Origin of the sequence: Kribbella sp. NPDC051137 (assembly GCF_040682535.1) — a bacterium.
In the GTDB taxonomy this organism is placed as follows: Bacteria; Actinomycetota; Actinomycetes; order Propionibacteriales; family Kribbellaceae; genus Kribbella; species Kribbella karoonensis.
In genome coordinates this window covers 224,089-452,781 of record NZ_JBFBBI010000005.1, presented here as the reverse complement: position 1 = coordinate 452,781, position 228,693 = coordinate 224,089, and the positions used below count along the sequence as shown (strand labels likewise).

At 69.1% G+C, this 228,693-nt stretch carries 212 protein-coding genes, 1 tRNA gene, 1 pseudogene and 1 riboswitch (2 of these 215 cut by a window edge); of the genes and pseudogenes, 101 read left to right on the top strand and 113 right to left on the bottom strand.

Annotated elements, in window-relative coordinates:
• Positions 1-94 carry the final stretch of a DNA alkylation repair protein gene (locus AB0M51_RS28130; RefSeq protein ID WP_344188592.1) on the top strand. It extends 629 nt beyond the left edge of the window, so only the last 94 of its 723 coding nucleotides appear in the window; its start codon lies beyond the left edge, outside the window; it ends in the stop codon at positions 92-94.
• A gap of 42 nt (positions 95-136) precedes the next feature.
• On the opposite strand, the gene AB0M51_RS28125 is transcribed toward AB0M51_RS28130, so the two are convergent.
• Positions 137-1,603 (bottom strand): DHA2 family efflux MFS transporter permease subunit, encoded by a 1,467-nt coding sequence (locus AB0M51_RS28125; protein WP_344188591.1) that lies wholly within the window; start codon positions 1,601-1,603, stop codon positions 137-139.
• A 43-nt stretch (positions 1,604-1,646) separates the two neighbouring features.
• Here AB0M51_RS28125 and AB0M51_RS28120 point away from each other — a divergent pair, with 43 nt between their 5' ends.
• Entirely contained in the window at positions 1,647-2,264 is a 618-nt protein-coding gene (locus AB0M51_RS28120; RefSeq protein ID WP_344188590.1) for an L-threonylcarbamoyladenylate synthase, read from the top strand.
• 10 nt (positions 2,265-2,274) lie between these two features.
• Here AB0M51_RS28120 and AB0M51_RS28115 read toward each other — a convergent pair whose 3' ends face one another.
• Positions 2,275-3,378, bottom strand: a complete 1,104-nt coding sequence (locus AB0M51_RS28115; protein ID WP_344188589.1) for an FAD-dependent oxidoreductase — start codon at positions 3,376-3,378, stop codon at positions 2,275-2,277.
• 89 nt (positions 3,379-3,467) lie between these two features.
• Here AB0M51_RS28115 and AB0M51_RS28110 point away from each other — a divergent pair, with 89 nt between their 5' ends.
• Together AB0M51_RS28110 and AB0M51_RS28105 are read left to right on the top strand one after the other, a co-directional pair.
• Complete coding sequence (locus tag AB0M51_RS28110; protein WP_344188588.1) at positions 3,468-3,923, top strand: MarR family winged helix-turn-helix transcriptional regulator; 456 nt, start codon at positions 3,468-3,470, stop codon at positions 3,921-3,923.
• Positions 3,924-3,968: 45 nt separating this feature from the next.
• Entirely contained in the window at positions 3,969-4,616 is a 648-nt protein-coding gene (locus tag AB0M51_RS28105) for a nitroreductase family protein (protein ID WP_344188587.1), read from the top strand.
• A 64-nt stretch (positions 4,617-4,680) separates the two neighbouring features.
• On the opposite strand, the gene AB0M51_RS28100 is transcribed toward AB0M51_RS28105, so the two are convergent.
• On the bottom strand, positions 4,681-5,181 hold the full coding sequence (locus AB0M51_RS28100; protein ID WP_344188586.1) for a DNA polymerase ligase N-terminal domain-containing protein: 501 nt from the start codon (positions 5,179-5,181) through the stop codon (positions 4,681-4,683).
• A gap of 127 nt (positions 5,182-5,308) precedes the next feature.
• On the opposite strand from AB0M51_RS28100, the gene AB0M51_RS28095 reads away from it, so the two are divergent.
• Entirely contained in the window at positions 5,309-5,485 is a 177-nt protein-coding gene (locus AB0M51_RS28095; RefSeq protein ID WP_344188585.1) for a hypothetical protein, read from the top strand.
• 22 nt (positions 5,486-5,507) lie between these two features.
• Here the strand turns inward: AB0M51_RS28095 and AB0M51_RS28090 are convergent, their stop codons facing one another.
• Positions 5,508-6,569, bottom strand: a complete 1,062-nt coding sequence (locus AB0M51_RS28090; protein WP_344188584.1) for a serine hydrolase domain-containing protein — start codon at positions 6,567-6,569, stop codon at positions 5,508-5,510.
• A 30-nt stretch (positions 6,570-6,599) separates the two neighbouring features.
• Complete coding sequence (locus AB0M51_RS28085; protein WP_344188583.1) at positions 6,600-7,499, bottom strand: TIGR03564 family F420-dependent LLM class oxidoreductase; 900 nt, start codon at positions 7,497-7,499, stop codon at positions 6,600-6,602.
• Positions 7,500-7,576: 77 nt separating this feature from the next.
• On the opposite strand from AB0M51_RS28085, the gene AB0M51_RS28080 reads away from it, so the two are divergent.
• From AB0M51_RS28080 to AB0M51_RS28045, 8 genes are all read left to right on the top strand, one after another.
• Positions 7,577-8,419: a LysR family transcriptional regulator gene (locus AB0M51_RS28080; protein WP_344188582.1), complete on the top strand. Its 843-nt coding sequence runs from the start codon at positions 7,577-7,579 to the stop codon at positions 8,417-8,419.
• Between the two features lie 176 nt (positions 8,420-8,595).
• Positions 8,596-11,082: an MFS transporter gene (locus AB0M51_RS28075; RefSeq protein ID WP_344188581.1), complete on the top strand. Its 2,487-nt coding sequence runs from the start codon at positions 8,596-8,598 to the stop codon at positions 11,080-11,082.
• 203 nt (positions 11,083-11,285) lie between these two features.
• Positions 11,286-12,596, top strand: coding sequence for an SWIM zinc finger family protein (locus AB0M51_RS28070; RefSeq protein ID WP_344188580.1), 1,311 nt, complete (start codon positions 11,286-11,288; stop codon positions 12,594-12,596).
• Positions 12,593-14,005, top strand: a complete 1,413-nt coding sequence (locus AB0M51_RS28065) for a DUF5691 domain-containing protein (protein ID WP_344188579.1) — start codon at positions 12,593-12,595, stop codon at positions 14,003-14,005. The genes AB0M51_RS28070 and AB0M51_RS28065 overlap by 4 nt, the downstream gene beginning before the upstream one ends.
• The gene (locus AB0M51_RS28060; protein WP_344188577.1) at positions 14,002-15,081 is read left to right on the top strand and encodes an AAA family ATPase; all 1,080 of its coding nucleotides are present in this window, start codon (positions 14,002-14,004) and stop codon (positions 15,079-15,081) included. The genes AB0M51_RS28065 and AB0M51_RS28060 overlap by 4 nt, the downstream gene beginning before the upstream one ends.
• Positions 15,078-17,258, top strand: coding sequence for a DUF5682 family protein (locus AB0M51_RS28055; protein WP_344188575.1), 2,181 nt, complete (start codon positions 15,078-15,080; stop codon positions 17,256-17,258). The genes AB0M51_RS28060 and AB0M51_RS28055 overlap by 4 nt, the downstream gene beginning before the upstream one ends.
• Positions 17,255-18,403 carry a VWA domain-containing protein gene (locus AB0M51_RS28050; protein ID WP_344188574.1) on the top strand — a complete coding sequence of 383 codons (1,149 nt, stop codon included), beginning with the start codon at positions 17,255-17,257 and terminating at the stop codon, positions 18,401-18,403. The genes AB0M51_RS28055 and AB0M51_RS28050 overlap by 4 nt, the downstream gene beginning before the upstream one ends.
• Positions 18,404-18,410: 7 nt before the next feature.
• Positions 18,411-18,839, top strand: a complete 429-nt coding sequence (locus tag AB0M51_RS28045) for a GNAT family N-acetyltransferase (RefSeq protein ID WP_344188573.1) — start codon at positions 18,411-18,413, stop codon at positions 18,837-18,839.
• Here AB0M51_RS28045 and AB0M51_RS28040 read toward each other — a convergent pair.
• From AB0M51_RS28040 to AB0M51_RS27990, 11 genes are all read right to left on the bottom strand, one after another.
• Complete coding sequence (locus AB0M51_RS28040) at positions 18,836-19,180, bottom strand: YciI family protein (protein ID WP_344188572.1); 345 nt, start codon at positions 19,178-19,180, stop codon at positions 18,836-18,838. The genes AB0M51_RS28045 and AB0M51_RS28040 overlap by 4 nt on opposite strands.
• Positions 19,177-20,127: an aldo/keto reductase gene (locus AB0M51_RS28035; protein ID WP_344188571.1), complete on the bottom strand. Its 951-nt coding sequence runs from the start codon at positions 20,125-20,127 to the stop codon at positions 19,177-19,179. The genes AB0M51_RS28040 and AB0M51_RS28035 overlap by 4 nt, the downstream gene beginning before the upstream one ends.
• 10 nt (positions 20,128-20,137) lie before the next feature.
• Complete coding sequence (locus tag AB0M51_RS28030; RefSeq protein WP_344188700.1) at positions 20,138-21,289, bottom strand: hypothetical protein; 1,152 nt, start codon at positions 21,287-21,289, stop codon at positions 20,138-20,140.
• Positions 21,273-22,325 (bottom strand): glycosyltransferase family 2 protein, encoded by a 1,053-nt coding sequence (locus AB0M51_RS28025; RefSeq protein ID WP_344188570.1) that lies wholly within the window; start codon positions 22,323-22,325, stop codon positions 21,273-21,275. The genes AB0M51_RS28030 and AB0M51_RS28025 overlap by 17 nt, the downstream gene beginning before the upstream one ends.
• A gap of 372 nt (positions 22,326-22,697) precedes the next feature.
• Entirely contained in the window at positions 22,698-23,234 is a 537-nt protein-coding gene (locus tag AB0M51_RS28020) for a GrpB family protein (protein ID WP_344188568.1), read from the bottom strand.
• Complete coding sequence (locus AB0M51_RS28015; RefSeq protein WP_363751183.1) at positions 23,231-23,806, bottom strand: Pr6Pr family membrane protein; 576 nt, start codon at positions 23,804-23,806, stop codon at positions 23,231-23,233. Before AB0M51_RS28015 ends, AB0M51_RS28020 begins: the two co-directional genes overlap by 4 nt.
• 5 nt (positions 23,807-23,811) lie before the next feature.
• The gene (locus AB0M51_RS28010) at positions 23,812-23,964 is read right to left on the bottom strand and encodes a hypothetical protein (RefSeq protein ID WP_363751181.1); all 153 of its coding nucleotides are present in this window, start codon (positions 23,962-23,964) and stop codon (positions 23,812-23,814) included.
• Positions 23,965-23,974: 10 nt separating this feature from the next.
• Complete coding sequence (locus AB0M51_RS28005) at positions 23,975-24,169, bottom strand: hypothetical protein (protein WP_344188565.1); 195 nt, start codon at positions 24,167-24,169, stop codon at positions 23,975-23,977.
• Positions 24,169-24,783, bottom strand: a complete 615-nt coding sequence (locus AB0M51_RS28000; protein ID WP_363751178.1) for a DUF2306 domain-containing protein — start codon at positions 24,781-24,783, stop codon at positions 24,169-24,171. Before AB0M51_RS28000 ends, AB0M51_RS28005 begins: the two co-directional genes overlap by 1 nt.
• A complete protein-coding gene (locus AB0M51_RS27995; RefSeq protein WP_363751176.1) occupies positions 24,780-25,436 on the bottom strand; it encodes a hypothetical protein in 657 nt (218 codons plus the stop codon). Before AB0M51_RS27995 ends, AB0M51_RS28000 begins: the two co-directional genes overlap by 4 nt.
• Positions 25,437-25,515: 79 nt before the next feature.
• Positions 25,516-28,044, bottom strand: a complete 2,529-nt coding sequence (locus tag AB0M51_RS27990; protein WP_363751174.1) for a LuxR C-terminal-related transcriptional regulator — start codon at positions 28,042-28,044, stop codon at positions 25,516-25,518.
• Positions 28,045-28,154: 110 nt separating this feature from the next.
• On the opposite strand from AB0M51_RS27990, the gene AB0M51_RS27985 reads away from it, so the two are divergent.
• From AB0M51_RS27985 to AB0M51_RS27975, 3 genes are read left to right on the top strand one after another with little or no spacing between them, the layout of a single operon-like run.
• Positions 28,155-31,013, top strand: a complete 2,859-nt coding sequence (locus AB0M51_RS27985) for a S8 family serine peptidase (protein WP_363751172.1) — start codon at positions 28,155-28,157, stop codon at positions 31,011-31,013.
• A gap of 46 nt (positions 31,014-31,059) precedes the next feature.
• Positions 31,060-31,617 (top strand): TetR/AcrR family transcriptional regulator, encoded by a 558-nt coding sequence (locus AB0M51_RS27980; RefSeq protein WP_344188560.1) that lies wholly within the window; start codon positions 31,060-31,062, stop codon positions 31,615-31,617.
• Entirely contained in the window at positions 31,614-32,474 is an 861-nt protein-coding gene (locus tag AB0M51_RS27975) for an LLM class F420-dependent oxidoreductase (protein ID WP_344188559.1), read from the top strand. The genes AB0M51_RS27980 and AB0M51_RS27975 overlap by 4 nt, the downstream gene beginning before the upstream one ends.
• Here the strand turns inward: AB0M51_RS27975 and AB0M51_RS27970 are convergent.
• The gene (locus tag AB0M51_RS27970) at positions 32,468-33,472 is read right to left on the bottom strand and encodes a LacI family DNA-binding transcriptional regulator (protein ID WP_344188558.1); all 1,005 of its coding nucleotides are present in this window, start codon (positions 33,470-33,472) and stop codon (positions 32,468-32,470) included. The genes AB0M51_RS27975 and AB0M51_RS27970 overlap by 7 nt on opposite strands.
• Positions 33,473-33,611: 139 nt before the next feature.
• Here AB0M51_RS27970 and AB0M51_RS27965 point away from each other — a divergent pair, with 139 nt between their 5' ends.
• From AB0M51_RS27965 to AB0M51_RS27910, 12 genes are all read left to right on the top strand, one after another.
• The gene (locus AB0M51_RS27965; RefSeq protein ID WP_344188557.1) at positions 33,612-34,913 is read left to right on the top strand and encodes an extracellular solute-binding protein; all 1,302 of its coding nucleotides are present in this window, start codon (positions 33,612-33,614) and stop codon (positions 34,911-34,913) included.
• A gap of 5 nt (positions 34,914-34,918) precedes the next feature.
• Positions 34,919-35,854 (top strand): sugar ABC transporter permease, encoded by a 936-nt coding sequence (locus AB0M51_RS27960; RefSeq protein WP_344188556.1) that lies wholly within the window; start codon positions 34,919-34,921, stop codon positions 35,852-35,854.
• Positions 35,851-36,666: a carbohydrate ABC transporter permease gene (locus AB0M51_RS27955; protein ID WP_344188555.1), complete on the top strand. Its 816-nt coding sequence runs from the start codon at positions 35,851-35,853 to the stop codon at positions 36,664-36,666. Before AB0M51_RS27960 ends, AB0M51_RS27955 begins: the two co-directional genes overlap by 4 nt.
• Positions 36,663-38,126, top strand: coding sequence for a hypothetical protein (locus AB0M51_RS27950; protein WP_344188554.1), 1,464 nt, complete (start codon positions 36,663-36,665; stop codon positions 38,124-38,126). The genes AB0M51_RS27955 and AB0M51_RS27950 overlap by 4 nt, the downstream gene beginning before the upstream one ends.
• Positions 38,123-40,156 carry an alpha-amylase family protein gene (locus AB0M51_RS27945; protein WP_344188553.1) on the top strand — a complete coding sequence of 678 codons (2,034 nt, stop codon included), beginning with the start codon at positions 38,123-38,125 and terminating at the stop codon, positions 40,154-40,156. Before AB0M51_RS27950 ends, AB0M51_RS27945 begins: the two co-directional genes overlap by 4 nt.
• Positions 40,157-40,177: 21 nt before the next feature.
• Positions 40,178-41,743 carry a malate synthase A gene (aceB, locus tag AB0M51_RS27940; protein WP_344188552.1) on the top strand — a complete coding sequence of 522 codons (1,566 nt, stop codon included), beginning with the start codon at positions 40,178-40,180 and terminating at the stop codon, positions 41,741-41,743.
• 105 nt (positions 41,744-41,848) lie between these two features.
• Positions 41,849-43,624 carry a peptide ABC transporter substrate-binding protein gene (locus AB0M51_RS27935; RefSeq protein ID WP_344188551.1) on the top strand — a complete coding sequence of 592 codons (1,776 nt, stop codon included), beginning with the start codon at positions 41,849-41,851 and terminating at the stop codon, positions 43,622-43,624.
• A gap of 2 nt (positions 43,625-43,626) precedes the next feature.
• On the top strand, positions 43,627-44,604 hold the full coding sequence (locus AB0M51_RS27930) for an ABC transporter permease (protein ID WP_344188550.1): 978 nt from the start codon (positions 43,627-43,629) through the stop codon (positions 44,602-44,604).
• Complete coding sequence (locus tag AB0M51_RS27925) at positions 44,591-45,490, top strand: ABC transporter permease (protein ID WP_344188549.1); 900 nt, start codon at positions 44,591-44,593, stop codon at positions 45,488-45,490. Before AB0M51_RS27930 ends, AB0M51_RS27925 begins: the two co-directional genes overlap by 14 nt.
• Complete coding sequence (locus tag AB0M51_RS27920) at positions 45,487-46,455, top strand: ABC transporter ATP-binding protein (RefSeq protein ID WP_344188548.1); 969 nt, start codon at positions 45,487-45,489, stop codon at positions 46,453-46,455. Before AB0M51_RS27925 ends, AB0M51_RS27920 begins: the two co-directional genes overlap by 4 nt.
• Positions 46,448-47,227: an ABC transporter ATP-binding protein gene (locus AB0M51_RS27915; RefSeq protein ID WP_344188547.1), complete on the top strand. Its 780-nt coding sequence runs from the start codon at positions 46,448-46,450 to the stop codon at positions 47,225-47,227. The genes AB0M51_RS27920 and AB0M51_RS27915 overlap by 8 nt, the downstream gene beginning before the upstream one ends.
• 13 nt (positions 47,228-47,240) lie before the next feature.
• A complete protein-coding gene (locus AB0M51_RS27910) occupies positions 47,241-48,230 on the top strand; it encodes an aminoglycoside phosphotransferase family protein (protein ID WP_363751164.1) in 990 nt (329 codons plus the stop codon).
• Positions 48,231-48,375: 145 nt separating this feature from the next.
• Here AB0M51_RS27910 and AB0M51_RS27905 read toward each other — a convergent pair whose 3' ends face one another.
• From AB0M51_RS27905 to AB0M51_RS27865, 9 genes are all read right to left on the bottom strand, one after another.
• The gene (locus AB0M51_RS27905; protein ID WP_344188544.1) at positions 48,376-49,527 is read right to left on the bottom strand and encodes a DegT/DnrJ/EryC1/StrS family aminotransferase; all 1,152 of its coding nucleotides are present in this window, start codon (positions 49,525-49,527) and stop codon (positions 48,376-48,378) included.
• Positions 49,509-51,254 (bottom strand): hypothetical protein, encoded by a 1,746-nt coding sequence (locus tag AB0M51_RS27900; protein ID WP_344188543.1) that lies wholly within the window; start codon positions 51,252-51,254, stop codon positions 49,509-49,511. Before AB0M51_RS27900 ends, AB0M51_RS27905 begins: the two co-directional genes overlap by 19 nt.
• Before the next feature lie 70 nt (positions 51,255-51,324).
• Complete coding sequence (locus AB0M51_RS27895; RefSeq protein ID WP_344188542.1) at positions 51,325-52,629, bottom strand: hypothetical protein; 1,305 nt, start codon at positions 52,627-52,629, stop codon at positions 51,325-51,327.
• Between the two features lies 1 nt (position 52,630).
• Complete coding sequence (locus AB0M51_RS27890) at positions 52,631-52,999, bottom strand: cupin domain-containing protein (protein WP_344188541.1); 369 nt, start codon at positions 52,997-52,999, stop codon at positions 52,631-52,633.
• A 12-nt stretch (positions 53,000-53,011) separates the two neighbouring features.
• On the bottom strand, positions 53,012-53,665 hold the full coding sequence (locus AB0M51_RS27885; protein WP_344188540.1) for a Rid family hydrolase: 654 nt from the start codon (positions 53,663-53,665) through the stop codon (positions 53,012-53,014).
• Positions 53,662-55,245 (bottom strand): FAD-dependent oxidoreductase, encoded by a 1,584-nt coding sequence (locus AB0M51_RS27880; RefSeq protein WP_344188539.1) that lies wholly within the window; start codon positions 55,243-55,245, stop codon positions 53,662-53,664. The genes AB0M51_RS27885 and AB0M51_RS27880 overlap by 4 nt, the downstream gene beginning before the upstream one ends.
• A gap of 110 nt (positions 55,246-55,355) precedes the next feature.
• Positions 55,356-56,117, bottom strand: a complete 762-nt coding sequence (locus tag AB0M51_RS27875; RefSeq protein ID WP_344188538.1) for a serine protease — start codon at positions 56,115-56,117, stop codon at positions 55,356-55,358.
• Between the two features lie 9 nt (positions 56,118-56,126).
• A complete protein-coding gene (locus AB0M51_RS27870) occupies positions 56,127-58,247 on the bottom strand; it encodes a bifunctional polysaccharide deacetylase/glycosyltransferase family 2 protein (protein WP_344188537.1) in 2,121 nt (706 codons plus the stop codon).
• Positions 58,244-58,729 carry a hypothetical protein gene (locus AB0M51_RS27865; protein WP_344188536.1) on the bottom strand — a complete coding sequence of 162 codons (486 nt, stop codon included), beginning with the start codon at positions 58,727-58,729 and terminating at the stop codon, positions 58,244-58,246. Before AB0M51_RS27865 ends, AB0M51_RS27870 begins: the two co-directional genes overlap by 4 nt.
• A 259-nt stretch (positions 58,730-58,988) precedes the next feature.
• Here AB0M51_RS27865 and glgX point away from each other — a divergent pair, with 259 nt between their 5' ends.
• From glgX to treZ, 3 genes are read left to right on the top strand one after another with little or no spacing between them, the layout of a single operon-like run.
• A complete protein-coding gene (gene glgX / locus AB0M51_RS27860; RefSeq protein WP_344188535.1) occupies positions 58,989-61,106 on the top strand; it encodes a glycogen debranching protein GlgX in 2,118 nt (705 codons plus the stop codon).
• Positions 61,103-63,529, top strand: a complete 2,427-nt coding sequence (treY, locus tag AB0M51_RS27855) for a malto-oligosyltrehalose synthase (RefSeq protein ID WP_344188534.1) — start codon at positions 61,103-61,105, stop codon at positions 63,527-63,529. The genes glgX and treY overlap by 4 nt, the downstream gene beginning before the upstream one ends.
• 1 nt (position 63,530) lies before the next feature.
• Positions 63,531-65,258 (top strand): malto-oligosyltrehalose trehalohydrolase, encoded by a 1,728-nt coding sequence (gene treZ, locus AB0M51_RS27850; protein WP_344188533.1) that lies wholly within the window; start codon positions 63,531-63,533, stop codon positions 65,256-65,258.
• A gap of 459 nt (positions 65,259-65,717) precedes the next feature.
• Here the strand turns inward: treZ and AB0M51_RS27845 are convergent, their stop codons facing one another.
• On the bottom strand, positions 65,718-66,356 hold the full coding sequence (locus tag AB0M51_RS27845) for a helix-turn-helix transcriptional regulator (protein WP_344188532.1): 639 nt from the start codon (positions 66,354-66,356) through the stop codon (positions 65,718-65,720).
• 187 nt (positions 66,357-66,543) lie between these two features.
• Between AB0M51_RS27845 and AB0M51_RS27840 the strand changes: the two genes are divergently transcribed.
• Positions 66,544-67,356, top strand: a complete 813-nt coding sequence (locus AB0M51_RS27840; protein ID WP_344188531.1) for an SAM-dependent methyltransferase — start codon at positions 66,544-66,546, stop codon at positions 67,354-67,356.
• 40 nt (positions 67,357-67,396) lie between these two features.
• On the opposite strand, the gene AB0M51_RS27835 is transcribed toward AB0M51_RS27840, so the two are convergent.
• The 3 genes from AB0M51_RS27835 to AB0M51_RS27825 all read right to left on the bottom strand — a co-directional run bounded on the left by AB0M51_RS27835 (position 67,397) and on the right by AB0M51_RS27825 (position 71,216).
• Positions 67,397-67,963, bottom strand: a complete 567-nt coding sequence (locus AB0M51_RS27835; protein WP_344188530.1) for a hypothetical protein — start codon at positions 67,961-67,963, stop codon at positions 67,397-67,399.
• Entirely contained in the window at positions 67,960-68,559 is a 600-nt protein-coding gene (locus tag AB0M51_RS27830; protein WP_344188529.1) for a hypothetical protein, read from the bottom strand. The genes AB0M51_RS27835 and AB0M51_RS27830 overlap by 4 nt, the downstream gene beginning before the upstream one ends.
• Positions 68,560-68,645: 86 nt before the next feature.
• Complete coding sequence (locus AB0M51_RS27825; RefSeq protein WP_344188528.1) at positions 68,646-71,216, bottom strand: GNAT family N-acetyltransferase; 2,571 nt, start codon at positions 71,214-71,216, stop codon at positions 68,646-68,648.
• A 57-nt stretch (positions 71,217-71,273) separates the two neighbouring features.
• Between AB0M51_RS27825 and AB0M51_RS27820 the strand changes: the two genes are divergently transcribed.
• Positions 71,274-71,735 carry a GNAT family N-acetyltransferase gene (locus tag AB0M51_RS27820; RefSeq protein ID WP_344188527.1) on the top strand — a complete coding sequence of 154 codons (462 nt, stop codon included), beginning with the start codon at positions 71,274-71,276 and terminating at the stop codon, positions 71,733-71,735.
• Here the strand turns inward: AB0M51_RS27820 and AB0M51_RS27815 are convergent.
• The 5 genes from AB0M51_RS27815 to AB0M51_RS27795 form a co-directional block, all read right to left on the bottom strand.
• Positions 71,710-72,336: a TMEM175 family protein gene (locus tag AB0M51_RS27815; protein WP_344188526.1), complete on the bottom strand. Its 627-nt coding sequence runs from the start codon at positions 72,334-72,336 to the stop codon at positions 71,710-71,712. The genes AB0M51_RS27820 and AB0M51_RS27815 overlap by 26 nt on opposite strands.
• Positions 72,337-72,362: 26 nt before the next feature.
• Positions 72,363-73,865, bottom strand: coding sequence for an alpha-N-arabinofuranosidase (locus tag AB0M51_RS27810; RefSeq protein WP_344188525.1), 1,503 nt, complete (start codon positions 73,863-73,865; stop codon positions 72,363-72,365).
• Positions 73,866-73,949: 84 nt separating this feature from the next.
• Complete coding sequence (locus tag AB0M51_RS27805) at positions 73,950-74,969, bottom strand: LacI family DNA-binding transcriptional regulator (RefSeq protein ID WP_344188524.1); 1,020 nt, start codon at positions 74,967-74,969, stop codon at positions 73,950-73,952.
• Positions 74,970-75,014: 45 nt separating this feature from the next.
• On the bottom strand, positions 75,015-75,200 hold the full coding sequence (locus AB0M51_RS27800) for a hypothetical protein (RefSeq protein ID WP_344188523.1): 186 nt from the start codon (positions 75,198-75,200) through the stop codon (positions 75,015-75,017).
• A gap of 85 nt (positions 75,201-75,285) precedes the next feature.
• Positions 75,286-76,323, bottom strand: a complete 1,038-nt coding sequence (locus AB0M51_RS27795) for an aldo/keto reductase (RefSeq protein ID WP_344188522.1) — start codon at positions 76,321-76,323, stop codon at positions 75,286-75,288.
• Positions 76,324-76,401: 78 nt separating this feature from the next.
• Here AB0M51_RS27795 and AB0M51_RS27790 point away from each other — a divergent pair, with 78 nt between their 5' ends.
• Both AB0M51_RS27790 and AB0M51_RS27785 read left to right on the top strand, forming a co-directional pair.
• Complete coding sequence (locus AB0M51_RS27790) at positions 76,402-77,427, top strand: aminotransferase class V-fold PLP-dependent enzyme (RefSeq protein WP_344188521.1); 1,026 nt, start codon at positions 76,402-76,404, stop codon at positions 77,425-77,427.
• Between the two features lie 20 nt (positions 77,428-77,447).
• A complete protein-coding gene (locus AB0M51_RS27785) occupies positions 77,448-77,876 on the top strand; it encodes a MerR family transcriptional regulator (protein WP_344188520.1) in 429 nt (142 codons plus the stop codon).
• A gap of 2 nt (positions 77,877-77,878) precedes the next feature.
• Here AB0M51_RS27785 and AB0M51_RS27780 read toward each other — a convergent pair whose 3' ends face one another.
• The 9 genes from AB0M51_RS27780 to alr form a co-directional block, all read right to left on the bottom strand.
• On the bottom strand, positions 77,879-78,355 hold the full coding sequence (locus AB0M51_RS27780) for an SRPBCC family protein (protein ID WP_344188518.1): 477 nt from the start codon (positions 78,353-78,355) through the stop codon (positions 77,879-77,881).
• Between the two features lie 43 nt (positions 78,356-78,398).
• Positions 78,399-79,607 (bottom strand): molybdopterin molybdotransferase MoeA, encoded by a 1,209-nt coding sequence (locus AB0M51_RS27775; RefSeq protein WP_344188517.1) that lies wholly within the window; start codon positions 79,605-79,607, stop codon positions 78,399-78,401.
• Positions 79,608-79,675: 68 nt separating this feature from the next.
• Positions 79,676-79,894, bottom strand: a complete 219-nt coding sequence (locus tag AB0M51_RS27770) for a formate dehydrogenase subunit delta (protein WP_344188516.1) — start codon at positions 79,892-79,894, stop codon at positions 79,676-79,678.
• Positions 79,891-82,731: a formate dehydrogenase subunit alpha gene (fdhF, locus tag AB0M51_RS27765; RefSeq protein ID WP_363751150.1), complete on the bottom strand. Its 2,841-nt coding sequence runs from the start codon at positions 82,729-82,731 to the stop codon at positions 79,891-79,893. The genes AB0M51_RS27770 and fdhF overlap by 4 nt, the downstream gene beginning before the upstream one ends.
• Positions 82,728-84,260, bottom strand: coding sequence for an NADH-ubiquinone oxidoreductase-F iron-sulfur binding region domain-containing protein (locus AB0M51_RS27760; RefSeq protein ID WP_363751148.1), 1,533 nt, complete (start codon positions 84,258-84,260; stop codon positions 82,728-82,730). Before AB0M51_RS27760 ends, fdhF begins: the two co-directional genes overlap by 4 nt.
• A complete protein-coding gene (locus AB0M51_RS27755; protein ID WP_363751146.1) occupies positions 84,257-84,739 on the bottom strand; it encodes an NAD(P)H-dependent oxidoreductase subunit E in 483 nt (160 codons plus the stop codon). The genes AB0M51_RS27760 and AB0M51_RS27755 overlap by 4 nt, the downstream gene beginning before the upstream one ends.
• A gap of 71 nt (positions 84,740-84,810) precedes the next feature.
• On the bottom strand, positions 84,811-85,431 hold the full coding sequence (locus tag AB0M51_RS27750; RefSeq protein WP_363751144.1) for a M15 family metallopeptidase: 621 nt from the start codon (positions 85,429-85,431) through the stop codon (positions 84,811-84,813).
• On the bottom strand, positions 85,428-86,384 hold the full coding sequence (locus tag AB0M51_RS27745) for a D-alanine--D-alanine ligase family protein (protein ID WP_363751142.1): 957 nt from the start codon (positions 86,382-86,384) through the stop codon (positions 85,428-85,430). Before AB0M51_RS27745 ends, AB0M51_RS27750 begins: the two co-directional genes overlap by 4 nt.
• Positions 86,381-87,541 (bottom strand): alanine racemase, encoded by a 1,161-nt coding sequence (gene alr / locus AB0M51_RS27740; RefSeq protein ID WP_363751140.1) that lies wholly within the window; start codon positions 87,539-87,541, stop codon positions 86,381-86,383. Before alr ends, AB0M51_RS27745 begins: the two co-directional genes overlap by 4 nt.
• Positions 87,542-87,688: 147 nt before the next feature.
• On the opposite strand from alr, the gene AB0M51_RS27735 reads away from it, so the two are divergent.
• Entirely contained in the window at positions 87,689-88,228 is a 540-nt protein-coding gene (locus AB0M51_RS27735; RefSeq protein ID WP_344188510.1) for a CGNR zinc finger domain-containing protein, read from the top strand.
• Here AB0M51_RS27735 and AB0M51_RS27730 read toward each other — a convergent pair.
• The 3 genes from AB0M51_RS27730 to AB0M51_RS27720 form a co-directional block, all read right to left on the bottom strand.
• Entirely contained in the window at positions 88,169-88,858 is a 690-nt protein-coding gene (locus tag AB0M51_RS27730) for a GNAT family N-acetyltransferase (protein ID WP_344188508.1), read from the bottom strand. The genes AB0M51_RS27735 and AB0M51_RS27730 overlap by 60 nt on opposite strands.
• A gap of 36 nt (positions 88,859-88,894) precedes the next feature.
• Entirely contained in the window at positions 88,895-90,040 is a 1,146-nt protein-coding gene (locus AB0M51_RS27725; RefSeq protein WP_344188507.1) for an ROK family transcriptional regulator, read from the bottom strand.
• Between the two features lie 147 nt (positions 90,041-90,187).
• Positions 90,188-90,880: a GAF and ANTAR domain-containing protein gene (locus AB0M51_RS27720; RefSeq protein WP_344188506.1), complete on the bottom strand. Its 693-nt coding sequence runs from the start codon at positions 90,878-90,880 to the stop codon at positions 90,188-90,190.
• Positions 90,881-90,990: 110 nt separating this feature from the next.
• Here AB0M51_RS27720 and nhaA point away from each other — a divergent pair, with 110 nt between their 5' ends.
• The 3 genes from nhaA (at position 90,991) to AB0M51_RS27705 (ending at position 94,325) form a co-directional block, all read left to right on the top strand.
• Positions 90,991-92,871: a Na+/H+ antiporter NhaA gene (gene nhaA / locus AB0M51_RS27715; RefSeq protein WP_344188504.1), complete on the top strand. Its 1,881-nt coding sequence runs from the start codon at positions 90,991-90,993 to the stop codon at positions 92,869-92,871.
• Positions 92,872-92,936: 65 nt separating this feature from the next.
• Positions 92,937-93,377 carry a rhodanese-like domain-containing protein gene (locus AB0M51_RS27710; RefSeq protein ID WP_344188503.1) on the top strand — a complete coding sequence of 147 codons (441 nt, stop codon included), beginning with the start codon at positions 92,937-92,939 and terminating at the stop codon, positions 93,375-93,377.
• Between the two features lie 105 nt (positions 93,378-93,482).
• Positions 93,483-94,325 carry an SAM-dependent methyltransferase gene (locus tag AB0M51_RS27705; RefSeq protein WP_344188502.1) on the top strand — a complete coding sequence of 281 codons (843 nt, stop codon included), beginning with the start codon at positions 93,483-93,485 and terminating at the stop codon, positions 94,323-94,325.
• A gap of 13 nt (positions 94,326-94,338) precedes the next feature.
• Here the strand turns inward: AB0M51_RS27705 and AB0M51_RS27700 are convergent, their stop codons facing one another.
• Together AB0M51_RS27700 and AB0M51_RS27695 are read right to left on the bottom strand one after the other, a co-directional pair.
• Positions 94,339-94,836, bottom strand: coding sequence for a tetratricopeptide repeat protein (locus AB0M51_RS27700; protein ID WP_344188501.1), 498 nt, complete (start codon positions 94,834-94,836; stop codon positions 94,339-94,341).
• On the bottom strand, positions 94,833-96,113 hold the full coding sequence (locus AB0M51_RS27695; RefSeq protein ID WP_344188499.1) for an FAD-binding oxidoreductase: 1,281 nt from the start codon (positions 96,111-96,113) through the stop codon (positions 94,833-94,835). Before AB0M51_RS27695 ends, AB0M51_RS27700 begins: the two co-directional genes overlap by 4 nt.
• An 86-nt stretch (positions 96,114-96,199) precedes the next feature.
• Here AB0M51_RS27695 and AB0M51_RS27690 point away from each other — a divergent pair, with 86 nt between their 5' ends.
• From AB0M51_RS27690 to AB0M51_RS27680, 3 genes are read left to right on the top strand one after another with little or no spacing between them, the layout of a single operon-like run.
• On the top strand, positions 96,200-97,597 hold the full coding sequence (locus AB0M51_RS27690) for a PLP-dependent aminotransferase family protein (protein WP_344188498.1): 1,398 nt from the start codon (positions 96,200-96,202) through the stop codon (positions 97,595-97,597).
• Between the two features lie 52 nt (positions 97,598-97,649).
• A complete protein-coding gene (locus AB0M51_RS27685; protein WP_344188497.1) occupies positions 97,650-98,390 on the top strand; it encodes an N-acetyltransferase in 741 nt (246 codons plus the stop codon).
• Positions 98,391-98,437: 47 nt separating this feature from the next.
• Positions 98,438-99,190: an alpha/beta fold hydrolase gene (locus AB0M51_RS27680; RefSeq protein WP_344188496.1), complete on the top strand. Its 753-nt coding sequence runs from the start codon at positions 98,438-98,440 to the stop codon at positions 99,188-99,190.
• Here AB0M51_RS27680 and AB0M51_RS27675 read toward each other — a convergent pair.
• The gene (locus tag AB0M51_RS27675) at positions 99,180-100,136 is read right to left on the bottom strand and encodes an MBL fold metallo-hydrolase (RefSeq protein WP_344188495.1); all 957 of its coding nucleotides are present in this window, start codon (positions 100,134-100,136) and stop codon (positions 99,180-99,182) included. The two genes, AB0M51_RS27680 and AB0M51_RS27675, sit on opposite strands and share 11 nt — an antisense overlap.
• A gap of 120 nt (positions 100,137-100,256) precedes the next feature.
• On the opposite strand from AB0M51_RS27675, the gene AB0M51_RS27670 reads away from it, so the two are divergent.
• Positions 100,257-101,174: a LysR family transcriptional regulator gene (locus tag AB0M51_RS27670; RefSeq protein WP_344188494.1), complete on the top strand. Its 918-nt coding sequence runs from the start codon at positions 100,257-100,259 to the stop codon at positions 101,172-101,174.
• Complete coding sequence (locus AB0M51_RS27665; protein WP_344188493.1) at positions 101,171-102,043, top strand: serine hydrolase; 873 nt, start codon at positions 101,171-101,173, stop codon at positions 102,041-102,043. The genes AB0M51_RS27670 and AB0M51_RS27665 overlap by 4 nt, the downstream gene beginning before the upstream one ends.
• Positions 102,044-102,147: 104 nt before the next feature.
• On the opposite strand, the gene AB0M51_RS27660 is transcribed toward AB0M51_RS27665, so the two are convergent.
• Positions 102,148-102,534, bottom strand: coding sequence for a RidA family protein (locus AB0M51_RS27660; protein WP_344188492.1), 387 nt, complete (start codon positions 102,532-102,534; stop codon positions 102,148-102,150).
• A gap of 81 nt (positions 102,535-102,615) precedes the next feature.
• Here AB0M51_RS27660 and AB0M51_RS27655 point away from each other — a divergent pair, with 81 nt between their 5' ends.
• Positions 102,616-104,472: a DUF6807 family protein gene (locus AB0M51_RS27655; protein WP_344188491.1), complete on the top strand. Its 1,857-nt coding sequence runs from the start codon at positions 102,616-102,618 to the stop codon at positions 104,470-104,472.
• Here AB0M51_RS27655 and AB0M51_RS27650 read toward each other — a convergent pair.
• The 4 genes from AB0M51_RS27650 to AB0M51_RS27635 form a co-directional block, all read right to left on the bottom strand.
• Positions 104,447-105,220, bottom strand: coding sequence for a thiazole synthase (locus AB0M51_RS27650; protein WP_344188490.1), 774 nt, complete (start codon positions 105,218-105,220; stop codon positions 104,447-104,449). The two genes, AB0M51_RS27655 and AB0M51_RS27650, sit on opposite strands and share 26 nt — an antisense overlap.
• Position 105,221: 1 nt before the next feature.
• The gene (gene thiS / locus AB0M51_RS27645; protein ID WP_344188488.1) at positions 105,222-105,425 is read right to left on the bottom strand and encodes a sulfur carrier protein ThiS; all 204 of its coding nucleotides are present in this window, start codon (positions 105,423-105,425) and stop codon (positions 105,222-105,224) included.
• Positions 105,417-105,528: riboswitch (TPP riboswitch) on the bottom strand. (Overlaps the previous gene by 9 nt.)
• A 16-nt stretch (positions 105,529-105,544) precedes the next feature.
• Positions 105,545-108,103, bottom strand: a complete 2,559-nt coding sequence (locus AB0M51_RS27640) for a glycosyl hydrolase (RefSeq protein ID WP_363751130.1) — start codon at positions 108,101-108,103, stop codon at positions 105,545-105,547.
• 87 nt (positions 108,104-108,190) lie between these two features.
• A complete protein-coding gene (locus AB0M51_RS27635; protein ID WP_344188486.1) occupies positions 108,191-109,144 on the bottom strand; it encodes a DUF5937 family protein in 954 nt (317 codons plus the stop codon).
• Between the two features lie 38 nt (positions 109,145-109,182).
• Between AB0M51_RS27635 and AB0M51_RS27630 the strand changes: the two genes are divergently transcribed.
• Positions 109,183-109,602 (top strand): pyridoxamine 5'-phosphate oxidase family protein, encoded by a 420-nt coding sequence (locus AB0M51_RS27630; RefSeq protein WP_344188485.1) that lies wholly within the window; start codon positions 109,183-109,185, stop codon positions 109,600-109,602.
• Between the two features lie 30 nt (positions 109,603-109,632).
• A complete protein-coding gene (locus AB0M51_RS27625; RefSeq protein WP_344188484.1) occupies positions 109,633-110,106 on the top strand; it encodes a YceI family protein in 474 nt (157 codons plus the stop codon).
• Here the strand turns inward: AB0M51_RS27625 and AB0M51_RS27620 are convergent, their stop codons facing one another.
• Entirely contained in the window at positions 110,107-110,508 is a 402-nt protein-coding gene (locus AB0M51_RS27620; RefSeq protein ID WP_344188698.1) for a G5 domain-containing protein, read from the bottom strand. It abuts the gene before it with no gap.
• 459 nt (positions 110,509-110,967) lie between these two features.
• On the opposite strand from AB0M51_RS27620, the gene AB0M51_RS27615 reads away from it, so the two are divergent.
• A tRNA-Lys gene (locus AB0M51_RS27615) sits at positions 110,968-111,040 on the top strand.
• A gap of 57 nt (positions 111,041-111,097) precedes the next feature.
• Here the strand turns inward: AB0M51_RS27615 and AB0M51_RS27610 are convergent.
• The 17 genes from AB0M51_RS27610 to AB0M51_RS27530 form a co-directional block, all read right to left on the bottom strand.
• Positions 111,098-112,288: a tyrosine-type recombinase/integrase gene (locus AB0M51_RS27610; RefSeq protein ID WP_363751127.1), complete on the bottom strand. Its 1,191-nt coding sequence runs from the start codon at positions 112,286-112,288 to the stop codon at positions 111,098-111,100.
• Between the two features lie 17 nt (positions 112,289-112,305).
• The gene (locus AB0M51_RS27605) at positions 112,306-112,503 is read right to left on the bottom strand and encodes a helix-turn-helix domain-containing protein (RefSeq protein WP_363751125.1); all 198 of its coding nucleotides are present in this window, start codon (positions 112,501-112,503) and stop codon (positions 112,306-112,308) included.
• A gap of 26 nt (positions 112,504-112,529) precedes the next feature.
• Positions 112,530-114,320: a replication initiator gene (locus tag AB0M51_RS27600; RefSeq protein WP_363751123.1), complete on the bottom strand. Its 1,791-nt coding sequence runs from the start codon at positions 114,318-114,320 to the stop codon at positions 112,530-112,532.
• Between the two features lie 131 nt (positions 114,321-114,451).
• Positions 114,452-114,742 carry a hypothetical protein gene (locus tag AB0M51_RS27595; RefSeq protein ID WP_363751121.1) on the bottom strand — a complete coding sequence of 97 codons (291 nt, stop codon included), beginning with the start codon at positions 114,740-114,742 and terminating at the stop codon, positions 114,452-114,454.
• 113 nt (positions 114,743-114,855) lie between these two features.
• Complete coding sequence (locus AB0M51_RS27590) at positions 114,856-115,923, bottom strand: hypothetical protein (protein ID WP_363751119.1); 1,068 nt, start codon at positions 115,921-115,923, stop codon at positions 114,856-114,858.
• On the bottom strand, positions 115,923-116,195 hold the full coding sequence (locus tag AB0M51_RS27585; protein ID WP_363751117.1) for a hypothetical protein: 273 nt from the start codon (positions 116,193-116,195) through the stop codon (positions 115,923-115,925). The genes AB0M51_RS27590 and AB0M51_RS27585 overlap by 1 nt, the downstream gene beginning before the upstream one ends.
• Before the next feature lie 295 nt (positions 116,196-116,490).
• Positions 116,491-116,745, bottom strand: coding sequence for a hypothetical protein (locus tag AB0M51_RS27580; protein ID WP_363751115.1), 255 nt, complete (start codon positions 116,743-116,745; stop codon positions 116,491-116,493).
• Positions 116,742-117,062 carry a hypothetical protein gene (locus AB0M51_RS27575; protein WP_363751113.1) on the bottom strand — a complete coding sequence of 107 codons (321 nt, stop codon included), beginning with the start codon at positions 117,060-117,062 and terminating at the stop codon, positions 116,742-116,744. The genes AB0M51_RS27580 and AB0M51_RS27575 overlap by 4 nt, the downstream gene beginning before the upstream one ends.
• Positions 117,059-117,277 carry a hypothetical protein gene (locus tag AB0M51_RS27570; RefSeq protein ID WP_363751111.1) on the bottom strand — a complete coding sequence of 73 codons (219 nt, stop codon included), beginning with the start codon at positions 117,275-117,277 and terminating at the stop codon, positions 117,059-117,061. Before AB0M51_RS27570 ends, AB0M51_RS27575 begins: the two co-directional genes overlap by 4 nt.
• Positions 117,278-117,281: 4 nt before the next feature.
• Positions 117,282-118,124, bottom strand: coding sequence for an FtsK/SpoIIIE domain-containing protein (locus AB0M51_RS27565; RefSeq protein WP_363751109.1), 843 nt, complete (start codon positions 118,122-118,124; stop codon positions 117,282-117,284).
• Positions 118,117-118,959 (bottom strand): hypothetical protein, encoded by an 843-nt coding sequence (locus AB0M51_RS27560; RefSeq protein WP_363751107.1) that lies wholly within the window; start codon positions 118,957-118,959, stop codon positions 118,117-118,119. Before AB0M51_RS27560 ends, AB0M51_RS27565 begins: the two co-directional genes overlap by 8 nt.
• A gap of 127 nt (positions 118,960-119,086) precedes the next feature.
• On the bottom strand, positions 119,087-119,437 hold the full coding sequence (locus tag AB0M51_RS27555) for a hypothetical protein (RefSeq protein ID WP_363751105.1): 351 nt from the start codon (positions 119,435-119,437) through the stop codon (positions 119,087-119,089).
• A gap of 50 nt (positions 119,438-119,487) precedes the next feature.
• On the bottom strand, positions 119,488-119,808 hold the full coding sequence (locus AB0M51_RS27550; RefSeq protein WP_363751103.1) for a hypothetical protein: 321 nt from the start codon (positions 119,806-119,808) through the stop codon (positions 119,488-119,490).
• Positions 119,809-119,957: 149 nt separating this feature from the next.
• Positions 119,958-120,701, bottom strand: a complete 744-nt coding sequence (locus AB0M51_RS27545; RefSeq protein ID WP_363751101.1) for a GntR family transcriptional regulator — start codon at positions 120,699-120,701, stop codon at positions 119,958-119,960.
• A 69-nt stretch (positions 120,702-120,770) separates the two neighbouring features.
• Positions 120,771-120,962 carry a hypothetical protein gene (locus AB0M51_RS27540; protein WP_363751099.1) on the bottom strand — a complete coding sequence of 64 codons (192 nt, stop codon included), beginning with the start codon at positions 120,960-120,962 and terminating at the stop codon, positions 120,771-120,773.
• A gap of 2 nt (positions 120,963-120,964) precedes the next feature.
• Positions 120,965-121,807 carry a phosphoribosylaminoimidazolesuccinocarboxamide synthase gene (locus AB0M51_RS27535; RefSeq protein WP_363751097.1) on the bottom strand — a complete coding sequence of 281 codons (843 nt, stop codon included), beginning with the start codon at positions 121,805-121,807 and terminating at the stop codon, positions 120,965-120,967.
• Between the two features lie 546 nt (positions 121,808-122,353).
• Entirely contained in the window at positions 122,354-122,638 is a 285-nt protein-coding gene (locus AB0M51_RS27530) for a hypothetical protein (RefSeq protein WP_363751095.1), read from the bottom strand.
• Between the two features lie 518 nt (positions 122,639-123,156).
• Between AB0M51_RS27530 and AB0M51_RS27525 the strand changes: the two genes are divergently transcribed.
• Complete coding sequence (locus AB0M51_RS27525) at positions 123,157-123,429, top strand: helix-turn-helix domain-containing protein (protein WP_363751509.1); 273 nt, start codon at positions 123,157-123,159, stop codon at positions 123,427-123,429.
• A 525-nt stretch (positions 123,430-123,954) separates the two neighbouring features.
• Here AB0M51_RS27525 and AB0M51_RS27520 read toward each other — a convergent pair.
• From AB0M51_RS27520 to AB0M51_RS27500, 5 genes and pseudogenes are all read right to left on the bottom strand, one after another.
• A pseudogene (locus AB0M51_RS27520) lies at positions 123,955-124,186 on the bottom strand (IS1380 family transposase); the annotation flags it as partial.
• Positions 124,187-124,965: 779 nt separating this feature from the next.
• On the bottom strand, positions 124,966-126,090 hold the full coding sequence (locus AB0M51_RS27515) for an OmpA family protein (RefSeq protein WP_344200684.1): 1,125 nt from the start codon (positions 126,088-126,090) through the stop codon (positions 124,966-124,968).
• Positions 126,091-126,100: 10 nt separating this feature from the next.
• A complete protein-coding gene (locus AB0M51_RS27510; protein WP_344200682.1) occupies positions 126,101-126,889 on the bottom strand; it encodes a hypothetical protein in 789 nt (262 codons plus the stop codon).
• Complete coding sequence (locus AB0M51_RS27505; protein WP_344200679.1) at positions 126,886-127,335, bottom strand: hypothetical protein; 450 nt, start codon at positions 127,333-127,335, stop codon at positions 126,886-126,888. The genes AB0M51_RS27510 and AB0M51_RS27505 overlap by 4 nt, the downstream gene beginning before the upstream one ends.
• On the bottom strand, positions 127,332-128,027 hold the full coding sequence (locus AB0M51_RS27500) for a hypothetical protein (protein WP_344200677.1): 696 nt from the start codon (positions 128,025-128,027) through the stop codon (positions 127,332-127,334). Before AB0M51_RS27500 ends, AB0M51_RS27505 begins: the two co-directional genes overlap by 4 nt.
• Positions 128,028-128,125: 98 nt before the next feature.
• Here AB0M51_RS27500 and AB0M51_RS27495 point away from each other — a divergent pair, with 98 nt between their 5' ends.
• From AB0M51_RS27495 to AB0M51_RS27445, 11 genes are all read left to right on the top strand, one after another.
• A complete protein-coding gene (locus tag AB0M51_RS27495) occupies positions 128,126-129,166 on the top strand; it encodes a hypothetical protein (RefSeq protein WP_344200676.1) in 1,041 nt (346 codons plus the stop codon).
• Complete coding sequence (locus tag AB0M51_RS27490) at positions 129,166-131,034, top strand: AAA family ATPase (RefSeq protein ID WP_344200673.1); 1,869 nt, start codon at positions 129,166-129,168, stop codon at positions 131,032-131,034. Before AB0M51_RS27495 ends, AB0M51_RS27490 begins: the two co-directional genes overlap by 1 nt.
• A 1-nt stretch (position 131,035) precedes the next feature.
• A complete protein-coding gene (locus tag AB0M51_RS27485) occupies positions 131,036-131,662 on the top strand; it encodes a 4Fe-4S single cluster domain-containing protein (RefSeq protein WP_344200671.1) in 627 nt (208 codons plus the stop codon).
• Positions 131,650-132,144, top strand: coding sequence for an FHA domain-containing protein (locus AB0M51_RS27480; RefSeq protein ID WP_344200669.1), 495 nt, complete (start codon positions 131,650-131,652; stop codon positions 132,142-132,144). Before AB0M51_RS27485 ends, AB0M51_RS27480 begins: the two co-directional genes overlap by 13 nt.
• Positions 132,141-134,000, top strand: a complete 1,860-nt coding sequence (locus AB0M51_RS27475; RefSeq protein WP_344200667.1) for a hypothetical protein — start codon at positions 132,141-132,143, stop codon at positions 133,998-134,000. Before AB0M51_RS27480 ends, AB0M51_RS27475 begins: the two co-directional genes overlap by 4 nt.
• Positions 133,997-134,569, top strand: a complete 573-nt coding sequence (locus AB0M51_RS27470) for a hypothetical protein (RefSeq protein ID WP_344200665.1) — start codon at positions 133,997-133,999, stop codon at positions 134,567-134,569. The genes AB0M51_RS27475 and AB0M51_RS27470 overlap by 4 nt, the downstream gene beginning before the upstream one ends.
• Positions 134,570-134,627: 58 nt before the next feature.
• Positions 134,628-135,920, top strand: coding sequence for a hypothetical protein (locus tag AB0M51_RS27465; RefSeq protein ID WP_344200663.1), 1,293 nt, complete (start codon positions 134,628-134,630; stop codon positions 135,918-135,920).
• A complete protein-coding gene (locus AB0M51_RS27460) occupies positions 135,913-137,346 on the top strand; it encodes a hypothetical protein (RefSeq protein ID WP_344200661.1) in 1,434 nt (477 codons plus the stop codon). Before AB0M51_RS27465 ends, AB0M51_RS27460 begins: the two co-directional genes overlap by 8 nt.
• The gene (locus AB0M51_RS27455) at positions 137,343-138,443 is read left to right on the top strand and encodes a CHAT domain-containing protein (protein WP_344200658.1); all 1,101 of its coding nucleotides are present in this window, start codon (positions 137,343-137,345) and stop codon (positions 138,441-138,443) included. The genes AB0M51_RS27460 and AB0M51_RS27455 overlap by 4 nt, the downstream gene beginning before the upstream one ends.
• The gene (locus AB0M51_RS27450; RefSeq protein WP_344200655.1) at positions 138,430-140,370 is read left to right on the top strand and encodes a hypothetical protein; all 1,941 of its coding nucleotides are present in this window, start codon (positions 138,430-138,432) and stop codon (positions 140,368-140,370) included. Before AB0M51_RS27455 ends, AB0M51_RS27450 begins: the two co-directional genes overlap by 14 nt.
• A 131-nt stretch (positions 140,371-140,501) precedes the next feature.
• On the top strand, positions 140,502-141,392 hold the full coding sequence (locus AB0M51_RS27445) for a hypothetical protein (protein WP_344200652.1): 891 nt from the start codon (positions 140,502-140,504) through the stop codon (positions 141,390-141,392).
• On the opposite strand, the gene AB0M51_RS27440 is transcribed toward AB0M51_RS27445, so the two are convergent.
• The gene (locus AB0M51_RS27440) at positions 141,371-142,318 is read right to left on the bottom strand and encodes a hypothetical protein (protein WP_344200649.1); all 948 of its coding nucleotides are present in this window, start codon (positions 142,316-142,318) and stop codon (positions 141,371-141,373) included. The genes AB0M51_RS27445 and AB0M51_RS27440 overlap by 22 nt on opposite strands.
• A gap of 516 nt (positions 142,319-142,834) precedes the next feature.
• Here AB0M51_RS27440 and AB0M51_RS27435 point away from each other — a divergent pair.
• Genes AB0M51_RS27435 through grpE form a run of 3 tightly spaced genes read left to right on the top strand, consistent with a single transcriptional unit; the run spans position 142,835 to position 146,012 of the window.
• Positions 142,835-144,373, top strand: a complete 1,539-nt coding sequence (locus AB0M51_RS27435) for an Hsp70 family protein (RefSeq protein WP_344200647.1) — start codon at positions 142,835-142,837, stop codon at positions 144,371-144,373.
• Between the two features lie 3 nt (positions 144,374-144,376).
• Complete coding sequence (locus AB0M51_RS27430; RefSeq protein ID WP_344200644.1) at positions 144,377-145,468, top strand: tetratricopeptide repeat protein; 1,092 nt, start codon at positions 144,377-144,379, stop codon at positions 145,466-145,468.
• Positions 145,458-146,012, top strand: coding sequence for a nucleotide exchange factor GrpE (gene grpE / locus AB0M51_RS27425; protein ID WP_363751087.1), 555 nt, complete (start codon positions 145,458-145,460; stop codon positions 146,010-146,012). The genes AB0M51_RS27430 and grpE overlap by 11 nt, the downstream gene beginning before the upstream one ends.
• A gap of 462 nt (positions 146,013-146,474) precedes the next feature.
• Here the strand turns inward: grpE and AB0M51_RS27420 are convergent, their stop codons facing one another.
• Positions 146,475-147,389 (bottom strand): hypothetical protein, encoded by a 915-nt coding sequence (locus AB0M51_RS27420; RefSeq protein WP_344200638.1) that lies wholly within the window; start codon positions 147,387-147,389, stop codon positions 146,475-146,477.
• Between the two features lie 103 nt (positions 147,390-147,492).
• Complete coding sequence (locus AB0M51_RS27415) at positions 147,493-147,837, bottom strand: hypothetical protein (protein WP_363751084.1); 345 nt, start codon at positions 147,835-147,837, stop codon at positions 147,493-147,495.
• A 223-nt stretch (positions 147,838-148,060) separates the two neighbouring features.
• Here AB0M51_RS27415 and AB0M51_RS27410 point away from each other — a divergent pair, with 223 nt between their 5' ends.
• From AB0M51_RS27410 to AB0M51_RS27385, 6 genes are all read left to right on the top strand, one after another.
• On the top strand, positions 148,061-148,318 hold the full coding sequence (locus AB0M51_RS27410) for a hypothetical protein (RefSeq protein ID WP_344200632.1): 258 nt from the start codon (positions 148,061-148,063) through the stop codon (positions 148,316-148,318).
• 225 nt (positions 148,319-148,543) lie between these two features.
• Positions 148,544-149,893 carry a BTAD domain-containing putative transcriptional regulator gene (locus AB0M51_RS27405; RefSeq protein WP_363751082.1) on the top strand — a complete coding sequence of 450 codons (1,350 nt, stop codon included), beginning with the start codon at positions 148,544-148,546 and terminating at the stop codon, positions 149,891-149,893.
• 78 nt (positions 149,894-149,971) lie between these two features.
• On the top strand, positions 149,972-152,272 hold the full coding sequence (locus AB0M51_RS27400) for a fibronectin type III domain-containing protein (RefSeq protein ID WP_344200626.1): 2,301 nt from the start codon (positions 149,972-149,974) through the stop codon (positions 152,270-152,272).
• A gap of 6 nt (positions 152,273-152,278) precedes the next feature.
• Positions 152,279-153,277 carry a MoxR family ATPase gene (locus AB0M51_RS27395; RefSeq protein WP_363751507.1) on the top strand — a complete coding sequence of 333 codons (999 nt, stop codon included), beginning with the start codon at positions 152,279-152,281 and terminating at the stop codon, positions 153,275-153,277.
• Positions 153,274-154,392 (top strand): DUF58 domain-containing protein, encoded by a 1,119-nt coding sequence (locus tag AB0M51_RS27390; RefSeq protein WP_344200620.1) that lies wholly within the window; start codon positions 153,274-153,276, stop codon positions 154,390-154,392. Before AB0M51_RS27395 ends, AB0M51_RS27390 begins: the two co-directional genes overlap by 4 nt.
• On the top strand, positions 154,389-156,416 hold the full coding sequence (locus AB0M51_RS27385; RefSeq protein ID WP_344200617.1) for a DUF3488 and transglutaminase-like domain-containing protein: 2,028 nt from the start codon (positions 154,389-154,391) through the stop codon (positions 156,414-156,416). The genes AB0M51_RS27390 and AB0M51_RS27385 overlap by 4 nt, the downstream gene beginning before the upstream one ends.
• Here AB0M51_RS27385 and AB0M51_RS27380 read toward each other — a convergent pair whose 3' ends face one another.
• Complete coding sequence (locus tag AB0M51_RS27380; protein ID WP_344200614.1) at positions 156,417-157,868, bottom strand: serine/threonine-protein kinase; 1,452 nt, start codon at positions 157,866-157,868, stop codon at positions 156,417-156,419.
• Between the two features lie 119 nt (positions 157,869-157,987).
• Here AB0M51_RS27380 and AB0M51_RS27375 point away from each other — a divergent pair, with 119 nt between their 5' ends.
• Together AB0M51_RS27375 and AB0M51_RS27370 are read left to right on the top strand one after the other, a co-directional pair.
• Complete coding sequence (locus AB0M51_RS27375) at positions 157,988-158,542, top strand: hypothetical protein (RefSeq protein ID WP_344200611.1); 555 nt, start codon at positions 157,988-157,990, stop codon at positions 158,540-158,542.
• Positions 158,539-159,018, top strand: coding sequence for a hypothetical protein (locus tag AB0M51_RS27370; protein WP_344200608.1), 480 nt, complete (start codon positions 158,539-158,541; stop codon positions 159,016-159,018). Before AB0M51_RS27375 ends, AB0M51_RS27370 begins: the two co-directional genes overlap by 4 nt.
• Here AB0M51_RS27370 and AB0M51_RS27365 read toward each other — a convergent pair.
• From AB0M51_RS27365 to eccD, 7 genes are all read right to left on the bottom strand, one after another.
• A complete protein-coding gene (locus tag AB0M51_RS27365) occupies positions 159,013-160,653 on the bottom strand; it encodes an AAA family ATPase (protein WP_344200605.1) in 1,641 nt (546 codons plus the stop codon). The two genes, AB0M51_RS27370 and AB0M51_RS27365, sit on opposite strands and share 6 nt — an antisense overlap.
• The gene (locus tag AB0M51_RS27360; protein ID WP_344200602.1) at positions 160,650-161,696 is read right to left on the bottom strand and encodes a LuxR C-terminal-related transcriptional regulator; all 1,047 of its coding nucleotides are present in this window, start codon (positions 161,694-161,696) and stop codon (positions 160,650-160,652) included. Before AB0M51_RS27360 ends, AB0M51_RS27365 begins: the two co-directional genes overlap by 4 nt.
• Before the next feature lie 202 nt (positions 161,697-161,898).
• A complete protein-coding gene (locus tag AB0M51_RS27355; protein ID WP_344200599.1) occupies positions 161,899-162,897 on the bottom strand; it encodes a type VII secretion protein EccE in 999 nt (332 codons plus the stop codon).
• Entirely contained in the window at positions 162,894-164,096 is a 1,203-nt protein-coding gene (locus AB0M51_RS27350; protein ID WP_344200596.1) for a hypothetical protein, read from the bottom strand. Before AB0M51_RS27350 ends, AB0M51_RS27355 begins: the two co-directional genes overlap by 4 nt.
• 12 nt (positions 164,097-164,108) lie before the next feature.
• Positions 164,109-164,423, bottom strand: coding sequence for a hypothetical protein (locus AB0M51_RS27345; RefSeq protein ID WP_344200594.1), 315 nt, complete (start codon positions 164,421-164,423; stop codon positions 164,109-164,111).
• A gap of 17 nt (positions 164,424-164,440) precedes the next feature.
• Positions 164,441-165,856 carry a type VII secretion protein EccB gene (gene eccB, locus AB0M51_RS27340; RefSeq protein WP_344200592.1) on the bottom strand — a complete coding sequence of 472 codons (1,416 nt, stop codon included), beginning with the start codon at positions 165,854-165,856 and terminating at the stop codon, positions 164,441-164,443.
• Positions 165,857-165,859: 3 nt separating this feature from the next.
• Entirely contained in the window at positions 165,860-167,164 is a 1,305-nt protein-coding gene (gene eccD / locus AB0M51_RS27335; protein WP_344200589.1) for a type VII secretion integral membrane protein EccD, read from the bottom strand.
• Positions 167,165-167,278: 114 nt separating this feature from the next.
• On the opposite strand from eccD, the gene eccCa reads away from it, so the two are divergent.
• From eccCa to AB0M51_RS27310, 5 genes are all read left to right on the top strand, one after another.
• A complete protein-coding gene (gene eccCa, locus AB0M51_RS27330) occupies positions 167,279-171,139 on the top strand; it encodes a type VII secretion protein EccCa (RefSeq protein WP_344200586.1) in 3,861 nt (1,286 codons plus the stop codon).
• Positions 171,139-171,507, top strand: coding sequence for a hypothetical protein (locus tag AB0M51_RS27325; protein ID WP_344200584.1), 369 nt, complete (start codon positions 171,139-171,141; stop codon positions 171,505-171,507). The genes eccCa and AB0M51_RS27325 overlap by 1 nt, the downstream gene beginning before the upstream one ends.
• A 31-nt stretch (positions 171,508-171,538) precedes the next feature.
• Positions 171,539-172,981 carry a hypothetical protein gene (locus tag AB0M51_RS27320; protein WP_344200581.1) on the top strand — a complete coding sequence of 481 codons (1,443 nt, stop codon included), beginning with the start codon at positions 171,539-171,541 and terminating at the stop codon, positions 172,979-172,981.
• A 72-nt stretch (positions 172,982-173,053) separates the two neighbouring features.
• Complete coding sequence (locus tag AB0M51_RS27315) at positions 173,054-173,419, top strand: hypothetical protein (protein WP_344200578.1); 366 nt, start codon at positions 173,054-173,056, stop codon at positions 173,417-173,419.
• A gap of 13 nt (positions 173,420-173,432) precedes the next feature.
• On the top strand, positions 173,433-173,723 hold the full coding sequence (locus AB0M51_RS27310) for a hypothetical protein (protein WP_344200575.1): 291 nt from the start codon (positions 173,433-173,435) through the stop codon (positions 173,721-173,723).
• A 37-nt stretch (positions 173,724-173,760) separates the two neighbouring features.
• On the opposite strand, the gene mycP is transcribed toward AB0M51_RS27310, so the two are convergent.
• Positions 173,761-174,960, bottom strand: a complete 1,200-nt coding sequence (gene mycP, locus AB0M51_RS27305; protein ID WP_344200573.1) for a type VII secretion-associated serine protease mycosin — start codon at positions 174,958-174,960, stop codon at positions 173,761-173,763.
• Between the two features lie 102 nt (positions 174,961-175,062).
• Here mycP and AB0M51_RS27300 point away from each other — a divergent pair, with 102 nt between their 5' ends.
• Genes AB0M51_RS27300 through AB0M51_RS27290 form a run of 3 tightly spaced genes read left to right on the top strand, consistent with a single transcriptional unit; the run spans position 175,063 to position 192,085 of the window.
• Positions 175,063-175,389: a YbaB/EbfC family nucleoid-associated protein gene (locus tag AB0M51_RS27300; protein ID WP_344200570.1), complete on the top strand. Its 327-nt coding sequence runs from the start codon at positions 175,063-175,065 to the stop codon at positions 175,387-175,389.
• Positions 175,386-175,766, top strand: coding sequence for a hypothetical protein (locus AB0M51_RS27295; protein ID WP_344200567.1), 381 nt, complete (start codon positions 175,386-175,388; stop codon positions 175,764-175,766). The genes AB0M51_RS27300 and AB0M51_RS27295 overlap by 4 nt, the downstream gene beginning before the upstream one ends.
• Positions 175,767-175,771: 5 nt before the next feature.
• Positions 175,772-192,085, top strand: coding sequence for a hypothetical protein (locus AB0M51_RS27290; protein WP_363751071.1), 16,314 nt, complete (start codon positions 175,772-175,774; stop codon positions 192,083-192,085).
• On the opposite strand, the gene AB0M51_RS27285 is transcribed toward AB0M51_RS27290, so the two are convergent.
• The gene (locus AB0M51_RS27285) at positions 192,052-192,645 is read right to left on the bottom strand and encodes a TIGR03086 family metal-binding protein (protein ID WP_363751069.1); all 594 of its coding nucleotides are present in this window, start codon (positions 192,643-192,645) and stop codon (positions 192,052-192,054) included. The genes AB0M51_RS27290 and AB0M51_RS27285 overlap by 34 nt on opposite strands.
• A gap of 52 nt (positions 192,646-192,697) precedes the next feature.
• On the opposite strand from AB0M51_RS27285, the gene AB0M51_RS27280 reads away from it, so the two are divergent.
• The 5 genes from AB0M51_RS27280 (at position 192,698) to AB0M51_RS27260 (ending at position 195,682) form a co-directional block, all read left to right on the top strand.
• Positions 192,698-193,117 (top strand): MarR family transcriptional regulator, encoded by a 420-nt coding sequence (locus AB0M51_RS27280; RefSeq protein ID WP_344200559.1) that lies wholly within the window; start codon positions 192,698-192,700, stop codon positions 193,115-193,117.
• Positions 193,118-193,180: 63 nt separating this feature from the next.
• Positions 193,181-194,008, top strand: a complete 828-nt coding sequence (locus AB0M51_RS27275; RefSeq protein ID WP_363751066.1) for a hypothetical protein — start codon at positions 193,181-193,183, stop codon at positions 194,006-194,008.
• Positions 194,009-194,079: 71 nt separating this feature from the next.
• On the top strand, positions 194,080-194,487 hold the full coding sequence (locus AB0M51_RS27270; protein ID WP_344200554.1) for a DoxX family protein: 408 nt from the start codon (positions 194,080-194,082) through the stop codon (positions 194,485-194,487).
• Between the two features lie 26 nt (positions 194,488-194,513).
• The gene (locus tag AB0M51_RS27265; RefSeq protein ID WP_363751063.1) at positions 194,514-195,023 is read left to right on the top strand and encodes a sigma-70 family RNA polymerase sigma factor; all 510 of its coding nucleotides are present in this window, start codon (positions 194,514-194,516) and stop codon (positions 195,021-195,023) included.
• Positions 195,020-195,682, top strand: a complete 663-nt coding sequence (locus AB0M51_RS27260; RefSeq protein WP_344200549.1) for a zf-HC2 domain-containing protein — start codon at positions 195,020-195,022, stop codon at positions 195,680-195,682. Before AB0M51_RS27265 ends, AB0M51_RS27260 begins: the two co-directional genes overlap by 4 nt.
• A gap of 326 nt (positions 195,683-196,008) precedes the next feature.
• On the opposite strand, the gene AB0M51_RS27255 is transcribed toward AB0M51_RS27260, so the two are convergent.
• The gene (locus AB0M51_RS27255) at positions 196,009-196,248 is read right to left on the bottom strand and encodes a hypothetical protein (protein ID WP_344200547.1); all 240 of its coding nucleotides are present in this window, start codon (positions 196,246-196,248) and stop codon (positions 196,009-196,011) included.
• A gap of 63 nt (positions 196,249-196,311) precedes the next feature.
• Positions 196,312-196,983: a helix-turn-helix domain-containing protein gene (locus AB0M51_RS27250; protein WP_363751060.1), complete on the bottom strand. Its 672-nt coding sequence runs from the start codon at positions 196,981-196,983 to the stop codon at positions 196,312-196,314.
• A gap of 67 nt (positions 196,984-197,050) precedes the next feature.
• On the opposite strand from AB0M51_RS27250, the gene AB0M51_RS27245 reads away from it, so the two are divergent.
• Positions 197,051-197,665 carry a flavin reductase gene (locus AB0M51_RS27245; protein WP_363751058.1) on the top strand — a complete coding sequence of 205 codons (615 nt, stop codon included), beginning with the start codon at positions 197,051-197,053 and terminating at the stop codon, positions 197,663-197,665.
• Between the two features lie 213 nt (positions 197,666-197,878).
• On the opposite strand, the gene AB0M51_RS27240 is transcribed toward AB0M51_RS27245, so the two are convergent.
• A complete protein-coding gene (locus AB0M51_RS27240; protein ID WP_363751056.1) occupies positions 197,879-198,217 on the bottom strand; it encodes a HEAT repeat domain-containing protein in 339 nt (112 codons plus the stop codon).
• A 296-nt stretch (positions 198,218-198,513) separates the two neighbouring features.
• On the opposite strand from AB0M51_RS27240, the gene AB0M51_RS27235 reads away from it, so the two are divergent.
• Positions 198,514-199,005 (top strand): NUDIX domain-containing protein, encoded by a 492-nt coding sequence (locus AB0M51_RS27235; RefSeq protein WP_363751054.1) that lies wholly within the window; start codon positions 198,514-198,516, stop codon positions 199,003-199,005.
• 214 nt (positions 199,006-199,219) lie between these two features.
• Here AB0M51_RS27235 and AB0M51_RS27230 read toward each other — a convergent pair whose 3' ends face one another.
• Positions 199,220-199,966, bottom strand: a complete 747-nt coding sequence (locus AB0M51_RS27230) for an SDR family oxidoreductase (protein WP_363751052.1) — start codon at positions 199,964-199,966, stop codon at positions 199,220-199,222.
• Between the two features lie 103 nt (positions 199,967-200,069).
• Between AB0M51_RS27230 and AB0M51_RS27225 the strand changes: the two genes are divergently transcribed.
• A complete protein-coding gene (locus AB0M51_RS27225) occupies positions 200,070-200,657 on the top strand; it encodes a TetR/AcrR family transcriptional regulator (RefSeq protein WP_363751050.1) in 588 nt (195 codons plus the stop codon).
• Positions 200,658-201,038: 381 nt separating this feature from the next.
• Here AB0M51_RS27225 and AB0M51_RS27220 read toward each other — a convergent pair whose 3' ends face one another.
• The 3 genes from AB0M51_RS27220 to AB0M51_RS27210 are packed head-to-tail and all read right to left on the bottom strand — an operon-like array spanning position 201,039 to position 203,008.
• Positions 201,039-201,830: an arylamine N-acetyltransferase gene (locus AB0M51_RS27220; protein WP_363751048.1), complete on the bottom strand. Its 792-nt coding sequence runs from the start codon at positions 201,828-201,830 to the stop codon at positions 201,039-201,041.
• Between the two features lie 18 nt (positions 201,831-201,848).
• Entirely contained in the window at positions 201,849-202,223 is a 375-nt protein-coding gene (locus AB0M51_RS27215; RefSeq protein WP_363751046.1) for a VOC family protein, read from the bottom strand.
• An 11-nt stretch (positions 202,224-202,234) separates the two neighbouring features.
• Entirely contained in the window at positions 202,235-203,008 is a 774-nt protein-coding gene (locus tag AB0M51_RS27210) for a GntR family transcriptional regulator (RefSeq protein ID WP_363751044.1), read from the bottom strand.
• Between the two features lie 86 nt (positions 203,009-203,094).
• Between AB0M51_RS27210 and AB0M51_RS27205 the strand changes: the two genes are divergently transcribed.
• Together AB0M51_RS27205 and AB0M51_RS27200 are read left to right on the top strand one after the other, a co-directional pair.
• Entirely contained in the window at positions 203,095-204,198 is a 1,104-nt protein-coding gene (locus AB0M51_RS27205; protein WP_363751042.1) for a putative sulfate exporter family transporter, read from the top strand.
• 33 nt (positions 204,199-204,231) lie between these two features.
• Positions 204,232-205,389, top strand: coding sequence for a transposase (locus tag AB0M51_RS27200; RefSeq protein WP_363751040.1), 1,158 nt, complete (start codon positions 204,232-204,234; stop codon positions 205,387-205,389).
• Between the two features lie 70 nt (positions 205,390-205,459).
• Here the strand turns inward: AB0M51_RS27200 and AB0M51_RS27195 are convergent, their stop codons facing one another.
• The 4 genes from AB0M51_RS27195 to AB0M51_RS27180 form a co-directional block, all read right to left on the bottom strand.
• Positions 205,460-207,271, bottom strand: coding sequence for a sugar-binding domain-containing protein (locus tag AB0M51_RS27195; protein ID WP_363751038.1), 1,812 nt, complete (start codon positions 207,269-207,271; stop codon positions 205,460-205,462).
• A gap of 78 nt (positions 207,272-207,349) precedes the next feature.
• Positions 207,350-207,754: a hypothetical protein gene (locus tag AB0M51_RS27190; RefSeq protein WP_344200507.1), complete on the bottom strand. Its 405-nt coding sequence runs from the start codon at positions 207,752-207,754 to the stop codon at positions 207,350-207,352.
• Positions 207,751-208,473: a class I SAM-dependent methyltransferase gene (locus tag AB0M51_RS27185; RefSeq protein ID WP_344200504.1), complete on the bottom strand. Its 723-nt coding sequence runs from the start codon at positions 208,471-208,473 to the stop codon at positions 207,751-207,753. Before AB0M51_RS27185 ends, AB0M51_RS27190 begins: the two co-directional genes overlap by 4 nt.
• A gap of 37 nt (positions 208,474-208,510) precedes the next feature.
• Complete coding sequence (locus AB0M51_RS27180) at positions 208,511-208,963, bottom strand: GNAT family N-acetyltransferase (RefSeq protein WP_344200501.1); 453 nt, start codon at positions 208,961-208,963, stop codon at positions 208,511-208,513.
• 176 nt (positions 208,964-209,139) lie between these two features.
• On the opposite strand from AB0M51_RS27180, the gene AB0M51_RS27175 reads away from it, so the two are divergent.
• On the top strand, positions 209,140-209,931 hold the full coding sequence (locus tag AB0M51_RS27175) for a methyltransferase domain-containing protein (protein ID WP_344200499.1): 792 nt from the start codon (positions 209,140-209,142) through the stop codon (positions 209,929-209,931).
• Here the strand turns inward: AB0M51_RS27175 and AB0M51_RS27170 are convergent.
• From AB0M51_RS27170 to AB0M51_RS27155, 4 genes are read right to left on the bottom strand one after another with little or no spacing between them, the layout of a single operon-like run.
• Complete coding sequence (locus AB0M51_RS27170; protein WP_344200497.1) at positions 209,843-210,712, bottom strand: amidohydrolase family protein; 870 nt, start codon at positions 210,710-210,712, stop codon at positions 209,843-209,845. The two genes, AB0M51_RS27175 and AB0M51_RS27170, sit on opposite strands and share 89 nt — an antisense overlap.
• Positions 210,705-211,934, bottom strand: coding sequence for a hypothetical protein (locus AB0M51_RS27165; RefSeq protein WP_344200495.1), 1,230 nt, complete (start codon positions 211,932-211,934; stop codon positions 210,705-210,707). Before AB0M51_RS27165 ends, AB0M51_RS27170 begins: the two co-directional genes overlap by 8 nt.
• Positions 211,935-211,989: 55 nt before the next feature.
• Positions 211,990-212,736, bottom strand: coding sequence for an alpha/beta hydrolase-fold protein (locus tag AB0M51_RS27160; protein ID WP_344200494.1), 747 nt, complete (start codon positions 212,734-212,736; stop codon positions 211,990-211,992).
• Positions 212,696-213,772 carry an alpha/beta hydrolase-fold protein gene (locus AB0M51_RS27155; protein ID WP_344200492.1) on the bottom strand — a complete coding sequence of 359 codons (1,077 nt, stop codon included), beginning with the start codon at positions 213,770-213,772 and terminating at the stop codon, positions 212,696-212,698. The genes AB0M51_RS27160 and AB0M51_RS27155 overlap by 41 nt, the downstream gene beginning before the upstream one ends.
• Positions 213,773-213,836: 64 nt before the next feature.
• Here AB0M51_RS27155 and AB0M51_RS27150 point away from each other — a divergent pair, with 64 nt between their 5' ends.
• A complete protein-coding gene (locus AB0M51_RS27150; RefSeq protein WP_344200490.1) occupies positions 213,837-214,178 on the top strand; it encodes an MmcQ/YjbR family DNA-binding protein in 342 nt (113 codons plus the stop codon).
• Here the strand turns inward: AB0M51_RS27150 and AB0M51_RS27145 are convergent.
• The 3 genes from AB0M51_RS27145 to AB0M51_RS27135 form a co-directional block, all read right to left on the bottom strand.
• Positions 214,163-215,257: a winged helix DNA-binding domain-containing protein gene (locus AB0M51_RS27145; protein ID WP_344200487.1), complete on the bottom strand. Its 1,095-nt coding sequence runs from the start codon at positions 215,255-215,257 to the stop codon at positions 214,163-214,165. The genes AB0M51_RS27150 and AB0M51_RS27145 overlap by 16 nt on opposite strands.
• A gap of 209 nt (positions 215,258-215,466) precedes the next feature.
• The gene (locus tag AB0M51_RS27140; protein ID WP_344200736.1) at positions 215,467-216,207 is read right to left on the bottom strand and encodes a response regulator transcription factor; all 741 of its coding nucleotides are present in this window, start codon (positions 216,205-216,207) and stop codon (positions 215,467-215,469) included.
• Positions 216,204-217,559: a histidine kinase gene (locus AB0M51_RS27135; protein ID WP_344200733.1), complete on the bottom strand. Its 1,356-nt coding sequence runs from the start codon at positions 217,557-217,559 to the stop codon at positions 216,204-216,206. The genes AB0M51_RS27140 and AB0M51_RS27135 overlap by 4 nt, the downstream gene beginning before the upstream one ends.
• Positions 217,560-217,739: 180 nt before the next feature.
• On the opposite strand from AB0M51_RS27135, the gene AB0M51_RS27130 reads away from it, so the two are divergent.
• The 3 genes from AB0M51_RS27130 to AB0M51_RS27120 all read left to right on the top strand — a co-directional run bounded on the left by AB0M51_RS27130 (position 217,740) and on the right by AB0M51_RS27120 (position 219,319).
• Complete coding sequence (locus tag AB0M51_RS27130; protein ID WP_344200484.1) at positions 217,740-218,459, top strand: M15 family metallopeptidase; 720 nt, start codon at positions 217,740-217,742, stop codon at positions 218,457-218,459.
• A 19-nt stretch (positions 218,460-218,478) separates the two neighbouring features.
• Positions 218,479-218,847 (top strand): hypothetical protein, encoded by a 369-nt coding sequence (locus AB0M51_RS27125; RefSeq protein WP_344200482.1) that lies wholly within the window; start codon positions 218,479-218,481, stop codon positions 218,845-218,847.
• 85 nt (positions 218,848-218,932) lie between these two features.
• Complete coding sequence (locus tag AB0M51_RS27120) at positions 218,933-219,319, top strand: pilus assembly protein CpaE (RefSeq protein WP_344200479.1); 387 nt, start codon at positions 218,933-218,935, stop codon at positions 219,317-219,319.
• On the opposite strand, the gene AB0M51_RS27115 is transcribed toward AB0M51_RS27120, so the two are convergent.
• A complete protein-coding gene (locus AB0M51_RS27115) occupies positions 219,316-220,029 on the bottom strand; it encodes a hypothetical protein (protein ID WP_344200476.1) in 714 nt (237 codons plus the stop codon). The genes AB0M51_RS27120 and AB0M51_RS27115 overlap by 4 nt on opposite strands.
• Positions 220,030-220,093: 64 nt before the next feature.
• Between AB0M51_RS27115 and AB0M51_RS27110 the strand changes: the two genes are divergently transcribed.
• The 5 genes from AB0M51_RS27110 (at position 220,094) to AB0M51_RS27090 (ending at position 224,037) form a co-directional block, all read left to right on the top strand.
• Complete coding sequence (locus AB0M51_RS27110) at positions 220,094-221,107, top strand: ornithine cyclodeaminase family protein (RefSeq protein ID WP_344200474.1); 1,014 nt, start codon at positions 220,094-220,096, stop codon at positions 221,105-221,107.
• Positions 221,107-222,441 (top strand): aromatic amino acid lyase, encoded by a 1,335-nt coding sequence (locus tag AB0M51_RS27105; RefSeq protein WP_363751029.1) that lies wholly within the window; start codon positions 221,107-221,109, stop codon positions 222,439-222,441. Before AB0M51_RS27110 ends, AB0M51_RS27105 begins: the two co-directional genes overlap by 1 nt.
• Before the next feature lie 83 nt (positions 222,442-222,524).
• Positions 222,525-222,827, top strand: a complete 303-nt coding sequence (locus tag AB0M51_RS27100; RefSeq protein WP_344200468.1) for a metalloregulator ArsR/SmtB family transcription factor — start codon at positions 222,525-222,527, stop codon at positions 222,825-222,827.
• A complete protein-coding gene (locus AB0M51_RS27095; protein WP_344200465.1) occupies positions 222,824-223,297 on the top strand; it encodes an SRPBCC family protein in 474 nt (157 codons plus the stop codon). Before AB0M51_RS27100 ends, AB0M51_RS27095 begins: the two co-directional genes overlap by 4 nt.
• Positions 223,294-224,037: an SDR family oxidoreductase gene (locus AB0M51_RS27090; protein WP_344200463.1), complete on the top strand. Its 744-nt coding sequence runs from the start codon at positions 223,294-223,296 to the stop codon at positions 224,035-224,037. The genes AB0M51_RS27095 and AB0M51_RS27090 overlap by 4 nt, the downstream gene beginning before the upstream one ends.
• Here the strand turns inward: AB0M51_RS27090 and AB0M51_RS27085 are convergent.
• Both AB0M51_RS27085 and AB0M51_RS27080 read right to left on the bottom strand, forming a co-directional pair.
• Positions 224,030-224,944 (bottom strand): ornithine cyclodeaminase family protein, encoded by a 915-nt coding sequence (locus tag AB0M51_RS27085; protein ID WP_344200461.1) that lies wholly within the window; start codon positions 224,942-224,944, stop codon positions 224,030-224,032. The genes AB0M51_RS27090 and AB0M51_RS27085 overlap by 8 nt on opposite strands.
• The gene (locus tag AB0M51_RS27080) at positions 224,941-225,522 is read right to left on the bottom strand and encodes a hypothetical protein (protein WP_344200457.1); all 582 of its coding nucleotides are present in this window, start codon (positions 225,520-225,522) and stop codon (positions 224,941-224,943) included. Before AB0M51_RS27080 ends, AB0M51_RS27085 begins: the two co-directional genes overlap by 4 nt.
• An 82-nt stretch (positions 225,523-225,604) precedes the next feature.
• On the opposite strand from AB0M51_RS27080, the gene AB0M51_RS27075 reads away from it, so the two are divergent.
• Entirely contained in the window at positions 225,605-226,081 is a 477-nt protein-coding gene (locus tag AB0M51_RS27075; protein WP_344200454.1) for a DUF1992 domain-containing protein, read from the top strand.
• Here AB0M51_RS27075 and AB0M51_RS27070 read toward each other — a convergent pair.
• Complete coding sequence (locus AB0M51_RS27070) at positions 226,074-228,164, bottom strand: thiamine pyrophosphate-dependent enzyme (RefSeq protein ID WP_344200452.1); 2,091 nt, start codon at positions 228,162-228,164, stop codon at positions 226,074-226,076. The two genes, AB0M51_RS27075 and AB0M51_RS27070, sit on opposite strands and share 8 nt — an antisense overlap.
• Positions 228,165-228,309: 145 nt before the next feature.
• On the opposite strand from AB0M51_RS27070, the gene AB0M51_RS27065 reads away from it, so the two are divergent.
• On the top strand, positions 228,310-228,693 hold the 5' portion of the coding sequence (locus AB0M51_RS27065; protein WP_344200451.1) for a hypothetical protein. 279 nt of this gene lie beyond the right edge of the window; 384 of the gene's 663 nt are visible here — the first part of the coding sequence; its start codon is at positions 228,310-228,312; its stop codon lies off the right edge, out of view.

Genomic DNA, 228,693 nt, shown 5'->3' with positions numbered 1-228,693 from the left:
CGCCCAGATGCCGCGGACCATGCTCCGCTACGCCATCGAGCGACTCGACCCGGCCGCCCGACGGCGATACCTCGACGTACCGAGAACCCGGTAGGTAATTGCTGCAGGCAACAAACATCCGGGGAATGTCGACAAATCAGTTCTTGCTGTCCGCGTACGGCGGGGCCTCCAGTGCGCAGTGCGGGTGGTGGTGGACGAGTCCGGGCCGTGAGCGCTCGCCGAGGGTGAACCAGGCGATCGCGCCGCCGGCCGCGGCCAGTACCGCGGAGATCAGCAGTGCGTTCCCGAAGCCCTTGTGAAAGGCAACCGGATCGCGGTACGCGTCGCCGGTGATACCGGCGGCCATCGGGATCGCGGCGACCGCCATCAGCTGAGCCGATCGGGCGACCGCGTTGTTCACGCCGGAGGCGATCCCCGCGTGGTGGTCCGCGACCGACGACAGCACGGTCGCGGTCAGCGGCGCCACGGTCGACACGAGCCCGAGGCCCAGCAGTACGACGGCCGGCAGTACGGCGGTCACGTAGCTCGACCCGGAGTCGATCCGCAGCATCAACAGGAACCCGCCCGCCATCAGCACCGGCCCGACGGTCATCGGGATGCGCGCGCCGATCCGGTCCGACAGCCCGCCGGCGTACCCGGACAGGCCGAACATCAGCGCGGTCATCGGCAGCAGCGACGCACCCGCCCAGAGCGCCGAGTAGTGCAGCGCCGTCTGCAGGTAGACGACGACCAGGAACGTCGCCGTACCGAGGGCGCCGTACACGACGACAGTGACGAGGTTCGCGCCGGTGAAACGGCGGTTGGCGAAGATGCTCAGCGGCAGCATCGGGTGCGAGCCGCGGCGCTCGACCTCGACGAACGCGCCGAACGCGAGGACGCCGACCGCCAGGCTGACCAGGACCATCGGGTCGCCGAAGCCGTGGTCGCCGGCGCTGATCAGGCCGTACGTGAGTCCGGCGAGACCGACGGTGGCGAGGATCGCGCCGGTGAAATCGAGCTTGCCGGCGGCCTCCTCGTCGCGGGTCTCCGGCACGTGCCGCAGCGTCACGAGGACGGTTGCCAGCGCGATCGGCACGTTGATCAGGAAGATCAGCTGCCAGTAGCCGCTGTCGACCAGCGTGCCGCCGACGAACGGGCCGACGGCCGCCGCGACCGAGGTCAGGCCGGACCAGGTGCCGACCGCCTTGCCGCGGTCGGAGTGCCGGAACGTGGTCTGCAGGATCGCCAGGCTGCCCGGCGTCAGCAGCGCGCCGCCGATGCCCTGCAGGACCCGGCCGGCGATCATCACGTCGAGGTTCGGCGCGGCCGCGCACAGCACCGAGGCCACCGCGAACCAGATCACCCCGACCACGAACGTCCGCCGCCGGCCGAGCCGGTCGCCGAGCGAACCGCTGAGCAGCACCAGTGAGGCGAGCATCAGCATGTACCCGTTCACGATCCACTGCAGGCCGGCCATGTTCGCGTTCAGGTCGGTGCCCATCGCGGGGAGCGCGACGTTCACGACCGTCCCGTCCAGGAACGCCATCCCCGACCCCAGCGCCGTCGCGGCCAGCACCCATCGGCCGCGGGCGGTACCCAGCGCGATCTCCCCTTCAGTACCCATGGACCTCAGCGTGGCAGATCGCGGCGCAGTAGGCTCGACGGCCATGGCGAGGTATTTCGACATCCACCCCGAGAACCCTCAGCGGCGGTCGATCGGGCAGGTGGTGGACCTGCTGCGTGAGGACGGGCTGATCGCGTACCCGACCGACTCCTGCTACGCGCTCGGCTGCCAGCTGGGCAACCGGGACGGCATCGACCGGATCCGCAGCATCCGGCACCTGGACGACCGGCACCACTTCACCCTGGTCTGCGAGAACTTCGCGCAGCTCGGGCAGTTCGTGCACATCAGCAACGCGGTGTTCCGCTCGATCAAGGCGGCCACGCCGGGCAGCTACACGTTCATCCTGCCGGCCACCAAGGAGGTCCCGCGCCGGCTGCTGCACCCGAAGAAGAAGACCGTCGGCGTGCGGATCCCCGACCACGTCATCACCCAGGCGCTCGTCGCCGAGCTGGGCGAGCCGCTGGTCTCCAGCACCCTCCTGCTCCCCGGCCACGAGGAGCCGATGACGCAGGGCTGGGAGATCAAGGAAGAGCTCGACAACCAGATCGACGCGGTCATCGAGGGCGAGGTCGGCATCGAACCGACCACCGTCGTCGACTTCTCCGACGACGTCCCCGAGGTGGTCCGGATCGGCGCCGGCGACCCGGCTCCGTTCGAGTAGCGGCAGCAGGTCAGGTGCCCCGGCCGAACCTTCGGGCGAAGCGGGAGGTGAACAGATCGGATCCCTTGCGCTCGACAACTTGCTCCAGCGGGGCCGCCATGGCGCCGCCTTCCGGGCCGGGGAGCTGGCCGACGCCGGCGCGGGTACCCAGGGGCAGGAGGATCCGGGGTACGTCGGCCGGCTGGTAGACGGATCCGGGCTGCTCGCCGCGGAGTTGGGCCCGCAGATTCTCGACGACGACCAGTGCCTGCGTTTGCGCGTGGGTCGCCATCTTGGCGTCCGGCAGCTCGGCGATGTCGCCGAGCGCGTAGACGTTCCGGTGGCCGATCACGTTCAGGTGCTCGTCGACCGAGACGGTCCTGCGCTCGGTGAGCTCGACCAGAGCGCCCTCGTCCAGATAGCCGGTGTTCACGCGGGCGCCGAAGCAGCGGAACCAGATATCGGCCGTGATCGATGCGCCGGTGTCGGTGTCCACGGAAAAGGTCGTCGCGGTCCCGGCCTCGACGGACGGTACGGCGGTCAGGGTCGTACCGACGCGCAGCTCGATCTTCAGGTCCTCGAGCTGGCGGTGGAGCTCGTCGCGTACCTCGGGGAGGAATCCCGGGAGCAGCTCCGGTGAACGGCCGAGGACGGTGATGTGCTTGTCCGGCCACGCCTCGCGGATCTCACCTGCCAGCTCGAGCCCGACCGGTCCGGCTCCGAGAATCAGCACGCGCTCGGCGGTGGCCAGCTGGTCGTTCGTGATCCGCAGGTCTGCCACGGCCTGCGTGGCGTCGGTGGCCGGGTGCCGCGGATGGGCCGGATACGCGTAGCTCGAACCGGTGGCCAGGACGAGATAGTCGGCGTCGATGCGACCGCCGCCGGCCAGTGTGACGCCCGCGCGGTCGGCCGACGTCACGGTGTCCCGGACCACGCGGCCGCGTTCGAGCAGGGTCCGGTAGTCGAAGAACGGGTTGTGGGCCCACTCGGGCCGGGCCAACGCCCGGAGCGAACCCGCGACGTTGACGAACGCGTCCCGAGGATCGACGAGCGTGATGCGGGCGTCGCTGTCCAGGGACCTCGCGACGAGGGTGCCGGCGTACCCGCCGCCGACGACCACGACAGCTGGGCTCATGTTAGGCATCTTCCGGTCAGCAAGAGTTGACGAGACAACTCTATGGATCATGAGTTGTCTCGTCAACTTGCCATCGCTAGAGTGCGGGCATGGCGGAGACCGGATCCCTGTCGCCGGACGAATGGGCGTTCTGGGACACCTGGATGCAGGCGCAGCGGCTGCTGGCCAAGGAAGTCGAGCGGGTCCTGCAGCGCGACCTCGGGATCTCCAAGGCCGAGTTCGGCGTGCTCGTGACACTGCGCGCGGCTCCCGACGGGCGGATGCGGGTCACCGATCTCGCCGACACGCTCGACTGGGAGAAGAGCCGTGTCGCGCACCAGCTCACCCGGATGGAACGGCGCGGGCTCCTCGAGCGCAGCGAATCGGGTGCGGCCGGCCGCCGGACCGGGATTGCCCTGACGACGTCGGGTGCGGAGGTTGCCGAGCGCGCGATCCGCGTCCACGCGGACAACCTCCGCCGGCTCGCCTTCGACCGGCTCTCGCCGGAGCAGGCCGCGGCGATCGCCGGTTGGAGCCAGGACCTGATCGATCACCTCGCGCCCTGAGCCGCGCCCGCTCTGCGGCGGCGTACTGCCTGTAGAAATGGTCGTGTGACCGAGACTTTGGACTTGAGCCCGGATGAGCTGCTGACCACGACGCGCACCGTTCGGAAGCGGCTGGATCTCGAGCGGCCGGTGCCGATGGAGGTGATCCGGGAGTGTCTGGAGATCGCGCTGCAGGGGCCGTCGGGGAGTAACCGGCAGACGTGGCACTGGGTGGTGATCACGGATGCCGAGAAGCGCGCCGCGGTCGGCGAGTACTACCGGCGCGCCGTCGAGCAGTACCTGGCCGGTCCGGGGGCGGCCGGCAAGCTGCACGCGGAGGACCCGGAGCGCGGGCCGGTGCAGCGTCGGGTGGGCGACAGTGTCGCCTACCTGGGCGAGCGGATGGGGCAGGTGCCGGTCCTGGTCCTCCCGTGCCTGCAGGCTCGGACGCTGCCGGCCGGAAACCAGTCCGGCCTCTGGGGCTCGATCCTGCCGTCGGCGTGGAGCTTCATGCTCGCCGCCCGTGCTCGCGGTCTCGGTACGGCGTGGACGACCCTGCATCTCACCTACGAGCAGGAGGTGCAGGAGCTGCTCGGTCTCCCGGAGGACATCCGGCAGACCGTGCTGATCCCGACCGCGTACTCGATCGGCACCGACTTCAAGCCCGCACCGCGGCAGCCGCTGGACGACGTCCTGCACATCGACGGCTGGTGAGTCCCCGGTCTCCGGAGTAGTTGCCCGCAGCATCGATCGTCGTGCCGGTGTGTCGTGAACCGACTCAGGTGGCGGCCATCTCCTCGATGGTCAGACCGCTCAGCACCGAACGCGGCTCGGCGACGGTCAGATCGACGCCCGGGTCGGCGTCCGCGTCCTTCACCTTGACCAGCAGCCAGTCGCCGTTCGTCCGGGTGAACGCCCAGGCGCCGTTGAGCTTCACGCCGTGCAGTTGCACTTTCAAGTGCCCGCGCTCGATCGCCTCCGCGGGATCGACGAGCTGCCGCCGGTCGTCCCGGGTGAGGTTGGTGTAGACGCCCGCGTCCCAGACGATCACCGCGCCGCTGCCGTACTGCGCGTCCCGGTGCACGCCCTCGTACGACGCGTACTCGAGGTCGTGGTCGGAGGTGAACACCGCGAGCCGTTTCACGACCGGATCGAGCGACGGCCCGCGGGGGACCGCCCAGGACTTCAGCACCCCGTCCACCTCCAGCCGTACGTCGTAATGCAGCCGCCTGGCATCGTGCAGTTGCACCACGAAGATGGGCCGGGGCGATCCAGACATGAGGCTCCGTACGATTTCGAGTTACCGCTAACGGTCTGTCATCCTGCGGTTGTAGGCTTGCGACTGGTTGGGAAACCAGCCCCCACAAACCTCCTCCATCATCCGCCCCTGTCCCGAAGCAGGTGCCATGCCCGTAGCCCCCTCACCGGCGCGGCCGACCGCCGTTCAGATCCTGATCGGCGGTCGCTGGATCGCCGGCCAGGAGCTGGGTCGCCGGACCGGGTCGGCCGGGACCGACGAGATTCTCGTCAGTCACCACGGCCATCTCGTCTGGGTCGACTCCAGCTCAGTCCGCGAGAGCTGAAAGCCCTTTCCTTAAAGGCTTTTCAGCAAAGAGCTTTCGCAACCAGGTTGCCAATCTCGATCGCCGACGGCGAGCCCGTCGGGTCGAAGAGCCGCCTGGTCAGTGCGAACGTGACGCCTGCGCGGGTGTCCGCCCAGGCGACGCTCCCGCCCATCCCGGGCCAGCCGAACGACGCGGGACTCTCCTCAGCCGTCGAGCCCAGCCGCCCGATCGCGTAGCCGAGCGCCAGTGTCGCCGGGTTGCCCATCAGCTCGTCCGGCATCGTCGACGCGGGTCCGGTGATCACCGGTACGGAGCCAGGCCGCACCAGTCGTACGCCGTCGACCTCGCCGATCAGGCCGGCGTACAGCTTGGCGATCCCGCGGGCGTTCAGGACGCCGCTGGACGGGTCCTCGATCGCGAGGTTCTCCGGCCGGTTGAGGAAGGCGGCGCGGGGCATCGCCTCCGGCGGCATGACCTTGGCGAACAGCTCACCCAGCATCGCGAACGTCTGGTCCGCGTCCTCCGGCTCGACCAACGTCACCAAGCGGTCCTGGTGTTCGGCCGGCAGTCCGAAGAACACGTCGTCGGCGATCCCGAGCGGCTCCGCGATCTCGCGCAGTACCTCGGTGATCGTCCGGCCGGTCGCGCGCCGGACGATCTCACCGACCAGCAGGCCGAAGGTCTCCGCGTGGTACGTCATCTTGGTCCCCGGCTCCCACCACGGCTCGGCGGACGCCAGGTACTCCGTCTTGCTCAGCAGCGTCTCGCGGGTGGTGTCCGGCGGCAGGGCGGGCAGGCCGACCGAGTGGGTCAGCACGTGCCGCAGCGTCGCCTTGTCCTTCCCCTGCGCGCCGAACTCCGGCCAGAGCTCGGCGATCGGCTGGTCGTAGGCGAGGACGCCACGGTCCACCAGGACGTTCGCGACCGTCGCGGACGCGCCCTTGCCGGTGGACGCCGCGTAGAACAGCGAGTCCGCAGTCACGCCGTCCCCGGCCACCGCGTCCACGACCAGCTCGCCGTGCCGGTACGCCGCGACCTGGATCCCGAGATCCGTCGCCACCAGTTCGTCGATCCGCTGCTGCACCGCATTCTGAAGGTTCATACAGGTACGTCGTAGCACGTGCCGCTCGTTTTACACGTAGTCGAGGGCGAACCTGACCGTGCGCTCGATCTCCGCGCCGGTGCCGACCGGGCAGAACAGGAACTCCGTCGTACCGGCGTCCTGGTACTGCTGCAGCTGCTTCGCGACAGCGGCCTCGTCGCCGACGACAGCGGTGTCCTCGGGGCCCGCGTTGCCGCCGCGGTCGAGCACAGCGCGGTACGCCGGCATCGAACCGGCGGCGCCGTAGTGGTCCCGGATCCAGGCGCGGGTCGCGTCCGGGTTGTCGGTGACCGCCACGCAGGCGCCCGCGACGACCTGCGGGGCGGGCCGCCCGGCTGCGGTCGCGGCCCGGTCGATCGTGGGGCGGACGAAGTCCTCGATCACGTTCGGGGTCGCCCAGCTGGTCGTCGTACCGGCGGTCAGTTCACCGGCGGTCCTCAGCATCCGCGGGCCGAGCGCGGCCAGGATCAGCTCCGGCGCCTCGGTGCCGGGCACGGTGACCTGGCCGCGGGCGGTCAGCCGCTCACCCGCGTAATCGGTAGGCGCTCCGGTGAGCAGCGGGCCGAGCGCCTCGACGTACTCGCGGACGTAGGCCGCGGGGCGGTCCATCGACAGGCCGAGCATTCCCTCGACCATGTGCGGGTGGCTCGAGCCGACGCCGAGCGTCAGCCGGTTGCCGATCAGCGCCTGCACGCTGAGCGCCTGCGCCGCGAGCGCGAGCGGATGCCGGGGATACACCGGCACCACACCGACGGCGTACTCGATGGTCCTCGTGTACGGCGCGACGCCCGCGATCAGCGTCAGCGCGTCCCAGCCGAGCCGCTGGCTGAACCAGATCCGGTCGATGCCGGCCTCCTCGGCCGCCTTCGCGGTGCTACCGATCTGCTCGATGGTCCGGCCCTCTTCGTCGATCCACAGTCCGATCCTCATGTGTCCAGTCAACGGGCGCCGGGGGCGCCGACCCAGACGCAGTTACGCTGTACAGCGATAAGGAGTCGTGATCGCTGATGGAGCTGCGACAGCTGCGGTACTTCGTCACGGTCGCGGAGGAACTGCACTTCGGCCGGGCCGCCGAGCGGCTGAACATCGTCCAGCCCGCGGTCAGCCAGCAGGTCGCCCGGCTCGAACGCGAACTCGGTCTGCGACTCCTCGACCGCTCCTCCCGCCACGTCCGTCTCACCGGCGACGGCGAACGCATGCTCCGGGAGGCCCGTGCCGTCCTCGCCGCCGCCGACCAGGCCGCCGAGGTCGCCGCGGCCCTGGCTACCGGCCGGGACGGGGTGCTCCGCATCGGCACCGCACCCGGCCTCCGCGACCGCCTCGAACGCGGTCTCACCACCCTCCGCCGGCGCACACCGAACCTGGACATCCAGATCAGTTCCGGGACCACCGCCGAGTACCTGGCGGCGCTGCGTTCGGGACGGCTCGACGTCGCCTTCGTCCGCGGCGAGGTCGCGGCGACCGACCTGACGGTCGTGGAGCTGTGGCGCGATCCGCTCTCGGTCCTGGTGCCGACGGCGTACCGAGCCGACGGCGGCGTGAAGCTGATCGACCTGGCCGGGCTCCCGCTACGGCTGCCCAACGACCCCTGGCTGCGCGACGAGTTGACGGCGGCCTGCCGGGCGGCCGGGTTCGAGCCGACGATCGGCCGCCCCGCCGACGACCTCGAGGCGGCGATCGTCGAGATGTCCACCGGAGCCCCGGCCTGGACCGTCGTGTACGGCACGGCCTGCTCGGCGGCCGAGGGCGCGTTGTGGATGGGACCGTTCGCGCCCGCGATGAGTGCCCCAGGGCAGTTGGTCGTGGCCGACGGCCATTGCCTCGACGAGTTGGCCGGCGCGTTCGGGTGAAGGTCTCCGGCGGGCCCTGACAGCTCCGCCGGAGACCGGAGTGTTGATTTCTCAACAAGCACCGGATCGTACGGCGGAATCTCAGTTTCGAGGAGGCCCCGTCTCATAATTCATCCGACGACTGTTTGATGCCTCCCGGTGAACAGTTGCTGACAGCGCGGGATTAAAGTTGGTAGTTGCAACCAAATATCGGGCTGGGTGAGGGCAACGCCGGCCGTTTCCGCCTCGGAGCAGTGCACCCCACTGCTCCGGTCGTCGCGTTCCCGCCGTACGAAACGGAAACCATGTCTGCCACCCAGACCCGCCAGCCAGACCAGCCGGCCGTCCCCGCCGGCCACCCCACCTATCGCTCGCGGTACGCCGAGCCTGAGCGCGCGCCGGCCGCCGCGCCGCCGCCCCCGTCGTCCGGTGATACGGAGCTCACGCACCGGGAGATCCTGGAGATCCTCGCCGGGCTGCTCGCGGCGCTGTTCACCGCGGTGCTCAGCTCGACGATCGTCAGCAACGCGCTGCCGACGATCATCGCGGACCTCGAAGGGACCCAGACGCAGTACACCTGGGTGGTCACCGCCAGCCTGCTCGCGATGACGGTGTCCACGCCGGTGTGGGGCAAGCTGTCCGACCTGATCAGCAAGAAGCTGCTGGTCCAGCTCGCGATCGTCGCGTTCGTGATCGGCTCGATGCTGGCCGGCGCGTCCCAGAACGTGCCGTTTCTGATCGGCGCCCGGGTTCTGCAGGGGCTCGCGATGGGCGGGTTGATGGCGCTCGCCCAGGCGATCATCGGCGCGGCGATCCCACCCCGCAACCGCGGCCGGTACTCCGGGTACATGGGCGCCGTGATGGCGCTCGCGACCGTCTCCGGCCCGCTGGTCGGCGGCGTCATCGTCGACACGTCGTGGCTGGGCTGGCGCTGGTGCTTCTACGTCTGCGTGCCGCTCGCCGTGGTGTCGCTGATCGTGCTGCAGAAGTTCCTGCACCTGCCGCTGGTGAAGCGCAAGGTCAAGATGGACTACCTGGGCGCGCTGCTGATCGCGGGCGCGGCCAGCCTGCCGCTGATCTGGGTGTCGTTCGCGGGTGAGCACTTCCCCTGGTGGTCCTGGCAGACCGGTGCGTACCTCGGCGGTACGGCGGTGCTCGCGATCCTGGCCGTGGTGGTCGAGACACATGCGACCGAGCCGCTGGTGCCGGTGCGGGTGGTCCGCGAGCGGACCACCGCGCTGGCGATCCTCGCGAGCCTCTCGGTGGGGATCGCGATGTTCGGCAGCGCGGTGTTCCTCGGGCAGTACTTCCAGGTTGCCCGCGGGTACAGCGCCACCGAGGCGGGTCTGCTGACCATCCCGATGATGTTCGGGTCGTTCCTCGGGTCGGTCGGGTCCGGCCAGCTGATCACCCGGTTCGGCAAGTGGAAGCGGTACCTGGTGATCGGCGGGTTCTGCCTGACCGCCGGGCTCGGCGTACTCGGAACGATCGACCACAAGTCGCCGTACTGGTACGTCGGCATCGGGATGCTCGCGATGGGCATCGGCATGGGGATGACGATGCAGAACCTGGTGCTCGCGGTGCAGAACACCGTCGACGTCAGCGAGGTCGGGGCGGCCTCCGCCACGGTGACGTTCTTCCGCAGCCTCGGCGGCGCGGTCGGGGTGTCCGTGCTCGGCGCGGTGCTGGCGACGCGGGTGACGAACCTGATCACCGAGCACCTCCGCGAGCTCGGTCCGGGCGCGGCCGCGGCGGCGCAGGGCGGCTCGGGGAGCGTGCTCGACGTGAACTCGCTGCCGGGACCGGTGCAGGAGATCGTGCGGCACGCGTACGGCGACGCGACCGGGCGGATCTTCGTGATCGCTGCCGGGGCGGCTGTGGTGAGCCTGCTGGCGGTGCTGTTCATCCGGGAGGTGCCGCTGCGGCGTACGGTCGCCATGGGTGCGGCGGCTTCGGAAGGGTCGGCGTCGTCGGAGGAGCCGCAGCGGGAGACCGTGCCGGACGATCCTGCCGAGCGGGCCGCGGTGGTCGCGCTGGACGTGATCACGTCGGCCGAACGTACGGCCCGGGAACGCGAACGCGAGGCGAGCGAGCGGGTGCAGGCGGCGGCGAACACGATCCGCCAGATGCGGACCGACGTCGCGGACCTGTTCACCCGGGTCGACCAGCAGATCGCGGCGCTCGAGAACACGCTGCCGGACACGGACATCCCGCAGCCCGCGGCCGCGATCCTCGACGCGCAACGTCCCGCCGGGGAACTGGTCGACGAGCTCCGCCGCTACGAGCTGAGCGTCCTCAGCGCCAGCCAGCGAACCGCCGACCACCTCCGCGAAACCGCCCGCACCGACGCCGAATCGTTCCGCACCACCGCCCAGGCCGACGCCGAGAACCTGCGGACGAAGGCCCGCGCCGAGGCCGACAACCTGCTGGCTGAGGCGCGCGCCGAGGAACAGGAGATCCGCGGCCGCGTCGCCGAGCTCGAGGCCGTCGAACGGCGCCTCCTCGGCACCATCCGCGACAACCTCTCCGACACTCCTGCCCCACCCGCGGCTCCCGCGCCGCAGACTCACCCGGACGAGCACCCCGCCCCGGCAGCACCCGGCACCCACCAGACACACGCCCCCAGCCACACCACCGGCAACGGGTACCCGGAGGACGCCACCCACCGCCAGCCCTTCGGCTGACCGCCAAGCGGTGGCGGGGTCGCCGTAGCCTCCGTCCACGCGAGGGGAGAACCCCCGGCGTGGACGGTTCTCCGGCCGTGACAAGAGCTGAGAAGGAGCAACGCGAACGGATGACCCGCGCGGTGCGCGGGGGCGGTGCGCGGTGCGGGTGGGGGCGGGGTGGGTTGTCGGGGGTGGGTGGGAGGATTTGGGGGACGGCTCGGGTGAGGAGTGGTGTGGGGTTGTGGGACGTGGAGCAGGTGCTGGGGTTGGCGTCTGATGCTGCGTCCGCGAAGGCTGGGCAGGGGTTGGCCCGGGGGGAGAAGTGGTCCGGGACCGGCGCGACGGAGCGGGCCGTCTGGGGGTTGTGCCAGGGGAGCGGGAAGCAGCCGTACCAGACGGCTGTCGAGTTGGTGGGGCCGGCGTACAAGTGCTCCTGCCCGTCGCGGAAGTTTCCGTGCAAGCACGCGCTCGGGTTGATGTTGCTGTTGGCCAAGGGGGAGCTGGCGGCCGGGGACGAGCCTGACTGGGTGAAGAGCTGGCTGGACCAGCGAGCCGAGCGCGCCGAGCGGGCGGAACGGAAGCCTGGCGAGGTCGCGGATCCGCTCGCGGCGCAGGAACGGGCCGCGCGACGGGCGGACCGGGTGTCGGCGGGCCTCGCGGAGCTGGCCGGATGGCTGGACGACCAGGTGCGGGAGGGCCTCGGCGGTTTCGACCAACGCGCGTACGGCGAACTGCACCGGCTGGCCGCCCGCATGGTCGACGCACAAGCTCCCGGAGTAGCCGGAGCGGTACGCCGGGCAGCCGGCGCCGTCGGACGCGGCCACGGCTGGCCGGGCGAACTCCTCGAGGAGCTCTCGCTGATCCACCTGGTCGTCGCCGCCCATGCACGCCTCGGCGAACTGCCGCCGTCGCTCGCGGACACCGTCCAGTCGCGGATCGGCCGGCCGACCGAGACGGCCCGGGTCCGGCTGGAAGGTGAGCAGATCCAGGACGACTGGCTGATGCTCGGCCGCGTGATCGAACCCGACGACCGGCTCACCGTCCGCCGCGTATGGTTGCGCGGAGCAACGACCGGCCGGATCGGCCTGATCCTCACGTTCGCCGCGGCGGGCCGCCCGCTCGACCCGCTGCCGGCCCGTCCGGGCGAGGCGGTCCCGGGCACGCTGGCGTTCTACCCCGGCGCGCTCCCGATGCGGGCAATCCTCACGCAGACGGACCAACGCCGGCAGGCGCCACGCCCCCACGGTCACACCGTCCGGCAGGCGTTGACGTCGTACGTCGAATCGCTCGCCGCCGACCCGTGGAACGAACGGTGGCCGCTGGTGCTGCACGACGTACGTCCCGCCCGCAACGGCGACGGGTGGGCGCTCGTGGACGAGGCCGGTGACGGGCTGGAGATCCTGCCGGGCTGGGATCCGCTGAAGCTGCTCGCGGTCTCGGCGGGCGATCCGATCACCGTCGCCGCCGAGTGGAACCGGGCCGGCCTGCGCCCGATGACGTGCTGGCGCGACGATCGTCCGGTGCCGCTGTGAAGGGCTGGGACGGGCTGGTCAGTTCGATGCTGCTGGGGACCGATCGGCGGCCGGCGGACTTCGACGAGTTGCCGGACCACGTGCGGGAGCGGCTGGGTGACGGCGGGCTGCTGGATGCGGCCGCGCTGGCGACCGTGTACAAGCGGGCCGGGCGCAAGCCGCTGCGGGAGCTGACGCCGCTGGAGCCGGCCGGTGGTGAGGATCGGCCGTTGCCACGGACAGGTGCGGTACGGCGGCTGGCGGCGATGCTGGGCGGGTTCCAGACGGCGGCGTTGGGTGAGTGGCTGCGTACGGCGGACGCGAACGGGTGGGGTGTGCCGCCTGAGCATCTGCCGGCGTTGGCGGACTACGCGCGCAATCGTGCCGAGTACCGCCCGCTGGTGATCACGGCGGCCGGTCGGCGGGCGCGGTGGCTTGCGGAACTCAATCCGGAGTGGCGGTTCCTGCACGCAGCTGATGCCGAGAGCAACGACCCGCAGCTGTGGACACACGGGAACGCGATCCAGCGCAGGGCCTGGTTGCTGGGGCTGCGGCGGCGGGATCCCGGCGCCGCGCGGGAGGAGCTGGCGGAGGTGTGGCCGAACGAGTCGGCCGCCACGCGGGCCGACTTCCTCGGGCTGTTCGCGGACGGGTTGTCGCTGGGGGACGAGGAGTTCCTGGAGGCGGCGCTGGACGATCGCTCGCGGGAGGTACGGCGGGTCGCGGCGCGGCTGTTGGCGCGGTTGCCGGGGGCGCGGTACGGCGTACGGATGACCGAGCGGCTGCATTCGCACCTGGTGGAGTCGCAGGGCGTACTCGCCGTCGACCTGCCGCGGAGTTTGACCCCATCGATGGAGCGCGACGGGCTGGATTCGGTCAACCCAGAGGGGGTTGGGAAGCGCGCCTGGTGGTTCCACCAGATCGTCGCCAACACACCCCTGTCGTCCATGAACCTCGCCTGGCTCAAAACCCCCGTCGAAGGATGTGCCCCCGAAGTACTCCAGTCGGCCTGGACCGAGTCAGTCATCCGCGAGAGCACGCCAGAGGCGAGCCGGTGGGCGCGGGAGTTGTTGCTGGGGAACGCCAACACCGGTAGCCGGAATCCTGCCGAGTTGTTGCGACTGCTGCCGTCGAGCGAGTGGGCGCAGGCTGTGAACATCTTGCGGAGCAGTGTGGATGTTGCCGAGTTGGTGGGTGCGTTGCCGGTGCCGTGGCCTCCGGAGTTGGGGAGGATGGTGCTCGACCAGCTCGCCAAGGTCGGGACCAACCGGGCCTGGGCGCGGCTTGCGAGCATTGCGGCGCGGGCGGTGCCGCCCGACGTGCTGGACCATCCGATCACCCGCGACCCGAGCGGCGACGAGGACACCTGGCGCCGCCGGCTCGTCGAGACCCTGACCTTCCGCCGTGAGATGTACGAGGAGCTGACATGACCGAGGTTCTCCGCCCGCACGCGGAAGTCGAGTACGCCGACGAGCTGCAGGCGCTCCGCGCCGCCGACGACAAGCCCCGCCCGCCGGCCTGGCGGCTCTCCCCGGGCGCGGTCGTCACCTACCTCCTCGGCGGCAAGGCCGGCAGCACCGAGATCTCCCCGAAGTACGTCGGTCCGCGGCGGCTGGTCGAGGTCGCGGTCGCCACCCTCGCGACGGACCGCGCGCTGCTGCTGCTCGGCGTACCGGGCACCGCGAAGACCTGGGTCAGCGAGCACCTGGCGGCCGCGATCTCGGGCGACTCCACGCTGCTCGTCCAAGGTACGGCGGGCACCGCCGAGGAAGCGATCCGGTACGGCTGGAACTACGCCCAGCTGATCGCCCAAGGCCCCAGCGAGGCCGCGCTGGTGCCGAGCCCGGTGCAGCGCGCGATGACCGAGGCGAAGATCGCCCGGATCGAGGAACTGACCCGGATGCCGTCCGACGTCCAGGACGCGCTGATCACGATCCTGTCCGAGAAGACGCTGCCGATCGCCGAGCTGGCCACCGAGGTGATGGCCCGCAAGGGTTTCAACGTCATTGCCACCGCCAACGACCGGGACAAGGGCGTCAACGAACTGTCCAGCGCACTTCGTCGCCGGTTCAACACCGTCGTCCTGCCGCTGCCGGACTCGGCCGAGGACGAGGTGGAGATCGTGTCCCGCCGGGTCGCGCAGCTCGGGTCCGCGCTCGAGCTGCCGCAGCCCGACGACGCGCTGGACGAGATCCGCCGGGTGGTGACGATCTTCCGCGAGCTTCGCTCCGGGCGCACCGAGGACGGCCGGACCGCGGTCAAGTCGCCGTCCGGCACGCTCTCCACCGCGGAGGCGATCAGCGTGGTCACGGGAGGTCTCGCGCTCGCCGCGCATTTCGGCGACGGCGTACTGCGGCCGACCGACGTCGCGGGCGGCATCCTCGGCGCGGTGGTCAAGGACCCGTCGGCGGACCGGGTGGTGTGGTCGGAGTACCTGGAGACCGTGGTCCGCGAACGTGACGACTGGGCACCCTTCTACCGGGCCTGCCGAGAGATCTCCGGATGACCGTTCATCTGTTGGGGATCCGGCACCACGGGCCGGGGTCGGCGCGGGCAGTGGCGGTCGCGCTGGCGGAGCTCCGGCCGGACGTCGTGCTGATCGAGGGACCGCCGGAGGCGGACAAGCTCGTCGAGCTGGCGGCGTCGGAGGAGATGGAGCCGCCGGTCGCGTTGCTCGCCTACCCCGTTGACGACAGGGACGACTCGACGCGGGCGGCGTTCTGGCCGTTCGCGGTGTTCAGCCCGGAGTGGCAGGCGATCAGGTACGGGCTGGCGGCCGGGGTCCCGGTGCGGTTCTGCGATCTGCCGGCCGCGCAGCAGTTCGCCTCGTCGGGCGGGCGGTCCGCGGCGGCGACGGACCCGTTGGCGACGCTGGCCGCGGCCGGTGGGTACGACGACCCGGAGCGCTGGTGGGACGACGTGATCGAGTCGCGACGGGACGGCGCCGAACCGTTCACGGTGATCGCGGACGCGATGCGCGAACTGCGGCACGGCGAAGAGGCGGCAGGCCGGGAGGCGCAGCGGGAGGCGTACATGCGCACCGTGCTGCGGAAGGCACAGAAGGAGGGGTTCGAGCGGATCGCGGTGATCTGCGGTGCCTGGCACGTCCCGGCGCTGGAGCTTCCGTTGCCGCCGGCAACACATGACCAGCGGATCCTGAAGGGCCTGCCGAAACGCAAGGTCGCCTGCACCTGGGTGCCGTGGACGCACGGCCGGCTGGCCGCGACCAGCGGGTACGGCGCCGGCATCACGTCGCCCGGCTGGTACCACCACCTGTTCACGGCGCCGGACCAGATCACCGCACGATGGCTCTCGAAGGTCGCCCAGGTACTGCGTGACGAGGACCTGCCGGTGTCCAGCGCGCACGTGATCGAGGCCGTCCGGCTCGCCGACACCCTTGCTGCCCTGCGCGAACGTCCACTCGCCGGCCTCAGCGAAGTCACCGAGGCCACGCGGGCCTTGCTGTGCGGCGGAAACGACGTACTGCTGGATCTCGTCACGCGGGAGGCGGTCGTCGGCGAGCTGCTGGGGTCGGTCCCTGGAGCGACACCGCAGGCGCCGGTCGCGGCGGACTTCGCGGCACAGGTACGGCGGTTGCGGATGAAGCGGGACGCCGCGGAGCGTGTGATCGAGCTGGACCTGCGGAAGCCGAACGACCTGGAGAAGTCCAGACTCCTGCACAGGTTGCGGATCCTCGGCGTCGATTGGGGAGTGCCGGCCACGGACGAGCGCCGCGCGCAGGGGACGTTCCGCGAGATGTGGCGGCTCGCGTGGGACCCGGGGCTGGAGGTGGAGCTCGTCGCCGCGGGGGCGCACGGCACGACGGTGCTCGGCGCCGCGACGACCGTGATGCTGAAGGCCGCCGACTCCACCACGCTGGCTGAGGTCACCGCCGCGCTGGAGAAGTCGCTGCTCGCCGACCTCGCGGACGCGCTGCCGCCGCTGCTGCAGGGCATCGACACCCGCGCCGCGGCCGACGCCGACGTGGGCCATCTGATGGCGGCGCTCCCTTCGCTGGCACGAGCTTCGCGGTACGGCGACGTGCGCGGGACCGATACGGCCGGGCTGGCTGCGGTCGCGGGGCGGATGGTGTCGCGAGTGTGTGCGGGCCTGGCGCGGACGGTCCACGGGCTCGATCCGGATGCCGCTTCCGCCGTACAGGAGCTGATCGACGGCGTGCAGGACGCTACGGCGCTGCTGGCCGAGGACGTGCGGGCGGAGTGGCTGAACACCCTGCAGGGATTGAGTGATCGGCTCTCGGTGCCGCCGTTGATCCGCGGGCGGTTGACGCGGCTGATGCTGGACACGTCGCGGCTGCCGGACGGCGAGGTCGCGCTGCGCCTCGGACGGTCGCTGTCACCTGGTACGCCGACGGCGGACGCGGCCGGGTACGTCGAGGGGTTCCTGGCCGGCGGCGGGTTGTTGCTGGTGCACGACGAGCGGTTGCTCGCGCTGGTGGACGCGTGGCTCGGCGGGATTCCGGACGACGCGTTCGTGGAGGTGTTGCCGTTGTTGCGGCGGACGTTCGGGACGTTCGCGGCGCCGGAGCGGCGGACGATCGGGTCCCGCGCCCGGGTGCTGAGCGATCCGTCTTCGATGGTCGTTGCCGATGACAACGAGCTGGACGCCGAGCTGGCCGCGACCGCGCTGCCCGTGGTGGCACAGCTCTTGGGGGTCTCGTGAGTTCGGAGGAACGCCTCCGCCGGTGGCGGCTCGTGCTCGGCGCGGAGGCCGAGGAAGAGACGGGTACGACGCTGTCGAAGGCCGATCAGTCCGTCGACGCCGCGTTGGCCGCGCTGTACGACACCGGTGAGAGTTCGGGGACCCAGCGGGCCTCCGGGCTGGGGTCGTCGGCGCCGCGGGTGGCGCGCTGGCTGGGGGACATCCGGCAGTACTTCCCGAGCACGGTCGTCCAGGTGATGCAACGGGACGCGGTCGAGCGGCTCGGGATCACCCGGATGCTGATGGAGCCGGAGCTGCTCGGCGCCGTCGAACCCGACGTACACCTGGTGTCCACGCTGCTCGCGCTCAACGAGGTGATGCCGGAGGAGACCAAACAGACCGCACGCGAGGTCGTCGGGCGGGTGGTCGCCGAGCTGGAGGCGCGGCTCGCGGAGCGGACCCGGGCCGCGGTGACGGGCGCGCTCGACCGGGCCGGGCGTACGTCGCGGCCGCGGCACTCGGACATCGACTGGGACCGCACGATCCGGGCGAACCTCAAGCATTTCTCGCCGGCGCTCGGGACGATCGTGCCGGACCGGCTGGTCGGGTACGCGCGCCGCAACCACAGCGTGCAGCGGGACATCGTGCTGGCGATCGACCAGTCCGGGTCGATGGCCGAGTCGGTCGTCTACGCGGCGCTGTTCGGCGCGGTGCTCGGGTCGATCCGCACGCTGCGGACCTCACTCGTGGTGTTCGACACCGCGGTCGTGGATCTGACCGATCAGCTGGAGGACCCGGTCGACGTACTGTTCGGGACGCAGTTGGGCGGCGGGACGGACATCAACCGGGCGCTCGCGTACTGCGAGGAGCTGGTCACCAAGCCCGCCGAGACGGTGCTGGTGCTGATCTCGGACCTCTACGAGGGCGGCGTCCGCGAGGAGCTGCTCCGGCGGGCGCGCTCGCTGGTCGAGTCCGGCGTACAGGTGATCGCACTGCTGGCACTCGCGGACTCCGGGACCCCGTCGTACGACGCGGAGAACGCGGCCGCGCTGGCCGACCTCGGCGTACCGGCGTTCGCCTGCACTCCGGACCAGTTCCCGGACCTGATGGCGGCGGCGATCCGGCACGAGGACATCACTACCTGGGCAGCGACCAACATTGTGTGAGGACATCATGGTGATCGACGAGATCCGGCCGGACGAGTACGACCGGGCGGCCGAGCTGTGGGAGGCGTCGGTGCGGGCGACGCACGACTTCGTCACCGAGGCGGACCTGGACGTGTTCCGGCCGTTGGTGCGGGCGTCGTTCGGCGAGATCGCGCAGCTGGCGGGGCTGCGGGAGGACGGGCGGCTGATCGGGTTCATCGGGGTCGAGGACGGGAACGTCGAGATGCTGTTCCTCGACCCGTCGTACCGCGGCCGCGGCGGCGGGAGCCTGCTGCTGGAGCACGCCTTCACGCACTTCGCCGCCACGTCGGTCGACGTCAACGAGCAGAACCCGCAGGCCGTCGGGTTCTACGAGCACCACGGTTTCCGCTTCGTGTCCCGCAGTACCCACGACTCCACCGGCAAGCCGTACCCGATCCTGCACCTGACGCGTTAGCCGGCGATCTCGAGGATGTCGATGGGGGTGTGCGGGTCGGCCTCGGCGAACCGGAGGGCCCACCGGACGGCCTCCTCCTTGGAGTCGACGCGGATGATCGAGACGCCGGCGACGAGCTCTTTGGTCTCCGCGAACGGGCCGTCGATCACGCGCGGCTGACCCGGCGCCGGGAAGGTCACGCGGGCGCCGCGGGAGCTCGGCATCAGCCCCTCGCCGAGCACCAGCACGCCGGCCTGGCGCATCTCCTCCAGCACCGCGTCGGCGCGCTCGAGGATCTCCGGATCCGGCGGGTTCCCGGCTTCCAGGCTGTCGTTGGTCTTGTGCAGCAGCATGTACCTCATAAAGCAGACCTTAGTGCGGTCCAGAACGCTTCCGGGACCGTGAGCGAGTGCCACGCCACCGCCTCCGCGATCTCCCGCGGGCTGCGCGCCCCGACCACCACGGCCGGTACGGCGGGATGCCGCAGCGGGAACTGCAGCGCCGCCGCCAGCAGCGGTACGTCGTACGCCCGGCAGACCTCCCGCAGTACCTCGATCCGCCGCAGCACGTCTCGCGGGACCCGCGCGTACCCGTGCGGGATGCCGTCCGCGGTGTCCGCGAGCACCCCGCCCTGGAACACCCCGGCCGCCAGCACCGCCACGCCGTACTTCCGGCACAACGGCAGCAGCTCGTCCGCCCCGGACCGGTCGAGCAGCGTGTACCGCCCGGCCAGCATCACCAGGTCCGGGCCGCCGTCGGTCTCGCGGACGAACCGCGCCGCGACGTCGGCATGGTTGACCCCGAGCGAGATCGCCCGGATCGTGCCGCGCCCACGCAGCTCGGTCAGCGCCCGGAACGCCTCGGTCGACGCCCGCGGGAAGTCCAGTTCGGGGTCGTGGACGTGCAGGACGTCGATCCGGTCGATCCCCATCCGCTCCAGACTCGCCTCGAACGAGCGGATCGTGCCGGCGTACGAGTAGTCCAGCCGCGGCCCGACCCCCGCGGGCGGCTCCGCCCAGATCGGCTGCAGCTCCGGGCCGCCGGGCTCGATCAGCCGGCCGACCTTCGTACACAGCACGAACTCGTCCCGCGGCCGCCCGCGGAGCGCCAGCCCGGCGCGCTGCTCGGACAGCCCGTACCCGTACACCGGCGCAGTGTCGAACAGCCGCACGCCCAACTCCCACGCCCGGTCGATCGTCGCCACCGCCTGCTGCTGCGGAACCGCCGCGAACATCCCCCCGACGGAGGCGAGCCCCAGGCCCAGCTCACTGACCCGCAACCCCGTCCGCCCCAACTCCACCGTCCGCATACGCCGGACGTTAGACGGCGCCACCGACAATGGAGCTCGGGGCGTAGTAGCTGCCCGGGTCGTCGCACAGCGGTGCCTCGGTGAGCTGTGCCGGATCCTGCAGCAGCAGCGCGTGACCCTTGGCGATCGCGGGCTCCAGGTACTCGTGGCCGGGCAGGTCCGCGACCGCGGTACGGCAGCCGAGTGCCATGCCCTCGAAGAGCGCCGTGGTCGAGACGCCGACCTGGTACGTCGCGGCCGCGAGCAGGTCAAGCGTGCTGCCACCCGTGGACAGCAGCACGCCGGACGGGATCGTGTAGTCGGCCGGGCGTTCGCTCGGGTGCAACCGGTACAGCACCTCCAGTTCGGGGTGCTGCGCGGCGATCGCCCCGGCGGTGCGGACGAGCTCGGCGCCGATCGTGCCCTGGGACAGGACGACCACGCGGTTGGTCTTCGGAGCGGGTGCCGGGAGGAACGGGGCGCCGGTGACCTTGGTGCGCATCCCCGCGGGCAGGTCCGCGACGTCGGTCCAGTACGACCCGAAGCACCAGAGCTCGTCCGGCTGATCGGCCACGTCCGGACGGCCCGGGTAGCTGTACCCGAGGTGGAACGGGCTGATCGCGCCGTGCTGGAGCTCGACCACCCGGATCCCTAGGTCGCGGGCCGCACCAACGATGTGCTGGTGGAAGTACGCGACCACGACATACACGGTCTCGATCCGGTGCTTCTTGAGGAGCGCACGATAGAGCGCCCGCAATCTTCGGTGTTTCGGTACTTCGCGGGCGAGCAGCGCCCCGATCGGGACCCGGACACCGGTGAGTTTCTCCAGCGCCTCGGCGGCGCCCCGGTCGTCGACCGCACCGCGGTGGACCGCGCCGGCCGCCGACGTGAAGAAGTCGAGGTTCTTGCTGCCGGGCAGCGGTACGCCGTTGATCCCGGAGTCCAGGACCAGCGCGCGGTCGCCGAGCAGCGCCCGGAGCTCGTCGGTGTAGATCTCGACACCGTTCGGTTTCCGCGGGTGCGGGACCACCAGCGCGTCGTACCGTCCGGGGAACGGGTTGCGGGTCACCACGCCGGCCACGTGCCGCGCGACCAGGGCAGCCTTGTCGTACGGCGTACGCCGTACCGGATGGGGAGCGCCGTGGATGCCGGAGCGACGGGTCAGCTCATGGAAGACGCGCATCCGGATGATCGGCCAGGGATGCATCCCCCTGATCTGCCACCTCAGCAGGTCCAGGTCCTGCTCGACCGTCGAGATCGCCCGGCACAGCTCCGCCACCGTCGGCCGAACCGTGCCGTTCCCGGTACTCGTCATGGTTGATCCCTACTATCCCGGCGAGACTACCGACGCCCGAGAAGAACCGGCGGACTGCCTTCAGCAGGTGCGTCTTCCGGCCGAGCAACAGCCCGGCGAGGGCGAGCCCGAACGCCGAGACCACCCGGGCCGAAGCATAGGCCAGCACCAGTACGTAGCTGATCGCGCCCGGGCGGATCAGCAGCCGGCTGATGGTGTCGCCGCTGCCGGAGCGGAACGCCCGCCGTACCAGCCAGCGCAGCGTCGTCCGGCCGACCGGGACGTCCTCGGAGATACACGCCTCCTCGCACCACACGATCCGGAACCCGGCGCGGTGCACGCGGAGGAAGAAATGCAGGTCGCTGGAGCCGGTGTACCGGAACGCGGGGTGGAACCCGGGCGTGACCGCGTGGTACACCCGGCGGCTCACCAGCGTGTTGTTCGTGTACGCCTTCTTGAGTTCCTCGCCGGTCGCGTGCCGGCCGGTCGAGTCGTGCACGTCGCTGTAGTGGTTCCAGGGCGGCGCTCCGGCCGGGAGGGTGCCCTTCACGGGTCCGGTGACGACGTCGGCGCCGGTGGTCTCCCAGGCCTTCAGCAGCGTCGCCAGCCAGCCGGGCGGGGCGACCTCGTCGTCGTCCACGAAGATCAGTGCGTCGTCGTTCCAGCACAGCTCGACGGACCGCTCCCGGGCGAAGGGGATCCCCGGCTCCGCTTCCACCACCGACTCGATCGGGTACGGCGTACCCTCCCCGAACTCCTCCAGCACCCGCGCCGCCGACCCATCCGCGTCGTTGTCCACCACCACGATCCGGATCGAGTAGTCCGTGTCCGCCGGCAACTCCTGCGCCTGCAAACTCGTCAACAACCCCCGCAACAGAGCAGGTCGCCTGAAGGTAATCACCGCAATGGCGACGCAGGTGCTCATGGCGCCCGAGACTATCGGTCCCCACCAGCATCCACCCAGTCACCAACCGTATCTACGAGCCGCATGTGCGTTTCCCCACCCCAAAGGACACCCCGGAAATGACACCGCTTCGCGGCGGCTGTTGTTTCGCGCCTTCGGCGGGGCCGGGGAGGTGGTCGTGGGCGGAGGTGGTGGTCGTGGGGTGCTGTGGTGGGTGGTGCGCCCGGAAATGACACCGCTTCGCGGCGGCTGTTGTTTCGCACCTTCGGCGGTGGCGGGGAGGTTGCAGCTGGGAGGGGGCTCGCGGGGCGTTGGAGCCGAGGGTGTGTGGCGTCGCGGTTGGTCGGGTGGCTGTGGGTTCTGCGCCTGCGAGGGGTTCGGGTTCCGCGCCGCTCAGGCGTCCGACGGGTCGGGTTCCCAGCCTGTTTGTTGGGACCAGGTGTCGGCTTGGCGGATTGTTTGCCAGAACCAGGGGAGCTTGCCCTCCGTGTAGGCCGTGCGGTCGTCGGGGTGGGCGGTGGCGAGGCGGCGTTTCAGGTGTTCGTACGGCGGGAGTTCGGCGGGATGGGTGCGGAGGTAGTCGCGGAGGAGCAGGGGGAATTGCTGGGAGAACGAGCCGAGTTTGCGGACGTGGATGTGCGTGCGCGGGGTGCCGGGCGGTTCGCGGAAGTAGCGTTTGGTGCGTTCGGGGTTGTCGGCGCGGTATACGTATCCAAGGCCTTCGAGCGGCACCCGGAACAGGTCCACCGGCTCCAGCGCGGCGACCGAGATCTGGATGTCGACGATCGGCTTCGCAGCGAGACCCGGCACCGCAGTGGAGCCGATGTGGTCGATCCGGAGCGCCACCCCGCCGAGGGCGGACCGCAACTCCCGCCCGACCTCGGCGAACCGCCGGACCCACGCCTCGTCGTACGGCTCGATCACGATCATGAGCGAGCGGGGAGCTTGGTGTCGAGCGCCTTCAGCCCGGCCGCCAGCAGCAGGCCCAGGACCAACACGAACGCCGCGTTGCGGAGTGCGGTCGCCAGTCCGACGTCGTTCACGTCGAGGAACTGATACGGATACCAGTGCGTGAACGCGCCCTGCGTGAAGATGTACACGAGCCACGCCGCAAGCGTCGTCCACGGCGAGATGTAGTGGAAACCGATCGTTGCCGCCAGCGCCCACCCGGTGAGGTGGACCTGCGGTGCGAGGACGATCGCGAACACCAGCCCGGTGATCACGATCCCGAGCAGCGAGTCCAGTCGTACCACCGGCCACAACGCGCCGTCCCGCAGCGGCCGCAGTACCAGCGCCACCGCTGCCGCGAGCACGATCAGGTTGCTCTGGATCGTGAAGAAGCTGAACAACCGCCACAGCCGCGTCCCGAGCCCGACCGCGGTGCCGCTGTCACCGGAGTTCGCGTCCTCGCCGCCGGTGAGGATCAGCACCAGCTGGATCACCAGCGACACGAGGATCACCGCGGCGATCCCGGCCTGCACCCACCGTGAGAGCCTCGACACCCTCGTCATTGTCCGAAGCGACGAGCTTCCACCCGGCGAGGCGCGCCGTACTCGCGCCATACCGCCTTCCCTGGGATTGCCGCGATGATGACGACGACGAACGCCGGCAACGACATCGCCGTCAGCAGGCACAGTGTCACTCCCTCGTACAGAATCATCGGAGGACTCCTAGTCGACAGGTACGACGGAAATGAGGGTGAGCCCGAGGTCGCGGATCCGGGCGAGTACGCCGTGCAGCGCGGACTGGTCGGTGACCGCGCCGCGGAGCGTGGTGGTGCCGTCGGGCTCGGCAATGACGGTGAAGTCGGCGAACCAGCCGGACCAGCGCGGGTCGATCCGGCCGGCGACGCGCAGCTCGTACATCAGGCCCGCCGCCGGACGACGTACTCGGCGATCGCGGCGTTGACCGCCCAACCCGCGCTGATCGAGAGCGCCGTACTGAGCTCGCCGGTCCCGAACAGACCCTGCCCCACACCCTGCGTCAGCACCTGCGTCCCGGCACCGAGACCGAGCGCGTACGCGCGGATCATCCAAGCTCGGTGTACTCGGATCGCGCCTTGGCGGATCGCGCGGATGCCGAGGACCAGGCAGCTGCCCATCGCGCTCGCGACGACGAGGCGGACCCCCCACAGCACCGGCCCGCCCGGAGCGCCGGAGTAGAACAGGGTCATCCACAGCCCCGAGCCGGCCACGAGCAGACCGGCGGCGACGAGCACGCGCCCCGCCCGCCGATGCCAGTCGCGATGGGTACGCCGTATCCGGGAGGAGAACTGGAACGCTCCGACGACCGCGTACGCCGCGGCGCCGACGACATGCACGACGACCGGCGCCGGTGAGGCGTCGATGCGCGGGTTGTCCGGCATCAGGGCCGGTCCGCCGGCGACCTCGATCAGCCGGAGCGTCCCGGAGGCCAGCGGGACGATCGTCAGCAGTACCAGCGTGAACGGGACCCAGAGATCCGAACGCGCGGTCCTCACGGCGCGACCGCGACAGGTTGCCGGGCGACGGTCGTCGTCTGCCAGAGCGAGATGCCGAGACCGATCATCGCAAGACCGTTGGGGTAGGCCAGCAGGCGGTAGAACGCATCGGGCATCACGGACAGCGCCGCCGACACCAGGCCGCCGACCGCGAGCAGTACGGCGGCCCACCGCGCCACGACCCGTGCGCGGAACAGGGCGATCCCGAGCAGCAAGCCGCCCACCAGGTAGGCGATTCCCTGCAGTTGCAGCACCACTCGCAGTGGCCCGATGTCGCCGACCGGGTGGCCGCCGGTGGAGGCGGCGAGGACGTCGCTCACGTACGCCGGGTTCGCGCCGGCGATCGACGGCAGCACGTACCCCGAGACGAAGGTCGTCGCGAGGATCGACAGGTAGCCGAGGCTGAGGACGAGGTACCCGACCAGGCCGAGGAGACCGTTGCGGCGGATCTGGCTCAGGTACAGACCGGCGATCCCGGCCAGTGCGAGCGACGCCATCACCAGCTTCATCGTGGTCCGCACGAACAGTTCGGTGGTGACGATCGAGTGCACGTCCACGTGCGGGTGGCCGATCTGGACGCCGATGAAGATCGCTCCGGCGGCGGCCGCGGCGGTGCCCGCCGCGCGGGTCAGGTCGGTGGTCGTGATGTTCATGTCCGAACTCCCTTGTTTGTCAGGTGTTCGGAACGTAGGTCGCGAGGTGGTGAGCCGGCGTCACCACATCTGGTGATATCTACAGCAGACCGCGTTCCCGGGCCCGGCGGACTGCGCCGGAGCGGGTGGTCGCGCCGAGTTTGGTGAAGATGCGCTTGGTGTGGGTGCGCAGGGTGTTGAGCGACACGTAGAGGTGGCGGGCGATCTCCGGCCCGGTGAGCTCGGTGTCGAGGAGGCGCAGTACGTCGAGCTCGCGATCGGTCAGCGGGTCGACCATCGCGACCGGCTGTGGGACGGCGAGTCCCTCGTCGAGCAGTAGCCGCTTGTACTGCTGAGGTTCCGGTGTTTCCGAAAACGTTTGACGCAGGATTTCCAGGGCTCCCGCCCGGTCCCCGCCGACCTGCAGCGCGAGCGCTCGCAGTACGCCGATCTCCAGCAGGCTGCCCGCGCGCCGTCCGGCCGCGTCCGCCTGCAATTCGTCGAGCAGCCCACGGACGTCCTCGCCGCGGCGGATCATCAGCCGCGCAACGGTAAGCCGGCCGTACTCGTTCAAGTAGGAAACCGTGTTCGGAATGTCGTGCGCCCACGCCTCGGCCGCGGTCAGGTCACCGGCCGCGATGTGGATGCGGGCCCGTAGCGCGGCGATCGGCCGTACGTCGGGGTACGAGCCGGGGCGGTACCGGCGTTCTGCCTCGTCGAGCAGCCGTACGGCGTCCGCGAAATCGCCCTGGGCCGCCCGGACTTGGGCCATCACGACGTACCAGCGATGCCGGTTCTCGGTGATCGATCCGTGTTCCGACAGCGTTTTCGCGAGCTCGAGGTGGGCCTCCGCGCTGTCCAGGTCGTCCAGTTCGCGGTCAAGCTCGGCCAGACCGACGTGCAGGTCGGCCGTCACGCGTGGATACGGCGGACCGTTCCGAACAGCGTTTTCCAGCGTTTCCGAATACGTTTTCCTGGCCCGCGACGGCCGTCCCGCTGCCATCCAGAGGTCGCCCAGCACGATCGCAGCGTCCTGCTCGTCGACCCGGTTGCCGGCCGCGTGCAACTCGCGCACGGCCGACGCGAACGTCGCTAACGCGTCCGCGACGTCACCGTTCGCCCACGCGGCCAGCGCGACGAACCCGCCACCGGCACCACGGACGAAGTGGTCCTCAGGACCCGCCAGCTCCAGCGCCCGCTCTGCGAACCGCACGGTGGCCTCGACCTCACCCCGCGCCTGCGCCAGCGCTGCCCGGTAGATCAGCACCATCGCCGGCGCCGTCCGGAGGTCCTCCGTGTCCGCCCACAGCTCGGGATCTCCGGCGGCCAACGCGGCGTCAGCGTCGTCGAGCCGCCGCTCCATCCCGTCGAGCTCCCCGGCCGTCATCGCCGCCCACGCGGCAACGACGCTCAACACCGGATTCCGCCGTACGACGGAATCCGGCAGCGCCCCGATCCACTCGAGCAGCAGCGCGTCCTGTCGCGTACGCCGTACCTCGGGCACCGCTTCCTCGACCAGGCGCCCGGCCCGTTCGTGATCGCCGGCGGCCAACGCATGCCGTACCGCCTCGGCTGTCGAACCGTTCCCGGTGTACCACTCGCTCGCCGCCCGGTGCAGGCGCGGCAGCTCCTCAGGACGCTCAGCCTGCAGGCGTGCCCGCAGTACGTCGCGGAACAGGTGGTGGTAGCGGTACCAACTCCGGCCGGCGTCCAGCGCGACCAGGAACACGTTGGCGCGATCCAGTTCCTCCAGCACCCGCCCGCCCGCCGTCTGGCCGGTCACAGCATCACAGAGGGAGCCTGTCAGCCGATCGAGCACGGACGTACGTAACAAGAACTCCCGCACCTCCGCGCGCTGCCGGGTCAGCACCTCGTCGGCCAGATAGTCGATGACAAATCGATGGCTGCCGGTGAACGCCTCGATGAAGCCCGCCGCGTCGGACACACCACGCAGCGTCAGCCCCGCCAGCTGAAGTCCTGCTGCCCACCCCTCGGTCCGGTTCTCCAACGCCTCAACGTCCTCAGGAGCCAGCCGCAACCCCATCACGTCGTTGAGAAACGCCCCCGCCTCGGCCGCGGCGAACCGCAGATCGTCCACGCGGAGCTCTGTCAACTGCCCCCGACTACGCAACCGAGGCAGCGGAAACGGCGGGTCCGCACGAGTCGAAACGACCAGATGCAGCTGGTCCGGCAGATTGTCGAGCAGGAACGCCACGGCCTCGTGGACGTCGAGCGACTCGATCACGTGGTAGTCGTCCAGCACGAGCACCGCGTTGCAGTCCGGCTGCTCCGCGTAGTCGTTGACCAGGGCCGTCAGCGCAGCCGTAACAGGTACGTCGCCCTGCGGCTGAGCGACTCGGATACCGGGCAAGGCGGCCCAAAGGTGCGTCAGGAACCGCGGCAGCGCGTTGTCGCCGGCGTCCAGCGACAGCCACCCCGCCCGTTCCTGCCGCCCGACCCAGTCGCCGACCAGGGTCGTCTTCCCGAAACCGGCCGGAGCCGAGACCAGCGTGAGCCGATGCCCGCGATCCAGCGTGCTGTCCAGTCGCTCCGCCAGCCACGGCCGCGCCACCAGCCCGGACCGCCGAGCCGGTGGGAACAGCTTCGTGGCGATCACCCCCGTCGACACGGTGCGATCATAAGGCCGGAAACCTGTAACGCCGAGGGGTCTCCCAACGATTTAGGACCAGACCGTATGTGGTCTTTTCCCGCCCTGTCGAGGCCCTTTGGGGGTTTGTGGTGTTCAGTAAGCGTTTGCTGCGGCTGGTGGTGCCTGCGGCGATGATCGCGGGTGGCGTGGTGGTCGTCGCCGGGTCGAGCGGGTCGGCGGCCGAGCCGCACCCGTACCGGCCGCCGTTCGCGGCGGGGAAGCACAAGGCGGAGTACGACGCGCACTCCGTGATGGTGAAGTTCAAGCCGAAGGCGAGCGCCGCGAACCGGCGGGCCACGGTGTCGCGGTACGGCGCGACGGCCGAGGACCCGGTGGCCTCGAACGCCGTGAAGCTGACCAGCGACCTGCCCGCGCCGGAGCTGCTGAAGAAGGTCAAGGCCGACCCGACGGTCGAGCTGGCCTCGCTGAACTACAAGCGCTACATCTCGGCCGTCCCGAACGACGAGTACTACGGGACCGACCAGAAGGCGTACCTCAACACCGTCCGCATGCCGCAGGCGTGGGACCTGTCGAAGTCGACCGGCAGCCAGATCGTCGCGGTCCTGGACACCGGCGTCGACGCCGGCCACCCGGACCTCGTCGGCCACCTGGTGCCCGGCTACAACGCGGTCTCCAGCACCCGGCCGAACCCGGTCGACGACCACGGCCACGGCACCATGACGCTCGGCATCATCGCCGCCGCCGCGAACAACGGCATCGGCGTCGCGGGTGTCGGCTGGAACGTGAAGGCGATGCCGGTCAAGGTCCTCGCCTCCGACGGCACCGGCTACGACGCCGACATCGCCGAGGGCATCGACTGGGCCGTCGCCCACGGCGCCAAGGTGATCAACATGTCCCTCGGCGGCCCGGACGACAACCCGATCCTGCACGACGCGGTCAAGCGTGCGTACGCCAAGGGGGTCGTCACCGTCGTGGCGGCCGGCAACGACGGCGACGACAGCCTGCAGTACCCGGCCTCGTACCCCGAGGCGATCGCGGTCGCCGCGACGGACGCCGCGGGTTCGTTGACCGACTTCAGCTCGTACGGTGACTGGGTGGACATCGCGGCGCCGGGCCGGGACATCCTCACCACCGGCTCCCGCCCGCTGACGCCGCCCGGGTACGAGCCGTACTGGTACTGCACCGGCACCTCCTGCTCGGCCCCGATCGTCGCCGGGATCGCCGCCCTGGTGAAGAACAAGTGGCCGACGTTCACCCCCGCCCAGGTCGCCCGACGCCTCGAGGTCCTCGCCCGCGACGCGGGTCCGCGCGGCATCGACCAGTACTACGGCCACGGCATCGTCGACGCCTACCAAGCCCTCGGCGGCCGTTTCACGACCGACTTCCCGATGGGCCCGGCCGACGGCAATGACGAGCCGGCCAGGGCCACCAAGATCGCGGTCGGTGGCACGTACAGCGGCGCGATCACGGTCGAGGGCGAGACCGACTGGTACGCCGTCGACAGCACCAGCAACTTCAACGTCAGCGTGACGGGTCCCGAGTTCAACGGCGATGTGTATTCGTCGAACTTCGGTCCGTCGATCGACGCGTACGACAAGAACCTGAAGGGCATGGCCCACGCCGACACTCCGTTCCCGACCGGGACGGACCCACGGACCGGTGGTCCGGCCTGGAAGCCCCTGACCGCGTCCCAGGACGTGCCGGTGACCGGAGGGACCACGTACGTCGCGGTCCGGAACACCAACGGTTCGCGGAGCACCCGCCCGTACACACTTACCCTCACCGCGGTCGGGCAGATCGGCGGGAACGGCACAGCCGATCACGCGATCCGGGACGTATCTCCCGCGGATCTCTCGACGACCGCGAGCACTCTCGTGAAGCCGGTGGTGACGTTCGCGCGTGACGTCTACGCGGACACCGTCGTCAGCGGTCTCAAGTTGCACAACGGCAGGACCGGTGCTGTGGTCCCGGCGGACGTAACCTACGACTCGGTCACCCACCAGGCCACGATCGCCCCGCGCGCTCCGTTGCCGGAGGCGACTCCGTACAGGATCTCGGCCGACGGTGTCATGGAGATGGCGCCCGACCTGCCGCTGCCCCCGTTCAGCACCGTATTCAGCACAGAGGACCTCACGCCGCAGCCGGTCCGGATCGGTGGTAGTGGCGCGTATCTGGCAGCCAACCTCGCGTGGACGATTCCGGCGACGCCGGACCTGGATCAGGTGATCGTGCGGCGGAACGTGGGGAGCAAGGCGCCGACGCCGACGACCGGGACGTTGGTGTACGCCGGTACGGGTACTGCGGTGAAGAACACCGGGCTTGCGCAGAACACGACGTACACGTACGGCGCCTGGGTGCTCGACCGGACCGGGCACTACAGCCCGATCGCGGTGAAGCAGTTGCTCGGGATGAGGTCCGGGATCGCGGTCACGTCGACGTTGATCAACTACGGCGGGGCGATCACGATCAAGGGCAGCACCTTGCGGATCGACAACAAGGCGTACGCCGGGCTGCCGGTGAACGTGTACGTCCGCCCGAAGACGTCCTCGAAGTTCACGTTGCTCGCGGCGCTGAAGACCACGTCGACAGGGACCCTGTCGGTGACGCACAAGCCGCTGGTCTCGTCGGTCTACATGCTGACGTTCCCCGGGAACGCCGACCTGATGGGCACCCGGACCGTCGACGTGCTCGTGCAGGTGCGGCCGACGATCTCCGCGGTGCTCTCGCCGGCGACGATCACGCTCGGGAAGACCACCGCGTTCAGCGGGTACGTCGCCCCGGCGCACGCGGGCAAGCCCGTGTACCTGCAGCAGTACGGCAACAAGGTGTGGAAGTCGATCGCGTCGGTGAAGCTCAGCACGTCCGGCAAGTACGCGTTCGGCATCCGGCCCGCGGTGCGCGGCAAGATCGCCTACCGGGTCTGGTTCCCGGCCGACGCGGACCACGCGACGGCGTACTCGGCGTACAAGATCGTCACTGTCAGCTGACGGGAGTCGACCACCCCTTCGCTGTACCTCTGGGTACAGTGAGGGGGTGGAGACGGTCGAGCGGTTGATCCGGAGTGCGCAGGATCTGTTGTGGGAGCGCGGGTACGTCGGGACCTCGCCGAAGGCGGTGCAGCGGCTGGCGGACGCCGGGCAGGGGAGCATGTACCACCACTTCGCCGGCAAGGCGGACCTGGCGAAGGTGGCGATCGAGAGGTCCGGGGCGGAGCTGCGGGAGGTCGCCGAAGGGCAGCTGGGGCGTGACGGTACGGCGGGTTCGCGGATCGAGGGGTATCTGACCCGCGAGCGGGAGGTCCTCAAGGGGTGCCGGATCGGGCGGCTCGCGGCGGATCCGGAGGTGGTCGCGGATCCGGTACTGCGGACACCGGTCGCGGAGACGTTCGCGTGGCTGCGGCAGCGGCTCGCCGAGGTGGTTGCCGAGGGCAAGCGTGACGGCGAGTACCCGGAGTCGCTCGACCCGGAGCGGACTGCCGCGACGATCGCCGCCGTACTGCAGGGCGGTTACGTGCTCGCCCGGGCGGCCGACTCGCGCGAACCGTTCGACCTTGCGGTCAAGGGACTGATCGACCTGCTGGAGGCGAAATGAAGATCGGCGCGGTGTTCCCGCAGCTCGAGATCGGCGCGGATCCGGCGGTGGTCCGCGAGTGGACGACGACGGTCGAGGCGGCCGGCTACAACCATGCGCTCGCGTACGACCACGTGCTCGGCGCGGATCCGGCGAATCGTCCCGGCTGGACCGGGTACACCGACAAGTCCTTGTTCCACGAGGTTTTCGTGCTGTTCGGCTACATGGCCGCGATCACCACGACGCTCGAGCTCGTCACCGGTGTCCTCGTGCTCCCGCAGCGGCAGACCGCGCTGGTCGCGAAACAGGCCGCCGAGGTCGACGTGCTGAGCGGCGGCCGGCTGCGGCTCGGCGTCGGCATCGGGTGGAACCAGGTCGAGTACGACGCCCTCGGCGTACCGTTCTCGAAGCGCGGCGCGCGCCTCACGGAGCAGGTCGAGCTGCTCCGCAAGCTGTGGGCGGACCCGGTGATCTCGTACAACGGCACGTTCGACCACGTCGAGCAGGCCGGGCTGAATCCGCTGCCCGGGCGGGAGATCCCGATCTGGTTCGGCGGCGGCGCGGAGGCCGTACTGCGGCGTACCGGGCGGATCGGCGACGGGTGGATGCCGCAGTCCGCGCCGGACGAGACCGCGCGCCGGCAGGTCGCGGTGATCCGGCAGGCGGCCGAGGAGGCCGGGCGTGACCCGGGGCAGGTCGGCATCGAGGCGCGGTTGAGCCTCGGTGCCGTCCCCGAGCAGGACTGGCTCGCGTACGTGGACGGCTGGCGTGAGCTGGGCGCGACCCACCTGTGCGTGAACACGATGAACATGGGCCTGACCAGCCCTCGCGAGCATGCCGAGGTGCTGCGGAACGTGCTGCCGAAGCTCGGTCAGTGACGGTTCGCGGTCGAGCCGCGGATCGCCAGCGGGCACGGCAGCGTGATCACCTCGGTCGGGCGGTCCGGGTCGGCGATCCGCTCGCGGAGCAGCTGGATGCCGGTCTCGACGATGCTGTGCACAGGCTGCTCGACCGAGGTCAGGTCGAACGCCTCCCAGGCGGCCATCTCGGTGTTGTCGAAGCCGACCACCCAGACGTCGTCGGGCACCCGGGCGCCGACCGCACGGGCACCGTCCAGGATGCCGAAGGCGAGCAGGTCCGTGACCGTGTAGATCGCCGTCGGCGGCTTCTTCCGGGACAGTAGCTTCACCGCGGCGGCGTGGCCGGCGGAGTGCGGGACGTCCACCGGGACCACGTTGCCCGGCTTGATCTTCACGCCGGCGTCGGCGAGCGCGGCCCGGAAGCCGAGGTCGCGGTCGCGGGACGTGTTCCCGGTGTGGGTCAGCGTCACCAGGCCGATGTCCGTGTGCCCGTGGTCGACCAGGTAGCGGCCGGCGTCATACGCGCCCTGGTAGTTGTCTCCGACGACCTGGTCGCAGTCCAGCCCGTCGATGCCGCGGTGCAGCAACACGGTCGGCGTCCCGGAGGCGAGCGCCATCGAGTGCAGCTTCGAGTCGTACGTCGCGGACGTCAGCAGGAACCCGTCGACGAGCCGCTGCTGCAGCACCTCGGCGACGGCCTCCTCCGGATCGTGCTCGATGTTCCAGAGGATCATGTGCTGGCCCATCGAGCTCAGCACCCGGCCGATCTCGTCCAGCAGCTCGGCGTGGAACGGGCTGGTCACCCGGGTCATGAACACGCCGATGGTGTCGGTGCGCCCGGTCTTCATCGCGCGGGCCAGGGCGTTCGGTTTGTAGTTCGCGTCCTTCAGCACCTGCAGCACCCGCGCCCGGGTCTCCGCGTTGACCTTCGGGTTGTTGGTCAGCACCCGCGACACGGTCGCCTGCGAGACGCCCGCCAGGCGTGCGAGATCGCGGCTCGTCGGTGGTCGTGACATCTCTGCCTCCCCTCGTTCCAGGATGTGAACCCTACTCAAGAGTCGCGGCCCGAGCCGTTGACCACGCCCAAACAGCTGTGTATACGTATTCAATGTCTGAGTGTATACGTATTCATCCCCTCGTGGATGGGAGATTCCGGTGCAGACACAAACCCCCGACCTGAACCGCCGCAGGTTTCTCGCCGGACTGACGGGACTCACAGCTGCCGGCCTGCTGGCCGCCTGTGGTGGCAACGGCAACGCAAGCAGCGGCGGCAAGAAAGGCCTGACGTTCCTGAACTGGGAGCAGGTCAAGGGCAACCCGTTGGAGCAGGCGATCCAGGCGTTCGAGAAGCAGTCCGGGACGCATGTGACGATCCAGCCCGCGGTCACCCAGGAGTACGACACCAAGATGCGCACGCTGATCGCCGGCGGCAGCCCGCCGGACGTGATGCGGATCAACGACGACTTCGTCCGCGGCTTCTCCGAGCAGGGAGCGCTGCTCGACCTGCAGCCGTACATCGACAAGGACAAGCTCGACACGTCGCAGTTCGCCAAGGAGACGTTCGACTTCCCGAAGCAGCCGGACGGTTCGCACACCGCCTGGGTGCTCGGGTACGAGCCGCGGCTGATCTTCTACAACGTCGACCTGTTCAAGGCGGCCGGTGTACCGCTGCCGCCGACCACCTGGTCGTCGGACGGCTGGACCTGGTCCGACTTCGAGGCGAAGGCGAAGAAGCTCACCGACCCGGCGAAGCAGCAGTACGGCGCACTCGTCTACCTGGACACCGGCTACGAGCAGACGTTCACGGTGAACCATGGCAGCCAGACGGGCATCTTCTCCAAGGACGGCACCCGGTTCACGCTGTCCGACCCGAAGGAGTCCGAGGCGCTGCAGTGGGCGACCGACCTGACCTGCAAGGACAAGGTGCAGCCGCCGTGGTCGGCGTTGCAGCAGGACAACGTGCAGAACCAGCTGTTCGCGCAGGGCAAGATCGCGATGATGTTCGCGACCTTCGGCACCGTGCCGTACATGCGGCAGACGATCAAGGACTTCACCTGGGACGTCGCTCCGCCGCCGGCTGACGTGGAGCAGAAGACCGAGTCGAGCGTGATCGTGTTCTGCATCCCGAAGAAGGCGAAGAACCCGGACGCCGCCTGGGACCTGCTGAAGTACCTGGCGAGCGAGGACGGCGGGAAGATCCTCCTCCAGGGCGGCGCCTTCACGCCGATCAACCTCAAGGCCGCGGCCGGGCTGGCGCCGAACGGGAAGGCTCCCGCGCACATCGGGCTGTTCGCCGAGGCGGCCAAGCACCTCACCGCGACCAACCAGACCAAGAACACGATCGGCGCGCGTGAGCTGTACCGGCCCGCCCTGGACACGGCGTACAACTGCGAGAAGCCGGTCGCCGACGTTCTGCAGCAGGTCAAGCCGCAGGTGGAGAACGCCTTGAAGGGTTGATGTCGATGGCAACCATCACGATGGCGCGCGACACCGCTCGCACGGTCCGGCAGGCCGACATCCGGCGGGCGCGCCGCAGACGGAACCTCACCGGCTGGCTGTTCATCAGCCCGATCGTGGTCGGCGTGGTGGCGTTCCAGTTGTTCCCGATCCTGGTCTCGATGGTCGCGTCGCTGACCGACTGGAACGGCATCGCGGCACCGAAGTTCATCGGGCTGAAGAACTTCACCGAGATGTTCACCGACGACCCGCTGTTCCTGCAGACGTTCAAGAACACGGTGTACTTCACGGTCGCCAGCATTCCGCTGACGATCGGGATCGGCCTGGTGCTGGCGCTGCTGTGTGCCCGGCCGATCAAGGGCGTGGCCTTCTTCCGGACGGCGTACTTCGCGCCGTACGTGACGAACGTGGTCGCGATCGGCTTCGTCTGGTTCTGGTTCTTCCAGCCGGGCAACGGCGTGATCAACGGACTGCTGCACCAGCTCGGGATCGACGGCCCGCAGTGGCTGTCGAGCTCGGCCTGGGCGATGCCGGCGGTCATCGTCGTCAGCGTCTGGCAGGGCATCGGCTACCCGATGATCATCCTGCTCGCCGGTCTGCAGGGGCTGCCGAACGATCTGTTCGAGTCCGGGAAGCTCGACGGCGCCGGCGCCTGGCAACGGCTGCGGTACATCACGCTGCCGCTGCTGACACCGCACTTCCTGTTCCTGCTGATCACCCAGTTCATCTCGACGTTCCAGGTCTTCGGCCTGATCTACGTGATGACCAAGGGCGGGCCGGGGCACGCCACCAGCGTCTACATCTACAACATCTATCAGAACGCGTTCAGCTACGGGAAGGTCGGCTACGCCTCGGCGATGTCGTGGGTCCTGTTCGTGGTGATCGCGGCCGTCACCTACCTGCAGTGGAAGCTGCAGAAGAGGTGGGTGTTCTACACATGAGACTCGTCTCCAAGACCTCGCAGTACGTCGTCATGTCGCTGTTCGCCGTCGTCTTCCTGGCGCCGCTGGTCTGGATGATCAGTGCGTCGCTCAGACCCGAGGCGAAGGTGCTGAGCGTGCCGCCGAAGTTCCTGCCGACCGACGCGCACTGGGACAACTACCGGCAGGTGTTCGAGCTGATCCCGGTGTTCCTCTGGAACAGCGTGAAGCTCGCCGGGCTGAACGTGATCGGCATCCTGATCGTCGCGTCGATGGCCGGTTTCGCGTTCGCACGGCTGAAGTTCGCCGGCCGGGACATCGCGTTCATGGTCCTGCTCGGTACGTCGATCATCCCGGGCATCGCGTACCTGATCCCGCAGTACATCGTCTTCCAGCACATCGGCTGGGTGGACACCCAGTACCCGCTGTGGGTTCCGAAAGTTCTGACACCGGTGTTCGCGACGTTCCTGATGCGGCAGTCGTTCATGACGATCCCGCAGGAACTCGAGGACGCGGGCAAGATCGACGGCGCGTCGACGTTCGGCATCTACTGGCGGATCATGCTGCCGCAGACCAAACCGGCCCTGGCCGCGATCGGGGTGTTCACGTTCCTCGAGTCGTGGAACGACCTGTTCGGGCCGCTGATCTACATCACTTCCGAGAACCTGCAGACCCTGCCGGTGGCGCTCGCCCAGTTCCAGGGCGAGTACTTCACCCAGATCAGTCTGCTGATGTGCGGCGCGACGGTCTCCGTCGTACCGGTGATCGTCGTCTTCCTCTTTGCACAGCGCTATTTCATCCAGGGCATCACGATGACAGGAATGAAGGGGTGAGCACCGTGCCGGACCGGCTCGTTGCCATGCAGATCGGAGCCATCTCGTTCGTCGACGAAGGCGTCGACCGGACACTCGACATCCTGGCCGAACGCGGCGCGGTCAACGCGCTGTTCCTGGCCACGCCGACCTGGACCCGGGGGACCGGCGGCCGGCAGATCCCGGGGCACCCGATCCCGGACCACGGCGGTCAGGAGTACGACCTCGGCTGGGTCGGCGGGAACTACGCGACACCGCACCCCGAGTACTACGGGAACACCGTGCTGGGCGCGGCCGGGGACGCGCCGGAGAACCCGGAGTTCGACCTGCTGGGCGACGTCATCCCGAAGGCCCGCGAGCGGGGCATGCAGTCGTTCGCGTGGATGGAGGAGAGCGGCGGCGCCCGCCAACTGCGGACGTACCCGAACTTCGCGAAGGTGCTCGAGGTGGATGCCTGGGGCCGGCCCGGGCGGCGGCCGTGCTTCAACAACCCCGACTACCGGAACTGGCATCTCGGGTTCGTCGAGGACTACGTGCAGAGCTACGAGCTGGACGGGCTCGCCTGGTGCTCGGAACGCCCGGGCCCGCTGAACATGCTGATGCAGGGCACCGTCGACGTGGCCGAGGTCGGTTGCTTCTGCTCGCACTGCCGGGCGGTCGCGCGGGAGCGCGGGATCGAAGTGAACCGGGCGATGCAGGGCTACCGCGAGCTCGTCGACTGGAACCAGCGGGTCGGCGCCGGTGAGCGGCCGGTGGACGGCGCGTTCGTGGCGTTCTGGCGGATCCTGCTGAACTTCCCCGAAGTACTGGCCTGGCAGACGTTGTGGACCGAGAGCCAGCGGCAGCTGTACCGGGACATCTACGGTGTGGCGAAGGCGATCTCCCCGGAGGTCCAGGTCGGCTGGCACGTCTACCACAACATCTCGTTCAGCCCGTTCTATCGCGCCGACCAGGACTACGCCGAGATGGCGAAGTTCTCCGACTTCATCAAGGTCGTGATCTACAACAACTGTGCCGGCCCGCGGTTCTTCACCTGGGTGAAGAGCATCTGCGGCGCGCTGTTCGCCGACGCCGAGCCGGAGGACGTGTACCCGTTGATGATGAAGCTGCTGCAGCTCGACGAGGGCGACTACGAGAAGCTGCCGCAGTCCGGTTTCACCTCGGAGTACGTCCGGCGGGAGACCGCGCGGGCCGTCGCCGGCGTCGGCGGGCAGAGCAAGATCTACCCGGGGATCGACATCGACATCCCCGTCGGGGTGGCCAAGCAGCGCGGGCTGGAGAAGCCACGGGACCTCGGCACCAAGATCAACTGGGACGACAACGAGGGCGAGCTGACCCGGTGCACGCGGGAGTCGGTGCGGGACGCCACGCTGGCCGCGTTCGCCGGCGGCGCGGAGGGCGTCGTACTGAGCAGGAAATACTCGGAAATGCTGCTGGAGAACCTTTCCGGCGCGGGAGACGCGGTCCGGGGCCTGTCGTGAAGCCCTGGTACCAAAGGACTTTTCGATGGGCGCAGACCAACCTCACCGAGAAGGACCCGGCGCGGTACGACGCCGACTGGTGGCGGGCGCACTGGCGACGGACGAAGGTCCAGGGCGTGATCATCAACGCCGGCGGCATCGTCGCGTACTACCCGAGCAAGTTCGAGCTGCAGCACAGGGCGGAGTACCTCGGTGACCGCGACCTGTACGGCGAGATCGTCGGCCTGGCACGTGCGGACGGGCTGACCGTGCTGGCGCGGATGGACTCGAACCGGGCCCATCAGCCGTTGTACGACGCGCATCCGGACTGGTTCGCCGTCGACGCCGACGGCAACCCTTACCGGGCGGGCGACCTCTACGTCGCGTGCGTGACCGGCCCGTACTACCGGGAGTTCCTGACCGGGATCCTCGAGGAGATCATCGAGCGGACCGCGCCGGACGGGGTGACCGACAACAGCTGGAGTGGGCTCGGGCGGGACTCGATCTGCTACTGCCCGAACTGCCGGGAAAGGTTCGGGCAGGAACTTCCGAAAACGGTTTCCTGGTCGGATCCGACGTACCGGCAGTGGATCCGCTGGAGCTACGAGCGGCGGCTGGCGGTGTGGGACCTGAACAACGCCGTGACGACGCGGGCGGGCGGCCCGGACTGCCTGTGGATCGGGATGAACGGCGGCGATGTCGTTGCCCAGAGCAAACGGTTGCGGGACGACGTGGCGATCTGCGAGCGGGCGAAGATCTTCCTGCTGGACTCCCAGTGGCGGCACGACGAGTCCGGGTTCCAGGCGAACGCGGACGCCGGCAAGCGGCTGCACGGGCTGCTCGGCTGGGAGACGCTGATCCCGGAGAGTACGGCGATGTACGACGCGGGGACGCCGACGTTCCGGCTCGGGAGCAAGCCCGAGCCGGAGGCGCGGATGTGGGCGATCGAAGGCTGGGCCGGGGGGATCCAGCCGTGGTGGCACCACATCGGGTCGGTCCACGAGGACCGGCGGCAGTACGCGACGGCGGAGCCGTTGTTCGGCTGGCATGCCGAGCACGAGGAGTACTTGGTCGATCGGGAGCCGGTCGCCACGGTCGGTTTGTTGTGGAGCCAGTTGAGTGTGGACTTCCACGGGAAGGACGATCCGGTCGAGGTCAGCCAGCTGCCGTACCGCGGCTGGGTGGATGCGCTGGTGCGGGCCCGGATCCCGTACCTGCCGACGCAGGTGGTGGACGAGCGGTTCGAGGTGCTCGTCGTTCCCAATGTCGGCGTCCTGACCGATGAGCAGTGCGCTCAGCTGGAGGCGTACGTCGCGGGCGGCGGAAGACTCGTCGTGACCGGGGAGTCAGGCCTGTACGACGAGTGGGGCGATCGGCGGGATCGTTGGGCGCTAGGGGATCTGGTCGGCGTCCGGCACCAGGGAAAGCGTTTCGGTGACGGTTCGGTGGGCGACTGGGAGACGTACGACTCGCACAGCTACCTGCGCATCGAGGAGCGGGCAGTGTTCGACGCCGACACCGACGTACTGCCGTTCGGTGGGCAGTTGGAGGTGGTGGAAACCGATGCGCGGAAAGCGCTCACGTGGATCCCGCCGTTCCCGATCTACCCGCCGGAGAAGTCCTGGATGGAGGAGCCGCGGACCGACGTACCGGCGCTGGTGCTCGGCGAGCGGACGGCGTACCTGGCGGCCGACGTGGACCGGCTGTACGCGAAGCATCACCATCCGGACCACGGCCGGCTGCTGGCCGAGCTGGTGCGCCACGACGGGATCCCGCTGCGCGTCGACGGTGCCGGCGTACTGGACTGCCAGCTCTACCGGCAGGGCGACCGGCACATCCTGCACCTGGTCAACCTCGACCAGGGCGGCGCCTGGCGCGGACGCCTGGAGGAGCTCACGCCGGCCGGCCCGTTCGCCGTGTCGCTCAGAGTGAGCGCCTCCCGGGCCCGCCTCCTCGTCTCGCGCCAGGAGGCGGAGGTGCAGCGGCAAGAGGGCTGGATTACGGTGTTGGTATACCGGATAACGGATCACGAAATCCTACTTCTCGACTAGTTCTCGACCAAGGAGCCACCAGTGTCAGTCGACGTCACCGGCCCGCTGCACGAGCGGTACGACGAGATCCTCAGCGAGCGGGCGCTCGGCCTGATCGAGACGCTGCACCGGGCGTACGACGGCCGCCGGCGTGAGCTGCTCGGGAAGCGCGCGGAGCGGATCGCGGCGATCGCGGCCGGGACGGAGCTGGGGTTCCTGCCGGAGACGAAGGAGATCCGCGACGACCCGGAGTGGCGGGTCGCGCCGCCCGCTCCGGGGATCGTCGACCGCCGGGTCGAGATCACCGGGCCGACCGACCGGAAGATGACCATCAACGCGCTGAACTCCGGCGCCAAGGTCTGGCTGGCCGACCAGGAGGACGCGAACACGCCGACCTGGGAGAACGTCGTCGGCGGCCAGCTGAACCTGCTGGACGCGATCACCCGGAAGATCGACTTCAGCACCGATTCGAAGAGCTACAGCCTGAAGCCGGACGACGAGCTCGCGACGATCGTCGTCCGGCCGCGCGGCTGGCACCTGCCGGAGAAGCACATCCTGGTGGACGGTGCGCCCACCTCGGGATCGTTGGTGGACTTCGCGTTGTACTTCGCGGCCTGCGCGCAGCTGCAGCTCGACCGCGGCCAGGGCCCGTACTTCTACCTGCCGAAGATGGAGTCGCACCTCGAGGCGCGGCTGTGGAACGACGTGTTCGTCACCGCGCAGGAGGCACTCGGGATCCCGCGCGGGACGATCCGGGCCACGGTCCTGATCGAGACCTACCCGGCGGCGTTCGAGATGGAGGAGATCCTCTACGAGCTCCGCGAGCACTCGGCCGGCCTGAACGCGGGCCGCTGGGACTACATGTTCAGCGTGATCAAGACCCACCGCTCCAGCGGTCCGGCGTTCCAGCTGCCGGACCGGAACAGCGTCACGATGACTGTGCCGTTCATGCGCGCGTACACCGAGCTGCTGGTGCGGACCTGCCACAAGCGCGGCGCGCACGCGATCGGCGGCATGGCGGCGTTCATCCCGAGCAAGGACCCGGCGGTGAACGAGCAGGCGTTCGCGAAGGTCGAGGCAGACAAGACCCGCGAGGCCGGCGACGGCTTCGACGGCTCCTGGGTCGCGCACCCGGGCATGGTCGAGACCTGCCGCAAGGTGTTCGACTCGGTCCTCGGCGACCGCCCGAACCAGATCGACAAGCTCCGCGAGGACGTCGAGGTGACTGCCGAGCAGCTGCTCGACGTGGCCGCCACTCCCGGTGAGGTCACCGAGGCCGGCCTGCGCAACAACGTCAGCGTCGCGCTGCAGTACCTCGCGGTCTGGCTCGACGGCACCGGCGCGGTCGGCATCTTCAACCTGATGGAGGACGCGGCCACCGCCGAGATCTCCCGGTCCCAGATCTGGCAGTGGCGCCGCAACCAGGTCACGCTCGACACCGGCGAGACGGTCAGCACCGAGCTGGTGGAGCGGATCGCCGACGAGGAGATCGCGAAGCTCGGCGACCCGGCCCGGTACGCGGCCGCCCGATCGCTGTTCCTCGAGGTGGCGCTGGCCGACGAGTACGTCGACTTCCTGACGCTGCCGGCGTACGACCGCTTCAGCTGAATAATTACGGTAATGGCCGTAAAGCGTTGACTCTGACGCTTTACGGCCCTACGGTCGCGCCATAAGTCGAGTTCAGGACGCCAGAAAGGCGGCACTTCCTTGGCTATGAGCGCCCGTCCCCCTGTTGGTCAGACCCGGCGTGACTTCCTCCGCCTGTCCGGTCTGACGCTTGCCGCGATCGGCGGCAGCTGGTCCTTGACCGGCTGCGGGCTGTTCGGTGACGACAGCAAGGCGTCCGACGGTCAGTCGACGCTGAAGATCGACTACGTTCCGGTCGAAGTGCTGGATCCGCAGGTGATCACCAACGGCATGTGGATCCTCAGTCGCGGGATCTCCGAGGGCCTGGTCACCCAGAACGAGAAGGGCGACGGCGTCGTGCCCGGCGTCGCGACCGAGTGGAAGGTCTCCGACGACCACCTGACCTACACCTTCACGCTGCGCGACAACGCGCAGTGGTCCGACGGCAAGCCGGTCGTCGCGCAGGACTTCGAGCGGACGTACAAGCGGCTGTTCACCCCGGCGGGCGGTTCGGCCGGCGGTACGACGCTCGGCGCGAACAGCTACCAGACCGCCACCGGGATCAAGGGCGCGCAGGACTTCCTCTCCGGCGTACTGACCGACTGGACAAAGGTCGGCGTGCACGCGAACGGGGACCACGAGCTCGTCCTCACGCTCGGCAACCCGAACCCGGACTTCCTGCTCGCGCTCACCCATCCGGCGATGCTGCCGCTGCCGATGGACCTCGTCGAGAGCAAGCCGAAGGACTGGCAGAACCCGCCGAACTACGTGTCCAACGGTCCGTACACGGTGACCGAATGGGTCGCGAACTCGCGGCTGATCCTGGTCCCGAACGAGAAGTACTGGGACCGCGGCAACGTCAAGATCGGCCGGATCCAGGTGAACCTGGTCGAGCCGAGCGCGGCCGCGACCGCCACCGTGCCGTACGAGAACGGCGAGACCGACCTCGTCCAGCTCGCCGGACCCGACGTACTGCGGTTCCAGAAGAGCGCGACGTTGTCGAAGGAGCTCAAGCAGACCGAGAACTACAGCATCCTGTACCTCGCGAAGCTCCGCAGCCAGAACAAGGCGATGGACGACGTCCGCGTCCGCAAGGCCCTGTCGCTGGCGCTCGACCGCAAGACGCTGGCCGGCGTACAACCTGGCCAGCAGCCGGGCGTTTCGCTGGTGACCAGCCGGACGAACGGCTGGGACGACAGCATCGCGATCAAGGAGGACGTCGGCGAGGCGAAGCAGTTGCTCGCGCAGGCCGGCTACCCGAACGGTCAGGGACTGCCGCCGGTCCGGCTGCTGGTCGGCGTACCGGACACGACGCTCGCCGACGCGATCGTGGACAGCTGGAAGAAGCAGCTCGGGATCAAGGCGCTCGTCGACCACGTCGAGGCCGGTGTGTACACCGAGCGTCGCTGGGAGGTGCAGAAGGGCGACTACATCGGCTTCTACTACGGCACGTTCGCGGGGCTGCCGACATGGCCGACGATGGTCGGGTCGCTCTGGTCGCCGCAGAACGTCCAGGAGATCAGCCTGCCGAGCGACCAGTGGCAGAGGTACCAGGCGGTGCAGGACGACAAGAAGCTGACGCCCGCCGCCAAAACCGCCCAGCTGAAGGCGATCCGCACCGGGTTCGCGGCCAAGGCCGCGCTGGAGATCGGCACGCTGGTCGAGCAGGCCGCCGCCGAGTCCGACGACGCGAAGCGGACGGCCTTGTACAAGCAGGCCGCCAAGCTGCGCGAGGAGCAGTACCTGTACGTTCCGGTGCTCTGGCTGAGCCTGTTCCACGCGGTCAAGCCGAAGGTGCACGGCCTGCAGTTGCGGGCGTATCCGGACTACTTCTACCTCAAACCGCTGAGCGTGGTGAGCTGACCGTGGGGCTCGCCGTCTACATCGGCAAGCGCCTGGTGCGGCTGATCCTCTCGCTGATCGCGGTCTCGATCCTGACCTTCACCCTGCTGCAGCTCGCACCGGGCAACTTCGCGGACCTGCAGCGGGTGAACAGCGGCGCCACGAACCTCGGCGGCGTCGGGACCGAGTCGATGGTCGGCGAGCTCGAGTCCCGGTACGGCGCCGACGTGCCGGCCTGGAAGCAGTACCTGATCTTCATGAAGGGCGCGGCGCACTGGGACTTCGGACCGTCGTACAAGTACGCCAGCCAGAACGTGCAGGACATCATCGCCAAGGCGTTCCCGATCTCGGCCACGCTCGCGGTGCTGGCGGTCCTGCTCGCACTGCTGATCGCTGTACCGGTCGGGGTGTTCGCGGCGTTGCGGCAGAACTCGAAGTCCGACCACACGACGATGTTCGTGGTCACGCTCGGGCACGCGCTGCCGAGCTACCTGACCGCGGCGTTCATGATCCTGCTGTTCTCCGCCACGCTGAAGTTGCTGCCGTCGGGCGGGTGGAACGGGCCGAAGGACCTGGTCCTGCCGGTGCTCGCGTTGAGCCTCGGCCCGGCCGCGGTGCTGGCGCGGTACGTCCGGTCGAGCATGCTGGAGACGCTGCGCGAGGAGTACATCACGGCGGCGCTGGCCAAGGGCGGACCACGGCGTACCGTCATCGTCCGGCACGCCCTGCGGAACTCGCTGATCCCGCTGGTCACCGTGGCCGGCCCGCTGTTGGCGGCGTTGATGACCGGGACTGTGTTCGTCGAGGCGCTGCTGCGGATCCCCGGTTTGGGTCTGTACTTCGCGAACGCCGCCGCCAGCCGGGACATGCCCCTGCTGATGGGTACGGCGTTGTTCTTCGCGCTGATCCTGATGGTGACCAACCTGGTCGTGGACCTGGCGTACGGGCTCCTCGATCCGCGAATCCGTGCTGCCGGAGGTGGTTCCCTTGACCGCGACTGAGGGTCTACAGGCGGCGGCTGTCGAACACAGCACTCGCGCCCGCGGTCCGTGGGCGCGGGCCTGGTCCCGGTTCCGGAAGCACCGGCTGGCGTTCTGCAGCCTGATCTTCTGCGCGGTCCTGATCCTGGTCGCGATCGCCGCGCCGCTGATCGCGCCGTACGGCTATGAGGAGACCGATATCCAGCACAAGCTGGCGGGTCCGGGATCCGCGGGGCATCTGCTCGGGACCGACCTGCTCGGCCGGGACATTCTCAGCCGGCTGATCTACGGGCTGCAGACCGCGCTGACCGTGGCGTTCGGTGCCGAGCTGACGGCGTTGGTGATGGCGCTCGCGATCGGGCTGCTCGCGGGCTACCTCGGCGGGCGGGTCGAGCAGGTGCTGATGGCGTTCACCGACGTGATGTACGCGTTCCCGAGCTACCTGTTCGCGGTCGTGATGGTGACCGTGCTCGGGCGCAGCATCTTCGCGCTGGTGGTCGCGATCGGGATCGCCTCCTGGGTCACGCAGGCGCGGCTGGTCCGCGCGCAGGTGCTCACGCTGAAACAACGCGAGTACGTCGAGGCGGCCCGGTCGATGGGTGCGAAGGGCACCACGATCGCGATCCGGTACATCCTGCCGAACGCGATCGGCCCGATCCTGGTCACCACCAGCTTCGCGATCCCGGCCGCGATCGCCGCCGAGGCAGGGCTCGCGCTGCTCGGGCTCGGCGTACAGCCGCCGACGCCGTCGTGGGGCGCGATGATCAGCGACGGTAGCCGGTACCTGCTGGCCGCCCCGCATCTGCTGGTCGCGCCGGCGGTGCTGTTCGCGTTGACGCTGCTGGCGTTCACGTGGATCGGTGACGGCGTACGGGACGCGTTCGACGCGAGTGGGGAGCAGCGATGAGCCTGTTGTCGGTCCGCGATCTGCGTACGACGTTCCGCCGCGACGGCGGCGAGCCGCTGACCGCGGTCGACGGCGTCTCGTTCGACGTCGAGCGGGGGCAGGCACTGGCGGTCGTCGGGGAGAGCGGGAGCGGCAAGAGCGTCACCATGCGCAGCGTGCTCGGCATCCTGCCGCGGACCGCCCGGATCACCGGCGGCCAGGCCTTGTACGGCGACCGGGACCTGCTCGCTCTTGGGGACAAGGAGTTGCGCCGGATCCGTGGACGGGACATCGCGATGGTGTTCCAGAGCGCGATGGAGGCGATGAACCCGACGCTCACGCTGGAGCGGCAGCTCACCGAACACCTGATCTGGCACGGCCTGTGCACGAAGGCGGAAGCCCGCAAGCGCGCGATCCGGGCGCTCGGCGACGTCGGCATTCCGGACCCGGAGAAGCGGATCCGGACGTACCCGTTCCAGCTCTCCGGCGGGATGCGGCAACGCGCGATGATCGCGATGGCGATGGTGACCGAGCCCGCGCTGCTGATCGCGGACGAGCCGACGACCGCGGTCGACGTCACCGTGCAACGCCAGATCCTCGACCTGCTGGCCGGCCTGAAGGAGCGCGGCACCGGGATCGTGATGATCACCCACGACCTGGGCGTCGCCCGGTACTTCTGCGACGACGCCGTCGTGATGTACGCCGGCCGGGTCGTCGAACGCGCGCCGATGGGGAAGCTGCTCGACGACCCGCGGCATCCGTACAGCGTCGGACTGCTCGGGTCCGGCGTCGAGGTCGGGGGACGGGACCTGCCGTTGCGGCCGATCCCCGGCAGCCCGCCCGACCTGTCCCGGCGGCCCGAGGGCTGCCCGTTCCACCCGCGCTGCCCGCGGGCCGAACTTCCGCGCTGCGGTACCGAACAGGAACCGTTGACGATCGGCCCGTCCCGGGACGCCGCCTGCTGGAAGGTGACTTCCGATGTCTGAGCCGCTGATCCGCGCTACCTCGGTGACGAAGGTGTTCAAGACCCGGGCCGGTGAGGTGCGCGCCGTCGATGACGTGTCGTTGAGCGTGCATCGCGGTGAGACGGTCGGGCTGGTCGGCGAGAGCGGCAGCGGCAAGTCCACGATGGCGCGGTTGATGATGGGGCTGCAGACGCCGACCTCGGGACGGGTCGAGTTCGACGGGCACGACCTCGGGACGTTGCCGGCTCGGGAGTTGCGGGTGTTGCGGCCGCGGATGCAGATGGTGTTCCAGAACCCGTACGGGTCGTTGCTGCCGCATTTCAGTGCCCTTGGCAACGTGATGGAGCCGTTGCGGCTGCACGACCGGGGCTCCAAGGAGTCTCGGCGTACGGCCGCGTTGGAACTGCTGGACCTGGTCGGCATCAACACGCATCATGCGGAGCTGTATCCGCGGCAGTTCTCGGGTGGGCAGCAGCAGCGGATCGCGATCGCCCGGGCGCTGGCACTCGAGCCCGAGCTGCTCGTGTGTGACGAGCCGACGTCCTCGCTGGATGTGTCGATCCAGGCGCAGATCCTCGAGCTGTTCACCGACCTGCGGGATCGGCTGGGGTTGTCGTTCCTGTTCATCTCGCACAACCTCGCTGTCGTGGAGCGGCTCGCCGACCGGGTCGCGGTGATGAACAAGGGACGGCTGGTCGAGGAGAGCGCGACGGAGGAGCTGTTCCGGGACCCGAAAGATCCTTATACACAACAACTTCTTGCTGCTGTCCTCCCGATTCGCCAGGAGAGCTGAGAGACTGCTTGGTGTGTACACACCGACGGCACGGGAAGTCTCAGTCGCGTTCGACCTGGACCCGGGCGGTGAGCTGGTGCATGTGCGCCGCGGGGACACCGACGCCTGGCGGTTGGGCTCGTACTTCGTCAAAGGGTACTTCCGGGCGACGGGTGGGCAGTTCAACGGCGACGGGCTGATCGATCAGTTGACGGTCGCGATGGCGTTCGAACAGCTCGCCCTCGACGCCGGCGTGGACATGCCGTCGCCGGTGACACCGGTCGATCCGGTGTTGGGCTGGCTGACGCGGATCGAGGACCGGCTGTTCCGCGTCCATGAGTGGGTCGAGCATCAGCCAGGGGACCTCGCGTCGTCGGGCTCGGCGTCCGCGGATGTGTCGGCTTGGCTCGGCCGGACGATGCTCCAGGTCCACCAACTGCAGCCACTCGGCGAGGCTCCCTTGCCTCGGTGGTGGCGGGGCTCGGTCCGCTCGCCGGCAACGTGGGAGGGGTGGTTGGCGAAGGCAGGGGACATGCCTTGGGTGGGGCTGTACGAGGAGACCCTTCCGCAGTTGCTGTTGGCCGCCGAACGTGTCGCCGCCGCGTGCGACTCCGTCCCCGACCTGGTGACCACCCACGGCGACTTCAAGCCCCACAACATCGTCAACTCGCCGACCGGACCGGTCCTCGTCGACTGGGACAGCGTCCGCACCGACAGCGCCGCCCTGGAAGCAGCCCGCGTCGCCTACATCTTCGCCTCCGGCGACCCCGACGGAATCGCCGCCATCCTCGCCACCTACACCGGCGACCTCACCTGGCCCGGCGAAGACCTCTTCCTCAGCGTCACCAGAAACCACCTACAAATCCTCGGCGAACACCTCCAGGTAGCCCTCGGCGAAAACCCCCCAGCCCGCTGGATGGGCGACCTCGCCGCCATCGAAGGTGCCATCAGCAACAGCTTGCGCGCCCTCCCCAACCAGCTCACCAAGCTGCACCAACTCGCCGCCAACCTCGCCCTGAACTGATCTACCTACCCGATGGCGCACCAGCGACACTCACGCCTCCACCTGACCATCACCGGGACCTATCCAGGTGCTGTTCCCGCTCCCGTTCGTGTCAGGAGCGAATGACGTTGCGGCCTGGGGCGATCGGGCGTGACCGGATGGGTCTTCAGCGGGGGATGGCGTTGGTGATGGTGGTTGCGAGGGTTTGGGTTTGGTCTTCGGTGCCGAGGAGGTAGGGCTGGGGGAGCCAGATGGTGTCTTGGGAGACCTTGTCGGCGTTCGGGCAGGTGGGTTGGGGGTAGGGCTGGTTGAGGCGGGTGGTGATGGTGGTTGCCTCTCGGAGTACTGCGGTGTTGCGGTGCAGGGGGACGTAGCCGGGGGAGGCCTTGTCGATGCCTGCGGCGGTCAGGGACTTGAGTACGGCGTCTCGGTGGCCGGGGACGCGGAGCATGAAGAGGTGGCGGCCGTGGGCGGTGATCGCGGGATCTTCGGGGGCCAGGCGGATGCCTTCGACGGGCGCGAGGAGGTCCGTGAGTAGGCGGGCGTTGCGTTCGCGGAGGGCTTGGAGTTCCGGGTGGCGGCGGAGCTGGACGCGCAGGATCGCCGCCTGGAACTCGGTCAGCCGCAGGTTGTAGCCGACCGTCTCGTGCTGGTACCAGCCGCCGCCGGGCACCCGCCCCACGTTGACCAGCGAATACACCGCACCCGCCAGCTCCGCGGACTCCGTGAGTACGACGCCGCCCTCGCCGGCCGTGATGTTCTTGCTGCTCTGGAAGCTGAACGTGCCGAGGTCGCCGATCGCCCCGACCGGCCGGCCCTTGTACGCCGCCCCGTGCGCCTGCGCCGCGTCCTCGACGATCGTCAGCCCGCGCCGTTCGCCGAGCGCGGTGAAGGCGTCCAGGTCGGCCGGCCGGCCCGCGAGGTGGACCACGACGATCGCCTTCGTCCGCTCGGTGATCGCCGCCTCGGCGGCCGCCGGGTCGAGCAGGTGCGTGTCCGGATCCACGTCCGCGAACACCGGCACCGCCCCGACGAACAGCGCTGCCGACGCCGTCGCGATGAATGTGTACGGCGGGACGATCACCTCGTCGCCGATCCCGACTCCGGCGGCCCGCAGCGCCACCGCGATCGCGAGCGTCCCGTTGGCCAGGCAGACCGCGTGCCCGGCCTGCTGGTACGCCGCGAACTCGCGCTCGAACGTGGCGACGGTGTCCCCGCTGGTGCTGCCCCACTTCCCCGAGTTCAGCACCTCGAGCAGGGCTTTGGCTTCCTCGTCGTCGTACTGCGGCCACTCCGGCATCATGGTGTGATCACCCATCTGTTGTCTCCGGCAACGATATCCGCGGTCAGCTCGACGAAGGCCCGACCGAACCGGTCCACGGTCCGCGCCGATCCCTCGCCCTCCTTGACGACCGGGTCGGGCCCGACGTCCGGCACGGCGAGCAGCACGGCGGCTTCCGGCACCGCCTCGGCGGCCTGCGCACGTACTGCGAACCCGTCCGGATGCGCCTCGACCGACAGCGTGACGCCGCGCCGGCTCCGCTCCCAGCTGTTGAGCCGCCCGGCCGTCCACCACGGCATCCCGCGCCGTCGCGCCTCCGCGGCCAGCTCGATGCAGGCCCTCCGGGTCGGCGGCCGGAAGTGCAGATGCGGCCCGTGGAAGAGGAAGTGCGCGACACCGTGCACTGCCTGTGCACCGTCCAGGATCACGTCGCGGACCGCGGCATGTCCGGCCCAGGCGAGGTCCTGGGTGTGCAGCGGCAGGTTGAGTACGTCGTACAGGCGGTTGCCCTCGGCAACCGGAGCCATCGGGAAGGTCAGATGCGCGGCACCGAAGGTGAACCCCACATCCCCTTGTTTGCTGGGTCCGCGGGATTCGTCGATCTGGATGCCGAGCCGCTCACACCACGGGTAGAACTCGGTCCAGCCTTCCCAGCGTGTGTAGTGGTTCTTGTTCGAGACGAGCCGCTCGGTCCCGGTGACGGCCTGCGCCCACGCGTACTGCGCGCGCAGCTGCGGCCAGCCCCAGACGGCCAGGTCCGCATCCCCCATCGCGTTGTAGTGCAGGGCGTTCTCATGCCCGGCCGCGGTGATCTGCTCGTGTAGATCCGGGGAGTATCCGCCAGGGAAGACGTGGCACCACGTCACCTTGACGTCAGCCTCGGCGAACGCGTCGAGCGCGGACTGCCCTTCCTCCTCGACGTTCCCGTCCGAGTCGTGCGACATGTGCGCGACCGCATCCACCCCGGACGGCCAGTACCAGAGCCATGGCACGGCTGCTCCGGTCTGCGAAGCGCACCACCACAGACTCTGTGCGAACAGCGCGCACCACCAGTCCGCCTGCGGCTGGTCGAAGATCGGCACCGCGCTCGGCGGTGGATACGTATGCACGAACCTGTTGGCCAGCTCCGGCTCGCCCGGCGGCATCGCCCGGTCGTGTTCGAAGCTGAGCGCCATCCCGTCCTCGCACTTCAGGATCCCGTCGTCGATCGGCGCCGTACCGTCCGGGGCGGGGAGGCCGTCCGCGGTGACGGCGTACCCCTGCTGGATGCGGACGATCGTCTGCCACAGGTCGACGCCGTACGTCAGCACGACCCCCGCGCCGACCCGGCGAAGCGTGGCCGCGGCGGCGTCGTCGTTCCACCGCGCGATCACCTCTGCGTCGGCGACGGAAAGCCGCCCACCGATGGCGTGCAGCGCCCGCGGCGACCGGTACGACCAGACGGACTCATCTACACGTGTCACGTGGCCATCAGGTACGGCGGCGTACGCCGAGACGCCCGCAAGCGTGGACAGCGGCCCGGGATCGCCCACGATGATCAATGCACCGCCGGCCCGAACCCAGTCCTCGAGTCCGGCGGTCGGACCGGGCGTGGCGACGACGAGCACCGACACGTCGTCCGGAATGTCGTCCGGAGCGACCGCCGCGTACGGCAGCCGGAGCTGGCCGAGGATCTCGTCCAGGTAGACCCACCAGGCGTCCTGACCCGCCTGGTGGGCCCGCTCGGTTGCCACCCGGTTGTCCACCACCGCGATTGCAGGCATGCCGACCACCCTGCCTCAGCGGCAAAGCTTCGGCAAGGCCTGAATAGCACTTATGGATGTCCGTAATAACTCAGCGCGGGAGTTTCTCCACGAGTAGCTGGAACGGCCGGGGCGGCCGGCCGAGCTTGTTCGAGCGGGGCGGGGGCATCGGCCACGCCAGGCCCTCGTCGACCAGCGTGGTCAACGTCCGGCGCGCGGTCCGCAGCGTGACCCCGAGGAGTTCGGCGACCTTCTCCGCGTCCACCACCCGCTCGGTGTCGTTCGCCTTCTCCAGTTGCTCGGCCAGCGTCGCCAGGATCTGCAGCGCCCGCGAATCGCCCGGCACCGGGCGTTCCGCGGCCCGGGTGCGTTCGCCCGGGATCTGCAGGACGAACCCGTGCGGCCCGACCACGAACGCCGTACCGCCGCCGGCAGCCTTGTCGACGGCGGACTGGGCGTTCACCTCCGCCTCGCGGGTCGACGTACCGAGGCCGATGCCGACCTCGAGCCGGATCCCCAGCTCCTCGGAGATCCGGTCCAGGAACGGCGCCATCGACAGGTTGTCGGTGGCCAGCCGCAACGAGCCCATCGTGGTGACGATCAGGAAGCTGTGCTCGTCGCGCGGCACCACCGCGGCGTCCATCGGCCGGGCGTCGCGGAGCAGTTCGCGGTGCAGCGACAGCCGGAGCTCCTGGTACCAGTACGCGCTCGCGCTCGCGTGCGCCGGTAGCGAGGCCGCGGGCACCCGGACGATCATCGTGACGATCCGGGACTCCTCGAGCTTGGCGCCGCCGCCCATCAGGATCGCGGTGGTCAGCGCCTGCCGGATCGTCATCGACGACGGCGTCATCCGCAGCGTCGGTACGCCGGCCTTCCGGAGCGCGACGTCGACGGTCGGCACGGTCGTGACCGCCCCGGTGGTCCGGCCGCGGTCGTGCAGCGTGCGGTGGAAGTCGAGGAACTCCTCGGCCGACTCCGGCCCGGCGTACTCCTTCAGCCGGACCCCGGCAACGCTCAGCCCGATCTCCTCGTAGACGTGCTTGAGGTCCCGCCGCGCCATCGTGTCCACGCTGATCCGGGCCGGGTCGAAGACCTTCTCCAGTACGCCGCGGAGCAGCGCCGAGAACAGTGCGGGCCCGCCGCTCGGGACGTACGTCGCCGGCACCGGCAGACCGCCCGCGACCGCCACGTCGTACGGCAGCGGACCTGCGAACAGGAAGACGTCGACCCGGGACGCGATCCGGGCGGCCTGCTCGTGGGCGGCATGCTCGTCGGCGTACACCGCGGTCACCAGCCGCAGCGCCGGGTTGTCCAGCTCCCGGGCCAGGTTGACGATCCGGGGCACGATCTGGTCGGCGCCGACCACGCCGACCGTGACCTGTTCGTGGGTCGGCATGTCAGTGCGGCGCGTCGACGTTCACGGTCGGGATCCCGCCACCGGCCCGGGCAATGACCGCCAGCGAGGGCTCGGCGCCCGGGTTGCTCTCCCGGTGCACGGTGAACGCCGGGACGTGCACGAAATCGCCCGCCACCGCGTCCAGGTACTCGTCGGAGCCTTCGAACTCCAGCCGGAGTACGCCGGACACGATGTACAGGCTGCTCTCGTTCTTGTCGTGGTGGTGCCAGCCGGAGGTGATGCCGGGCTGCGTGATCACCTGCCCGGCCCACAGGATCGGGAGCTCGAACGCCCGCATCCGGAGCATGCCGGACGTCGGGTCGGCGGCGACCAGGTCACCGGCCTTGATCACACGGACAGGCTCAGTCATGCCTCCAGTGTGTCAGCGTTTCGGGTAGGCGGCGTCGACCTCCACCTCCACCAGCCAGCCGTTCACCGGCAGGTTCTCGATCTCCAGCGCGAAGCGGGACGGACGGGCCTTGTTGACCACGAACGGCTTCGCGGGCGCCGCCGTCCCCAGCGGAACCGGGACGTAGGCGCCGGTGGTGAGGTCGGTGTTGGCGAAGTACTGGCGGTACGCACGGTTCCACCCGGCGAAGTCGGCGGTTGCCGCGCCGTCGGGGTTCTGGAGGAAGACGCGCATCGTGTACACGTCGGCGTACGACAGTCCCGCCGCCGCGAGGTTCTCGCCGATCCGCCGCAGCACGTTGATGCCCTGCGCCTCGGTGATCGTCACCCCGGCGGGCAGCGTGCCGCCGGGGAAGATCGCCGTGTCGATGTACGACGCCTCGGACCCCGCCGGCGCGCCGGTGTTGAGCGCCGTCGGGCCGATCCCGCTGGTCTTGTAGACCGGCGTGTTCGCGCCGATCCCGACACCGGTCGCGATCATCGGGTTGGACTGACCGGTCGGGAGCGCCGGAACCACGGTGCCGGGCGCCGGCGGCTTCGGCCGGTCCCACCACCCGGCCGCCGTACCCGCACCGGCTGTGAAAGACACGACCAACGCCACCGCGCCGGCCAGCAGCCGCCCCTTCATCCGCCGGTCACCACCCGGCTGTGCAGTGCGGTCACGGTTGCACGTGCCGAGGTGATCGCGCCGTGCTGCCAGGCGATCGTGTGCGAGAGGTGGTCGCCGGCGAAGTAGATGTTGCCGGTGGGTTCGAGCAGCCGGGCGTAGATCCCGTCGGTCTGCGAGGGCCAGCTCACCCAGGAGGCCTCGGAGTACTTCGTGCCCATCCAGTTGACCGAGAAGGCCGCCTTCACGTCCTTCGTGTACACGTCGCCGTGCATCTTGGCGCCCTGCGTCAGGGCCCGCTCCAGCCGGCCGGCCGGTGTCAGAGCGCCGTACAGGTTCGCGTTGGCGCCGGTGTTGTAGTAGCCGATGACCGTGCCGCGCTCGCCGTGGAAGTTGTACGACGGGTACCAGGTGTTGACGGTGTCGAGCGAGCTGTTCGTGATGCCGCCGTAGATCCGGTGGTCCTCCTCCCACCAGCGCCGGCCGTACTCGATGCCGATCTTGCCCGCGTTCGTCGGGCGCGCGTACTTCAGCGCCTCGAGGATCGGGCTCGGCAGGTTGGACGGGACCTTCGCGGCCAGGTGCGGCGGGAGGGCGCAGATCGCGTAGTCCCCGGTGACCGCGCGGGTGCGGGACCCGCTCGTGTAGGTGACCTCGACGCCCGACCCGGTGTTGCGGATGCCCGTCACCTCGGCGCCGTACCGGATCTTGTCGCGGCCGATCGCGTGCTCGAACGCGTACGGGATCCGGTCCATCCCGCCGACCGGCTGGAACATCATCATCGCCTGGTCCCAGCCGAACTCGAACGAGAAGTAGTTGCCGACGCCGCTGGCGAAGACGTCGCTCAACGGGTACGGCGCGGCCGTCGTACCGGCCTCGAGGCCCGCACCGGGCTCGACCGTGTAGCCGCGCCGGCCGTCGGTGCCGGTGTAGGCGAAGCCGGACGCCTTGTCCCCGATCGATCCGAAGCTGCTGAGGAACCCGATCAGCGCCTCCTTGTCGGTGGCGGTCAACTGTCCGTCGAGCGCGCCCTGGTCGGCGGCCGTGGCGAGCAGTTCGGCCACGTAGCCGTACACGTCCGCCTTGGCGGTACGGTGCCGGATCGGCTTGTTCGAGAGTGCCGTGGAGCCCTCGCGGTACAGGTACGCGTCGGCGTTCTGGTTGACGAACGGCTCGATCGCGACCCCGAGTTCACGGCAGTACTCGAGCGTCAGGTGATGCTGCGGGAGCCGGGCCGGCCCGGCGTTCATGTACTGACCGGCGGAGAACGTCGCGCGCTGGGTGTTGCCGGCGAGATCGGTCTCGACCGTGCCACCGCGGACCGTCCAGTTCCGGCCTCCTGGGCGGTTGCGGGCCTCCAGCACAGTGACCTTGTAGCCTGCCTTCAGGAGCTCGTACGCCGAGGTGAGCCCGGCGATCCCGGCGCCGAGGACGACGACGTGCTTGGCGCCCCGGCCGTTCAGGTCCGCGCGCGACGGGGCGGCGTACGCGGGAGTCTCGGCGGCGCCCGTGAGGCCGAGCGCCGACATCGTGGAATAGAGGACACCGGCCCCACCGGTGATGCCGACCTGCTGCAGGAACTGACGCCTGGTCTGTGCCATGCCTTCTCCTCACTGGGCGGGTAACTGCCCAGAAAGGTAAGGACATGGTGTTGTCGGAGCGTGTCAGGACCGTGACGACTTGAGGCTGGTACTGACAGGTATGTTTCGGCTTAACGAACCTGTTGCCGCACGGCGTTCACCACGCCGGCGATCTCGGTGTAGACGCCGGGGTCGCCGGGCTGGGCGCAGCCCTGGCCCCAGGACACGACGCCGAGTAGGCGGCCGTTGAGGACAAGGGGTCCGCCGGAGTCGCCCTGGCACGCGTCGGTGCCGCCCTGGAGGTAGCCGGCACAGATGTTGGTTGCCGCGGCGTACCCGTTGGCTACGTAGCTCTTGTTGGCCAGGCACGTCTTGTCGCCCAGGTCCGGCACCGCGGCCTTTTGCAGTGTCTCGTCCGGCCCGGTGTCCTGTGTGTCGCCCCAGCCGTACACGGTCGGTACGGCGCCTTCCGCGTCCGCACGGGCCCGTGTCTCGAGTGGCAGCACCGGTACGCCGGTGAACGGCTTGGCCAGCGTCAGTACGGCGACGTCGTACCGGTTGTTCTTCGTGTTGTATCCCGGGTGGATCCACACCTTGCTGATCGGCGACACCCGTCCTGTCGAGCTGTCACCGAGGTTGGCGCGGCCCTGGACGGCGTAATACGTCGAGGTCGCCTCGTCCATGCAGTGCGCGGCGGTGACGATCTTGTCGGGCGTGACCAGCGTTGCGCCGCAGTATCGCCCGCTGGACGACTCGGACTGCGTGGTGTTCAGCGCAATCACCCACGGGGCCTCGCTCACACTGGTTACCGTGCCGCCGACAATGCACGGCTTGGCACCGGCCGTCAGGGTCAGCAGCCCGGCAACGACGAGTACACCCCGTGAGAATCTCATCGCGTTAGGTTAGCGAACCACTGGAGCCTGCAGGCTGCCGTACCTCTCCATCCGTTGCCAGCGCAGTCTGGTACCGGCCAGCGCAGTGAACACGGACTGGATCACCACGAGGTACATGAGCTGCCGGTAGACGAACTGCTGCAGTGGCAATGTCCACAACGGACCGGGCCGCTCCCCGTCCAACCAGAACGCGTAGAACCCCATCAGCAGCTGCAGCAGCACGAAGCCGGCCCAAACGCCCAGCACCCGCACCGGGTTGAGGAAGATCAGGCCGTAGATCGCGAACACGTCCACCACCGGCGCCAGCAACGGCAGCAGCACCTGGAACAGCATGAGGTACGTCAGACCGCGCCGGCCGAACTTGCCGGCCCGCCCGCGCTGCACCATCGCCCCGCGGTGCTTCCACATCGCCTGGAGCGTCCCGTAGCACCAGCGGTACCGCTGCCGCCACAGAGCGCCCATGGACGCCGGTGCCTCGGTCCAGGCCACCGCACTCTCCTCGTAGACCACCCGCCACCCGTCACGGCACAACGCCATGGTCAGGTCGGTGTCCTCCGCCAGCGTCACGTCGCTGAGCCCGCCGATGCGTTCCAACGCCGTACGCCGGAACGCGCCGACCGCGCCTGGCACCGTCGGCATGCACTCGGCGAGGTCGAACAACCGGCGGTCGAGGTTGAAGCCGATCACGTACTCGATGTGCTGCCAGCGGCCGATCAGGCCGCCGCGGTTGCCGACCTTGGCGTTGCCGGACACCGCGCCGACGGCCGCGTGGCCGAAGGGCTGGATGAGCTTGCGGATCGCGTCCGGCTCGAACACGGTGTCGCCGTCGACCATCACGATCAGTTCGCACCGGGCCGCCTTCAGCCCGGTGTTCAGCGCGACCGGCTTGCCCGCGTTCGCCTGCCGGATCACCCGCACGCCGGGGATCTGCAGCGCCTCCACGATGTCCGCCGTACCGTCCGTCGAACCGTCGTCGACGACGATCACCTCCAGCGGGTGGTCGGACGCGACCAGCGACCGGATCGCCGCCTCGATCCCGGCGCTCTCGTTGTACGCCGGGACGATCACGCTGACCGGCTCCGTCACGGGCGGCCCGTAGCTCCAGCCGCGCATCCGGGCGTGCCGTCGGGCGGCCACGATCGTGGCGGCGGCGCGCAGCACGCTGAGCGCACCGGCGGCGTACAGGAGCCACCCGAGCACCGAGAGGACCGCGTCGCTGATCCGCATCACCCAGATGACTGCGAGGCCGCGTCCGCGGTCCAGCAGCCCCGCCTTGTGGGTCGGGTCGGGCAGGCCGACCGCGTCGCTCACGGTGGCGAAGTGGAAGCCGCGTGCCTTCAGCCGGGGCAGCAGCTTGCGCAGCGCCTCGATCGTCTGCGTGCGGTCGCCGCCGGCGTCGTGCATCAGCAGCACCTGCCCGGCGTTGCTCCGCGGCATCGAGTTGGCGATCACCTTCTCGGTCCCGGGGCGCCGCCAGTCCTCGCTGTCCTGGGTGCTCAGAACGGACAGGTACCCCGCCTTCCGGATGTCCTGCAGGGCCGTCCAGTCGCGGTTGGAGAGGGCGTTCGGTTCCGAGGAGTACGGGGGCCGCAGCAGCGTCGTACTGACACCGGCCGCGCCGGCCAGGATCAGCTGGCTCTGGCGCAGTTCGAGCGAGCGCCGCCACGCGGGCACGGTGGACAGGTTCGCGTGGGTGAAGGTGTGGACCGCGATCTGGTGGCCCTCGGCGACGATCTGACGGGCCAGTTCCGGGTGGTCGGCGACGGCGGTGCCGACCACGAAGAAGGTCGCGTGCACGTGCTGCTGCCGCAGTACCTCCAGAATTCTCGGCGTCCAGACCGGGTCCGGTCCGTCGTCGAAGGTGAGCGCGATGGTGCGGGCCTTCGGCGACACGGAGCGGGGTGCGCCGGCGCCGGCGTCGATGACCGCTCCGCCGTTCACGATCGAGCGCGGTACCGTCGCGTTCCCGCCGACCGGCTTGACCGCACCGTCGGCCTCCGCGCCGAACATGTGGTGCGTATACCCGTTCAGCAGCAGCATGGTCGACAGGCAGACCAGCAGCATGGTCAGCACGATCCAGTGCGTCCGGAGCGGAACCTGCTTCGCCCGGCGCGCTGCCGGCCGGCTCACTGGACGGCCGGCGTCCTGGTCTTACCGGGCGGCGCGGTCGGCTTCTTGCCGTGTGTCGTGGTGGTCGTCGCCGTCGGTGCGGGTGTCGTGCCGGTCGGCGTGGCCGTCGGGGCGGTGGTGCTCGGCGGCGCAGTGGTCGGCGCAGTCGTCGGCACGGTCGTCGGTACGGCGGTCGGCGGCCCGACGGTCGAACCCACGGTCGGGACGGTCGTCGCGCCCGGCGTGGGCGCCGCGGTCGGCGCGGTGGTCACTCCCGAGGTCGGGTTCGTGCTGCTGCTCGTCGACGGAGCGGGTGTCGAGGAGTCGCTGCCCGGGGTGCTCGACTGCTGGGACGGATCGCCGCCGGGGGTGGACGAGCCGGTGGTCGGCTGCGGCGTCTGCACTACTGCCTCGACCGCCGGCTGGTGCTTGGCCTTGGCGGGTTCGGGGAGGGGGATCAGTGGGGTGTCCATGCGTGGTCCGCCGAGCAGACTACTGGTCATGAGCACGAGGTAACCGACAGTAGGCACCGCCAGGAAGGCCCCGGTTCTTCGAAGGGTGCGACGACGACGCCCGGTCGAATCCAGGAAGACGGGCCGCCGAGGGGAAGGCGGTTTCACAAGCGTTGGAGCTTAGCGCAACTGCAAGAATTTTGGGATGTTCCTCCCCTTGCAACTTCGTGCAAAGGCTTCCCCGGTGAATTCTCGGAACTGAAACACCGGGGTGTGCGGTGAACCGGTCCGAGGTGGCTACTGTCGTCAGGTGCAGAAATGGCCTGGTCGTCCTTACCCTCTCGGCGCCACGTACGACGGCGCCGGGACGAACTTCGCGGTGTTCTCGGAGGTTGCCGAACGAGTTGATCTGTCGCTGCTCGGCGACGACGGGACCGAGCAACTGGTGCAGCTCACCGAGGTGGACGGGTTCGTGCACCACGCCTACCTGCCCGGCGTACAGCCCGGCCAGCGGTACGGGTTCCGCGTGCACGGGCCGTACAGCCCGCCCGAAGGCCACCGCTGCAACCCGTCCAAGCTGCTGCTGGACCCGTACGCGAAGGCGGTCGACGGCCAGATCGACGGCGACGAGTCGCTGTTCAGCTACCGGTTCGCGAAGCCGGACGAGCTGAACACCATGGACAACCGCGAGCACACCATGCTCTCGGTGGTCACCAATCCGTTCTTCGACTGGGGCAACGACCGCCCGCCGGGCCACGCGTACCACGAGACCGTGATCTACGAGGCGCACGTCAAGGGCATGACCAAGACCCACCCGGGGCTGCCGGAGAACATCCGCGGAACGTACGCCGGGATCGGGCACCCGGCGATCATCGAGCACCTCAAGGAGCTCGGGGTGTCCGCGATCGAGCTGATGCCGGTGCACCAGTTCGCGCAGGACGGGCACCTCCAGGAGATCGGCCTGTCGAACTACTGGGGCTACAACACCATCGGCTTCTTCGCGCCGCACAACGCCTACGCGTCCACCGGGACCCGCGGGCAGCAGGTGACCGAGTTCAAGGCGATGGTGAAGGCGCTGCACGAGGCGGACATCGAGGTGATCCTCGACGTCGTCTACAACCACACCGCCGAGGGGAACGAGTTCGGCCCGACGCTGTCGTTCAAGGGCATCGACAACGCGGCGTACTACCGGCTGGTCGACCAGGACAAGACGCACTACTACGACACCACCGGCACCGGGAACAGCCTGCTGATGCGGCATCCGCACGTACTGCAGCTGATCATGGACTCGCTGCGCTACTGGGTCACCGAGATGCACGTGGACGGCTTCCGCTTCGACCTCGCGGCCACGCTGGCCCGCCAGTTCCACGAGGTCGACCGGCTGTCGGCGTTCTTCGACCTGGTCCAGCAGGACCCGGTCGTCAGCCAGGTGAAGCTGATCGCGGAGCCGTGGGACATCGGCGACGGCGGCTACCAGGTGGGCAACTTCCCGCCGCTGTGGACCGAGTGGAACGGCAAGTACCGCGACACGGTCCGCGACTACTGGCGAGGTGAGAAGTCCACGCTGGCCGAGTTCGCGTCCCGGCTGACCGGCTCGTCGGACCTCTATCAGGACGACGGCCGGCGGCCGCTGGCGAGCATCAACTTCATCACCGCCCACGACGGCTTCACGATGCGCGACCTGGTCTCGTACAACGAGAAGCACAACGAGGCGAACGGCGAGGGCGGCAAGGACGGCGAGAGCTTCAACCGCTCCTGGAACTGCGGCGTCGAAGGCCCGACCGACGACCCCGAGGTGCTGCGGCTGCGCGCCAAGCAGCAGCGCAACTTCCTGACCACGTTGCTGATCTCGCAGGGCGTGCCGATGATCGCCCACGGCGACGAGCTCGGCCGGACGCAGCGCGGCAACAACAACGTCTACTGCCAGGACAACGAGATCTCCTGGATCGACTGGAACCTGCAGGAGCCGCAGAAGCACCTGCTCGAGTTCACCCGGTCGCTGGTCAAGCTGCGCAACAACCACCCGGTGTTGCGCCGCCGCCGGTTCTTCCACGGCGACACCGGGATCGACGGCCTCGGCGACCTGGTGTGGTTCAACCCGAACGGCACCGAGATGCAGAACGGCGACTGGCAGCGCGACGATGCCCGGGCGATGGCGGTGTTCCTGAACGGCGATGCGATCTCCGAGCCGGACCTGCGCGGCGAACCGGTCGTCGACGACTCGTTCCTGGTGCTGCTGAACGGCAACTTCGAGCCGGTCGACTTCCTGCTGCCGCCGGAGGAGTACGGCGAGACCTGGGCGGTAGCGGTGGACACGACCACTGCGACCGGTACCGGCGACACCGAAGCGCACGCGGCCGGGTCGACGGTCCAGCTGGAGGCCCGCAGCACCCTGGTACTCACACGGGTCCGGCTGGCGTCCGCATGACTGTCCGGAGTCCTTCGCCGCCCCAACGCCCCGCACGGATCCCGCTGGCCACGTACCGGTTCCAGCTCCGCGCCGAGTTCGGGTTCGACGCCGCCGCCGCGGTGGTCCCGTACCTGGCGAGCCTCGGGGCCTCGCACGCCTACCTGTCCCCGATCCTCCAGGCGGCGCCCGGTTCCACTCACGGGTACGACGTGGTCGACCACAGCCGGCTGTCCGAACCGATGGGCGGCCGGCCCGCGTTCGACCGGCTCGCGGCCCGGCTCGCCGAGCACCGCCTCGGCGCGATCGCGGACGTCGTACCGAACCACGTCGCGGTGCCGACGCCGGAGAGCCTGAACAAGGCGCTGTGGTCGGTGCTGCGGCTCGGGCCGGGGTCGCCGTACGCGGACTGGTTCGACGTGGACTGGGGTGCGGGGAACCAGCCGTTGCTGATGGCCGTGCTGGGCCAGCGGATCGGCAAGGTGCTGGCGGACGACGAGTTGGCGGTCGAGGGCGACGTACTGCGGTACTACGAGCACGAGTACCCGTTGCGTCCCGGGACCGAGGCCCTGCCGCTGGAGGAGCTGGTCACGGAGCAGTGGTACCGGCTGGCGCACTGGCGGGTCGCGGACGAGGAGCTGAACTACCGGCGGTTCTTCGACGTGGACACACTGGCCGCAGTGCGGCAGGAAGTGCAGGAGGTCTTCGACGCCACGCACCAGCTGCTGCTGGCGTTGCTGCAGGAGGGAAAGCTCAACGGCTTCCGCATCGACCACCCGGACGGCCTGGCCGACCCGCGCGGGTACCTGCGCCGGCTGGCCGAGCGGACCGGCGGCGCGTGGGTCGTGGTGGAGAAGATCCTCGAAGGCGACGAAGAGCTGCCCAGTGACTGGCCCTGCGCCGGCACCACCGGGTACGACGCTCTCCTGCGCGTCGGAGGTCTGTTCATCGACCCAGCGGGCGCCGCACCGCTCGCGGCCCTGCACTCGGAGCTCACCGGAGCACCTGCTGATTTCGGGCCCGTTGTGGAGGAAGCGAAGCGCGAGGTCGTCCGGAGCGGGCAGTACGCCGAGGTGCATCGCCTGGTCGAGTTGCTGGCCCGTATCTGCCAGGACGACGTACGGCTGCGTGACCACACCAGGCGGGCGTTCCACGAGGTCGTGGCCGAGCTGCTCGTCCACTTCGACGTCTATCGCGCGTACGTCGTCCCTGGCGAGAAGGCCCCGGCCGCTGCGGTGGCTGCCATGGAGCGGGCCGCCGAGAAGGCGCGGGCGAACCTCGACGAGGACCGGCAGGCCACGCTGGACGTCGTACTGCATCTGCTGCTCGGGCGGGAGTCCAGCACGATCGACGAGGAAGCGCGGGCGGAACTGATCGTACGGTTCCAGCAGACGTGCGGTCCGGTGATGGCCAAGGGCGTCGAGGACACCGCGTTCTACCGGTGGTTGCGGCTCACGTCGCTGAACGAGGTCGGCGGCGACCCGGAGCACTTCGGGGTCTCGCCGGAGGAGTTCCACGCGTACGCGTCCCGGTTGAACAAGCAGTGGCCGAAGACGATGACCACGCTGTCCACGCACGACACCAAGCGCTCAGAAGACGTACGGGCCCGGCTGGGCGTGCTGTCCGAGCAGCCGGCCGCCTGGTCGGAGGCGGTGCGTGAGTGGCGCCGGTTGTCCGAGGACCATCGGAACCCGTTGCTGGACGGCAGTACGGAGTACCTGTTCTGGCAGACCCTCTTCGGCACGTGGGACAACGGCCCGCTAGCTGGGGACCGCATGCAGGCCTACTTGCTCAAGGCGATCCGTGAGGCCAAACGGCACACGTCGTGGACTTCCCCGGACGAGGAGTACGAGCAGACCGTCGCGGCCTTCGCCAACGCAGTACTGCAGGACAAGGCAGTGCTGGACTCGGTACGGCGGTTCGCTGACCAGCAGGCGGAGTACGTACGGGCGGCAACGCTCGGGCAGAAGCTGGTGCAGCTGACGATGCCCGGCGTACCCGATGTGTACCAGGGGACCGAGCTGGTCGACCTGTCGCTGGTGGATCCTGACAACCGACGGCCTGTGGACTACCAGCAGCGCATCGACCGGCTGCAACGGCTGGATGCAGGAGCCAAGCCGAGCGACCTGTCCGACGAGAAGCTGCTGGTGACGTCCCGTGCGCTCCGGCTGCGTCGGCAGTACCCGGATGCGTTTGCCGGCAGCTACACGCCACTGCCGACGTCCAACGGTCACGCGGTCGCGTTCGCCCGCGGAGACGCGGTCATCACCGTGGCAACCCGGCTGCCGGCAGCACTGCAGCGGCTGGGCGGCTGGGGCGACAGCACAGTGGTACTGCCCGATGGCCGGTGGAAGAATGTTCTGACCGGTCGGGAAGTCGCCGGTGCCGCCCGCATCGACGACCTGTTGACGGACCTGCCGGTCGCCTTGCTGGTCAGGAGCTGACATGCACACGTTCCGCGTCTGGGTGCCGGAGGCAACCAGCGTCGACCTGGTACTGCGGGACGGCGTGCTGCCGATGCGGTTCGCCGACGAGGGCTGGTGGGAACGCCAGGTCGCCGAGGCTCACCACGGCACCGACTACGCGTACTCCGTCGACGGCAGCGACCCGCTCCCGGATCCGCGCAGCCCGTGGCAGCCGGACGGTGTCCACGGGTTCAGCAGGGTCTTCGACGCGGACCGGTACGAGTGGACCGACGACAGCTGGACCGGACGCGACGTACGGGGTGCTGTCTTCTACGAGTTGCACCTCGGCACGTTCACTCTGGAAGGAACACTCGACGCGGCTGCCGAGCACCTGGACTACCTGGCAGTGCTGGGCGTGGAAGTGGTCTCGCTGATGCCGGTCGCCGCGTTCCCCGGCGTCCACGGCTGGGGGTACGACGGCGTGGATCTGTACGCCGTACACGCGCCGTACGGCGGTCCGGAGGCGCTGCAGCGTTTCGTGGACCGCTGCCACGACGCAGGGCTCGCTGTGTGTCTGGACGTGGTCTACAACCACCTGGGGCCGAGCGGGAACTACCTCGGGAGCTTCGGGCCGTACTTCACCACGCGGCACGACACCCCGTGGGGCCCTGCGGTCAACCTGGACGACACCGGCAGCACGGAGGTGCGCCGGTGGATCTGCGACAACGCACTGCGCTGGTTCCGCGAGTTCCACCTCGACGCGCTGCGGCTGGACGCCGTACACGCGCTGGTCGACGACAGCCCGGTACACCTCCTCCAGCAGCTGTCCACCGAGACCGCTGCGCTCTCCCGGGAGCTAGGGCGACCTCTTGGGCTCGTAGCTGAGTCTGACCTCAACGACCCGCGTACGGTCGAGACGGTGTCCGCCGGTGGGATGGGGATGACGGCACAGTGGAGCGACGACTTCCACCATGCGCTGCATTCACTGCTGACCGGCGAGCGGTTCGGGTACTACGTGGACTTCGGGGATCCGGCGGTGTTCGCGAAGACGCTCACCAAGGTGTTCCTGCACGACGGGACGTACTCGACGTTCCGGCACAGGCTGTGGGGCCGGCCGGTCGATCCTCGGCGGCACCGCGGCGGGCAGTTCCTCGCGTACACGTCGAACCACGACCAGATCGGCAACCGGGCGCTCGGTGACCGCCCGGCGCTCACTCCGGGGCAGCTCGCGATCGGCGCCGCGCTGGTACTCACGTCGCCGTACACGCCGATGCTGTTCATGGGGGAGGAGTGGGGCGCTTCGACCCCTTGGCGGTTCTTCACGGACTTCCAGGAGCCGGCGTTGGCGGACGCTGTCCGGACCGGGCGGCGGCGGGAGTTCGCGGAGTTCGGGTGGGACGCGGACGAGATCCCGGACCCGCAGGACCCGAAAACCTGGCGGAGCTCGGTGCTCGACTGGTCGGAGCCGGACGAGGCGCCGCACCGGGACATCCTCGCGTGGTACCGGCACCTGCTGACGTTCCGGGCGCGGATGCCGGAGTTGCGGGACGACTCGCTGGAGTCGGTCGCGGTGGCCTTCGATCCGGGCGGGGCGTGGCTGGTGGTGAGCCGGGGCAGCCTGCGGGTGGTGGCGAACCTGGCCGCGGAGGCAGCGGTGGTGCAGGTCGATCAGGAGCCGGAGTACCTGGTGATGTCGTTCGGCGGCGCCGAGGTGATCGCGGACGGCGTCTGGTTGCCGGGTCACGGCGTCGCGATCGTCGCCGTGTAGGACTTACCGAACAAGTGCACGTTTGTGGGTCATTCCAACAGAACTCGGCGTTCGAGCCTGTTGATCCGTGGTGATTTCCGGAATCACTTGTCTGGCGACCTGATCGTGACCGACTGTGGATGAGCCAGCAGGGGACGGGGGATTTGACGGGAGGTCCGGATGACAGTCGGAGGCGTCGACACTTACTACGACTACGAAGAAAAACAGTGGAAGAGCCGGAAGCTGGGCGGTGGCCCGATCCGCCGCGGCCCGGTCTGCCCCGCGCCACGCACCCCAGACCACGCGGTGCAAGAGCCCACTACCCACGAGCGCCACGCGGCCGGGCGCTCACACGAGGTACCGAAGCACACGCTCAACTGATTCACCGGTGACAGGGCCCGCCAGACCAGGTCACCAACGACACCAGTGGTCGTCGCCTCGACCCCGCGACGACCACTGAAACCTGCCCCGGCACGACCCTCAGGAGGCGCGCTCGAGCAGCCAGCCGCGGTCAGCGGCCTTCATGCCGGCCTGGAAGCGGCTGCGCGCGCCGAGCCGGTTCATGATCTGCGCGACCATCCGGCGGACCGTCCGGACCGAGACGCCCAGGTGCGCCGCGGCCACCTCGTCGGTCGCGCCGAGCGCCAGCAGCCGCAGCATCTCCTGTTCGCGCACTGACAGGTCGGCCTCGTCGGGCAGGCCGCAGTCGGCCAGCGGTACGGCGTCCGGCCAGATCCGCTCGAACAGCTCGAGCGCCGTCACCACCACGCTCGTCAGCCGCAGTACGGCGACGCTGCCGTTCGTGCTGTCGGCGGGCAGTACGGCGACCGATCCGTCGATCACGATCGCGTTCATCGGCACCTGCGGGATCGTCCGGACCGCGACTCCGGCCTGGGACAGCGCACCGAGGTGCCGGCCGACGGTCGGTGTGGTCCGGGTGCGGTCCGGGAAGATCGCCCGGTACCGCACGCCGTGCCTGACCTCTCGCGGTCCGAACGTCGGCCCCGCGAGGGTGTCCATCGCGATCACCTCGTTCTCGGCGGACGCGAGCAGTTCGGCAATCCCACCGTGGGCAGGGATCTGCTGGAAGGACGGCCGGTCGAGCATCGTGACGGTCATGAGGGACCCCCGAGGGCAACGTGGGCGGGCTGTGCGCACGGCCTACGATCCGGGCAGGCGATGACATTTCGATGACACGGTTCCGGCCGGCGGCGGTATCGGGACGGGACAGGCCGGGGGCCGGGGCGGGGTAGTGCCCGGGTCGCATAGAGTAAGCGTCGTTCTCGAACAGGAAGGTTTCCGTGCGATGACCGATGCGAACGAGCAGCCGCCGTACCCTGGCTTCGACATCACCAAGCCGAGCATCGCCCGGACCTACGACTACCTCCTCGGGGGGAAGGACAACTTCGCCGTCGACCGCGCGTTCGGCGACCGGTTCATCAACGAGTTGCCCGGCTCCCGGGTGATCGCGTTCGACAATCGTGGCGCGCTGGTCCGTGCGGTCGACCAGATCGTCCGGACGACGCCGATCCGGCAGTTCATCGACCTCGGCAGCGGCCTGCCGACCGCGGACAACGTGCATCAGGTCGCCCAGCGGTTCGCCCCCGAGACCAAGGTCGTGTACGTCGACAACGATCCGATCGTGCTCGCCCACGGCCGCGCCCTGCTCGCCGAGAACGACAACACCAAGGTCATCCAGGCCGACCTCCGCGACCCGCGGAGCATCTTCGAGGATCCGGTCGTGCAGGCGACGATCGACTTCGGGACGCCCGTCGCCGTGATCTTCAGCGCCGTCCTGCACCACGTGAACGACGACGAGGACCCGGCCGGCATCGTCTCCTTCTGGAGCGACCGCATCGCCTCCGGCAGCCACGTCTTCGTCAGCCACTTCCGCAGCCTGAACGACGCCCGCAGCCAGGAGCTGGAGCAGGTCCTCCAGGGCTCGCTGGGCCGTGGCCGCTGGCGCACCGACGACCAGATCCTCGCCCTCTTCGGCGACAGCTTCACCATCCTGGAGCCAGGCATCGTCGCTGCCGCGGAATGGCGCAACGACGACGAGCCGGACGACCTCACCGACTACCAGCAGCTGATGGCCGCGGTCCTCGCCGTCAAGAACTGACCCCGACCCGGCGGGTTTCGGCTCGGCGTCGAGTCAGCTGTCAGCGCGCCACGTCCAGGTACGCGCAACCCCGCACGACCAGGAAGCGCAGGTCGCCGAGGATCCCGGTCAGGGCCGCGTCCGGGTCCGGTCGCGCCAAAGGCTCCGCGGACACCGTCGCCCGGACCTCGCAGCTGTGCCACAGCGTCGGTGCGACCGAGCCCCACTGCCACAACTCGTAGGAGTCCGGATCGAGGACGGCCGCCGTACCGAGGGCGGGGATCCCGATCGCGTGGCCATCCAGCCGATCCGGCGTGTTCCCGAGGCCGACGAACAGGACGTCCATCCGGTACCGGCGCGCGAACTCCCGACCGTCCGCGACGACCGCGATCAGCCCGGCGCCGGCGAGCTTTCCGACGTACGCCGAGGGCTCCTCGATGCCGGCTCGCTCGGCGTGCGCGAGCAGGTCGTCGACCGTCCACGAGCCCTTGCCGACCTCCGGCACTCCGCGCGCCAGCACCCACAGCGCGAACGCGTCCGCGTCGAGCCGGTGTTCGCTCCGTCCGACCCGGACCACCCGCTCGTCGTCGCGGATCCCCTGGTCGTGCCCGATCGGGAAGATGATCATCGGACCCGCCGCCGGTCGAAGTACGCCGCGCGCACGCAGAGCAGACCGTGGGCCTCCTCGAGTACGCGGGCCAGCAGCCGCCGCGGGTCCGCATCTCCGCCTGCCCGTACGGCGAGCTTCGCGGCGTCGTGGCATCCGCTCCACAGCTCCGGCGCGAGCTGCGACCACATCAGTACGTCGTACACGTCATTGGAGACCTGCGTGACCGGCTGATCGAGGAGGCCGACGGTCTGCATCGCCGGCTGCTCCGGATCGGGTCCGAGCCCCGTCAGCAACGGGAAGAGCTGATGCCGCTGGGCGAACTCGACCGCGTCGTCGCCGTCCGGATCGAGCGTTGTCAGCAGTCCGTCCCGAAGGAAACGATCGACGAGCGGACCGGCCTCCAGTCCGAGCCGGAGCGCCCGGGCCTCCAGCGATGCCCGTGTCGGACGATCCTGGTCGTCGATGTCGTGCGCCAGCAACCACACCGCGAACTCGTCGTCCGGGAGCTCCACCACTTCGGCTCCCACGCGGACCTGCTGCTGCCGCTCGACTGCCCCCGAATACACGACGCCCAGGTCGTGCCCCAGGGGGATCAGCAGCTCCCGGTCATTCACGGTTCCTCCACAGCGCCGGCACGCCCAGCACGCTAGGGTGCAACGCGGTACGCCGGCCCGCGACGGCAGCAACCTGCCGCCGCTGGTCAGCGGGTGCGGAACGCGAGCTGCGCGGTCTTCGTGCTGCCGTCCGCGTGGGTGACCTTCGCCTCCGGGCCGAGGACGAACCCGCTCCGCCGGAAGCGGTCGATCGCCGGAGCGTTCCGGACGTCCGGATCGACGACGATCCGCGGATGGCCGAGCTGCTCGAACACGAACGCCATCAGCACCTCGATCAACGTCCCGCTGAACCCCGGCCGAGCCTCGCCCGGGGCGATCAGCAGGTGTACGCCGAGATCGCCCGCCGCGACGTCGTACGCCGCTCCCACCGGATCCGCCCGCGGGTCGTACGTCTGCAGCAGCGCCACCGCTGCCCCGTCCAGCCGTACGACGTACACGTGATGCGTCGGCACCGAGTCCAGGAAGCGGTAGATGTCCGCGACCTCGTCGCGCGACAAGGACTGCATGCCCCAGTAGACAGCGCGCTCGGCCGTCACCCACGCGTGGATCAGGTCGAGGTCCCGCTCCGGGTCCGCCTCCTCGATGCGGACCGTGCCGAAGCCGTCGACGGTCTGCTCGTAGCTGCGATCGGCACGCATGACCCGATCGTCGACGGGCGCGAGGAAGCCCTTCAGCCACAGCGGGAGCTGGTCGTGATGGTGCGGATCGCCGAGTACGCCGGACGCGCCGAGCGGGACGACCCACCGGCTGGCGGAGCGATCCGCGAGGTCCCACGCGTACCGGGCGGCCGAGGCGCGGATCGACACGTCCGTCAGCCCGGGAAGGCTCGACGTGGACATCACGCAGTGGTGATCGCCGGAAAGCCCGAGGTCGAACGGCCTCTCGGACGGCGCGAACACCGGGCCGCGCAACGCGTGCAGCGGCGCGAGCTGGTGCGTCTCGCCCCAGGGCGGGCGGGGGCTGCCGGCAGCGACCTCCTCCAGCGCCTCGCGGGCCAGCCACCCGACGTTGATCTCCGGGACGAGGTCCGTGGCGAGCAGGTTCTCCAGCGCGTACGAGACATGCGCCAACGGGTCCATCCACGGCGTGAAGATGTCCGCGACCTCGGCGTTCTCGAGCATCGTGAAGTGGTCGGTGAGCCGCGAGACCAGCGCCTTGCGGATCGCGGCGTACGCCGAGGCCGTCGTACTCGTGGCGTCCATGTGGCGGTCCCAGGCGGACAGCTCGTTGCGGAGGGCAACCGCCTGCGGGGAGAGGTCGTCGAGGCCGGCGAGCAGGTCGAGGACGGAGCCGGCCGATCCGAGGTACGTGTCCCGGTGGATCGTCGGCATGTCGTCGGCCGCCCAGTCGTCGCGAGCGTTCAGCAGCGAGCGGATCCGGTCAGCGCGGTACGGCGCCGCGAACTCCACGCCCAGCTCCGCCGTCAACTCACGCGCGTTGGCCATCACCGCCGGGCCGTCGACGTCCGCGCGGGGCATCGCGTGCCAGCCGTCCCACTCGTGCCCGGGTTCCCAGGCCGGTACGACGCGCAGCATGTTGTCGCGGGCACGGCGCGGGACGACGCCGGCCGCCCGGTGCAGCAGACCGCCCGCGGTGTCGGCGGCGAGTACGACGTTCACCGGCTCCACCCAGTCGCCGAACGCGGCGTCGACGTCGGCGACAGTCGTTGCCTGGAGCAACCGCCTCATCACCTCGAAGCCGAGCTTTCCGGTCACTCGCGGCGGATACCGGAGGGAGAACGGCTGCGTGCCTCCGGGACCTGTGACGACCGGTCCGCGATCGGTCTCGATGACCTCCAGTTCGACAGGCTCACCGCCGGCCACCTCTACCACCTCGGTGTGTGCGGCGGCCGGCTTCCACCCGTCCGGACCGAGCGCTTCTACACGTGTAGCCGTCCGGCGGAGCTGTTCGGCATACAGGTCCTGGTAGTCCGACATCGCGTTCGTGATCGCCCACGCGACCTTGCCGGTGTGGCCGAAATGCGCGATGCCCGGGATGCCCGGGACGGCCAGGCCGAAGACGTCGTACTCCGGGCAGGTGAGGCGGAGCTGCTGGTACACGCCCGGGTTCTCGATGTACCGGTGCGGGTCGCCCGCGACGATCGGCTGCCCCGACGCGGTGTGTGTGCCCGGGATCAGCCACCCGTTGCTTCCGGACCCGTGCGGGCCTTCCGACGAGAACAGCTCGAGCGCGTCGTCGCCGAGGACCGAGGCGACATGCGTCCGCCAGAGCTTCGACGGGAATCCGGCGAACAGGATGTGCACGGTCAGCCAGATCCCGAGCGGTGCCCACGGCTCCCAGCGCTGCGGGGTCAGCCCGGTCTCCGCGAACTCCGGCGCCCGCCGCGCCCCGCCGGCCAGCGCGTGGTTCACGCCGTCGACGTAGGCCGCGACCCACTCCTGTGTCTCGCCGTCGAGCGACTCGAAGCACTTCCGCGCCGTGTCCGCGAGCCGCGCCTGCCGGGCGAACACGTCCCACCCGACCGCCTCCGCCCCGAGGAACGCGGCACTCGTCCCGAGACACCGCCGCCGCTCCAGCTCGATCTGCCAGGCCCGGTCGCGGGCGGCGTTCACGCCCTGCAGATAGACCAACGCGAGTGGATCCCCGGCCTGCAGGTGCGGTACGCCGTACGAGTCCCGGAACACCCTCGCGTTCACAACATCCCCCCAGATCTTTGGTTAGGCTCGGCTAACTTCGGCGGAAACAATAGTAGGGTGCCGGCTGTGATCACCGCGCTCGACGTTACCGACCGTCCGCTGGCCGAGCGGCTGCTGGCGGTTCAGCATGCGGCGTACGCCGTGGAGGCCGAGCTGATCGGGTTCGACGGGATCCCGCCCTTGCAGGAGGGTCTACACGAGTTGATGGCCTCCGTCGAGCACTGGCTCGGGGTGTACGACGGGACGCTGCTCGTCGGCGCGGTCGCGTACGAGTTCCCGGACGAGCGGACCGTGGAGATCTCCCGGCTGATCGTCGATCCGGCGTACGCGCGGCGCGGGTACGGGCGGGCGCTCCTCGACCGCCTGGACGAGCTCGAACCGCGTCCGGTCAGCGAGGTGTCCACCGGATCCGCGAACCTCCCGGCGGTCAACCTGTACAAGTCCCGCGGGTACGCCGAGACCGGCCGCATCGAAGTTGCCCCTGGCATCTACGTCACGCAGTTCCGCCGCGCGTCCTGACCTGCTCGAACCCGTAGTACAGCGCCAGCAGGAACACGATCACCAAGGTCAGCTGCGGGGACACGAACGAGAACCCGATCGTCGCCGCGTAGATCACCGTGCCGACCGAGTAGCGCAGCAGTGACTTGCGGATCTCGCCCTTGGACATGGTGTGCTCGACCAGGTGGTGGCGCAGTACGTACCACCAGATCAGGCTGAACGCGATCGCCGCCAGCGTCAGCGTCGCGCTGTAGACCGCGGCCGCGACGTGGCCGTTGCTCGTCCTGTCCTCGAGGTGTTCCGCGAACAGGCTGGTCGGGAACGGCAGCAGTGTCACCCACAGCAAGAGCAGCAGGTTCAGGAACATCAGCCCGCGATCGGCGCGCTGGATCTGGCGGAACATCGAGTGGTGGTTCACCCACATGATGCCGAGGATCGCGAAGCTGGCCAGGTACGCCGCGAACTGCGGCCACTCGTCCAGCAACACCGGCCACAACCGCTGGCCCTCCTCGAGCTTCGGGGCGTGCAGCTCGAGCACGAGGAGGGTGATCGCGATCGCGAAAACGCCGTCGCTGAAGGCTTCCAGCCGATTCGTCTCGGCAAGGTCAGACTGGGTACTCACGGGCACACAGTCTGGACCGGCGGCGGTCAGTCCGTCGACAGAGAAAACGCTGTCCAGCTGATCGCCGGCAGCGTGACGACCAGCTTTCCGTCGACGAGCTTCGCCGACTCGAACGGCTGCGCCGTGACGCGGTCGGGCTGCGACGCCGAGTTGACCGCATCCGGGTCGTCGTCGTGCACGATGACGGCCTCGGCGAGCGACGTGACCCCGGTCCGGCTGACGTCGATGGTGACGTCGACCGGGCCTTCGGTCGACCGGTTCACCGCGAAGACGGCGAGCCGGCCGTCGTCGTAGGTGGCGACGGCGTCGACGGCCGCGACCTCGCCGTACCGGGCGGTGCCGACCGTGGGGGAGTCGGTCTCGACCCGCAGCACCTGGCCGGTCGCGAGCCGGGAGGTGATCGCGAACGGATGGAACGTCGGCTGCCGCCAGGCCGCGCCGCCCGGCTCGGTCATGATCGGCGCGATCACGTTCGCGAGCTGCGCCAGGCAGGCCACGCCGACCCGGTCGCTGTGCCGCAGCAGCGAGATCAGCAGGTTGCCGACCACCACGGCATCGGTGACGTTGTACTCGTCCTCGATCCGCCGCGGCGCCACCTCCCACCGGTCGCCCGGACCGTCGGTGCGGCGCGAGCGGTCGCCGTACCAGACGTTCCACTCGTCGAACGAGATCGCGATCTTCTTGCTGCTCTTGAGTTCCGCGCCGACGTGGTCCGCGGTCGCGACGACCGCGTCGACGAAGTGGTCCATGTCCACCGCGGACGCCAGGAACGACGCCGTGTCGCCGTCGTCGTTGCCGTAGTACGCATGGCAGGAGATGTAGTCGACGAACTCGTACGTCTCGCGCAGGACGTCCCGCTCCCAGGTGCCGAACAGCGGCATCTTCGACGAGGACGAGCCGCACGCGACCAGTTGCAGGTCCGGCTCGATCATCCGCATCGCCCGCGCGGTCTCGGCCGCGAGCCGCCCGTACTCGGTCGGCGTCTTGTGCCCGACCTGCCACGGCCCGTCGAGTTCGTTGCCGAGACACCAGAGCGTGATTCCGTACGGCGTCGCGCCGTGTGACACGCGGAGATCCGACAGCGCCGTACCGCCGGGGTGGTTGGTGTACTCGAGTAGATCGAGCGCCTCCTGGACGCCGCGGGTGCCGAGGTTGATCGCCATCATCGGCTCGACGCCGGCCTTGGCGCACCACTTGCTGAACTCGTCCAGGCCGAACTCGTTGGTCTCGACGCTGTGCCAGGCGAGGTCCAGCCGCCGCGGGCGCTGCTCCCGCGGGCCGACGCCGTCCTCCCAGCGGTAGCCGGACACGAAGTTGCCGCCGGGGTAGCGGACCACGGAAACGCCCAGCTCACGGGTCAGTTCCAGGACGTCCTTCCGGAAGCCGTCCTCGTCGGCGGTCGCGTGGCCGGGCTCGTAGATGCCGGTGTAGACACACCGGCCCATGTGCTCGACGAAGGTGCCGAAGGTCCGCCGGTTGACCGGCGCGACCACGAAGGCGGGATCCAGGGTGAGGCTGGCAGAGGTCACGGGCGCATCCTTCTACATCGGTGTACTACATCGGTGTAGAAGATCATGGAGGCAGCACTCGCCCAAGGTCAAGAGCCCGGGGCGTCAGCCGGAGGTCGGCTGGGCTCCGGTTGACTCGCGGAGGTGCAGTTCGTACGGCGCGACGATCTCGGCGGGTACCGCGTCGTCGCCGCCCAGCCGGCGGACCAGCAGGTCGACCGCCGTCTGCGCGATCTGGATCCGCCCGGCGTCGACCGTGGTCAGCGCCGGACTGCTGAACGCCGACTCGTCGATGTTGTCGAACCCGGCCACCGCGACATCCTCCGGCACCCGCACCCCCCGTCCGATCAACGCCCGCATCGCACCGAGTGCGAGCAGGTCGTTCAACGCGAACACCGCGTCGAACTCGACCCCGCGCTCCAGGAGCTCCCGCACCGCGTCCGCACCACTCGACCGCCGCCACGCCCCACCCGGCACGGCAAGCTCCGCCACCACCGGTACGCCGTACTCGGCCAGCGTCGAGGTGTAAGCGTCGTACCGGATGGCGGCGGTGCCGACCTGTTCGCCCGGGCGGACACCGATCACCGCGATCCGCCGGCGGCCCTGGTCGAGCAGGTGCCGGATGACGGCCTTCGTCCCGTCGACGTTGTCGATCATCACGTGGTCGACCGGGCCGTGGAAGATTCGCTCGCCGAGCAGCACCATCGGCGTCGAGGTCTTCAGCTCGTCGACGTCCTCCGGGCCGAGACCGAGCGGGCTGTAGAGCAACCCGTCGACCAGGTGACCGCGCGGCCGGGCGAGTGCGGACAGTTCGCGTTCGCGGTCGGCGCCGGTGGTCTCGATCATCACGGTCAGGCCGTGCCGGCCGGCGGCCTCGATCGTCGCGTCGGCGAGCTCGGCGAAGTACGGGTTGCTGAGCTCGGGGACGGCGAGCGCGATCACGCCGGTGCGCCCGGACTTCAGGTTCCGGGCGGAGATGTTCATCCGGTAGTCGAGCGCGTCGATCGCCTCGAGCACCTTGGTCCGGGTCTCCTCGCGGATGTACGGATACCCGTTCATCACGTTCGACACGGTCTTCGGCGACACCCCGGCCGCGCGCGCGACATCACGCATCGTCACTGCCATGGCGTCACCATGGGCGCCACCGTAGTGCACGCACCGCCGGGTAGGTCAGTCCTCGGGTGTCGGGCGGCGCGGGGGATTCGGCTGCGGTCCGGCGGACGGGCCGCCCGGGTGGTCGGGGACGTCCGGCTCGTCGTCCGCGGTGAACTCGACGCCCTCCTCGCGGAGCGTGTCGTCGACCGCGGGGTCCAGCTCGTGACCGGGATGCGGCAGACCGGGCCTGTCGAAACTCATGACACCCTCCCTGGCGAGTTGTTGCCTGTCACCACGATACGTCGCTCGTGGTCTGTCTCGCGCCGGCCCGCGGCGAACGCCTTCGTCAGCGCTCCGACAGCGGGCGGCGGCGCTGGGTGACGTCCGTGACGGACTGCGGTTGCCACGCCGCGTCGGCCCGGTACAGGTCGGTGCCGGGCGGGACGATCTCGTCGATCCGGTCCAGGGTCTTGTCGTCGAGGGTGAGGTCGGCGGCCTTGATCAGGCCCTCGAGCTGCTCCAGCGTGCGCGGCCCGGAGATCACCGACGTGACCGCGGGATGCGAGGTCACGAACGACAGCGCGAGCTCGGGCAACGTCGTACCGATGCCGTCGGCAACTTCCACGAGCTGCTCGACGGCGTCGTACTTCGCCGCGTTCGCGGGCAGCGCCGGGTCGAAGCGGTCCGGTGCCAACGCGGCGCGGGCGGACAGGTCGAGCGGCTGGTTCTTGCGGACCTTGCCGGACAGGAAGCCGAAGGCGAGCGGGCTGTAGGTCAGCACGCCCATGCCCAGCCGGCGGCAGGTCGGGAGCACCGACCGTTCGATGCCGCGGGCCATCATCGAGTACGGCGGCTGGTTCGTCCGGAACCGCCCGTACCCCCGCCGGTCGGACACGTGGTACGCCTCGACGATGTCCTCGGCCGGGAACGCCGAGCAGCCGAACGCGCGGATCTTGCCGGCGCTGACCAGGTCGCTCAGCACCCAGAGGGTCTCCTCGATGTCCGTGGTGTGGTCCGGGCGGTGGATCTGGTACAAGTCGATCCAGTCGGTGCCGAGGCGGCGCAGGCTGTCCTCCACCGCGCGGGTGATCCAGCGCCGCGAGTTCCCGCTCCGGTTCCGGCCCTCGGTGAACGGGAAATGCACCTTGGTCGCCAGTACGACGTCGTCGCGGCGGTCCTTCAACGCCTTGCCGACGATCACCTCGGACTCGCCGGCCGAGTACATGTCGGCGGTGTCGACGAAGTTGATGCCCTGGTCCAGTGCGGTGTGGATGATCCGGACGCAGTCGTCGTGGTCGGGGTTGCCGACCGCGCCGAACATCATCGCACCGAGGCAGTGCGTGCTGACCTCGATCCCGGTCCCACCCAGCATGCGGTAACGCATCTCCGTAGCTCCTTCGTATCGGTGCCCCGACGCTAGGAGCTAGAGCGCTGTCTAGGTCAAGTCTTTAGGGTGGAGCGCATGGACATGTGGGATCCGCAGCCGGGGTGGTTGAACACTGCGTCGTACGGACTGCCGCCGCGGCCGGCGTGGGAGGCCTTGCAGGCGGCGTTGGCGGACTGGCGGATCGGGGCGACCAGTTGGGAGCCGTGGGACGAGTCGACGACCCGGGCGCGGGAGTCGTTCGCGCGGCTGGTCGGGGCGGACGCCGCGGACGTGTTCGTCGGGAGCACGGTGTCCGCCGCGGTGGCGCCGATCGCGAACGCGTTGCCGGACGGCGCGAAGGTACTGACGGACAGTGTCGAGTTCACGTCGAACGTGTTCCCCTGGCAGGTGCACGCGGACCGCGGCGTCCAGGTGGTCGCCGTACCGTCGGAGGAACTGGTCGCCGCCGTCACGCCCGGGATCGACGTCGTCGCGGTCAGTGCGGTGCAGTCGTCGACCGGCGACGTCCTCGACCTGCCCGCGGTAGTTGCCGCAAGCAAGCAGATCGGCGCGCTCGTGGTGCTCGACGCGACCCAGGCGGTGGGCTGGCATCCGCTCACCGTGGACGGGGTGGACGCACTGGTCGCGCACAGTTACAAGTGGTTGATGTCGCCGCGCGGCGCGACCTTCGGGTACCTCTCGCCGCGGCTGCAGGAGCGTTGCCGCCCGTCGGCCGCCGGGTGGTACGCCGCCCGCGACGTCCACGGCTCGTACTACGGTCCGGTGATGGAGCTCGATCCGGGCGCGCGCCGCTTCGACCAGTCGCCGGCGTGGTTCAGCTTCGTCGGCGCGGCACCGGCGCTCGAACTGGTCGAGCAGATCGGCGTCGACACGATCAACCGGCACAACCTGGAGCTTGCGAACGAGTTCCGCGCCGGCCTGGGCCTGGAGCCGTCGAACAGCGCGATCGTCAGTACGGAGCTGCCCGGCGCGCAGGAGGCGTTCGCGGCGGCCGGCATCCGCGCCGCCGTACGGGACGGGAAGTTGCGCGCTTCGTTCCACATCTACACGACGCGGGCCGACGTACAGCAGGCGTTGTCAGCTGTGAAGCCGCTGATCTAGATCGGGGTTAAGGTGCCGACATGGGTGGACTGAGTATCGGGCAGGTGGCGGAGCGGACCGGGCTGAGTGTGCACGCGCTGAGGTTCTACGAGCGCGAGGGCCTGCTCGCCGATCAGGTACGGCGGGAGTCGAACGGGCGGCGGGTCTACACCGAGGACGACGTCGAGTGGCTGGACATGTGCATCAAGTTCCGCTCGTCCGGGATGCCGTTGGACACCATCCGCAAGTACACGGACCTGGTCCGGCAGGGTCCCGGCAACGAGGGGGACCGGCTCGCGCTGCTGAAGAGCCACCAGGACTACGTGAGTGCGCAGATCGCCGAGCTCAACGAATGCCTGAACGTGATCACCTGGAAGGTCGGGTGCTACCAGGAGGCCTTGGACGCCGGCCAGGCGGACTGCCTGTGGACGGCGCCCTCGGCACACGGCGAGAAGAGCGAAGCTTCCTGAGGTCAGAGCGCCGACTCCATCGCGGCAAGGGTCTTGCGCATGTTCGTGGCCAGTTCGTCGAGGCGGCCCTGGATGATCTCCGCCGCGCGGTCCGGGTACTTCAGGACGCCCATCCGTAGGCCGCTGTCGCCCCGGCCGTGCGTGAACGTCTGCCGGACGAGGGTCGCGTCGCCTCGGTCCTCCAACTCGTAGGTCCAGTTCGCGAGCGGGAACTCCTCACCGCCGTACACGTCCCAGCCGAACCGCTCCGGCTCCTCGAAAGCGGTGACCGTGCAGGTCACGTACGTCTCGAACCCGTTCGCGAACCGGTTCCGCGCCTCGAAACGGGCGCCCGGCTCCAGCCACGCGCCGTAGTAGCACTCGGGGCTCCACTCGCCGTACCGCTCGATCGCGGTGATACCGGCCCAGACGGTGCGGGCCGGCCGCTGCATCAGTACCTCGACACCGGTGGTCGCACCGGTCACTCCGTAGTCGTTCATGCCCGGTACGTCGGACAGGCCCGGACGGGCTCGACATTTTGGGTCAGAGAATCCACGGGCGGGCTCCGGGATCGATCGGGAGCAGGCGCGCGGCGATCGCCTCGGACGGGCCCGGGGCGACGACGGCGAGGGCGTCCGCGACCGCCGGGCCGCGGAGCATGGCGGCGCCGTCGTGGCCGACCGGTACGGCACCTTGCGGGGTGAGGCGGATCGGGACGAGGCGGGTGTTGGTGGGGTGACAGGTGACGCCGCCCGGTACGGCGATGTTGGCGAGCGCGGGCAGGGTCAGACCGCGCATCCGGGTGATCGCGGCCACGCCGAGGGTCAGGAACGCGACGAGCGCGGCGTGCGGGTTGCCGGGGAGACCGAGGACGAGGCGGCCGTCGGGCAGCTGGGCGAGCGCCTGCGGGTGGCCCGGGCGGCAGGCGACGCCGTCGACGATCAGCTCGGCGTCCAGGTCGCTGAGGACGGCGCGGAGGTGGTCGGCCGGGCCGGCGGCCGAGGAACCGGAGACGAGGACGAGGTCGGCCTGGGTTTCCCGCAGAGCCTCGACCAGGGCATCACGGTCGTCCCGGAGGTGGGCGAGCGGGCCGTTCCGGGCGCCGGCGCGGGTGATCAGGCCGGGGAGCATCGGGCCGATCGCGTCGCGGATCCGGCCGGGGGAGGAGGGGCCGCGGTGGACGAGTTCGTCGCCGGTGACCAGAGCCGCGACGGTGGGCTTCGGGACGACGGTCAGGCGGTTGAGGCCGACGGTCGCGGCCAGCCCGAGTACCGCCGGGTCGACGAGGATCCCCGCGGGAAGGAGCTGGTCGCCGGGCTTGCACTCCTCGCCGGTACGCCGGATGTGCCGGCCTGCCTTGGCCGGTCCGTCCAGGTGGTCGCCGCTGACGACCGCGTCCTCGGACCGTACGACGGAGGTCGCCCCTCTCGGCACGGTCGCACCCGTGACGATCCCGGTCGCCTCGCCGTCCTCCAGTACGCCGGGATCCGCGGCTCCTGCCTCGACATGCCCGACGATCCGCCACGGCCCGTCGCCGTTGACGGCGTACCCGTCCATCGCCGAGCGGTCGACCGCCGGCACCGCGACGGGCGCCACCAGCGGCGTCCCCAGCACGCATCCGTCGGCGTCCGCCAGCTCCCGGGACACCACTCGCCCGGGCCGCGCGACCGCGAACGCCATCTGCCGAGCCACATCCCACTCGACGGCGTCCCGCCGTCGGCGCGCGCGTATCTCCCCGGGCCTGTCCTCCACACACCCACCCTCTCCGACCATCCCCCCGTTGTCGAACCGGCCGCGCCCGGCGCCGGAGACAACCTCGGTCACAGAGTCCGGAGTTTCTGCGCGGCGAGGACTGCGGCGGGGGACAGGTCGGTGGCGCCGGAGTCGGCGTGGGCGATCAGGGCCTGCTTCATGCGGGGGTCCCAGACCGCCTTCATGTGGTTGGCGATGGCGGTGGCGGCCTCCGCGGGGGAACGATGGGCGAACTGGGCGGCGATCTCGTTGGCCAGCCGGACGTACGGCGGCACACCGCCGCTCATCGGTTGCCCCCAGCAACTGCCGGCTGCCGAGCGCCGCTCGACTCGCGGGCGCTGTCGGCGGTGGCGGGTTCGGGAACCAGGTCGACCTGGACCGCGGTGACCTTGTACTCGGGGCAGTTGGTCGCCCAGTCGGAGTTGTCGGTGGTGACCACGTTCGCGCCGCTCACCGGGTGGTGGAACGTGGTGTAGCAGACCCCGACCGGCATCCGGTCGGAGATCCGCGCGCGGAGTTCGGTCCGCCCGACCCGGCTGGACAGCGCGACCAGATCGCCGTCCGTCACCCCGCGCACCTCGGCGTCGTGCGGATGGATCTCCAGCACGTCCTCCGCATGCCACGCCACGTTCGCCGTACGCCGGGTCTGCGCGCCGACGTTGTACTGCGAGAGGATCCGCCCGGTCGTCAGGATCAGCGGGAACTTCCGCGTCGACCGCTCCGACGTCGGCACGTACACGGTCTCCACGAACCGCCCCTTGCCGCGGGTGAACTCGTCCTCGTGCATGATCGGCGTACCGTCCGGATGCTCGACGTCGCACGGCCACTGGATCGACCCGAGCTCGTCGAGCTTGCCGAACGAGACACCGGCGAAGGTCGGCGTGGTGAGCGCGATCTCGTCCATGATCTGTGCCGCCGAGTCGTAGTGCATCGGGTATCCCATCGCCTGGGCGATCTCGCAGACGATCTCCCACTCCTGCTTCCCGGTCCGCGGCGCCATGATCGGCCGCACCCGGTTGATCCGCCGCTCGGCGTTGGTGAACGTGCCGTCCTTCTCCAGGAACGAGGTCCCCGGCAACAACACGTGCGCGAACTTCGCGGTCTCGTTCACGAACAGGTCCTGGACGACGAGCAGTTCCAGCGCGCCGAGTGCGGCGAACACGTGCTGCGTGTTCGGATCCGACTGCGCGATGTCCTCGCCCTGGACGAACAGCGCCTTGAACGAGCCGTCGATCGCCGCGTCGAACATGTTCGGGATCCGCAGCCCGGGCTCGTTGAGGATCGGCGTACCCCACAGCTGCTCGTAGACCGACCGTACGCCGTCGTCCGACACGTGCCGGTAGCCGGGGAGCTCGTGCGGGAACGAACCCATGTCGCACGATCCCTGCACGTTGTTCTGCCCGCGCATCGGGTTCACGCCGACGCCGGGCCGGCCGATGTTGCCGGTCGCCATCGCGAGGTTCGCCATGCCCATCACCATCGTGGAGCCCTGGCTGTGCTCGGTGACGCCGAGACCGTAGTAGATCGCGGCGTTCCCGCCGGTCGCGTACAGCCGGGCCGCTTCTCGGATCGTTTCCGCCGGTACGCCGGAAATTTCGGAAACCGCTTCCGGGCTGTGTTCCGGCTGCGCGATGAACCGTTCCCAGGCCTCGAAGTCCTCGCACCGGCTGTTCACGAACTCCCGGTCCACCAGGCCTTCGGTGACCACCACGTGCGCGAGCGCGTTGACGATCGCGACGTTGGTCCCGGGCGCGAGCTCCAGGTGGTAGGCGGCCTCGACGTGCGGCGAGCGCACCAGGTCGATCCGCCGCGGGTCGATCACGATCAGCTTCGCGCCCTGCCGGAGCCGCTGCTTCATCCGGGACCCGAACACCGGGTGCGCGTCGGTCGGGTTCGACCCGATCACCAGGATCACGTCGGCCGCGTCGACGGAACGGAAATCCTGGGTTCCGGCGGATTCCCCGAACGTCTGCTTCAGCCCGTACCCGGTGGGCGAGTGGCAGACCCGCGCGCAGGTGTCGACGTTGTTGTTCCCGAACACGGCGCGCACCATCTTCTGGACCGCGTACACCTCTTCGTTGGTGGTCCGCGACGAGGTGATCGCGCCGATCGACCCCTGCCCGTGCTGGGCCTGGATCTCCCGCAGCCGCCGGGCGGTGAACGTGATCGCCTCGGCCCAGGAAACTGTTCGCCACGGTTCCGAAAGGGTGTTCCGGACCATCGGCTCGAGCACCCGGTCCGGATGGCTCGCGTACCCGAACGCGAACCGCCCCTTCACACACGAGTGCCCTTCGTTCGCCCCGCCGTTCTTGTACGGCACCATCCGGACCAGCTCGTCCCCGCGCAGCTCGGCCTTGAACGAGCAGCCGACCCCGCAGTACGCGCACGTCGTGAGCACGGTCCGCGTCGGCATCCCGAGCTCGACCACGGACTTCTCCTGCAACGTCGCGGTCGGGCACGCCTGCACGCAGGCCCCGCACGACACACAGTCCGACTCGAAGAACGGCACCCCGGCACCGGCCGCGACCTTCGACTCGAACCCGCGGCCCTCGATCGTCAGTGCCAGCGTTCCCTGTACCTCGTCGCACGCGCGGACGCACCGCGAGCAGGCGATGCACTTCGACGCCTCGAAGTCGAAGTACGGGTTGGAGGAGTCGGTCGGCAGGTCCAGGTGGTTCGCGCCGGCCTCGACGCCGGAGCCGTACCGGACCTCGCGGAGGCCCGTCACGCCGGCCATGTCCTGCAGCTCGCAGTCGCCGTTCGCGGAGCAGGTCAGGCAGTCGAGCGGGTGGTCGGAGATGTACAGCTCCATCACGCCCCGACGGAGTCTGCCGAGCCGCTCGTTCTGTGTCCGGACCACCATGCCGTCGGCAACCGGCGTCGTACAGGAGGCGGGGGTGCCTTTCACGCCGTCGATCTCGACCACGCACAACCGGCACGACCCGAACGCCTCCAGGTTGTCGGTCGCACACAACTTCGGTACGTCGACGCCGGCCTGCTTCGCCGCACGCATCACCGACGTACCGGGCGGAACCTGAACCGGCACTCCGTCGACGGTCAGCGCGACGGTCGCCGGACCCGGACGTTCCGGCGTTCCGAAATCGGTTTCCTTGAGCAGGCTCATGCCTGGAAGTCCTCTCCGAAGTGGCGGACGGCGCTGCGGACCGGCATCGGGGTGAGGCCGCCCATCGCGCAGAGCGAGCCGTCGGTCATCAGCTCGCACAGGTCCTCGAGCAGGACCAGGTTCTGTTGCCGGTCGGTCCCCGACACGATCCGGTCGATGGTCTCGACCCCGCGGACCGCGCCGACCCGGCACGGCGTGCACTTGCCGCACGACTCGGCGGCGCAGAACTCGAACGCGAACCGCGCCATCGCGGCCATGTCCACGGTGTCGTCGAACACCACGATCCCGCCGTGCCCGACCATCGCCCCGGCGGCCGCGAACGCCTCGTAGTCCATCGGCAGGTCGAACTGCTCGACCGGCAGGTACGCGCCGAGCGGCCCGCCGACCTGGACGGCTCGCACCGGGCGCCCGGACGACGTACCGCCGCCGAAGTCGTTCACCAGCTCGCCGAGCGTGATGCCGAACGCGGTCTCGACGATGCCGCCGCGGGCGACGTTCCCGCCGAGCTGGAAGACGCTCGTACCGCGGGAGCGGCCCACCCCGTGAGCTGTGTACGCGGCCGCGCCGTCGGCGAGAATCGCCGGAACCGTGGCCAACGACAACACGTTGTTGACGACCGTCGGCCGGCCGAACAGCCCTTGTAGCGCGGGGATCGGGGGTTTCGCGCGGACCATCCCGCGTTTTCCTTCCAGGCTTTCCAGCATGGAGGTTTCCTCGCCGCAGATGTACGCACCGGCGCCTACGCGGACCTGTAGGTCGAAGCCGAACCCTGAGCCGAGCACGTCCGGCCCCAACCAGCCAACCTCCCGCGCCCGCTCGATCGCGGCTCGCAACGTCGCGACCGCGTCCGGGTACTCCGACCGTAGGTAGACGTACCCTTCCGCTGCGCCGACGGCGTACGCGGCGATCGTCATCCCCTCGATCAGCGTGAACGGGTCGCCCTCGATCAGCATCCGGTCCGCGTACGTACCGGAGTCGCCCTCGTCCGCGTTGCAGCACACGAACTTGAGGGCCGCCTCGGCGTTGCGGACGGTCCGCCACTTGATCCCGGTCGGAAAACCGGCCCCGCCGCGGCCGCGCAAGCCCGAATCGACCACGCTCTCCACCACGTCGGCCGGCGGCATCGCCAGCGCGGCCCGCAGCCCGGCCAGCCCGCCGTGCGCCTCGTAATCCACGGTGGACAAGGGATTCACGACACCGACCCGGGCAAACGTCAACCGCTCCTGCCGCCGCATCCACGGCAGCTCCTCTACGAGGCCGAGATACGGCCCGACCTCCGCACCGGCCAGCATCCCGCCGGCCACCAGCCCGTCCACGTCCTCGGCCGCCACCGGTCCGTACCCGACCCGTCCCGCCGCCGTCTCCACTTCCACCAGGGGCTCCAGCCACAACATCCCCCGAGATCCGTTCCGCACAACCTCCAGGTCGTGCGCAGCGCCCGTACCGGCCGCCGCCGCGACGAGCCGCTCCGCGACCTCGTCCGCCCCCACAGAACACGCAGCCGAGTCCCTCGGCACGTACACCTTCATCGCGCCTCCCCCAGGAGTGCGTCCAGGCGGGCCGGCGTCACCTTCCCGTACAGCCTTCCGGCCACTTGGACTGCTGGGCCCAGTGCGCAGTTGCCGAAGCAGTAGATCTCTTCGAGGGTGAGGCGCCCATCCGCGGTGGTCTCGCCGAACGAGCAGCCGACGGACCGCCGGGCATGCTCGGCGAGAGCTACCGCGCCGATCGAGCGGCAGGCCTCGGCCTGGCAGATGGAAACCGTTGTACGACCAGCAGGAAGACGTCGGAAATCCTTGTAGAACGTGACGACCCCGTGGACCTCGGCGACCGCGAGGTTCAGTACGTCGGCGATCACCGCGACGTCGGGTTGATCGACATACCCGAGTTCCTCCTGCACCGCATGCAGGATCGGTAACAGCGGGCCGCGGAGCCCGGCCAGTTCCGTGGCGATCTCCCGCACCCGCCGGGCACGGACAGGGGCGGTGACCACGACCTCGCTCGTCATGTATACAACATTCCGTCGCCAATGGCCCGCAGTCAAAGCCACGCTGCCTATCACCTGATAGGCAGCGTCTATCAGCGCACGCTGTACGTCGGCCCGTAAACCGCGCTCGGCCGGTCCTCGACGAACGCCCAGTACCGGTCGCCGTACGACCAGTGCCACCACTCCGTCGGATAGTTGACCATCCCGGCCGAGATCAGTACGTCGGCCAGCAGCGAGCGGTTCGTCCGCGCCTCGCGGCTGACGTTCGCGGCCGCGAAGAAGCATGCGCCGTCGCTCTGCTCGGGTGTCGCGTCGATCGGCGTGCCGAGGTCGAGCGGTCCGTGCGCGCCGATCAGCGTCAGGTCCACCGCCGCGCCCGCGACATGTGGCGCCACCTCTATCGGCGACACGAACCGGCTGGCCAGTACGCGTACGTCGGCCTCGGCGATCCCGGGATGCAGCTGCGCCAGCTCCGCGCAGTACCCGTCGTAGATCTCGCGCTGGCTCTCCACCGGCCGCAGTCCCTCGACCACGTGCAACCGGATCCCGGCAGGCAGGAACGTGTCGGCCAGCGCGAGCCGATCCGCCACACTCTCCCGTGTGAGCTGCCGTCCCGTTGTCGACAATCCTCTTGTGAACAAGTCGACGAGCGGCTCACCGTTCTCGATCGCCGGGATCGCGGTGATCCGGTCGTCGCTCAGCAGCACGGTCATCCGCGCGCCATCGCCGTACGGATCAATGTGTCGACGACCTCGGCGTACGACAGCCCCGCGGCGGCCCACATCCGCGGGAACTGCGACGCGGGCGTGAACCCGGGGAACGTGTTGATCTCGTTGACCACCGGCTCCCCGTCGACCGGTACGAAGAAGTCCACCCGCGCCAGCCCCGCGCAGCCGAGCACCTCGAAGACCTCGATCGCCGTACGGCGCAACCGTTCCGCGAGCGCGGCATCGAGCGGCGCCGGTACGACGAACCGCGTGCCGCCGCTGTCGTACTTCGCGGCGGCGTTGAAGAACGGCTGCTCCGGATCGGCGTGGATCTCCAGCGCCGGCGCGGTCTCGATCCGTCCGTCGGGGAACTCCAGCACCGCGAGGTCGATCTCCCGGCCGGCCATCTCCCGCTCCACCAGGACATCGGGGGCGGCGTCCGCGACCGCGGCGAGCAACGACGAAAGGTCCGTCGCGCGCGTGACGCCGAAGCTCGACCCGCCGTTCGCGGGCTTCACGAACAACGGGTAGTCCAGCCCGGAGGCCTTCAGCTTCTGCAGCATCGCCTCGGTGTCGGTCACCTCGGTCCCACGCAGCGCGACGCCTGGCGTGACCGGGATACCGTGCGCCGTCAGCACCGCCTTCGTCAGGTGCTTGTCCAGCCCCACCGCGCTCGCCGCGACGCCGCTGCCGACGTACGGGATCCGCAGCTGGTCGAAGAATCCCTGTATACGGCCGTCCTCGCCACCTTCGCCGTGCAGTGCGGGGATCGTGACGTCGCAGGCCTGCAGGATCTCGATCGCCTCGTGCTGCCCGTCCCGCCAGTTGCCCTCGGCATCGATCACCATCGGGATCGCGGTGTGGCCGAGCAGGTCGACCGCCTTCGCTATCCCCTTGCCGCTGGCCAGCGAGACCTGGTGCTCCGGACTCGCGCCACCCATCACGATCGCGACCTTCATCGCAGCCCTTCCTCGTAACGCCGGGGAACCCGGTTGCCGATGCCGCAGTAGATTTCGTGGGGGATGGTGCCCGCCCACCCGGCCCAGTCCGCGGCCGTCGGCTCGCCGGACGTGCCGGGGCCGAAGATCGTCACCGGTGCGCCCGGTTCGACCGCCAGCTCGCCCGCGTCGACGACGAACTGGTCCATCGCGACCCGCCCGATCACCGGCATCCGTACGCCGTGACACAGCACGCTCGCGCGCCGCCCGGCGACCCGCGGGATCCCGTCCGCGTACCCGATCGGGACCAGGCCGATCGTGGTGTCCCGCGCGGCGACGAAGTCGTGTCCGTACGAAACCCCTTCCCCGGCGCGGATCCGGCGTACCTGGGCCAGCTTGGACACCAGCCGCATCGCGGGCCGCAGCCCGATGCCGAGCTCGTCGATCCCGTACAGCCCGGCGCCGACCCGGACCAGGTCGGTGTCCGGTGCGTCGAGGGTGAGCGCCCCTGCCGAGTTGGCCAGGTGTACGACGCCCGGCCGCAACCCGGCCCGCCGTGCGAGACCCACCCCGGCCCGCAGGAACTGGAGTTGCCGCCTGCTCTGCACGGCGTCGGCGGAACTGCCGTGTGAGAGGTGCGACCAGATCCCGCGGACCGTGACGGCGCCGAGCGCCTCGTAGTGCGCCGCCGTTCGGGTGAGCTCGATCCACTGGTCAGGTGCACTGCCGGCCCGGTGCAGGCCGGTGTCCAGCTTGAGGTGCACGGAGTGGACGTTCGGTGTGGAAACGACGCGGTGCAGTTCGGAAACCGTTGACACGCTGACGTCCACGTCGACATCCCCGAGCAGCATGAGTTCGGTGTCGTCGTAGAGCCAGGTCAGGATCGGTACCTGCAGGCCGGCCGCGCGGAGTTGCAGCGCCTCGTCGGCGCGCGCCACGCCGAGCCAGGTCGCGCCGGCCTCGACCGCTGCGCGGGCCACCGGTACGGCGCCGTGGCCGAAGGCGTCGGCCTTGACCACCGCCATCAGCTGCTGCGGAACACGTTTTCGGAAACTTCGGACATTTTCCCGGACCGCGGACAGGTCGACGACCGCCTCCGCCAGTCCGGCGATCCCACGGCTTGCCGGGCGGTGCTGGGAGTAGGCGGTGTCTGGTGAGTCCACCTGGGCCAGGTACATGCGGATCATTGTTGTTTCTGGCAACGATCGGCATCATCGGAGTGCGGACGGATGTCTGCCGGCGCCGGCTACGACCCTGGTATGACGCGGCTCATCCCGGTGAATGAAATCGGCCGGTCCGGCGAACTTTTCGCGGATACTGGAGCGGTGGAAGCCACCGATCACCTGCAGGACTCACTGACGGCCGCGATCGCGCTGGCGAACACCTTCGGATCCACCATGCGGCAAGGCCGCCCGGCCCGCGCGGTCGACGCCGCGGCGGTGGACGCCGTACTGCGGCTGACCACGAAGCGTCCGCCGGCCGTCGATCCGACCGGGTATGAGAACGGCGCGAAAACGTTGTACGACGCGCTCAGCGCCCTTCCGGACGTCGACGCGGCCGCGGCGCTTGTGAACCGGCTGCTCCAGGAGACGAAGGCGGCGCCGCAGTTGACCCGCGATGTGGGCGAGCCGTGGCACCTGCACTTCGGCAGCCCGGACGCCGCGGCCGGCTGGCTCGCGGAGTTCGCGACCGCCGTCGCGATGCTGCTCGGAAGCGCCGAACTGGAACGGGTACGGCGCTGTGCGGCCGCGCGGTGCGACGACCTGTTCCTGGACTCGACCCGCAGCCGCACCCAGCGGTTCTGCTCAACCGCCTGTCAGAACCGGACCAAGGTCGCCGCGCACCGGGCCAAGACGAGCACCTGAGGCCGTCACCATCGTCGCTTCGGCCGCCCAGCCGAGTTTCCGGTACAGGTGGAAACCGTCGGTGGTCGCCATCAACAGACCGGTCCGCGCCCCGCGTTGGACAGCCCTCCCGGCCAGGGCGCCCATCACCACACTCCCGAGCCCGCGCCTCCGATGCGCCGGATCGGTCTGGATGTCGTGCATCACGGCGTCCGGCCCGACAGTCGCCACCATCCCACGCGCGGCGACCGCGCCACCCGGGGCCAGCAGTCGGACGTAATCGAGCGGCCCATCGGACGTGAACTCAAGCCAGTACCCGCCACCCGCCTGCGCTGCGTCTCGTGGTTGGTGTGGCTGGGGATGTTGGTGGAGATCTGTCGACATCAGGGTCTTGGGCTCGGGGAAGGGGTGGGTGCCGGCGGCGAGGAGTTGGGTGGTGGTGCGGTCGGCGGTTCGGGTGGTGACTGTCAGCCAGGTGTCCTCCGGCAACCCCGTCGCCAGGCGTTCCACGGTCGCCGCGTCGTCGGTGCGGGCGAACAGCTCGCGCTCCCGCCCGGGCAGCCGCAGTACGGCGGCGTACGCGTCGGGGTACTCGATCACCCGCTCCAGGCCGCGGCACAGCCGCCAGCCCTCCAGCCATCGCCTCATCATGCCGATCAGTGTAACTGACTATCACGAAATAGACAGTTACTCGATTCCGAGGACGAAGGTCTGGATCGCGACCACCGCCGCGCCCCGGGCCCATTCGCTGAAGTCGGCCGGCTGCTGCACCATCGGCAGCTCGGCCGCCGACGGGTGCCGGTCGGCGTGCAGCCCGGCCAGCAGTTCCTCGTGCGCGACCTCGGCGAGCCGGATGCCCTCGCCGCCGAGGACGACGAGTTCGGGCATGGTGAAGTTCGCGGCGGCGGCGATCAGCTTGCCCAGGGCCCGGCCCGCGCGCCCGACGACCTCACGCGCGGCCGGTTCGCCCTTCACCGCGAGATCGAGCGCTTCGTCGTACCCGACCGTCCGGCCCAGCGCCGTACCGAGTTGGCCGGTGATCGCACCGACCGTCAGCAGGCTGAGCGCGCAACCGCGGTGGCCGCGGTCGCAGAGCGGGCCGTCCGGGAGCAGTGGATAGTGCCCGATCAGGCCGAGCGTGACGTCCGGGCTGTCCACGACCCGGTTGTGGACGACCAGCCCGTACCCGACGCCGGCGCCGACGGTGAGCAGGACGAAGCGGTCCGAGTTTCGGCCGGCGCCGAACCAGTGCGTGGCCTCGGTCAGCGAGGTCAGGTCGTTCGCGAGCACGATCGGGACCGCGGTGTGCGCGGCGAGGATCTCGCCGAACGGTACGTCGACCCAGTTCAGGTACGGGCCCCAGCGGACCTCGGAACGGTTCGCGACCCGGCCGCCGATCGAGACGCCGAGCCCGGTGAGCGGCCGGCCGCCGGGGACCTGGAGCTGCAGCTCGTCGGTGATCTCGAGGACCAGGTCCGCCACGGCCGAGGGCGTCTGGTCGAGGATCGGGCGCTCGACGGTGGCCAGGACGTCGGCGCGCAGCGTGGTCAGTACGCCGATCGCGGAGTCTCCGGTGAGCTTGATCCCGGCGAAGTGGTGCGCGTTCGCGTCCAGGTCGAGCGGCTGCGACGGCCGGCCGACCCGCGCGTCGGTGGGACCGCCCTCGACCTCGACCAGCAGACCGGACTCCACCATCGGCTTGGTCAGCCGGGTCAGACTGCCCGGCGAGAGCCCGACCCGCCGGGACAACTCGGCACGCGACAACGGCCCGTCCAGCAGGATCTCCAGCGCCACCTGCCTCGATGGGCCTGCCAACGGCCGCCACTCACCCATGGCGCCACATTAGCGCCGTCCGCGTTTGTGGCGCCGGGACGTGACCCGGCCCGCAGTACTGGCCGCACAAGTCCCGGCGTCAAGCTCACCTCGCAGTATGCAACGGTTTGCCCGCTGCGGCGGCCGGACAACGGTGTCAGATCGTTGTCAGTGCGGGAGCTTGCGCGTATCGATGAGTTGCTGTGCGACGTCGCGCAGTTTGGTGTTGGTGTCCTGCGAGTACCGCTTGAGGATCGCGAACGCCCGGTCGCCGTCCACGTCGAAGCGCTCCATCAGGATCCCCATCGCCTGGCCGACCAGCTTCCGAGCGTCGACCGCCTGCGCCATCGTCTCCTCGTGCCGCGCCGACGCCAGTGCGACCGACGCGTGCTGCGCGAGCACGTGAGCGATCGCCTCGTCGTCGGTGGTGAACACGTCCGGTTCGGCGGCGTACAGCCCCAGCACGCCGACGGTATGTCGCGGTGTGTCACCGGTCGCCAGCGGTACGTCGAGAACGCTCCGGATCGCGGGCGTCCCGGTCACCAGCTCGGGCCAGCGGTCGTCGGTCGTGGTGTCGTGGATCAGGACCGCCGTACGCTCCCGCAACGCCGTGATCAGCGGGCCACTCTCGGTGGCGATCTGCTGTTCGTAGAAGGCGGTCACGACCGGATCGGTCACGGCGGCGATCTCGGCCCGCGAACCGCGGGTGGACAGGGCGACACCGGCATACGTGCAGCTCAAGGCCTGCTGGGCGAACTGCACCACCGCGTCGATCGTCTCCTCGACACCGGGTGCATCGTGCAGCTCGATCGCCAACCGGGCGAACGTGTCCGCCGAGTGGGCGAGATCGGGCTCAGTCACTGGGATCTCCAGGGCATGGGACTGCAGTCGGGCAACGCACATCATGCAGCCCGACGCCCGCAGAGTGTTAGCCGACCCGAGAAACGACGCCCTCCATTTACAGTGTGCGTATGGCGGACGTGGCTGGTCTGTTGGGTGGGCGGACCGACTGGCGTCGGGAGTTTGCCGCGCCCTTGCGGTCGTTCCTGCGGACCGAGGCGGGAAGCTCGGGAGTGCTGGCGGCGGCGATCGTCGGCGCGCTGGTGTGGGCGAACGTGGCGCCCGGGACGTACGACGACTTCTGGCGGACCGAGCTGTCGATCGGGTTGGGGCATCGCGAGCTGGGGCTCGACCTCCGGGAGTGGATCAACGGCGGGCTGATGACGCTGTTCTTCCTGGTCGTGGGACTGGAGGCGCGGCGGGAGTTCGACCTGGGGGATCTGCGGGAGCGCAGCCGGTTCGTGCTGCCGATGCTCGCCGGGATCGCGGGGATGGTCGCTCCGGTGCTGATCTATACGGCGTTCAACGGCGGCGGGCCGGGCGCGCACGGGTGGGGTGTGGCGATGTCGACCGACACCGCGCTCGCGCTCGGGCTGCTCGCGCTGGTCGGCCGCGGCGTACCGGATCGCGTGCGGGTGTTCCTGCTCACGGTGTTCGTGGTCGACGATCTGCTCGCGCTGGTGGTGATCGCGGTCGTCTACAGCGCGGACGTCAAGCTGATGCCGCTCGTCCTCGCCGTCGGCGCGTTCGCCGTCGTCCTGACGCTGGCCCTGCTGAGGGTGCGTAAGCCGTGGGTGTACGTCGTTCTCGGCGTACTCATGTGGGCCGCCCTGCTGAAGAGCGGCGTCGACCCGGTGGTCGCCGGGCTGGCGATCGGCCTGACCGCGCCGGCGTACTCGCCCGGCCGGGAAGAGCTGGAGGAGGCGACCGGCCTGTTCCGGCTGTTCCGCGAGCAGCCGACCCCGGAGCTGGCGCGATCCGCGACGGTCGGCCTGACCACGACGATTTCACCGAACGAGCGCCTGCAGTTCCTCTACCATCCGTGGACCAGCTACCTGATCGTCCCGCTGTTCGGCCTCGCGAACGCCGGCGTCACGATCGACGCCGGCTTCCTCGGGCGTGCGTTCAGCTCGCCGATCACGCTCGGCATCCTGCTCGGGTACGTCGTGGGCAAGCCGATCGCGGTGACCGGGACCTCCTGGCTGCTCGAACGGATCAGCGGCGGCCGGGTCCGCCCCGGCGTCGGCTGGGCGTCGGTCCTCGGCAGCGGCACGATCGCCGGCATCGGCTTCACGGTCTCGTTGCTGATCGCAACGATCGCGTTCGACGGCACGCAGCTGGCCGAGGCGAAGGTGGGCCTGCTGTCCGCGGTGATCGTCGCGTCCGGGCTCACCTGGGTGGTGTTCCGCGCCGCGAAGCTGCTCTCGCCGCCGAAGAAGGCGCTGGCGCTGCTCGGCGACGCGGAGCAGCTCCTCGACCTGACGGACCCGGTCGATCCGGAGCGGGACCACATCCGCGGCCCGGAGAACGCGTCGGTGACGCTGGTCGAGTACGGCGACTTCGAGTGCCCGTACTGCGGGCGCGCGGAACCGATCGTCCGCGACATCCTGCGGGACGACGACCTGCGCTTCGTCTGGCGGCACCTGCCGCTGTCCGACGTCCACCCGCGGGCGCAGATCGCGGCGGAGTTCGCGGAGGGAGCCGCGGCGCAGGGCAGGTTCTGGGAGATGCACGACCTGCTGCTCGCGAACCAGGAGAACCTGCAGCCGAAGGATCTGCTGGGTTACGCGGAACAGCTCGGTCTGGACACCGATCGGTTGCACGACGAGGTGAAGCGGCACGTGGCCGCCGCGCGGGTGGCGCAGGACGTCGAGTCCGCGGACACCAGCGGCGTCTCCGGGACGCCGACGTTCTTCATCAACGGGCAGCGGCACTACGGGGCGTACGACGTGGAGACGCTGAAGCAGGCGATCAAGGTGGCGCGAGCCCGGTCGAAGATCCGCCGTGGCTGAATCTTGAGGTACTAGGGCATTTCTGCCACTGTCGCCGTACGCCGGAATCACCGACGCTGGGCGTCATGACCAAGCAGATCGATGAGGCCGCCGTCGCGCACTTCGCCGGCCGGCTGGCGTACGAGACGGACCCGGCCGATGTCGCCGCGGACCTCGGTGCGGGCGTGACCGGCTGGGTGCTGATCGACAGCCGGAGCCAGGAGAGCTGGGACCAGGGCCACGTACCGGGCGCGATCCACCTGCCGCACCGCGAGATCACCGAGCGTACGGCGGCGGACGTCGTACCGGACGGGGCGACCGTGGTGACGTACTGCTGGGGGCCGGGATGCAACGCGGCGACTCGGGCCGCGCTGGCGTTCGCGCGGCTCGGGTACCCGGTCAAGGAGATGATCGGCGGGTACGAGTACTGGGTGCGCGAGGGCGGGCCGATCGAGACCGCGGCCGGGGTCGAACGGCGTACGTCCGACCCGCTCACCGCGCCGCGCGGTGTCGCGTGCGCGTGCTGAGAACCCCTGTGAATGTTGAGGTTCTGCAAGGGTTGAACACGCCGTGCAGAAACGTTGACTCTCCGTGCGTTAGGCTCGGACGAGACCCGACGTGAGGAGACCAGCGTGACCGATCGGCCGAAATACGGCGGTGGACCGGTCGCGTTCGGCATCGACACCGCGAACCCCAGTGTCGCCCGGGTGTACGACTACTTCCTCGGCGGCAAGGACAACTACGAGTGTGACCGGGAGTTGTACCGGCAGATCATGAAGATCGCGCCGGAGGCGACGGAGTGGGCGCGGGCGAACCGGCGCTGGCTCAAGGAGGTCGTCACCTGGCTGGCCGAGGAGCGCGGCGTCCGGCGCTTCATCGACGCCGGCTCCGGGTTGCCGACCGCCGAGAACACCCACCAGATCGCCCAGGGCGTGAACGTGGAGTCCCTGGTCGTGTACGTCGACAACGACCCGTCGGTGGTCGCCCACGGGCGGGCGTTGCTGCTCGACAACGACCGGACCCAGTTCGTCGCCGCGGATCTGACCAAGCCGGCCGAGGTGCTGGCCGAGCAGCCGATCGCGGACCTGCTGGCGCCCGGTGAGCCGGTCGCGCTGGTGATGGCGCTGATGCTGCACCACATCGCGGACTACGACGAGACGCTGGCGGTCGCCCGGCAGTACGTCGACGCGCTGCCGCCGGGGTCGTTCCTGGCGATCACGCACGCGTGCAAACCGGGCGACGGCGGCCCGGTCGACGAGCTGGTGACCGAGCTGCAGGAGAAGATCAAGCACGCGTTCCCGACGCTGGCGTTCCGGTCGGTGGAGCAGATCTCGTCGCTGTTCGGCGGCATGGAGATCCTCGAGCCGGGCGTCGTCCGGCTGGTCGACTGGCACGTGCCGGGCGGTCGCCTCGACGAAGAACCGGAGCCCGACGTCCGCGACGCCATCTACGGCGGCGTCGCAGAAAAGCGCTAGGGCCAGACACCACCTAGAGCCCGGCCAGGTACTCCGCGTTGCCGCGGATCGCGGCTTCGTAGCGTTTGATCTCGGCGGAGTCGACCTTGTCGGCGATCACCAGCAGGAGCGTGGCGAGCGCCTTGTCCTGGTGGCCCGCGGCGTGCAGCGTGAGCGCCTTGAAGACCCGGAGCGAATCCGATTCCGGAAATTCCGCACACGCTTTCTTGAACAGGTCCAACGACTCGTCGAAGCGGCCGAGGTTCCGCAGCGTGCTGCCGTACTGCAGCAGGCACTTGCGGCGGGTCTCGCCGGTCAGCCCGGGCAGCGCGCGCTCGTAGTACCCGACCGCGGTCTCCTCCTGCCCGGCGGTGTCGTACGACCCGCCGACCTCGTACAGCACGTACGGGTTGTCCGGGTGCTCGCCGAGCAGCTTCTCGAAGAACGCGATCGTCGGACCCATGTTCGCCCGGTCCCGCCGCGCGAACCCTTCCTGGATCGTCGCGGCGAGTTCCGGAGTCAGTTCAGTCACACCACCATCATGCCGCGTGCCGGACGGATGTTCTGGTTCAGGTGGAACACGTTGTCCGGGTCGTACGCCGTCTTCAGCGCGACCAGCCGCTCCAGCTTCGCGGCCGGGAACGCGCGCTGGATCGGGTCCTCGTTGAGCGTGTTCACGTACAACCCACCGGCGTACGGCTCCAGGGTCGCCGCGTACGAGCGCAGCATCCCGATCTTGGTCTCGTCCTCCGCCGGATCCTCCCAGCGGGTCGCGGTGACGAACTCGAACAGCGTGTCCCGGTGGCTGAACGCCGCGTCCCCGTCCGGCACCTCGGCGATCGCCCCGCCGTACGCCTGCAGGCTCGCCCCGACGCCCGGGTTGGCCACCAGCGCGCGGATCGCGTCGTCGGGCAGCGACTTGAAGTAGTGCCCCTTCCAGTAGCGGCGGAACCGGTGGCCCTGCACGCTGTCGTCCCGCGTCTGCAACTTCAGGTACGTCGTCTCCTCGACCACCTCGTCCGTGACCGGCCCGAGCGCCCGGAACGCCGGCAGCAGGTCCTCCCCGCCCTCGCCGACCCACACGTACCCGACCGTCACGGAGTCCGCCGCGATGCTCGCGGTGAACGTCGCCTCCCGCGGCGCCGCGGCGTTCAGTTCCCGCCATCCCCGCAGTACGTCGAATCCGGCCGCCGACGGGTACGTGAACTCGACGATCAGCGCCCGCGTCCCGATCTCGTGCAGCCGGAACTCGAACGACGTCACGATCCCGAAGTTCCCGCCCCCGCCGCGCAGTCCCCAGAACAGCTCGGCGTTCTCGTCCGCGCTCGCGGTCACCACGGAGCCGTCCGCGGTGACGACCTCGTACGAGACGACGTTGTCGCAGGCCAGCCCGAAGCGCCGCGCCAGCCAGCCCATCCCGCCGCCCAGCGTCAGCCCGCCGACCCCGGTGTGCGAGACGTTGCCCGCCGTGGTCGCCAGCCCGTACTCCTGCGCGGCCCGGTCCAGCTCGCCCAGCAGCGCCCCGCCCTGGACCCACGCGCGCTTGGCCGCCGGGTCCACCCGGACCGCGTTCATCGGCGTCAGGTCGATCATCAGCCCGCCGTCCGGGACCGCGAGCCCGGCGATGTTGTGCCCGCCGCAGCGGACCGCGATCTCCAGTTCGTTCGCTCGGCCGTACCGGACCGCTTCGGCCACCTCGGCGGTGCTCGAGCACCGGGCGACGACCGCCGGGCGCCGGTCGATCATCGCGTTCCAGACGGTCCGCGCCTCGTCGTACCCGGCGTCCCCGCTACGCAGCATCTCGGTCATCGCTCTCATCTCCCCTGGTGAATCGGTGGTGCTCATAACCCTGACAGCACAGCGGTACGCCGATAAGGTCCAGTTCTGTGAGCCGAATGAGGACCAGTTCCGGGGCCGGCGAACTTCTCGTCGAGCTGCACCGGGACAACGGCGTACCGCTGCACCAGCAGCTCGAGAGCGCGATCCGCACCCGGATCCGGGCCGGACTGCTGCGGCCGGAGACCGTGATGCCGTCCACGCGGGCGCTCGCGCAGGACCTCGGCCTGTCCCGCGGCGTGATCGTCGAGGCGTACCAGCAGCTCGTCGCCGAGGGATACCTGATCAGCCGGGGCGGCGGCTACACGCTGGTCGCGGACATTGCCGTGGTCTCGCCGACGGCCGCGGCCAAGCCCGGGGCAGGCCCGCCGCGGATCGACTTCCGGTACAGCCGGCCGGACGTGTCCCAGTTCCCGCGCGCCGCCTGGCTCCGGTCGGTCCGCCGGGTGCTGAACGAGACGCCGAACCGCAGCCTCGCGTACCTCGACGGCCGCGGCACGATCGAGCTCCGGACGGCGCTCTCCGACTATCTGAACCGGGTACGGGGTACGGCGGCACGCCCGGAGAACATGATGATCTGCAACGGGTTCGCGCAGGGGTCCCGGCTGATACTGCAGGTGCTCGCCGCGCAGGGGCACACACGGCTCGCGGTGGAGGATCCGTCCGACAACGACCTGCGGGAGGTCGCGGCCGCGGCGGGCCTGGAGACGGTCGGCATCCCGGTGCTGAACTCCGGGATCGACGTGGACGCGCTGGAGCGTTCCGGGGCGGACGTGGTGCTGGTGACGGCGGCGCACCAGTTCCCGACCGGCGCGGTGACGTCAGCGGACACCCGGGCAGCGCTGGTCGCCTGGGCGGGCCAGGGGAACCGGCTGGTGATCGAGGACGACTACGACGCGGAGTACCGGTACGACCGGGAGCCCGTCGGCGCGATGCAGGGGCTGGCGCCGGACCGGGTAGCGTACGCCGGGACCGCTTCGAAGACGCTGGCGCCGGGGTTGCGGCTGGGCTGGCTGATCCTGCCGTCCTGGCTGGTGGAGCCGATGTCGCAGGCGAAGCTGATGGACGATCGTGGGTCGCCGGTGCTCGATCAGCTGGCGTTCGCGGACTTCGTGGCGCACGGCGAGTTCGACCGGCACCTGCGCCGGATGCGGCCGCGGTACCGGGAGCTGCGGGACACGCTGGTCGAGCGGCTCGCGGCGCGGGTCCCGGAACTGGAGCCGGTCGGGGTGTCGGCCGGGCTGCACGTGCTCACGTGGCTGCCGGCTGACCTCTCCGAGGAGGCGCTGCGGGAGGCGGCACTGGCGCGCGGGCTCGGGGTGTACGGGCTGAAGCCGTACTGGGTGAGCGGGGACGGGCCGGCCGGGCTCGTGTTCGGCTACGGGTCGCTCAGCCGTCAAGAGGTTGTCGAGGGCATCGACCTGCTCGCGGAGGTCGTGGCCGCACTCCGTTCGTGAATAACTATCCATTCTATTGCAATTCGATTCGGCTGGTTCTACGCTTGTCCGGGTGATCGCCGCAGCTGAGATGGACTCGTTGATGAATCAGGGCTGGCCCGCCGCGGACAGTGTCGAGTTGGACGGATGGCTGGTCCGACGCAATGCCGGGGTCACCATCCGAGCGAACTCGGTGCTTCCTCTGGGTGCACCGTTCCACCTCGGGAAAGCGTTGGATTACGTGGAAAACCTCTACGCCGCGCACGACATCACGCCGTCGTTCCAGATCAGCCCGGCGGTCCAGCCGGGCGACCTGGACAAGTATCTCGAGACCCGTGGGTACGCCGTGCGCAACCCGACGCTGGTGCAGTGCGCCGAGGTCTCCGACGTACTGGCCAAGCTGCCCGAGACGTCGACCGTGGTGAATATATCCACGACGCCATCGGCCGGCTGGATGGACCTCTGGTGGCACGTCGACGGGCGTGGCGGTGCGGAGACGCGGGCGGCCGCGGAGCAGATCCTGGCCCGCGGCAAGGCCCTCTACGCGACGGTCGAGGACGGCTCGCAAGTCAAGGCGATCGGCCGGCTCGCGCTCGTCGACGACACCGCCGGGCTGTACTGCCTCGCCGTGGACGAACGTTTCCGCCGCCAGGGCCTGGCCTCCGCCGTCATCCGCAGTTTGTTGCAGGCGGCAACAACCAGATGGGTCTGGTTGAGCGTGCTCGAGGACAACACCGCCGCCCGCACGCTCTACGACCACCTCGGTTTCCGGACCGTCTCGCGCTACCACTACCGCGTCCGCACTCTCCCCTGAGCAGAAACGGTCCGCCGATCGGTATCAGGCGTGATGTACTGCGCCCCGTGGATCACCTGTCGCGGTACGGAACGAGTGGACCGCCGGTCGTGCTGCTGCATTCGCTCGGCCTCGACAAACGCATGTGGGACCCGATCGCCGGCCGGCTCGCTGTCGGGCGTCGGGTGTTCGCGTACGACCTTCGTGGTCACGGCACAGCGGCCGGGTCTCCACGCCCGTTCACATTGCGCGACTCTGCGGCGGACCTGATCGCTGTTCTCGACGAGCTCGCCCTGGACACCGCACACGTCGTCGGCCTGTCGTACGGCGGTGCGATCGCACAGGTCGCCGCGATCGAGTCGCCCGGCCGGATCGCGTCCCTGGCGCTGCTGGCGACCACCGACCGGGCGTTCCCCGAGGTGTTCGAGCGGCGGGCCGCCGGCGCCGAGGCGGACGGGATGGCGGCGCAGGTCGACGAGACCCTGAGCCGCTGGTTCACCCCGGCCGCCCTCGCTGCCCGGACGCCGGGGGTCCGGTACGCACGGGACTGCCTGCTCGCGATGCAGCCCGCGGACTGGGCCGCGGCCTGGCGTTCGATGAAGGAACTCGATGCCCAGGGCAAGCTCCGGGACTTCGCCGGACCGGTGCTCGTGGTGGCCGGCGGAGCCGACGCATCGGGACCGACCGCCGTACTGCGAGAGCTCGCGGACGGGATCGCCGGCGCGACGTTCCGCGAGCTGCCCGGTGTCCCGCACATGCAGACGTTGGAGCGTCCTGAACTGACCGCCGCCGCCCTGGACGAGTTCTTACCTAGAGAGTGACCTTGTGCAGGTGGTCGAGGACGACGAACTCGGCACCCGTTTTCTGAACCGAATTCCGCAGCGGAGCGAGGTCGGTCCACGGGACGCCGGGTTCGTCGAGCGGCTTGTCGAAGTCGTCCCAGTGTGTCGCGATCACCTTGCGGACCGGCTTGATCGTCTGCAGGAGCCGGTCGGTGATGCCCGGCTCGCCGCCCGGGGCCGCGAGGACGACGTCGACCTGGAGGTCTCGGAGGGCGTTCGGGTCGAAGTTCGCCGTACTCAGGCTGAGGATCCGGAGGCCGCCGATCGTGATCACGAACGCCAGCGTCCCGCCCTCGACCAGGTCCTCGATCACCCGCGGGCGCGGCGGGACGGCGTACCGGTAGCCCGGGTACGCGTACGTGTGGCGCTTGCCGCCGCAGGAGTGGAGTGACGGGAACACCTCGACCGAGAAGCCGTCGAACGGGAGGTACTCGCCGCCGCGGACGGGGGAGAGCAGGTCGTTCGGGGTCTTCAGCGAGCGGAGCAGGTTCGCGTGGGTCTCCGTGCAGAGGACGGTCGCCTGGGTGCGCTTCGCGACGTACGGAACGTCGGTGATGTGGTCGTAGTGCCCGTGGTGCACGAGGATCGCGTCCGCCGTGCTGAGGTGCTTGTCGATCACCTCGGGCTTGATCACCAGCTTGGTCTTCGGGTCAGCCCCCTCCGGCGTGAACGTCCCCGTGTGGAACCGCGTCAGCCACGGATCCGTCAGCACGACAGCCTTCCCGCACCGGATCTCCCACGCATGCGTCCCGAACCACCTCAACTCCACCGGCTCCCGGCCAACACCCGCCTCCTTCACGGCCGCCGTGCTCGCGTCCCCGGCCGGTGCCGCGGTGCTCTGGTTCTGGAGGCCGATCGCCCCGGCAACACCCGCGGCTCCGGCCGCCGCGGCGCCCGTGAGCATGCCTCTCCGGCTTACCTTCACGCTTGTCTCCTCTGCTCGTCCTGTGACCTCAGTCAAGGCGAGCGCCGACCGGCCTGTCGAATATGCTCTCAGGCATGCGCCGATTGTCTGGAGATATCACCGCAGGTCAGCAGGGTCCTCATGCTGACTGAACGTCATCTGCAGATCTTCGTCGCGCTCGCCGACGAGCAGCACTTCGGCGACGCGGCCCGCGTCGTAGGCATCACCCAGCCGCCGCTCTCCCAGGGTCTTCGCCGCCTCGAGTCCCTCGTCGGCGCCAAACTCTTCGAACGCGGCGCCGGCAGCGTCGAGCTCACCCCGGCAGGCGCCGCCCTGCTCCCGTACGCCCGGCGAGCCCTCGCCTCGATGGAGGAGCTCCACCAGGCCGCCGTGTCCCGGGACCCCGAGGGCCCGGAGATCCGCCTCGGCCTGACCCCCGAAGTCCCACCCGCCTCCGGAGCCGCTCTCGCCGCCGCGTGCGCCGCGGCCATCCCCGGCAGCCGAGTCACCGTGGTCACATCCCCGACGAGCACTCTGGTCAACCAGGTCACCACCGGCCGCCTCACTCTGGCCGCCGTTCAACACCCCACGGTGCTGGACGGCCTCGACGCGGGCCGCGTAGTACTCCTGCCAACGTGGGCCCTGGTGCCAGAAACACGCACCCTCTCCAGCCGCGCAACGAGCGGGAATGCGGTCTCTCCCACCGCTCCGCCGGGTGCGGTCGGGTTGCGGGAACTCAGGGGACTGCCGGTGGCGGTGCGGCCGCGGGCAGAGGCGCCGGCGGCGCGGGACCTGTTCATGGACACATTGGCCTTGCACCGACCGGACGGTGGGACGGTGGTGGTGACGGATGAGCGGGCCGGGCTGGCGATGGCGGCGGCCGGGCAGGCGATGGTGGTGACCGCCGACCCCACACTGACCGCGCCCGGCGTACGGCGGTATCGGCTGGCCGACGATCCGCTCCCGTTGCGCCTGCGGCTGGTGTGGTCCCGCACGCGTACGCCGTTCCTCCGCCCGGACGACGTGATGGCCCAGCTCACGGAAGCGCTCGCCTCGTGAACGCCCGGATCCGAGCAGTGTTCGACGACGCCGGCGTCCGCGGCTGGCTGCACGCCGTCGCTCTGGACGACCCGGACGCCACCGTCGAGGTCGACGCCGACGGGATCGTGCCGCTCGCCTCGGTCTACAAGCTCCCGCTGCTCGCGGGCTTCTGCCGACTCGTGGACCTCGGTGAACTGGACCCGCGGCAGCAACTCACCCTGGACCCGGCCACCAAGACCGCCGGCCCGACCGGGCTCTCCACCTTCGCGGATCCGGTGACCGCCTCGCTGCGGGATCTCGCGCTGTCGATGATGACGCTCTCCGACAACGCCTCCGCCGACGCCCTGCTGGACCTCGTCGGTCTGCGCCGCCTGGCCGCGATGCTCACGGACTTCGGCCTGCGGAGAACGTGGGTACGCCGGGGCACCGCGGGCAACCTCCGCGACCTCCAGCGCCGTACCGGAACGAGCGACCCGGACGCGGCGCTCGCCGTACTCGCGGACAACGACCAGACCGACCCGGCCGGCGTCTACGAGGCCGCGAACGCCTCCGCCAGTACGGCGCGGGACATGACGTTTCTGCTCCGTCGTCTCTGGGCGGGCGAGTTGCTGTCGCCCGGACAGACCGAGTTCGTCACGGCGACCATGCACCGCCAGGTCTTCATGCACCGGCTGGCGTCCGGCTTCCCGCACGACGGCGTCCGCGTCGCGGGGAAGACCGGTACGTTCGGCGCGCTCCGCCACGAGGTCGGCGTGGTCACGCTGCCCGGAGGGTCGGCGTACGCGATCGCAGTCTTCACGCTCGCCGCCCGCGGCGACATCCGCCAGCCTCGCGTCGACACCGCCATTGGCGAGGCCGCCCGCCGCGCGGTCGACCTCCTCCGCTGACGGCCCTCTGCAGTTCGACAGGACATCTACGTCCACTGCGCTCGATCCGGCCGGCGCCCGAGCCTGCGGGGACCGGTGCTGGGCGTATACGTCCTGTCGATCGGTCAGACGACCGCGTAAGCCTCGACCTCGAGCAGGGCCCCGGGGACGGCGAGCCCAGCGATCTGCACCGCCGTACTCGCGGGTTTGGTGCCGGGGATGTACCTGTCGCGGACGACGCGGATCGCGGGCAGGTGGCCGACGTCGGTGAGGAAGAACGTCAGCTTCACCACGTTCTCGAACGTCGCGCCGACCGCGATCAGGCAACGCTCGAGGTTCGCGAACACCTGCTCGGCCTGTGCACCCGGGTCGCCGCCGCCGACCAGCTTGCCGTCCGCGTCCAGCGCCAGCTGCCCGGAGACCGCCACCCACTGGCCGGTTCCGGTCACCACGTGGCTGTAGCCGTTGCCGGGGGCAACGCCCTGGACCTGCGGATACTCCAGTTCGGTCACCTGTTCCTCCGTTCCGTGTAGGACTCCATCCGATCACACCGGGGGTTGAGAAACCGGTTTCCATCGGGAGAGGATACGGACGTGGGCCGGACACCGAAGGACACCATCACGATCACCGACGTCGCACGCGTGGCCGAGGTGTCGCGAGCGACCGTGTCCCGGGTGATGAACGGCCGTCTCAGTGTCGCACCCGAGATCGTCGCCCGGGTCCGGGCCGCCGCCGAGCAGCTGAACTACCGGCCGAGCGACCTGGCCCGGAGCCTGTCGCTCGGCCGGACGAACATGGTCGCGCTGGTCGTCCCGGATCTCGGCAACCCGCTGTTCCAGCAGATCCTCCGCGGTATCACCAACGCGTCGGCCGCGGCCGGCTACAAGGTGCTGGTCGCCGAGACCGACGAGGACCCGGAGGCCGAGGCGGCGATCGCGATCGAGGCCCGGCGGCGCTGCGACGCGTTGATCATGGTCTCGCCCCGGATGGACCAGGAGCGGCTGGTCGAACTGCTGCCGCAGGTGCAGCCGGTGATCCTCGTCAACCGGCTGGGCCCGGCCGAGGTGTCGTCGGTGGTGGTCGACTACGGCCGCGCGGTCCGGATCGTCGTGGATCACCTGGTCGGTCTCGGGCACCGTCGGCTCGCGTTCCTGTCCGGCCCGGCCGCGTCCGCCTCGAACACGTTGCGTCTGCGGGCGCTCGAGGTCGCCGAGCGGGAGATCCCGGGGCTGGACCTGGTCAGGCTGGAGTGCGGGTGGTCGATCGAGGACGGGTACGCCGCGGTGGAACGGGTGCTCGACTCGCAGGCGACAGCGGTGGTCGCGTTCAACGACCTGGTCGCGTTCGGGCTGCTGGCGCGGCTCAACGAGGTCGGCGTCGCGGTACCGGCTGATCTGTCGGTGACCGGGATGGACGACATCGGGCTGGCGCGCTTCGCCGTACCGTCGTTGACGACCGTGCGGGTCCCGCAGAAGGACCTGGGGGAGTTGGCCTGGCAGCGGTTGCTCGCGTCGATCGCAGGGCCTGCGGACGTGGCGGACGACGTACCGGAGTTGCGGCTGGCGGTGCGGGCGAGCACCGGTCCGGTGCCGCAGGAGCCGCGGGCCGCGGTGTCGGACGATCGGATCGGATGGCAGCAGCAGGGGGACATCTTCGAGCTGGGGAGTTCCGCGGGCATGCTCGCGCGGTACGAGTTCGGCCGGCGGATGCCGCAGGTGCATGCGCCGCGCCCGTACCTGCATCCGGTCCGGACCCTCGGCGGGCATCCGTTGACGCAGGTTAGTCCGGTCGACCACCGGCACCACTACGGCGTCTCGCTCGCGGTCGCGCAGGTGAACGGCACCTCGCACTGGGGAGGACGCACGTACGTCCGCGGCCAAGGCCCGACCCTGCTGACGAACCACGGCCAGCAACGCAGCCGCGGCGTCACCGTCGACGATCGTGAACTGGTCGACGAACTCACCTGGTACGACGAGCAGGGCCGTCCGCAACTGGTGGAACGCCGGAGGCTGACCGGCGACCTGGCGTTCGGCGGCTGGCGCCTCGACTGGCGGAGCGTGCTCACCGCCCGGTACGGCCCGGTCCGGATCGACAGCCCGGCGACGACCGGCCGCGAGGGAGCGGCGTACGGCGGGATCTTCTGGCGGCTACCGTTTTCGGAAACTGTTGTCCTGAGTTCCGACGGCGAAGGGGTGGAGGCGGCGTTCGGGTCGTCGAGTCCGTGGATCGCGCTCGTACAGGGGGACGTCAGCCTGCTGCTGGTCCAACCCGAGCAGGTACGGCCGTGGTTCCTGCGGGTCTCGCAGTACGTCGGCGTGTGCCCGGCGCTGGCGTGGGACGAACCGTTGGTGCTGCAACCGAACCAGGAGCTGGCCTTGTCGCTGACCGCGGTACTCCTGGATCGGTCGCTCGACGCGGCGGACGCTAAAACGCTGGCAGGCCAGTTGTAGGCGACGACGCGAGCGCGGACTGCCAGCGGCGCGGGACGCGTCCCGCCAGGCGGGCGTTCCGGCCGGCGGAGACGGCTTCGCGCATCGCGGCGGCCATCAGCGCGGGCTTCTCGGCGCGGGTCACCGGGGTCGCTAGCATCACCGCATCGCAGCCGAGCTCCATCGCCAGCGCGGCGTCACTCGCCGTACCGATGCCGGCGTCGACCACTACCGGGACGTTCGCAGCCTCGGCGATCAGCGCGAGGTTGTGCGGGTTCCGGATACCGAGCGCGGAACCGATGGGTGCGGCCAACGGCATCACCGCCGCACAGCCGGTCTGTTCCAGACGGCGGGCCAGGATCGGGTCGTCGTTGGTGTACGGGAGGACCGTGAAACCGTCCGCCACCAAGGCCTCGACGGCGTCCAGCAGCTCGATCGGGTCCGGCAGCAGCAGGTGGTCGTCGGCGACCACCTCGACCTTGATCAGGTCGGTCTCCAGCGCCTCGCGGGCGAGTTTCGCGGTCAGGACGGCCTCGGCGGCCGTGTGACAGCCGGCCGTGTTCGGCAGGACGTCGATGCCGTGCTTCTTCAGTACGTCGAGCACCGAGCCCTCGTGGCCGGTCCCGAGCCGGCGCATCGCGACCGTGGTGAGTTGGGTGCCAGAGGCAACCAACGCCTCCTCCAGCACCTCCAGGTTGGCGGCACCGCCGGTGCCCATGATCAGCCGGGAGGCGTACGTCCGCCCGCCGAGCTCGAGGGGATCGTCCATCTCAGCCTCCCTGTGTCGCGCTGACGATCTCGACCCGGTCGCCGGGGCGGACCGTGGTCTGCGCCCACTCGGCCTTGGTCAGCACGTTCTGGTTCACCGCGACCGCGATCCCGGTGCTCCGGTCGGAGTACTCCGCGACCAGCTCGGCCACCGACTTCCCGGCCGGCCCGTCGACCGCCGTACCGTTCACCCAGACGGATTCCATCGCGCTCCTCCCTACGCCGGAATTACCCGATTCAGGTTCAGCGGTCGGTGACGGACCGGTCACCCTCTCAGCCCACTTCCTGCGAGCTCCCGCGGACATCTCGACTGTAGCTCACCCTCCTAAGGTGTTGTCACCGCGGTCACGGTGGAGCCGGAGATGTACGTCGGCCAGGTGCCGACGGTGACGGTGACCTGACCGTTCGCGTTCGGGGTCAGGGTGTACGGCAGCCCGTACAGGCTGGTGACCTGGACCGGACCGGTCGCAGTGACCGTCACGGTCGTGTTCGCGCCGGAGGCGGCCCAGATCGCGCGGAACGGCGTACCGTCTCCCGCCGCGTACACCTGGTCGATCAGCCCGTTGCCCGGGTACTCCTTACCGAGGAACGTCGCCCCGCGGAGCTGACGGGCGGCCGTGGCGTACGCGACGTACGACGGTTTCGGGGTGTAGGCGCCGAGCGCGTCCGCCTCGTTGTGCACCAGGCCGAAGTTGTACTCCTGGTTGGCGGGGTCGATGCCGTCGTTCTTGAAGTCGTACACGTAGAACCGGTCGACGTCGTAGCCGGGGACGTTGAGCATCGCGCGGGCGACGTACATCGCCTGTGTCGGCTCGCTGACCGGCGCGGCGCTGCCGGCTCCGGTGTACCAGCCGGCCTCGGTGATCCAGATCGGTTTGTCGACACCACCGTTGTACTGCCGGATCGTCGCGCGGACCTGGTCGATGAAGGTGCCGAGGCTCTCGGGCGCGTTCAGGTAGTTGTACGGGTGTACCGACACCACGTCGAGGTACTTCAGCCCGCCGAGCTGGCAGAACTGCTGGAACCACGCCTGCTGGGTGACGTCGGTGTCCCCGCCGCCGATGACCGTCAGGCCCGGGTGGTTCGCCTTCAGCTTCGGATACGTTGCCTTGAGCAACGCCAGGTAGCTGTCGGGGGTGTAGTTGGACTGTCCGGCAGCGTTGACGTCCCACTCGTTCCAGATCGCCAGGTTCTTCACCTGTGGGTACTGGCTCGCGAGCGCGTCCGCGTAGTTCGCGAACCCGGCCCGCCCGGTGTCGGTGAACGGCGCGTCGAAAGCGTTGTCCGGCACGTCGTCGTACTTCGCGTTGCCGTAGTCCGCGATCAGCAGCGGGTCAAGACCGTTGGACTGGAAGGCCTGCTGGTACGACGTGAACTTGGCCGGGAATGTGTAGGTGCCGACGGTGGACTCGACGGCGGACCAGTACGCCTCGTCACGCGCGGTCCGCGCTCCGGACTGGGCGATCAGCGGTACCAGGTCCTGGTTCCACGTGCCGGCGAAGTGCGTACCGGCGCCTTGGTACGTCGGGGCCGTGGTCGCGGCGACCGCGTCGACGTTGACGGATGCCGACGTACCGCCGTTGGTGATCGCGCTCTTGTCCAGTGTCAGCATGATCGCCTTCGCCGGGCCGTGCCAGATGCCGTCGTCGGCGCCGCCGAAATGGAGGTACCCGGTGCCGCGGTCGAACTGGGTGAGGCTGAGGTGCTGCCAGCCGGTTCCGGACACGGCGAGGCGCTGCTGGTGGACCTGGCCGGTCGCGTCGGTCAGGCGGAGGCCGAGTGACGACAGCTGGCTGGATTTCACCCACAGATCAAGGGCTTTGAGGTCGATCGGGACGAAGGTGCGCTGGAGTGCGACATAGTTGCCGCCGCCGATGAAGTCGCCGCTGAGCTTGGCGGACTGGGTGCCGGCCTCCGGGGTTGTGGTGTCGTAGCTAAGGCTGCCGGTCGCGCCGGGGAACTCGCTGCCTGGGTAGAACGACCAGCCCTCCGCGGCGCTCTCGTAGTTGCCGAGCGGAGTCGTGGGCGCGGCCGCCGGGGCGTTGAGCGTCAGGTCGTCGAGGTTCACGCTGCTGCTGGTCGAGCCGTTGATCGCGCCCTTGTCGAGGATCACCTCGACCTGCTTGGCAGGGCCGTGCCAGACACCGTCGTTCACGCCGCCGAAGTGGCTGTACTGCTTGCCACCGTCGAATCGCGTGACGCTCAACGGCTGCCAATCCGTTGCCCCTGACAACGTCAGGCGTTGCTGGTGGACCTGACCGGTCGAGTCGGTGATGCGGAACGTCAGGAACGACAGGTTCGGCGTTTTCGCCCAGAAGCTCACGCTGGTCGCGGCGACCGACGGGACGGTGCGATTGACGCTGACGTAGGCACCGCCGGCACTGAAGTCACCAGACAGCTTGCCGGAGGTCGTGCCGGAGTGGTTCGTGGTCGTGTCGAGCGTGAAGCTCCCGGTGGCGCCGGGGTACTCGCTGCCCGGGTAGAACGTCCAGCCTTCGGTGGTGCTCTCGAAGTCGCCGACCCGGTTGGTGGTGAGGCCGGCGACTGGCGTCGTACTGACGGGGCTGAGGATGGCGAAGGTGGTCTTGGCGGTCGCCGTACCCGCCTGGACGGTGAGTTCGTACCAGCCGCGGGTGGTGACCGCGACCTGCAAGGTGCTCGCGGCGGCCTGGCTGCCGCTGGCGACGACCGTGCCGTTGACGTCGGCGGCGGACCAGGTCACGGACGGCGCGTCCGTACTCAGGCCGACCTTGACCTGCTGGCCGTCGGTGAACACGTTGCCGAGGGTGATCGGGGTGAGGGCGAGGGTCGCGGCGTGGGCCGGGGTGATGGTGCCGATACCGAGGAGGAGAACTCCGAGAACGAGCGCAACAGTACGTCTCATGCCGACTCCTGATTCAGGGCGGTGTGTGGGACGTCGGCTGCCACGACGTTGTCTTGCGAAATCGCTTTCGCAAACTATTACCGGATGCTACGACGGTGTCAACGGTTCGCTACCAGTCAGCAACGCTGCGAGTTCGGTCGGGCGGTAGAGGACCTGCTTGCCCGTGCGCTGCGGCTCGACCAGCCCGGTGCGGCGGAGCAGCTGAAGGTGCTGACTGACCGCGGACGGGGTGACCTGCAGCTCGCCGGCCAGGTCCGTCGTGGTGCGGGGATGCGTCAGCAGGTCGAGGATGCGCGCCCGCGGCGTACCGATCAGTTGCGCCAGGTCCTGGTGGGACGGGGGCTCCACGACGGACCACAGGTTCGCTTGGCCGCGTGGCGGGTAGCCGAGCAGCGGGTCGGCGCCCGGTTCGAACGGGATGACGGCATGCGGGCCGAAGAGGGTCGGCTGGAGTACGAGACCGCGACCGTTGATGTCCTCTTGGCGGCTCAGCGCCGCGACCCTGTCGACCTTGAGCAGACCCTCCGCGTAGCTGATGGCAGGGCCCAGGCCGTTGAGCATCACGCCGGTGCCGTGCTGCGTGAGGACGTGGCCGCGGTAGCTGATGTCAGCGGAGAGCAGGGTCCGCATACGGTTCCAGTACGGCGCCATCATGGCCTGCCAGTAGTCACTGAGCGCGTTGACCACCTTGTCGATCGTCAGGGCATCCGGGAGCTCGCCGTTCACCGCTATGAGTTGCTTTTTGAACGTGTCCCGGTCCACGGAGGCGATCAGGTCCAGCTCGTCGGCCAGTTGCGTGAGCGGTGACGACGGGCGCGGCGTGAGGAAGTCCGGGCTGCCCATGGTGTCGTTGACCAGCCAGCGCAGTACGTCCCAGTCGAGCTCGGTCACCCGCGGCTGGACCGCCCGTACCCAGCCGAGCTGCAACGGGAAGCGCCCGGGCTCCCGCAGCGCACGCAACGACAGCACCATCTCCGCGACCGGCGAGACCGCGAACCGTACGTCGGCGAGGTCCTGCGAGTTCAGGACGTACGTGAGCACCCGACAAGTATGTCGGTGGCGGGTGGGAGGGTGCGTACATGGGGTTTCGAACGATGGACGACAAGGAAATAGCCGAGTTCCTGGCGCAGCCGCTGGTCGCGGTCCTCGCGATCGACGACCCCGGCTGGTCGCCACACGTGACACCCGTGTGGTTCCACCACCTGCCGGAGGGCAACCGCTTCCAGGTGATGACGCCGGCCAAGTCGAAGAAGACCCGCCTGCACCGCACCGGCTCGGGCGAGCTCTCCCTCTCGATCCAGACCGCCGACGGCCCGACCGCCCGCTACGTCAACATGCAGGGCGTCGCACGGTTCCTGCCGCTCGATCCGGCGCTGCTGCAGGCGATGGTCACGAAGTACCTCCCACCCGAGGCGAGGGCGGCGTACCTGGCGAATCCTCCCGAGGACTCGATGTTCGACATCACGCCGCGCCGGATCACCACGGGGGTGATCGGCTGACACTCCGGCGGGCCGCTTCGTCGTACCTGCATGCCTGAATACGTTCTCGACCAGCAGCGCAGCCGGATCGGGTTTGTGGCCGCGCATCGGATCGGCGGCAGGGTCCACGGCGGCTTCGACACCTTCGAAGGCGCCATAGACCCCGCCGGTGGGTGGGTGACCGTCCAGCTGGACAGCGTCGACACCGGTAACGCCCGCCGCGACGACCAGCTCCGCAAGGACTTCTTCGGTACGGCGACGCACCCGGAGATGACCTTCGTGACCACCGAGATCACCCCACGGGGCGCCGACCGCTACGACGTCACCGGCGACCTGACCCTGCGCGGGACCAGCCACCCGCTGACTGTCCCGTTCCTGCTGACCCAGACCGCCGGCGAGGCCCACCTCACCGCCACCGTCAAACTCAACCGCCACACCTGGCAGGCGAACTGGAACGCCTTCACCACCGCGCTGGTCCACCCTCAGGTGCTGGTCGAACTGGACGTGACAGCCACCAGCGGCTAGCTACTCGCAGGCGATCCCGTCGTGGTCGGCGTCCAGCCGGTAGATATCGGTCCCGATCACCCGGATCGGCCCCTGCACGTACTCCGGCCCATTACCGCTGCCGCCCGCACAGTCGACATCACTGGCAATCGGAACGCAGCCGCTGTAGTTCGGATCACACCCACCCGACTGCGTGGGCTCGTCGACCTTCGTCCCCACCACGGTCACCTGCGTCCGCGGCTCCTTCGCAACCTCCTGGCCGATCAGCCGCTTGTCCGTCTGCACCCCATTCACGTACGTCACCCGGTATGTCAGCCGCCGCGTCCCGTCCACTCCGGCAGTCCGCACCGACTTCTCCCCCTTGGGCAGCGAGTCGTCGGTCACCGTCCTCTTCTTGAACGGAATCACTCGGAACTCGACCACCTCCTTAGTGGTCCGCACCGCAGCCGTCCGCACCGGCACACTCGCCGGCCCACTGCCAGGCGTCAACGGCGCCACCACCGGACTCGAACCCGGCGGACTCTGAGACGGGCTTGGTGTCGGACTTGGTGTCGGACTCGGTGTCGCGCTCGGCGTCTGCGAATCCGTCACCCGCACACCCACCGGCACCACCGCCTCACCCGCCCCCGAGTCCCGCGACCCACAACCCCCGACCACCCCAACAACAACCACCAAAGCCGCCCCCACGGCACCACGAACCCACACCACAATCTCCCCCCACCCCGCCGTCGGTTCCCCCCGCGACAGGAATGCCAGCGCCCGACCAACCCGGACGAATTCCGATCTGTACCACCACCCACCCCACCCCCGCAACCCCTCACCCCCGCCCCCCACCAAGCAAACCCCCACCAAACCTGACACACTGTTCCCCTCACCAACTGAGGGCCTCTAGCTCAACTGGCAGAGCAGCGGACTTTTAATCCGCGGGTTGTGGGTTCGAGTCCCACGGGGCCTACTGTTTCCGCAGGTCAGAGCGCACATGGCCACTGTGGCTAGCACCTCGACCCACCACTTACCCACCACTTTCGGACTCCGAGTCGCGCTCTGGGCGGGTGCCCAATACCTCGTTCATGGCTTCGACAGCCTTGGCGTTGCGGATCTTCCGACCGAGGTATGTGTCCTGTGTCATCGAGACCCGGCTGTGCCCGAGCTGGTCCGCGATCTGTCGTGCAGAATGGCCGGCATCGTCCAGGAGCGTCGCGAGCGTCTTCCGGAAGTTGTGTGACTTGACCCACTCCAGCGACTCGATCTCGGCCCGGACCTTCCGGAGGTCGCGCAGAGTGTTGTTCGGATCCCGGAATCCGCCGATGCTGTCGGGGAACACAGGCCAGTCGAGCATCACGCCAGCGGCGAACCTGTCACGGAGCATGTCAACGAGTCGCGCCGGAAGACCGAGGGTGCGTTCGCCAGCCTCCGACTTGGTCACGCTTCGAACGAGACCTTGCCCAGGCACACGACCAACCGTCCAGTCGATATTGACCGCATCCGCCGAGAGATCCACATCAGCCCAAACGAGTGCGAGTGCTTCCCCGATCCGAACGCCGGTACCGAGCATGAACAGACTCAGGTCGGGAATGTCCTTTCTGACTGCCCGTTCGTTCTTAGACACCGCCCTGAGCCACAACTCGATCTGCTCCACAGTCAACGACCGAGCAAGCTTCTTCCTACGGGCTGACTCGATCCGCCGAATCTCCCGTACAGGGTTGGCATCAAGTGGGCCACTCCGAACAGCCAGGCTCATCACGCCAGAAGTGACACTCCGGCAGAGCTTCGCAGTAGGGACACCGACCTTCGCTTTGACCTTGTGAATGAAGGTATCGACACGAGCGGTTGTCACCTCGCCAAGCCGCAGTTCGCCCAAGGCCGGACGAACGTGCTTCTCCAGAACGGATTTGTAGCTCTGAACGGTCCGTGGTGAGCGAGATCCATCATCAACCAGTGCCTCGATCTCCTTGACCCATGCGTCCGCAACCTCACTGAAACGGTGCGTTGTGGTCCAGGTGCCCGAACTTCCCATCTTCGCCCGGTCACGCAAGGCCGCGATGAGCCGTGACCTCGCAGCGTTGGCCGTCTTGCCGTATCGCTCGACTTGAGAGACCGCACCGTTGAAGTCTCGGAATCGCGCTTTGGCGCGGTACGACTCGCGGCCCTTGGGGTCTTTGACCAGCTTGACGCTGATGTTGCCCCAGGCACCGATGGGCATCGGTTCACGTGACATGTTCAGGCTGCCCCTTCAAGGGATCTGAGCCAGCTATCGACGGCCTCCTGTCGGTAGCGGACGTACCGACCAATACGGACGCCCTTCGGGCCGTAGCCGGTGGTGCGCCAGCGATACAGCGTCGGCACGGGAACTCCGAGGAACTCCGACAGATCCTCGATGCTCCAGAGTCGGTCATCTCGATGCTTCGGCACAGACACTTCATTCCTCCTTTGACAATTACGTGTCAGTCGTTGTCCTCGGCAAACAGTTCCTTGATCAGCAACCGGTGTTCCCGAGCTTTCGCGGCTGCGGTGTTGGCGAGCAGTGCGTCACCGGTGGTTTTCCAGCCGGTTCCGGCGTAGGTGAAGTTGCCGACGATGAGGGTGGTTTCGGTGTCGTCGGTGTGGTCTTGCGTGCGGTGGTGGTCGCGTCGCCAGTTCGCCCGTGCTTCGCGGAGTGCCTTGAGGGTGGTGGAGTACTGGCGGGATTTCGTGGAGAAGTGGCCGCCGAAGCCGAGCATGTGTGCCCAGCGCTGGAGTCGCCGGTAGGACAGGCGTCCGGAGTTCTTGGCGGCTTCGTCTTCGTCCAGGTCGGAGCCGGGACGTCCGAGTCGCCAGCAGGCGTCGACCAATCGGCCGGCATGGCTGTATTGGTTGGCGTACAGGTTGACCGTTGCAGCGGTGAGCCGTGCCGACGAGTGGCCAGTTGCCTCGGCGCCCTTGGTGGCGTACTTGGCGAGGTATCCGGCGACGGCGGTGTCGGTAATCTCGTCCTCAACCGTCTGCCGTACAGGCCGTACGTCGAGTTGTGCACCCCACTCGATCAGCCAGCCGTCAGCGTTGTCGGGGTGCGGCAGAGAGCGGAACCGTGTTCTCTCGACGGCGGTTCGTACGGCGTGGTGGACGAGTGCGTGGTCGGCGGACAGGTGGGGTTTGGCGAGGATGTGGATACCCGCGCGGCGTTGCTCTGCACACTGCGGACATAGAGGCTGTCCGAGTTCGGGGGCGTCCGGGGCGTGCTTGATCCGGCATTGGATGACGACGCCGTGGGGGCAGGTTTCGGGGCGGCGTTTGGGCATGCAGGCGAGGTGTCGTCCGGTCTTGTCGGAGGTCCGGTGCCGGTGGATTTCGTGGCCGGTGACGTAGGTGCTGCCATCGAGCCGGACGAGTGCGTGGAAGTGGGCAACACCGCGTGCTTGCATTTCAGCGACCTTGCCGTAGGAGAGCTTGACGGCGATGCCGTGGTCGCGGCCCCATGCGCGGAGGATGTCTTTGGCGCGGTCCATGGTGCGTCGCCACAGTTCGCCGGACAGGGCGTTCCAAACGACCTGGTGGTCGTGGTCATAGCAGTCCAGGCACAGAGGCGTGCCGAGGATCTTCTCATCCTCGCCGTGGGTCTGGTGGCAACGCAGGTCAACACCGTGGGGGCACAGGTCCGGGTTACGACGGGGACGACAAACCTGGTTACGAAGTTGGCCGTCCTTACCCCGGTGCTTGCGTGCGGAGTGGACCGGCCCGAACGAGGGTGCGGTGAAGGTGACGAACGCGCAGGGGTGCTGCGCAACGCTGACCGGAGTAGCTTTGCCGCCTCGTAGTCCGGCGAGGACGAGTTGATAGGTGTCGCCACGGTAAATCTCTGCACACGAAGGACAGACGGCGGCACGGCGGTTGCCACAGGCTTTGTAGATGACACCGTCTGGCATGTCCTCGGTGTGCCGGGTGGAGACGATTCGTCCGGTGCGTTCTGAGACGACGTGCGATTCGCCACGTAGCCGGATGGGGGCGACGCAGCCGCCAGCGGAGCCGGTGTGGTCAAGCCAGGCCGTGTACTCGCCGAAGTCTGCGGTTCGTGCCGCGCGCTGAAGGGCATGTTCGACAGCGTTGGTCGGAGGGTTACTGTTGTCGGCTCCAGGGACGAACTTGCGTCCGGGCTTCGGTTCGTGCACGGAGACGACTTCGACGCCACCGAGGAGCCCAGTGAGTACGTCGATGGCTGTGGCGGTGTCATCCTGCATTCCGCTCTGCGCGTGCGTCATGGCGGGGGCCTCCTCTCGGGGCGTCGGGGTGGTGAGGCCGGAAATCTTGTTGGCCGGCCAGCTGCTTCTGGGGGTGCTGATGGGGGTCGAGGCGGGAAGACCTTCGGTTACGTGGTGTTGACGGTTACGTGTCAGGCGGTGGTGGTTCCGGTGTTCGCCGGACGTGCGGGGTTGAGGGTGGCGGCACCGAAGAGCTGGTATCCGCAGCCGGGGCAGTAGCGGCCTTCGGTCTGTCCGTCGACGGCGATGACGGTGTAGTCGTCGCCGGGTTCGAGGACGGTGGGGCACCAGTCATGTCCGTCGAGGTGGTCGTTGGCGACCCAGTCGCAGAGAAAGGTGCTGTCGGCAACGGCGTGGTAGACGGTGACCTCCGCGTAGGCGTTGACGTAGGTCCGGAGGTCGACGTTGGAGATGGTGGTCATGGGCTATGCCTCCTGTGCTGGTTGTCGTAGGTGGTTCGGTGGGTGGTTCGGTGTTCACCCCCGTCTCCGGGACCCCGTGGATTCCGGAGACGAGAGCCAGCAACGAACCGGTGCTACTCGTCGGGTTCGAAGGTGGATTCGCAGACGCCGCAGGTGATCTCGCCTTCTTCGAGGACTGCTTTGGCGACGCGGATACGCCGTGGGCATTGGCATGCGCACGCGATGGCGTTGTTGTTCTTCTTGGTCGGTCCGCCTGCCATTTCGGGGTGGCGGTAGGCGATGAGCGCCTTCTTCAGGTCGGTGAGTACGCCCTTGTAGGTGGTCGCGGTTTCCTTGCGGAGGGTGCAGGGTGACCAGCCGATGCGATCGTCCTTCTTGGTGTCGAGCCCGAGTTCGGACGCGAGTGCGGCGAACTTCTGGTTGTGCCAGCGGCCTTGACGGCTGGTGTCTTTGATCTCGCGCACGTTGGCGAGAGCGTGTGCTGCTTCGTGGAGCAACGTGGTGAAGACCTCTTCCACGGGCCGTTTGAGTCCTTCGCCCGAGATGAGGACTTCGGCGAGGGCTTGTTCTCCGTGCTGCCAGCGACCGGCTGCGAAGTGTCCGTACTTCGCTTGTTTGCTGGCGGTGCCAGAGCCAACGATGACCACGACAGCGGGGATCTCCTTGTGATTGGCACGGATCGCGGCCCAGGCGGTTTCGAGTGCGGAGACCAGTTCCGCGGTCGTGTACTCGTCTTGACGCTTACGTGTCAGTCGCGCCTTCGGTGACCCGGTCCGGGTCTTCGAGCCGTTCGAGGTGGTGGCCTTCTTGGCTCGTTTGATGGTGACCGAGACAGCCGGGTGACTGCCGCCGGTGGAGAGCTCTTTGAGCTTGTTACGTACGGCAATCAGCGAGGTGTATCCGTGAGCGCGGCCACCTTCGGCAGCACGAACGGTGTCCATGTGGGCTTGGACCGCCTTGTGTGCGGCGGTAGGAGTGCCGTTGTAGACGGCGGTGGTCCGGGTGACCGTCCAGCCAGTGATCCCTGCAAGGGCGGTCGTGTTGTGGTTGGTGAGTCCAGACAGTTTGGTGGTGGTTGCGGGCTTGGCCGCGATCACCGGGGACGGTGCGGGGGTGGCCGGCATGTCGATGAGGTCGAGTTGTCCAGGGACCTGGGCGACCGGTGCGAGGTCGTTGGTCATCAGGCTCTCCCGTCGATCGTGAAGCGGGCCGACTGCCCCAGTTCCGTGGTGAGTTCGTAGTGCATGTAGTCGTTGTCGTCGGTGCCGTGGTAGGTCACGGTCACGTGGATCCGGTCGTCCCAGGTCCGGATCTCGTTGGAGATGTTGGTTCCGCAGTGGTAGGCCTCGACCCAGTCCTTGACGTAGCGGGCGAAGGTCCCCACGTAGAGTTCGTCATCTACCAGGTAGGCGTAACGGGTGTTGTCATCGAGGAAGTCAGCAGTGGTTACCATTGCTCTCCCCTTTCTTGTGCTTGGCTTTTGGCGCAGATCAGGTGACAGGGGCGGCCGGTGTAGGGGTCGCGCATGAAGGCGTTGTGTCCGCAGATGTCGCAGGGCCACGGGTCGCCGACTGTCGTGTGTGCCCAGTCCTCCGCACGTTGCGTGCGGTGCGTCTTCTTGGACGGGGCCTTCTTCTTGACCGGCTCAGATGCCGGTGCAGTGGGTGCTGCTGTGGACTCTGTGTCGACTGCGAGGGCTTCTTGGCCTTGACACTTACGTGTCACTCGACCTTTGGTTGCCCCAGGCATTAGTTGCCTCGCCTGTACCGAAGTTCACTGGAGTCACGGAAACATGCAGGCGACCAGTCGTAGCCGTCTTCGTGTTCGATGAGTTCGGGAACGTCGATCGCAATGTGCCATTCGTTGGGTCCGCATTGTCCGAGGACGATGCCCGGAACCCACGGCCACTCTTCTCGTGGCGGTGTTTCATCCGTGAGCGGGTAGCGCGTGAAGACAAGCGAGTCCTCGGGGAACCGTCCGTCGTTGTCCGGATAGAGGTTCATGGCTGTTCCTCCGTCCACTCGGTGGGGATGTAGATCTCGACTTGGTTGCGGGTCACGTCCTCGGCGATGTGGTCGACCTGGTGGTCTTCGAGGAGTTGCCGGGCTTCGTAGAGCGCGTCGATGAGTTGGCTGATCGCCGTCACGGAGCCGGTGATGAGTTCGATCTCGACGGGCGTTCCGCCAAGGTCGATCGCAACGAGTGGGGTTTCGCCGTTGCAGGCAAGGTTGATGCCGGCCACTGAGTTGTCGGTGAAGTCGTAGCCGACGATGATGCGGTCTTCGCGTTCGCCGCCGTTGGCGTCGTAGTAGAGAGTCATGAGGCCACCTCGAAGGTCTGCCGGATGACGTAGGCGCGTTGCCACGCGCCGTTGTGAGCCCAGCCCGTGCGGCCTGCTGACCAGCACACGCCGCAACGGTGGGGTTGGTTGGGTGAGTAGGCGAAGGCTCCGCAGTCGTGGAGCCAGCCTGTGTTGCCGTCGTTGTCGCGGACGCTGGTGAACGCGTCGGCGGGAACAGGCTTGACGATGATCATGAGGTCATGCCGCCTTCCGGAGGTGTACTGCGCGGCGGACGATCTGGTTGACGTGGTGGTCTTCGAGGTGCGCTGTCTTGATGCGGCGCGGGAATCCGCCTTCGGCGCGGAGGAGTCCGACACCGAGGGCTTCGGGTTCGATGTCCACGGCGGTGTGGCCCTGTTTGGCCCAGCCGGTGCCGAGGATGATGTCCGAGCTGGAGTCGGTGGCACACCGGAAGGCGAGCCGGTAGCCGAACAGGTCCCGTAGTGAAGTCGGGACGATGTCAGCGGACGGGCGCTGGGTGGATGCGACGGTGATGATGCCCGCAGCGCGGCCACGGGCGACGATGTCGCGTACCAGGACGCGGAACTCTTCTTGCTGTTCCTTGGTGCCTACGGTGACGGTGAAGTACGCCAGCTCGTCAATGCAGAGGAGCTTGGCGCGGAAGCCGTCGCCGGGGACGATCTTCTTGCGGCCTGTGCGGGCCAGGTGTAGGTAGCGTTCGTCCAGGTCGCCTTGCATGTCGCCGAGGACTCGCAGTGCCTTGCGCATGTCGTTGCCGACGAAGTCTTTGGCGACTGGTGCGTACGGCAGCAGTTCAACGATCTTGCCGTCGATGAGGGTGAGGTCCACGTCGGTGCACAGTGCGGCGTGGGCGACGATGTTGCCTTGGGCTACGGATTTGCCCGCGCCGGGTTCACCGCCGATGAGGATGTTGCGGTACATGAGACCGACGCGGACTGCGCGGTCGCGTGTGTCGAGGCCGAGGTAGGCCGGGTCGTAGATGGACAGGGCACCTTTGGGTGCGGGGGTGACCCCCGGCTCGCGCCGGGGGAACACCGATTTCGGGTTGAAGCTAGACATAGTCGGACACGTCTTCTCCGTTGGCACCCAAGATCACCGTCTGGCTGTCGTTCACGGCAGCGGTGGTCTTGGTCTTGGATGTTCGAGTGCGCGTCTCACCAGCGCCGGTTTTGGCCGGCTGTTGGGTGGTGGACTCGTCGGGGACGCTGTCGGTGGTGTCGGGCGTGAGGAACGCCATGACTGCGTCGTCGGCGACGGCCGCTTCGGGCACGCCGCTGGTGTCTTGCAGCAGTGGTGAGGCGATGGTCTTCTTCGCCAGGGGGTCACGGCGGTCGATGTCGATCCGCACGATGGCGGCGTTCTTCTTCGACCGAGCGATGGTGGCCTTGCGTGCCCAGCAGGCAGAGGCCAGGCTTTCGGCCTTGTTGTCGAGGTCTTCGACCGATTGGCCAGGCCGCATCCACAACCAGACGACCTGTCCGGTTTTCGTGGAGAAGCAGGCCACGATGAACGGCAGGTTCCCCGAGTAGTTCAGGGTCCGCATCTCGATCAGGCATGCACGCAGGCGATGCCGCGTGATGACACACCAGATCCGGTTCGAGACGAACCGGCGTGCGGGGTTGTCGGTGGCGACCCATGGGAACAGGGCGATGAGCATGAGGGCGTTGAGCCACAGCGGGTTCGACTGGAAGTAGCCGGTGATCGCGGTGCGATGGGCGATCGCGATGTAAGCGAGCGCGGCCAGGACGTACAGTTCCCAGCGCCAGCGCCAGACGGTGAGCAGCAGTTTGACCGGCCAGGACTGTTGTGGCCGGGTGATGGTTTCGATCGCGCCGCGCGCGGTGCTGCCGCGTGATGCTCGACGTGTCGAGCGCGGACGGGTAGATTTGGGCATGACAAGACCTCCCGATCAGGGGGTTGAGTCAGGAAAGACACGAAGCCGGGAACGGTTTCCTAGGCCATGGGCCCGACTTCGCGTCTCGATTCCAGGGAGCGGCCCTTTCGAGGGCCGTTCTTGGTTTCTAGCTGTTGGTGCTGAGCGGTGTTGACACGTAGCTGTCAACCGCGGTGGCTTCACGAGAAGCCGACTTCCAGACCGCGTACGCGTAGTCGCGTGCGGCGTACAGATCGAGGCGACGATCACAAGCCTCGCGGTACAGGTCCAGCAGTTGCCAGAACGCCTCCGAGGCGTAGACGGCGGTGACATCGTTGCTGATCGCAACGACCGGTTCAGCCCAGTTGAGGCTGTCGGCGATGGCCTTATCCAGGAAGGCGATCACCAGTTCGATCTCGATGATTTCGTTGCACTTGGCCACGTACTCGGCCCGCGCCTGATTCGCTGTGATGGTTCGCTGTTCCATCGATTGCGACATGACTACCCCTTAGCTGAGCAGTTGCACGAGATCACGGGATCAGTGGAGAACTAGGCAGCCTTGCCAGCGGCCTGAACGTTCAGAGACTTCGCACGGAACGCGACACCGTTCCGCCCATTGGTGGCCCACGGCATGGCCTCCAGCTCGACCGGTACGACGATCTGACCCACGTTGATCTTCGGCATGGCGTTGCCGGCCAAAGTCACGTTGATCATCTCGCCGCCCGTCTCATCGAGCGCCATCACCTGGACCGTCCAGAGCGGCTCCTTGGTGATCCGGTCGAACTTCTGACGGTCGTTCTGGTCCTTCTTCTCCTCCACACCCTTGGTGACCGTGAACGTCTTGCCCGTGGTGTCGATGTTCAGCTTCATGAGGAATCGCCCCTTCTAGGCGTCCGACCCGCTCCCTCTGAGCAGGTGTTCTAGTTCAGATACTAGAACACCTAGGCCGAGTCTTCAAGCACTAAGAGCGACAAACTTCTAACTGAGGGTTGACACGTAGGCGTCAACCGCCTAGATGGTCAGTCGCCGAGCCGACCCCGGTATGTAACGCGGCCATACGTGATGCTCTCGCCGTACTCCAACACGTCGCCTGTGTCGTCGTAGATCCAGTTACGCCCGACCATGATCAGAGCGCCCTCATCCAAGCCGAGGCTCTCGGCCTGGTCAGCCGTAGCGCTCGCTGGTTCGAACTGGTCTTGCCAGGCGTCGACGTTGCGCTTCAGGGTGTTCGCGACGTACATGAAGGTGCCCTCGCGGATGCGCTCCGAGGTCAACAGGAGTGGCGCACGCTTCGCCAGATCGCCCCGAAAGTACGACGTCGATGCGGAGATTGGCTTGCCGTCAGCCCGGAATGTCCTACGTACACGGCGAATCACCGGACTGCCGACCTTGATGCCGAGGGCATCAGCGATCTGCTCTGTAGCCTCTCCCAGACCTGCATCAGTGATCTTTGCGTACTGGCCCGTGGGGTAGACCTTGCCGGTGCGTCGAGCCTTGCCGACGCGATCGTTGGCCGCTCTGCCTCGCTCCTCTTCTGTGGTGACGAGGCTTCCGACGCCACGCTCTGGTTTGATATATCCCTCAGCGCGCAGAGCCGACAACGCCTTCTGGGCAGTCGCGATAGCCACGCCGTAATCGCGCATCAGCGAGCGGACCGACGGCACCAAGTCGCCGGCTTGGAGATCACCGTTCGAGATTCTGGTTCGGATCTCGTTCGCGATCTGCTGATACGGGGGAGCGGGTCGCTCCAACTTCGGGGGCATGACTGACCTCAACGTCTCCAATCGGTGTTCTAGAACACCACCATCATAGGTGTTGGAGTGCGAGAGGGTCTAGTAATCGTCCCGCGCGTTGACTCGGTCGATGCAGCCGTAGCCTGTGGCCGCCACAGAGCGGGCAATCTCAACGTCATGAGGATCTGGTTCGATGCCCTGTTCTCTGGCCGCGAGCAGGCGTTTGTGCACCTTCTGCAGCTCCAGCACGTCAGCCAGCCGTGCTTCTGCGATCTCGTCCCAGGTAGCCATCGTCAATCCCACTTCAGACCGGTGATGCGTTCGTACATGGCGACGTAGCGGGCCCGCGTCTCGTCAACGACCGCTTGGGGGATCTCCGGGCCTGGGGGAGTCTTGTCCCAAGTGCCAAGGTCACGTGCCCAGTCGCGTACGAACTGCTTGTCGTAGGAGATTTGCCGCTGTCCAGGTTTCCAGTCCTCGTTGCGCCAGTACCTCGAGGAATCCGAGGTCAGAACCTCGTCCGCGAGGACCAAGGTCCCGTCCTTGGCGAGTCCGAACTCAAACTTCGTGTCCGCGAGGTGTACCCCACGACCATCGGTGATCGCTGTAGCACGCTTGAAGAGCTCTAGCGTCTTCTTCTTCAAGGTTTCTGCAAGCTCCGCTCCAACGGCCTCCGAGACCTCATCGAAGGTCATCGGCTCGTCGTGCCCGTCCTCAGGAGCTATCTTGGTTGTTGGTGTGAACACCGGCTCCGGGAGCTTGTCGCCTTCGAGTAGTCCAGGCTTGATCTCGACGCCCGAAATCTTCCCGGTTTCCCGATAGGCATCCCAGCCGAGGCCCGCCAAGTAGCCGCGGGCGATGCACTCAACCTGCACAATGTCGACCTGCTGACATCGAACGGCCCGGCCCTCGAACTCAGACGGAACATCCGTTGCCGAGATCACGTGATTGGGCATCACGTCTGCGAGTTGCTCGAACCACCACAGCGAGAGACTCGTTAGCAACTTGCCCTTGTCGGGGATCGGTGTTGGAAGGACAACGTCGTAGACCGACACTCGATCGGTCGCCACCAGGATCACCTCGCCTGGGCGATCCGTGTACACGTCCCGGACTTTGCCTTGATGCAGTAGCTCCACGATGACTGTTCTAGCACACCTAGACCGTTCGGTGCCCGTCCGGGGATGACCGGAGCCAGCGCCCACCGTAGGCCCCACCTGCTTAGTCTGTTGTTCCCGTCGTCTGACAAGTTTCTCTACGTCTTCAAGACGGGCCCCTCCAGGGCCCGAAAGCGCGCCGCCACCACAGGGCGGGCCGCCTGCCCGCCACTCCGCTAGCGCTCCGTTCTGGGCGCGTCCCTTGGCTTGGCGCGCACGTGCCAACACGGTGCCGGGTCGAAGACAGCAGACCTCGCCATCAACGCCCGACACCCTGCCAGTGCAGCACTCGCCGAAAGGCCGGCCACTCACCCCCACCCGCTGACCCCCCGCGTCCTGGTAGCCGGTGGGTTCCCGCATCGCCCCGACAGCAATCATGGAAGGGATCGGCACGGCACGGCACGCGTCAAGGCAACTCCGCTTCGCTCCGACTCGCAAGCTCGACCTTGACCCGCACCGCACCGCACCTAAGGGCGGCAGCTATCGGGGCGATGCGGGAGGTCTGTTCGTGCGGTTGACACGTAAGCGTCAACCGCGGCTTGTGCCCCGTCGCGCCGCTTCCTGCGTCGCCTCGGTGGGCCAGACGTCGATCGGTCGCAAGTGGTAATCGGCGAACCAGTCCTCGACAGAGCGTCCTTCGCGATGGTCCGGCACGTAGACCACGCGGGCCGCCCAGCCGCCGGAGTTGGTCTGTCGCCACTCCAAGATCAGGCCGGGCCACGGCCCGCGTTCCCGAGCCGTCCGCAGCACCCAGCAGTGCCGCATCGCGAGGTTCGGAGGCGACTCCCGAGGGTACCGACGATTGCTCCCCATGCGGAGAATTATAGAACGAATGTTCGATCATGAGTTGACACCTACGTGTCACTGACGGGCTGTCGGCGAGGAGCGTCGCCAAGCCGCCGCATCGTGCGAAGGTAAGTTGCCGCCCACCAGATTGCCCACCGTTTTGGACGCGAACTAGTGCCAACCGATGAGAACCGACGATAGCTACTCTGCGTAAGACTTCCCAGGTCAGACGCAAGATTCGACCAGCGATGCGGACCACTGCATAACGCGAACACCCAATCCGCGGGTTGTGGGTTCGAGTCCCACGGGGCCTACAAGTTTCTGTGTATGAGCCCGGGGCATCCTTGACAGGTTGGCTCGGGTTCTTGCTTTACATGGCTCCGGTAGATGCTTGACGGTGGCTTCGGTTGTTTCTTGACGCTCGGCTCATGTTGCAGGAGCTGAGAGTGCAGGAGCAGGAGTACCGGGCAGTGCTCGCGGTGTTGGCCGAGGGCTGGTCGGTGAGCGAGGTTGCCGATCAGTGGGGGCGGAGCGTGCATACCTAGCTGCGGTGTTACGGGGATGAGGGTCTGGCGGGGTTGGCGCCGCGGTCGCGCCGGCCGGCGTCGTGCCCGCACCGGATGCCGGGCGAGGTCGAGGCCCGGGTCCTGGAGCTCCGCCGGGTGCATCCGGGGTGGGGCCCGCGCCGGATTCTGTACGACTTGCAGCACCGCCCGGACCTGGCCGACCCGGTCCAGCCGACTCGCTCGGCGATCGCCGTGGTCGCATGTCCGGCGTCGTCGCCGGCAACTGACGCACCAGCGGCTCGAACGGCGTAAATGCGGTCTCCACCGACGCACGCGTGTACTTCGGTGGCCGATCCGAGGCCAGCGCCTGCGCCTTCGTCGACCGGTCGACCCCCAGCTCCCGCGTAACATCCGTCCGCGACCAGCGGCGAGTCAGAGCCCAATCCTCCGCTGAGAGCACCCATCCACTCTGTCTGGGTGGCTTCGTTTCGAGGGTCATCGACACGTCTGTCCGTCAGAGATCAGTGTCACGGCTACCGCTGAAGCTCAGGGCGTATTTGTGGCGTATCTGAAGAGTCCATCTGAGCGAGCCGAGGAGTAATCATGACCTGTACGTGTGAGTGTGCCTGGTGCAAGGAAGCCCGCATCAACAATTTCTCCGACCACCGCTGCTCACAGATCCCGAAGTGCCCACAAACCAAGTGACTCCATGAACCCGTCGAGGTTCTAAGTCAGGTGGACCGCGGCCAGTCGATCCGTGATGTGCCCTCCGGAAGACCTAGGGCACATCACGGCGAGCATCTCCGTCATGAGATCTCCGGCCGATCCAGCATGGCCGATCAACGGGTGGAAACCATAGGTCTTCTTCCACGTCGCCGCCGCGTTCTCTTTGTCGCTATGACGGGGCACGACCGAAGCGTAGACATCCATCGTCAACCAGCTATCCGGATCGGTCGCCTGCCCCGGTGCCGCACCCGCCGCCCAGGCCCGCTGACGCGCGACCGCCCGCGCCTGACGCACGCCCCAGATGCGCCGTGTCGAGGCGCTCCAGGAGCCGCCACGCCGTGGAATCACAGGTCACTGCGGGGCAGAGCCGCGATCAACGCACTACTGGCCCGGACATGGCTCGCGAGGCCGACTCTCACGCCAGCGCCGCGACCAGTCACCATGTTTCTGGAGATCGCGGCCCTCCTTGCGGCTGTGGCGGCCGTCTTATAGCGAGACCGTGACTGCCGGTCATATCAACGCCGTCTCAGGTGAGCCTGTGTAGCACCTCCAGGAGCAGATCTCGGACGGCCGACGCCCGATCCCGTGGCAGAGCTACATGCAGGTTCACGCACGGGTCGATGGTCACCGGAGCGATAAGCCAAGCGATGTGGCAACGCAACCTCAACGGCGCTTGACCAGCCAGACAGATTCGCCGCGCTAGCGCTTCAGGGCTTTGCCGCATTTGTAGCAGGTCTTGTCTTGGCCGGAGGCGTTCGAGTACCCGCAATGCGGACACGTCTGCCGTCCGAGCCACTGATGCTCGGGCGTGTTCGGGTTGTGCCGATTGCGCGCCGGGTTGTTCGCTCGGCACTGGGAGCACCGCGCCGCATCGTCGTCCGTGTTCTGGTGCCGGCACTTCTTACACGTCCAACTCATGACGACTCCTGATCAGTCGGTGGTAACGCTGTGTGGGTTGCTTGCGATGTTGTAGTTGGGGGAGCGACCTTCGTCGCGAAATCGGTCGCGGGGAGGAAGATCAACAGGGGGGAACCTGTGGTCATACACCTGATGCGCTGCCTGGGTGAGCGCGCTCGCTGAAGTAAGGGGCAGGTGGCGACTCGCCGAGCCGCCACCTGCCGGTCATCGAGGACAGGTGGGATCCATCAGGACCAGGCGCATCTTCATCGCTTCCACCGGGCCGTCGGGCGGGTGATAACCGGACCAGTTGATGCCGACGCCCTGCGTCAGGATGTGCCCGGCCGGCACACCGAGCTCGACGAGGATCCCTTTGGCCGCGGTCGCCCGGGCATTGGACAACGGGTTGCCTGGCCTGGACTCCTTGTACGCCGTCGTACCGGTCAGAACGACGTTGAATCCGGTTCGCTGAAGCGCTGCCGCGAGGTCGCGCAGCGCGGTACGGGCGCGGTTCCGGTCGGCGAACGCCGACTTGTTCGGCTGGAAGCCCAGTTGTGCCTCGTTGAACCGGAACTGCCGGCACAGGTTCTTCGGACTCGGAAGCTCCGGCCGCTTGGTCACGCTGACTACGGGCAGCACGGCCGCTCGTTGGCCCGGCGGCAGCGAGTCCGGCTCGATCCGGATCGGTTTCGCTCCGGCCTGCTGCAGTACGGCGGTCCACAGCGCGGCGAGCCGGGCCGAGTCCGGGGAGGTCAGGCGCACTTGCGGTGCGACGGTCTGGCCGAGGCCCGTCATCAGGACCGAGATCCCGGTCAGATCCGGTGAGTACCTCTCGGTCTTGAGTTCCTTGCCGAGGTCGGCGGCGTCGGCGTCGAGGACCGACAGATCGTTCATCGCCAGCGGACCCGTCGTGTCCAGGCCGCTGTCGATGGTGATGATCTGCTTCGGTCCCGGGACCGAACTGATGTTGTCCCGGGCAAGCTTGATCGCGGCGAACAGGCTGGTCTCCTTGGCGTCCGCGGGGTACTTCGTCACGATCGCCGGAAGTTTCGCGAGGTTGTCCCGGAGGAACTTCTTGCATCCCTCGGTGGACTTCCACGGACAGGCCAGATCGCTCTTCGCGACCACCTTCGGATCGCCCGTGACAGAGACGATGACCAACTGGTCGCCGCGCTCGATCGCCGCATCCAGGGCGGCCCTGGCCGCCTGGGTGAGGGCGGGCGCGGGCATGTTCTGCCGGTTGCCGATGACCAGCGCCGTCGCACCGCCGCTGGGTTTCGGCGGCGAGCTGCAGGCCGCCACCCCGAGCAGGCCGGCGCAGGCCAGGCCGGCTGCAAGAACGTTACGCATCGATATCTCCTCAGGCCTCAGGGGCGGTACGGCGTCGTGGGTCGTAGGTCAGCAGGACCTCGGTCGCCTCGGGCTCGCCGAGGTTGCGGCTGATCCGCTCGACTTTCTCCTCGTGGGCACTGCCCGCGAAGCTCTCAGCGAGCTCGTTCTCGAGTAGTTGCGCCTCGTGCAGGCGGGTGGCGTCGGACCGGAGTTCGGTCAGTAGATGGCCCTCCGTGGTGGCCGACTCGCGCTCACGACGTAGGTGCCGCATCAGCCAGTCGCGTTCCCGGGACAGCTCGTTCAGCAGCCGCTGACGATGCCGGTCGTACGCATGCTTGGACGCCATCAGCCCGGTGACCGAGAACACCACAGCCAGGAAGACCGCGACGTACAGCCGCTCCCGGGAGTCGTCGGTCGTGGTGCTGCCGGCGAACGGGTCGTCGACGCCGGAGCCGGCCACGGCCGTGGAGTCCCCGATCGGGCTGATCTTCAGCCGAACGATCGCCATCACCGTTCCCAGCGTCAGCCACAGCAGGCCGGTCACCAGAATCATCGGAAGCGTTCCGCTCTCGCCCTGTCTGCGTTCGCTCAGCGCGACACCGAACCGCCAGGGCAGCAGCACCGACGCAGCCGTGCATCCGGCGACGACGATCAGCGCGATTGTGTTGGAGGCGTCCTTGAGCAGCAGTTGCATGTTCAGGTAGAAGCCCCCGCCGTCGACGACGGTGAGCGCGGCGATGATCAGCCACCAGCCGGTCTCCCGGACGAAGCGCCCGGTCCGCGACGGTGCGATCGAGGTGACGTTGTGGATGGTCATGACTTTCCCTTCGGCTGCTGGGCCTGTACGGCGGCCTGGATGGCGAGCTCGACGTCCTGCAGCCGGGTCTCGAGTTGTGCGATCCGCTCGTTCCGGCGATCCAGGCGGCCCTGGCGTTCGGCCAGCTCGTAGCCGTACTTCCGCCGCCGCTCGAGGTGTTCGAGCGCGATCTGGCGCTGCCACTGGTCCTTGACGCTCTCCACCCGGTCCTCGAGGACCCGAGGCGTACCCTCGTCGACCGCGCCGTGGGCGTAGAGGTCGTCGATCCGTTCGCGGACCTCAAGCACCAGCTCGGCCGGGTCCGGACACGTCGGATAGGCCCGGAACAGGGCGGGTCGCTGCCGGTCGATCTCCAGGTCCGCGGCCGGTCGGACGAGCCGCCGGAACCAGGCCGCGACCCGTTGGGTGAACCGAGCCGACGTCGCGTCCACCGAGACGCTGGTCATTCGGTCACCTCGAGAGTCCCGCCGTTCACCGGCGCCAGTTGTACGGCGAGCTCCGCGGGTACGGGCGGAACGGTGCGATCGAGCCGCTCCGCCAGGAAGCTGCGGTGGCGGTGATGTTTCACCAGGCTCTCGTCGAACGTCGACCGCCGGAGCACCGCCAGCCGGTGGACCAGGTCGAGCTCGGTCTCGTACCGCAGGTTCATCGTCCGTACCTCGGCCACAAGCTCCGCCTGTCGCTCCAATGCGGTGGCGAGCGCCGCGGACGTCTGACCAGCCTCTGCCTGGGCGTTTCCCAGCGCGCGCCGCTGTTCACGCGCCCGGCGTGCCCGCGCCACCTGATCCATCCCGGCCGTCGGCGTCAACGAGGACCTCAGCTGGTCGAGGTGGACGCGGTCGCGCTCTTCTCGTCCTTGTAGCTCGGTGATCCGTCGATCCAGTACGGCGAGCTCCTCGACTGCCGACAGCAGGTCAGACGTCAGACACTGCCGCAGCCGGCTGAGAGCCTCGTCGCGCTCGTCGAAGATCAGCTCGCGCTCCTGAGTGGTCAGCGGCCCGCTGCCCAACTCGAGAAAGGGCTCGTCCCGCCGGGCGACCCGAAAGGCCTGCCGGCGGAGCCGGCGGCGTTCCCGCCGGCCGAGCTGTGCAGTGCCGGGCGCCGGCTTCGCCGCGTCGGCACCCCCACGTACTCCCATCGTCGCTTCCCTTCGCCAAGCAAGGCTCACTGCCTCGCACTGACGGACAAACCGGTCCCGGGTCTGTCCGTCAGGGGGTGACGACGAAGGGAACCGATGTGAGCAGTCAACGAGTGGTCAGCTTCGAACTCAGCGAGGCGCAGCGTGCCCAGGTCCGGCGCGTGGTCGCCGTCAACCAGGGCATCCGTGGCGGCCGCATCGAGCGCGCCCGGCGCCGGATGCTTGCGCAACTCGACCGGCTGACCGATCTCGCCCCGGTCGAGACCCTGCCGTCCCGCGAGGCAGTGGACCTGGCCTTCAAGGGCACCGACGACGTCGAGCGGCCGTCGCCGGAACTCGTCGTACTGGAGCAGCAGCTCAGCCGGGCCCGTGCGCGTGCGACGACCGATGACCGGATGGTCGAAGCACTGCTCACCCGGTTGCCCGCCGGTGAACCGGCACCGCCCGCGGTGGAGGCGGCCCTGACGGAGCTCAGGTCGGCGACTGCCGGTCAACGCAGTGCCGCTCTCGAGGCGCTGAAGGAAGCCGTCCAAGCGGCCAAGGACCGCCGTCGCACCCTGCTCGAACTCGAGCACGCGGCCGCGATCGCCGACGCATTGAATGCCCCGGGCAACGATCTTCGCCCCGACCTGCACGCGAGAGTACGTCGGCTCGAGAGCGACGTGTCCGTGGCGATCGAGCGGCACGAGGGTGGGTACGACGTGGACTCGGGACAGCTGGTCTTCGCCGCCGCCAGGCTTCGGACCGAGTTCGCACAGGACGAGAACGACGCGCACACCCTCACGGTGCTCGCCGGCCTGTGGCGCGGCCTCGGGTACCAGGTCGACGTCGGCGAGGATCGCCTCATCGCCCACGCCCACCACGACCGTGGCATCGCGGTCCGGCTGGTCAACGGCGCCGCGGTTGCCGAACAGGTCGGCATCACCGACGAGCGCGGTCGGCGCTGCCCGGCACCTGGCTCGTACGACGCCGTCTGTGTCGCGGCGGCCGAGGTCGAACGGCAAGCGGGCGAGGTCGGTATCGAGGCGACCCGCGTCCGGATCGTCGACGAGGAGACATTGCCGCTGTCGACGGTCGCGGTACGAACCGCCCGTCGACCTGGCGAGAACCAGCTTCAGCAGACCTTCGGGGAAGGGTGATGATGAACGCGCGTCCGGAATGGCTCGGCGAGCTGAGCATTCGTCTGGCTACCAGCCCGCATCTCGTCCTCGTCGGCGCCCCGAACGAGCAGCATCTGCTGCCCGCGAGCGATGGCAGGCCGGCTTGGCGCTCCTTCACCCAGGCGGTCACCGGCACGCTCCTCGAGTCGGGCTACTCGCTCGTCCTGCAGTGGAACGTCGACGGCGGACTGACGCCGGTCGCCGAAGCCACACCGGGCCTGGCGGACCAGCTCCTCGGCGGTCACGGCGGACAGTCCGGTAACCAGGGAGTCGGCGACGCGGACTCCCTGATGAGTGCACTGCGCGTCGTCGACGGTTTCAGCCCCAGCGGCACCGGCGTGAACGGACGGGCGGCCCTGATCGTCTCCGGCGCCGAACGCTTGGCCGAGACCTCGTCCGTGTCGCCATTGCGCGAGGTGTTCGCGGTGGCCCAGCAGCGTGCCCTCGCCGCAGCACCGCTGGCGACCGGGGACAACCGCGGACCGCTGTTCAACACGCTTGTCTGGACGGTCAACCGCGAGCACGACCTCCCGAACTGGTACCTGATGACCCGGGGCGTACACGTGCTGTCCATCCCACTGCCCGACCAGGACGTCCGGCTCCAGGTGGCGCGTTCGATCGTCTCCGCCTTCCACGGGTTCCGCGAGCTGAGTGAGGCACCGCGGGAGTCCGCCGTACGGCAACTGGCCGACCTGTGCGAGGGAATGACCCAGGCGCAGATGCGCGAGGTAGGACGGTTCGCGGCCGACCGCAAGGTCGAGGTCGCTCACCTGGAGGACGCCGTTCGCGGCACCAGGTCAGGTCTGCGGGTCTCGCCCTGGCGTTCGGAGGGGATGCGGAAACGTGTCGAGCGGGCCGGCCGCATCCTGCTCGAGGAGGAGCCACCGGGCGACTCGGGGATCAGTGTCGTACGAGGGCAGCAGGCGGCGGTCCGCAAGGCGGTCGACGTACTCAGCCGCAGCGTGACCGGACTGTCCGACTGGGACGAGTCACAGCATTCCAGTAGGCCGCGGGGCGTTCTCTTCCTGGCCGGGCCGACCGGCGTCGGCAAGACGTTCCTCGCCAAGCAGCTCGCGATCGCCGTCTTCGGCCGGGTGGAGGCGATGGTCCGGTTCGACATGAGCGAGTACGCGACCTCGCACAGCGAGGCCCGGCTGATCGGTTCGCCACCCGGCTACGTCGGGTACGAGTCCGGCGGTCAGCTCACGAACGCGGTTCGGCAGCGACCCTGTTCGCTCCTGCTTTTCGATGAGATCGACAAGTCGCACCCGCTGGTTCTGGACAAGTTCCTGCAGATTCTCGAGGACGGCCGGCTCACCGACGGTTCGGGCAGCACGGTGCATTTCGGCGAGACGCTGCTCGTCTTCACCTCGAACCTGGGCATCTACCGCCGCGACGGCGAGCTCGACAGCGGGAAGCCACTGGTGCTCCCGGGCGAACCGTACGACCAGGTCGAGTCGAAGGTCCGCGCGGAGGTGTTCCGGCATTTCACCGCGGTGCTCAAGCGGCCGGAGATCCTGAACCGGATCGGCGACAACGTCCTGGTCTTCGACTACCTGTCCGCGCAGACCGCCCGCGACTTGTTGATGGACAAACTCGGGACGCTGGCCGGCTCCGTGAAGGCGCGCCTCGGCATCGAGCTCCGGCTGAGCGGAGAGGTCCTGGCCGACCTCAGTGCGGCCGTTGCCGATCCGGATGTCCTCCAGTTCGGCGGCCGCGGGGTCAAGAACGTGATCGAGAGCCGCCTGGTCAATCCGCTCGGGCGCGAACTGCTGGGAAGTCGCCCCGGCTCGGCGCTCCGCGTCGAGGAGCTGACGTCCACCGGCCTCCGCACCAGGAGTGTCTGACATGGAGATCCTGATCAGCCGGACGGCCTTCCCGGTCCAGGCGCTCGGGCCCGGCACCCGGGCAGCGATCTGGCTGCAGGGCTGTTCGATCCGCTGCGCGGGCTGCGTCGCCCAGGACACCTGGGGTACGCCGGCATCCTCCCGCAGACAGGTTGACGAGGTCCTCGACTGGCTTGCGTGCCTCGACGAGGTCGACGGTGTCACGATCAGCGGCGGCGAGCCGACCGACCAGCCCGAGGCCCTTCAGGCACTGATCTCCGGTATCCGCCGGACCCGGCCCGCTGCCGACATCCTCGTCTACACCGGGCGTCCGACCAGCTGGGTTCTCGGCGACGGGCGTCCTTCGATCGCCGGCGCGGACGCGGTCATCACCGAGCCGTTCGTCCGGACCGAGGCCGGGTACCTCCCGCTCCGCGGCTCCGACAACCAGCAACTCCTCGCGCTCACACCACTGGGCAGATCGCGCTACGTCGACACGGCACTGCCGGATCGCCGGCGGATCCAGGTGGACGTCGTCGACGGCGAGATCAGGATGATCGGCATCCCGACTCCCGGCGTACTCGCGGAGCTCGGCAGGCGCGCCGCCGCGGCCGGACTCTCCCTGCGGGGTACCTCATGGCAGGACTGAGCTGCGCGGAATGCGGCGACGGCTTCGCCGACGAGTGGGCGACGGCCTGCATCCGGGGCCATGAGCGGATGGCCGACGAGGTCAGCTGGGCCGAACCGCTGCCGATCCGGGCCGCCGGCGGTCTGACCCGACCGGTCGCTCCAGCGGCGGGGCAGCGGCTGCAGGTGCTGCTCACCCTGGACGGCGGGCCGATCACGGTGGACCGGACCGACTTCGTCCTCGGCCGGCAACGGACCGCCGACAGCCCGCTCGCCGACCAGCTCGACAACTATCCCAACGTTTCTCGCAAGCATGTCCAGGTCCAGGTCTTCCCGGATCACTTCCTGGTCGTCGATGAGGGGTCCACCAACAACACGTTCATCGGCGACCGGCCGATCAAGGGCACCGGCCCGCAGCGACTGGAGGCCCGCGCGTCGTTGCGGCTGGCCCGCAACTGCACCCTGAAGCTGGCCATCCTCGGTGATCCGGGGAGTCTGCGATGACGACCGTTCTGCTCCCGGCTCCGCCGCCGACCGAGCTCGATCCGCCGTTCGCGGGGCCTCCGGCCGGGCAAGGGCCGCCGCCGACCGTCGTCGACCCGGCCGATATCGACGAGGAGCTGCCGAGTCATCCACAGGCATGGCCGGATCTCGGTCCCGGCGCCGAGCTGCGATCGGCCCCGCACAGCCGGATCACCCGCTTCACCACCGCGCAGTACGGCGATGTCGTCGTCAAGGCCTGGCGGACCCGGCGCGACGATCTCCAGCAGATCTGGGAGTTCTGGGAGAACTGCCGTACGAACGGTGCCGCCCTGGTCCCGCTGCTGGACACCTGCACCGAGAACGGGGTCGCCTTCGAGCTGATGCCGTACCGGCCGGCCGGTTCGCTGTACGACGTGTTCGCCGCGGGTGGGCACCAGCCGGCTCCGCGAACCGCGAGTGAGCTGGAGGCGATCCTTCGGCAGCTCGCGCACACCGTGGCGATCCTGCACACCGAACAAGCCGATGGACGGTTCGCCGTGCACGGCGACATCAAGCCGGCCAACCTACTGGTCGAGAGCATCGATCCGCTGCGGATCGAGCTGAGTGACACCGGTTCCGTGGTGCTCGTCGACGAGCTGGCTCCGACCGTTCCCGGACGCCAGGCGACGGCGGCGTACCAGGCTCCGGAAGCACTGACGATGGTGCATCCCCCGCAAGACTACTGGTCGCTGGGGATGTCGCTCGCCGAGCTCGGCACTGGCCGGCATCCGTACGAGCGTCCGAACCGGCAGTTCCACAGCCCCGCGACGATCCGGGCCGAGCTGGCCCAGCGCGATCCCGAGATTCCTGGAGGCCTCGACGACCGCTGGCTCCGACTCGTCCACGGTCTGCTGATCCGGGACAGCGCACTCCGCTTCGGGGCCGAAGAGATCGCCCGGTGGCTGGCCGGTGAACCCGTACCCGACGCTCCGCGACCGCAGGAACCGCCGGTCCGCGCGGATGCGCCGGCTCCCGGCAATGCCTTCACCTTCGCCGGTACGACGTACGCCGGTCCGCGCGACCTGGCCGCGGCCATGGCGGCGCACTGGGCCGACACCGTCCGACTGGTCCTCGGGCGCGACCTGGAACGCCTGATCGGGTGGGCACAGGAGGCGTGCCCTGCCCAGGTGGTGGCGCTCACCGAGGTAGCGGAACGCCGACGCTCCAACCTGGTCAACGAGCACCGGGCGGCCGCCGAGCTCATCCGGTGCCTTGATCCCGAAGCGGCGCCGATCTTCCACGGGCACAGGTGCGATCGGGACGGACTGGGCGCATTGGCGACCCAGGCCCTGCACGGCGATCCCGAAGCCGGAACGATCGTGACGAGGCTCTTCGAGTCGTCGGCGCTCGATGTCGTGTCGCGGGCGCCGCAGCATCAGGATCTCCGGCAGCTCGCCGGCAGATGGCAGCACCTGGTCGGGGTCGCGCGGCAGTTGATCGCCCGTCACATTCCGTCGGGGCAGTTGCCGGCGGCGGAGCTGCTCCCGGCCTACCTGCTGAGCGCCGTGCTGTCGCGGCAGCGGAGTCAGTGGCTGGCCGAACAGGCCGCGAGCTGCCTGACCCCGCGAACGACCAACGTCGAGTGGTTCCTCGGGCTCGCGTCGACTCCCGACGACGTTGACGCGGCCGCGCACCATGCGGTGATGGTTCTCGCCGCTCCACAAGCCGAGTTCGAGGGTACGGCGGTGCGGCCAGAGCTCGACGCCTGGGCGCGTGCCTACCTGGAGCGGACGCTCGCCGCCCGCGCCGCCGCTCGGGAACAACCACCGCGGCGACCGCGCGGCCGACTGGTCCGATTGCTACGGGCGTTCTGGCGCCGGTGGAGGTCTCGACGATGATCATCAGCCTGCGAGCCCGCGCCGTACCGGGCAGCGCCTGTGCCGTCGGCATCAACGGTTGGAGTCTGAAGAGCGCCGGCGACTCGGCACTCGGCGTCGCGTTGACCGGCAGGGCCACCATCCTCCTTGCCCGCGCCACCGGGCCGGCCGACCTTGCGCGGGTGGCCGTCGACGCCTGTATCGGCGAAGCCGGCCGGCCCGTCGACATGCTGACGGCTGCGCGCGCCCGGCTGGCCAAGGAGGGCAGGATTCTCGACGGGGTCAGCGTTCAGCTCGCGGCGGTCGTGCTGACTCCGGAGCGAACCGGTGTGATCGCAGTGTCCGGTGCCCTGCCTGTCTACCTGATCTCGGACGGCTACGCCGCGCGTGTCGACCCAGATGTTGCCGCAAGCAACCGTATTGCGATCCGCGAGCTGGTGCTGACGAGCCGTCAGCAACTGCTGCTGGCCGACGAGCCCCTCGAGGACCAGGGGATCCAGCTCGACTGGCAGCCGTCGGCCGGCGGAAACGCGGTCGAGGCCCTCGTCGATCAGGCCGCAGGCTTCGTGGTCGGGGTGTCCGTCAGTTGAGAGAAACGCCGAGCGATCGACCGGGGGCGAGATGACACCGACACCTACTGTGCACAGTGTGCTGTCCCAGCTGCTGCGAGGCCCCGAGTGGACGCAGCGGCTCCGCTACGGTTCGGGTGCACAACGCAGCGATGTGCTCCGGCACATTGCGAGCCGGATCGTGCTCGCGCGGTGGGATCTCGGCACGGTTCCGAGAGCGGGTGATCCTCTCGACGCGGAGCTGCTGCCGGGTGTCGAAGCTCTGATCGACAAGCTCTGTCCGTTGATCGGGGAGGCCGTCGACCTGCAACTGCTGATCGTCGGTACGGCGGTCGAGCTCGCCGCGGAGCAGGGAATCCGGATCACCCGGAGCTCGCTGAGCGAACCGAGCAGCACTGCTGTCGGTACGGCGTACGCGCAGGATCCACCTGGACAACTTGCCGCGCAGGAGGTGGCGCAGCGACTGGTGCTCAGCGTCGCGGAGCGCCAGGACAGACTCGCCGACGACGAGCTCGTGGCCCTGTACCTGGAGCGTTATCACGACCAGTGGGACCGATCGTCCCGGGACGATCACGCGTCGTCGATCGGTCTGGGCAGTGACGAGCGGCCGCCATTCGTCCATGTACGGCGGGAGAACTCCTGGCAGCTCGGCGCCGACCGCAGTGTGTGCGGACGTTATCGCCTGCACTTCATCGGTGGCGGCGGGCACGATCCGCACAAATGCGCCGACGAGGAAGTACGCCGTACGTGCGCGGGATTCGGCCTGTTCCAGGCAGAACACCGGACCGCCCTGCGCAGCATCTCGGTGGCATCGGCCGATGCCGGCCGAGTCGCCGACGCCGCACGGATCTGGGCGAACCGGCAGAAGACCCGTCCAGTCGCGACCGGCCCGGTCGACGAGCCTCTGACCCTCGAGATCGCGGCCAAGATCAGGGTCTGGTTCGGCTGCTCCTCGGCCGGGAGACAGCTGACCGAGAGATATGGCGATGTCGGCGAGTACTCGGAGGTTCTGTCGACGGCACTGGTCCGGAAGACCTGGATGGGCCTGCACGCGCACGAGCGGAACGCGCGACCACCGTTGACCGCGGCCGACGTCCATCGGTTGCTCGGGCCCGCCCTCGACAAAGCCGTGCCCGAAGTCGTACCGCAGTGGATCCTCGAACCGCCCACCGCTCAGCCGTCGACGAAACGCTTCAACCGCGCCTGCGCCGTGCTGGTAGACCATCGGTCGCTGCTCGCCGGCACGGCCGCCGACTACGTCGAGTTCGTCCGCGGCAGGTTCGGTCCGGCGTGGAGCGAACTCACCCTGACACCCGACGAGCTCCGGGCGCAGTTCCCGGTGCTGTTCCCGCAGGAGGTCGTCGATGCCTGACGCGATCGAGCTCAGGACCGCTCCCGACGGCGCGGTGGTGATCGGTCCCGAGCCGGTCGGCGCCGCCGGACTCGTCTTCATCGCACTGACCGACGGAGTCCTCGCGGTGGACCCGATGGCGCCTCACGACGTTCCGCAGCTCCGTCTGACCGGTGAGCCCGCCGCGGCCACCGAGATCCTGTTCGGTACGGCGGCGGCCGATGCGGCGCGAGGTACCGGGATCCCGGCGCCCGAGCTGGTCGCGTCGCCCGAGCGGGACGCGCTGGTCAGACTGGGGGTACTCCGCTGGCTGTGCGACCGTAGCCCGATCGCCCTCGATCTGCCCCTGCTCGTGGTGGAGCAGCTCGTCCTCGAAGCAGGCCTGACCGAGGTCCTCGACCCGGAGCACAACAGCCCGCACGCGATCGTCGACTGGGCACCGACCTTGATCGAATGGTCCGCCCAGGCCCGCCGCGCGGACTCGGAACTTCGCCGGACGGCGGAAGTCGCCGAGCTGATCCTGGGCGGTCTGCGAACCGTCGAGCTGTACCTGGAGCCAGGACTCCACCAGCATTCGGACGTCGTCCACGAGATCGAGTTGCTGACCGCGATCTCCGACTGGGGACTGTCCGGCGCGGATCCGGACCGCGCCTGGGACGTGCTGGACGAGTTGCGTCCGCAACCTGCTGAGGACCTGGGTCACGGTGACCTGCCGTCGTGGCACGGCAACGGCCCTGTCGACTGGGACCGTACGCCGTCACGAGCGACCGCCCGCCACGAGGAAGCGGTCTCGTGGTCGATCAGAGGCGGCGCGCTGTCCGTCGTTGTCGACGTCTTCCCGCCCGCACCGCACCTGGCCCTGCTGGGGACATCGGCCGCGCCCGCAGAACCGCCGCCACTACTCCAGGCGACCCTGTACGCGTCGTCCTGGCCGTTGCCCTTAGCAAGTGTCGACCTCGAGCTACGGGCCGAGAGTGGTTCCTGGATGGGCACCCACCAGCTCGATGCGGCCGTACTGCGGCAACTGGGCCAGGTCGCCGCTGCGGCGCTCTTCGTCGACGTCCACGCGCGCGGTGCCCGTCATCGGGCGCCCGTAGGTCGTGCGGCCGATCGTGCGGCCGCGGAACGCTGGGCGGCAAGGGGTCTGAGCGCGCTCCGGCTCGCGGTCGGCGGGCGGTCGGTCGCGAGCCTCCGGGGTACGGCGTCCCAGGCACTGACGCGGGCCGCGACGTTCTACGGTGGCCTGCCGGACGACGCCGGCGTACCGCAGGCACGGCAGTGCAGGGCCCTCGCGCAGTGGGCGACCGGCGGTGGCGCGCCGCTCAACGTCTGGCGGCCGAACGGCGCGAACGAGGAGGAAATGCTTCCTGCACGGGATCCTGCCGACGGTCCGGGCCGACCGAGCGCGGCCGAGATCTGGTACGCCGCCGCATCGAGCTCCGAATGACCACCCACGTCTGGCGGCTGACACTCGAGCCGCTGGGTGTCGACGTCGCGTGGTCGCTGCTGCTGAACGACGGCGCGAGTACCAGAGCGGTCGACGCGGGTGTCATCCGCGACACCCGCAACGAGGAACTGGCCGCGCTCGACATCCCGCTCCGGGACGGCACGAGCGCCCTGCTGGTGCCCGACCACGAGCTCCAACTGGCAACTCTGCTGGGCACGCGACTGATCCCGCCGACGCTGCGGGAAGAGCTGACGGACGGCGCTCACACCGTCTACGTCGCCACCCGCGGCTGGCTTGCCAACCTACCCTGGGAGGCCCTGGTCGTCGACTCCGACCATCGGCGTCTGATCGAAGCCGCGGTCGTCGCCGGCGCGATGTCACCGGGCATCGTCGCGACCCGGACGCGCACCGCGGCACCGTTCAGCCCGGAGGGAGCCGGCCTCGCGATCGTCGACGCAGGCCCGCCCCGTGACGCCGCACGCCACGACTACTCGATCTACCCAGGTGGCCTCCCGGCCGGACTGGCCATCGATCTCGCAGCTGATGTCGTTGCCCCCGGCACCTACACGATGAGCGCGCGGATGGCGGGCGAAGCGCTGACCGGAGCGCCGTGGACACGGCTCCTGTACGTCGGGCACGTCGCGGCCGGGCATCAGGACGAACCGGCGGCGACGGCACTCGTGTTCCAGCGACAGGGTGAGATCGACAAGCTCAGCGCCGCCAACTGGCTGGCCGAACCGCAGACCTGGCCGTCTCCCGCCCGGGTTGCCCTGATCGGCTGTGGCAGCGACGACGCCCGCTTCCTGGAGGCGAGCGGCCTGCCGGTCGCCGCCGTCAATGCCGGCGCGCATCTGGTGACCTGCACACGATGGTCGCTGCCTGCCGATGCGCCGGGCGATCCTTCCGGCCCGACGACCCACCTTGCGCGAGCTGTCCTGCGTGCCCACCGCACCGACCGTCCGGTGCGTGCTCTGCGCGAGTGGCAGCTCCAGCAGTTGTCGGCTTGGCGGACCCGGCCAACGGCGGCCGTGTCGCCGTTCTTCTGGGCCTCGCTCGCGACCTACCTCACTCCGGACGTGGCCGATGACCCGGACTGATGCGGAGATCCAGGTCGCTCTCGAGGATCTGCTCGACCGCTTCGAGCCCCTCGTCGACCTCGGCCAGGATGCCAGGGCCGTTGTACGGCGGATGGTCGAGGTGACCGATACGGCGGCTGAGCCCGGGCACTGGCGCGAGGCACTTGCGGGCGAACTGTTCGAATACTTGCGGCTGACGGCGCCCCAGGACGACGACGAGTGGACGCCGACCGCGCTCAGCTGCCTGGACGCGGTCTGCGAGTTCGTCCGGATCGCACCGTGTCCGGAACTGGCCTGGACGCTGGTGGTCCGCGCGACCTCGACGCCTGGTGACGAGGGTGCCGACGACCTGGACTGGATCATCGAGCACGCCGACCAGCTCGACCGCGAAACCGTCACGGATGCCTATCTCGAGCGGGCTCGTTCGCGGTCGGAGACCGACCTGTACGCCGGCATCGACGACTGGATCACCGCCGCCGGGATGGTGACCCAACCCGAGGACCAGATCGACTGCGCGGTGAACCTGGCGGTCGCGTACGCCGAACTCGAGCAGCCGCTCGACGAGGCGGACTGGTCCTGGCAGGCGGCCGTCCTGGTCGAGATCAACGAGCCGGCACCCGATCTCGACCTCCTGCGGGAGGCGTACGCCGCTCAGTTCAGGGGCGTGGAGCACCTGTATCGGATCGACGGTCCGGCCAGACAGATGCGTCCGTTACTGGGCCGAATGCTGTCGCGGCCCGGTTGGGCACCGGAGGAGCTGTTGCCGCCGCACGTCCACATCGTGGCCGCCGGGATCTGCATCCAGGACAACGATGCGGCCGCCGCGCTCGTGCAACTGACCTTGGCGGAACACCGGCTCGGCGAAGTGGACGTGTACTTCCAGGCGCAGTGGCAGCTGTGCCAGATGGAGTGCGCGGTGCTGCGGTCGGATTCCGTCACCGCGGAGTACTTTGCCCGGCGGGCGTGGCCGCTGATCGAGAGGGCCGGCGACGAGGAACAGCGAACCCGCTTCCGCCACATCGTGGCCGGGCTCGGCACCGTGACCGGGCCCTGGGACTTCCCCGGCGACGACCTGGCCGCCGTGCGGACACTGGGTACGGTGATGACCCGGATGCGGGCCGGGGTCGGCGGGCCGGAGGACATCGAGCAACTCGATCACGCGATCGAGGCGTTCGATCCGCTCCTGCAAGCGCATCTGGTGATCTCGGCGTACGCCCTGCGGGCCCGGATCAACAGTGCGCTCGGGCAAACCGGCGCGGCCGCGGCCGACCTGCGGACCGGGCGCGCGATGCTCGCCGAGATCGAGGCTGATCCACCGGGTGGGTTCTCCCGCGGGGTCTCGACCTTGCTCGACCAGTCCGAGGCGATCCTCGAGGCGGCGCGCGGACATCCCGAAGCCGCGGCGCTGCGGATGGAGGAGATGTGGCGGTCCGAGCTGGCCGCGGGCGCCCACTCGGCGGCGATCGGTACGGCGTTGGCGGCCACGCAGCTGTGGCTCTCGATGGGCTCGAAGCCGCGGCGGGCAGCTGAGTGCGCTCTGGCCGCGCTGACGATCGCACAAGAGTTCAGGTACGCCAAGGGCGACAGCAAGGACCGGTCGGCTGTCGCTTCCTACGTCGTGACGGGCAATGAGTATGCGGTCGAGGCCGTCGCCGCGTTGGGCGACTGTGCGCTGATGGCTGAGTTGCTGGAGGTCATTCGAGCCCAAGCGGTGCCCTACGTCTCCGACGATCCCGATGTCGCTGTCGGCCCGTTGGCGTCGATGCTGACCGATGTGCTCGACGGCCACGATCCGGCGACAGATGACGGACGAAGGACCTCGGCAGTGCTGCTGTCACCGCCGCCGTTGATCCTGATGCCGTGGGGATCGGTGGCGATGGCGCCCTGGCTGCAGTACGACCCGAGCCTCGCGCGGCCTGTCGGCCGGCTGATACTGGGCGACGTCTGAGGGCGGACCGGACAAATAGCTGACAGTCCTGCCCGATCTCGAGGCTCTGGCGACGGCGCGCCTGACGATGGATCGAAGGGCGGCGCCGGTGGTCCCGGCGCCGCGGATCGGTCCGGGGAGGCTCGCCGAGAATGTCTGGCACTGTTGATCCGCTGCTCGCCGAGTTCGTCTGGTTCGGTACGGCGACGTTGCGCCGGCGCGCGCACGTGGCCGTCGGCCAGCGGGCCTGTCCGACTCGTGCTGCGCCGTACACGTCGGCGGTCGCGACCGTGCACCAGCTCTGCCGCGACTCGGACTGTCTGGGGATCGTGCACGACGTCTACGCCCGCGTGCTCGGACGGCTCGAACAGCTCGGCGAGTCACTCGCGATGGTCGCCGAACGGCCCGGATACGTACGCCGCATGGTCGGCTCGCAGGTGGCCGACTACGAGCGCGAGGCTCGGGTACGGCGCGGGCTGCCCGCCAAGCCGACCCGCAACGACGGCATCGCCGGCCGGGTGAACGATGCGCTGGAGGAGTGTGTCGAAGGGGAGTGGCTGCGGATCCTGTTCCGGGTGATGCGGGGGTACGCCTGCCGTGACGGCCGGACGAGTTCGGCGTGGCCGCTCGATGCCTGGACCGGTGAGAAGAGCGCGCACGACGGCGGGCTGCGTGGTGTCGGCACGGCTGCGGCGCGAGCCGAGCTGTTGAGAGACATCCAGACCGTGCTCCGGGTTGCCGGCCGGGTTGCCGGCAAGCCATGGGTCAACGACGCGATCCTGCATCCGCTGCAGACCTGCATGCTGCCGCTGGACGCCGAGCACGACAAGGCCGCGGCACCGCAGGCGCAGCACGCTGACGTGGTCGCGATCACCGACCTTCGCCGGCGGTTCCGGCGGCTGACCCTCGCAGGAGTGCCGGTCGAAGCGGCGTTGCGGCAGTCGGCGCTGGAGGTCCTGGGGGCCGAACCGCGGTGTGCGGTCGGCGACGTACTGGACGATCTGGTCGACCCCGGCGGGCTTCAGGCCCAGCCGATGCCGTAGGCGAGACCTTGACGGACGTTCGGCCAATCCGCGACAACGGCGTTGTCGTCGTCGAAGGCCAGTTCTTGATCGGTCGGCTGGCCGTCCTCGATGACGGGCGGAGGCACACCGTCGTACCGCCAGACGCGTGCTGCCTCGTCGCCGTCCTCGAACCGCACTGTGGCGCGGAAGGAGCGAGTCCGCCGGACCGGGACGAGTGCGTTGTACGGGCGGATGAACTCACGGGAAGGCATCGTCACGCTGACGCCGACCCGATGGCTCTCGCCGGTGTCGAAGGCCCGGGGCAGGTGCATGGTGAGGAGCCAGGAGCTGGTCGAGTACCGGTCGATGTCGATCGACTCGCAGCCTTCGGTTGCCTGCACCTCGACCTCGGCGTTGTCCGGCCCACCCGGTACGTGCGGGACGCTGAAGGACTCGCACAGCGTCGCGATCCCGTCCTGGGTGACCTTGATGTCGCGGACACCGATGAACCGTGGCCGATCGCCGATCACCGCGTGCGACTCGATCCGGTCGACGTACCAGCCCCTGGCGGCGAAGGGATTCTGGTCGTCGCTGACCCGCGTCCTGCGCTCGAGGACAAGGGCGACCGCGCGGTTCGCGTCGCGGAGCCGTCGAAGAACGGTTCGCGGGCCGCGCTGGAGCGCGTTGCCGACGTTCTCCAGCCGGGTGGTCAGGTGCGGCGAAGTGTCGCCGACGCCGAGCCCGGCCAGGAAGACCTTCTCCAGGTCGGGCGGAAGGGTCCGCGCGGCGTCGAACAGATGGGCGCTGATCAGGCCACGGCCGAGCACCTCGTTGGGCTCGTTGTCGCCGAAGATCAGCGCGGACAGGAGGGGCCCGAGACGATCAACCACATCCGGGGCGTGCAAGCCGCGGCCGCGATGCAGGTTGTCCAGTTCTTTGGTGAGCAGATCGACCCGGGCGGTCACGCCCGGAACTCCGTGCTGACGCGAATCGGGATCGGTGAGTGGGGCGAAAGTTCCCTACTCACCACCGAGGAGGTGGGCACCATGATCTGGCACTGCTTCGGCTCCGCCGGCTTCTGGACTGGACTCATGTTCTGGTTCGCCCCGCAAATCAACTGCTGATCGCACGCCATGGATCGTGTCGGCCGGCTCTCCACCGGCCGGTGCGATCCCCCAGGGTCAACCAAACCGTGACCCTCAGTAGATGTCAATCCCAGGAATCGTCCCAGCCGCACCAGGCCCGCCGGGGCGATGTCACCCAGGGCACCGGCGTGCCGGTGCCGGATCGAAAGGACAGGAACGATGGCGGAGAACGAGGTCTACTATTGCGGGCACTGCCGGCGTCAGCAGCGCCCCGCGCAGGGGATCGCCTGTATCGCGTGCAGCGACCGCTGTCGCACGGTTTCCTGGTACACGGACCGGGAGTCGGAGTCCGACGCGCAGCGGAAATTCAAACACATGAATCCGGGCCGGGCGTAGATGGCCGCGGCGAGTCCGGTCGTCGGAATCGACCTCGGGACCACTTTTTCGGCGATCGCGGTTGTCACGCAAACCGGAAGGCCGGAACTTCTGCCGAACCGTGAAGGTGAGCGGATCACTCCCTCGGTGGCATTCTTCGAGGCCGACACGTCCGTTCTCGTCGGATCGCTCGCGAAACGCTCGGCGGTTACCGCACCGCTCGACGTCGTGCAATTCGTGAAGCGCCAGATGGGAAACCGGGACTGGAAGTTCGAAACGTCGGCCGGCGAACAGTACACAGCCGAGGAGGTGTCGGCCCTCATCCTGCGCAAGCTGAAGGAGGACGCCGAGCTGGCTCTCGGTACGGGTCGGGTGGCAGACGCGGTCATCACCGTACCGGCGTACTTCGACGACGCGCGCCGGCGCGCCACCAGGGACGCGGGCAGGATCGCGGGGCTCAACGTGCTGCGAGTGCTGAACGAGCCCACCGCGGCCGCGCTCGCCTACGGCCTCGTCAACGGCGGCGATTCGACGGTGCTGGTGTTCGACCTCGGTGGCGGCACCTTCGACGTCACGGTGCTGCGCATCTCGGGCGGCGTCTTCGACGTGATCGGGACGGACGGATTGCACGAGCTAGGCGGCTTCGAGTGGGACAACCGGCTGATGGAGTGGCTGAACGACCGGTTCCGCGCGGCCGGCGGACCGGACCTGACCGAGACCTTCGAGTCCGAGGCGGATCTGAGAGACCGAGCCGAACTGGCCAAGCACGCGTTGAGCCAGGACCTGGTCACCCGGGTCGTGCTGAGCGGCGGAGGAGTCACCGAGACGATCGTCGTGACGCGGGAGATCTTCGAAAGCATCACCGGCGATCTGCTCAACCAGGCCAGGGATCTGACGATTTCACTGGTGGAGGAGCTCGGCCTCGAGTTCGGCGGCATCGACGAAGTACTGCTGACCGGCGGGTCGACTCGCATGCCCATGGTGTCGCGGATGCTGGCGGACATCGCAGGAAAGGATCCGCGGCAGGTCGCCAACCCGGACGAGCTGGTCGCCCTAGGGGCCGCGATCCAGGCGAACCTGCTGGAGTCAGGGGGGCCGACCCTCGTCGTGCCGCCGCCGCGGATCTGCGACGTCACCTCACAGGGTCTGGGCGTGATCGCGCTGAACCAGTTCCGGGTGCCGCGCAACAACATCGTGTTGGCCCGCAACAGCAAGATCCCGGGCTCCGGGTCCGAGATCTTCGGTACCGCGGACGACGGGCAGACAACGATCCGGGTGCATGTCACCCAGGGGGACGACGAGGATCCGGAGTACGTCCGGCTGGTGACCAGGGGGCGCTACCCGGACGGTGGCCAGCCGCTCACGATTCCGCCGTACCCCGCCGGGGCGCCGATCGAGGTGATCTTCCACTACGACATCGATCAGACGATCCAGGTCGAGGTCGTCGACCTGACGACGGGGACGTCGTTGGGCACCTTCGAGGTGGATCGGGTGGCCAACCTCACCGACGAAGAGCTCGCCGCGGCGATCAGGAAGAACAAACAAGTGGGGGTGAAGTGAGACATGTCCGACACACTCGAACTGGTCGACTACTACGGTCTGCTGGCGATTGCCGAGACGGCCGATGCTGACGCGGTCAAACGCGCCGTCCGCGAACAACGGCGTACCTGGAACAAGCGCGCCGCACAGTCCGATCCGGTGAAACGGGCGCAGGCTGAACGGCGCGTGCGTGACCTGGCGGAGGCGGAGCGGGTGCTGCTCGACCCGGTGAAGCGGCAGCGCTTCGACCAGGAGATCAGGACCGCGCGCCCGCACTCCGTCGATCCTGCCCGCCCGGATGACGAACACCGCGACTGGATCGGCGCGGCGCGGCGTTACTTCGAGCAGAACAACGCCCACTCGGCGTACTACGCCGCCCGGGAAGCCATCCTGGTGAACGGCGCGGATCACGAGGCGTGGTCCATCCGGGCGAACTCGTCGTTCCTGATGGGGAAGTACGGCGACGCCGAGTTCGAGTTCAACGAAGCGATCCGGCTGCAGCCGAACAACGCCGTGTACCACTTCGACCTCGCCGAGGCCTATGCCGCGCGGGGTCAGCTGGATCCGGCTCTGGGCGAGTACGAGATCGCGCTGCGGCTCGATCCCGGAAACCCGTTGTACCGCACGGCGATCGCGAACATCTTCATCCACAAGGGTGCGCCCGAGAAGGCCCTGGAGCTGATGGAGCTGGTGGTCGCGGAACACGCGGACGTGGAGTTCTTCCAGTACTACCTGGCGCTGGCGTTGCACGATGTCAACCTGACGAAGTGGTCGCGGACCGGGAGCGGGACCTACGTCGTCACCTCGCCGGCCCAGATCGAGGTCACGAAGACGATGTCCGGACGGGCGCTGAAACTGAAGTACGACGATGCGGCGCTGCGTGCCTCGCTGACCGAGAACCTGCAGCTCGCGGCCCGGGCCGAAGAGGTCAAGTACTTCCACTCCAACCTCGGTGGCTGGGGCGTGGCGGTGATCATCGGACTGTTCATGATCGGGTACCACGGCCTCGGGATCCTGATCGTCGCGGGTCTGGTCACGCTGTACGTCGTTCTGCACCGGATGCCGGTGTGGAAGCACAACGCGAAGCAGCTCGGCATCGCCCACCATGGAATCTGAAGTGCTGGAACCCTCGCTGGCGGAGGTACTCGAAGAGCTCTCGGGCCTGCGGGACCTCTTCCGGCGAAGGCTCCTGGAGGACGCGACGAAGAGCCGTCTCGTCGACGAGCTGCACGATCAGCTGGCGGCGGCCCGTGGCGGCCTCGGCGAGCAGCTACTGAGCCCTGTGTTCCGTGAGCTCTTGCTGCTCGTCGACCGGATCCGCTCACTCGTGCCGCGGACCGGCGACCTGCAGCTGGAGAGCATCGTCGACGAGCTCTTGGAGATCCTCCGACGCGAAGGTGTGCGCCCCGTCTGCGACGTGGCCGCCTTCGATCCGCGCCTCCACGAGGCTGTCCGCACCGAGCCGGCGAACGGCCGACCCGACGGAACCATCCTCACCGTCCTCAGACCCGGCTACTTCTTGGGCACACAACTCCTCCGCCCATCCCAGGTAGTCGTCACATCAACCCGCGCGGAGTCCGCCGCACCGGAGAAGAAGCACGTCCGCGAGGTCACTGATGTCGACGACGAGGTGGATGGGCGATGCGGGCAGGTCAAGTGAGTGGCAGGCGATGGTGATGTTCGCGCGCTGCCTCGATGTCCAGGCCGGCTGCGGGGCCTCCGCCGGGGCGAGTTCCCTCCTGGGGGAACGGTCCGGTTGGCAGTTGTGGCTCCTGGACGGAGCCACCTCCGAGTCGGCCGGGCGGCGTGAACACGATGGTCGCGGGTTCGACCCATCTGCTGGGCTGGGGCTCCGAATCGATGACGGGAGCAAGGAGCCGGGGTGGGGCCTTCCTGAGTGAGCCGAGCGTGCCGACGTCGCGACCAGCTCTTCCCCGGGTCGTCGGCCGGGGGCCACCTGTTGGGTTCCGGCTTCAGAGCGTCGGTTCGGATGGTGATGCGCAGCTCTGTTGCCGATCCGGGCCGGGGAAAGCCTGAGCGACGCCTTCGCGATCATCACGGGTCGGGCTGGAATCTCTTGTTGGGAGGGAAGATGTTCGACGCGCTGTTCAGGGGACCTCGGTCAACTTCTGAACTCCGTGCGGGTCTTGATCGCCTGCTGCAAGAGTGCCCTGACGCCTTCGAGTTGGCGCTCTGTGCTTGCTGCTTTGTCGGTGTCGCCGGCGGCGCGTGCATCTTGCAGGTCGGCTATCAGTTTGTGGACGCGGTCCTGGAGATCTCGGACGAGTTGCTCGGCGGCGCGTCTCACCATCGGTGACGGGGCCCCGCCTGCTGCGGGAGTCGGATCGGACGCCGGCGAGTCAGGCGCCTGGGTCGAGAGGCGCGAGATGTGCCGGGACGCGGCGTTCGCGGCGAAGCGGAACTGGTCGGCGGTGTCGGTGCCGCGACGGTCCGGTGCGGGAAAGCCCTTGGTTGTCAGGCGTTGTCGCAGCTCGGGGTAGATGTCGGAGAAGGTGAGCCAATCGGCCTTGCCGGGGATGCCGGTTCTGATCAGGTCGCGCAGTTCGGCGGTGAAGGTCGTGCAGGCGGCATGCTGCTCGTGAGCAGGTGGAACATGAGCGGCGCGGTTGCTCCTCGAGGCGGTCAGGATGTACGAGCCGCGGATGTCCGCGAGATCCGCGAGCGCCTGATCGCCGGTTCCCGAGAGTGCCTCGATGGCTCGGCCGGAGAAGCAGCAATCCAGGATGCCGATGCGTACTCGGGCAGGAGAGCTGAGGAACGCGTGCCGGATGGTCTCCCACCGTAGGCCGCTGATACCTGGATGATCCGGATGCGTCGAACTCAGAGCCAAGCAGAGCTCCGCGCGCTCGGTCACGACGCCGTGGCCCACGAAGTACAGGAGGAGAACGCCGGTTGTCTCCCTGGCGAGCTCGGTCAAGCGAATGCCGAGCTCGGAAACCGACCCTGGGTTGGAGATGACGATGACACTGTCCAGCGGCCATCCGCACAAGTCCGGATCCGAGAGCAGCGCCTGCATCGCCGCGACACTGTTGTCTGCTGCTCGTACTGGAGTGAACCCGCTGTGGGCGTAGTCGGAAACACCGACCAGTACTGCGCGAGAGGTGCCGTACGACGATGGGCTAGTTGCCATGAACGGAGTCGAGGATGTCGTGAAGGAGTGGCCGCACGTCCTCAACGGTCTTGATGTCCAGCGTGACGGACCGGCCGCCCGACTCGACCGTGAGCTTCGCGCTCGTCCGGCGCGTCTTCAGCCAGGTGATCAGCGCTGTGGCGAGCGCCGTACCGGCTCCGCCGGCGCCGCAGGCGACGGTCAGCAACTCAGGCAGCGAACCGAGTTCGGTTTCACCGATGGGTGCGTCGACGGTCCGGATGTGCCCTCGCAACTCGTCCTCAGCGCTCAGCCAGTCGCGCGAGGCACCAAGGTCGTCGTCGCTTCCGCCGGCGATCCGGATGTCAACGTCCACGTCAGTCCTCCTGTCACGGGCAACGGATCGCCCTACTGCGGCATTGTCTCAGTTTGCGCATACCTGACTTGACCGGCCGGTGTGTCTCGATGGTGTTGCTGTTCTCGGGCGGAGCGATGTCGGAGTTTTGGCTGGGTCGAATGAGTTGGTGAGGTGGTGGGGTGGGGCTAGCGTCGGGCGGTGTTGCGTAGGGCAACGAAATGTGACGTGAGGGAGATTCGGTATGAGAGCGATCGGGCGAGTGCTCGTGATGGGGGCGGCTGCGGCCGGGTTGGTTGTCGGGGGTGCGACGGCGGCGCGGGCGCAGACGGAGGCTGAGCACACGACTACCTGTGCGACCCAGGATGCGTGTATCAAGCTGATGAACATCACGCGGCACAACGGGTACCAGGTGTCGGATGTCTGGTACCGGGATCCGGACACGACCTGTGCGCCGGAGTGGGACTGTGCGTACGGGTGGCAGTTCCAGTGGTGGGACTGAGCTGATCTGAGCTGAGCCGATCTGGCGGGCGGCATCCCCTCTCGGAGGTGGGATGCCGCCCGCGGTCGTGTCTGGGGGTCTTTCTGACCCACCGATCCGGTTTGATGGGTGTCACTTGGGTAGTTACCTTCAGTAGTGGAATGTCGGCGGTGTGTACGGAACCGTCTGGTGGCTCTTTGCGTCGGAGGGGTTCGTTGAGTCCAGCGCAGGTGGAGGTGTGCGGCGGTGTTGTTCCGGGTGCTGGGGCCTGTGGAGATCGATGGCACCGATGCGGTCAGCTATATCCGGGCGGACAAGCCCCGGGCGCTGCTTGCCCTGCTGTTGGTGAAGGCGAACAGTTGGGTCGGCGTCGGCGAGATCGTCGACACGGTCTGGTCCGGTAGGACGCCCCCGGTCTCGGCTGAGCGCAATATCGGTACGTACATCTGGCAGCTGCGCAGGACCCTCCCGCCGCTCGGTGTGGACGGGCAGCGGATCGAGAGCCGTTCCAAGGCGTACCGGATCCGCGTGGAGGCCGGTGAGCTCGACTCGGATCGCATGCAGACGTTGCTGACCGCAGGTGGGGACGCCCTGGCGGCGGGAGATGCTCCGACGGCGTTGAGGCACCTGGAGACGGCGCAGTCGCTCTGGAGGGGTACGCCGTACGAAGGGCTCGTCACCGACCAGCATCAGCCGGAGGTGACGCGGCTGACTGAGCTGCGCTGGTCGGTGCGTGAGCGGCTGGCCGACGCGTTGATCGGTACGTCGCGATTCGCGGACGCCGTGGCGTTGTGCAAGAGCCTGACGACCGAGGACCCGCTGCGGGAGACGAACTGGGCGCGGCTGGTGGTCGCGTACCGGGACGCGGGACGCCGGGCCGATGCGCTCGCGGCGTACCAGAAGGCCCGGGCCGCGCTGGTGGACGTGCTGGGCACTGAGCCGGGCCAGGAGCTCCGGAAACTGCAGCAGGAGCTGCTCACCGACGTGCCGGAGCCGCCCAAGGAGCCTAAGGAGCCGACCGGGCCGGATGCGTACGTGCGGACCGTGCTGGAGGCTGCTGGCGCGCTGGACGGGGAACACGCCGCAGCCGCGCGCCACTGGTTCACCACGCGGCACGTGGAGTTCACCAGCGCCGTCCGCAAGCTGTTGGCCGAGAAGGACGTGGCCAACGCGTGGCTGTTGACCAGTGCGCTGCACCAGTTCGTGGAGACCGGTGGCGACGTACCGGACTGGGCCCCTCTGGTGTCGGAGGTCGCGGCGGCGGCACGGGCCGGCAAGGACTGGTACGGCGAGCTCATCACGCGCAACATCCTCGGGAGCGCGCTGACCCGGTCAGGGCGGCTCACCGCGGCGCGGGCCGAGTTCACGGCCGCTCTGGGGATCGCCTCGGTGCACGACGACCGGGACGCCGAGGGGACCGTGCTGGTGAACCTCGCGATGGCCGAGGCGAGCGGTGGTGCCCGCCAGCAGGCTGCCGAGTACTTCCGCCGCGCACTGCGGCTGCTGCCGGAGGATCCGATCGCGGCAGAGGCCCGCCACGCCCTCGCGGAGCTGGGCGAACCCGAGGACCCGGCGCGCGCGACCGTCGCCTCGTGACGACCGCTTCCGGACGTCTCGTGGCCGGATGTATCGCCGCTGTACCGCAGCTGGACAATCGAAAGGCACGTTAGCCTCATGACTCGCCTCGCCCGTGCGATCCGCCGCCCCGTCGCGTGGTGGACGATCGCGGCCTTGGTCCTCGGGACGTTCATCGGGTACTCGGCCCTCGGCCGCGGCGCCCCGGCGGTCGCGTTCCAGCAGGCCGGGCATTGGGTCTACAACGCCACCCTCGGCGCGGTCTTCCGGGTCGACGGCGGCGGCAAGAACGTCGACGCCGAGCTTCGCGGCGTCCACGCCGAGGCCGGCAGCCAGGTCGTCCAGGGCGCCACCAACGGGTACGTCGTCCGCTCCGACGGCGTGATCGTGTTCGGCAAGTCGAACCTGACCGTGAAGAACTCGGTCCGGATCGGTATCCCCGAGGAACCGATCGGTATCGAGGCCCAGAGCGGCCCGTACCTGGTCTACCGGCAGCACGGCCAGATCGTCCGGCTCGGTGACCAGTTGCAGACGGTCACCGTGGGCAGTGTGGTGTCCAGTGCGATCGCAACCGCCGACGGTGCGCTGTGGCTGCGCGACGCGGACCACTTCTGCAAGCTGGCACCTGCGGCGACAACGTTGGCGTGTGAGCTGCCTGCCCAGGGCAAGGACGCTGGTGCGCTGCTGAGCCTGGCCGGCAAGCCTGCGTTCGCCAACCTGAGCAAACGCACCCTGACTCCGCTGACCGGTGACAAGGCCGGCCATGCGGTGGCGTTGGACGTTTCCGGCGCTCTGCCGACCGCCTCTGTCGTGGCGCAGGCTGACGTGAACGGCCGCATCCCGATCCTGGCCGGCCAGCGGCTGCTGCTGGTCGACGCAACCGGTGCCAAGGCGGCCGAGAGCATCAACCTGCCGCCGGGACGGTACGACGCTGTCGCCACGGCCGGGGCCTCCGTCGCAGTACTGGATACCGACAAGCGCGTCGTACGGACGTTCGCGCCGGACGGCAAGCCGCTGCACACACACGACCTCGGAAAGAAGAAGGGCGACCGCAAGGGCGGCCCGCGGGTCACGGCCGGGCAGGACGGCCGGCTGTACATCGACGACGAGACCGGCCAGGTGGTGACCGTGGTCGACGGTGACGGCTCGGTCAGCGAGGTGGACGTGGACGGCGGCGACAAGCCGGTGTCCCCGTCCGCCACCAAGCCGACTCCGAACCCGACCACACCGACCCCGAGCAGTACGCCGACGTCGACCCCGTCGACCCCAACGCCGACGCACCGGCCGATCCTGCCGCCGGTCCAGGTGACGATCGGCAAGCCGCACGCGACCGAGACCGTGCTGCCGCCGCACCCGACCGAGCACAGGCCGAAGAAGACCGAGACGACCCGGCCGACGCCGCCGCCGACCACCAAGCCGACGAAGCCGACAGCCAAGCCGACCCGGAAGCCTGTGCCGCCTCCGGCCGCGCCTGGTGCGCCTGGCTCGGTGACGGCCAAGCCTGGCAGCGGTAAGGCGACAGTGACGTGGACGGCCGCCCGCGCGAACGGTGCTGCGATCTCCAGCTACAAGGTGAGCTTCCGGGTCGCACCGGGCACCTACGTCGTCGGTCTGCCGGCGTCTGGCACGGCCACCGTCTCCGGCAGCGCCCGGAGCCACACCTTCAGTCAACTGCTGAACGGCGGCGGCTACATCTTCACTGTGCAGGCGATCAACAGCGTTGGGTCCGGGCCGGCCGTGGACTCCAAGGTGATCTCGATCAACGGCAAGGCTGATCCGCCAGGGCCGCCGACCAAGGTCACGGCGGCCGCCAAGCCGGACGGATCGGTGACGGTCTCCTGGACGTCGCCGAACGCGTCGGACTACACGATGACGGGCTACACGGTGATCGGCTCGGACGGTACGAAGACCCAGGTGCCGACCTACACCACCACGACGACGCTCAATCCGGCCAAGGGCAAGGGCGTCAGCTACCAGGTGACAGCCACGAACAACGCGGGTACGTCGGTGCGCTCCGCCGCCAGCCGTACGGTCTACCCGTACGGTCCGGCTGCTGCACCCAAGGTGACTGCCACCCCGGGCAAGGGCTCGCTCACGGTGACCTGGACCGCGCCGAACCTCAACGGCGGTCAACTGGTGCACTACGTGGTCTCAGTGACCGGCCAGGCGGACAGGACCGTTACGACGACCAGCACGCGCTACACCGGTCTGTCTGCGGTCGCGGTGACGGTCTCGGTCAAGGCGATCACCCGCGAACGCAACAACAGCAGCAGTGCAACAGCAACTGGTACGGCGGGATCCACGACGGCGACCCCGGCGGCGGGTGCTCCCGCGCTGCCTCCGGCCAGTGCGCCGGCCGGGGCCGTACGACGTACCGCGCGGCGACGGAAGGACAGGTAAGTGGGTATGCGGGACGCGGGCGGAAGCATGGAGCCACAGCAGGCGTACGAGTTGATCGCGGCCAACGTGCAGCGGGTGATCCGCGGTAAGCCGCAGGTCGTACGGCTGGCGGTTGCGACCCTGTTCGCCGGCGGGCACCTGCTGATCCAGGACTTGCCCGGACTCGGCAAGACCAGCCTGGCCCGGAGCCTTGCACGCAGCATCGGCGGTCGCTGGAGCCGGATCCAGTTCACGCCCGACCTGCTGCCCGGTGACATCACCGGCGTGGTCGTGTACGACCAGGGCCAGGGCCGGTTCGTGTTCCACCCGGGCGGCGTGTTCGCGAACGTCGTGCTCGCCGACGAGGTGAACCGCGGTACGCCGAAGACCCAGTCCGCGCTGCTCGAGGTGATGGCCGAGCGACAGGTCACCGTCGACGCGGAGACCCATCGGGTGCCGGACCCGTTCATGGTCCTGGCCACGCAGAACCCGATCGAGATGGAGGGCACCTACCAGTTGCCCGAGGCGCAGCTGGACCGGTTCCTGCTGCGGATCGAGATCGGGTACCCGGACCACGACGCCGAGGTCGAGGTGGTCGCGCTGGACGGCGCCGGGCCGACCCCCGACGACCTGGAGCCGGTGATCGACCCGGAGACCCTGCGGGGTGTCGTAGCCGCGGTGAAGTCGGTGTACGTCGACGAGGCGGTGATGGCGTACGCCGTCCGGCTCGCTGCGGCCACCCGTCTGCACAGTGCGGTCCGGTACGGCGCCAGCCCGCGCGGCAGCATCGCCCTGGTTCGGGCGGCCCGGGCCATTGCTGCGACGGACGGCCGGTCGTTCGTGACGCCGGACGACGTCAAGAACATCGCCCACCCGGTTCTTGCGCACCGGTTGGTGCTCACCGCGGACGCCACGCTGGCTCGGCGTACTGCGGAGAGCGTGGTGGACGACGTACTCGAAGACACCCCGGCTCCCGGTAACCCCGTACGACGTGATCTCAAGCGGTCTCTTGGCGTTGTGTCATGACGACGCGGCTCACCCTGCGAGCCTGGGGAGTACTGGGTGGGTCGATCGCTCTGCTGCTGGCGGGACAGCTGCTCGGCTACCCGATGCTGCAGGTGCTGGCCGGAGCAGGCCTCGCCGCAGTCCTTGTGAGCGTGTTGACCGTCGTACGGCGTCCGAAGGTCACCGTGGAGCGTGTGTTGTACCCGGACCGCGTCGAATGTGGTCAGCCTGCGTTGGCGCGGCTGGTCGTGCGTAACGAGGCCAGCCGTCGACAGCCGACGTTTGTAGCGGCTGACACGGCCGGCCCGCACCAGTCCGAGATAGCCGTCGCGGCCCTGGCACCCAACGGTGCTGCCACGTACCACTACGAGCTGCCGACCTCTCGTAGAGGTCCTCTAGCGGTTGGGCCGTTGATGCTCAGGCGATCCGACCCTTTCGGCCTCGTGTCCTGTCGGGTATCGATCGGTAGTGCTGCAACGCTTCTCGTGCACCCGAAGCGGTACGCCGCACGTACAGCGGCCGGCATCCGGCAACGGCACCACTTCGAAGGGCCTGTGTCCGCGGGCCCCCTGCGCGGGTCGATCGACCTGCGTCGGCTACGTGAATACGTGCCGGGTGATGAGGTCAGACACGTGCACTGGAAGGCGTCCGCGCGCGCAGGGCGGCTGATGGTGCGTGAGTACGTCGACCCGGATCAGCCGCGGCTGCAGGTGCTGCTGGACACGCGTACGTCGGTGTTGACCGCTGACCAGTTCGACACCGCCGTCTCCGTCGCGGCCTCGATCCTGGTGGTTGCTGCGCAGTCCGGGCAGCGGCTACGGCTCACCACGCCGTGCGGTACGGACCACGACGTACAGTCCGTGAGCGATCTGCTCGACGAGCTGGCGAGGATCGAGCAGTCGACGACCACGACCAACCTGCTGGAGTCGTTGCCCGCCATACGTGACGGCGGCGCGCTGGTCGTACTCACGGGAGACGCAGGTGACCTGTCGACCGTACGCACGAGCTACTCGCCTGTCGTGTACGTCGACGTGACGCACGAGGAGGCGGCGCTGCACACGACGGCCGGCGTGCATGTCATCCACGCGGACAACGCGCAGAACGCGGTCGACGCCTGGAACGTCGTACCGACATGAGTCGACGGCTACCGATCCTCGGAGTACTCGCTGCCGCCGTCGTAGCGGGCCTGTTGTTCGCACCGCTCTTCGGTACGGCGGCTGTGCTCTGGCCGATGCTGGCCGTCGCAGTTGTCGCTTACCTGGTTGAGGAATCGATCCTGCACCGGCCAGGGCTCGCTCGTTGGCGTGTACCGTTCACGCTGGTCGGTGGCGTTGTCGCGTTGCTGGCGGTCATTCCTGGTGCTGCACAGCGCCCGGTGTCGTTGTGGGAGGCGGTGACCTCTGGCTGGCGCCGTACGCTCGAGTCGACGTGGCCGGCCAGTCCTGTGCCTGATCTGGTCGCGTTCGTACCAGTACTCGTTCTTCTTGCGTGTCTGATCGGTGCGCGGGTGCTGCAACGCTCACGGCTGTTGGCTTTGCTGCCTGCGGTCGTAGTGGCTGGGTTGTCGCAGGCCTATGTCACCGTGACCGGTGTCGACGCAGTGCTTGCAGGGCTGGCGCTCACAGCCTGCTGCGTGCTCGTTATGGCGCAGTGGGGGTCCTGGGCCCGGCTGGTCGCAGCACTCGCTGCCATGGCCGTAGCTGCCAGCACGCTTGGCGTGGCGTTGCCGACGTCCAGTGCGGTGCACCTGCCGAAGCCGAGCCCTCCTGATTCTCCGACGGTGTTGAGCAACCCCCTGACCGAGATTGCCGCGCGACTGCACTCACCGGACACCGTGGTGTTCACAGCACGCGCCAGCGGCCCGGTGGACCGTTGGCCGGTCATTGCGCTCGACTCGTTCGACGGGGTGACCTGGACCGCCGCTCCGAAGTTTCAGCGGCTCGGACGCGAGCTCCCGCTCGATTCGCACGTGACAGTCCCGGTACGGCGGCAGTCCGCGGACGTAGCGCTGGCGGACTGGTCCCTGCCGTGGCTGCCGAGTCAGAGCCGCACGCTGTCCGTGGTGGACGACAAACCGCTCCTGGTGGACCCGGCGTCGGGTGCGTTGCTGGCGGACCAGGCACGGCCCTCGCAGTACCGCGTCAACTGGGCTGAGCCGACCGTCGACGTCGACGAACTGGCATCGGCCGGCGTCGACCCGGACCTGCGCAGCGGCGACGACCTCGGCGAGGTGCCGACGGGTATCGACGAACTGGCCCGCGGCATCGGCGGTGAGGTCCGGCCGTCGTTCGAGCTCGCACTGGTCCTCGAGAAGTACCTGCGGACGAACTACAAGCTCGCGACCGGTGAGAACCTCCCGACCGGCCACGGGTACGCCCAGCTCAACTACTTCCTCCTGCACAGCAAGCGCGGTACGTCGGAACAGTTCGCGGCGGCGTACGTCGTGATGGCCCGCCTGCTCGGGCTGCCCGCGCGCCTGGTGGTCGGGTTCAAACAGCCGGACACACCGAGCCCGGACGGTACGTACGTGATCCGCAACCGCGACGTACTGGCCTGGCCAGAGGTTGCAGTCACCGGTGTCGGCTGGGTGCCTCTCGACCCGACAGGTACGGCGACGTCCACGACCAGCAAGGGCGGCCTGGCCGGTGCGGCGGAGACCGTGCGCAAGAACCTGCCGTCCACCAAGGAGATCGAACGCGAGCACCAGTCCGAGCCGAACCTCCCCGCTCCGAAGGCCCAGTCCACGCACCACTTCCCGGGCTGGGCAGCGTTGCTGATCGCGGGAGGCGTGCTGGTCGTCGTACTGCTGCTGTGGCTCCTCGGCGTCCCGCTGGCCAAGGCTGTACGTCGTCGGCGCCGACGGCGGCACGGGACGCTGGGGGCGTGGGCCGAAGCGCGCGACCTGTTGCGGGATCACGGCATCCGGGTGACGCCGGCCGCGACCGCACGGGACCTGGCGCGGGACTCGGACGGGGCAGTGTCGCAGGCGATGACCTTGCTGGCCGGGTGTCTGGACCGGGCGCTGTGGTCCGGGCAGGACTCCGACCCGGACCGGGAGTTCGCGTGGTCCGCCGTACGGAAGGCCCGTCGTGGGCTGGCCGAGGGGCGGCTGTCGCAGCGGATCCGGACGACGCTCAGCGCGCGCAGCCTGATCGGCTGATCAGCGTCCCTCACACCGGGCGTCGCGGATCGGGCGGGACTGGGACTGGGCCGGGTTGAGCCCGTCCGTTGCCTGGATCGCGAAGCAGTACTGCACTCCCGGCACCACGGCGACCCGGTACTTGGTCTGCTTGTAGACGAGTTTCGTGGTGGCCTTCTGGCCTGCCTGGGCGACGACGACCGCGTAGTTCACGTCTGGCGGTCCGCTCCAGCTGAGCTCGACGTACGTGCTGTGGTCCACGGGCGGGTTCAGTGTGATGACCAGTGCTGGTGTGGACGACTGCGTCGGCGTGGGTGCGCTGATCGGCGGCTGGTCGGTCTGATCCTTGCGGTTGGCCAGGGCGAAGCCCGTGATGAGCGCCGCGGCGAGTACTACGCCACCGGCAACCAGCAGGCGCTTCGACCGTTGCTTCGGCGGGGCGGGCTGCTGCGGTGGTGGCGTCTGCTCCTGGTGAACCGGTGCAGGCGTTGGAGGTGCCAGGACGGGCTGTGGCGCCGGTTGCGGCTGTGGTTGTGGCTGGGGTTGTGGATTCGGATTGGTTGCCGCAGGCCACGACGGGAGGTCCTTGCGTTTCAGAACGGTCGGCCGTGGCCGGATCGCGGCGGCAGGCTTCGGCACAGGAGCGGTTGCCGGAGCGACCGAACGGGCGGCAGGCATCGGCGTGGTGGACGCTGCGAGTACACCCAGAGCCGCGGCTACCTCGGCCGCGGACCCAGGACGTTTGGCCGGGTCCTTCTCGAGGAGCCGCGCGACCAGCTCGGCGAACGAGTCCGGCAGCACGTCGAGGCGCGTGGGTGGGTCGTTCAGCACCCGCAGGATGTGTTCGCCGGCAGTCTCGCCCATGCGCGCTGCGAGCGGTGGTTTGCCGCTGCCGGCGGCGTACAGCACTGCACCGAGCGCGTACAGGTCGGACGCTGCCGTCAGGGTGCCGTCGCGCAGGGTCTCCGGTGCGATGTACAGCTGGCTCGGTGAGTTCAGGGCGGCGTGGCCAGTGTGTTGGCCGAGCCCTAGCGTCAGAGCTGACAGCTGCGGTCGCCCGTCCTGCTGCAGCACCACGGCACCGGGTGTGAGGCCACCGTGGATCAGTCCGGCGGCGTGGATCGCGGCCAGTCCTTCTGCGAGCTGCTGACCCAGTACGGCGAGGTCCGCGGGAGAACGGAGCTGATCGCGCAACTGGTCCGCCAGCGTGCCTGTGTCAGCAGTGGTGATCAGGTACGGGTATCCGTCGGTCGTGCCCGGTTCCAGCACACGTGCCACCTGCGGGTGGTCAACGCCCTGCAGGGCCTTCGCCTGCTTGGCAAAGACGGCCGCAGTGCCCGCGTCGACCCGCACCGGGTACACCAGGGCGCTGACCGTCGTCCCTTGCCGTAGGCATCGGTACACCTGAGGGATACCGGACCGGACCAGCACCGCGTCCGTACAGCCTGGAACGGCCGGTCCTGTGTCTGTCACGTTGTCCATCTTCTCTTGTGAACAGGTCGTTCGCCGCGACACCGGCGGCTGCGGCCACACTCTGGCCACATGCTGCAAGCCCTCCGCCCCCGTCCGCCGAGGCTGTCACCGTGAGGCGCATGACCACGTTGATGTTCCCGATCGGCCACTGCCTCGGGACGTACTACGCCAGCGCCACGGACAGTCATGTCCAGCAGGTGCGGCTCGGTGGTGAGATCGTTGGGCTGACCGACGAGGAGTTCGCGGTCTGGTCGCTGGCACACGGTCTGGCCGACGACCGCGGACGCTGGGACCGGCGGCGGATCCTCGAGCTGCTGGCCGGCAGTGAGATCCCGGACCGCGTCGATCAGCTGCTGGCGAGAAACCTGCTCGCCGAGGTGGACCTGGACAGCCCGGCGGACTTCGCTGCACGGCACCGACTGTTGCCGCTGCACCTCGGCCTCGGGAACACCCCAGAGGTCACGGCGGTGTTCAGATCGGGTACGACGGAGGTCGCGCTCACGGGCATGACCCGTACGCTTTACGACCTCTGGCTGTCGGGTCACCTGTCTCCCAATCTCCTGGTTGCGTGCAAGGCCCACGACGCGGAGCTGACCGCCGTACTGACCTCACTGCACGCGCTACTGGCACCCAGTGCGGCGTGTCTCGACCTGGCGACGGAGGAGCAGCCGTGATCTTTCCTGTCGGCCATGGCGCCGGGCTGCGGTCCAGGGACGAGTACATAGTCCGCGTTGGTGGTTCGGAGGAGGTGCTGAGCGAGCCAGAGTTCGCTGTCTGGGTAGGCGCACACCAGTCGGACACCACGGGTGAGCAGCATGTGGACGAACTGCTGCGCCGGGGGCTCCTGGTACGGGTTGAGGACGTGACTGCGTTCGCACAGCGGTACAGGCTGCTGCCGTTGTTCATCGGGCTCGGCAACCGTCCGGATGACCCGCAGCAGTTCGCCATCGGTCTGCCGGGCCTGGAGCCGCTGGCAGTTGTTCCGGCGACGACGTACGAGCTGTGGCAGTGGGGCTGGGTAGCGCCGTCGCTGTGGGCGCAGTGCGAAGTACTGGGCACCATTGGCGAGCGCCCGCAGTTCGACGCCGTACTCGACGGGGTCTCCGCGTTGCTGGCGGACTTCGTCGCGGTTCTCGACCCGGTGTCATGAGACGGCCGCGGTCACGTCGTCCAGACGGAGTGTCCGCAGTTCGCTGACGGCCGGAATGCCGCCCAGCCGGCTCAGCCGCTGTGACTGCGCCTTGCGGACCCGGTCGAACAGCCGCCGGGCGTCGCGGGCGTTGCCGAAGTTGGCGGTCTGCGAGACGACCGCGAAGTGCCGGTGCAGGAGCGGCGCGGCTTCGTCGTCGAGGTCGTACTCCTGGGTGGCGACCATCCGCTGCACGATCAGCGTGAGCTCGTCGGGGGAGTAGTTCTCGAAGTCGATGGTCTTCGAGAACCTGGACGCCAGGCCGGGGTTGGCGTCCAGGAACCGCAGCATCTCGTCGCTGTAGCCGGCCACGATCACTGCGGCCTCGTCGCGGTAGTCCTCCATCAGCTTCACCAGGGTGTCGATCGCCTCCTGGCCGAAGCTGTCGTTCTCGGCGCCCGCCCGGGACAACGCGTACGCCTCGTCGATGAACAGCACGCCGCCGGTCGCCCCCTCGAACACCATGGTGGTCTTCTCGGCCGTATGGCCGAGGTACTGACCCACCAGGTCCCGCCGGGACACCTCGTTGAACTGGCCCTTCGGCAGTACGCCGAGTGCAGCGAGCAGCTTGCCGTAGATCCGGGCAACGGTGGTCTTTCCGGTCCCGGGAGCGCCGGCGAACACCAGGTGGTGGCTCAGGCTGCCGGTCGGCAGCCCTGCCCGCCGTCGCCACTCGTTGACCTGGATCTCGTCGATCAGGCTCCGTACTTCGTCCTTGACACTGGCCAGGCCGACCATTGCGTCCAGTTCCGCGAGCAAGGACTGCACGTCTGCGCCGGCAGGCTCGTCTGTGGTCACCCGCGACTGCTCAGCAGCTGTCACCGAGACCAGTGCGGGCTCGGCCAGCTCCAGTGCGGGCTCGGCCGTGTTCTCCCAGCGGCAGGACACCACCTCACCGCCGCAGCGCCTGCCGTACGCGATAGCCGGCCCGGACGCGTCGCGCACCACCGTGTGCCGCAGTACCGCTGTGGAGTCGGAAGCGATCAGGATGCCCGCTTCCGACGTGCCGGAGACCTCGCAGGTGTCGATGGTCGGGCGACCGTACTGGTACGCGTAGACGCCGCGGCGGCCGCAGTCGGTGATCTGGCAGTCGTGCAGTACGACGGTCGCGCCGAGCCGGACGATGACGCCGTCGGCGGACACTGCGGTCACCTTGGTGTGATCGACCTTCGCCGTACAGTCCTCCAGCACCAGACCGTGCTCGCCGCCGCTCACCTCGCAATGTGCGACCGCCACGTCGGCCGGACCAGTGACCTGGACGACCGGACCGAAGCCGGCCGACAGGACACACCGTTCGGCTCGTAGCGTCCCGCCGTCCAGCTGGATCGCCGGGGCGTCGCCTGCGCGGACCGTCACGTTCCGGAGCGTCAGCCGGCCGCCGGACGCACGCAGGACGGGTGCGGTAGTGCTCGTGGCGTCGATGACCACGTCGTCGGCCGCGGTCAGCGTCACCGAGCGGTCGGCCAGGTCGATGGTCTCCCGGTAGAGGCCAGGAGCGATCGAGATGACCGCGTCGTCGGGTGCGTCCAGTACGGCGGACCCGATGCTCGGGTACGCCCCGGGCCGGTCGGGCGACACCAGCAGCGTGCGGCTCATCGCGTACCCACCCAGCCGCGCTCGGAGGCCTTCAGCCCGGCCTGGAACCTGCTCTGCGCGCCGAGGCGGGCCATCATCTCGGACACCATCCGGCGTACGGTCCGGACCGAGACGCCGAGCTGTGCGGCGGCCGAGGCGTCGGTGCCGCCGTCGCTGAGCAGTGACAGCACCTCACGCTCGCGGACGGTCAGTCCGGACGCGTCGCCCAGTCCGGTCGGCTGGCGGAGCGGGGTGGCTGTGTGCCACACCCGTTCGAACAGCTCGGTCATCGCGCCGACAGCAGCGGCCAGCCGGAGGATGCTGACCGCTCCACGACCAGTGCGGTCGGCCGGCAGCGCGACGGTCGCAGAGTCGACGATCATCGCGCAGAGCGGGACCGTGGCCGCCGTACGGACCTGGGCGCCGTTACGGGTCAGTTGTTGCAGCCGGCGCGCCAGCATCGGGTCGGTGCGGGCAGCGTCCGGTACCAGGATGCGGTAGCGCACCGGCGGGGCCAGGACGCCCGTACCAAGCTCACGGAGGCCCGCGATCGGGTCGGCGAGGGCAGCTGTGGCCGGCGTACTCACCAGCACCTCACCTGAGGCCGACTTCAGCAGGCCCTCGATGGTGCGCTGTGCGGCGGCCGGGCTGCCTGCCCAGTCCAGGGCGCCGTTGCTGTCGCCGAGCGGCGCCGGGTGCCGGCGGGCGAACTCGCCGGCGATCTCGGCGGCGGCCACCCGGCTGCGTTCCAGGTCCCGGGTGACCCGGGCGAGGTCGGCCTCGCGTTCGGCGAGCAGGGCGGTCAGGCTGAGCCGCGGGTTGAGCGGCCGGACCGTGCGACTGGATCCGTCACCCGAGCCGTCCCGGGCCAGCAGGCCGAGAGCGGTCAGGTGCCGGATGACCTCGTGGGTGGACTCCTCGTCGAGGCCGAGCCGCTCGCCGAGTTCGGCGGCGGTCCAGGACGGCCGCTCGAGCACCGTCAAGTAGGTGCGCTCGGCGGTCGCGTCGACGCCCAGATGGGCGAGCCGCAGTCCGGTGGTGCGGACCTGCGGAGCGTTGGGCACGGCACGCGGGTAGCGGGCCGCACGGGGGTACGAAGCGCCTTCGACGGGCTCTGACTGGGACACGGGACACCTCGCTGGATTCGGTGAGTCGGACGGACTCGATGGCGAACACCAGAACCATCCCGAGCCGTCATCCAGCGGGGATCTTGCGGCTGTCCAGGCCCGATACAGCCGATACAGCGGCTGTCCAGCGGCCGCTGTATCAGGGCTGCGCGGCGAGAAACGCAGCCCTGTGCCGACCGGTGAGCGCTGTTGCCTCCGGCGCCACCGGAGCGTCCGCCGGAGCGAGCACCAGTGCGTGGTCGAGGTCGCTGGAGGTGCTGACTGCGACTGCTCCGGGCTGCTGCAGGGCGAGCTGCGGGGGTACGGCGTACATCCGGAAACGAGCCGGGCCGACGGTCAGTGCGTCCCACTCCTCGGTCAGCTGTTCGGGGCTGAGAGCGGCCAGGACCTGCGTCAGCTCGGACGGGCCCAGTGGTACAGCCCGGAAGTTCCGGCGGCGCAACCGCCTGGACAGCCGCCGGACCGTATTGGACAGCAGAAGCTCCAGCTCGGAGTCCCGTGGGCGATCCGCAGAGCGTAGCGCGGTCAGCGCGATCCAGGCCCGCCCGGGCCGCCGCAGCAGCTTCAGCCGTACGCCGGTGGTCTCGTCGAGCAGCTCCGCCGGGGTCAGCTCTGGCGGTACGTCGGTCTCCAGCAGCACCGTGAGCCCGTCGGACCGGACGATGGTGCCAGCCCCGTCCTCGAGCTCACCCCGTGCCCCGTCCCGCCCGTGGAACTGCGTACCGCGCACCACGTACGCGATAGCGAGGTACAGCCACTGGTAGGACCACAGCTCCCGCCGCCAGCTCGCCGTCACTCCGACGACAACGAGCCCGACCAGTGCGGCGACAACCGCAGCCACCCAGCCCCGGCCGATCGCGGCTGCGACCACACCGACCGCCAGCTGCCAGCTGACCACCTGACCCACCCGTACGCGCGGCCTCCCCCGGACCTCGGCCGGGGGAGCAGCAACCGGGGCAGGTGCTGCCGTAGCAGCCACAGGCGCCACGGGAGGTGGAGCAGCCGGCCGTACGGCGGGCTGTGCCGGCGCCACCGCCGGTACAGCCCGCGGCGGCGCCACCGTACTCGTGACCGCACCGGCGGCCGCGGGTGCAACTGCGGCCGCGACCTGCGGGGCTGATGTCGGCGTGGTCGTCATGTGAACAGCTCGTCGTCCAGAACCGGCCCAGCGGCGGTACGTCGACGTACCGGCGGGAGGGTGAACTGTTCCTGCGCGGTACGGCCCTGCAGGTCGGGCTGGACGCCTGTACGGCGCAGTGTCTCCTCCGAGCGCCGCTTGCGGTTGCCAGGGCGGCTCTCGTTCGACCCGCTACCACCACCGCCGCCTGACATCGGCGGTGCGATCGTCGGCATCGCCTTGGCAGCGGCCGTCGCCGCCGCGCGCGCCGTACCGCCGGCCAGCGCCGGCTCGGTCCCGGCCGCGATCCGCGCACCTGTCGAACCCAGGCTGCCAGGCTTCACCGAAGCCGCCGAGCTCGTCAGCGCCCCAAGCGATCCGGCCAGCGCCGCCGCGGGCATCCCGCCGGAGAGGTTGGTCCCGGCCGAGGTGATCGCGGAGACCGGTTCCGGCAATGTGGCCGGCGGCGTGGCCGTCCCGCCCGCCAGCGTCGGCAGGTCCGAGTGGATGAGCGTCCCGGGCAGGTTCTTGAAGTCCGGCAGCTTGGTCGTCGCCCCCGGCGTACTCCCGAGGCCGCCCGACTGCATCAGCCCGGTGATCGTCGTCAGCAGACCGACGCCTTTGTCCATCGTGTTGAACAGCTTCTCCGTCGCATCCAGCACCTCGGTCGCCGGTACGGCGGGAACCGGCGAGGCGGGTGTCGGTGCCGCGTCAGCGCCCGGCCCCTGCCAGCCCTGGGCCGGCGGCGGCACCGCGGTCGGAGCCTGCATGACCACGCCGACCGCCTCCATCATCCCGGCGCCGACCTGCTGCAGCCCGACCGCGACCTGCGCGGCGAACGGCCCGATGATCGGTACCGCGCTCAGCGAGACCGCGGTGTCGTAGCCGCTCTGCAGCGCCGGCATCACCGCCTGCGCCGCGTTCAGCGCCGTACCGCCGAGCCGGAGCGCCGCGGACATCGCGCCGGTGTAGGCCGCCCACTCGCCGAGCGAGGCGAGGCTGCCGATCACCTGCCCGTTGAACGCGACCTGCGACACGGACCCGACGCTGAGCGGCCACGTGGCGATGGCGGCGTTCGCGGCGCCGAGGTCGCCGTGCGTCGCGAGCAGCTGCTGACAGGCCGAGCCCCACATGTCGGCGCCCGCGTGCCAGGGCTCGGCGCGCTGCCCGTAGAGCATCGCGGCCATCGTGTTCAGTTCCATCCCGAAGTACGCACCCATCGCGGTCCCCAATCAGTCCGGGAGCTCGTCGGCCAGCGCCCGGTGCACGGTGGCGTTGGCCTGGTCGGCGGTCTCGAAACGGCTCGCGATCGAGAGCGCCGAGTCGATCAGTGAGGCGATGCCATTGGTCGCCTGCAGCGTGACGGTGCCGGTGTGCTCGACGCAGAACCGGACGTGGGCCTCCACGGTCGCGCTCTCCGGCATCGGACCGGCCAGCGGCGGTGTGGCCTGGACCGTGCCGGAAACCGGGGTGACCGTGGCCAGCGGTGCCAGCGCGGCGAACTGGCGCAACTCGTCGGGCACCACGGTCAGTGTGCCGATGTCCATATTTCCTCCTAGATTCATCAGGGGCCGATCGGGTACGTCGCTGCGGACGGGTCGAGCGCATGGCCCGCGGGCATCCGGCTGATCAGCTCGGCGGGCAGCCGCACCACGCGCGGCTGGGTGTAGCCGAGGACACCGAGTACGTCGCGATTCGACAGCTGGTACCGCCGTCCGAGATCGCTCACGAACGACAAGGCCCCCGACCCGGCCGGCTGCCCAGGTGACGCCATCGACTCGACGACGGCGCCGTGGCCGGGCGGTACGACAACCACGTCCGCCAGAGGCAGTCCGTTCTGGTCGCGTCCTGCTGTCGCCCCGGCGTCACCTGCTGACGGAAGCGACCCGGCCAGCGTGAACCGCGGCCGGAACTGCCCGTCGGAGAACACCGCACACACCGACACCCCGGATGAGTCCGGCCGCGCAAACGTCGGCCTGGTCGCCGGCAGCGCGGAGTCGGAGGTCGTCGTACCGACACCGCCGGACACTTGCGCCACCACAGCCGGATCCAGTGCTACGGCCTCTGGCACAGCACCTGGGTACGCCGCGCGTGTTGCCGGAGCCGTGCGCTGCACGTCGTACTGCAGCGAGGTGATAGCCACCAGTCGGTCTCGCTGCAGCAGGTAATACTGTCCCTGCCCGGTCGACGTCTGTACGACGTACAGCGTCCCGACGCGACCTGGTCGTAGTAGAGCGGACGGAGAGCCCGCACCAGGTACCGAGATCGGGCCGAGCGGTGGACCGGACGGAATGAGGTCAAGCCAGACGGACGGGACCTGCATCCAGGACTCGTCGTTCAGAGCGAGTGCTGCCGCGACGGTGGCCTGTTGCTGGATCAGGTGCCGGTAGCCGTGCCAAATCAGGTACCGGCGACCGCCCGGCCCGACAACGAGGAGGGAGTCCGCCGTTGGACCGCTCTGTTCGGTTCCGACGAGAAGAACGGACCGGACGATCGGGCTGCCCGAGGAATCGGTCGCCGGCTTGGCGCACATCGACCACCCGTCGTTGAGCAACCGTCCCTTGTCGGGGAGCGAGTCCGGCGCGTCGGCGATCCCTACCCGCTGTCCGCGCGGCACACCGAGCAAGGACTTGGCGGACACCATCAGGGGAGTGCTGTACTTGTTCGCCAGCAGCAACGCGGACACGTAGTTCGCCGCCGGATACAAGACCCCGTCGCGGTACACGTACCGCGTGCCGGTCTCCTTCTCCACGATCACGTGGTCACCGGACTTCCACGACGTCTTCCCACCTGGCGAGAGCTGCCCGTACACGCCGGAGCCGGCCAGCACCAGTACGGCGAGCCCGATCCCGACCAGCATGGCCACGATGCCGCGGCGGAACGGCGGGTACTCCGGGTCCGTCTCGCGCAGCAGCAACGCATGGGTCATCCGCTGCTTGACGAACTGGTGTGACTGCAGTTGGTCCCTCTTGGACGCCATCGGTCAACCACCCAGCCCACGGACGTAGGCGTACAGCCCGAGCACCCACAGCACGACCGGGACCACCAGCAGCACCAGTACGACCTCGGCCAGCTCGGCGTACCGGGCCAGGTACGCCCCTGGCCGGTGCCGGGCGTACCAGAGCCCCAGGAACGCAGCCACGACTGCGAACACCAACAGCAGGTACGGCGACTGCACCAGCAAGCAGCCGAGCCCGACGAGGCCCGCGACCACAAGGCTCAGCCGATGCGCCACCACAGGAAGCAGCCGCGAGCGCAGCAGGCAGATGCCGACGGCCAGCACCACCAGCACCCGGCCGGGGGTGGACGCCGACCCTGCGAGCACATACAGGCAGCAGGCGAGTCCAACAGCAAGACCGGAGAGTATGCCGGTGTACAGCGCAGCAGACCGCAGTACGGCGGCGTGCACCAAGCGTCGAGGTGGTTGTGGCGCGTCAGCCAGCAGATCCGCAGTACTGGTGGGAAGCACGGGCTTGGGCAGCCGGCCGATCCGCATCGCCAATGGAGCGGCTACCGGAATCAGCGCGACCGCCACCGCACCAACCACAGCTGCTGAGCGCGTAGAGTCCAGGGCCCCACCTAGCCAGCCTGCAACGAGCGCGAGCACGCCTGCGCTCACGGCAGCCACGAAAACCGCCGTATGGCGAGCGATCCCGACGTAGCCGAGCAGCCCGAACAGTAATAGTGCAGCGCCGCCCACGGTGAGCTGCGGCGCCCCGAACTCCGGCAACCGGATGAACAGCGCACCACCAGTCACCGCGAACACCAGCGAGATCGCACCGGTCGTCGCAGCGGCCGCCCCGTCACCGACAGCACGCGAGAGCAGGACCGCGATCGCCATCAGCACGACCGCGGACCCAAGTGCGAAGTACGCGCTGTGCATGAGGACCAGACACGTCAGCAACGCGGCAGCAGACGCGATCAATCCGCACCAGCGGCTCGCTCCAGGTGTCCACGCCCGTCCGCCGGACCGGGCGTCGGTGGCGATCGCGTCCACCAGGTCGTCGTACTCCAGCTCCGGCCAGTGCTGGTGGGCTGGGGCGAGGTGCAGGATCTCTCCGTCCCGGACGCCCTGACTGGACAGGTCCAGGTGCGTGTCCAGGGCTTCGCCGTCGGGCCGGCGCAGCACCCAACCGCCTTGTAGTGCGCCGAAGTCGGCGAGGTCGTCGCCGGCGTGCCGAAGGATCCCGGGCAGCACCTCGGCCACCGTCGACCGCTCCGGCAGTGCCAGGTCGATGCGGCGTTCGGGTGCGTCGATGGTGACCTTGACCAGTCCACGAATGCTCACGCCGGCCACCGTGACACGCGCCGAACGACCGGACCGGACGGCTGCAGCTTGTGGACAGTCCGCTAGTGGCCGTCACCTCCTGTACGTCGCGTCCGGCGCCTAGCGTCCTGGAACATGTCCACAGTCATCGTCAGCAGACCGCCGCGGCGCGAGGGCCCCGCGCTGCCGAGCGGCGACGTCACCCTCGACCCGCCGCCGGCCCTGCCGCGTCCGGCGGGCAAGCAGCTCTCGCAGTACGTGATGATGGTGCCGATGCTCGCCGGTGGCGGCGCGATGGCGTTGATGTACTCGACGCTCGGCGGTGGCGGCAAGATGAGCTACATCGTCGGCGGGCTGTTCGGCCTGTCGGCGCTGGGCATGGCCGCGGTCGCGTTCGCGGGCCAGGGCGCCCCGCGCCGGGAGATGGCGCGAGCACGACGCGGATACCTCAGACACCTGTCCCAGCAGCGCATCCGCGCTCGGCGGGCCGTCGTACAGCAACGTACTGCGTTGTCCTACCTGCATCCGGATCCGACGCAGTTGTGGACGTTGGTGGAGAGCTATCGGCTCTGGGAGCGTCGCCGGAACGACCCGGACTTCGCGATCGTCCGTGTCGGCACGGGAGCGCAGCCACTCGCCACACCGATCGCTCCGCCTGACACAGTCCCGCTGGAGGAGCTGGAGCCGCTGTCAGCCGGTGCACTGCGCCGTTTCATCACGACGCACTCGTCCGTGCCAGGCCTGCCGGTGGCGATGGCATTGCGCGGTTTCGCCCGCGTGTACGTCGACGGTGAGCCGGACCGTGCGCAGAGCTTGGCCCGCGCACTTGTGGCGCAGCTGGCCACGTTCCACTCACCGGACGACCTGCTGATCACGGCTGTTGTCGGGCCGGAGACCAGAGCGGACTGGGAGTGGCTGAAGTGGCTGCCGCATGCGCACCACCCGGACAAGTCCGATGCCTTGGGCCCCATTCGCCTGATCAGCAAGAGTGTTGCGGACCTGGAGTCCGTGCTGGGTGATCTGCTCGCGCAACGGCCCCGGTTCGACCCCGCAGCTACGAGCCGCGTCGACGGGCCGCACATCGTCGTACTGATCGACGGCGGGGACGTGCTCGGTTCTGACCATCTGATGACCGGCAACGGCGTGGAGGGCGTCAGTGTCATCGACCTGACCACCCAGCCGCCGAGGCTGCTCGACAGGTCCACTGTGCTGCTCGACGTCGCGGACGACGGCGCACTCACCAGTGTCACGACGGACGGCGAGTCTGACGTCGGCCTGGCGGACAGCTTCACCATCGAGGGCGCCGACGCTCTGGCGCGCCTGCTCGCGCCGCTCAGGCTGTCGGCGGGTGGAGACGGTGAGGAGAGCTTCGCTTCGGTGTTCGGCCTCACGGACCTCCTAGGTCTCGGAGACCCGTACAACTTCGACCCTGCACAGCACTGGGGACCCAGGCCGAACAGGGACCGGCTACGCGTCCGCTTTGGTGTCACGGCGGACAGTACGCCGGTAGAACTCGACCTGAAGGAGTCCGCACAGGACGGCATGGGCCCGCACGGCCTCCTGATCGGTGCGACCGGTTCGGGCAAGAGCGAGTTGCTGCGGACGCTGGTACTTGCCCTAGCGGCCACCCACTCGTCCGACAGCCTCAACTTCGCACTGGTGGACTTCAAGGGCGGTGCCACGTTCACCAAGCTGGACAGGCTTCCGCACACCAGTGCGGTGATCACCAACCTCAGTGAGGAGCTGGCACTCGTCGACCGGATGTCTGACGCGATCGGTGGTGAGCTGATCCGTCGGCAGGAGCTGCTGCGCCGGGCCGGCAACTACGAGTCGGTCCGAGAGTACGAGCTCGCCAGAGCGGCAGGAGCCGACCTGCCGGAGGTGCCGACGCTGCTGGTGATCTGCGACGAGTTCTCCGAGCTCCTGTCGGCGAAGCCCGACTTCATCGACATGTTCAACCAGATCGGTCGCCTGGGCCGTGCTCTCGGCGTACACCTGCTGCTGGCCAGCCAGAAGCTGGAAGAAGGCCGGCTGCGCGGGCTGGATGCGCACCTGTCGTACCGGATCGGTCTGCGGACGTTCTCCGCGATGGACAGCCGAGTGGTGCTCGGCATGCCGGACGCGTACGAGTTGCCGCGGGCACCGGGGCATGGGTTCCTGCAGATCGGTACGGAGACGCTTGTGCGGTTCCGGTCGGCGTACGTGTCCGGTGTGCACCGGGCAGCTGCTCACACGGTGTCCAATGAGGTCGCGGACGACGTGGCCGAGTACACCAGCGCGTACGTGTCGATGCCGACTGCAGTAGTACAGGAGCAGCCGGAAGAGGACGGCGTGGGTGAGAAGCTACTCGACATCCTGGTGGATCGCCTGGAAAACAAGGGAAAACCAGCCCACCAGATCTGGCTGCCGCCGTTGGACGACCCGCCGTCGCTCACGAGCCTGCTGCCGGCCCTGACCGTTGACCCGGACCGCGGGCTCACCGTAGCGGCGGCCGGAGCGCAGGGGACGCTGCGCGTGCCGATCGGCCTGGTGGACAAGCCCTTGGAGCAACGGCGCGACCCGCTGGTCGTGGACCTCGCTGCCGGAGCCGGTCACGCGGTCGTGGTCGGCGGCCCGCGCAGCGGCAAGAGTACGGCGATCCGTACGCTCGTGTCGGCGCTCGCGCTGACACACACGCCGCGCGAGGTGCAGTTCTACTGCCTGGACTTCGGAGGCGGCTCGCTCATGGGCCTCCGGGAGCTGCCGCACGTCGGCGGTGTCGCATCCCGCCTGGACGTCGGTGCCGTACGCCGGACGGTCGCCGAAGTACAGCAGCTCCTCGTCCAGCGGGAGCGGTACTTCGCGGAGCACGGTATCGAGGGCATGACGTCGTACCGGCAACGGAGGGCGGCTGGGGAGTTGCTCGACGACCCGTGGGGCGACGTGTTCCTGGTGATCGACGGGTGGTCGGTGCTGCGGTCCGACTTCGAGGACCTGGAGTCGACACTCAGCGAGATCGCCGGACGCGGGCTCGCGTACGGCGTGCACGTGGTCGCGACCTGTTCCCGCTGGTTCGACCTGCGCGGCACGATCCGCGACCTGTTCGGAACCCGGATCGAGCTGCGACTGGGCGACCCGTCCGACTCGGTCGTCGACCGGCGGGCGGCGATGAGCGTACCGGCGGACAAGCCCGGGCGCGGGCTCGCCGACAAGGCGCAGCACTTCGTGATCGCCACGCCGGACGCCGACCTCGGCCCGCAGCTCGCCGGCGCCTGGCCGGTGTCGGGTGCGCCGCGCGTCCGGCTGCTGCCGCTGCACCTGCAGGAGTCCGAGTTCACCGCCGTACTGCGGAGGAGACCCGTGCAGGGACTGCCGATCGGGTTGGCGGAACGCGATCTCGGGCCGGTGTCCGTCGACCTCGAGGCCGACCCGCACTTCCTGCTGTTCGGCGACACCGAGTCCGGGAAGACCGGGTTCCTGCGCCGGCTCGGGAGGACGCTCGTCGAGCGGTACCGGCCGGACGAGGCTCGGATCATCCTGGTCGACTACCGCCGTTCGCTCGGCATCACCGGCGAGCATGTGATGGGGACGCTCTCGGAGCCGCGCGGCGTCGAGGCGATGGTCGCCGACCTGGTCCCGGTCCTCGAACGTCGGCAATCCGGGGAGTGGACCGGTCCGCAGATCCACGTGCTGGTGGACGACTACGACCTGGTCGTCGGCCAGACCGGCAACCCGCTCGGTGGCCTCGTCGACTACCTGGCCCACGGCCGCGACATCGGCCTGCACCTGATCATCACCCGCCGCAGCGGCGGCGCCGGCCGCGCGATCTTCGAACCGCTGATCGCCCGCCTGCGCGACCTCGGTACGCCCGGCCTGCTGCTCAGCGGCGACCGGTCCGAAGGCCCGCTCCTCGGCACCGCCCGGCCCGAAACCCTCCCACCCGGCCGCGGCCGCCTGGTAGGCCGCCGCGGTGACGCCCAACTCATCCAACTTGTCGAAGACCCGAACGGAGCCTGATGGGCAACCTCGAATTCTCGTATCCCGAACTCTGCGGATTCGCGACCGCCGTCGGCGGCATCCAGGTGCCGGGCTTCGCGGACGACGCCGGCGACGACCTGCAGGGCGACGTGGTCGGCGGTCCGCAGGCCGCGCACGAATACACCAAGATCGCGATGCTGGCCGAGTACCACCTGGGCCGGGGCCGTCGCGGACTGGAGGCGTTCGCGAAGCTCTCCCGCGACATCGCCGAACACTTCGGACAGACCGACTCGGCCAACGCCGAGGAGCTCAACAAGGTCTGGAGCGCGGAGCACCTGCCGATGATCGCCAACAGCAAGCAGGACAAGCCGCCGCAGCTGCCCGAGTTCCCCGAAGACCGCGTGTAGCCGCTGCTCACCACCACCCGAGGATCACGCGATGACCAACAGCCCCCAGCAAGGCCCCTATGCGTCCGAGACGGATGTCAGCCGGATGCACGCACAACTGCAGACGCAGAACCCCGACCCCTGGCACACCCACGCCGGACGCTGGACGAATGCTTCGAACGACCTGCAGACGGCCGCCGGCAACCTCACGACGGCGCTGAACGACGTCCACACCTGGCAGCAGAGCACCGGCTCCCAAGCCTGGGTCACGTTCCGGGACGAGGTGCTCAAAGGCGCGGACTTCCTGCACAACTGGAGCGTGCAGGCGAACAACATCGCGGGCCGGATGAACACCATGGGCAACACGCTGACCGACGCACGGGGCCGGATGGACCAGCTGCTTACGGCCTGGAACCAGGCGAAGCAGGACCTGGCCTCGAACGATGCCCACACACGCGACTGGGCCAAGCAGGTCGTCGAGAACGCCGTTGCCGCCGCACAAGCCGAGATGAATACCGTCTCCCAGGCGTTGGCCCTGGTGCTCGACAAGGTCGGCGCCGACTTCGCCAAGTGGGCCGGTCCGGAGATCGGCCCGTCCGGAGATCCGTCCGATCCGCAGGCGAAGGGGAACGGGACGGACACTGCCAAAGCCGGTGGAGGTACCGGCACCGACGCCGGCGGGCCGACCAAGGTGTCGGCGGACGACAAGAGTCCGGACGACAAGAAACCGGACGAGAAGAAGCCGGACGACAAGCCCGCGGCGAAGGATCCGATCGAGGAGGCCGGGAAGTTCCTCGACGTGGTCGCGAAGGTGCCGGAGATCGCGGACAAGGGGATCACCGCGCTGCAGCACCTCAAGGACCTGCTCACGCCGACCACGCCGCCGACCACGACGCCGACCACCGCCATCACCGGCACGGACCCGGCGAAGTCGTCGATGGACGGACTGGTGGCCGATCATCCGTCGCTCGCGGGCGGACCGGGGACCACTACCGCGCCCGTCTTCCATCCGGACACAGCCCTTCCAACCGTGAGCAACGGCGGAACCAGCGCCTTTCCAACGGGTTCGATCGGCGGGAGTTCGCTCGGGCACCAGCCCGGCACGAAGGAAAGCACGCCCGTACAGAAGTCCACGACCGTCGCCGGTACGGCGGGCTCCGAGCCCACGCTGGCCGGCAAGACGTCGACGACGTCCACGACGGGCACGCAGCAGAGTACGCCGCCGATGTACCCGCCGCAGACCGGCGGAATGGGGGCCGGAGGCAACGGTGGGCGCGACATCAAGCCCGGCGCCGGAGCGAACCGCAAGCCCGGGTTCAACGTCCCGGCCGAGCAGAGCGAGACCGAGCGGATGCGCCGCAACGGTGTGCAGTCCGATCTGCAAGGACGGAACGGCGAGCATCGCCCGGCCGGAGTACCGCAGCGGAGACGCAAGCGCACACCTACCCGCGCGGTCGAGCGCGACGTACTCGACGAAGACCTGTGGCGGCTCTAGCCGGACCGCCACAACCAGCGTGACACCGACCGGTGATCACGTACCGGCAATCCCAACGGAGGAGGAAACACCATGGCCGGTGTGGAGACCGAAACCACCAGGATGGTGCAGACGGCCGCGGAGGCCGCCCGGATCGGCGACGCGCTGAAATCCGTGATGACCATGCTCGACAACTCGATGACGAGCCTGACCCCGATGGACGGCGAGATCAAGACCGTGTTCTGGCAGGGCCACCACAACCACCTCGAAGCGGTCGACCAGCTGTGCGCGAAGCTGCACCGGATGGCCGACGGCATCACCACGTCGAAGACGGCGTACGAGAGCGAGGACGCGGGCAGCCGGTCGGCGTTCAGCAGACTCGGCGCTGACGGTGCCCAGTCCGGCGGCGGTGGCACCGGTGGATCTGTTGGCGTGTCCATCGATACGAAGGTGCTCTAGGAAAGGACCCAGGATGCTCAACTATCCGTTCGACCAGATGGCGCAGGGTGCCGTCGACATGGCCTCCGCGAACAAGCAGGTGACCGACCTGCAGGAGCAGTTCCAGCACGCGATGCGGAACCTGCTCGCCGCCTGGAGGAGCCAGGAGGGCTCGCCGCAGATGCAGCAGGTGCAGCAGCTCTGGACCCAGGCCAACGAAGAGATCAACATGGTGCTCGGCCGCCGCAGCACCGCGCTCGACGACTCGTGGATCGGGATGAAGCGCGCCGACAACGTCGCCGCGAACGCACTCGACCAGGTCTGAGAACAACGGCCCGGCCTCCATCGAGGAGGCCGGGTCTTCAGTTTGCCCGCCAGCCCCGCCGCCGGCCGAGCGGTACGACGACCGCGGCGACGAGCAGCAAGCCCGCGAGAACCCCGGCGAACAAGGCGATTCGCCGGCCGTCGCGCCCGGCGGCGTCCCAGACGGCGGTACGTCGTTCCGCGGCGGCGTCGACCTTCACCGGACGGACCCGTGGCAGTACGGCGGGTTTCGCGGAGGCGAGGACGTCCTGCACGGCGCGGTACGGGTTGACCACGCCGGCGCCGTACTGGTCCGCCGGACCGGGCGCGGGAGTGGCCGTCGCGATCAGGCGGTTCGCCACCTCGCTCGCCGGGAGTTGCGGATCGGCCGCGCGGACGAGGGCCGCTGTACCGCTGACGAAGGCCGCCGCGAAGCTGGTGCCGTCGTAGTAGCGGTGGCCCCGGACCCGGGTCGCCGCCAGTACGCCGCCGCCGGGCGCGGAGATGTCGACGTACGAGCCGACCTGCGAGTTGGACAGCCGGGTGCCGTCGATCGTGATCGCACCGACGCCGACGACCCCTGGGTACGCCGCCGGGTACGTGACCGGGTCCGGTCCTTGCTGGGCGTGCGCGTTGCCGGCCGCCGCGACGATCAGCGCGTCGTGCCGCTGGGCGTACCGGACGGCGTCCCGGACCGGTTTCAGGTCCGAGTACATCGACAGCGAGATGTTGATCACCGAGGCGCCGGCGTCCGCGGCGTACCGGATCGCGCCGGCGAACACCGTCGCGTCGACCGACTCGCCGGTCTGCTCACTCGCGTCCCGTTCGCTGACCCGGATCGGCAGGATCCGCGCGCCCGGGGCGATCCCGCGGAAGCCGATCCCGCGCGCCGGCCGCGCGGCGATGATGCTCGCCACCGCCGTACCGTGCGAGACACAGTCGAAGTTCGCGCGAAGGTCTCCGGGCGTCAGGAGGTCGCGGCCGGGGAGCACGGCGCCGTTCAGTTGCGGATGATCGGCGTCAACGCCGGAGTCGATCACCGCGACGGTCACGCCGCGGCCGGTGACCTGCGGCGGCACCCGGTCCGGCGCTAGCCAGGTCTGTGCCCACGGCAACTTGTTCACCGGAGTACCGCCTGCTTCGGCGTTCTGGCACATGCCGGCCGGAGGTACGGCCACCGCAGTGGGCGCCAACGTCGGCAGCCCGGCCAGCAGTACCCCGGCGGCGGCCGCGGTCCAGCGGCCCGTTCTGACAGTCATCACACCCCGGACGGTAGGCCCCGGCCCGATCGGGCCACGGGTTCTGACCCCTTGTGGCCAGGTGCTGACCACGACCGCCATCCGGACCGGACCCTGGTGTACATGGAACTGTCGGAGATGGGTCTGGGCAGGGAATTGAAGGCGGTCGGCCTGCAGAACGAGCTCGAACGTTCGCTGGCCGCGATGAACGCCGTACACACCGAACTGGAGTCCGTGACCGCCACCGCGGTCTCCCCGGACCGCCTGATCAAGGTCACGATCGGCGCCCACGGCGACGTCCGGGCGCTCGAGTTCGACCCGGACGTCTTCCGTACCCAGGATCCGGCCCGTCTCGCCGCCGCCGTCCTCGCCACCCTGTCCGAGGCGAGCACGCTCATCGCCGCCAAGCTCGCCGACCGGTACACCGAACTCGCGGAGCGGCTGTCATGACACGGGTAGATCTGAGCGCCGTGTACGAGGTGGGCGAAGGGCTGTACGGGACCGGGCTGCAGTACGGTCCGGCGCTCGCCCGCGCGCTGGAGGCGATCAGCGTCGAGGCGGTCCGGGCCGCCTGCGGGGACAACAAGGACGGCAAGGAGATCTTCGACGGGTACACCACCCGGATGGCGAGCCTGGCCGATGCCGGTGCCGCACTGCAGGAGAGCATGACCAACCTCGCGATCGGGCTCTCCGGTGCCGCGGGCCTGCTCGAGCAGACCGACGGGGAGAACGCGGAGCGGGTCAAGGCCGCCGACCTCGGTCTGCAGCTCGACGGCAGCCCGCTGCCGGAGACCCCCGGCGTACCGCCGACCGGCGACCCCGCGTAACGGCCATGAGCCTGTGGCATCCGGTCGTCGAGTTCCTCGGCCTGCTCGTCGGCGTCGACCCCGACGACTACCCGTCGACCGACGAGGACGCGCTCCGCGAGTACGCCCGGCAGTACGACGCGATCGCGGCGGATCTGCGCAAATGCGTCGGCGCTTCCTGCCAGACCGCGGCGCAGAAGCTGCCGCAGATCTGGTCGGGTGAGGCCGGTACGGCGCTGGGCGCGGAGATCGGCAACTACGGGACCGACCCCCGGACGGGCGGTGTCGAGGCGATCGCGCAGGCCGCGGAGGAGGTCGCGGCGTACCTGCGGGAGCAGGCGGACACGGTGTTCCGGGCCAAGGTGATGTTCTGGGCGCAGGTCGCGATCGGACTCGCGATGTACGCGGTCCCGATCGGCAAGGTGATCAGCTTCGGGATGCGGGCGATCCTGGCCGACGGGCTGAAGAACTTCCTCAAGCGCAGGTTCGAGCAGATCATGGGGCTGACGGTCGCCGCGCTCCGGGGGCGCGCCGCGAAGGCGCTGGCGCTGACGCCGGTCAAGGTCTTCCAGGCGACGGCGCTGGTCGCGGCGAACGGCCTCGGGCCGAACACGATCGCCCAGGTGGCCGGCATCGTCACCGACCGGTCGCGCCACGGCGGCACGGATGCCCAAGGCAACTACGAGCACCAGAGCGGCTGGAACTGGAGCGAGACCGGGACGAACGCCGCCGTCACCGTGGCCGCCGTACCGATCGCGGCGCTGGCCGGCCTGGGACTGGGCGGTGTCGGCAAGACGGCGGCGGCGAAGCTGCCCGCCCTCACCCAGAAGGTGCCGGAGGTCGTGGCCCGGCAGCTCACCGGCGGCGCGACGATGGCGGTGACTATGCCGCTGGCAACCATGATCGGCACCGGACATGTACCGACAGTGCGGGAGGCATGGACCGAAGCCTGGCGGGCCGGCGTGATGGGTACGGCGGTACCCGTGGCCGGCTCGCATGCTCCGGTGCCGCCGGCGGCTGAGGCGGTCAAGGTCCCGGAGGTGCGGAACCACTCCATGTTCGCCGAACACGCGGCCAACAACCCGCCGGACGACACACCTCCGCAGGTCGCTGTCCAGCCCGGCTCGGGCGACGGGGCAGTTGGGCAGACCGGGGCTGATGTTGGACCGGCCAACGGCGTTGTGGGGCAGACAGGCAACGGTACGGCGCATACCGCCGGTCCCGAGGCAAGTGGCGTGATGGCTCCGGGCCCTGCCCAGGTCGCCGCCGGTCTCAGCAGGCCGGAGGTGTCCGCCCGCGCGGACGCCCGCTCCGGAGTCGTCGACGGAACAGCCGCCAACCCGAAGAGCACCCTCGCCGAACACCGCGCCCCGTCGTCCACCCCGGAGAAGATCACCACGCCCACGAGGCCGGCAGGTCCCGACAGACCTCCGTCCGGCCCAGACAAACCCCAAGCCCCCACCAAAGAAGCCGGCAACCCGGCCCCCACGGGCACACCGACCCAAACCGACAAACCGACGGGCGCCGACAAGCCGGTCGGCGCGGACAAACCAGTTGCCCTGGACAGGCCGGCAGGATCCGACCGGCAAGCCGTCGCAACCCGCCCGACCGCCGCAGACAATCCCGCTGGCGCAGAACAGCCTGCGGGCGCAGCCAAGCCCGCCGGCACGGTCAAGCCTCCCGGCGCAGATGGCCTGTCCGCCGCGCACCACCCTGCCGGTGGCGACCAGCCCGTCGGCGCGGTCAAGCCTGCTCGGAGGGAAGGGGACGAGACAAACGCCCACCCCAGTGGCCAGCCGGTCCGGCAGTCCCCGCCGAACCACTCGGACGGCAGCCACCCCACCCCGCGAACCGAACAGCCCGACCCAGCAACACCCACACACACCGAAACTCCCAAGGATGGAGCGGCGGGCGGGAAGGAGCCGGCGGACTGGAGTCGTACCAAGGAGCATCAGGCTGTCGTGGACCTCCGGGCTGACGCTGAAGCGAAGGCGGTGCGGGCACGGGACACGACGCGGGAGAACCGGGCGAACGAGCAGTCGACCGAGGAAGCCCTCCGCGCGTACCAAGACGCGAAGAAGGAACGCGCGCAAGCAGAAGCGGCCTACCGCCAGACTCGCCACAAGGAAGAACAAGAGAGCGCCCAGGCAAAAGAGCTAGAAGCCCACGCCAAGACCACACAAGAGAAGTACGAGACCGCAAGAGCCGCCCTGGTCGCCGCCAAGGACGCCGACACAGCTGTCCGCGTCGCCGAGCTGGCGGCCGACGCGAAGCGGCTCTCGCACCTGGCCGCAAAGCTGGACTACGTCCTCTCACGGCTGAGCCCGGCCGAGCTTAGGCAACTCTTCGAAGGCAAGCTCGACGTACTCAAGGGCGCCCTCCCGAAGGACTTGACCGAAGCGGACGCCCAGCTGCTGTCGATCCATGAGCTGATCCACCGCACCGACCGTAAGGAAGGCTGGGGCTTCGGCCTGAACTGGACTCAGTTGCACGCCGACGCCGCCCTGCGTGACGGCCTGCTGGTCGAGATGAAGACCGGTGAGGGCAAGACAGCGGTCGCCGTCGTCACGCTCGGCATGATGGCGGCCGAAGGCCCCGTGCACTTCATGACCTCGAGCAAGAGCCTCGCCGACCAGGCGCACACGTCGTTCCGTAAGGTGCTGGAGCCGCTCGGGTACGACATCATCCACGTCGACCCCGCAGTCCGGTACCCGGAGCCGCGCGGCCGGACCGTCTACGTCGGTGAGGTCGCGGCGTTCGGCTGGAAGATGGGTCGCGACCAACGGGTGCCCGGCGACCATGTCCTGGTCGACGAGATCGACGCGGTCGCGGTCGACCTTGCCGCGCAGCGCTACACGCACAGCGCCGGCAGTGCCCGGAGGGCGTCGCCCCGGACCCGGGCGGAGGTACTGCGAGCGAAGGAGGCGATCGAGAACGGCGCCTTCAAGGAGTCCGACTTCGAGTTGACGTCCGGCGGGGCCAAGCTCAAGAACGAGGCGCTGCAGCGACTCGCGGACACGGAGAAGTCCGCGCGGAGCCTGCAGCGTCAGGCCCGGCGGCTGGAGGCGGCCGCGCAGGCGAAGTTCTTCCTGATGGAGGAGCGCCACTACTTCCGGCAGCAGATCGGCGGCCGGGAGACGATCATCATCATCAGCGAGCATCTCGGCGAGCCGCTGATCGACCGCGAGACTCTGCTGGAGCAGCGCTGGACCGACGTCGGCCAGGCGCTCGAAGCTCTGCACGACCTGGAGGTACGGGCGGACCCGAAGCACACCAACGGGGTCAACACCCGGCAGCTGCTCGACAGCTACCGGACCGTGCGCGGAATGTCCGGTACGGCGCGGTTGGCGGAGCAAGCGATGCACGACCTGTACGGCGAGACCAAGGTCGGCCGGGGCGCCGAGATCGACCGGGCCAGGCCGTCGCGGCTGGAGACCCACGAGCCGCTGACCGTCGAGACCGTGCAGGAGAAGTACCAGGCGGTCGTCGACCGGGCGATCTCGGACCTGGCCAAGGGCGGAGACCTGGCGAAGGGCGACCCGCAGTTGATCCTCGTCGAGCACAACGACGAGGTCGTGATGCTCCAGAAACTGTTCGAGAAGGCGCTCGAGGATCTCCCCGGCGAGGTCAAGATCCAGATCGTGGACGCCCGCAAGCTGTTCGAGTACGGCCAGGAGGTGCAGAACCTTCCCAAGGACCAGCAGCAGAACGCGGGCCTGAACCGCGTGCTGCAGCGGGCCGGGGAGCCGGGCACGATCACGATCGGGAACAAGGTGATGAGCCGCGGTATCGACATCAAACCGCGCACTGAGGGCGGTCTGCAGACGATCGTCACGTACTTCGACCCCCAGTCGCCACGGACCACGGAGCAGGCCATGAGCCGCTCCGGCCGGCAGGGCGCAATGGGCAGAGCTGGTCTGATCACGTCCCACGAGGACACGTTGTTCCGCCAGAACAGCGGCGCGCTGGAGGCTTCGGTCGCCTACCATGACGCACCCTCGTCAGCAGCGCGGAAGCAGGCGTTCGACGACTACGTCACCGCGACCATCGCCCACGCGAGGGCAACCGCGCTCGGCCAGGGGGAGTACACCGCTCCCGCCGTTCAAGCGACCGCCGCTGCTTTGAAAGCCGCAGAAGAAGACGTCGACACAACTGCCTACAAACAGGCTGTCGAGGCCGCCCAGCATGCCGGGCAACGCGCCCAGATCGCCAAGATCCAGGACCTCCAACACCAAGAGTCAGGCACGCTGAACCGCGACGACACCGCACGCAGCCGTCGCGTACCCGACCCGCAGCCCGACCAGCGGGCCGACCAGCAGCCCGACCAGCAGCCCGACCAGCAGCTTGGCGAGCGGGCCGAGCCGCTCGACGGCGTGGCGTACCAGCGGCTGTCGCCGGCTGAGCAGGCAGAGGTCCGCGCGATCGTCAGCACCCTCACCGCGGACAATCCGGTACGGCTCGAAGGACTCCGGCCACTCCTCGAAAGCCCCTGGCTACGGTCGCTCGGTCCTGAGCGGCTGATGCAGGAGCTGCGGAGCTGGGAAGGGCTCAGCTACCCGGACGTGTTCGGCAAGGGCGTCCTGTTCGGCATCGGGATGGCCGATGCGCCGACGCCGGTGCCGCTCGTCCGCCCGTCGCGGGACTTCGCCGACGCGCTGGATCTCGGCGTACACGAGGCTCTGCCCGACCAGCTGGCCGGGCCGGACGGCGCGGACTGGGTGGTCAGGTTCTACCCGGAGAGCGACAGCGCTCAGGCGCTGGCCGAGCTCGACGGTCTGTACGGCGCCTACCTGACCGGCTTCGGGCCGCCGCCGTACGGGCTGGTGCGCGCCACGGTCGCCGACCGGCGGTACGTCGGCGTCGGGAGGGCGCCGGTGGCCGGCGGGGCGATCGTGGCGACGGAGGACGCTGGGGCGGAGGCGGTCGCGGAGGCCGGGCGCCGGCGGGCGCGGGTGACCTTCCGGACGGCGCAGCAGCTCGACGTCTTCGGCCGGGCGCTGATCGTCCACGGGTACTCGGCGCGTCGTGATCTGAAGTACCTCGTCGACGATGCCGGGAACTTCCGGCCGGTCGACCTGACCGGTGTCGAAGCGTTGCCGGAGGATCCGTCCGAGCGGGAGTCCCGGATCGCCGAGCACTTCGCGATCGTCGCCGAGCACCGGCGGGTCCTGGTGGAAGCGGCCGTCGAGAACGGCCCGGCTCCGGAGGCTGCGCCGGCTCCGGTACGACTGGCGGCGCCCGACCCGGCTGTTCCCGGACTGTTGAGCGGGCTCCCGTCGTACAGCAGCCTCACCGTCGAGCAGCAGAACCGGATCGTCGCGATCGTCGGGCGCGTCACCGCGAACGACGCGGTGCTACTCGACGGGCTCCGCCCGCTGCTCGAAAGTCCGGGGCTCCGGGTGCTCGGTCCCGAGGGGCTGCTGGCGGAGATCGGGAGTTGGGAGGGTCTCGAGTACGGCGACGTCTTCGGCCGGGGATCCGCGCTGGACGTGGAGGTCGCCGGAGCGCCGCGGCAGCCGGTCGAGCGTCGGTCGTACCCGGTGAGCTGGGACGAAGCGACCCGTCTCGAGTTGGCACCGACAGCGCTGCGGCGTTTGAGCAGCGGCGGCGTGCCTGGTTCGGTCGCGACGCTGGGCGAGTACGCCGGAGTCTTCCAGATCGACCGGCCCGACGGCCGGAAGTGGGCGCTCAAGCTGTGGCCCGCCCAGGGCTTCGAGCGGCAGATCATGCGCGAGTTCGCGGGCCAGCGTGCTGCCGAACCCACCGGGTATGCGCCGGAGCTGTACGGCTTGGTCAAGGCGACGATCGACGGCCAGGAGTACGCAGGTGTCGCGATGGAGCCGTTGCCTGGCGGATTCGTCAGCACCACCAGTCTCGATCCGGCGATCGTCGCGGACGTGGGCCGGTGGCGCGCGGCTGTCGACTTCAACACCGTCCGGCAACTCGACCAGTATCTGCGGCGATTGGTGGACAACGGGCACGACATCCAGGACGAGCTGCAGTTCTTCGTCGACGACGCGGGCACGGTACACCCGATCGACTTCGAGGCCGTACGACCGATATCGACGGACGCCGTCGTTCGATCGGCCGGCGAGATCGGGCCGTTCATCGCCCGCAGCACCCGGAACAACCTGCTGGCCGTGGCGATCGAGAACGCCCGTCGCGAGGCCGGCCGGGCTCGGCTGGTCGAGGGCGTTCGGGGGACCATGGCGGTCGAGGACGCCGAGCGGGCGGTGGCGGCCGCTCGGAAACGGCTGCGGCTGCCGCGGGAGATCAACGTGCGGTTCGTGGTCGGTGCGGACAACGCCGAGCTGGTCGAGAAGCACGGGATCGAGCCTCCGGACGGGGCACGTCCTGGGTACTTCCGGATGGAAGACGGCGTCGGCGTCGTGTACGTGTCGGCCGCCGACCACCCGTCCGCGGAGGACGTCCGGAAGACGATCGCGCACGAGGTGATCGGGCACTACGGGTGGCGGTTGTTCAGCCCCGCGGACCGGGCCGCGCTGCTTGCCGAGGTCGACGTACTCGCCCGGACCCTTGCTCCGGAGCAGTACGCCGAAATCCGGGCGCTGTACGACGAGCACCAGGCCGAGGAGTTCCTGGCGTGGCTGATCGAGGGCGGACTGCCGCGGCGGTTCGTCAACGCGGTGCTCGCCGGGCCGTTCGGCCGGTTCCTGGGGCGCTGGATCAGCGACGAGACGCTCGACCGCGCGCGCCGGTACCACGAGCTCGAACCGCTGTACCGGATCGCCCGCCTGCTGAATCGCGCCGTACGCCGGAACCGGCCGGTGTACGACGCCGCGGCCGCCGGCGTCCGTACTCGCACCGGTCACAACGGCCCGAGCATCTCGCGGATCCGCCCCGCGCGGATGAACAAGTACGACGGCGAGGGCCTGCCCGCGTTCACCAGCGGCCTGGTGGAGTCGTCGTACGACGATCTGGACGACAAGGCGCTTGCGGCCGTCCTGCAGCCCGGCACCGTGAAGCGCTTCCTGGTCACCGCGGCAGACGACAACCATGTCGAGATCGAAGGCGCCCGGCTGACGCCGCACCACCTCGCGGTGATGATCGACCTCTATCGCAACGTCTCGGTGGTCCTCGACGGCGCCCCGGCAGGCTTCGCGCAGAAGGTCGCGAACATCGTCGGCGTCGACATCACGATCCGTACGGCGAACGGCTGGAAGGCCCTGCACCCGAAGGTCGAGCCACCGCGCGAAGGCACGGTGGAAGTCCGCGACGACACCTACCTGGTCCGAACCCCCGCGCACCCCGACGGCATCGAGATCCAGGATGTGGAGCCGCATCTCGGCCGGCTGCTCGGGATCGGCGGGTCGAAGGCGGCGTTCGCGTTCTACGACAAGGTGGTGCTGATCGCGCTGCCGACGGTCGAGGTGTCGTTCTACACCCAGCTCGCCCGGCTCGAAGGGCTGCTCGAGAAGCCGGGCGCGGCGGACGTCATCGCGCCGCTGCGGTACACGACTGTGTTCGGCCGGGACGCGTTCGTGGCCGACCGCTTCCCGCGGATCAGCCGCGACGTGTGGGTCAGCGTCCCGGACTTCGCCGCGCCGGACGCGCTCCGTCCGACGCGGGCCTCGCTCGACAGCCTGCTGGCGATCCGCGAGTTCTTCGTCGCGAACAACCTGACCATCGGCGACCTGCAGTTCGGCATCGACCGGGACGGCCGGTTCTGGGTGTACGACGTCGGCCGCGTCCGCCCGCTCGCCCACGACCTGCCGCTCGGGACGAAACTGGACATCTTCGCGAAGCGGAATCCGCTCGAGGTCGTCGACGCCTGGATCGCCTGGGCGGCCGCGGAGCATCCGTTCATCCCGAACGGCCGCCCTCTCAGGTCCCCGGCACCGCGTGAGGACCTCGAACCACCGTCGTACGACTGGAACACCGCAGGCACCCATCCTGCCGCTCAGCTCTACCCGGACACACCCGAGGCCCGCGAGCGCGTCGTCGCGGAACTCGAACGTGCGTACGTCGCCGCCCGCACGGGCTACGGTCCGGTCCCGATCGGGCTTGTCACGACCGAGCTCGACGGCGCACCGTACGTCGGATACGCCGTGCAGCTGGTCGATCCCGCGGTACACACCGAGGCGGTCACGCTGGACACCGTCTACCAGTTGTACGAGTACGTACGTCGTTTGCGTGCTCTCGGCTACTACCCGGTCGGCGAGCTGCAGGGCGCAGTCGACGCCAACGGCACGTTCCACGCGGTCGACTCCAGCGGGATCGAGCCGCTGCCGGGCGAGGCGCGTCTCGGGCCGTTCGCCGATCAGTTGCTGCAGGCAGCGTTCGACAACCTGAAGCGTGCCTTCGGCAACGAAACCGGCCGGGACCGGCGGGTGCACCGGGACCAGCCGCGCGGCGGTGCCGGCAGCATCCACCGCAGCGACTTCCGCGGCGACGGCCTCCGCAGGCAGAACCTCGCCGCGATCTGGGCGGCCGCCGAGGACGCGCTGCCGCAGATCGCCGCCGCGGTCGGTTCGGTGCACGGCGACGTCCGGGCGATCGCGCTCGACGCGAACCGCCTGACGATCACGTCCTGGAACACATCGGAGTTCACCGTCGACCTCGCGGTGGAAGGCGACTTCACCAACGCCGGCCCGGTCCGCTGGCAGCACACGCCTGACTCCATGCACTGGGCCCGGATCACCCTGTCGCCGAGGACTCGCCCGGAAGTAGTGGGTCGAGCGCTCACCTACGCCATCGCCGCCGTGGTCGCCGCACGCGCCGACGACACGCCACGGGCGGCGGCGTACGACCAGGTCGGCAGGCATGCCGAGGCCGGGTATCTCGTGGCTCGGGTGGAACGGGGCGGCTCCCGGTACCACTTCCGGAAGGAACTGCGGATCCTGCTGCACCACCTGGGCAAGGCCGGCGGCGACCTGCCGCCCGCTCTCCAGCAGCGCGTCGCGACCGTCCTGCGGCGTGGCGCCCTCGACAAGTGGGTCGGGCGCAAACTGAACGAACGGGAGGACGGCTGGACCGACCCGGCCGTGTTCCGCCCGCTGCAGTTGCCGGCGCTCGACACCGGTCAGTCGTTCGCGCCGGACCCGGCCGTAGATCGCTTCGTCCACGGGGCGTTCCGGCACTTCGCGAAGCAGCCCGAGGTGTCTCCCGAGCCAGGTCACTCGGTCAGCCGTTTGACCGTACTTCGCGAGCAGCCGTTGTTGCGGCAGCTCGTCAACTGGCACGGTGCTCAGCGAGTCGCCGAACTCGGCAAACTGGACCCGGGGCGATTCGTTGCCCAGATCAACGACTTCGACCGGCAGCCCGTCGCTGCCGCGTTCGCCCGCCTCCGCAACCTGCTCCGGCAACGTGAGACCGCGACGTCGGCACGGGGTCGTCGTACCGCGGCCCGGCAATTCTCCGAGCTGGCCCACGCGCTCGGGGTGGCGGCCCACGACGACCTCCGGTCCGCGTTGCCGCACGACCTGGCGGCCGCGGTCGTCGACCTGGAGCCCAGCCTGCTCCAGCGCGTCAACCGGACCGTCGACCGCGGCGCCAGGTCGATCCCCGGACTGCGCGCCGACCTGGTCCTCGGATTCCTGGAGACCGTGCCGGCCGGTATCGCGTCCGCCGCGGTGCTCGCGGGCAATGACCGCGTCGGTCTCGCCGCCGCGGTCCTGCTGGGCGCCGTCGCGCTCTCCCCGGTACGTACCATCGCCAACCGGTACGTCGAATCGCGCGAGGAGCAGGTCAAGGCCGATCGCCGGAGCTACCGTCGCGCCCTTGACGAGAAGGCCCGCGAGCCGCAACACGCCGTACTCGCGGACGCGGTTCGTACCGCCTACCAGAAGGTCGGGTCGGCGGCCGGTGTGCCGGCCGTGCGTCGGCCGGTGCCGCGTGCGGACCTTCCCGCCCCGGAGCAGAAGGCCCCCGCGCTGACTACGCCGTGGTGGTCGTTCCCGTTACGCAGCTCGATCCCGATCGCCGCCGCGGCGATCCCGATGGCTGTCGCCGTACCGACCGTCGTCGTCGGTGCCGCGGTCGGGCTGGCCGTCACGGTCATCGGCTCCACGCAGTACCTGTTCGCCCGGCACCAGGCGACCCTCGACGACGAGCGCCGTACCCGCGACTACGAGTGGCGGAGCTGGCGGCAACTGGTCGACGAGATCCGCGGCACCGCCGACCATCTGGCCCGGTTGCGGGCCCTCGGCAACCAACTGGGCGAGCCGGGCGTGGCGTTCCCGGCGTTCGAGTTCGAGGCGCCGACCGACCACACCGGCCGCGGGGTGGTCCCGGCCAAGCCGTACTTCGCGGGCCGCGAGCTGCCGTTCGGCACGGTACCGATGGCGCACCGCCTCACCAGCGTGTACCTCCAGCAACAACTCGACACCGCGCCGACCGCCGTACTCGAGGCACTGGCCCGGCTCGGGACGATCGGAGCCGTGTCCGGCCTCGTCGAGGCGTTCCACGCCGAGGCGAACCGAAACGGGTTCGACCGCCGCATGCACAACTGGCTGGACCTGCTCCGGCTCTCGGTGCAGGCCTGTACGGACGAGATCAACGACTCGCTGCTCTCCCGCCTGGACGCGCTCCTGGCCGGGGCATCCGAGGAGAGGTTTGCGATCCCGGTTCTCCCGCCGTGGTCACCCGTCCTGCACCCTGATCGCGAGGCCACGACCGCGCGGCGCTGGTACGCCGCTGGCGCGTTCGCGATCGCCGCGTCGGGCGTCGGCGTGGCCGGCTCGATGGTGTACGCCTTCCACCTCGACCCGCTGTACCTCTGGCAGGCCACCTTCGCCGGACTCGTCCTGCCGGTCAGCTTCTACGCGAAGTACCTGCGCCGTCGCACGCGGGTCAAGGCGGACATGGCCGAGCGGGACCGTGGTGCTGAGAAGCGGGCCGTCGACGAACTCGACCGCGAGCGCGCCACCGCCGCCGACACCGTGCACGAGCTCGACCGGATCGAGGACGCGATCGCCGGCCGGCCGCCGCGGACCCGGCCGGCGCCGACCAGCGAACTGACCGCGTTCATCGCGTTCGAACGCCGCGAGGACCGCGGCTCCGCCGAACTCAGCCGACTGCTGATCAAGCTCGGCAAGCTGGACGCCGAGTGGCACCGGCTGCTGCAGGGCTACGTCGAGCTGCATGAGCTCAGCGACGTACTGGTGGCCATCTCGACGACGCTGTCGCAGTACGCCGACGCGCTGCACAAGCTCGGCGTCGACCCGCACGTGCGGCTCGCGGGTCCGCAGGACCGTCCGGTGAGCGACTCGGTGCTGCATCACGACCCGGTGCAGGCGCGGATCCTCTCCGACCGCACCTGGCAGGGGAACGCCGAGGACGCGGCCCTGATCGCCGCCAAGGTCCACCTCGCCACCGAGGACCGGTACGGCCCGTTCTCACTGACGCAGATCCAGGCGCAGGCGGCTACCGGCAAGCCGCTGCTCGACATCGCTGCGGACCTGGTCTTCGATGCGGAACACCGGCGCGGGCCGACCCGGTCCGCCGGCACCCGAGCGTTGACAGCGCGGGTGGAGTTCCTGCGCAGCCTCACCGCGGATCGCGCGCAGGCGGTCCCGGCACGTCTCCTGCAGCAGGAACAGATCCCGCTCGACTGGCCGACGTACGCACGGATGCGGGACAAGGCGATCCAGCAGCAGTACAGGGAGTTGACGACCCGGGCGATAGCTCGGAGGACGAGCGCGGCGGACACTGACGACGAGGACAAGGCGGCAAGGCACACCGCGATCGCCGATGCCTGCATGAAGGCGGCGGTCCACGCCCGGCGAGCAGGCGGGGCGTGGCAGGCATTCGTCAGCAACCCGACACCCGCGGCGCTGGCGACCGCCCGGCAAGCCGATGAGTTGGCCGAGCAGCGGGTCGCGGAGAGCCTGCCGTCCAAGGATGTACTGCCGACCGCGATCGTCTCCGGCGACCTCCCGCACCTGACCACACTCAGCGAGGAGCTGAACGACGCGCTTGCCCAAGCAGGCAAGGAATTCCGGTTCACGCCCGAGCTGCTGCACCGCACGTTGCGGGCGGAGACGCGCCGGCTGCTCTCGCCCGACGGGTTGATCCTGACCGTCGGCAACGATCCGCAGGCAGACGTCAGCGAGCTGGTCCAGTTCGAGCTGGTCCTCGACCCGAATCAGCTGCAGGAGGTCCTGGACCACCCGGTCACGTTCGAGGAGGGACAGCTCGGCCAGATCGTGCAGGGTGGGACCAGCATCGGTACGACGACCACCACGACGTACGGCGGGAACGGCGCGCTGAAGCTGGCCACCGCGCTCTCCGGACTGCCGGACCACAACCCTGTGAAGGCAGTGGCGACGGCCGTCGCGCCGAGTATCGAGTACGCGAAGCACACCGGCCTGAGCGTGACCGGCGGCGCGACCGAGTACGGGCTGCCCGGCGCGGTCGACGTGATCCAGGGCGAGATCCTCAGGTTCCGCGCGGCCCGGCCGCGCTGGACCTGGCGGATCCGGACGTCCGCGGTCGGCACCTGGTCGGAGCAGCACGTGGTCGCCGGTACGGCGGAGACGCTCGACCTCGGGATCAGCCACGCGTACACGGTCGGGGCGCCGACGGACACGGTGACGATCGAGAGCCTCGGCGGCACCCGCGATACCGCGTTGCCGGAGCATGCCGCGTCCCGGGTCGACGGGCTGAACGACCTCGCGGACCTGGCGATTGCGGGCCTCCGGCAACGACTGGGGAGGCTCGACCGGATCGGTCACGACCAGCTCCGCGGCATGCTTCTCGAGGACGTACCTGGCCGGTTGGCGCAGGCCACCCGGCCGGGCGGCTTGACCCGGCCGATCACCACCGGCGGGCGCGTGGTCGCGTACGCGCAGCTCGAGACCACGGTGGTGCACGAGCAGACGACGATGCTGGGCGACAGCTCGAAGGACCACAAGGTCGAGCGTCTCCGGGTCAGCTTCTCGGGGACGTCGGGCAGCCAGACCACGTCCGCCGGCGATTCGTACGCGATCTCCGCCGGCGGTACGGCGGTCCATGACGTGGCCGGCAGGCCCTGGGACTTCGGGGTGAGCGCCAAGGTGGGAGTCAGCACCGGATCCGACGTCACCGCGAGCACCGGCGACATGGCGATCCACCCGAGCGTGCAACGGGTCCAGCCGACGGTGGGCGTGAGGCTCCGGCTGGTCCATACCCTGACGATCCACCGCGTCGACAAGCGCGACAGTTTCGCGCTGACGTCCGACGGCGACGCGGTACTGCGGATGCCCGAGACCGACGCGTTCCGGTACGGGCTCCCGGTCCCGGCGGCTGCGGTTCTGCGGGCGGAGGACGGCCGGCCGAGGTACGGCGAGGACAAGCGGCTGCTGCTGCGCGGCGATCCCGTACCCCAGGAGAAGGAGTACAAGCTCCCGGTCTGGATGCGGGACATCCGGGGCGCGGGACCCGCGCTCGTCCAGGAACTCACCGGTGCCGACAAGGTGCTGAAGGACTTCCTCGCCCACCTGGCCGACAAGGAGCTGATCCCGGACGGCGAGCTCGGTGGCAAGAACCCGGCGCTCGTCGCGAGTCAGCTGGCGAACCTCGAACGGATCTGCGAGCAGCTGGCGCGGCATCGCCTGGAGACCGGCTACGACATCGCGGCCCAGGAAGGCATCCTGTTCCAGCTCGACCTGCACCGGCCCCGGCGGCTGCCGGTTCAGCACACCTACCGGATCAAGATCTTCCCGGACACGGCCGACGCCCAGTTCCTCGGGCTGACCGACGGCGAGACCGTGGTGAACCTGGACATCGGCTCGAACTCCACCGGCAAATCCGGCAGCTGGTCGCACAGCCTGCCCTGGCAGTTCCAGGGCGGCCTCAGCAACAAGGCGAAGGTGGGTCCGACACCCGAGGGCGGCGTGACGCGCGGGCGGTCGGTGCTCGGCCGGTCCGTCAGCTGGGCGACCGGAAGCACCGTGAACCGGGTGTCGCTGACCGAGAGCACCGCGAAGGTCGCCGTCTTCGACGTACCGCACCGGATCGTCGTCACCGACGTGACCGACGAGTCCACGCCGGTCGCAGTCGGCAAGGGTTCGGCCAGGATCGCGATCGACAGCGAGTTCTGCCCCGGTGACCTCACACCGACGACAGCGATCGCGGGCGAGGTCGATCCGCTACTGTTGCGTGCGGCAACGTTCCAGGCGGTCGACATCGGCGACCCGGTCGGTCGGCTGCTGAAGCTGCTGCCGCAGCTCGCCCGCACGGACAGTTCGGCGCTGCACCACCTCAGCGCGTTCCTGAACCCGCGCAACCTGGCGGCGCGGCCCGAGCTGCTGCTGGCGCCGTACCGGACCGGCCTGCTGGTCACGCCGGTACCGTCGACGCCCGCGCAGGCCGTGGTGCAGAACCGCATCACCGCGGGCCGCGCGAAGCTGACGGTCACCTCCTCGCTGTGGAACCTTCGGTACGTCGGTTACGGCAGCCCGGTGAACGGTGAGATCAACCTGACCCTCGGCAGTACCACCATGACCACCGGTACGTCGACCGGTCGCTCCGTGACCGGCGCCTTCGGCGACGGGATGGCCGAGGCCGACGGATCGTCGTACGGCGGATCCTTCAGCGGGAACCGGTCCGTGAACGAATCGGCGAGCCGGACCGAGACGCAGATCGGCGGCATCGAGCGGCTGATCATCCGCAACGGTCAGCAGTACCAGTTCTGGGCCGATCTGGCGGTCGTCGCGGAGCTGGAGGAGGCCGGTGCGAAGCCACACCAGGTCGGTGTCGGTGCCGGTGGGCTGATGCTGACGATGCCGGAACCCGACGTGCTGCGGCTGTACGGTCAGGGCCGGCTGGATCTTCCGGAGCAGAAGGTTGCCGAGGTCATCGATCGGCTGCGCGACGGCAAGCTGACACTCGACCAGCGGACGGCGGTGTCGGTGATCCAGCGCTATGTCCTCGAGGTTCGCCCGCGGGACGTCGCGCCGTTGGTACGCCGGCTGACCGGCCTGAGGTCACGGCGGCTGGCCGAGTTGCTCCCCAAGGCCGAGGAACTCGCCGCGCAGCGCGCCAGGATCAGGCTGCCGAAGTACTACGACACCACGATGGGCGCCGCGATGATCGACAGCTCGTCGGTGCGCGGCCCGGACGGCACCGAGTCCGACCTGTACCGCGAGGTACTCGCCGCACTCGACGACAACGCGCTCGAAGACCCGGTCCTCGCCGCGGGGTTGCGCGGTGACCTGGCCGGGCTGCGCTGGCACGGGCACATCGACAACCTGCTCAGCCCGAGCGGCTTCGTCACCGAGTACCCGACCGCCGTCGGTCGACCGGTGAAGGTGCGGATCCGGCTGCGGTACAAGGGCCGGCCGACGATGGACCGATGGCCGTCCGACGAGCCCGCCGCGAACGCGCTGACGATCCTGCAGGTCTACAACTACCGCGAGCTGAGCCGCGGCGCCACGAGCACCACGTCGTACGGCGGCGAGGTCGACGGCGCCCTGTCGCCGCACAAGCTCGGGATCGGGACCGAGCTCGGGACGTCGAGCAGCGCGTCGAGTACCGATCAGAACACCCGGATCACCAGAGCGCTGTGGGAACGGACCATGCGGGTCACGCGCCGCTTCAAGCTGACAGTGCAGATCGACGACTCACCGTCCCGAGCCCTGACCGGTGAGCTGACGCTGCTGGTGCCGCCGTCGGTCGTCAACGCGAAGCCGGGGAAGGCCGATGGCCGTACGGTCACGCTGCCCCGCGGCGCCGTCGTCGGAGGCACGACAGCGCACCGGCTGTTCGACATCGTGCACGAACGGCTGGGGAAGCCGGACATGCTCACCCAGGCGGGTGTGGAACTGCATCGGACGACGCTGGAGAACGTCCTGTCCGCCGCGACCCGGATGGCCGCGTTCGAACAGATCGCCTCACCCGACGGCTACCCGATGGTGCGGCTGCCGGTGCCGGGTCACCGGTCGCGCACGGTCGCCGTCCACGTCCGGGCCGAACTGTCCGGGATGCGGCTGGTCGCCGCCGACGAGACCCAGCTGGGCCAGATCGACCGCGAACAGCACGTCACCCAGGCGACGACGAGCAGCACGCACCTGCTGCCCGCCGCCGGGTCGTACGGATCCGCGAGCCCGGACGGCGTCCTCGGCGTCGGCCTGACCGGCGGCGAGCAAGCCACGGAGAAGGTGGCCGACGGCACCGGCGGACGGAACGAGACGTCGATGTACGAGCGTGGCCCGGTCGTGACGGTGCAGGTCGACGTGCAGTACCACCTCACCTACACCCGCGTGCATCCGCACCGGACCGGCCGCCCGGACACCGCGGTCGTGCCCGGTACGGCGAATCTCACCATGTACCGGCACGACTACGAGGCGATGCTCGAACGTCGGCGTCAGCTCGGCCAGGCGGGGTTGCGGCCGAGGTAGGCGACGACGCCGTCGAGGCTCTCCGCGTCGTCCCACGCCAGGTCCGGTGCGAACGGCGCGCCGGGCATCAGCCGGACGTCCCCGGTGGGCACGACGTGCGCCACGCTGTGCGCGGCGGCGAGAAGGTCCGGGCCGAACGACACCGTCGTACCGAGGGACTTCGCGACGTCCCAGCTGTGCACGACGTAGTCGATGAAGTGGAAGCTGATCGCCTGGGCCCCGGGGAACGCGGCGTCCGGGCCGAACTCGGAGAGCGGGAACGTCCGCTCCACGACACCGGGCTGCGCGAACGCGTCCAGCACGTGCTCGGCGGAAGCGACGTACGCCTTCACCGGGTCGTCGCCGAGGTCTCGCGCCTTCCACACCGTCGGGTCGTCCTCGCCGCGGGAGGCGGCCGCGAACCCGTAGTGCTGGGCGGCCATGTGCTCGAGCAGGCCGTAGAGCGTCCAGGCCCGGCAGGGCGTCGGCTTGGAGAGATCGTCAAGGGTCGCGGTGCCGACCAGCTCGATGCTGGTCCGGACCGCTTCGGCGTCGAGCGCCACGTAGTCAATAGTAGGCATGCGCTGATCATATGCGAGAGCTTATGATTGCGCCAGTGCTACCTTTTTGAGCATGGCAACCGAACGCTCCGACCTGGCCGCGATGCTCGGCCCGATCGTTCGGGACCTGATGGCGATCGAGCTGCCGATCCTGGCCGCGCACGAGGTCTCGATGTGGGGCTACGTCGTACTGAACGCGCTGGACGACACCCCGGTCCGGACCCAGTCGGCGCTCGCGGAGGCGATCGGCGCGGACAAGTCCCGGATCATCGGCACCCTCGACGAACTGCAGCAGGCCGGCCTGATCGAGCGCACCCCGGACCCCGACGACAGGCGTGTCCGGCTGCTGTCGATCACGCCGCAGGGGCGGGCCATGCGGAGGGCCGTCCGCAAGGACATCCAGGCGGCCGAGCTCCAGGTGCTCGACGGCCTTCCGGCGGCCGACCGCAAGACGTTCCTCCGGCTCCTGCAGCAGTTGCACGCCTCCCGCTGACGGCGGAGGCCGTTCACTCGCTCGGGTGATCCCGGTCGTGCACGCCGTCGGAAGACTGGCGGTATGCGACGAGCGGTGGTGGTGTGGGCGGCGGCGTACAGCGGGCTGCGGATCTGGTACCTGACCGGGCACGCCCCGGCCTGGAAGCTCCCTGGCGACGACCTGCTGGTCCCGGGCTGGGTGGCGGTGGCCGGTTGTGTGCTGACCACGCTCGCCGTGATCCGGATTCGCCCGAGGTTGCTGTGGGCACTCGCGGCGGGCTGGCTCGCCGCGGCCGCGTTTATCCTGCTCGACGCGGTTGCCTTGGTGCTTCCGGGGCTCGGCATCCCGTTCGACGTCCTCGGGATGCTCAGCCGGCTCGGGGCGGTCCTCGGCGCCGTACTGCTCGGGCTGCTTGCGCGCGCCCATCAGCCTGCTGGGAGGCCGTGGCCGCCCTGGGTCTCGATCGTGGGCGGCTGCCTCGCCACCGTGGGCTGCCTCACGCGGCTCGGCGCGCAGGCAGCGGTCGGCTTCGAGCAGACGCCGTACGGCAGGAGTCTGTCGCTGCTGCTCTTCGAAGGCGGGTTCGTCCTGGTCGGGACGCTGCTGCCGTTCCTGCTCGTGCATCCGTTCGGGCGGAGGTTTCCGCGGTGGCTCCTGCTGCTGCCCGGGTACGGGCTCGGCTGCGGTATATCGGCGTACTTCGGGGTCTGCCTGATCCAGATGATCACCAACGCGGTCCAGGGAAAGCCGGTGTACGGCGATGTCGGGCTGCCGGACAGCTTCTTCTGGGTCGCGGTCCCGGCGTACGTGGTCTGGGGACTCGGGCTGGTGGTCGCCACCCGCGGGTACCAATTCAGGACCCGGAAGACAACCGATTCGGCATGTGATCTTCAAATCACTCAGCGTTGAACCAAGTAGAGCGTTCAATCGTTCGAACCAGGCACAGACACCAACCCCACCGCCCCGAGGAGTGAGGCCCTGTGCAGGTACTGGAACGTTTTCAGAAAGAAGTGATCGGCGTTTTCCGGATCGTCGTCGGATTCCTGTTCGCGACCCACGGCGCCGCGGCGCTGTTCGGCGTCCTCGGCGTCGAGAAGGCCGGACTGCTGGTCTGGCCCTCCTGGTGGGCCTCGCTGATCCAGACGGCCGGCGGTGCGCTGGTGATGATCGGCCTCGGTACCAGGTACGCGGCGCTGCTCTGCTCCGGGTCGATGGCGTACGCGTACTTCACCGTCCACCAGGCCGGCGCTTTGCTGCCTGTGCAGAATGGTGGCGAGAAGGCGGCGCTGTTCTGCTTCGCCTTCCTGCTGATCGCGTTCCTGGGCAACGGCGCCTGGTCGGTGCAGCGGCCGGCCAAGGTGACCGTACAGACAACCGCAGCCAAGTAGGCATGATCGACAGGGCAGGAGCGCCGATGGCCGACGACCGGGCGACGCTGCTGCGTGAACTGCACGACGTGCACGCGCCCGCGCTCTGGCGGTTCGTCGTCCGGCTGACCGGCGACGACCGGCTGGCCGAGGACGTCGTCCAGGAGACCCTGCTGCGGGCGTGGCGGCGGCCGAACATCCTCACCGAGGACGAGCCGGGCGCCCGCGCCTGGCTGTTCACGGTGGCCCGCAACCTGGTCATCGACGACCGCCGCAGCGCCCGGGTCAGCCGGGAGGTCGCCAGCGACGACCTCCCGGAGAACCCGAGCGCCGACCACGCCAACGCCGTACTGGACGCCTGGCTGGTGGCCGAGTCGCTGGCACAGTTGTCCGAGGAACATCGGCAGGTGATCGTCCGCGCGTACTACGGTCGCCGTACGGTCACCGACATCGCCGAGGAGCTGGACATCCCGTCGGGCACCGTGAAGTCACGGCTGCACTACGGGCTGCGGGCTCTCAAGCTCGCACTGCAGGAGAAGGGGGTCACCAGTCAATGACCGACCCGTACCGCGAGTGGGACGCGGCGTACCTGCTCGGCGCGTTGTCGGCGAAGGACCGGCGCGTGTACGAGGAGCATCTGCGCGACTGTGCGGACTGCTCGGCCGCCGTCGCGTCCCTGGCCGGCGTACCCGGAATGCTGGCCGCGCTGCCGGCCGAGCGGGCGCTGGCCACCGTCACCGGCGAGCCGCCGAACCTGCTGCCCGGGCTGACCCGGCGCGTGCAGCGCGACCGTCGGCGGCAGCGGATCCGGTACGGCGCACTCGCCTCCGCGATCGCGGTCGCCGCGGCGGTCGTCGGCGCGGTGGTCGCGATCCCGCTGACGAAGGACGACCCCGAGGGCGACTACGTCGTACTGTCCCAGACGGTGTCCAGCAAGCTCTCCGCCGACGCCCGGCTGGTGCCGGAGCCGTGGGGCACGACGATCGAGATCAGCTGCAAGTACGACGAACTCGCGACGCCGAGCGAACGCTCCCGCGGGTACGAACTGTTCGTCACCGACACCTCCGGGAAGGTCCAGCTGATCGCGAGCTGGACCTCCGCGCCCGGGACCACGGTCAAGCCGGCCGCCACCACCAAGCTGAAACGCGACGAGATCCAGGCGTTGGACATCCGCAGCTCCGAGACCGGACGGGTGTTGCTCGCGGTTCGATTCTGATCAGGACGCATGACAACTGCGCAGCGGGGAACCAGGAGAAGACGAACGACGATCGCTCGAGAGGCCGTCGATCCAGACCCCGGTGTTCAGGGACGTGCACCGGGGTCGCCGCACGTGATCTGGTCGAAAGAAAAATCCCGCGCGCCTGTAACACTCGGGCCGTTACCGGCGATACACCGTGTGTAACGCCACTGAGTATCCCGTCCCAGGCCGTCCGCCCGAAGGGCCTGGGCCGGGATACTCGATGCGTATGAGGCGCCCGCTGCGTTACATACGAAGGCCCCCGGTGAACACCCACCCGGGGGCCTTCGCTGTGCGTACCCTCCCTAGGACGCTTGCTCAGTCGGGCCTTCCGACGGCGGCAGGGCGATCCGGTCCGCCGGCAGGCGCTCCGTCCGCTCGTTCCCGTCGTCGCCCTCGTACTGCACCAGAGCGGTCCATCCCGATTCCTCGTGGTCGCGGCCGATCAGCCAGCCGCGATGCCACTTGCCGTCCGCGCGGACGACGACATGGCTGGGCAGAGGGAGTCGGGACACCAACTCGGTGTCGGGCTCGAACTCAGTCATGGCCGAAGAGTAAGTGCAATCCGCTCGCGGCGCCTCTCGAACGCGTGTTCCGTCACGCTTTTCTCAGACTCCGGACTCCAGCCCAAACGCTTGTACGGCGCCGTGCACCCTCAACGCGCGCCCGCCCGGTATCCGCGTGACCCAGCCGTTGTCGAGCGCATGCGCGCACAACGCCGCACCGACCGCACCGGCCAGATGCGGGCGGCGCTCGGTCACATCCAGGCAGGACCTCAGCGGCTGGCGTCCCCGGCGTACCTCGATGCCGAGATCCTTCAACCAGGCTTGGCCTTCCGGCGTCAGCGCGATCCCCTCCGACCAGTCGATCAGCCCGCGCTCGGTCATCGCATCCGCAAGCGCGACCCCGAGCTTCCCGGCCAGGTGGTCATAGCACGTCCGGGCCCGCGCGAACGCGTCCCGCTTGCTCACCGCCTTGAGACTGTTGACCGGTTCGGTACGCCGGGGCGCCAAGGCCGCGAGCCCTTCGATCAACTCCGCGGTGTCCGGGCCGGCGAGCTTCACGTACCGGTGCCGCCCCTGCCGCACCTCGGTCAGCAGCCCACCGTTCACGAGCAGATTGAGATGCTCGCTGATCGTCGGCCGCGACACCTTCGCCAGCCGCGCCAGCTCACTAGCGGTCCACGCCCGCCCGTCGAGCAACGCCATACACACCGTCGCCCGGGTCCCGTCCGCGAGCATCCGCGCCCAGCCGGCCAGCTCCTCACCCTCGGCAGTCATACAGCCCATCATGCCGGGCCGTCGGTTAGGCCCCGGCCGAACGGTCCCGTGCCTACTGTCGAATGTCGTGACCCACCTGACGATCGAACCGTCCATCCTGTACGTCGGCACCCCGGTCGCCCTGCTCAGCACGTTGAACGAGGACGGCACCCCGAACCTCGCCCCGATGTCCTCCGCCTGGGCCCTCGGTGACGTGGTCGTCCTGGGCGTCGGCATCGGCGGCCAGACCGCCACCAACCTCCGCGATCGCCCGGAGGTGGTGATCAACTACCCGTCCCCCGACCAGTGGCCAGCCGTCGAACGCCTCGCCCCACTGACCGCCGCCGACCCGATCCCACCCCACAAACAGGCCCGCTTCCACCACGACCGCAAGAAGTTCACCGCCGCCCACCTGACCCCCGCCCCGTCCGACCTCGTCACCCCACCCCTGGTCGCCGAATGCCCCCTCGCCTTCGAAGCCACCGTCGTACACTCCGACCTAGATGCCAAAGGCAACTTCCTCATAGCCCAGGCCCAAGTCCTCCGAGTCCACGCCGCCCCCCACCTGGTCATCCCCGGCACCTCCCACGTCGACCCCGCCGCCTGGTCCCCCCTCATCTACAACTTCCGCCACTACTACGGCCTAGGCCCCGAACTAGGCGAATCCTTCCGCACCGAAACCCCAAGAAACAAAGGGAAGTAGGTCTCGCGTGGTGTGAAGTGGAGGTAATCGACCTCCGCGTGCTCCGCAGGTGTCCTGGCCGCTCCACTTCCTCTCGCACCAGCTCCCACCACCACCGGACTACAGCCGGCTGCCGCCGGTCTTCGGGCGAATGAGGCACCGGCGGGGTGTCGAGCGTTGATGGCGAAGTCTGCTGATGGCTGACGGCCGGCCGAACGCTATCTGGCCGCTGATTCAGTCGATTAGGCCGTTGGCCCGTGCCCGCCATAGTTGCTCGCGCGCCGGTTTGGTGTCGAGCATCTGCAGACCGCGAACTGCCCAGCCTCTGAGTGACTCATCGTCGCTTTGTAGTTGCTCCACCAACAACGGCAACGTATCCGGTGAACGCGCTTCACCGATGAGTTCGAGCAGCCAGCACCGCAGCCCATGGTCCGCGCGCTCCTGGTCGAACGCCGTCACCAGTTCTTCGACGTGTTCGGCGGCATGCGGCAACAGCAGCTGAAATCCGCTCTCCTGCGCTTGCGGGTCGCGTCTGCGCATGAGCCGCATGGCCTGCTCAAACCGCTTCGTCACGCCGCGAGACTATCCGCCAGGATCGATCGAGAACGCCATAGGACCATCCAGTTGCGGTTGCAGTTCTCATGTCGGTGCTGCTCTTCCCACCTGGGAAACGGCGATCGAGGTTGCCATCGCGCCAGTCAGCGAGAACCTCGCCGCAGATCGCCCAGGCATTAGCGTCGTTGCGGCCACCGAGCTCGCCGCCGTTGACTTCCCGCAGCTCATCAAGCTCCCTGTCGAGGCCCACATCTGGCCGAACCTGACAGCAAGACCGGCGGGACTCGCTCGGTTCACCCGCCTATCCTCCGAGCATGGGTGATGACGAGACCGCGTCCTACGTGCAGCGAATGCGAGCACTGGTCGGAAAGGAACCGCTGGTGGTCGCGGCTGCCGGCGTACTCGTCTGGGATCATGACCGGCGGCGAGTCCTCCTTCAAGAACGCTCCGATGACCAGACGTGGTGCATCCCCGGAGGCGCCGTGGAGCCAGGCGAACGACTCGAAGACGCCGCCCGTCGAGAGCTCCGTGAGGAAACCGGGCTAGTCGCGGGAGAGCTGACCTTGCTCTCAGCACGATCAGGCCCAGAATGCTTCCTGGTCTACCCCAACGGTGACCAATGTCAGGTGATTTCACTGACCTATCGAGCTGAGTCGTGGTCGGGGCACCTCGAACTTACGGATCCCGAGACCACAGACCTCAGGTTCTACGACCCACTCGAACTACCCGCGATGAACTCTTACAACCGCGCGCTCTTCACACACCTGGCCTCGGAGGGTCACCTGGAGCCCCCGGAAACGTACTGAATCACAGCTAAAACGCCCCAGTCGCCTCTTGTCCTTACCGGGCTGAGCTTGTGGCGGCACCGGCGTTCGAGTCCGCTTGGCCGAAAGGAGTGGTGTGACTGTGAACACCTCGTGGGGTCTGGGAACAGGCTATTGCTTGTTCACAGACCCCATGGGGGTCGCCGGGTCGCCCGGTGGAGGGTCGACCACTTGGTGGGGCGGTGCGTGAGGTGTTCTATGCGCCGTAGCCGCCGTCGATTCGTAGTACTGCGCCGGTGACGTAGGAGGCTTGTGGGGTGGCGAGGAAGACCACGCCTGCGGCGATCTCCTCCGGCCGGCCGTAGCGCCCCATCGCCGTTGTCGGGAGAAAGATGGATGCTGCGCGGCTGTCGGCGGGGTTCATCTCGGTGTCGACGAATCCGGGCTGGACGACGTTGACCGTGATGCCCCGGTGGGCCAGATCGCGGGCCGCGCCCCGGCTGTAACCCTCCAGGGCCGACTTGGTACCCGCGTAGGCGGCCATTCCGGGGAATCCCACCCGGGTCGCCACGCCCGAGCTGATGCTCACGATCCGCCCGCCTTCGGGCAGCAATGGGGTAGCCGCTTCGATCGCGGCTACCACGCTGGTGTAGTTGATGGCGAGCTGACGGTCGACCGCGGACTCGTCGGCAGCCTCGCCGTCGACCGAGGCGGCGGCAGTGAAGCCTGCGTTGTTGACCAGGATGTCGAGCTTTCCGAATTGTTGGACGACGTTGTGGATCAGGCCCACCGCCTGCTTCGCATCCGCTTGGTCAGCCTGGAAGGCCATCGCGCGCACTCCCTGTGCCTCGAGTTCGGTGACCACGGCCTTGGCCCGATCCGCTGAGGATGAGTAGCTGATCGCCACGTCAGCTCCTTCGTCAGCCAGTGCCAGCGCCGTCGCCGCCCCGATGCCTCGCGATCCGCCGGTCACGATCGCGACCTTGTTGTCCAGCTTTCCCATGACTTCCCACTTCCTTGGATGCGACATACACGGCAGTTATTGACTGAGCGGTCCACAATAAACATAGTGGACTGATCGGTCAATAATTCGTACTCTGGCTCACATGGCACGTCCACGAGCGTTCGATGAGAAGCAGGTGCTGAACGCCGTCAGGGAGCAGTTCTGGGACGCCGGATACGCCGCGACCTCGCTGGAAGACCTGATGCGGGTCAGCGGGTTGGGCAAAGGCAGCCTCTACGCGGCGTTCGGCGACAAGCATCAGCTCTTTCTCCGGGCGCTGCGCAGCTATACCGAAGACATCCACGACTCTCTTCGAGGAACCCTCGCCGAGGCTCCACGGGCCGTGGACGCACTGCGCAAGCTCCTCGAGGCCCCGGTCCACGAGCGTGCACGGCGCGGTTGCCTGATGGCCAACAGCACCTGCGAACTCGGTAATGCAGATGCGGAAGTTCTGGCCCATGCCCATCGCACCTACGAGACGACTACCGAGGTGATCGGTGACTGTGTGGCCCGCGCCCAACGCGAGGGCGATCTGCCGGCAGGAGTCGATCCCATGGCGCTCGCGCGAGCCATCCTGGCCGCGCAACAAGGGATCGTGTTCATGGGCCGGACAGGGGTGGATTCGGTTACTCTCACTGCCACGGCACGATCACTCGCCGATCAACTCCTGTCGGCACGCTCGGTCGACTGAACCTTTTGCGTTGCCGGCGACCGCTGAGGAACGGTCTTTCCTCTTGTCGCGCCGACGGCTTGTCGCGCTGCGCCACTCACCACCGTCAGCTTCGTGTAGAGCCTTCGCCTAGTAGTCACCCGCGAGCGGCAGCTCGCAAATCGCCCGCGGTAGCGGGCAAATGCCGGCGCAAGCCGGTGGGTGGGTGGGAGCGCGCGGAGCGGGTGCGGGAGGGAGCGCAGCGACCGGAGCGCCTGCGGAGCACGCGGGGGCTGACCACATCCACCCGTTCATCACATCCACCCGTTCATCACATCCACCCGTTCATCACATCCACCCGTTCATCACATCCACCCGTTCATCACATCCACCCGTTCACCACGTCCAGACCTGCGGGTGGGGCTACAGCAGGTGGAGGCGGTCTGCTTCTTCGTCGGTGAGGATTACGTCGAGGGAGGCCAGGGCTTCGGGGAGGGCCGACGGGGGGACGGGGCGTTCGGTGGTGGGGGTGTTGGGGTGGTCGGTGTAGAGGGTGGTGCCTATCAGGCGGCGGACTTCGCCTTCGGTGACGCGCATGACTACGGGGCGGCCGGTGAAGGGGGAGTTGGGGTGGGTGGAGACGTAGTGGTGGTAGACCTCGTAGTCGATCGGGCGGACCGGTTCGTCGTTGGAGGCGTGTTGGGGGATCCAGCCTTCGGGGGTCTGCTTGGACAGGGTCCAGACGTCGCCGTCCTGGGTCAGGCGGTGGTCCCAGCCGGCTTGGTCGACGACGGCGCCGTCCTTCAGTGGGGTCGGGTAGAGCTGGCCGGCGCCGAATCCCACGTCCGCCAGGAACTCCTCGCCGTTGACGCCGACCTTCAGCAGGGCGTGCGTCCGCGGCCCGGACTTGTGCGGCTGTACCCGGGCCACCCGCCGTACGACGTCGTACCCGAGCTGCTCGAGCGCCGCCCCGAAGAGCAAGGCGTGCTCGTAGCAGTAGCCGCCCCGCTGACGGCCGACGAGCTTCGCCTGGATCGCGTCCAGGGAGATCCCGGGGTGCGTGCCGAGGATGACGTCGATGTTCTCGAACGGGATCGCCAGTACGTGTGCGCGGTGCAGGCTCCGTGACGCCTCCGCCGACGGTGCGACCCGCGGATGACCGATCCGTGCGAGGTAGGCGTCCAGGTCCAGTTTCTCGATGTCCCACATGCTCATCAGCTCAACACTTCCAGTTCACTTGAGGTCAAGTTCGGTGAAGAGCGTGAGCTGAATCCCACCCGGCGTTTCCAGTCGTGCGTTCAGCGAGTTCCACGGCGTACGGACGGGTTCGGCGATGACGGTCGCCCCCGCGTCCGCCAAGCGGCGGGTGGTCGCGGCGGCGTCGTCCACCTCGAACGCGACCCGGTACTTCCCGGCTACCCGGCGCCCGACCTCGACCGCGTCGATGAACTCGGCCTGTCCCTGATCCGCGATCTCCAGCGTCGCCCGCTCCACGGAGAGGATCGTCACCCGGCCGTCGTCCGACGAGTACGACGCCTGCTCCGGCAGCCCGAGTACGTCGCGGTAGAACGCGACCGCCTGTTCGTAGTCGTCCACTGTGACGACCAACCGCAGCTCCATCACCAGGCCTGGGTCAATGCCGTGCTGCTCGGGGTGAGGCGATACCCGGCATGGGCGGAGAACTCCGCGGACATGGCGAACCGGTCGCCGCGGACGATCGTGTGGCGCCACTCGACCGAGCGGTTCTGGGCGCTGCCCTGGCGGACGATCGAGAAGACGGCGGCGTCCGAGGGGCAGTGCAGGATCTTGCGCTCGGCCGGGGTCGGGGTGACGGCGCGGATGTCCTCGCGGCCGTGGTCGAGGACGATGCCCGTGCGGTTCGCGAGCTCGTTGTACAGGCTGGTGTGGGTGAAGTCCGCGTCCAGCAACGGTTCCGCCAGCGTCGCCGGGAGCCAGACCCGGTCGAGCGCGAGCGGCTCGTCTCCGGCGTACCGGAGGCGTTCGAGGTAGAGCAGCGGGATCGACTCCTCCAGGTCGAGGCGGGCCGCGACCACGCCGTCGGCGCGAACGTCGAGCGCCCGTACGACGCTTCGTTGCGGCAGGCCTGAGGCCTCGACGGAGGAGAACAGGCTGTAGAGCGCGCCCATCGGCTGCCGGATCTCCGGTGTCGCCGCGACCCGGGGCTGCCGGCCGCGCTCGGCGACGATCAGGCCGTCTGTGCGGAGCTGGACGAGGGCCTGCCGCACTGTGTGCCGGCTGACGGCGTACTCCTCGACGAGCGCGAGCTCACCCGGGAACGCGTCGTCGAACTCCCCGGACCGCAGCCGCCGGACCAGGTCCGACTGCAACTGCTTCCAGAGCGGCTCGCCGCCGCCTCGCTCCAGCTTGCGCACACGGGTTCCTTCCAGAGTTGCCAAATGTCCGGTCATCTCCTACCGTGAATGTACGTACATTTCTGGCAGAAGGGAACCGGCTAGTGGTGCAGCTCGAGGTTAGGACACCTCACTACCTGGCCGCCGCCGTTCCCGCCGTACGCCGCCTCGGTACGGCGTTGTCGCGCCGCAGGGGACTCGCGATCGTGCTCGCGGTGACGGCCGTCGCGGTACCGCTCGGCCGGCTGGTCCCGATCGTCGGCGGACCGGTCTTCGGCATCCTGCTCGGCGTGATCGCGGGCAGCGTGATCCCGGCCCTGCGCGCGGACGTCTGGCGGCCGGGGTACGACTTCGCCTCGAAGGGGCTGCTCCAGCTGTCGATCGTCGTGCTCGGCACCGGGCTCTCGCTGCAGCAGGTCGCGCGGGTCGGCGTCTCGTCGCTGCCGGTGATGCTCGGCACGCTCGCGATCGCACTCGGCGGCGCCTGGCTGTTCGGCCGGATCCTCGGTGTTCGCGGCGACACCCAGACCCTGATCGGCGTCGGTACGGCGATCTGCGGCGGCTCGGCGATCGCGGCCGCGACGGCGGCGATCGGCGCGAAGCGTTCCTCGGTCGCCTACGCGATGGCGACGATCTTCACCTTCAACATCGTCGCGGTCCTGACGTTCCCGCCGATCGGCCACCTGCTCGGGATGAGCTCGGAGGCGTTCGGCCTCTGGGCCGGTACGGCGGTCAACGACACGTCGTCGGTGGTCGCCGCCGGGTACGCGTACAGCCAGGCAGCCGGCGACCAGGCGATCGTGGTGAAGCTGACCCGGTCGCTGACGCTGATCCCGATCGTGCTGACGCTGGTCGCGCTGAAGATCCGCCGCGAGAACCGCGCCGCCCGCGCGCTCGACGAGACGTCCCGGGGTTCGTACGAAGGAGCCACGGCCTCGATCCGCAAACCGTTGCCGTGGCGCAAGCTCGTCCCGCTGTTCCTGATCGGCTTCATCGCGGCCGCCGGCCTTCGCTCCGCGGGCGTCGTACCGGAAGGGTGGCTACCGACGCTCACCGTCGTCGGCAGCACCCTGATCACCGCCGCACTGGCCGCGATCGGCCTCTCGCTGCGCCCCCGCGAACTCCGCGACGCAGGACCCAGGCCGCTCTTCCTGGGAGCGATCCTCTGGATCCTGGTCGCCGTCGGGAGCCTGGTGCTTCAAGCGTTCTAAGAAGTGTCGGTGGCCAGGGCTACGATCCGGTGCGTGAAGATCGTCGTGCAGATCAAGCTGGTGCCGGACGCCGCTCAGGCGCTGGCGCTTGCAAAGACGTTGCACAGGGTCAACGAGTTGGCCAACTGGGTATCGGCCGTGGCATTCGAGCAAGGAACTCCGCGCGAGTACGAGCTGCGCAGACATACTTATGCCGAGCTGAAGGCCGCTGGACTCGGCGCCCAAGTGGCACAGCAGACGATCAAGAAGGTTCGAGATGCGTACGCTGCATTGACGGCGAGCATCGGTGCAGGGCACCTCGGCAAACGCGGTGCCAGGCGTCGGCGCAAGGCGACGTCCGGGGCGATTGTCTTCCGTCCGGATGCAGCGCATCCGTTCGACGATCGGTGCCTGTCATGGCAGTACGACTCGAAGACCATCAGCATCTGGACAATCGCCGGACGGATGAAAGACCTCCGCTTCGCGTGTGCCGACCACCAACTCGAGTCGCTGCGTGACTATCGGCGTGGCGAGTCCGACCTGATCGAACGCGACGGCGTCTTCTACCTGCTCGCCGTGTGCGAGGTTCCAGAATCCGAGCAATACCGGCCGGAGGCCTTTCTGGGAGTCGACTTCGGGATCGCGAACATCGCGACCACGTCCGCCGGCTACCGGGCGGCCGGGCATCAGCTGAATCGGTATCGCAAGCGGCAGATAGAGCTTCGTCGCAAGCTTCAGGCGAAGAACACCAAGTCTGCGAGGCGTCGGCTGAAGAGTCGGCGCCGCAAGGAGCGGCGGCATGCCGCGAACGTCAACCACATCATTGCGAAGCGGATCGTGACCGAGGCTGAACGCACCTCCCACGGGATCGCCCTGGAGAACCTGGGCGGCATCCGGCAGAGGGTACGGCTCCGCAAGCCCCAACGGGTCACGATCCATTCCTGGGCGTTTCGTCAGCTCGCCCAGTTCATCGAGTACAAAGCTCGTCGCGCCGGCGTCCCGCTGGTGTACGTCGATCCGGCATACACCAGCCAGGAATGCGCCGAGTGCCATCACATCGACCCCAAGAACCGGGTCGATCAGGCTCGCTTCATCTGCCGATCGTGCGGGGTCGTTGCCCACGCCGACCGGAATGCTTCACGCAACCTCGCCGCACGCGGCGAGGTTGCGTGGATTGCGGGGCGTGAGTCACGCGTCCCTGTCGCCTCGTAGGCGGTGTGGACGGAGGGGCCAACCTGGCAGCCAGTCAGGCGCTACCTCCAAACCCACTCTTCAGAGTGGGTCAAGCTGACTCCTTCTCGTAAGCCGCCTGGCGTTCCTGGATCGCCTTGATCCGGGGGACGTCGAGCTTGTTGCTGCGGTCGAAGTTGTAGATGCCGTTCTCTTCCTGGAAGACGTCCGTCAGCTGGGTGTAGCAGTAGCCGAACATCAGCTCGTTGTCGAGCAGTGCGTCGATCAGGCCGGCGAAGCGGACGTAGAAGTCCTCCTCGTTCGCGACCCGCTGACCGTAGCCCCAGGAGTCCGCGGAGTTCCCGGTCTTGCCCGCGGCCGCCTTCTCCGCGTTCCACCAGATGCCGCCGAACTCGCTGCAGAAGTACGGCTGGCCGTCGTACGCGAGGGAGATCGGCTTGCCGTCGTGGCGAGTGTTCCCGTACGGCTTGTCGTTCACCAGGTCCGCCATCTGCTTCGCGAACTCGGCCGGGTCCTGCTCGTAGTTGTGCGAGTCCCAGACGTCGGTCTCGGGGACGCGGTGGCTGTAGCCGGAGGCGTCCAGCACCGGGCGGCTGGTGTCCGCGGCCTTGGTGGCCAGGAACATCGCGCGGGTGACGTCGTCGAGCTGGGTGATCCGGTCGTGCAGCAGTTGGTGCGTCTCGTTCAGCGGGCACCAGCCGACGATGCTCGGGTGGCTGTAGTCGCGCTCGACGGCCTCGAGCCACTGGCCGACGTACGTCGCGGTCGGCTGCTGGTTGTCGTTGCCGGTGTCGCCGACGCCGGAACCCCAGTCGCCGAACTCGCCCCAGACCAGGTATCCGAGTCGGTCCGCGTGGTACAGGAACCGCTCCTCGAACACCTTCTGGTGCAGGCGGGCGCCGTTGAACCCGGCCGCGAGGCTGAGCTCGATGTCGCGCACGATCGCCTCTTCGGAGGGCGCCGTCATCAGGCTCTCCGGCCAGTACCCCTGGTCCAGGACGAGCCGCTGGAAGACGTGCTTGCCGTTGATCAGGATCGCCTTGCCGTTGATGCTCACCGACCGCAGCCCGGCGTACGAGTCGGCGCCGTCCAGCACGTTGCCCTCGGCATCGATCAGCTCGAGGCGTACGTCGTGCAGGTGCGGGTCGGTGGTGTCCCAGAGCCGGACGCGCTCGGCCGGCACCTGCAGCGTCAGGCGCGGAGCCAGGTCCAGGTCGGCGCGGACCTCGGCGGTGGTGATCTCGCCGTCGGCGTCCTTCAGGGTCGCCTTGATCTTGTGGCCGGGCTTGTTCGCGGAGACCGGTACTTCGAGGTGGAAGCTGGAGCCCGCGACGTCCGGGGTGATCCGCGGCCGCTTCAGGTGCACCGTCGGTACCGCTTCCAGCCAGACGGTCTGCCAGATGCCGGTGGTACGGGTGTACAGGCAGCTGTGGTTCGCGTACAGCTGGCTCTGCTTGCCGCGGGCCTGCGGGCCGCGGTGCGTGTCGCGGGCGCGGACGACGACGGTCGCCTGCTCGCCGGGCTTGGCGACGTGCCGCAGGTTCGCGCTGAACGGGGTGAACCCGCCGCGGTGCCGGACGACCTCCTCGCCGTTCACCCAGACGGTCGCGTCGTGGTCCACGGCCTGGAAATGCAGTACGGCGTCCTTGCCGTCCCACTCGGCCGGGATCGTCACGGTGGTGCGGTACCAGACCGCCTCCATGAAGTCGACGTCCTCGATCCCGGACAGCTCGGTCTCCGGGGCGAACGGTACGACGATCCGCCGCTCCAGTTCACGCTCCCGCAGGCCGCGCTCCAGCCCGGAGTCCGACCGGTCGATCTCGAACTGCCACTCGCCGTTCAGGTTCAGCCAGTCGGGCCGAACGAACTGCGGGCGCGGGTACTCCGCACGAGGCTGGGTCATGAACTCTCCCGTGGTGCTGATCTGGTAGGGGCAGCAGCACTTTACAACGTTGGAATAGCCCGGGCAACGGCCCGTCGGTCAGCCTTCGGGGCAGGGGAGGCCGGAGCCGTCGAGGCCGTCGCTGGTCTGGGTGGGGGTGTCGACGAGGACGAGGGTGCCGCCGGCGACACCGAGGAACGCGCCGATCAGCAGTACGGCAGCCAGCGCACCGGTCAGCAGGCCGCATCGTTGCAGGTAGACGACGAAGCAGGCTCCAGCGGCCAGGCAGAGAACGATGCCGACGCCGGTGACGGCGCCGACGTGCGGAAGTGGTGGGACCTTCTCGCAGTGGCTGGCGACGACGGTGACCAGCCATTCGTGGCGCTGGTGCCAGCGGAACCAGTACGCGAGCGCGGCGGCGGCGAGCGCCAGTACGCCCGCGAGGCCGACGGCATGCCGGCGGCTCGTCGACCTGCCCGGTCGAAGAGCCTGGTGGTCGCTCATGCCACTGCGTTCCGGAAGAGCGCGGCGTTGAGGAAGCCAGGTGCGAAGGTGCCGTCGCGATCCTCCTGGACGGCGCGGAGCTCGACCGGGGTGAAGACACCGAAGATCGCGCGGAGGTCGTCGAGGGTGAACGCCATCCCGCCGTACGTGTCGCCGGTCGCGACCACGTCGAGGTCGCTCGGGGCCTCCATCCGCTCGGCCGCGAACGTCACGATCCCGAACCGTCCGCCCGGCCGGACGAGCGGCAGCACGCGCTGCAGGTAGGTGATCCGCCGGTGCGGCGCGATGTGGTGGAAGCACCCGGAGTCGTAGACCACGTCGTACAGGCGGTCCGGCAGCGGATCCCGCAGTACGTCGGTCGTCGTCAGCGTGACCGAACCGGGCATGGCCGGCCGCAGCTGGTCGAGGAGGTCCTTCGCCAGGTCGATGCCGTCGACGATCGCCCCTCGCTCGGCGAACCACCGGGTGTTCCGCGCGCCGCCGCACCCGACGTCGAGCACCCGGGCCCCTTCGAGGTCGCCGAGCAGCCCGCGCTGCTCCCAGTCGACCAACGGCTCGTCGGGCAGTTGCGTCGCCAGCGGGTGCCCCGGCGTGGTCAGCAGACCGCTCCAGTACTCCGCGGCCGACGCGTCGGACCGGTCACCGCGACCGCTCGTCGCCACCACTCGATCCAAGACTTCCAGCAACTGGTCAACGGTGTGAATCCGAGTGTCCGTCACTCGCCGATTCTACTGTAGAACAGGGCGATTCCCGTCCTCAGAGCGCCTTTCCGTAGCAGCGGGTCCGGGGCTCGTTGACGTACTTGCCCCATGGCGCTATGCGTGCGTAACCGCTTGATTCGTAGAGGGCGATGGCTTCGGGCTGACGCTCCGCGGTGCTCAGGCGTAGGAACGGATGCCCGGCTGATCGGGCCGCCGCTTCGACCTGGGCCAGCAATCTGCGCGCATGCCCGCGACCGCGGGCGGCTGGTGTCACGTACACCCGCTTGATCTCCGCGTCTCCGGGATGAGCAGTGCCCGGGCCGAAGACCTGCAGAGCGCCGCACCCGACAGCCTGTCCCTCGTCGTCGAGCGCGACGAAGTACCGCGCACCGTCCTTGACCTGTGTCCGCCCCTCGGCGCCGTTCCGCACGACGAGCTCGTCGAACGCGGCCTTCAACAGGACAGCCAGTTCCGGGTCTTCCGCCGGCCGTTCGTCCACGTGTGCCATCCGCCAAGAAAATCAGATGAGGACGGGCCGCGCGACCGAATACCCTGCCGCCGATGTCGTGTTCCTGAAGACGTAGGCAGGCCCACGGCCGGCTCCGAGCGGAGTCGGCCGACTCGGTCGTGCGTACGTCGCGCTTCGACAGTTCTGCCGATTCGCGAGCCTTCAGGAGCCTTGCTGTGCCCGAATTTGTCCTGCGCACCATCGACGGCGCCACCGATCTCCTCCTGGAGGAGTTGCGGGCGATGCGCTCGGTCCGTTCGATCCAGGAGTTGTCCGCCGAGACCGTCGCCTGCACGGTCGAGGGGCCACTCGACGAACTACTCACCTGCGGTCTGTACTTCTCTGCCGGTTCGCTCACCTGGATGCGGCGCTTCGGTCGGCTTGAACGGCTGCCGTGGTCGACCAATCCGGTGGTCGCCGAGGTACTCGTCCGGTTGGCGAAGATCCGGCCCGGCCACCGGGTGGTCGACCCGTTCTGCGGAACGGGAACCATCCTCCTCGCAGTACGCCGTCGTGCCCCGGAGGCCCGGATCGCCGGAACGGACCGCGATCCGCACGCGCTCCGGATCGCGTCGCGCAACGGAGTCCAGGCTCTCGCCAGGGCGACGGCCGGCGCTCTGCCCTTCAAGGAGGCGAGTGTGGACCGAGTCGTCACGAATCTCCCGTTCGGGAAACAGGTCGGTAGTCACCACGACAACTGCGTTCTGTACCCCGAGGTGCTCGCCGAACTCGACCGTGTGCTCACCGCCGACGGCCGTGCGGTCCTGCTGACCGAGGACAAACGTCTCCTCGAGGCAACCGTTCAACGGCAGCCTGGACTAAAGGTCGTCCGTCGTCGGCTCCTCAGGTACAACGGCGCCACGCCGACCATCTACGAGCTCACTCGTAGCCGAGCAGGCGGGCGCCGTTGTCCCAGCACACCGCGCGGAGCCAGTCGTCGCCGAGGTCCAGTGACTCCAACGACGTGAGCTGTACGGCGTACTCGTACGGGATGTTCGGGAAGTCCGACCCCAGCACGATCCGGTCCTGGACGTCGCGCAAGCGTGGCACGAGGTCCCGCGGGAACGGCATCATCGCCTCGACGAAAGGCGTCAGCGCCATCGTCGTGTCGAGGTGCACGTTCGGGTACGACGTCAACGCGAGATGCTCGGCGTACTCCGGCATTCCCAGGTGCGCGATCACCGCCGTCAGCGAAGGATGCCGCCGCAGTACCTCGCCCATCGGCCCGGGGCCGGTGTGCCGCCCGGGGATCGGGCCCGATCCGCAGTGCACGACGACGGGTACGCCGGCCTCCGCCAACTGTCCCCAGACGTCGTCCAGCTCACCGGACCGCGGGTCGTAGCCGCCGACCTGCACATGGACCTTGAAGATCCGCGTCCCCAACTCCAGGGCCTCGCGTACATAGGCGGCGGCGGACGGTTCCGGGAAGAACGTCCCGCTGGACACGCAACCGGGTGTCACGGCGGCGAAGTCCCGCGCCCAGGAGTTCAGCGACTCGGCCATCCCCGGCTTGTGCGGGTAGACAAGCGCCGGAAACGCCCGTACACCAAGGGATTCCAGCGTTTTCAGCCGTTCTTCCACCGAGGTCCGGTAGGTGATCGGCCACTCGGTCCCGTAGTGCGTCGACGCCTGGTCGAAGTACGCCCAGACCGCGTTCAGCACCCGGTCCGGCAGGAAGTGCACGTGGACATCGATCAACCCGTCGAGCCCGAGTCGCCGCCACCACGCCGGTACGTCGGAGTCACGCATCGGCGACCCACAGGTCGGTGAGGCCCTTGAAATGCGCGAAGAACTTGTCCTGCTCGTGCACCGGGTACGTCGCCGCCACCGTCTCGCGCAGCACCCGCTCGAAGTCCGGGCCCGCCACCCAGTCCCGGACCCGCAGGTCGAAGTCGCCCAGATGACTGGCGCACCACTCGTGGTACTTCGCCGTCTCGAAGTGCTCGTCGGCGAGCTGCAGGTAGCCGTCGAGCTTGGCGTCGTAGTCGAGGTCGGGGTTGTCCGCGATCTCGAAGTACCGCTCGGTGTGCAGGTCGACGGACGAACGCCGCCCGGTCGCGAGGCAGAACACGGACCACTTGACGAGCGCGCTCAACGCCCACGGGAAGTAGTAGTGCAGCGAGGTGACCGCGACGTCCGGGCACGCGTTGGCGTAGTCGATGGGATACACGTCGTCGCCGGCCACCAGCATCTCGCAGGAGTTGAACTCCCAGCCGAAGAACGCGTTCACGATCCGGCTGATCGCGACGGTCTGGTGCCCGGCCGAGGGTGACAGGAAGTCGTGCGAGACGGCGTACCGGTTGTGCATCGGCTGGTCCGGGCGGAAGTCCATCACCATCGTCTCGGCGCCGATCGACAGCGCCCGGGCGAACTTGTCGTAGTCGACGGTGGCCTGCAGGTGCATCAGCATCTCGCCGGACTCGTCGTACGCGCGATGCAGGTCGTCGGCGTTCTCGATCCGGGACACGCCGCGCCAGCCGCCGCCGTCGAACGGCTTCATGTAGAGCGGATACCCGAGGTCCGCGGCCAGCGCGTCCAGGTCGAAGGGCTGGTTGTACGTCGCCGACGTGTACGCCCAGCGCACGTTGTCGACCGGGTTCTTGTACGGCACCAGGACGGTCCGCGGGATCTTCAGCCCGAGGCGGAGCATCGCGCAGTACGCCGAGTGCTTCTCCATCGACTGGAACGTGAACGGGGAGTTCAGCAGGTACGTCCCGTTCATCAGCGCGGCCTTCTTCAGCCACTCGCGCGGGTGGTAGTACCAGTACGCGAGCCGGTCGATCACCAGCCCGACGCGCACCGGGTCGTTCAGGTCGAACGGCTCGATGGTCAGCCGGCGGGACCCGAACTCGTGCTCGCGCCCGTCGATCGTCACCGGCCCGACCCGCTGCAGCAGCGCCTCGAACGCCTGCGGCCAGTCCTCCTCGGCCCCGAGCAGCAACCCGATCAAATGCCGCGAGCGATCAGCCACAGTCGTCCTCCGTACGTCGGCGTCCTTCGAGGGTAGGTACGTTCCCGCGTCCCGTCTAACAGAACCTCGGCAGGTGATGCGCGATCTGCTGCCGCCACCACGGCCAGTCGTGCGCGGCGTCGTACCCCCAGACGTCGAGCTCGTGCGGGATGCGCCTGTCCTCCAGCAGGGCGGCGGTCTTGAGGGCCGACGGCAGGGAACCGGTCGGGTTCGTCTCCCAGTCGCCCTGCCCGACCGTGAGCAGGACGAACAGCCGCGACCGCAACCAGTCCAGGTGGTCGCCGGACAGGCCGGGCAGATAGTCGGCCGGGTTGTTGAAGTACACCGCGTCGCCGCGCTCGCCCCAGCCGTGCCAGCTGGCCGCGTCGTAGTTCCCCGACTGGCAGATCGCGACCGGGAACAGGTCCGCCCGCTTCAACGCGAAGTTCAGCGCGTGGAACGCGCCGAGGCTGCAGCCGGTCGTGACGATGTCCGACACGCCCGGCGAGTCCGTGCCGATCATCGGCACGACCTGGTTCACGATCCAGGACTCGTACAGCTCGTGCCGCCGCGCGCGGAGTTCCAGCTGGATGCTCCGGTCCGACCAGCTGACGTGGTCGTAGGAGTCCACGCAGTACAGCTTCACCCGCCCCGCCTCGATCAACGGCGCGACCGCGTCGACCATGCCGTTGTTCTCGTAGTCCCAGGCGCGGCCCTGCTCGCTCGGGAAGACCAGCACCGGGCGGCCGAAGTGGCCGTACCGGATCAGGGTGCCGCGGCGGTCAAGCCCCGGCGCCTCCAACTCGACCTGCTCCCGTTCCATCGGCCCCACCCCAGGTCTGTCGCAGTAGCTCCGTCAGCTCAGGATCCAGCACATCCCGCCAGGCTGTGAAGTTGTGCATGTCCGGAGTTTCGTCGAGCACGACGGACAGCCCGAGCTCGGCCAGCCGGGCGGCCATCACCCGGTTGTTGTGCACGTTCTCCTCGGTCGTCCCGGCCGTCATCGCGACCGGCGGCGTACTCGGCGCCGCGGTAGCGGACAGCACCTGCTCGACGAACCCGGTCACCTGGGCGTAGTACTCGAACTTCGCCTCCTGCGGATCGGTCTCCGGCGTGAAGAACGAGCCCGACTGCAGGAACAGCCCGGAAAACGTGTTCGGAAAATTCCATTCGGCGTGCAGCGCGGCCAGCGCCCCGAGGCTCGCGCCCATCAGCACGGGCCGCCGGCTCCGGTACTGCGCCCGCACGGCCGGTAAGACGTGTTGCACGAGCGACGACGCGTACAAAGGATTCGCGGCGTACCAGAGGTTGCGTGAGGTAGGACGGACCAGCGCCAGGCGGAACGGCGGGAGGCCGCCCGACCCGACCAGCGCCCCCGCGTAGTGCGTGAGCCCGGCGTACGACGCGAACTCGGGCCCGTCGTGCGACAGCAGCAGCGGCAGCTCGAACTCCGGCGCGATCCCGTCCGGCGCCCACACCTGGACGTCGACCGGCCCGACCGGCGACTCCACGGTGAGCGGCGTCAACGTCGACGGAAGAGGCGGTACGGCGATCCACGCCGGCTCGACGTATCCGGGCAACGGCAGCCACGAGTGGTCACCGAACGCGCCGCCGACCATCCGCGGGTTGGTCGGATCGGTCCGCATGCCGAGGTCGGCGATGTCGAACAGGTACTCCATCCGGTGCACCGACGGCCGCGGCAGCCGCAGCTCCCAGCCGTACTCGACCGGCTTGAACTCGAGCAGCTCCGCCGGAAGACCCAGCTCCTGCCACAACCGTACGCCGGTGAACGCATGCGCAGCGTCACCGAGGCGGAACACCACCTCGGCCCCTTCGACCGCGCTCACAACTGCAGGCATCCAACCAAGGTAGCGGCGGAAACACTGACAACCCCTGTCAGCGACGGGTTCTAGGCTTGACAGCGTGGTAGATCTCACCAACATCCGCGAAATCACCGCGGACCTGCCCCGCAGCTACGAGGTGCTGGTCCGGGACCGGATCAAGTTCCGGGTCGGTCAGATCGTCTACCTCGCGGTCGCGCCCGACGAGCAGACCATCGGCCTCGGCTTCCCGCGCGAGGAACGCGCCGCCGCCCTGGCCGCCGAGCCGGACAAGTTCCTTCCGCCGCGGCCGTCCGACGAGCGCTATCAGTGGATCGAGCTCAACCTGGCGGCCGTCGACCACGACGAACTCCGCGAACTCATCCTCGACGCCTGGTCGCTGTGTGTCCCGAAGAAGGTGCGCGCCGCCTACTTCGGCGACTGACCCACGACGACCGGGGTGCCGGCGGTGCCGATCAGGCCGAGCAGCTCAGTGGCTTCGGCTTCTACCGCTGTTTGTTCGGCAGTGGTGAGCGGCCGATGCGGGGTGACCTGCAGGCTCTTACCGCGGTGGTGCCGCCAGTCGGCGGTGTAGTCGCCGTCGATCAGTACTGTGCCCATCGCGGCACCGTTGCCGGGCGGAAGCGGCACCGGACGTTCGGCCGGGTTCACACGTCGGCGGTCGGCGTGCGAGAGCAGGAGGTTGTCGTACTCCGGGAGGAACCGGACCGGGGCGGGCGTCTCCGGGTCGGGCAGCGGACCGTCGGGCACGTCGTACAGCTCCCGCCCGTCCTCGTCGGCGTACACGCGCAGCCCGGGCCGCAGCCGGTCCACCACCTCACGCAGCTTCGTCAGCCCGGACCACATCTGTACGTCGGCCACACTCGCCGGCCCGAACGCCGCCAGATACCGCAGGACCAGGTCGTCGATCGAAGGATCCGGCACCGGCGGACGGCCCAGCCAGCTCTCGATCGTCTGCAGCGCGGCCGGCCCGGTCTTTCCCCACACCCCGCGCGGCGTGACCTGGACCGTGCCGGTCAGGTAGCTCACGGCGTAGGCGAGCGCGTTCGCGTCCCAGTCCGGCCAGCGCTCGCCGATCACGTCCCGGAGCCGCGCCCGGCTGTACGGTTCCCGGCTCAGCAGCTCGGCGCCGTAGGCAACGACCGCGTCGACGTCCGCGCCGGCGAGCTGCTTGCCGAACGATCCCCGGAGCCCGCGGTCCGCGACCGGATGCACGAGCCGCCACATCATCAGACAGTCGTCGGCGGTGACCAGATGGATGGTCGCCCGCAGCAACGACGCCCGTACGGCCTGCCGGGACATCATCAGCTCGGATAGCTCGGCCGGGTCGAAGTTCTCCAGCCGGGACCACAACGCGACGTACGCCGCCAGCGGTGCCTGCGCCTGCAGGCCCACCAGCTGCTCGATCAGCCCGGCCGCCGTTCCGGGCTCACGGCGCAGCAACTGCTGCCGCTGCAGGAACGCACGATTCAGCTCGCGCCGGCTGAGCACCCGGGTAGTCACCGCGACAGCCTACGAAAGCGACGGCCGGTCATCCTCAGGTAGTAGTCCAGAACCATCCCGACGACCGATGGGTACGCCGCCTCCGCGACGCACTCTTGAAGTATGACCGGGGACTTCCTGCCGCAACGCCAGAAGGCGTCGGCGCTCAGCCAGATCGTGACCGTCGTACTGATCCTCGTCGCCGCCGCGGTGACACTCTGGCTGTTCCTCTAGGACTCCCACCGCACATCGGCCTCGCCGGGCCGCACTACTCCGGCCTCGTACGCGACCACAACCGCCTGCACCCGGCTCGACAGGCCGAGCTTGGACAGCACCGAGCTGACGTGGGTCTTCACGGTGGTCTCGCTGACGAACAACTTCGTCGCGAGGTCGCGGTTCGACAGGCCACGGGCCATCCACACCAGGATCTCCCGTTCACGTTCACTCAGCTGCGCCAGCAGTCCGACCCATCGCGGATCAGGCTGCGCCGGCGCGGCAACCGTCGTACCGCCGTCGACCTGGCGCTCCAGCTCCATGCAGCGCTCCAGCAGCACCCGGGTCGACGCCGGGTCGACGAGAGAGTCGCCCCGGTGCACCGCGCGTACGGCGGAGACCAGCAGGTCCGGGTCCGTGTCCTTCAGCAGGAACCCGGAGGCCCCGGCCCGGACCGCGGCCAGCACGTACGCCTCGTCGTCGAACGTGGTCAGCACCAGCACGGCAGGCCGTGACCGCCCGGCCGCGCGGTTCGCCGACGTGATCCGCTCGGTGGCGACCAGCCCGTCCATCACCGGCATCCGGATGTCCATCAGCACCACGTCCGGGTCGTACCGGTCGATCAGCCGGAGCGCCTCCTCGCCGTTCTCGGCCTGCGCGACCGTGGTCAGGTCCGGCTCGTGGTCGAGGATCATCGCCAGCCCCATCCGGATCACCCCCTGGTCGTCGGCGACCAGGATCCGGATCGGCTCGCTCACTTCTGCGGCGGCAGCCATGCCTGCACTCTCCATCCACCTAGCGGGCCGGCCGCGACGGCGAGGGTGCCGCCGACCGCTGTGGCCCGTTCCCGCATCCCGATCAGTCCGTTGCCGCGACCGCTCTCCTTGCGGCGCGCCGTCTCCAGTACGTTCACCGGCGGCGGGCCGCCGTTCCCGTTGTCGTCGATGGTCAGCAGCTCGCCCTGCGGCCCACTCTGCCAGGTCACCCGCGCCGCGGTGGCCTTCGCGTGCACCATCACGTTGGTCAGCGCCTCCTGGATGATCCGGACCGCGGTCAGGTCGGTCGCCGAGGTGAGCTGCCGCTGCCGGGGCGGCAGCTCCATCGTGACGTCGATCCCGACCGCCTTCAGCCGCTCGCCCATCCGCGCCACGTCGGCCAGGTCCGGCACCGGGGCGGTCCCGCCGCCCGAACCGGTGTCGCCGGCGATCTGCGGCGAGGCGGTGTTCAGCACCCGGACGGTCTCCCGCATCGCGGTCAGCGCCTCCTTGCCGCTGGCAATGATCCAGCGGATCGCCTCCCGCAGTACCTCGGGTCGCTGGTCGGCCACCCGGTCCGCGGCCTGCGCCCGGATCACCACCGCGCTGACGTGGTGCGAGATGACGTCGTGCAGATCGCGGGCGATCCGGGTCCGCTCGGCGACCGCGGCCCGCTCCGCCTCGACCGCGCGCAGCCGGACCAGCTCGGCGTTCCGCTGCTCCAGCAGCGCGACCGACTTCCGGCGCCGGCGGGTGTCCGCGCCGAGCAGGACCATGCCGCAGATCAGTGCCTCGGCGAACACGAAGAGTGAGATGTCGATGTAGGTGTACAGGCTGCCGAGGTCGCGGGGGAGAGCCTTGTACCGCGGGCCGCGCAGGACCAGCCGGTTGACGTGGCTGAGAACGATCGCGACCACGGTCGGCAGCCCGATCATCAACCCGGCCAGGCTGCCCATCGTGAAGAACAGACAGGTGAACCGCCGGACGCCGGCCGACGCCGCGAGGTAGCCGACGACCAGCAGCGGGACCAGGTGGATCTCCGACTGCAGCGCCGCGTCGCTGATCTCCGGCTGCCCGAAGATCGTCAGCCCGAGCTGGGCGGCCAACCCGGTGCCGACCGCGGCGTACATGAACGGGTACAGCACCGAGACGATCACCAGCATGGTCCGGGGGATCCGCCGCGCGAACGCGACCGTGGCGACCAGGAACACCCCGGTGACCACCGACACCGCCGGGTTGTGCGGGCGCAGCCAGGTCCCGTTGATCAGGTTCAGCGCCACGAACCAGACCGCCCCGACGACCGCAGCGACCAGCAGATCCTGCTGTCCCTGCGTAAGCCGCCGCCACAGTCCCATCACGTCGCCCAGCGTAGTCAAGTGCTGTTTGCCGAAGCTTCATCTGGGCGGAGGGGTGTTCTCTCCAACTTTTGGAGGAGGCTCGGCGTCCGAACTGATACTCAGGGGCTACAGCTAGGGCCGCAGGACGGTCCCTGGGACGGATGCGCCCACCGCCCTGATCACGAAAGGCTGTACCCCATGACCGACCACCACCTTCCGGACCGCCGTAGGACGGGGCGGGTGCGGTTGCTGTCCGTGACCGGTGTGGTGGGGGTCGGTGCGGTCGTCGGGTCGCTGCTGCTCTGGCACCAGCAGGTCGGGGACGCCCTCGGCCTCGGCGCCGACGAGCGGCCGGTCGTGTCGACGAACAGCGCGCCCGCGTACAGCGCGCCGCCGGAGACGGTGGCGCCGACGCCGACGGCTCGCCGTACGACGAGGACCCCGTCGCGGACCACCACGAGTCCGACCACGAGTCCGACCACGACGACGACCACGAAGCCGACGAAGAAGCCGACGCAGGTGCCTCGCGAGGAGGACATCGACGCGCTCTCCCCGAAGCTCCAGGCCCGGCTGAAGCGGGCGTTCGCGGCGGCGAAGGCGGCCGGCGTCCCGATCCGGATCAACTCCGGCAAGCGCAGCGCCGCGAAACAGCAGCGGCTGCTGAACGAGGCGATCAAGAAGTACGGCTCCTACAAGGCGGCGACCCGCTGGGTGCTGCCGCCCAAGTACTCCGCCCACGTGCTCGGCAAGGCCGTCGACATCGCTCCGGCGGCCGCGATGACGTGGCTGGACAAGAACGGCTGGCGGTACGGCATCTGCCGCCGGTACGACAACGAACCCTGGCATTTCGAGGCGATCACCACGCCAGGGACGAAATGCCCGCCGCGTGAACCACACGCGGTGGCAGCAGCAGACTGACTACTTGGGGGATACCGAGATGACCATGACCTACGCACAGCCCTTGACCCGGCGCTACACCCGCGCCCGGCTCGCCGTACCCGCTCTGTGGCGGCAGGTGATCCGGACCGGCGACAAGCCCGAGCACACGATGACGGAGCCGGACCGGTCCGCGCACACCCAGCTGGAGATCTACGACGGCGTCCTGGCCGCCTTCGAGCGCCGCGACGAGGTGGCAGCGGTACTGCGTTCTGCCGCCGATCGTCCGGCCGCCGTACGCCGGCTGCGCGCCGAGTTCGGGCTGAGCCACCTGCAGGCGACCACGCTGGTCGACCTGCCGCTGACCACCGAGTGCCGGGACCGGATCGCCCGGCGCGCCGAGGAACTGCGCACCGCCCTGCACCGCTGATCGAAACATCCCGCGCGAGCCGCATCTCGGTGGTGGCGGCTCGCGCGGACCTGCGGTATTTGCGTGCCGTGGGGAGGATGGAACCGTGATCACGATCGAGCAGGCCGGACGACTGCGCAAGGCCGGGGTGCTGTGGAACCCCGGCGCCGGGGACCGGTTCGTCGTACCGGACCGGGACATGGACGAGGACGTGTTCGTGGTGAGTGACATGACCGTCGAGGTGCACGACTACCAGGGCAGCAAGGTGATCGGCTTCAACGGCACGACCGAGTGGGCCCTGGACAGCATCGAGCAGCGCGAGGTGATCTGGCTTCCGCGCGAGGAGCAGTTGCGCGCCCTCCTCGGGCCGCGCTTCCGCTCCCTCGAGGCCACGCCTGACGGCTACCGGGTCACGCTCACCGAGAGCGTCCACACCGCCCCGGACGCCGAACAGGCCTACGCCGAGGCGGTCATCCACCTACTAGGGGCCTAGACGCGCCAGTACTGCTTCTTGTCCCTGTCCTTCACCGTGTAGCCGAGGTTCGTCAGCTCGTCGCGGAGCTCGCGCAGGTCCGCCTTGCCCTTGTCGCCGTCGTCGAAGGCCTTCGAGCGGATCTTGAGGATCGCGTTCACAGCCGGCGGCAGGTCCGGGTCGTCCTCGATCCAGCGCCGGAACTCCGCCTCGTGCGGGTCGCCGGCCTCGGACCACGGGTACCCGTGGGCGCGGAACGCGGCCGCGATCTTCGGCGTCTCCGACTTGAAATGGTCGTGCTTCTCACGGGCCAGCTCCCGGGAGCTCGCGTCCTGGAGGACGATCTCCTTGCCTTCCAGGAAGGCCACCGACACCTTCTCGCGCGGCACCGTCACGGTCTTCTGGTGCTTCAGGAACTCCACCGACCGGTTGTCGATCGTCACCCGCAGCGTGTCGTCGAGGGCCATCCCGGCCAGTACGACGCCGCCCACCAGCCCGACGACGACGCAGATCACCACCACCCACCAGCTGTCCCACGCGGCGATCAGCCGCAACGGACCCTGGAACGGCACCCACTCGTGCCGGCCGGCCCAGTGCGCGATCCGCGGCAGGAAGAAGCCGAGCACCAGGCCGGCCAGCGGCAGCCCGCCGTACAGCAGCGCCTTGTCACCGGCCGAGTGCCCGATCACGGTGCAGTTCGGGCTGTTCGGCGTACCCGTGGTCGACCCCATGCAGCGAACGTAACGTGCACGCGCGAGACTTAAGTATCGATCGACGGCAACCGAAGGAGCCTGCGTGTCCGAGGGAATCTGGCTGCGCTTCCTGAGCGGCCCGGACATCGACGCACTCGGTCTCACCCGGCTGGAGATCGTCGACGCCGTCGAGGAGGCGGTCCGCGAGCACGGTCTCGGGCGGACGGCGTTCGAGCCGCGGGTGCACCTGACGCCGGACAACGGCGGCATCGGGCACTTCAACATCCTCCGCGGGCATCTCGACGGGCTCGGCGAGCACGGCATCAGCGGCGTGAAGGTGGTCGGCGACTTCGTCCCGAACTATCTGAAGGGCCTGCCCAGCGAGCTCGCGATGGCGACACTGTTCGACCCGACCACCGGCGTACCGCTCGCGGTCCTGGACGCGACCATGATCACCGCGGCCCGGACCGGCGCGATGACGGCCGTCGGCGCGCGGCACCTGGCCCGCAGGGACAGCAAGATCCTGGCGCACGCGGGCGCCAGGGGTACGGCGTGGTGGAACGTGATCATGCTCGACGACCTGCTCGACTTGGACGAGATCCGGGTGACGTCCGCGCGCCCGGAGTCCCGGGAGAAGTTCGCCGCCGACCTGGCCGCGGAGCTGTCCACGCCGATCCGGGTGTGCGCGACCGCGGCGGAGGCCTTCGACGGCGCCGACGTCCTCGTCGAGGCCACCCGTCTCAGCGAACCCGAGCCGCTGCTGCGTACGGCGGCTGTCCGGCCCGGTGCGTTCGTCGTACCGTACGGGACGATCTCCGCGGTCGAGCTGGACCTTCTCGACGTGATGGACAAGGTGGTCGTCGACGACTGGCGGGAGGCGCAGTCCGGGCGGTTCGGGTCGCTCCGCCGCCACGTCGACACCGGTCGCCTGTCGCCGGACACCCTGTACGCCGAGATCGGCGAGATCGTCGCCGGCCGCAAACCTGGCCGCGAAACCGCCGCCGAACGCACCCTGTTCTGGCACCGCGGCCTGTCCCTCCTGGACGTGGCCATCGCCCACCTGATCCTCCGCCGCGCAGAATCCGCCGACGCCGGCACGATGCTGCGGTTCCACTGATGCTCAACGAGCCCGCTGAGCTCCATCCGGCCGACCTGAACCCGATCGAGCTGGCGCCACCGCTGCTCGCGCGGTTGGCCGGCATTCGCACGCAAGCCCTCCGCGCCCTCGACTCCGGCGACCCCGTGTACGGCGTGAACACCGGCATGGGCAACCTGAGCAAACGCCGGCTCACCTCTGAGGAGCAGAGCCGCCACCAACGCAACCTGCTCCGCGGCCGAGCAGTCGGCGGCCCTCCGTGGCTGCCGCCCGACGAGGCACGCGCGGTCCTGATCGGACGCTTGCGCACCTTCCTCACCGGCGACGCGGCGGTGTCGGTCGAGCTGATCCAGCAGTTGGTTGCCCTGATCAACAGTGGCCAGACCCCGGACATCCCCGCCGAGGGCGCCGGATCGGCCGGCGAGATCATCCCGCTGGCGCACGCGTTCGCATCGCTCGATCCCGGTCCCAAGGAAGGTATCGCCCTGCTGGCAGGCATTCCCGGGGCGACCGGTCGCGCAGCCCTCCATGCCGCACGAGTCCGTCGGCTGGCGGACCAGCTCAGCGAGGTGGCTGCCGCGGCAATCGCGGTGGTGGGCGCGAACCGCGACCCGTACCAACCTGTGGCAGGCCGCGGCGACGACCAACTCGCCGCCGAGCTCACCCGACTGCGGGAACTGGCCGGACCGGAACCGGACCCGCGCAGCCTGCAGGCGCCCGTCTCGTTCCGCGTCGCCGGACAGGTGATCGCGCATGTCCGGCGAACCGTCCAGCAACTCGACGACGCGGTGCAGCGGGCGTTCGACGGCGTCACCGACTCACCGGCCTTCCTGGACGGCGAATTCGTCGGTACGGCAGGCTTCCACGGCCTCGACCTGACGGCGTACTGCGACCATCTGACCGCAGCTCTGGCCCACGCGGCCGAGGTCTCCACGGCCCGGCTGCACCGCCTCCTCGACCCAACCGTGACAGGTCTGACAGCGCAGCTGGCCCGCGATCCCGGACCGCAAGCAGGCCTGGTGGCCGTCCACAAACGCGCGGTCGCCGTCACCCATCGGTTCCGCCGCCTGACGTTGCCCACGGCAATCAGTACGGCGGAGACGTCCAACGGTCAGGAGGACGTACAGACGTTCTCCTGGGAAGCTGTCGGCAACCTCGCCGAGGCGATCCGCCTGACCCGTGAAACCACCGCCTGCGAACTCCTCGCCGTCCGCCAGGCCTTCGCCCTCTCCGAACGCCCCGTCCCGCCGGCCCTCCGACCACTCCTCCGAGCGGTCGACGCCGTCGTACCCCCGATCGACGCCGACCGCCCCTTCGGCGAAGACCTGACCGCGCTCCTCACGAACGTGCTCTAGGGCGTGCACCCGCTTGACAGTGCGATCGGTCGATGGGCATCCTTAACCGCATGGTTTCAAAACCAGTAGGTTATGAAGATGGATTGACCGGTGTCTTCGCGGCGCTCGCCGATCCGACCAGGCGGGCGATCCTGACCCGGCTGAAGGGTGGTGACGCCACGGTCGCCGAGCTGGCGGCGCCGTTCAGCATGTCGCAGCCGGCTGTGTCCAAGCACCTGAAGGTGCTCGAGCAGGCCGGGCTGATCAGCCGCTCGCAACGAGCGACTGCCCGCCTCAGCCACCTCGAGGCCGAGCCGCTCCGGAGTGCGGTCGGCTGGCTGATGGACTACCGCGCCTACTGGACGGAGAGCTTCGACCGGCTCGACGACCTGCTGGAGGACCTGTGAAAGTCATCGCGGAGCCCGGCTCGCCGCAGATCGTCGTCCTCCGGGAGTTCAACGCCCCGCGGGCGTTGCTGTTCCGCGCATACACCGAGCCCGACCTGGTGAAGCGCTGGCTGGGCCCGGCCGGGCTGGAACTCGTCGTCAACCAGTTGGACCCGCGACACGGCGGCCGCTGGCGCTGGACGCACTACGACGCCGCGGGCAAGGGCTACGTGTTCCACGGGCTGTACCACGGTGAGCCGACGCCGGAGCGAATCGTGCAGACGTACGAGTTCGACCAGGCGCCCGGCACCGTCTACCTGAACTTGATCACCTTCGACGAGGCCGACGGGGTCACCACCCTCACCCAACGGACCGTGTTCTTCGCGGTCGAGGACCGGGACGTGTACGTCGCCGGCGGGATGGAGCGCGGCATCCGCGCGTCCATGCAGCAGCTCGCGGACCTCGTTGCCGAACTGGAGGAAAACCCATGATGCTCAACGGAAAACACGCCATCGTGTACGGCGCGGCCGGACCGATCGGCGGAGCCGTCGCGCGGGCGTTCGCCCGGGAGGGCGCCACCGTCCACGTGGTCGGCCGTACCGTCGAACCCCTCGACCGCCTGGCCGGTGAGATCCGCGCCGCGGGCGGCACCGCCGAGGTCGCGGTCGTCGACGCGCTCGACGAGCAGGCCGTCGACCGGCACGCCGCCGTCCTCGACCGGATCGACATCTCGTTCAACCTGATCGGCCACAAGCAGTACTTCGGTACGCCGCTGATCGACATGTCCCTCGCCGATGTCGAGGAGCCGGTGCGGAACATGCTGCGCACCTTCTACCTGACGTCGCGGGCGGCCGCCCGGAGGATGATCGAGCAGCGCTCCGGCGTGATCCTGACCTTCGGCGGGTACGGCGACCCGGCCGCGAACCTCGGCGGATTCCAGGTCGGGTTCGGCGCGGTGGAGGCGCTCCGCCGCAGCCTCGCGCGCGAGTTGGGCCAGTACGGCATCCGCGCCGTTACCCTGCAGACGAACGGCATTCCGGAGTCGAATCCCGACACGTACCCCGAGGACTTCCGTCGTGAAGTGGCCGAGCACACCGCTGCCGCGACCATGCTGAACCGCGCGGCCACCCTCGCCGACGTCGCGGCCGCGGCCACCTTCGCCGCCTCCGACCACGCCGCGTCGTTCACCGGCACCGCCCTCAACCTCACCGCGGGCGCCGTCGTCAACTGAGGAAGTCGATCGCCTGCCCGTCGTGCTGTGCCGCCTGGTAGACAGGCCAGGCGATTGCGAGATCCTGCCAGGGAAGGCCGACGGGCGCGTAGACCGTGACCTCGTCCGCTCGCCGCCCGTCGGCCGCTCCCGTCAGCACCTCGGTCAGCGTCGCGTGGGCGGCGTCGGCAGCCAGTCCAACGTTGCCCAAGGCCCCCATCTTCGCGACGAGCGCGCGGTCGTCGACGATCACGCGGGCCGCGGACAGCAGATCGGCCGACAGCTCCACCTTCCCCGGCTCGTCAGCGCCCAACGTCGTCAGATGCAGCCCCGGTTTGAGATCGGCTGCGGTGAGCAACGGCTCCCGCGACCAGGTGGCGAGGATGACCACATCCGCAACGGCAGCCACCTCTTGTGGACTACTCGCCACCGCACCCGGAATCCCTTGCCTGGCAAGGAAATCGGACGCCCGATCGGCGTGCAGGTCATGGACCACGAGCCGGGTGACCTCGGTGAGGCCGGCAACAGTCACCGCTGACTGCGCCCCGGCGCCCACGACTCCGACGACTGTCCCGGAACTCAGCACATCGGTGGCGAGTGCGGCGGCCAGCCCGGTGCGATAGGCGGTGAGGGTGGAGCTGTCCATCAGCGCCAGCAGCGTGCCGTCCGCCAGATCGTGCAGGCAGACGACGCCGCGCAGCGCGGGCGTCGCGCCGGGGAACTTCGCGTTGACCTTCACGGTGTACGCCGGGATCCCCGGGATCAGCCCCGGCAGCAGCGCGGTCGCCGTACCGGGACCGGGCAGATCGGTCCGGATCCGCAGCGGCTCGATCGGGCTCGCGTGCCGGAATCCGTGCCGCAGGGCGTCCAGCACCGCGGGTACGTCGAGTACCCGCAGGATGTCCGACCGGGTGAGTAGTACCGTCACGGGCCCGGCGGGATCTTGTGATCGGAGTACAGGTCGGCGATCGGGATCGGCATCCGCCACAGGTGCGTGTCGGGCTGGATCATGCCGTGCCGGACGGCGATGAAGCGGAGCATGCGGAGCGGGCCGGCGATCAGCACGAAGGCCAGCGGGAGCTCGACCAGGAGTGCGCTGAGCAATGCCTGCGTCAGGTCGTCGCCGCGCTGGCTGGTCATCACGTCCACCCAGGCGTCGCAGATCAGCAGCACACCCGAGGCGAACGCGGTCGGGAACACGAACTGCTTGCGCTTCCAGCCGCCGATCGCGGTCAGCAGCAGCATCGTGAGCAGCAGGATGTCGAACCCGACCCAGGTCGCGCCCCAGTTCCGGGCGACGTAGTGGTCGGGCAGGGTGAGCGCCAGGTACACGGTCCACGGGACCAGTACCGCGACGCAGACCATGATCAGCACGGTCCGCCACCTGCGGATCCGCTCGATCGTCCGCCGGGACGGCAGCCCGCCCGGTCGCGGCACGAGCCGCAGGATCAACGCCCGCCGCTCCGCCGGCGTCATCGCCGCGATCTCTTCGTCGGTCAGCTGCACATCTCCGAGTATGCCTTGTGATTGCATTCACAAACTTGGTATGCTGAGATTCACAGGCAACTCCAAGGTGAGGTGCGGACCCATGACCGAGCGCAAGCCACCGGGCATGAAGACCCAGGACTGGGTCGAGGCCCAGATCAAACGGGCCCAGAACGCGGGCGAGTTCGACGACCTGGCGCAGGCCGGGAAACCGCTGCGGCTGGCCGACGGGCACGACCCGGACTGGTGGGTGAAGGACTTCATCCGCCGGGAGAACATCGAGACCGACGCGCTGCTGCCGTCGGCGATGCAGCTCCGCAAGGAGAAGCAGCAGATCCACGAGAAGGTCCGCGGCATGCGCCGCGAGTCCGAGGTCCGCGAGTACCTGGCGGAGCTGAACAACCGGATCCGGCTCGCGATCCGCGACACCACCGGCCCGGTGGTGCCGACCGGACCGGTGAACGAGGACGCGGTGATCGCCCAGTGGCGGATGGAACGCCCCGCCCGCGAGCAAGCCGCCCCGCGCCCGGCACCGCCGAAGCCGCGGAAGAAGTCCCTCTGGCAGCGCCTGTTCAGCTGAGCAGATCCCGCGCGGCCGCCTCGATGGCCTGCTCGCTGAGCAGTACTTCGTGGGCGGCCGCGCCCAGCGGGACGTACGAGTCGTAGCTCGTCACCCGCGCCAGCCGTCCGGCGTACCCGTGGTCGATCAGGGTGGCCAGGACGCCCTCGGACACCCCGCCCGACCGGCGGGTCTCGTCGGCGACCAGCACCTTCCCGGTGCGGTTCGCCTCGCGCAGCAGGTCCTCGACCGGCAGCGGTGCCAGCCAGCGCAGGTCGAGGACGCGGATCCCCGGCACCCGCGCGGCCACCCGGAGGCTCATCGGTACGCCGTTCCCGAACGTCACGATGGTCAGCCCGGTGCCGTCGCCGTACGTCCGTCCGCGCCCGATCGGCACCGGCTCACCCGGGTACGGCGCCAGCCACTGCTCGTCGCCGTCGGCGTACAGGTCGCGCCGGTGGTAGAGCGCGATCGGCTCCAGGAACACGCTCACCGCGCCGGTCGCCCGCGCCGCGGCCGCGCACGCGTGCAGCATCCCGGCCGCGTCGTCCGGGCGGGACGGCGACGCGATCACGATGCCCGGGATGTCCCGCAGTACGCCGATCGCGTCGTCGTTGTGGAAGTGGCCGCCGAAGCCCTTCTGGTACCCGTACCCGGCGATCCGGAGCAGCATCGGGTTCGCGTACTGCTCCTGCGAGAAGAACTTCAGCGACGCCGCCTCGCCGCGGAGCTGGTCCTCGGCGTTGTGCAGGTATGCGAGGTACTGGATCTCCGGGATCGGCAGCAGCCCGGACACGCCCGCGCCCAGCGCGAGACCGAGGATCGACTGCTCGTCGAGGAGCGTGTCGAAGACGCGGGGCGGCCCGTACGCCTTCTGCAGCCCGCGGGTCACGCCGTACACCCCGCCCTTGCGGCCGACGTCCTCGCCGAAGACCATCGCCTCCGGGTAGGACTTCAGTACGTCGCTCAGGGCGCGGTTGATCGACTGGCTCAGCGTCAGGCGCTCGGCGGTCGTGGTGGGCCGGGGAAGCGCCTCGGCGACGGCGGCCGCGGACGGGAAGCGGAGCGGGGCGGCGACGGCCTCGGCGGAGGTGAGCTGGGGGAGCCCGGCGACCTCGGCCGCGATCCGGAGCGCCTCGGCCTGCTTGTCCTCGTACAGCTCGACGATCTCGTCCGCGGTGTAGCCCGAGCCGAGCAGGTAGCGCGCCGTACCGAGCAGGGGGTCCAGGTCCTCGTCCGCGGCCAGTTCCGCGGCGGAGCGGTACGCCGTTTCCACGTCGGAGCCCGCGTGGCCGAGCAGGCGGACGGTGCGCAGCCGGAGGAACGCCGGGCGCCGGTTCCGCCGTACGAACGTCGCCGCCTCCGTCGCCATCGAGAGTGCGGCGTCCAGGTCAGTGCCGTCCGCGTCGAAGTACCGCAGGCCCGGGCGGGAGCCGTACGCCTGCCGGATCCAGCCGTCCGGGGTGCGCACGCTGATGCCGATCCCGTTGTCCTCGCAGACCAGCAGCAACGGCATCGGCAAGCCCTGGTACGACGCGTGCAGCGCCGCGTTGATCGCGCCGGTCGCGGTCGAGTGGTTCGCGGACGCGTCGCCGAAGCTGGTCACCACGATCGCGTCGTCCGGCCACGGCGACGGTACGCCGAGCTTGTGCGACCGGTTCAGCGAGAACGCGACGCCCATCGCCCGCGGCAGGTGCGACGCGATCGTCGACGTCTGCGGGATCACCGACAGCTCGTGCCGGCCGAACACCTTGTGCCGGCCGCCCGCGATCGGCTCGCTGGTCGCCGCGGCGACACCGAGCAGGATGTCCCGCAGGCCCTCCTTGGATCCGCACTGTGCCGCGCGGGTCAGGTAGAACGCGCCGGAGCGGTAGTGCAGCAGCGCCGGGTCGGTCGGCTGCAGGGCGGCGGCGACGGCTGCGTTCCCCTCGTGGCCGGCCGAGCCGATCGTGTAGAAGCCGGTGCCCTGGGACTGCATCCAGCGGGCTGCCAGGTCCGCGTGCCGGCTGCCGAGCTGAGCGTCGTACAGGCCTCGAAGCAGCTCTGCGTCGTGCTCCCACGGGGCCGGTGCGAGGCCGCGGACGCGTTCGGCGAAGGTCCTCATTCCAACCATGATCCGGGAAGCGGCCGCCGATGACAGCAGCGACCACGAGTTGAACAGATCACGCGGGGAACCGGGGCGACGGGTTGTTCGTTCACCCGGCGAGGGGGACTCTGTGGGGTGTGGTGACGGTGAGTGAGCTGTGGTGATGCACCTTTCGCGGGCAGTACGGCGGGTGGGTGTCGCGGCCGGTCTGGGGGCCGGGACCGCCGGCGCGATGGCTGGTGTCCTGCTGCTCGGACCGCTGGCCGCGTCGATCCTGCTGGTCGTCGTGTTCCTGCTGGTCTGGCCGTTGGCCGCGGTGGTGCGGCACGTGACGGAGGAGGCGCCGTACGGTTCGGCGGCGGTTGTCGCGGCGACGGCGGCGGGCGCCGTGCTGTGCCTGCCGGGGCTGGTGCGGCTGCTCGCCTGGGGAGCACTCGGTGTGACGGCGGGGCTGATCCTCGCGGTGTTGTTCGTGCTGATCGATCTCGTCGTACCGGATCGGTCGGTGGGCCGGCTGTCGCCGCGGAAGACTCGCCGGCGGCGGAAC

Bases quoted from the DNA above. Each gene is read 5' to 3' on its own strand.
- AB0M51_RS27345 (WP_344200594.1), bottom strand. From the start codon at position 164,423: ATGGACATCGGCACACTGACCGTGGTGCCCGACGAGTTGCGCCAGTTC.
- AB0M51_RS27905 (WP_344188544.1), bottom strand. From the start codon at position 49,527: ATGGGTGATCACACCATGATGCCGGAGTGGCCGCAGTACGACGACGAG.
- mycP (WP_344200573.1), bottom strand. From the start codon at position 174,960: ATGACTGTCAGAACGGGCCGCTGGACCGCGGCCGCCGCCGGGGTACTG.
- AB0M51_RS27445 (WP_344200652.1), top strand. From the start codon at position 140,502: ATGTCTGGCACTGTTGATCCGCTGCTCGCCGAGTTCGTCTGGTTCGGT.
- AB0M51_RS27315 (WP_344200578.1), top strand. From the start codon at position 173,054: ATGGCCGGTGTGGAGACCGAAACCACCAGGATGGTGCAGACGGCCGCG.
- AB0M51_RS27480 (WP_344200669.1), top strand. From the start codon at position 131,650: ATGGCAGGACTGAGCTGCGCGGAATGCGGCGACGGCTTCGCCGACGAG.
- AB0M51_RS27710 (WP_344188503.1), top strand. From the start codon at position 92,937: ATGACCAAGCAGATCGATGAGGCCGCCGTCGCGCACTTCGCCGGCCGG.
- AB0M51_RS27130 (WP_344200484.1), top strand. From the start codon at position 217,740: ATGACCGACCACCACCTTCCGGACCGCCGTAGGACGGGGCGGGTGCGG.
- AB0M51_RS27450 (WP_344200655.1), top strand. From the start codon at position 138,430: ATGACCCGGACTGATGCGGAGATCCAGGTCGCTCTCGAGGATCTGCTC.
- AB0M51_RS27770 (WP_344188516.1), bottom strand. From the start codon at position 79,894: ATGAGCGGCGGTGTGCCGCCGTACGTCCGGCTGGCCAACGAGATCGCC.
- AB0M51_RS27750 (WP_363751144.1), bottom strand. From the start codon at position 85,431: ATGACCGTGCTGCTGAGCGACGACCGGATCACCGCGATCCCGGCGATC.
- AB0M51_RS27640 (WP_363751130.1), bottom strand. From the start codon at position 108,103: ATGAGACGTACTGTTGCGCTCGTTCTCGGAGTTCTCCTCCTCGGTATC.
- AB0M51_RS27195 (WP_363751038.1), bottom strand. From the start codon at position 207,271: ATGACCCAGCCTCGTGCGGAGTACCCGCGCCCGCAGTTCGTTCGGCCC.
- AB0M51_RS27570 (WP_363751111.1), bottom strand. From the start codon at position 117,277: ATGATCATCGTCAAGCCTGTTCCCGCCGACGCGTTCACCAGCGTCCGC.
- AB0M51_RS28040 (WP_344188572.1), bottom strand. From the start codon at position 19,180: ATGAGGTACATGCTGCTGCACAAGACCAACGACAGCCTGGAAGCCGGG.
- fdhF (WP_363751150.1), bottom strand. From the start codon at position 82,731: ATGAGCCTGCTCAAGGAAACCGATTTCGGAACGCCGGAACGTCCGGGT.
- AB0M51_RS27235 (WP_363751054.1), top strand. From the start codon at position 198,514: ATGGGTGATGACGAGACCGCGTCCTACGTGCAGCGAATGCGAGCACTG.
- AB0M51_RS27490 (WP_344200673.1), top strand. From the start codon at position 129,166: ATGATGAACGCGCGTCCGGAATGGCTCGGCGAGCTGAGCATTCGTCTG.
- thiS (WP_344188488.1), bottom strand. From the start codon at position 105,425: ATGGAATCCGTCTGGGTGAACGGTACGGCGGTCGACGGGCCGGCCGGG.
- AB0M51_RS27300 (WP_344200570.1), top strand. From the start codon at position 175,063: ATGGAACTGTCGGAGATGGGTCTGGGCAGGGAATTGAAGGCGGTCGGC.
- AB0M51_RS28060 (WP_344188577.1), top strand. From the start codon at position 14,002: ATGACCGAGGTTCTCCGCCCGCACGCGGAAGTCGAGTACGCCGACGAG.
- AB0M51_RS27785 (WP_344188520.1), top strand. From the start codon at position 77,448: ATGGGTGGACTGAGTATCGGGCAGGTGGCGGAGCGGACCGGGCTGAGT.
- AB0M51_RS27105 (WP_363751029.1), top strand. From the start codon at position 221,107: ATGCTCAACGAGCCCGCTGAGCTCCATCCGGCCGACCTGAACCCGATC.
- AB0M51_RS27410 (WP_344200632.1), top strand. From the start codon at position 148,061: ATGAGAGCGATCGGGCGAGTGCTCGTGATGGGGGCGGCTGCGGCCGGG.
- AB0M51_RS27555 (WP_363751105.1), bottom strand. From the start codon at position 119,437: ATGTCGCAATCGATGGAACAGCGAACCATCACAGCGAATCAGGCGCGG.
- AB0M51_RS27135 (WP_344200733.1), bottom strand. From the start codon at position 217,559: ATGGGACTGTGGCGGCGGCTTACGCAGGGACAGCAGGATCTGCTGGTC.
- AB0M51_RS27390 (WP_344200620.1), top strand. From the start codon at position 153,274: ATGACGACGCGGCTCACCCTGCGAGCCTGGGGAGTACTGGGTGGGTCG.
- AB0M51_RS27585 (WP_363751117.1), bottom strand. From the start codon at position 116,195: ATGGTAACCACTGCTGACTTCCTCGATGACAACACCCGTTACGCCTAC.
- AB0M51_RS28120 (WP_344188590.1), top strand. From the start codon at position 1,647: ATGGCGAGGTATTTCGACATCCACCCCGAGAACCCTCAGCGGCGGTCG.
- AB0M51_RS27875 (WP_344188538.1), bottom strand. From the start codon at position 56,117: ATGAGATTCTCACGGGGTGTACTCGTCGTTGCCGGGCTGCTGACCCTG.
- nhaA (WP_344188504.1), top strand. From the start codon at position 90,991: ATGGCGGACGTGGCTGGTCTGTTGGGTGGGCGGACCGACTGGCGTCGG.
- AB0M51_RS27725 (WP_344188507.1), bottom strand. From the start codon at position 90,040: ATGGGTGAGTGGCGGCCGTTGGCAGGCCCATCGAGGCAGGTGGCGCTG.
- AB0M51_RS28005 (WP_344188565.1), bottom strand. From the start codon at position 24,169: ATGTACGAGCTGCGCGTCGCCGGCCGGATCGACCCGCGCTGGTCCGGC.
- AB0M51_RS27790 (WP_344188521.1), top strand. From the start codon at position 76,402: ATGGACATGTGGGATCCGCAGCCGGGGTGGTTGAACACTGCGTCGTAC.
- AB0M51_RS27590 (WP_363751119.1), bottom strand. From the start codon at position 115,923: ATGACCAACGACCTCGCACCGGTCGCCCAGGTCCCTGGACAACTCGAC.
- treZ (WP_344188533.1), top strand. From the start codon at position 63,531: ATGCACACGTTCCGCGTCTGGGTGCCGGAGGCAACCAGCGTCGACCTG.
- AB0M51_RS28090 (WP_344188584.1), bottom strand. From the start codon at position 6,569: ATGAACCTTCAGAATGCGGTGCAGCAGCGGATCGACGAACTGGTGGCG.
- AB0M51_RS27355 (WP_344200599.1), bottom strand. From the start codon at position 162,897: ATGACGACCACGCCGACATCAGCCCCGCAGGTCGCGGCCGCAGTTGCA.
- AB0M51_RS27180 (WP_344200501.1), bottom strand. From the start codon at position 208,963: ATGGCACACGTGGACGAACGGCCGGCGGAAGACCCGGAACTGGCTGTC.
- AB0M51_RS27265 (WP_363751063.1), top strand. From the start codon at position 194,514: ATGGCCGACGACCGGGCGACGCTGCTGCGTGAACTGCACGACGTGCAC.
- AB0M51_RS28100 (WP_344188586.1), bottom strand. From the start codon at position 5,181: ATGTCTGGATCGCCCCGGCCCATCTTCGTGGTGCAACTGCACGATGCC.
- AB0M51_RS27505 (WP_344200679.1), bottom strand. From the start codon at position 127,335: ATGACCAGCGTCTCGGTGGACGCGACGTCGGCTCGGTTCACCCAACGG.
- AB0M51_RS27070 (WP_344200452.1), bottom strand. From the start codon at position 228,164: ATGAGGACCTTCGCCGAACGCGTCCGCGGCCTCGCACCGGCCCCGTGG.
- AB0M51_RS27275 (WP_363751066.1), top strand. From the start codon at position 193,181: ATGCGACGAGCGGTGGTGGTGTGGGCGGCGGCGTACAGCGGGCTGCGG.
- AB0M51_RS27915 (WP_344188547.1), top strand. From the start codon at position 46,448: ATGTCTGAGCCGCTGATCCGCGCTACCTCGGTGACGAAGGTGTTCAAG.
- AB0M51_RS28055 (WP_344188575.1), top strand. From the start codon at position 15,078: ATGACCGTTCATCTGTTGGGGATCCGGCACCACGGGCCGGGGTCGGCG.
- AB0M51_RS28025 (WP_344188570.1), bottom strand. From the start codon at position 22,325: ATGAGCACCTGCGTCGCCATTGCGGTGATTACCTTCAGGCGACCTGCT.
- AB0M51_RS27190 (WP_344200507.1), bottom strand. From the start codon at position 207,754: ATGAGCGACCACCAGGCTCTTCGACCGGGCAGGTCGACGAGCCGCCGG.
- AB0M51_RS27170 (WP_344200497.1), bottom strand. From the start codon at position 210,712: ATGCGTGACTCCGACGTACCGGCGTGGTGGCGGCGACTCGGGCTCGAC.
- AB0M51_RS27475 (WP_344200667.1), top strand. From the start codon at position 132,141: ATGACGACCGTTCTGCTCCCGGCTCCGCCGCCGACCGAGCTCGATCCG.
- grpE (WP_363751087.1), top strand. From the start codon at position 145,458: ATGGAATCTGAAGTGCTGGAACCCTCGCTGGCGGAGGTACTCGAAGAG.
- AB0M51_RS27530 (WP_363751095.1), bottom strand. From the start codon at position 122,638: ATGGGGAGCAATCGTCGGTACCCTCGGGAGTCGCCTCCGAACCTCGCG.
- AB0M51_RS27075 (WP_344200454.1), top strand. From the start codon at position 225,605: ATGACCGAGCGCAAGCCACCGGGCATGAAGACCCAGGACTGGGTCGAG.
- AB0M51_RS27560 (WP_363751107.1), bottom strand. From the start codon at position 118,959: ATGCCCAAATCTACCCGTCCGCGCTCGACACGTCGAGCATCACGCGGC.
- AB0M51_RS27580 (WP_363751115.1), bottom strand. From the start codon at position 116,745: ATGAACCTCTATCCGGACAACGACGGACGGTTCCCCGAGGACTCGCTT.
- AB0M51_RS28080 (WP_344188582.1), top strand. From the start codon at position 7,577: ATGGAGCTGCGACAGCTGCGGTACTTCGTCACGGTCGCGGAGGAACTG.
- AB0M51_RS27220 (WP_363751048.1), bottom strand. From the start codon at position 201,830: ATGAGCATGTGGGACATCGAGAAACTGGACCTGGACGCCTACCTCGCA.
- AB0M51_RS27260 (WP_344200549.1), top strand. From the start codon at position 195,020: ATGACCGACCCGTACCGCGAGTGGGACGCGGCGTACCTGCTCGGCGCG.
- alr (WP_363751140.1), bottom strand. From the start codon at position 87,541: ATGTACCTGGCCCAGGTGGACTCACCAGACACCGCCTACTCCCAGCAC.
- AB0M51_RS27160 (WP_344200494.1), bottom strand. From the start codon at position 212,736: ATGGAACGGGAGCAGGTCGAGTTGGAGGCGCCGGGGCTTGACCGCCGC.
- AB0M51_RS27515 (WP_344200684.1), bottom strand. From the start codon at position 126,090: ATGCGTAACGTTCTTGCAGCCGGCCTGGCCTGCGCCGGCCTGCTCGGG.
- AB0M51_RS27745 (WP_363751142.1), bottom strand. From the start codon at position 86,384: ATGAAGGTCGCGATCGTGATGGGTGGCGCGAGTCCGGAGCACCAGGTC.
- AB0M51_RS27325 (WP_344200584.1), top strand. From the start codon at position 171,139: ATGGGCAACCTCGAATTCTCGTATCCCGAACTCTGCGGATTCGCGACC.
- AB0M51_RS28010 (WP_363751181.1), bottom strand. From the start codon at position 23,964: ATGATTCTGTACGAGGGAGTGACACTGTGCCTGCTGACGGCGATGTCG.
- AB0M51_RS27455 (WP_344200658.1), top strand. From the start codon at position 137,343: ATGACCACCCACGTCTGGCGGCTGACACTCGAGCCGCTGGGTGTCGAC.
- AB0M51_RS27395 (WP_363751507.1), top strand. From the start codon at position 152,279: ATGCGGGACGCGGGCGGAAGCATGGAGCCACAGCAGGCGTACGAGTTG.
- AB0M51_RS27920 (WP_344188548.1), top strand. From the start codon at position 45,487: ATGAGCCTGTTGTCGGTCCGCGATCTGCGTACGACGTTCCGCCGCGAC.
- AB0M51_RS27755 (WP_363751146.1), bottom strand. From the start codon at position 84,739: ATGACGAGCGAGGTCGTGGTCACCGCCCCTGTCCGTGCCCGGCGGGTG.
- AB0M51_RS27090 (WP_344200463.1), top strand. From the start codon at position 223,294: ATGATGCTCAACGGAAAACACGCCATCGTGTACGGCGCGGCCGGACCG.
- AB0M51_RS27690 (WP_344188498.1), top strand. From the start codon at position 96,200: ATGAGGACCAGTTCCGGGGCCGGCGAACTTCTCGTCGAGCTGCACCGG.
- AB0M51_RS28045 (WP_344188573.1), top strand. From the start codon at position 18,411: ATGGTGATCGACGAGATCCGGCCGGACGAGTACGACCGGGCGGCCGAG.
- AB0M51_RS27500 (WP_344200677.1), bottom strand. From the start codon at position 128,027: ATGGGAGTACGTGGGGGTGCCGACGCGGCGAAGCCGGCGCCCGGCACT.
- AB0M51_RS27695 (WP_344188499.1), bottom strand. From the start codon at position 96,113: ATGACCGAGATGCTGCGTAGCGGGGACGCCGGGTACGACGAGGCGCGG.
- AB0M51_RS27230 (WP_363751052.1), bottom strand. From the start codon at position 199,966: ATGGGAAAGCTGGACAACAAGGTCGCGATCGTGACCGGCGGATCGCGA.
- AB0M51_RS28115 (WP_344188589.1), bottom strand. From the start codon at position 3,378: ATGAGCCCAGCTGTCGTGGTCGTCGGCGGCGGGTACGCCGGCACCCTC.
- AB0M51_RS28020 (WP_344188568.1), bottom strand. From the start codon at position 23,234: ATGATCGTGATCGAGCCGTACGACGAGGCGTGGGTCCGGCGGTTCGCC.
- AB0M51_RS27610 (WP_363751127.1), bottom strand. From the start codon at position 112,288: ATGCCCATCGGTGCCTGGGGCAACATCAGCGTCAAGCTGGTCAAAGAC.
- AB0M51_RS27295 (WP_344200567.1), top strand. From the start codon at position 175,386: ATGACACGGGTAGATCTGAGCGCCGTGTACGAGGTGGGCGAAGGGCTG.
- AB0M51_RS27225 (WP_363751050.1), top strand. From the start codon at position 200,070: ATGGCACGTCCACGAGCGTTCGATGAGAAGCAGGTGCTGAACGCCGTC.
- AB0M51_RS27470 (WP_344200665.1), top strand. From the start codon at position 133,997: ATGATCATCAGCCTGCGAGCCCGCGCCGTACCGGGCAGCGCCTGTGCC.
- AB0M51_RS27115 (WP_344200476.1), bottom strand. From the start codon at position 220,029: ATGGGGTCGACCACGGGTACGCCGAACAGCCCGAACTGCACCGTGATC.
- AB0M51_RS27485 (WP_344200671.1), top strand. From the start codon at position 131,036: ATGGAGATCCTGATCAGCCGGACGGCCTTCCCGGTCCAGGCGCTCGGG.
- AB0M51_RS27400 (WP_344200626.1), top strand. From the start codon at position 149,972: ATGACTCGCCTCGCCCGTGCGATCCGCCGCCCCGTCGCGTGGTGGACG.
- AB0M51_RS27155 (WP_344200492.1), bottom strand. From the start codon at position 213,772: ATGCCTGCAGTTGTGAGCGCGGTCGAAGGGGCCGAGGTGGTGTTCCGC.
- AB0M51_RS27625 (WP_344188484.1), top strand. From the start codon at position 109,633: ATGCCTGAATACGTTCTCGACCAGCAGCGCAGCCGGATCGGGTTTGTG.
- AB0M51_RS28125 (WP_344188591.1), bottom strand. From the start codon at position 1,603: ATGGGTACTGAAGGGGAGATCGCGCTGGGTACCGCCCGCGGCCGATGG.
- AB0M51_RS27890 (WP_344188541.1), bottom strand. From the start codon at position 52,999: ATGACTGAGCCTGTCCGTGTGATCAAGGCCGGTGACCTGGTCGCCGCC.
- AB0M51_RS27550 (WP_363751103.1), bottom strand. From the start codon at position 119,808: ATGAAGCTGAACATCGACACCACGGGCAAGACGTTCACGGTCACCAAG.
- AB0M51_RS27935 (WP_344188551.1), top strand. From the start codon at position 41,849: ATGAGCGCCCGTCCCCCTGTTGGTCAGACCCGGCGTGACTTCCTCCGC.
- AB0M51_RS27955 (WP_344188555.1), top strand. From the start codon at position 35,851: ATGAGACTCGTCTCCAAGACCTCGCAGTACGTCGTCATGTCGCTGTTC.
- AB0M51_RS27840 (WP_344188531.1), top strand. From the start codon at position 66,544: ATGACCGATGCGAACGAGCAGCCGCCGTACCCTGGCTTCGACATCACC.
- AB0M51_RS27795 (WP_344188522.1), bottom strand. From the start codon at position 76,323: ATGCGTTACCGCATGCTGGGTGGGACCGGGATCGAGGTCAGCACGCAC.
- AB0M51_RS27670 (WP_344188494.1), top strand. From the start codon at position 100,257: ATGCTGACTGAACGTCATCTGCAGATCTTCGTCGCGCTCGCCGACGAG.
- eccCa (WP_344200586.1), top strand. From the start codon at position 167,279: ATGTCCACAGTCATCGTCAGCAGACCGCCGCGGCGCGAGGGCCCCGCG.
- AB0M51_RS27435 (WP_344200647.1), top strand. From the start codon at position 142,835: ATGGCCGCGGCGAGTCCGGTCGTCGGAATCGACCTCGGGACCACTTTT.
- AB0M51_RS27595 (WP_363751121.1), bottom strand. From the start codon at position 114,742: ATGACCACCATCTCCAACGTCGACCTCCGGACCTACGTCAACGCCTAC.
- AB0M51_RS28095 (WP_344188585.1), top strand. From the start codon at position 5,309: ATGCCCGTAGCCCCCTCACCGGCGCGGCCGACCGCCGTTCAGATCCTG.
- AB0M51_RS27250 (WP_363751060.1), bottom strand. From the start codon at position 196,983: ATGACTGCCGAGGGTGAGGAGCTGGCCGGCTGGGCGCGGATGCTCGCG.
- AB0M51_RS27630 (WP_344188485.1), top strand. From the start codon at position 109,183: ATGGGGTTTCGAACGATGGACGACAAGGAAATAGCCGAGTTCCTGGCG.
- AB0M51_RS27800 (WP_344188523.1), bottom strand. From the start codon at position 75,200: ATGAGTTTCGACAGGCCCGGTCTGCCGCATCCCGGTCACGAGCTGGAC.
- AB0M51_RS27290 (WP_363751071.1), top strand. From the start codon at position 175,772: ATGAGCCTGTGGCATCCGGTCGTCGAGTTCCTCGGCCTGCTCGTCGGC.
- AB0M51_RS27885 (WP_344188540.1), bottom strand. From the start codon at position 53,665: ATGAAGGGGCGGCTGCTGGCCGGCGCGGTGGCGTTGGTCGTGTCTTTC.
- AB0M51_RS27760 (WP_363751148.1), bottom strand. From the start codon at position 84,260: ATGAAGGTGTACGTGCCGAGGGACTCGGCTGCGTGTTCTGTGGGGGCG.
- AB0M51_RS27865 (WP_344188536.1), bottom strand. From the start codon at position 58,729: ATGACCAGTAGTCTGCTCGGCGGACCACGCATGGACACCCCACTGATC.
- AB0M51_RS27510 (WP_344200682.1), bottom strand. From the start codon at position 126,889: ATGACCATCCACAACGTCACCTCGATCGCACCGTCGCGGACCGGGCGC.
- AB0M51_RS27805 (WP_344188524.1), bottom strand. From the start codon at position 74,969: ATGGCAGTGACGATGCGTGATGTCGCGCGCGCGGCCGGGGTGTCGCCG.
- AB0M51_RS28035 (WP_344188571.1), bottom strand. From the start codon at position 20,127: ATGCGGACGGTGGAGTTGGGGCGGACGGGGTTGCGGGTCAGTGAGCTG.
- AB0M51_RS27320 (WP_344200581.1), top strand. From the start codon at position 171,539: ATGACCAACAGCCCCCAGCAAGGCCCCTATGCGTCCGAGACGGATGTC.
- AB0M51_RS27835 (WP_344188530.1), bottom strand. From the start codon at position 67,963: ATGATCATCTTCCCGATCGGGCACGACCAGGGGATCCGCGACGACGAG.
- AB0M51_RS27650 (WP_344188490.1), bottom strand. From the start codon at position 105,220: ATGGACGATCCCCTCGAGCTCGGCGGGCGGACGTACGCCTCCCGGCTG.
- AB0M51_RS27540 (WP_363751099.1), bottom strand. From the start codon at position 120,962: ATGGCTACCTGGGACGAGATCGCAGAAGCACGGCTGGCTGACGTGCTG.
- AB0M51_RS27600 (WP_363751123.1), bottom strand. From the start codon at position 114,320: ATGACGCACGCGCAGAGCGGAATGCAGGATGACACCGCCACAGCCATC.
- AB0M51_RS27730 (WP_344188508.1), bottom strand. From the start codon at position 88,858: ATGATGAGGCGATGGCTGGAGGGCTGGCGGCTGTGCCGCGGCCTGGAG.
- AB0M51_RS28085 (WP_344188583.1), bottom strand. From the start codon at position 7,499: ATGAGGATCGGACTGTGGATCGACGAAGAGGGCCGGACCATCGAGCAG.
- AB0M51_RS27375 (WP_344200611.1), top strand. From the start codon at position 157,988: ATGACCACGTTGATGTTCCCGATCGGCCACTGCCTCGGGACGTACTAC.
- AB0M51_RS27385 (WP_344200617.1), top strand. From the start codon at position 154,389: ATGAGTCGACGGCTACCGATCCTCGGAGTACTCGCTGCCGCCGTCGTA.
- AB0M51_RS27280 (WP_344200559.1), top strand. From the start codon at position 192,698: ATGGCAACCGAACGCTCCGACCTGGCCGCGATGCTCGGCCCGATCGTT.
- eccB (WP_344200592.1), bottom strand. From the start codon at position 165,856: ATGGCGTCCAAGAGGGACCAACTGCAGTCACACCAGTTCGTCAAGCAG.
- treY (WP_344188534.1), top strand. From the start codon at position 61,103: ATGACTGTCCGGAGTCCTTCGCCGCCCCAACGCCCCGCACGGATCCCG.
- AB0M51_RS27365 (WP_344200605.1), bottom strand. From the start codon at position 160,653: ATGAGCCGCACGCTGCTGGTGTCGCCCGACCGGCCCGGGGCGTACCCG.
- AB0M51_RS27970 (WP_344188558.1), bottom strand. From the start codon at position 33,472: ATGTCACGACCACCGACGAGCCGCGATCTCGCACGCCTGGCGGGCGTC.
- AB0M51_RS28030 (WP_344188700.1), bottom strand. From the start codon at position 21,289: ATGCGCGTCTTCCATGAGCTGACCCGTCGCTCCGGCATCCACGGCGCT.
- AB0M51_RS27780 (WP_344188518.1), bottom strand. From the start codon at position 78,355: ATGAACGACTACGGAGTGACCGGTGCGACCACCGGTGTCGAGGTACTG.
- AB0M51_RS27575 (WP_363751113.1), bottom strand. From the start codon at position 117,062: ATGACTCTCTACTACGACGCCAACGGCGGCGAACGCGAAGACCGCATC.
- AB0M51_RS27285 (WP_363751069.1), bottom strand. From the start codon at position 192,645: ATGCCTACTATTGACTACGTGGCGCTCGACGCCGAAGCGGTCCGGACC.
- AB0M51_RS27880 (WP_344188539.1), bottom strand. From the start codon at position 55,245: ATGGCACAGACCAGGCGTCAGTTCCTGCAGCAGGTCGGCATCACCGGT.
- AB0M51_RS27460 (WP_344200661.1), top strand. From the start codon at position 135,913: ATGCCTGACGCGATCGAGCTCAGGACCGCTCCCGACGGCGCGGTGGTG.
- AB0M51_RS27900 (WP_344188543.1), bottom strand. From the start codon at position 51,254: ATGCCTGCAATCGCGGTGGTGGACAACCGGGTGGCAACCGAGCGGGCC.
- AB0M51_RS27255 (WP_344200547.1), bottom strand. From the start codon at position 196,248: ATGACTGAGTTCGAGCCCGACACCGAGTTGGTGTCCCGACTCCCTCTG.
- AB0M51_RS27975 (WP_344188559.1), top strand. From the start codon at position 31,614: ATGAAGATCGGCGCGGTGTTCCCGCAGCTCGAGATCGGCGCGGATCCG.
- AB0M51_RS28110 (WP_344188588.1), top strand. From the start codon at position 3,468: ATGGCGGAGACCGGATCCCTGTCGCCGGACGAATGGGCGTTCTGGGAC.
- AB0M51_RS27995 (WP_363751176.1), bottom strand. From the start codon at position 25,436: ATGAACATCACGACCACCGACCTGACCCGCGCGGCGGGCACCGCCGCG.
- AB0M51_RS27125 (WP_344200482.1), top strand. From the start codon at position 218,479: ATGACCATGACCTACGCACAGCCCTTGACCCGGCGCTACACCCGCGCC.
- AB0M51_RS27430 (WP_344200644.1), top strand. From the start codon at position 144,377: ATGTCCGACACACTCGAACTGGTCGACTACTACGGTCTGCTGGCGATT.
- AB0M51_RS27545 (WP_363751101.1), bottom strand. From the start codon at position 120,701: ATGCCCCCGAAGTTGGAGCGACCCGCTCCCCCGTATCAGCAGATCGCG.
- AB0M51_RS27310 (WP_344200575.1), top strand. From the start codon at position 173,433: ATGCTCAACTATCCGTTCGACCAGATGGCGCAGGGTGCCGTCGACATG.
- AB0M51_RS27845 (WP_344188532.1), bottom strand. From the start codon at position 66,356: ATGACCGTCACGATGCTCGACCGGCCGTCCTTCCAGCAGATCCCTGCC.
- AB0M51_RS27960 (WP_344188556.1), top strand. From the start codon at position 34,919: ATGGCAACCATCACGATGGCGCGCGACACCGCTCGCACGGTCCGGCAG.
- AB0M51_RS27895 (WP_344188542.1), bottom strand. From the start codon at position 52,629: ATGCCGACCCACGAACAGGTCACGGTCGGCGTGGTCGGCGCCGACCAG.
- AB0M51_RS27565 (WP_363751109.1), bottom strand. From the start codon at position 118,124: ATGTCTAGCTTCAACCCGAAATCGGTGTTCCCCCGGCGCGAGCCGGGG.
- AB0M51_RS27350 (WP_344200596.1), bottom strand. From the start codon at position 164,096: ATGGGTGCGTACTTCGGGATGGAACTGAACACGATGGCCGCGATGCTC.
- AB0M51_RS27420 (WP_344200638.1), bottom strand. From the start codon at position 147,389: ATGCAGGCGCTGCTCTCGGATCCGGACTTGTGCGGATGGCCGCTGGAC.